At 46.2% G+C, this 230686-nt stretch carries 199 protein-coding genes, 1 tRNA gene, 1 pseudogene and 1 riboswitch (2 of these 202 cut by a window edge); of the genes and pseudogenes, 88 read left to right on the top strand and 113 right to left on the bottom strand.

The annotated features are described in order from the left end of the window. The 4 genes from purL to BLU97_RS01360 form a co-directional block, all read right to left on the bottom strand. Positions 1 to 1390: the beginning of a phosphoribosylformylglycinamidine synthase gene (gene purL, locus BLU97_RS01345; protein WP_074759903.1), read on the bottom strand. 2321 nt of this gene lie to the left of the window's left edge; only the first 1390 of its 3711 coding nucleotides appear in the window; it begins with the start codon at positions 1388 to 1390; its stop codon lies off the left edge, out of view. A gap of 130 nt (positions 1391 to 1520) precedes the next feature. Next, positions 1521 to 3986, bottom strand: a complete 2466-nt coding sequence (locus tag BLU97_RS01350) for a M1 family aminopeptidase (protein ID WP_175456277.1) — start codon at positions 3984 to 3986, stop codon at positions 1521 to 1523. A gap of 84 nt (positions 3987 to 4070) precedes the next feature. Continuing rightward, entirely contained in the window at positions 4071 to 5450 is a 1380-nt protein-coding gene (locus tag BLU97_RS01355; protein ID WP_074759905.1) for an RluA family pseudouridine synthase, read from the bottom strand. Continuing rightward, a complete protein-coding gene (locus BLU97_RS01360; RefSeq protein ID WP_013064698.1) occupies positions 5432 to 6244 on the bottom strand; it encodes a bifunctional hydroxymethylpyrimidine kinase/phosphomethylpyrimidine kinase in 813 nt (270 codons plus the stop codon). Before BLU97_RS01360 ends, BLU97_RS01355 begins: the two co-directional genes overlap by 19 nt. 77 nt (positions 6245 to 6321) lie before the next feature. On the opposite strand from BLU97_RS01360, the gene BLU97_RS01365 reads away from it, so the two are divergent. The 3 genes from BLU97_RS01365 to BLU97_RS01375 are packed head-to-tail and all read left to right on the top strand — an operon-like array spanning position 6322 to position 9849. After that, positions 6322 to 8214: an AAA domain-containing protein gene (locus BLU97_RS01365; protein ID WP_074759906.1), complete on the top strand. Its 1893-nt coding sequence runs from the start codon at positions 6322 to 6324 to the stop codon at positions 8212 to 8214. Between the two features lie 52 nt (positions 8215 to 8266). Then, entirely contained in the window at positions 8267 to 9397 is a 1131-nt protein-coding gene (locus BLU97_RS01370; protein WP_074759907.1) for an N-acetyltransferase, read from the top strand. A gap of 2 nt (positions 9398 to 9399) precedes the next feature. Continuing rightward, entirely contained in the window at positions 9400 to 9849 is a 450-nt protein-coding gene (locus BLU97_RS01375; protein ID WP_013064315.1) for an MgtC/SapB family protein, read from the top strand. Positions 9850 to 9887: 38 nt separating this feature from the next. Here BLU97_RS01375 and BLU97_RS01380 read toward each other — a convergent pair whose 3' ends face one another. From BLU97_RS01380 to BLU97_RS01390, 3 genes are read right to left on the bottom strand one after another with little or no spacing between them, the layout of a single operon-like run. After that, positions 9888 to 11129: an esterase gene (locus BLU97_RS01380; RefSeq protein ID WP_074759908.1), complete on the bottom strand. Its 1242-nt coding sequence runs from the start codon at positions 11127 to 11129 to the stop codon at positions 9888 to 9890. 15 nt (positions 11130 to 11144) lie between these two features. Further along, complete coding sequence (locus BLU97_RS01385; protein WP_074759909.1) at positions 11145 to 12251, bottom strand: alpha/beta hydrolase; 1107 nt, start codon at positions 12249 to 12251, stop codon at positions 11145 to 11147. Next, on the bottom strand, positions 12251 to 14593 hold the full coding sequence (locus BLU97_RS01390; protein WP_081352808.1) for a beta-glucosidase: 2343 nt from the start codon (positions 14591 to 14593) through the stop codon (positions 12251 to 12253). Before BLU97_RS01390 ends, BLU97_RS01385 begins: the two co-directional genes overlap by 1 nt. A gap of 332 nt (positions 14594 to 14925) precedes the next feature. On the opposite strand from BLU97_RS01390, the gene BLU97_RS01395 reads away from it, so the two are divergent. Continuing rightward, a complete protein-coding gene (locus tag BLU97_RS01395) occupies positions 14926 to 17271 on the top strand; it encodes a DUF4842 domain-containing protein (RefSeq protein WP_081352809.1) in 2346 nt (781 codons plus the stop codon). Here BLU97_RS01395 and BLU97_RS01400 read toward each other — a convergent pair. Further along, entirely contained in the window at positions 17268 to 18551 is a 1284-nt protein-coding gene (locus BLU97_RS01400) for an LruC domain-containing protein (RefSeq protein WP_074759912.1), read from the bottom strand. The genes BLU97_RS01395 and BLU97_RS01400 overlap by 4 nt on opposite strands. A gap of 170 nt (positions 18552 to 18721) precedes the next feature. On the opposite strand from BLU97_RS01400, the gene BLU97_RS01405 reads away from it, so the two are divergent. The 4 genes from BLU97_RS01405 (at position 18722) to BLU97_RS01420 (ending at position 26072) form a co-directional block, all read left to right on the top strand. Continuing rightward, entirely contained in the window at positions 18722 to 21109 is a 2388-nt protein-coding gene (locus BLU97_RS01405) for a hypothetical protein (protein ID WP_139208685.1), read from the top strand. Positions 21110 to 21246: 137 nt separating this feature from the next. After that, entirely contained in the window at positions 21247 to 22479 is a 1233-nt protein-coding gene (locus BLU97_RS01410) for a nucleoside recognition domain-containing protein (RefSeq protein WP_074759914.1), read from the top strand. 2 nt (positions 22480 to 22481) lie between these two features. Next, positions 22482 to 23939, top strand: coding sequence for a lipopolysaccharide biosynthesis protein (locus BLU97_RS01415; RefSeq protein WP_074759915.1), 1458 nt, complete (start codon positions 22482 to 22484; stop codon positions 23937 to 23939). Positions 23940 to 23948: 9 nt separating this feature from the next. Next, positions 23949 to 26072 (top strand): S46 family peptidase, encoded by a 2124-nt coding sequence (locus BLU97_RS01420; protein ID WP_074759916.1) that lies wholly within the window; start codon positions 23949 to 23951, stop codon positions 26070 to 26072. 35 nt (positions 26073 to 26107) lie between these two features. On the opposite strand, the gene BLU97_RS01425 is transcribed toward BLU97_RS01420, so the two are convergent. The 7 genes from BLU97_RS01425 to BLU97_RS01450 all read right to left on the bottom strand — a co-directional run bounded on the left by BLU97_RS01425 (position 26108) and on the right by BLU97_RS01450 (position 31844). Further along, positions 26108 to 26599 (bottom strand): DUF5675 family protein, encoded by a 492-nt coding sequence (locus tag BLU97_RS01425; protein ID WP_074759917.1) that lies wholly within the window; start codon positions 26597 to 26599, stop codon positions 26108 to 26110. Between the two features lie 44 nt (positions 26600 to 26643). After that, positions 26644 to 28725, bottom strand: coding sequence for a DUF3987 domain-containing protein (locus BLU97_RS01430; RefSeq protein WP_254771632.1), 2082 nt, complete (start codon positions 28723 to 28725; stop codon positions 26644 to 26646). A gap of 107 nt (positions 28726 to 28832) precedes the next feature. Continuing rightward, positions 28833 to 29267 (bottom strand): hypothetical protein, encoded by a 435-nt coding sequence (locus BLU97_RS01435; RefSeq protein ID WP_074759918.1) that lies wholly within the window; start codon positions 29265 to 29267, stop codon positions 28833 to 28835. Between the two features lie 94 nt (positions 29268 to 29361). Then, a complete protein-coding gene (locus BLU97_RS16310; protein WP_262503152.1) occupies positions 29362 to 29484 on the bottom strand; it encodes a hypothetical protein in 123 nt (40 codons plus the stop codon). 373 nt (positions 29485 to 29857) lie between these two features. Next, complete coding sequence (locus BLU97_RS01440) at positions 29858 to 30592, bottom strand: hypothetical protein (protein WP_175456278.1); 735 nt, start codon at positions 30590 to 30592, stop codon at positions 29858 to 29860. After that, positions 30579 to 31325, bottom strand: a complete 747-nt coding sequence (locus BLU97_RS01445; protein ID WP_074759920.1) for a hypothetical protein — start codon at positions 31323 to 31325, stop codon at positions 30579 to 30581. The genes BLU97_RS01440 and BLU97_RS01445 overlap by 14 nt, the downstream gene beginning before the upstream one ends. Positions 31326 to 31334: 9 nt before the next feature. Beyond that, positions 31335 to 31844, bottom strand: coding sequence for an NTF2 fold immunity protein (locus BLU97_RS01450; RefSeq protein ID WP_074759921.1), 510 nt, complete (start codon positions 31842 to 31844; stop codon positions 31335 to 31337). A gap of 442 nt (positions 31845 to 32286) precedes the next feature. On the opposite strand from BLU97_RS01450, the gene BLU97_RS01455 reads away from it, so the two are divergent. From BLU97_RS01455 to BLU97_RS01460, 3 genes are all read left to right on the top strand, one after another. Continuing rightward, complete coding sequence (locus BLU97_RS01455) at positions 32287 to 32802, top strand: hypothetical protein (protein WP_074759922.1); 516 nt, start codon at positions 32287 to 32289, stop codon at positions 32800 to 32802. 62 nt (positions 32803 to 32864) lie between these two features. Beyond that, positions 32865 to 32969 (top strand): smalltalk protein, encoded by a 105-nt coding sequence (locus tag BLU97_RS15890; RefSeq protein ID WP_013063288.1) that lies wholly within the window; start codon positions 32865 to 32867, stop codon positions 32967 to 32969. Between the two features lie 144 nt (positions 32970 to 33113). Beyond that, complete coding sequence (locus tag BLU97_RS01460) at positions 33114 to 34295, top strand: serine hydrolase domain-containing protein (RefSeq protein ID WP_074759923.1); 1182 nt, start codon at positions 33114 to 33116, stop codon at positions 34293 to 34295. Here BLU97_RS01460 and BLU97_RS01465 read toward each other — a convergent pair. Further along, entirely contained in the window at positions 34273 to 34806 is a 534-nt protein-coding gene (locus BLU97_RS01465; protein ID WP_074759924.1) for a TIGR00730 family Rossman fold protein, read from the bottom strand. The genes BLU97_RS01460 and BLU97_RS01465 overlap by 23 nt on opposite strands. Before the next feature lie 68 nt (positions 34807 to 34874). Between BLU97_RS01465 and BLU97_RS01470 the strand changes: the two genes are divergently transcribed. Further along, positions 34875 to 35669, top strand: coding sequence for a flavodoxin (locus tag BLU97_RS01470; protein WP_254771633.1), 795 nt, complete (start codon positions 34875 to 34877; stop codon positions 35667 to 35669). 9 nt (positions 35670 to 35678) lie between these two features. Next, positions 35679 to 37481, top strand: coding sequence for a DEAD/DEAH box helicase (locus BLU97_RS01475; RefSeq protein ID WP_074759925.1), 1803 nt, complete (start codon positions 35679 to 35681; stop codon positions 37479 to 37481). Positions 37482 to 37516: 35 nt separating this feature from the next. On the opposite strand, the gene BLU97_RS01480 is transcribed toward BLU97_RS01475, so the two are convergent. The 6 genes from BLU97_RS01480 to pnp all read right to left on the bottom strand — a co-directional run bounded on the left by BLU97_RS01480 (position 37517) and on the right by pnp (position 44044). Continuing rightward, positions 37517 to 38476, bottom strand: a complete 960-nt coding sequence (locus BLU97_RS01480; RefSeq protein ID WP_074759926.1) for a carbohydrate kinase family protein — start codon at positions 38474 to 38476, stop codon at positions 37517 to 37519. A 60-nt stretch (positions 38477 to 38536) separates the two neighbouring features. After that, positions 38537 to 39535, bottom strand: a complete 999-nt coding sequence (gene tsf / locus BLU97_RS01485; RefSeq protein WP_013064482.1) for a translation elongation factor Ts — start codon at positions 39533 to 39535, stop codon at positions 38537 to 38539. Between the two features lie 36 nt (positions 39536 to 39571). After that, complete coding sequence (rpsB, locus tag BLU97_RS01490) at positions 39572 to 40381, bottom strand: 30S ribosomal protein S2 (RefSeq protein ID WP_013065523.1); 810 nt, start codon at positions 40379 to 40381, stop codon at positions 39572 to 39574. A gap of 162 nt (positions 40382 to 40543) precedes the next feature. After that, entirely contained in the window at positions 40544 to 40930 is a 387-nt protein-coding gene (gene rpsI / locus BLU97_RS01495) for a 30S ribosomal protein S9 (protein WP_013063558.1), read from the bottom strand. 9 nt (positions 40931 to 40939) lie between these two features. After that, positions 40940 to 41401: a 50S ribosomal protein L13 gene (gene rplM, locus BLU97_RS01500; RefSeq protein ID WP_013063360.1), complete on the bottom strand. Its 462-nt coding sequence runs from the start codon at positions 41399 to 41401 to the stop codon at positions 40940 to 40942. Between the two features lie 300 nt (positions 41402 to 41701). Further along, positions 41702 to 44044: a polyribonucleotide nucleotidyltransferase gene (pnp, locus tag BLU97_RS01505; protein WP_074759927.1), complete on the bottom strand. Its 2343-nt coding sequence runs from the start codon at positions 44042 to 44044 to the stop codon at positions 41702 to 41704. 165 nt (positions 44045 to 44209) lie between these two features. Here pnp and BLU97_RS01510 point away from each other — a divergent pair, with 165 nt between their 5' ends. Beyond that, positions 44210 to 45364 (top strand): TlpA disulfide reductase family protein, encoded by a 1155-nt coding sequence (locus BLU97_RS01510; RefSeq protein WP_074759928.1) that lies wholly within the window; start codon positions 44210 to 44212, stop codon positions 45362 to 45364. Between the two features lie 39 nt (positions 45365 to 45403). Here BLU97_RS01510 and BLU97_RS01515 read toward each other — a convergent pair whose 3' ends face one another. Continuing rightward, complete coding sequence (locus BLU97_RS01515) at positions 45404 to 45691, bottom strand: DUF4491 family protein (RefSeq protein WP_074759929.1); 288 nt, start codon at positions 45689 to 45691, stop codon at positions 45404 to 45406. Positions 45692 to 45701: 10 nt separating this feature from the next. Beyond that, positions 45702 to 46550, bottom strand: a complete 849-nt coding sequence (locus BLU97_RS01520; RefSeq protein ID WP_074759930.1) for an alpha/beta hydrolase — start codon at positions 46548 to 46550, stop codon at positions 45702 to 45704. Between the two features lie 115 nt (positions 46551 to 46665). On the opposite strand from BLU97_RS01520, the gene BLU97_RS01525 reads away from it, so the two are divergent. From BLU97_RS01525 to BLU97_RS01575, 11 genes are all read left to right on the top strand, one after another. Continuing rightward, positions 46666 to 48117: a sialate O-acetylesterase gene (locus BLU97_RS01525; RefSeq protein ID WP_074759931.1), complete on the top strand. Its 1452-nt coding sequence runs from the start codon at positions 46666 to 46668 to the stop codon at positions 48115 to 48117. Positions 48118 to 48122: 5 nt separating this feature from the next. Beyond that, positions 48123 to 48656 (top strand): NUDIX domain-containing protein, encoded by a 534-nt coding sequence (locus BLU97_RS01530; RefSeq protein ID WP_074759932.1) that lies wholly within the window; start codon positions 48123 to 48125, stop codon positions 48654 to 48656. Between the two features lie 88 nt (positions 48657 to 48744). Then, positions 48745 to 51147, top strand: coding sequence for a type I DNA topoisomerase (gene topA, locus BLU97_RS01535; RefSeq protein ID WP_013064748.1), 2403 nt, complete (start codon positions 48745 to 48747; stop codon positions 51145 to 51147). Continuing rightward, complete coding sequence (locus BLU97_RS01540; RefSeq protein ID WP_013063930.1) at positions 51144 to 51671, top strand: shikimate kinase; 528 nt, start codon at positions 51144 to 51146, stop codon at positions 51669 to 51671. The genes topA and BLU97_RS01540 overlap by 4 nt, the downstream gene beginning before the upstream one ends. 22 nt (positions 51672 to 51693) lie before the next feature. Next, on the top strand, positions 51694 to 53586 hold the full coding sequence (gene speA, locus BLU97_RS01545; protein ID WP_074759933.1) for a biosynthetic arginine decarboxylase: 1893 nt from the start codon (positions 51694 to 51696) through the stop codon (positions 53584 to 53586). Positions 53587 to 53658: 72 nt separating this feature from the next. Continuing rightward, positions 53659 to 54078 carry an ATP-binding protein gene (locus tag BLU97_RS01550; RefSeq protein WP_074759934.1) on the top strand — a complete coding sequence of 140 codons (420 nt, stop codon included), beginning with the start codon at positions 53659 to 53661 and terminating at the stop codon, positions 54076 to 54078. A 6-nt stretch (positions 54079 to 54084) separates the two neighbouring features. Further along, the gene (locus BLU97_RS01555) at positions 54085 to 54387 is read left to right on the top strand and encodes an STAS domain-containing protein (protein ID WP_013063616.1); all 303 of its coding nucleotides are present in this window, start codon (positions 54085 to 54087) and stop codon (positions 54385 to 54387) included. Beyond that, complete coding sequence (locus BLU97_RS01560; protein ID WP_074759935.1) at positions 54387 to 55436, top strand: GTP pyrophosphokinase family protein; 1050 nt, start codon at positions 54387 to 54389, stop codon at positions 55434 to 55436. Before BLU97_RS01555 ends, BLU97_RS01560 begins: the two co-directional genes overlap by 1 nt. A gap of 21 nt (positions 55437 to 55457) precedes the next feature. Beyond that, a complete protein-coding gene (argB, locus tag BLU97_RS01565) occupies positions 55458 to 56231 on the top strand; it encodes an acetylglutamate kinase (protein ID WP_074759936.1) in 774 nt (257 codons plus the stop codon). 58 nt (positions 56232 to 56289) lie between these two features. Beyond that, the gene (locus BLU97_RS01570) at positions 56290 to 56808 is read left to right on the top strand and encodes an RNA polymerase sigma factor (protein ID WP_074759937.1); all 519 of its coding nucleotides are present in this window, start codon (positions 56290 to 56292) and stop codon (positions 56806 to 56808) included. Beyond that, the gene (locus BLU97_RS01575; protein WP_033150317.1) at positions 56798 to 57277 is read left to right on the top strand and encodes a hypothetical protein; all 480 of its coding nucleotides are present in this window, start codon (positions 56798 to 56800) and stop codon (positions 57275 to 57277) included. The genes BLU97_RS01570 and BLU97_RS01575 overlap by 11 nt, the downstream gene beginning before the upstream one ends. Positions 57278 to 57436: 159 nt before the next feature. Here BLU97_RS01575 and BLU97_RS01580 read toward each other — a convergent pair whose 3' ends face one another. Together BLU97_RS01580 and BLU97_RS01585 are read right to left on the bottom strand one after the other, a co-directional pair. After that, positions 57437 to 58207, bottom strand: coding sequence for a CPBP family intramembrane glutamic endopeptidase (locus tag BLU97_RS01580; RefSeq protein WP_074759938.1), 771 nt, complete (start codon positions 58205 to 58207; stop codon positions 57437 to 57439). Further along, complete coding sequence (locus BLU97_RS01585; protein WP_074759939.1) at positions 58204 to 59163, bottom strand: bifunctional riboflavin kinase/FAD synthetase; 960 nt, start codon at positions 59161 to 59163, stop codon at positions 58204 to 58206. Before BLU97_RS01585 ends, BLU97_RS01580 begins: the two co-directional genes overlap by 4 nt. Before the next feature lie 135 nt (positions 59164 to 59298). Here BLU97_RS01585 and BLU97_RS01590 point away from each other — a divergent pair. Beyond that, positions 59299 to 59372, top strand: a tRNA-Ile gene (locus BLU97_RS01590). A 428-nt stretch (positions 59373 to 59800) separates the two neighbouring features. On the opposite strand, the gene BLU97_RS01595 is transcribed toward BLU97_RS01590, so the two are convergent. Then, a complete protein-coding gene (locus tag BLU97_RS01595) occupies positions 59801 to 61150 on the bottom strand; it encodes a replication initiation protein (RefSeq protein ID WP_175456279.1) in 1350 nt (449 codons plus the stop codon). A 683-nt stretch (positions 61151 to 61833) separates the two neighbouring features. Here BLU97_RS01595 and BLU97_RS01600 point away from each other — a divergent pair. The 3 genes from BLU97_RS01600 to BLU97_RS01615 all read left to right on the top strand — a co-directional run bounded on the left by BLU97_RS01600 (position 61834) and on the right by BLU97_RS01615 (position 64455). Beyond that, complete coding sequence (locus tag BLU97_RS01600; RefSeq protein WP_074759941.1) at positions 61834 to 62070, top strand: hypothetical protein; 237 nt, start codon at positions 61834 to 61836, stop codon at positions 62068 to 62070. Between the two features lie 604 nt (positions 62071 to 62674). After that, positions 62675 to 63058, top strand: a complete 384-nt coding sequence (locus BLU97_RS01610) for a hypothetical protein (protein WP_074759943.1) — start codon at positions 62675 to 62677, stop codon at positions 63056 to 63058. Positions 63059 to 63171: 113 nt separating this feature from the next. Next, positions 63172 to 64455, top strand: coding sequence for a relaxase/mobilization nuclease domain-containing protein (locus BLU97_RS01615; protein ID WP_074759944.1), 1284 nt, complete (start codon positions 63172 to 63174; stop codon positions 64453 to 64455). Between the two features lie 58 nt (positions 64456 to 64513). Here the strand turns inward: BLU97_RS01615 and BLU97_RS01620 are convergent, their stop codons facing one another. Next, positions 64514 to 64945, bottom strand: coding sequence for a hypothetical protein (locus tag BLU97_RS01620; RefSeq protein ID WP_074759945.1), 432 nt, complete (start codon positions 64943 to 64945; stop codon positions 64514 to 64516). Positions 64946 to 65039: 94 nt separating this feature from the next. On the opposite strand from BLU97_RS01620, the gene BLU97_RS16315 reads away from it, so the two are divergent. Together BLU97_RS16315 and BLU97_RS01625 are read left to right on the top strand one after the other, a co-directional pair. Next, positions 65040 to 65168 (top strand): hypothetical protein, encoded by a 129-nt coding sequence (locus BLU97_RS16315; protein WP_262503153.1) that lies wholly within the window; start codon positions 65040 to 65042, stop codon positions 65166 to 65168. 2 nt (positions 65169 to 65170) lie between these two features. Next, on the top strand, positions 65171 to 65512 hold the full coding sequence (locus BLU97_RS01625; protein WP_074759946.1) for a cupin domain-containing protein: 342 nt from the start codon (positions 65171 to 65173) through the stop codon (positions 65510 to 65512). A 116-nt stretch (positions 65513 to 65628) separates the two neighbouring features. Here the strand turns inward: BLU97_RS01625 and BLU97_RS01630 are convergent, their stop codons facing one another. Continuing rightward, positions 65629 to 67464 carry a hypothetical protein gene (locus tag BLU97_RS01630; protein ID WP_074759947.1) on the bottom strand — a complete coding sequence of 612 codons (1836 nt, stop codon included), beginning with the start codon at positions 67462 to 67464 and terminating at the stop codon, positions 65629 to 65631. Positions 67465 to 67504: 40 nt separating this feature from the next. Beyond that, a complete protein-coding gene (locus tag BLU97_RS01635) occupies positions 67505 to 67879 on the bottom strand; it encodes a hypothetical protein (RefSeq protein ID WP_074760377.1) in 375 nt (124 codons plus the stop codon). An 835-nt stretch (positions 67880 to 68714) separates the two neighbouring features. On the opposite strand from BLU97_RS01635, the gene BLU97_RS01640 reads away from it, so the two are divergent. Continuing rightward, complete coding sequence (locus tag BLU97_RS01640; RefSeq protein ID WP_254771634.1) at positions 68715 to 69383, top strand: vWA domain-containing protein; 669 nt, start codon at positions 68715 to 68717, stop codon at positions 69381 to 69383. 104 nt (positions 69384 to 69487) lie between these two features. On the opposite strand, the gene BLU97_RS01645 is transcribed toward BLU97_RS01640, so the two are convergent. The 20 genes from BLU97_RS01645 to BLU97_RS01740 all read right to left on the bottom strand — a co-directional run bounded on the left by BLU97_RS01645 (position 69488) and on the right by BLU97_RS01740 (position 96329). Beyond that, a complete protein-coding gene (locus BLU97_RS01645) occupies positions 69488 to 70042 on the bottom strand; it encodes a hypothetical protein (protein ID WP_139208689.1) in 555 nt (184 codons plus the stop codon). A 34-nt stretch (positions 70043 to 70076) separates the two neighbouring features. Beyond that, the gene (locus BLU97_RS01650; protein ID WP_081352811.1) at positions 70077 to 70865 is read right to left on the bottom strand and encodes a M48 family metallopeptidase; all 789 of its coding nucleotides are present in this window, start codon (positions 70863 to 70865) and stop codon (positions 70077 to 70079) included. Beyond that, positions 70862 to 71611 (bottom strand): DUF3944 domain-containing protein, encoded by a 750-nt coding sequence (locus tag BLU97_RS01655; RefSeq protein ID WP_074759949.1) that lies wholly within the window; start codon positions 71609 to 71611, stop codon positions 70862 to 70864. Before BLU97_RS01655 ends, BLU97_RS01650 begins: the two co-directional genes overlap by 4 nt. A 46-nt stretch (positions 71612 to 71657) precedes the next feature. Continuing rightward, positions 71658 to 72782 carry a hypothetical protein gene (locus tag BLU97_RS01660; protein ID WP_074759950.1) on the bottom strand — a complete coding sequence of 375 codons (1125 nt, stop codon included), beginning with the start codon at positions 72780 to 72782 and terminating at the stop codon, positions 71658 to 71660. Positions 72783 to 72959: 177 nt separating this feature from the next. Then, on the bottom strand, positions 72960 to 74207 hold the full coding sequence (locus BLU97_RS01665) for a hypothetical protein (protein WP_074759951.1): 1248 nt from the start codon (positions 74205 to 74207) through the stop codon (positions 72960 to 72962). Further along, positions 74204 to 75304: an ATP-binding protein gene (locus BLU97_RS01670; RefSeq protein WP_074759952.1), complete on the bottom strand. Its 1101-nt coding sequence runs from the start codon at positions 75302 to 75304 to the stop codon at positions 74204 to 74206. Before BLU97_RS01670 ends, BLU97_RS01665 begins: the two co-directional genes overlap by 4 nt. Continuing rightward, positions 75291 to 76172, bottom strand: a complete 882-nt coding sequence (locus BLU97_RS15895) for a hypothetical protein (RefSeq protein ID WP_074759953.1) — start codon at positions 76170 to 76172, stop codon at positions 75291 to 75293. Before BLU97_RS15895 ends, BLU97_RS01670 begins: the two co-directional genes overlap by 14 nt. Positions 76173 to 76305: 133 nt before the next feature. Then, positions 76306 to 77298 (bottom strand): helix-turn-helix transcriptional regulator, encoded by a 993-nt coding sequence (locus BLU97_RS01680; protein ID WP_074759954.1) that lies wholly within the window; start codon positions 77296 to 77298, stop codon positions 76306 to 76308. Between the two features lie 48 nt (positions 77299 to 77346). After that, a complete protein-coding gene (locus BLU97_RS01685) occupies positions 77347 to 78786 on the bottom strand; it encodes a hypothetical protein (RefSeq protein WP_074759955.1) in 1440 nt (479 codons plus the stop codon). Between the two features lie 47 nt (positions 78787 to 78833). Further along, positions 78834 to 79028, bottom strand: a complete 195-nt coding sequence (locus tag BLU97_RS01690) for a hypothetical protein (protein ID WP_074759956.1) — start codon at positions 79026 to 79028, stop codon at positions 78834 to 78836. A gap of 28 nt (positions 79029 to 79056) precedes the next feature. Beyond that, positions 79057 to 79593, bottom strand: a complete 537-nt coding sequence (locus BLU97_RS01695) for a hypothetical protein (protein WP_074759957.1) — start codon at positions 79591 to 79593, stop codon at positions 79057 to 79059. 52 nt (positions 79594 to 79645) lie between these two features. Further along, positions 79646 to 84823: a DEAD/DEAH box helicase gene (locus BLU97_RS01700; RefSeq protein WP_074759958.1), complete on the bottom strand. Its 5178-nt coding sequence runs from the start codon at positions 84821 to 84823 to the stop codon at positions 79646 to 79648. Next, a complete protein-coding gene (locus tag BLU97_RS01705) occupies positions 84816 to 85637 on the bottom strand; it encodes a hypothetical protein (protein WP_074759959.1) in 822 nt (273 codons plus the stop codon). The genes BLU97_RS01700 and BLU97_RS01705 overlap by 8 nt, the downstream gene beginning before the upstream one ends. Next, on the bottom strand, positions 85627 to 87510 hold the full coding sequence (locus BLU97_RS01710; RefSeq protein WP_074759960.1) for a hypothetical protein: 1884 nt from the start codon (positions 87508 to 87510) through the stop codon (positions 85627 to 85629). The genes BLU97_RS01705 and BLU97_RS01710 overlap by 11 nt, the downstream gene beginning before the upstream one ends. Beyond that, positions 87507 to 89081: a hypothetical protein gene (locus BLU97_RS01715; RefSeq protein WP_074759961.1), complete on the bottom strand. Its 1575-nt coding sequence runs from the start codon at positions 89079 to 89081 to the stop codon at positions 87507 to 87509. The genes BLU97_RS01710 and BLU97_RS01715 overlap by 4 nt, the downstream gene beginning before the upstream one ends. Positions 89082 to 89133: 52 nt before the next feature. Further along, entirely contained in the window at positions 89134 to 91962 is a 2829-nt protein-coding gene (locus BLU97_RS01720; protein WP_074759962.1) for a DEAD/DEAH box helicase, read from the bottom strand. A gap of 15 nt (positions 91963 to 91977) precedes the next feature. Beyond that, a complete protein-coding gene (locus BLU97_RS01725; RefSeq protein ID WP_074759963.1) occupies positions 91978 to 94413 on the bottom strand; it encodes a site-specific DNA-methyltransferase in 2436 nt (811 codons plus the stop codon). A 13-nt stretch (positions 94414 to 94426) separates the two neighbouring features. Then, a complete protein-coding gene (locus tag BLU97_RS01730; protein ID WP_074759964.1) occupies positions 94427 to 95608 on the bottom strand; it encodes a PDDEXK nuclease domain-containing protein in 1182 nt (393 codons plus the stop codon). Between the two features lie 17 nt (positions 95609 to 95625). After that, positions 95626 to 95856 carry a helix-turn-helix transcriptional regulator gene (locus BLU97_RS01735; RefSeq protein WP_074760380.1) on the bottom strand — a complete coding sequence of 77 codons (231 nt, stop codon included), beginning with the start codon at positions 95854 to 95856 and terminating at the stop codon, positions 95626 to 95628. Between the two features lie 215 nt (positions 95857 to 96071). Beyond that, positions 96072 to 96329, bottom strand: coding sequence for a hypothetical protein (locus BLU97_RS01740; protein ID WP_074759965.1), 258 nt, complete (start codon positions 96327 to 96329; stop codon positions 96072 to 96074). Next, positions 96328 to 96441: riboswitch (SAM-I-IV-variant riboswitch) on the bottom strand. (Overlaps the previous gene by 2 nt.) A gap of 66 nt (positions 96442 to 96507) precedes the next feature. Between BLU97_RS01740 and dinB the strand changes: the two genes are divergently transcribed. From dinB to BLU97_RS01850, 22 genes are all read left to right on the top strand, one after another. After that, on the top strand, positions 96508 to 97602 hold the full coding sequence (gene dinB, locus BLU97_RS01745; RefSeq protein ID WP_074759966.1) for a DNA polymerase IV: 1095 nt from the start codon (positions 96508 to 96510) through the stop codon (positions 97600 to 97602). A 382-nt stretch (positions 97603 to 97984) separates the two neighbouring features. Next, a complete protein-coding gene (locus tag BLU97_RS01750) occupies positions 97985 to 98680 on the top strand; it encodes a ParA family protein (protein WP_074759967.1) in 696 nt (231 codons plus the stop codon). Beyond that, positions 98661 to 99095, top strand: coding sequence for a hypothetical protein (locus BLU97_RS01755; protein ID WP_074759968.1), 435 nt, complete (start codon positions 98661 to 98663; stop codon positions 99093 to 99095). Before BLU97_RS01750 ends, BLU97_RS01755 begins: the two co-directional genes overlap by 20 nt. A 20-nt stretch (positions 99096 to 99115) precedes the next feature. After that, on the top strand, positions 99116 to 99559 hold the full coding sequence (locus BLU97_RS01760; protein ID WP_074759969.1) for a hypothetical protein: 444 nt from the start codon (positions 99116 to 99118) through the stop codon (positions 99557 to 99559). Between the two features lie 41 nt (positions 99560 to 99600). Next, on the top strand, positions 99601 to 99894 hold the full coding sequence (locus BLU97_RS01765; protein WP_074759970.1) for a DUF3127 domain-containing protein: 294 nt from the start codon (positions 99601 to 99603) through the stop codon (positions 99892 to 99894). A 110-nt stretch (positions 99895 to 100004) separates the two neighbouring features. After that, positions 100005 to 100355 (top strand): hypothetical protein, encoded by a 351-nt coding sequence (locus BLU97_RS01770; protein WP_074759971.1) that lies wholly within the window; start codon positions 100005 to 100007, stop codon positions 100353 to 100355. Positions 100356 to 100531: 176 nt separating this feature from the next. Further along, positions 100532 to 100888: a DUF4134 domain-containing protein gene (locus BLU97_RS01775; protein WP_074759972.1), complete on the top strand. Its 357-nt coding sequence runs from the start codon at positions 100532 to 100534 to the stop codon at positions 100886 to 100888. A gap of 85 nt (positions 100889 to 100973) precedes the next feature. Next, on the top strand, positions 100974 to 101261 hold the full coding sequence (locus BLU97_RS01780) for a DUF4133 domain-containing protein (protein ID WP_074759973.1): 288 nt from the start codon (positions 100974 to 100976) through the stop codon (positions 101259 to 101261). Positions 101262 to 101272: 11 nt separating this feature from the next. Then, entirely contained in the window at positions 101273 to 104137 is a 2865-nt protein-coding gene (locus tag BLU97_RS01785; protein ID WP_074759974.1) for a TraG family conjugative transposon ATPase, read from the top strand. Next, positions 104131 to 104883, top strand: a complete 753-nt coding sequence (locus BLU97_RS01790) for a hypothetical protein (protein ID WP_074759975.1) — start codon at positions 104131 to 104133, stop codon at positions 104881 to 104883. Before BLU97_RS01785 ends, BLU97_RS01790 begins: the two co-directional genes overlap by 7 nt. Positions 104884 to 104888: 5 nt before the next feature. After that, positions 104889 to 105554 (top strand): hypothetical protein, encoded by a 666-nt coding sequence (locus BLU97_RS01795; protein WP_410543898.1) that lies wholly within the window; start codon positions 104889 to 104891, stop codon positions 105552 to 105554. Beyond that, on the top strand, positions 105551 to 106234 hold the full coding sequence (locus BLU97_RS01800) for a DUF5045 domain-containing protein (protein ID WP_074759977.1): 684 nt from the start codon (positions 105551 to 105553) through the stop codon (positions 106232 to 106234). The genes BLU97_RS01795 and BLU97_RS01800 overlap by 4 nt, the downstream gene beginning before the upstream one ends. 13 nt (positions 106235 to 106247) lie before the next feature. Continuing rightward, complete coding sequence (locus tag BLU97_RS01805) at positions 106248 to 107522, top strand: hypothetical protein (protein ID WP_254771635.1); 1275 nt, start codon at positions 106248 to 106250, stop codon at positions 107520 to 107522. A 25-nt stretch (positions 107523 to 107547) separates the two neighbouring features. Further along, on the top strand, positions 107548 to 108144 hold the full coding sequence (traK, locus tag BLU97_RS01810) for a conjugative transposon protein TraK (RefSeq protein WP_074759978.1): 597 nt from the start codon (positions 107548 to 107550) through the stop codon (positions 108142 to 108144). Positions 108145 to 108149: 5 nt separating this feature from the next. Continuing rightward, a complete protein-coding gene (locus tag BLU97_RS01815) occupies positions 108150 to 108626 on the top strand; it encodes a hypothetical protein (RefSeq protein WP_139208693.1) in 477 nt (158 codons plus the stop codon). 4 nt (positions 108627 to 108630) lie between these two features. Continuing rightward, on the top strand, positions 108631 to 109848 hold the full coding sequence (locus BLU97_RS01820) for a conjugative transposon protein TraM (RefSeq protein WP_074759980.1): 1218 nt from the start codon (positions 108631 to 108633) through the stop codon (positions 109846 to 109848). 80 nt (positions 109849 to 109928) lie between these two features. Further along, on the top strand, positions 109929 to 110858 hold the full coding sequence (gene traN, locus BLU97_RS01825; RefSeq protein ID WP_074760381.1) for a conjugative transposon protein TraN: 930 nt from the start codon (positions 109929 to 109931) through the stop codon (positions 110856 to 110858). Between the two features lie 5 nt (positions 110859 to 110863). Continuing rightward, positions 110864 to 111361 (top strand): hypothetical protein, encoded by a 498-nt coding sequence (locus tag BLU97_RS01830; protein ID WP_074759981.1) that lies wholly within the window; start codon positions 110864 to 110866, stop codon positions 111359 to 111361. A gap of 11 nt (positions 111362 to 111372) precedes the next feature. Next, positions 111373 to 112020, top strand: a complete 648-nt coding sequence (locus tag BLU97_RS01835) for a hypothetical protein (RefSeq protein WP_074760382.1) — start codon at positions 111373 to 111375, stop codon at positions 112018 to 112020. A 79-nt stretch (positions 112021 to 112099) separates the two neighbouring features. Continuing rightward, complete coding sequence (locus BLU97_RS01840; RefSeq protein WP_074759982.1) at positions 112100 to 114418, top strand: type IV secretory system conjugative DNA transfer family protein; 2319 nt, start codon at positions 112100 to 112102, stop codon at positions 114416 to 114418. Positions 114419 to 114421: 3 nt separating this feature from the next. Beyond that, on the top strand, positions 114422 to 114904 hold the full coding sequence (locus BLU97_RS01845) for a helix-turn-helix domain-containing protein (protein WP_074759983.1): 483 nt from the start codon (positions 114422 to 114424) through the stop codon (positions 114902 to 114904). A gap of 62 nt (positions 114905 to 114966) precedes the next feature. Beyond that, a complete protein-coding gene (locus BLU97_RS01850; RefSeq protein ID WP_074759984.1) occupies positions 114967 to 115602 on the top strand; it encodes a TraX family protein in 636 nt (211 codons plus the stop codon). Positions 115603 to 115605: 3 nt separating this feature from the next. Here the strand turns inward: BLU97_RS01850 and BLU97_RS01855 are convergent, their stop codons facing one another. Further along, the gene (locus tag BLU97_RS01855) at positions 115606 to 116508 is read right to left on the bottom strand and encodes a peptidoglycan DD-metalloendopeptidase family protein (RefSeq protein ID WP_254771650.1); all 903 of its coding nucleotides are present in this window, start codon (positions 116506 to 116508) and stop codon (positions 115606 to 115608) included. A gap of 249 nt (positions 116509 to 116757) precedes the next feature. On the opposite strand from BLU97_RS01855, the gene BLU97_RS01860 reads away from it, so the two are divergent. The 13 genes from BLU97_RS01860 (at position 116758) to BLU97_RS01920 (ending at position 129287) form a co-directional block, all read left to right on the top strand. Further along, positions 116758 to 117531, top strand: coding sequence for a DUF4099 domain-containing protein (locus tag BLU97_RS01860; protein WP_074759986.1), 774 nt, complete (start codon positions 116758 to 116760; stop codon positions 117529 to 117531). Between the two features lie 406 nt (positions 117532 to 117937). Continuing rightward, positions 117938 to 118891 (top strand): hypothetical protein, encoded by a 954-nt coding sequence (locus BLU97_RS01865; protein WP_074759987.1) that lies wholly within the window; start codon positions 117938 to 117940, stop codon positions 118889 to 118891. Between the two features lie 41 nt (positions 118892 to 118932). Further along, positions 118933 to 119139 (top strand): hypothetical protein, encoded by a 207-nt coding sequence (locus BLU97_RS01870; RefSeq protein ID WP_074759988.1) that lies wholly within the window; start codon positions 118933 to 118935, stop codon positions 119137 to 119139. A 6-nt stretch (positions 119140 to 119145) separates the two neighbouring features. Then, entirely contained in the window at positions 119146 to 120471 is a 1326-nt protein-coding gene (locus tag BLU97_RS01875; RefSeq protein WP_074759989.1) for a zincin-like metallopeptidase domain-containing protein, read from the top strand. A gap of 17 nt (positions 120472 to 120488) precedes the next feature. After that, complete coding sequence (locus BLU97_RS01880) at positions 120489 to 121685, top strand: toprim domain-containing protein (protein ID WP_074759990.1); 1197 nt, start codon at positions 120489 to 120491, stop codon at positions 121683 to 121685. A 13-nt stretch (positions 121686 to 121698) separates the two neighbouring features. Next, positions 121699 to 122421 (top strand): hypothetical protein, encoded by a 723-nt coding sequence (locus BLU97_RS01885; protein WP_074759991.1) that lies wholly within the window; start codon positions 121699 to 121701, stop codon positions 122419 to 122421. Positions 122422 to 122445: 24 nt separating this feature from the next. Beyond that, positions 122446 to 123276 (top strand): type IA DNA topoisomerase, encoded by an 831-nt coding sequence (locus BLU97_RS16160; protein ID WP_254771636.1) that lies wholly within the window; start codon positions 122446 to 122448, stop codon positions 123274 to 123276. A gap of 51 nt (positions 123277 to 123327) precedes the next feature. Beyond that, the gene (locus tag BLU97_RS01895; RefSeq protein WP_254771637.1) at positions 123328 to 123786 is read left to right on the top strand and encodes a hypothetical protein; all 459 of its coding nucleotides are present in this window, start codon (positions 123328 to 123330) and stop codon (positions 123784 to 123786) included. A gap of 20 nt (positions 123787 to 123806) precedes the next feature. Beyond that, positions 123807 to 125030 carry a hypothetical protein gene (locus tag BLU97_RS01900; protein ID WP_175456280.1) on the top strand — a complete coding sequence of 408 codons (1224 nt, stop codon included), beginning with the start codon at positions 123807 to 123809 and terminating at the stop codon, positions 125028 to 125030. 382 nt (positions 125031 to 125412) lie between these two features. Further along, positions 125413 to 125943 (top strand): phosphoribosyltransferase, encoded by a 531-nt coding sequence (locus BLU97_RS01905; protein WP_074759994.1) that lies wholly within the window; start codon positions 125413 to 125415, stop codon positions 125941 to 125943. 12 nt (positions 125944 to 125955) lie between these two features. Beyond that, positions 125956 to 126654 (top strand): RadC family protein, encoded by a 699-nt coding sequence (radC, locus tag BLU97_RS01910; RefSeq protein WP_074759995.1) that lies wholly within the window; start codon positions 125956 to 125958, stop codon positions 126652 to 126654. Positions 126655 to 127610: 956 nt separating this feature from the next. Then, on the top strand, positions 127611 to 127844 hold the full coding sequence (locus BLU97_RS15725; RefSeq protein ID WP_074759996.1) for a DUF6926 domain-containing protein: 234 nt from the start codon (positions 127611 to 127613) through the stop codon (positions 127842 to 127844). 111 nt (positions 127845 to 127955) lie between these two features. Then, complete coding sequence (locus BLU97_RS01920; RefSeq protein WP_074759997.1) at positions 127956 to 129287, top strand: DUF2851 family protein; 1332 nt, start codon at positions 127956 to 127958, stop codon at positions 129285 to 129287. A 168-nt stretch (positions 129288 to 129455) separates the two neighbouring features. On the opposite strand, the gene BLU97_RS01925 is transcribed toward BLU97_RS01920, so the two are convergent. The 15 genes from BLU97_RS01925 to BLU97_RS01995 all read right to left on the bottom strand — a co-directional run bounded on the left by BLU97_RS01925 (position 129456) and on the right by BLU97_RS01995 (position 140914). After that, entirely contained in the window at positions 129456 to 130553 is a 1098-nt protein-coding gene (locus BLU97_RS01925; RefSeq protein WP_081352814.1) for an ATP-binding protein, read from the bottom strand. A gap of 8 nt (positions 130554 to 130561) precedes the next feature. Next, entirely contained in the window at positions 130562 to 130891 is a 330-nt protein-coding gene (locus BLU97_RS01930; RefSeq protein ID WP_139208695.1) for a DUF6140 family protein, read from the bottom strand. Next, entirely contained in the window at positions 130888 to 131676 is a 789-nt protein-coding gene (locus BLU97_RS01935) for a hypothetical protein (RefSeq protein ID WP_074760000.1), read from the bottom strand. Before BLU97_RS01935 ends, BLU97_RS01930 begins: the two co-directional genes overlap by 4 nt. 17 nt (positions 131677 to 131693) lie before the next feature. Then, on the bottom strand, positions 131694 to 132212 hold the full coding sequence (locus tag BLU97_RS01940) for a hypothetical protein (protein ID WP_074760001.1): 519 nt from the start codon (positions 132210 to 132212) through the stop codon (positions 131694 to 131696). A 15-nt stretch (positions 132213 to 132227) separates the two neighbouring features. Further along, the gene (locus BLU97_RS01945; RefSeq protein WP_139208697.1) at positions 132228 to 133481 is read right to left on the bottom strand and encodes a hypothetical protein; all 1254 of its coding nucleotides are present in this window, start codon (positions 133479 to 133481) and stop codon (positions 132228 to 132230) included. 64 nt (positions 133482 to 133545) lie between these two features. Continuing rightward, positions 133546 to 134472 carry a WYL domain-containing protein gene (locus tag BLU97_RS01950; RefSeq protein ID WP_139208698.1) on the bottom strand — a complete coding sequence of 309 codons (927 nt, stop codon included), beginning with the start codon at positions 134470 to 134472 and terminating at the stop codon, positions 133546 to 133548. 21 nt (positions 134473 to 134493) lie between these two features. Next, complete coding sequence (locus BLU97_RS01955) at positions 134494 to 135570, bottom strand: hypothetical protein (RefSeq protein ID WP_074760003.1); 1077 nt, start codon at positions 135568 to 135570, stop codon at positions 134494 to 134496. Between the two features lie 116 nt (positions 135571 to 135686). Next, entirely contained in the window at positions 135687 to 136415 is a 729-nt protein-coding gene (locus BLU97_RS01960; protein ID WP_074760004.1) for a hypothetical protein, read from the bottom strand. A gap of 4 nt (positions 136416 to 136419) precedes the next feature. Then, positions 136420 to 136701 (bottom strand): hypothetical protein, encoded by a 282-nt coding sequence (locus tag BLU97_RS01965; RefSeq protein ID WP_074760005.1) that lies wholly within the window; start codon positions 136699 to 136701, stop codon positions 136420 to 136422. 12 nt (positions 136702 to 136713) lie between these two features. Then, positions 136714 to 137133: a hypothetical protein gene (locus BLU97_RS01970; RefSeq protein ID WP_074760006.1), complete on the bottom strand. Its 420-nt coding sequence runs from the start codon at positions 137131 to 137133 to the stop codon at positions 136714 to 136716. A 94-nt stretch (positions 137134 to 137227) separates the two neighbouring features. Next, positions 137228 to 137449 (bottom strand): DUF6140 family protein, encoded by a 222-nt coding sequence (locus tag BLU97_RS16400; RefSeq protein ID WP_074760007.1) that lies wholly within the window; start codon positions 137447 to 137449, stop codon positions 137228 to 137230. 6 nt (positions 137450 to 137455) lie between these two features. Continuing rightward, positions 137456 to 138241 (bottom strand): uracil-DNA glycosylase family protein, encoded by a 786-nt coding sequence (locus BLU97_RS01980; RefSeq protein WP_074760008.1) that lies wholly within the window; start codon positions 138239 to 138241, stop codon positions 137456 to 137458. A gap of 60 nt (positions 138242 to 138301) precedes the next feature. Beyond that, positions 138302 to 139489 carry a PD-(D/E)XK nuclease family protein gene (locus BLU97_RS01985; protein ID WP_074760009.1) on the bottom strand — a complete coding sequence of 396 codons (1188 nt, stop codon included), beginning with the start codon at positions 139487 to 139489 and terminating at the stop codon, positions 138302 to 138304. Between the two features lie 19 nt (positions 139490 to 139508). Next, positions 139509 to 140000 carry a 3'-5' exonuclease gene (locus BLU97_RS01990; RefSeq protein ID WP_074760010.1) on the bottom strand — a complete coding sequence of 164 codons (492 nt, stop codon included), beginning with the start codon at positions 139998 to 140000 and terminating at the stop codon, positions 139509 to 139511. Beyond that, positions 139997 to 140914 (bottom strand): helix-turn-helix transcriptional regulator, encoded by a 918-nt coding sequence (locus BLU97_RS01995; protein WP_074760011.1) that lies wholly within the window; start codon positions 140912 to 140914, stop codon positions 139997 to 139999. Before BLU97_RS01995 ends, BLU97_RS01990 begins: the two co-directional genes overlap by 4 nt. Positions 140915 to 141348: 434 nt before the next feature. Here BLU97_RS01995 and BLU97_RS02000 point away from each other — a divergent pair, with 434 nt between their 5' ends. From BLU97_RS02000 to BLU97_RS02030, 7 genes are all read left to right on the top strand, one after another. Next, entirely contained in the window at positions 141349 to 142629 is a 1281-nt protein-coding gene (locus tag BLU97_RS02000; protein WP_074760012.1) for an agmatine deiminase family protein, read from the top strand. Between the two features lie 4 nt (positions 142630 to 142633). Beyond that, a complete protein-coding gene (locus BLU97_RS02005; protein WP_074760013.1) occupies positions 142634 to 143350 on the top strand; it encodes a hypothetical protein in 717 nt (238 codons plus the stop codon). A gap of 9 nt (positions 143351 to 143359) precedes the next feature. Then, entirely contained in the window at positions 143360 to 144298 is a 939-nt protein-coding gene (locus BLU97_RS02010; protein WP_074760014.1) for a hypothetical protein, read from the top strand. A gap of 24 nt (positions 144299 to 144322) precedes the next feature. Further along, the gene (locus tag BLU97_RS02015; protein WP_074760015.1) at positions 144323 to 145546 is read left to right on the top strand and encodes an agmatine deiminase family protein; all 1224 of its coding nucleotides are present in this window, start codon (positions 144323 to 144325) and stop codon (positions 145544 to 145546) included. A 96-nt stretch (positions 145547 to 145642) separates the two neighbouring features. Then, positions 145643 to 146056 carry a 5-fold beta-flower protein gene (locus tag BLU97_RS02020; RefSeq protein WP_074760016.1) on the top strand — a complete coding sequence of 138 codons (414 nt, stop codon included), beginning with the start codon at positions 145643 to 145645 and terminating at the stop codon, positions 146054 to 146056. 16 nt (positions 146057 to 146072) lie between these two features. Next, on the top strand, positions 146073 to 146828 hold the full coding sequence (locus tag BLU97_RS02025; RefSeq protein WP_074760017.1) for a hypothetical protein: 756 nt from the start codon (positions 146073 to 146075) through the stop codon (positions 146826 to 146828). 12 nt (positions 146829 to 146840) lie between these two features. After that, entirely contained in the window at positions 146841 to 147374 is a 534-nt protein-coding gene (locus tag BLU97_RS02030) for a hypothetical protein (RefSeq protein ID WP_074760018.1), read from the top strand. An 88-nt stretch (positions 147375 to 147462) separates the two neighbouring features. On the opposite strand, the gene BLU97_RS02035 is transcribed toward BLU97_RS02030, so the two are convergent. Then, positions 147463 to 147852, bottom strand: a complete 390-nt coding sequence (locus BLU97_RS02035) for a hypothetical protein (RefSeq protein WP_074760019.1) — start codon at positions 147850 to 147852, stop codon at positions 147463 to 147465. Positions 147853 to 148297: 445 nt separating this feature from the next. Between BLU97_RS02035 and BLU97_RS02040 the strand changes: the two genes are divergently transcribed. Both BLU97_RS02040 and BLU97_RS02045 read left to right on the top strand, forming a co-directional pair. Beyond that, positions 148298 to 148708, top strand: coding sequence for a single-stranded DNA-binding protein (locus BLU97_RS02040; protein WP_074760020.1), 411 nt, complete (start codon positions 148298 to 148300; stop codon positions 148706 to 148708). Between the two features lie 58 nt (positions 148709 to 148766). After that, a complete protein-coding gene (locus BLU97_RS02045; RefSeq protein ID WP_074760021.1) occupies positions 148767 to 149057 on the top strand; it encodes a hypothetical protein in 291 nt (96 codons plus the stop codon). 114 nt (positions 149058 to 149171) lie between these two features. On the opposite strand, the gene BLU97_RS02050 is transcribed toward BLU97_RS02045, so the two are convergent. The 6 genes from BLU97_RS02050 to BLU97_RS02075 all read right to left on the bottom strand — a co-directional run bounded on the left by BLU97_RS02050 (position 149172) and on the right by BLU97_RS02075 (position 153530). After that, on the bottom strand, positions 149172 to 149468 hold the full coding sequence (locus BLU97_RS02050; protein ID WP_074760022.1) for a hypothetical protein: 297 nt from the start codon (positions 149466 to 149468) through the stop codon (positions 149172 to 149174). A gap of 4 nt (positions 149469 to 149472) precedes the next feature. Next, positions 149473 to 149808, bottom strand: a complete 336-nt coding sequence (locus tag BLU97_RS02055; RefSeq protein ID WP_074760023.1) for a DUF3853 family protein — start codon at positions 149806 to 149808, stop codon at positions 149473 to 149475. Between the two features lie 155 nt (positions 149809 to 149963). Next, positions 149964 to 150275, bottom strand: coding sequence for a helix-turn-helix domain-containing protein (locus tag BLU97_RS02060; RefSeq protein ID WP_074760024.1), 312 nt, complete (start codon positions 150273 to 150275; stop codon positions 149964 to 149966). Continuing rightward, the gene (locus BLU97_RS02065) at positions 150272 to 150829 is read right to left on the bottom strand and encodes a hypothetical protein (protein ID WP_074760025.1); all 558 of its coding nucleotides are present in this window, start codon (positions 150827 to 150829) and stop codon (positions 150272 to 150274) included. Before BLU97_RS02065 ends, BLU97_RS02060 begins: the two co-directional genes overlap by 4 nt. A 64-nt stretch (positions 150830 to 150893) precedes the next feature. Beyond that, a complete protein-coding gene (locus BLU97_RS02070) occupies positions 150894 to 152111 on the bottom strand; it encodes a DUF6043 family protein (protein WP_074760026.1) in 1218 nt (405 codons plus the stop codon). A 126-nt stretch (positions 152112 to 152237) separates the two neighbouring features. Next, positions 152238 to 153530, bottom strand: a complete 1293-nt coding sequence (locus BLU97_RS02075) for a tyrosine-type recombinase/integrase (protein WP_139208700.1) — start codon at positions 153528 to 153530, stop codon at positions 152238 to 152240. A 768-nt stretch (positions 153531 to 154298) separates the two neighbouring features. Between BLU97_RS02075 and BLU97_RS02080 the strand changes: the two genes are divergently transcribed. Beyond that, entirely contained in the window at positions 154299 to 155402 is a 1104-nt protein-coding gene (locus BLU97_RS02080; RefSeq protein ID WP_254771638.1) for a P1 family peptidase, read from the top strand. 12 nt (positions 155403 to 155414) lie between these two features. On the opposite strand, the gene BLU97_RS02085 is transcribed toward BLU97_RS02080, so the two are convergent. The 6 genes from BLU97_RS02085 to BLU97_RS02110 all read right to left on the bottom strand — a co-directional run bounded on the left by BLU97_RS02085 (position 155415) and on the right by BLU97_RS02110 (position 165824). Further along, positions 155415 to 156725 carry a histidine-type phosphatase gene (locus tag BLU97_RS02085; RefSeq protein ID WP_028906724.1) on the bottom strand — a complete coding sequence of 437 codons (1311 nt, stop codon included), beginning with the start codon at positions 156723 to 156725 and terminating at the stop codon, positions 155415 to 155417. A 44-nt stretch (positions 156726 to 156769) separates the two neighbouring features. Then, on the bottom strand, positions 156770 to 158692 hold the full coding sequence (locus tag BLU97_RS02090) for a SpoIIE family protein phosphatase (protein ID WP_074760028.1): 1923 nt from the start codon (positions 158690 to 158692) through the stop codon (positions 156770 to 156772). Positions 158693 to 158698: 6 nt separating this feature from the next. Then, positions 158699 to 159658, bottom strand: a complete 960-nt coding sequence (locus BLU97_RS02095) for an ABC transporter substrate-binding protein (protein ID WP_074760029.1) — start codon at positions 159656 to 159658, stop codon at positions 158699 to 158701. Between the two features lie 126 nt (positions 159659 to 159784). Next, a complete protein-coding gene (locus BLU97_RS02100) occupies positions 159785 to 161431 on the bottom strand; it encodes a RagB/SusD family nutrient uptake outer membrane protein (RefSeq protein ID WP_074760030.1) in 1647 nt (548 codons plus the stop codon). Between the two features lie 31 nt (positions 161432 to 161462). Then, positions 161463 to 164456 carry a SusC/RagA family TonB-linked outer membrane protein gene (locus BLU97_RS02105; RefSeq protein WP_074760386.1) on the bottom strand — a complete coding sequence of 998 codons (2994 nt, stop codon included), beginning with the start codon at positions 164454 to 164456 and terminating at the stop codon, positions 161463 to 161465. A 45-nt stretch (positions 164457 to 164501) separates the two neighbouring features. Further along, a complete protein-coding gene (locus BLU97_RS02110) occupies positions 164502 to 165824 on the bottom strand; it encodes a glycoside hydrolase family 28 protein (RefSeq protein ID WP_074760031.1) in 1323 nt (440 codons plus the stop codon). Positions 165825 to 165954: 130 nt separating this feature from the next. Here BLU97_RS02110 and BLU97_RS02115 point away from each other — a divergent pair, with 130 nt between their 5' ends. Genes BLU97_RS02115 through BLU97_RS02125 form a run of 3 tightly spaced genes read left to right on the top strand, consistent with a single transcriptional unit; the run spans position 165955 to position 171290 of the window. Beyond that, complete coding sequence (locus BLU97_RS02115; protein ID WP_074760032.1) at positions 165955 to 166839, top strand: PfkB family carbohydrate kinase; 885 nt, start codon at positions 165955 to 165957, stop codon at positions 166837 to 166839. Between the two features lie 12 nt (positions 166840 to 166851). After that, on the top strand, positions 166852 to 169263 hold the full coding sequence (locus BLU97_RS02120) for a beta-L-arabinofuranosidase domain-containing protein (protein ID WP_254771639.1): 2412 nt from the start codon (positions 166852 to 166854) through the stop codon (positions 169261 to 169263). Between the two features lie 11 nt (positions 169264 to 169274). Continuing rightward, positions 169275 to 171290 (top strand): alpha-L-arabinofuranosidase C-terminal domain-containing protein, encoded by a 2016-nt coding sequence (locus BLU97_RS02125; protein ID WP_074760034.1) that lies wholly within the window; start codon positions 169275 to 169277, stop codon positions 171288 to 171290. 57 nt (positions 171291 to 171347) lie between these two features. On the opposite strand, the gene BLU97_RS02130 is transcribed toward BLU97_RS02125, so the two are convergent. The 7 genes from BLU97_RS02130 to BLU97_RS02160 all read right to left on the bottom strand — a co-directional run bounded on the left by BLU97_RS02130 (position 171348) and on the right by BLU97_RS02160 (position 181425). After that, positions 171348 to 171791, bottom strand: coding sequence for a DUF6078 family protein (locus BLU97_RS02130; protein WP_139208702.1), 444 nt, complete (start codon positions 171789 to 171791; stop codon positions 171348 to 171350). 153 nt (positions 171792 to 171944) lie between these two features. Beyond that, positions 171945 to 173147 carry a VapE domain-containing protein gene (locus BLU97_RS02135; RefSeq protein ID WP_074760036.1) on the bottom strand — a complete coding sequence of 401 codons (1203 nt, stop codon included), beginning with the start codon at positions 173145 to 173147 and terminating at the stop codon, positions 171945 to 171947. A gap of 507 nt (positions 173148 to 173654) precedes the next feature. Beyond that, positions 173655 to 175340, bottom strand: a complete 1686-nt coding sequence (locus BLU97_RS02140) for a nucleoside kinase (protein ID WP_074760037.1) — start codon at positions 175338 to 175340, stop codon at positions 173655 to 173657. 3 nt (positions 175341 to 175343) lie between these two features. Beyond that, entirely contained in the window at positions 175344 to 175889 is a 546-nt protein-coding gene (locus tag BLU97_RS02145) for a hypothetical protein (protein WP_139208704.1), read from the bottom strand. 25 nt (positions 175890 to 175914) lie between these two features. Continuing rightward, a complete protein-coding gene (locus BLU97_RS15620) occupies positions 175915 to 177978 on the bottom strand; it encodes a PP2C family protein-serine/threonine phosphatase (protein ID WP_081352817.1) in 2064 nt (687 codons plus the stop codon). Positions 177979 to 178072: 94 nt separating this feature from the next. Beyond that, positions 178073 to 179464, bottom strand: coding sequence for an MFS transporter (locus BLU97_RS02155; RefSeq protein WP_074760039.1), 1392 nt, complete (start codon positions 179462 to 179464; stop codon positions 178073 to 178075). A gap of 8 nt (positions 179465 to 179472) precedes the next feature. Continuing rightward, entirely contained in the window at positions 179473 to 181425 is a 1953-nt protein-coding gene (locus BLU97_RS02160; protein WP_074760040.1) for a sialate O-acetylesterase, read from the bottom strand. Positions 181426 to 181589: 164 nt separating this feature from the next. Between BLU97_RS02160 and BLU97_RS02165 the strand changes: the two genes are divergently transcribed. From BLU97_RS02165 to BLU97_RS02175, 3 genes are read left to right on the top strand one after another with little or no spacing between them, the layout of a single operon-like run. Continuing rightward, a complete protein-coding gene (locus BLU97_RS02165; protein ID WP_074760041.1) occupies positions 181590 to 183038 on the top strand; it encodes an MFS transporter in 1449 nt (482 codons plus the stop codon). A gap of 17 nt (positions 183039 to 183055) precedes the next feature. Then, on the top strand, positions 183056 to 184057 hold the full coding sequence (locus tag BLU97_RS02170) for a glycoside hydrolase family 43 protein (RefSeq protein ID WP_074760389.1): 1002 nt from the start codon (positions 183056 to 183058) through the stop codon (positions 184055 to 184057). Continuing rightward, positions 184050 to 184544: an RNA polymerase sigma factor gene (locus BLU97_RS02175; protein ID WP_074760042.1), complete on the top strand. Its 495-nt coding sequence runs from the start codon at positions 184050 to 184052 to the stop codon at positions 184542 to 184544. The genes BLU97_RS02170 and BLU97_RS02175 overlap by 8 nt, the downstream gene beginning before the upstream one ends. Here BLU97_RS02175 and BLU97_RS02180 read toward each other — a convergent pair. The 8 genes from BLU97_RS02180 to BLU97_RS02215 all read right to left on the bottom strand — a co-directional run bounded on the left by BLU97_RS02180 (position 184537) and on the right by BLU97_RS02215 (position 198582). Further along, the gene (locus BLU97_RS02180; protein WP_074760043.1) at positions 184537 to 185787 is read right to left on the bottom strand and encodes a M16 family metallopeptidase; all 1251 of its coding nucleotides are present in this window, start codon (positions 185785 to 185787) and stop codon (positions 184537 to 184539) included. The two genes, BLU97_RS02175 and BLU97_RS02180, sit on opposite strands and share 8 nt — an antisense overlap. A 1-nt stretch (position 185788) precedes the next feature. Next, positions 185789 to 186442, bottom strand: a complete 654-nt coding sequence (queC, locus tag BLU97_RS02185; protein ID WP_074760388.1) for a 7-cyano-7-deazaguanine synthase QueC — start codon at positions 186440 to 186442, stop codon at positions 185789 to 185791. Between the two features lie 159 nt (positions 186443 to 186601). Continuing rightward, entirely contained in the window at positions 186602 to 187669 is a 1068-nt protein-coding gene (locus BLU97_RS02190) for a DUF4973 domain-containing protein (protein WP_254771640.1), read from the bottom strand. A 30-nt stretch (positions 187670 to 187699) separates the two neighbouring features. Beyond that, positions 187700 to 189841, bottom strand: coding sequence for a RagB/SusD family nutrient uptake outer membrane protein (locus BLU97_RS02195; RefSeq protein WP_410543893.1), 2142 nt, complete (start codon positions 189839 to 189841; stop codon positions 187700 to 187702). 32 nt (positions 189842 to 189873) lie between these two features. Then, positions 189874 to 192990: a SusC/RagA family TonB-linked outer membrane protein gene (locus tag BLU97_RS02200; protein WP_074760045.1), complete on the bottom strand. Its 3117-nt coding sequence runs from the start codon at positions 192988 to 192990 to the stop codon at positions 189874 to 189876. A gap of 13 nt (positions 192991 to 193003) precedes the next feature. Then, the gene (locus BLU97_RS02205; RefSeq protein ID WP_074760046.1) at positions 193004 to 194554 is read right to left on the bottom strand and encodes an IPT/TIG domain-containing protein; all 1551 of its coding nucleotides are present in this window, start codon (positions 194552 to 194554) and stop codon (positions 193004 to 193006) included. A gap of 18 nt (positions 194555 to 194572) precedes the next feature. Next, complete coding sequence (locus BLU97_RS02210; protein ID WP_074760047.1) at positions 194573 to 197110, bottom strand: glutaminase family protein; 2538 nt, start codon at positions 197108 to 197110, stop codon at positions 194573 to 194575. Between the two features lie 35 nt (positions 197111 to 197145). Further along, complete coding sequence (locus tag BLU97_RS02215) at positions 197146 to 198582, bottom strand: glycoside hydrolase family 76 protein (RefSeq protein WP_074760048.1); 1437 nt, start codon at positions 198580 to 198582, stop codon at positions 197146 to 197148. 237 nt (positions 198583 to 198819) lie between these two features. Here BLU97_RS02215 and BLU97_RS02220 point away from each other — a divergent pair, with 237 nt between their 5' ends. Genes BLU97_RS02220 through BLU97_RS02230 form a run of 3 tightly spaced genes read left to right on the top strand, consistent with a single transcriptional unit; the run spans position 198820 to position 206498 of the window. Beyond that, positions 198820 to 201432 carry a GH92 family glycosyl hydrolase gene (locus BLU97_RS02220; protein ID WP_074760049.1) on the top strand — a complete coding sequence of 871 codons (2613 nt, stop codon included), beginning with the start codon at positions 198820 to 198822 and terminating at the stop codon, positions 201430 to 201432. Next, a complete protein-coding gene (locus BLU97_RS02225) occupies positions 201429 to 203270 on the top strand; it encodes a sensor histidine kinase (protein ID WP_074760050.1) in 1842 nt (613 codons plus the stop codon). Before BLU97_RS02220 ends, BLU97_RS02225 begins: the two co-directional genes overlap by 4 nt. Before the next feature lie 12 nt (positions 203271 to 203282). After that, positions 203283 to 206498 (top strand): GH92 family glycosyl hydrolase, encoded by a 3216-nt coding sequence (locus tag BLU97_RS02230; RefSeq protein ID WP_074760051.1) that lies wholly within the window; start codon positions 203283 to 203285, stop codon positions 206496 to 206498. On the opposite strand, the gene BLU97_RS02235 is transcribed toward BLU97_RS02230, so the two are convergent. From BLU97_RS02235 to BLU97_RS02305, 14 genes and pseudogenes are all read right to left on the bottom strand, one after another. Further along, positions 206488 to 208911, bottom strand: a complete 2424-nt coding sequence (locus BLU97_RS02235; protein WP_254771641.1) for a glycoside hydrolase family 3 N-terminal domain-containing protein — start codon at positions 208909 to 208911, stop codon at positions 206488 to 206490. The two genes, BLU97_RS02230 and BLU97_RS02235, sit on opposite strands and share 11 nt — an antisense overlap. A gap of 166 nt (positions 208912 to 209077) precedes the next feature. Beyond that, a complete protein-coding gene (locus tag BLU97_RS02240; RefSeq protein ID WP_081352818.1) occupies positions 209078 to 211447 on the bottom strand; it encodes an outer membrane beta-barrel family protein in 2370 nt (789 codons plus the stop codon). A 129-nt stretch (positions 211448 to 211576) separates the two neighbouring features. After that, entirely contained in the window at positions 211577 to 211990 is a 414-nt protein-coding gene (locus tag BLU97_RS02245; RefSeq protein WP_074760054.1) for a YjdF family protein, read from the bottom strand. A 31-nt stretch (positions 211991 to 212021) separates the two neighbouring features. Then, on the bottom strand, positions 212022 to 212471 hold the full coding sequence (locus tag BLU97_RS02250; RefSeq protein ID WP_074760055.1) for a GNAT family N-acetyltransferase: 450 nt from the start codon (positions 212469 to 212471) through the stop codon (positions 212022 to 212024). A 3-nt stretch (positions 212472 to 212474) separates the two neighbouring features. Further along, entirely contained in the window at positions 212475 to 213008 is a 534-nt protein-coding gene (locus BLU97_RS02255; protein WP_074760056.1) for a flavodoxin family protein, read from the bottom strand. A 12-nt stretch (positions 213009 to 213020) separates the two neighbouring features. Then, complete coding sequence (locus BLU97_RS02260) at positions 213021 to 213551, bottom strand: GNAT family N-acetyltransferase (RefSeq protein ID WP_074760057.1); 531 nt, start codon at positions 213549 to 213551, stop codon at positions 213021 to 213023. 7 nt (positions 213552 to 213558) lie between these two features. Beyond that, complete coding sequence (locus BLU97_RS02265; RefSeq protein WP_074760058.1) at positions 213559 to 214173, bottom strand: hypothetical protein; 615 nt, start codon at positions 214171 to 214173, stop codon at positions 213559 to 213561. 394 nt (positions 214174 to 214567) lie between these two features. Continuing rightward, positions 214568 to 215062, bottom strand: a complete 495-nt coding sequence (locus tag BLU97_RS02275; protein WP_254771642.1) for a cysteine hydrolase family protein — start codon at positions 215060 to 215062, stop codon at positions 214568 to 214570. After that, the gene (locus tag BLU97_RS15905) at positions 215063 to 215500 is read right to left on the bottom strand and encodes a pyridoxamine 5'-phosphate oxidase family protein (RefSeq protein WP_074760392.1); all 438 of its coding nucleotides are present in this window, start codon (positions 215498 to 215500) and stop codon (positions 215063 to 215065) included. Positions 215501 to 215590: 90 nt separating this feature from the next. After that, positions 215591 to 215863 (bottom strand): annotated as a pseudogene (locus tag BLU97_RS15910) (zinc ribbon domain-containing protein); the annotation flags it as partial. Positions 215864 to 215906: 43 nt separating this feature from the next. Then, complete coding sequence (locus BLU97_RS02290) at positions 215907 to 216932, bottom strand: acyltransferase family protein (protein WP_074760060.1); 1026 nt, start codon at positions 216930 to 216932, stop codon at positions 215907 to 215909. 62 nt (positions 216933 to 216994) lie between these two features. Further along, positions 216995 to 217570, bottom strand: coding sequence for a flavodoxin family protein (locus BLU97_RS02295; protein ID WP_074760061.1), 576 nt, complete (start codon positions 217568 to 217570; stop codon positions 216995 to 216997). Continuing rightward, positions 217567 to 218052, bottom strand: a complete 486-nt coding sequence (locus tag BLU97_RS02300) for a GNAT family N-acetyltransferase (RefSeq protein ID WP_074760062.1) — start codon at positions 218050 to 218052, stop codon at positions 217567 to 217569. Before BLU97_RS02300 ends, BLU97_RS02295 begins: the two co-directional genes overlap by 4 nt. Positions 218053 to 218055: 3 nt before the next feature. Beyond that, positions 218056 to 218931: an alpha/beta fold hydrolase gene (locus BLU97_RS02305; RefSeq protein WP_074760063.1), complete on the bottom strand. Its 876-nt coding sequence runs from the start codon at positions 218929 to 218931 to the stop codon at positions 218056 to 218058. 141 nt (positions 218932 to 219072) lie between these two features. Between BLU97_RS02305 and BLU97_RS02310 the strand changes: the two genes are divergently transcribed. Beyond that, a complete protein-coding gene (locus BLU97_RS02310; protein WP_074760064.1) occupies positions 219073 to 220677 on the top strand; it encodes a LytTR family DNA-binding domain-containing protein in 1605 nt (534 codons plus the stop codon). Here the strand turns inward: BLU97_RS02310 and BLU97_RS02315 are convergent. The 5 genes from BLU97_RS02315 to BLU97_RS02335 all read right to left on the bottom strand — a co-directional run bounded on the left by BLU97_RS02315 (position 220672) and on the right by BLU97_RS02335 (position 230417). Further along, positions 220672 to 222819, bottom strand: coding sequence for an outer membrane beta-barrel family protein (locus BLU97_RS02315; RefSeq protein ID WP_074760065.1), 2148 nt, complete (start codon positions 222817 to 222819; stop codon positions 220672 to 220674). The two genes, BLU97_RS02310 and BLU97_RS02315, sit on opposite strands and share 6 nt — an antisense overlap. Beyond that, positions 222813 to 224825: a M13 family metallopeptidase gene (locus BLU97_RS02320; RefSeq protein WP_074760066.1), complete on the bottom strand. Its 2013-nt coding sequence runs from the start codon at positions 224823 to 224825 to the stop codon at positions 222813 to 222815. Before BLU97_RS02320 ends, BLU97_RS02315 begins: the two co-directional genes overlap by 7 nt. 126 nt (positions 224826 to 224951) lie before the next feature. Then, entirely contained in the window at positions 224952 to 225512 is a 561-nt protein-coding gene (locus BLU97_RS02325) for a LiaF domain-containing protein (protein WP_081352821.1), read from the bottom strand. 128 nt (positions 225513 to 225640) lie between these two features. Beyond that, positions 225641 to 227992, bottom strand: a complete 2352-nt coding sequence (locus BLU97_RS02330) for a TonB-dependent receptor (protein ID WP_074760068.1) — start codon at positions 227990 to 227992, stop codon at positions 225641 to 225643. Between the two features lie 49 nt (positions 227993 to 228041). Continuing rightward, positions 228042 to 230417, bottom strand: a complete 2376-nt coding sequence (locus BLU97_RS02335) for a TonB-dependent receptor domain-containing protein (RefSeq protein WP_074760069.1) — start codon at positions 230415 to 230417, stop codon at positions 228042 to 228044. A gap of 208 nt (positions 230418 to 230625) precedes the next feature. Between BLU97_RS02335 and BLU97_RS02340 the strand changes: the two genes are divergently transcribed. Next, positions 230626 to 230686, top strand: the 5' end (the start) of a protein-coding gene (locus tag BLU97_RS02340; protein WP_074760070.1) for an iron ABC transporter permease. It continues 950 nt past the right edge of the window; only the first 61 of its 1011 coding nucleotides appear in the window; the start codon lies at positions 230626 to 230628; its stop codon lies beyond the right edge, outside the window.

A 230686-nucleotide genomic window follows, 5' to 3' on the forward strand; every position in this document is an offset into this window, starting at 1 on the left:
AGTTGAGGTGACCGGCTGAACCATGGTCGTGAATTGAAACAACGGGGTTCACATCCTCCTCACAGAGAGCACGAACCAGGTTGTAGGCACGCTTCTGCATCTCAGGGTTAGCACGCTGAACAGCGTTCAACTCGATACCATTGCTGTAGCGACCAGTATCAACTGATGATACAGAGCCACCACCAAGACCGATACGGTAGTTATCACCACCTACTACTACCACCTTGTTACCCTTCTGAGGTTCTTTCTTCAGGCAGTCACGCTTTGTACCATAACCAACACCACCAGCCAGCATGATAACCTTATCGTAAGCATACTTGGTATCGTTTGGCTCCTGGTGCTCGAAGGTGAGTACAGAACCACAGATCAGTGGCTGACCGAACTTATTTCCGAAGTCAGAAGCACCATTAGAGGCCTTAATCAGAATCTGCTCTGGTGTCTGATACAACCACTGACGAACGGGAAGAATATCCTCCCAGTCGCGAGTCAGCTTGTCATCGTCGGTCAAACGTGGATAAGCAGTCATATAAACAGCTGTACCAGCGATAGGCCATGAACCAACACCGCCACCCATACGGTCGCGGATTTCACCACCAGTACCAGTAGCAGCACCGTTGAAAGGCTCTACTGTTGTAGGGAAGTTGTGTGTCTCAGCCTTCAGCGATATAACACTCTCGATATCTTTTACCTGGAAGTAGTCGCTTGTGCTCTGATCCTTTGGAGCGAACTGCTCAACCACAGGACCCTGTGCAAAAGCTACATTATCCTTATAAGCCGAAAGAATCTTGTTAGGATTCTCCTGAGTAGTCTTCTTAATCATTGCAAAGAGGCTAGATTCCATCTCCTTGCCATCGATGATGAATGTACCACCAAAGATCTTATGACGGCAGTGCTCAGAGTTGATCTGTGCAAAACCAAAGATCTCAGAATCGGTCAATGGACGTCCGTTCTTCTTCTCCAGTCCGTGCAGATATTCAATCTCCTCTGGACTAAGAGCCAGACCTTCCTGCTCGTTATATTCCTCCAGATTATCCACATACTTAATTGGCTCAGGCTTGATGTTAATAGTAAAAATGTCCTGGTTCAGGCCATTATACATACGCTGCAACATCTCGTCATGCTCGGCATCCTTAGAGTCTACGGCAAAATATTCCTCTATACGAGAAATGCCGCTGAGGCCCATATTCTGTGTAATCTCAACGGCATTTGTACTCCATGGTGTTACCATCTCGCGGCGTGGACCAACATAGTAGCCCTCAAGCTGCTCCGCATCTAATAGCGTGGCATCGCCATAGAGCCAGTTTAATTCCTTGATTTCCTGTTCACTCAGTACGTGATCAACCTCCGTGGCGATCACCGATTTCTGTGGGGTCTGAAAGAAGCGTATCATACCTTACTTATTTTATATATATTTTAATTTGCGTGCAAAGGTACTATTTTTAATTTGAAATCACAAATATATTTACCTAAAACTTAAATTAAAAGCCCCTCCATTCAATCAGGAGAGGCTCTTTTGATTATTACTTTCTTTTCTTAGTGGCAGTCTTATTAGCCGAAACAGGCGCTGTCTTTACTGCCTTATCCACGTATGGAATCTGATTCATCAACACCCAAGCCGACTCATATACGTAGTTCTTCAGATTGGCTGGGAAGCCGGTTGAGCTATCCAAGAACTTCTGAACCTCAGTCTTAGCCTCAGCACTCTTATGTGATGCTATCAGCGTTCTGGTCCAGCGACTTGGGAATGACAGGCTGGTGGTTTTCTGTATCTCAGGAAGGGCTTTCAAGCCCTCAACAATATAAACATTGCTCTGTGGCTCATACACATCCGAGTTCAACAAACGCAGAGTTTTCAGTACCCATGCCTCGTTTTGACGGTTCTCGGGTTTCAGCAGACTCTTAAACACTTCTACACGATTGTTGGCAATGGGATCGGTAGCACGACTCACGAAATCGAACTCCTGACGCAACTCATCAGTAGAGAGTCGGGCACGTTCCTTTTCCAGAATCTGCTGACGACGATCTGGACGGGTAATGGCCAAGCGGTAGGCAATCTCCATATAGTCGTGCTCATCCAATACACTCTCGTTATGGCGATCCAGAATGGTCTGCAACTTATTCAGCACCTCGGGCGAGATAGCACTGGTACCCAGCTTACGCCATACCAACTGACGGCACTCCTTAGTTTTATTCTCACCCAACAGGTCCATAATAACCAACTCGAGTGTATAACGCTGCTGCGTGGTCAAGTCAGAGGCAATCTTGTGCATCTGGTCGATGGCCGTCTCCATAATCATCGGATTCTTCTCACGGCCCAAGAAACGGAACAGCTCACCAAAGTGTGATGGTGGCAACTTGCCCTGCAGATAATTATCGTGAATCAGATTCAGCAAGGTATAGCGATGCAGATCGTTACGTGTAGTAATGAGGCGCATAGGCAGAATCTTCACGTAATTATCATCGAGTGTAAATCGACCGTAACCGCGACCATCCTGGTTAGGTATAATATAGCCTGGAGCTGCACCACCCTTCTGTTTGAAGGTCATGGTAGGCTGCTGCATGTCAACCTTGATGGTATGTGCCTGTCCCAAGTTACCAATCACCTTCAGTTCAAACTTCTGGCGCCAGCACAACCCACGTCCATAAGGATCGGTCTGCGATACAATTACATCACCATTCTTAAAAGAGGTTGTGATAATTGGCATACCTTTCTGATTTACCCATACATCGCAGAACTGACGTACACCTGCAGCAGGAGCCTGCTTGTCGAGTGTTTCAACAATCTGGTTCCAGCTGATATGCCCCAGATAGTGCTCCTTGATGCACTGCTGCAGACCTTTCTGCATGGCCTCGGCCCCCATCTCGTCTTCAAGCATACGCATCATCACAGGTGCTTTGCAGTAATTGATATGGTCGTACATCCATACGGGATCATGCGGATCGCCATACTCACCAGCAATGGGATGAGAAACCTCGGTTCTATCCAGATTCATCGCATTGCGCATATAGGTATTCATGAAGTTTATCTCAAACTCATTCTTCTTATACTGACTGCTTGTTATCTTTGAAGCCATAAAATTAGCCAGCACCTCCTTAGCCCAAGGCTCGTCGATAGCAGTAATATTGCCGAACCATACATGAGACGTTTCGTGAGCAATCAATTCGGTACGCTTCATTAGCTCCTCTTTCGAAGGTTTCTTGCCTAAGAAGATGGTCTTCTCGCTCAAAGCCACAGCACCACGACGCTCCAGGCCACCCAGCTGGAAACTGGGCAGGATATAAACCACTCCTTCTTTATCGTAAGGGTTAGCAATACCTGTGTACCCCTCCATCCACTTCATTGCCTTATTAACCTCTTTAAATACATCATCTATCTGGGCCACCTTAGCGGGATCGGTTTCTGTGTAGAACACACGTAATGTACGACCATCTACTGTAGACGACTTCTCGTTGAATTTACCAACCGCAAAAGCATAGTTCGATGGTGACATCTTCTCTGAGATATCAACAGTAATGGCTTTCCAGCCAGCAGGAGCATTGATGGTAGTCTGATACTGAGCACGCAAGCCCTCTATATCGAAACAAGGAAATAGGGCACGACCTTCGTCAGCCTGCACCTGAGTATACAGCACGCTACCACTACGAACAAAAGCTTTGTCCTGGCTGGTGAAGTCGAGTGACACCTTATTAGTACCTGGCTTAAACAGTTTTCCTGGAATAATAATCTGATTATTCTGAACCTTTACACTAGCCTGCTTACCTTTTCCTTTGTTGGCTTTATATACAATCACATTTCCAGGTGTTCCCTGAAAATCGAGTACCACATCCTGCTTGGTTCTGATATCGAAGGTAATTGTAGCCTTTCCCGTTACTTTTGCCTGCGGATTCTCTGGCACATTGAACGTCAGCTGGTATAGGATACCGCTGATATTACCCACGCGGCTATCCGCCTGAGCACACACGCCAAGTGTAAAAAAACTTAGCATGCATAAACATATTATTTTTATCGATTTCATACATTTATTTTTTTAATTTGGCTGCAAAAATAGCTAATTATCTGCAAACATCCATCAAATCGGCCATATTTTTTTGTCTTTCGGGCAAAAAAGATGCAAACGCTTACCTGTAGTTGGATGTACAAAAGCTATCGATTCGGCCTGAAGATATAGTCGGTCGGCCTTATGACCATAAAGTTCGTCACCTAGAATCGGGTGTCCTAACCCTTCCTGGTGTGCACAATGCATTCGGAGTTGGTGAGTACGACCTGTATGAGGATAGAGGGCGAGAAGGGTTATTGAATGATGAGTAATGGGTGATAGCTGATGGTCTAACACACGATATTCAGTGATGGCACGTTTGCCGTGCTCATAATCAACTATCTGACAAGGTCGATTCATCGGATCGCTACTCAACGGCAAGTCGATAACACCATGAGCCTGCTGTACTTCGCCCTCAACAACAGCTAAGTATTTCTTCTTAATAGTACGGGCCGCAAACTGATCCTGCAAATGGTGATAAGCCTCGGTTGTTTTGGCTACCAACATAATGCCAGAGGTCATCAAATCCAAACGGTGAGGCAACATCGATGCTGCCCATCGTTCCTTTGCCCATGTAGCCACCGAATAATCATCAGTCTTCCCCGGTACACTCAGCATACCCGAGGGCTTATAAACAGCCGCAATCGTCTCGTCCTCATAAATTACTTCGATGCCTTGATGCAAGAAACCCGAGGTTTCCGGGTCAGGATCAACTTCCAAGCCTTGCAACATCCAAGTAAGCACAGGTTTACATTTACCTCTGCAAGCAGGATAAAACTCACCATGGTATCGCACCTCGCTTTTAGGCGAAGGTCCCCACCAGAATTCAGCCATACATACCGGTTTTAGATGTTGCAGATAAGCATACTGCAACAGTTTTGGTGCACAGCAATCACCAGTGCCACCTGGTGGTAAGGGAAATTTCTTTTGTATTTTGGGGTTCTGGTGATAGTCGCGCCATATCTCCACCAAATCCTTTATTTCGCCATTGGAATTTAATATCCTATATTGTTGGAACAGCCATAATTGTAAGTTCTGCGACATCTCTTTGTGTAGGCTTTGGGTTTCAGGTGACGGGGTTTGGTTAAGTGCAGATATTTCGCGCTCTTTCTGCTTGAAATAGCCATCAGGCTGCTGGGCATCAAAAACGGGCGGCACGAAATAGTCCCAATCGTTACGTCCTTCCAACAGCCCAGAATACGCTGCCAGGAAACTTAGGCCGTTGTCAACTTCCACAACCAGCACCCCAAACATCTTACCTTCCTTCGGACTTATTCTTTCAATCTCCTGCTTCACCTCGTCGCATGCCAACAGACATAGCGGATGAGGTTCGTAACAGAAAGGCCAAGTGAACCGTTCTGGCTTGGGGATGTTAGTATGAAGAGGGTGGATGATCATAAGAGATCGAGACATTTCTCTACTGGAATACCACGATTCTTATCATCGGTATCCTTATAGCGCTCAATCATACGGAATACGGTATCCATTGCTGTACGGGTACTCGTCTTCAGACTCTCGCCATTCAGCAGATGACCAATCAATACCGCTGAGAAGATATCGCCAGTGCCATGGAACAAACCAGGAATCTCATGATACTCCAGGTGAAAGTAGCTATCGTCGTAGTGATTATAACCCACCACCGCATTGCGTCCATCGACCTTACAACTTGTTATCAGAGCCGACTTGGTACCTATCTTACGCAGCTCGTCCAACAAATCGCCAGCCTCTTCCCAGCTAATACCTTCCATTTTGATTGGTGTATTGGTCAGGTAGCAGGCCTCGGTATAGTTAGGAAAACAGAGATGTGCTACCGACACCATCTCGCGCATCAGCTCCACCTGACGTTCCGTCATGCCATTATACAGTCGTCCGCCATCACCCAGAATCGGGTCAACGAATACCGTAGTACCCTGTTCGCCCTGCTCCTTGCAGTAACCAGCCACCAGTTTGGCCTGCTCATCGCTGAACATCAGGCCTGTACAGATGGCATCAAACCCAAAGCCAAGCTCCTTCCACACAGGCAGAGTGCCACGGATATAATCGGTGGTATCCTGGATATTAAACTTTCCGTAGTCGAGTGTATTAGACACAAGGGCTGTAGGCAAGCTATACGTAGGGATGCCTAAGTAAGAGAGGATAGGCAGCATGGCTCCCATGCCAACCTTTCCATAGCCCACAACATCGTTAATAAGCAATATCTGTTTCATTTCGGCTGCAAAGTTACTATTTTTTTAAGATAAGTCGATAATACTTTCCTATTTTTTTGCTAACTTTGCACACGTTTATGGAAAAACAACTTGATTCGCCGATATTGGCACTACAGAAACAACGGCAACTGCTACAGATGGAGTATGAGGCCGAGAAAGAAGAATTCCGCCAGCAGACAGAACAAATGGGGCTGCAGCGGAAGATAAAACGTGGTGACGTATGGTTTCCGCTCACCGTTAGCAAAACCTATTACAACTCGCTGAACCAACGCGTTATAGAGGTTTTAAGACAAACCGACGAGGAGATTGAACATAATTTTGAATATGGCAAGCCCGTAGTTTTCTTCAGTGTGGATGCCGAGGGGAAAATCAGCTATTATAAGATGACAGCCAGTGTGAGCTATGTAGACGGCAACAGAATGGTTGTAGCTGTGCCCGATGGCATGGGACTAGTGGAGATACAGAGTGCCGAAAAGTTAGGTGTACAACTCTTCTTCGACGAGACCAGCTATAAGATGATGTTTGATGCACTTGACAGAGTGATGAGCGCCAAAGGACGATTAGGCTATCTACGCGACCTGTTTTATAACAGACAGAAGGCTGAGACATTCAACTTTAGTGCACTACACTTCTCGTATCTGAATGCCACACAGGAGGATGCTGTCAACAAGGTGCTGAGAGCCAAGGATGTAGCCATTGTGCACGGACCTCCAGGAACCGGCAAGACAACCACACTAGTTGAAGCCATCTACGAAACGTTGATGCGCGAAAGCCAAGTATTGGTGTGTGCTCAAAGCAACATGGCAGTTGACTGGATATCAGAGAAATTAGTCGACCGTGGCGTAAACGTCCTGAGAATAGGCAACCCTACCCGCGTGAACGACAAGATGCTATCGTTTACCTACGAGCGCCGCTTTGAAGCCCATCCCGACTATGAGATGTTGTGGGCATTAAGAAAAGCCATACGTGAGGTTCGAGCCAATCGCAAAAGAGGCGACCAGAAATTTCACCAAAAGGTGGAGCGTCTGAAAGAGCGTGCCACCGAACTGGAAATGCGTATCAAGAACGATCTGTTCAGCGAAGCGCGTGTGATTGCCTGCACCTTGGTAGGCTCGGCCAATAAAGTGCTTGATGGTCAGAAGTTCGGCACTTTATTTATTGACGAAGCAGCCCAAGCGCTCGAAGCCGCCTGCTGGATACCCATGCGACGTGTATCGAGAGTGATACTGGCTGGCGACCACTGTCAGCTGCCACCCACCGTTAAATGCTACGAAGCCTTAAAGGCAGGATTAGGAAAAACGCTGATGGAGCGCATTGCTGAGAACAAGCCTGAAGTGGTAACGCTGCTGAAAATGCAATACCGCATGAACGAAGAGATTATGCGATTCTCGAGCGACTGGTTTTACAACAACCAGGTGGAAAGTGCACCAGATGTTAAATACCGCAGCATTCTGGACCTGGATATACCGATGACCTGGATAGACACCTCACAATTTGATTTCCCCGAGGAGAGCGGCATCACTTTCAAAGAAGAGTTTGTGGGCGAAACTTTCGGACGTATCAATAAGGCTGAGGCAGAATTAACCATGCTGGCCTTGCAACAGTATTTTGAAAAGATTGGCAAGGAACGCATACTTGAAGAGCGCATAGACGTGGGTGTTATTTCACCCTATCGCGCCCAAGTACAGTATCTGCGCCAACAACTGAAAAAGCGCGAATTCTTCAAGCCTTTCAAAAGTCTTATCAGCATAAATACCGTAGATGGATTCCAAGGGCAGGAACGCGACATCATTATGATTTCACTGGTACGTGCCAACGACCAGGGGCAGATAGGTTTCTTGCGCGATTTGCGCCGTATGAATGTAGCCATCACCCGTGCCCGAATGAAACTAATCATACTTGGAGATGCTTCGACACTGACTCGTCATCCATTCTATAAGAAGCTCTACGATTACATAGAAGCCCTATAAAAAACTTCATAAATGTTTGCGAGTTTCGTTTTTTTATATTACTTTTGCACCTATGATAAAGATAAAAAGGGTTGAAACTAAGCGTGAGCTTAAGCAGTTCGTACAGTTCTATTACGACCTGTACAGGGGATGCGACAGTGCTGTGCCCTATCTCTTTTCAGATGAGATGTCAACGCTTCGCCGCGATAAGAACCCTTCGTTTGAATGCTGTGAAGCAGAATATTTCTTAGCATACAAGAATGGAGAGATTGCAGGACGCGTGGCTGCCATCATTAACCATCGCGCCAATGAGCGCTGGGGGTGCCGACAGGTACGCTTCGGTTGGTTCGACTTTATCGACGACCCCGAAGTGAGTACAGCGCTCCTGAAAGCTGTAGAAGACTGGGGCAAAGCAAAAAGCATGACAGAGATTGCCGGTCCGTTAGGCTTTATCGATACCGACCGCGAGGGCATGCTTGTTGATGGATTCGACCAGTTATCTACCATGTACATTAATTACAACTACCCCTACTATCCTCAGCACATGGAGCAGAAGGGGGGATTCGTTAAGGACAACGACTATGTAGAATGCAAGGTAAAAGTACCTGAAGTAGTGCCTGCCAAGTTTGCCAAAATTACCGAAATGGTACGTAAGCGCTATGGCTTGAGGGTGCACAAGTTTACCCGCAAGGAACTGGTAAGCGATGGCTGGGGCCGCGAGGTATTCCATCTGCTGAATGCAACCTACAAGGATTTGTACGGATTCTCGGAACTTTCACAACACCAGATAGACAAACTGGTGAACGATTACATTAAGATTGCCGACCTGAACCTGGTTACAGGAATTATGGACGGCGATAAAATGGTGGGATTTGGTGTAACCTTCCCCTCGTTCTCACGTACCCTCCAGCGCACTCGCGATGGCCGATTCCTGCCTTTTGGTTGGTGGGAATTGCTGAAAACACTGAAATGGCATAACACCGATACCGTCGACCTGTTACTGATAGGTGTACTACCCGAGTATCGTGGCAAAGGTGCCAACGCCCTGATTTTCGACGACCTGATTCGCCAGTTCCAGCGCTATGGCTTTAAATGGGCAGAAACAGGTCCACAGATGGAGACCAACGAGGGTGTACTCTCGCAGTGGCAGTATCTGGATACCACTATTCACAGACGACATCGTTGTTATCGTAAAAAGATATAGTTATGGACATGACTTGGGAGTTTATATTACGTATATTCGTAGCCGCACTCCTTGGAGGCGCTATCGGACTGGAACGCGAATACCGAGCCAAAGAGGCAGGTTTGCGCACCCACTTCTTAGTGGCATTAGGCTCGGCAGTGTTTATGATAGTATCAGCTTACGGATTCGACGGCGTTATGAATACGCCCGAACACCGTTGGGATGTATCGCGTGTAGCCGCCCAGGTTGTATCGGGTATAGGTTTTATCGGCGCCGGCACCATTATCTTCCATAAAAGCGAGAATGTGGTTCGTGGTTTAACCACCGCAGCAGGTTTGTGGGTAACAGCTGCCATCGGTCTGGCCTGCGGAGGCGGTATGTATGTACTCTCCATAGCATCCACCGTTTTAGTACTGGTTGGTTTAGAGGCCTTTAACTTTGTACTTCGAAAAATAGATAAGCATAAGAAATAAAGAAGAACCCTCACCGATGGCGAGGGTTCTTTTTGCTATTACTTGAAAATCTTCTGGGCGAACATGGTGAGATAAATACGCCAGTTGCGCCAGATGTGACCACCATCGGTCTCTACATACTCATACTTGTAGCCCTTGCTATCCCAGTAGTTACGCAGGTCGACTGTGCTCTGATACAGGAAATCAGTCTTACCCATACCCATCCAGTAGAGTTTTGGCTTGCTACCGAACAGCTTAGCACTCTGCTGTGCAAAGGTTTTACTATTCTCAATCTGCTTGGCAAACGAAACCTCGTATGTACCATTCTCCAAGTGCAAACCTGCAGAGAAAAGACCGAAGTAATCGAACTTGTTAGGATAGAGCAGACTTACGTGGAAAGTGTGACCACCGCCCATCAACAAGCCACAGATAGCACGGTGAGAACGATCCTTCAGAGTGCGATAGTTGGCATCAACATAGTTTACGATATCCATAAAGCTCTCGGGGATTGATGCTGCAGCAGGAGCTGTAGGACCAGTACCTCCGTCGCGGAAGCCTGGAGTGTACATACCCCATGACCACTCTCCAGGAGCAGCCTGACAGTTGGGATTACCATTTGGCATAACTACAATCATAGGCTTAGCCTTACCTGTAGCAATCAGGTTATCGAGAATCTGTGCAGCACGACCGAGCTCGCTCCAGGCATTCTCATCGCCACCTGCACCATGCAACAGATACAGCACAGGATACTTACCACCCTTATCATAACCAGCAGGGGTATAGATAGTCATACGACGCTGCATCTTCAGCGTTGGACTGTTGTACCAAACCTTGCTCAGGTTTCCGTGAGGCACCTCGTTTACCTTATACAAATCGCCTTTATCGCCCTTCTGGTCGCTTACAATAAAGATATTTGTAAACGATACGATGTCGCGATTTACGTAGATATTAGCAGGATCCTTCACACCAGTCATACCATCGATATTAAAGGTATAGCTGTACATCTCAGGAGCCAGCTTATCGGTGGTAAAGCTCCACACGCCATTCTTACCCTCTTTCAGTTCAGCAACACCTGGGGCATCGTACTTGCCATAGCCAGGAATGTCGATCTGCTGAGTTGGCAGGAAGTCGCCAGTCACCTCAACCTTTACGGCTTTAGGGGCAAAGAGATTGAATGTTACGGTTCCGTCTTTGTTTACAACGGGTGATTGAACACTGGCACTGTTGAAGAGTTTCTCCTGTGCCTGAGCGCCAACACAGCACATGGCTGCTAGCGCTAAAGTCATGATTTTTTTGTTCATACGATTGTTATAATGCTATTTAAAAATACGTTGTGCTAATTGGTGTAAGTTTTTGCGCCAAGTGTACCAAGTATGACCGCCAGGAGCGGTGTAGTACTCGTATTTGACGTTGGCAGCATCGAAAAGTTTAAGTGTGGCCAAACCATTCTGGTAGGCGATATCCTCAGGATCACCCTGTGTAAATACAAGCTGGCACACGTTTTTCCTGATTCCATCGGCTGCCTTATTAAGACGCTGGCGATAACCCTCAAACTGCTCCTTCTGGGCAGGGAACCATCCTGCACTCAGCACCCAGAAATATGCGAACTTATCGTTGTCGTTAAGAATGGTCTCCATCGTTTCCATACCACCCATCGACAGACCAGCCATCGCACGGTGGGCCTTATCAGCAACTACACGATAGTTATCTTCAATATAAGGAATGATACTACCTACAAGATCCTGCTCAAACAAGGGCACCTCGTCCATCATGTTCTTTACAGGGATAGAGCCGTTGGGCATCACTACCACCATAGGCTTCATCTTACCCTCGGCCATCAGATTGTCGAGGATATTACCAGCACAGCCTACACCAGGCCACGAGGCATCGTTATCGCCACCGCCATGTATCAGATAAAGCACAGGCAGTTTTTCGGCACTCTTTTCATAACCAGCAGGTGTCCATACATGCAGTCGGCGCAAAGTTTTTAATACCTTACTATAATAATAGCGCTGGGCAATGGCACCATGAGGGATATCGGCACGCATATCGTAGAACTGCTTGCCATCACCAATATTAGCCAAAGCCGAAGTCTCTGCAGAGAGTGCGCCTTTAGGATCCTGCACTTTCACACCATCGACGGTAAAATTATAGCGATAAACGCCATCCTTCAAATCACTCACAACTGCCGTCCAAACACCATTATCGGCCTTAGTAAACTGCAAGGGTTTGCCCCAAGGCATGGCATCACCGCCAAAGCCAACCTGCTTTGCGTTAGGAGCATAAATACTGAAAGCCACATTGCCATTACCCAAGTTGCGAACAGGTTGTAGTGTATCGTTAGGTGTTGGCTGCATCTGCCACTGTGCCATCATAGGCACAGCGCAGAATGTCAGCGTCATTATTGAAAAGAAATGTTTCATTATCGCTTTAACAAGTTAAGTTTTACATTAGGTTTCATCACATTGTTTACTTTCTTAGTCCAAGCCTTTACATTTGCAGATGCTTTAGCCTCAATATCGTTGGCCGATGAACAAATCAGGAAGTTGTAGCGACCAGCATCGGTTTTCCAAGCAGAAGCTTTCTCGTTGAACGATGCTAAGTCCTCTACCTTTACCAGCATGGTAACAGTCTCTGTCTGTCCAGGCTGCAGCAAACTTGTCTTAGCATAGTTGCGCAGTTCCTTTTCAGGTTTGTTCAGTTTCTTGTTGTTTGGCGCAGCCACAAAGAGCTCCACCACATTGCGTCCAGCCTTCTTACCGGTGTTCTTTACATCAACCTTAACGGTGTAAACGCCATTAGCTTCGCTCACGCTCATATTCTCATAAGCAAAGGTGGTGTAACTCAGTCCGAAGCCGAAGGGATAAGCCACAGGCTTACCAAAGCTATCAAAGTAACGATAGCCTACGTAGATATCCTCTTCGTAGTTGGTAAAGTCGATATTGGCCTGAGGCTTGCGCTCCTTAGGAGCCTGATCCTTATTATAACCCCACATAAACATAGCTCCTAAAGTTTTATCATCAACATTGCTGGGGAAGTTCTTATCGGCATAAGCATCGCCATATTTTATCTGGAAAGTCATAGGCAGCTTGCCGCTGGGGTTCACCTTGCCACTCAGCACATCGGCCACAGCAAATCCACTCTCCTGACCGCCCTGCCAGGTGCAAACCAGAGCATCAATCTGATTCTGCCAAGAAGCTACATCGATAGGACTACAGATATCCAGCAGTACAAGCACCTGCTTACCCTTGGCATGATAAGCCTCGCTTACAGCCTTAATAAGCTTGGCCTCGCCCTCTTTCAAGTAGAAGTCGGCTTCGCTGCGATCGGCAGCCTCACCACTTTTACGCCCCAAAGAGATAATGGCCACATCCGAACCTTCGATAGCAGCATTGAGCTCATCGGCAGTAAACTGCTTCTCATCGGCACGTGCAGGTGGCATGAGTGAGAATGGTGGACGACCATTGGGGAACAAACGCTTTTCCTCGGCAGCAATATGCTGGGTGTAAGTACGAATCAGTGGCTTATAAACTTCGTAGCCAGCTGAGCGCATACCCTCAACAAGCGATACGGTATAGTGACCTACAGAGGTGCCACCAAAACCAGAACCACCCGAAATCCAATTATAAGATGTGCAACCGAACAAAGCCACGCGCTTGCCTGTTAATGGGAGTATGCCACTATTCTTAAGCAGTACGATACCATCGGCACCTACCTGGCGAACCGTCTGGGCATGCGCTTTCAGATCGGGTTCATTGTTATACTTGTAACCTTTGAAGTTATGGGTCTTTATCACATATTCCAGAATGCGCTTAACGTTGGCATCGAGCACCTCCATAGGCAGTTTTCCACTCTTAGCAGCCTCAAGGATAGCCTGATACTGCTTGTCCTGACCAGGCTGCAGCATATCGTTACCAGCCAGCATAGCAGCTACGGCATCGTCGCCAGCATTCCAGTCGCTTACAAACATACCCTTCCAGCCCCATTCGTCGCGAACGATGGTAGTAAGCAGTTCACGGTTCTGTACGGCGTATGGACCATTCAGCTTATTATAAGAGGTCATAATAGTCCAAGGATTGCTCTCCTTAACCATTATTTCAAAAGCCTTGAGATAAATCTCACGGAGCGCACGCTGCGACACCTGAGAGATATTGTTATTGCGGTTTGTTTCCTGGTTGTTAGCCACAAAGTGCTTCGGGCATGCTGCAGTACCCTCGCTCTGCACGCCACGTACATAGCCAGCAGCGATGGTTCCTGAGAGATAAGGATCCTCAGAGTAATACTCATGGTTGCGCCCACACAATGGGTTACGGATAAGATTCATGGCAGGCGACAGAATCCAGTCGAGCCCGAACTCGCGCACCTCGTTACCGATGCCCTGACCAACCTTAAAGGCAGCCTCGCGGTCCCAGGTAGAGGCCAACGTCATCGAAGCCACAAAATCCGTAGGATAGTAATCGTTATGATCCCAGGCACGAGTGGCATTCATACGCAAGCCTTGCTGAGAGTCGGCACAATAGGTTTCGGGGATACCCAAACGAGCCACCGAGAATGTACTACCGGCTGTACCAGGGAATTTGGCCTCATCGTTAAAATGCATGCCGCGCCCCAGTACCATGTGGCACTTTTCTTCGAGAGTCATTGCCTTTACAATCTCATCAATGTTTTCAGCCTTTAACTGCTGGGCAGTTGCATTAAGGCTGCAGCCACACATGGCAGCTACAGCCATTACAACCAAACAAATGTTATGAAACGAAATTTTCATTGTTTAATTTATATTTTTTAGTTATTATGAATTTGGTTTCTGGGTGCAAATATACGATAATATTTTGAAACTTGCGAGTGCAAAGGTAAACAATCTTTCAGAATGTTGCTTTCGATTGCGTACTTTTGTTTTTCACCTATGTTCAAATCAGTTACAACGTTTTCTGATTTGTTCAAAACCGTTCTGATTTGTTCAAAAAAGACCTGCGTCATTGTTAAAAACAATCCTTAGGTAGATAAAAAACGCTAAAGCACTTGGTTATTACAGATAAATTGCATAATTTTGCATCCGAATTAATTCATTTGCACATTATTTTAACTCAAATTAGAGATATGAGAAAAAGCCTATCGAATGTAGTCACATTGCTGACGACAGGTTTAGCAATGGTATCCTGCATAGAAAAATACAGTTATGAGCAGGAGAGAGAAGAACAGGCTCTTAACAACGCAGAGCAAACACTTGGCTTTGCCATTCCCGAAGGACAGGATTGGGTTATGACATCAAAAGCTACCGCTACAATATCAATTAAAGGTCTGAACGACAACAACTGCACGTTATACGTATTCTCAAACAGCCCTCAGACAGAAGGCTATGGATCGGCACTTGCAACCAGCGAGGTTACAAGCACCACAACCGTTATTAACGACATCTTATACCCTTCGCACTTGGAAGGCGTTACCTTAGGTCTGAAGCAGAGCAACGGAAACATGACATTTAAATATGTAGATATTGTGGATGGTCAGATTAATGCCACCTACGATTTCAGTGATGCATCCAAGGCTCGCACAAGAAGCATTACCGTTAATGGAGATAACTACGAGGCATTCAATTTCCCTAGTAACGATGAGCTGAAAGCCGCTTTCCCCACTGCCATCCCTGCTAATGCAGACGAAGTAGCTGATTTGGAAACGCTTTATAAAGGAACTACAGTCCAGACACAATATGGTCAAACCACCATGGGGGATTTATATGCCATCTATGCCAATAAGATTGTTGAAGGTTACAATCTTAAGATAACCAAAAAAGGGAATGGCACTGTAGAGCTCGGTGGCAGCTATCAGAATTCCGGCTGGGATAGTGCTGCTGGAAAGGAAATTGCACGCCCCTACAACGTCTATGTAAACGTAGATGGCGATCTAACCATCCGTCGCAATGGCGCCACTCATTTTAAACTGTATATTCTTAAAGGAAATGTAACCTTAGAGAGCAATTATGGCGAGCAGGCAGGTTCTATCTCTGTAGCCGCAGGCGCAACTCTGAACGACCAGCGTAACAGTGTTGCAGCCAATCAGGGCGTCAAGATATACAACCGCGGAACTATCAATGCCACCAACAGCGAAAAATACGACATTGGCAACTTCAGTACTGTTTACAACGAAGGCAAATTTAATATTAGCAGCAAAATGAGTTACTCGCCTGGTGATGCTAACACATCTTACTTTATCAACTATGGCGATGACGCAGAGCTCTCAGCAGCATCTATGACCCTGAACTCATCGTGCCACTTCTACAACAGCGGTAAGGTTAATATCACCGACGACACATTTGTTACGCAGTCGGGTATCTACTGGATAAACAATGGCCATTATACCACTGGCACCATGACATTAAGTGCCAAAAACGCCACCTTCTATAATTATTGCCAGCTGCTTGTATTAGGCAACGCCCACATGTACGATGGCGAGTTAAACCTGATGAACGACAGTTACACAGAGACCAATACAGCCGACTTCGACAATTTTATTGTAAATATGGGCGGAAATGCTGGATTCAATGTAAAGAACGGCAGTAATTGGGGCGCTCAAGGCGATGGTACATTCCAAGGATTCAGGGCATCGGGCGTGAACAATTATGTACGTCTGGGCGGCAACACAACAGTAGCAGGACACCAATACAGCCTCCAGACAACCGGCAATATAACCATTGCCGTAAATAACATTATCGATTTGGGTGCCGGTAACTCTGGCGTTCAGCCCACAGTTCAGTTTAATGAAGGAAAGAAAGAAATAGCATTTAGCAAACTGCATGCTACATCTGATGAAAACAGTTGTGGCGCAACATGGAGTTCATCAACCACCGTTGTCACCCCACCTGTAACATCTCAGGTATGGACCTACGCTTTTGAAGACAACACCATTTATGGCGACTATGATATGAACGACGTAGTGCTGAAGGTAAGCGAGGATCCCAACAACGAGAATCAGCTGATAGTCAAGCTGGTAGCAGCAGGCTGCGAGTTCGACAACGAATTGTATTACGACGAAACGCCCATTATGTTTAAGAACAAGCGCGACGGTGGCGAAACCAACGAGGTGCATGCCGCATTCGGTGTAGCCAAGGGTACACTTGTTAACACAGGCGAAGCCAGAAGTACCAGCGCTGATATTGTAGAGACTACGATAACCAAGCCAGCAGGCTTTAGCTTCCAGAACGCAAAGTTTAATATTGTGCCTCAAGGCGGTAACGACAAAGGCAATCACATTGGCATAGCAACTTCAGGTGCCCCATGTGGTATCATGATACCTACCGACTGGCAGTATCCCGAGGAGCGCGAAAGGATTACCAAAGCCTACGCAACCAGCACCCATGAGTTTAAGACATGGGCAACCTCAGCCGATCATAGCGAAGCCAAAGACTGGTACAGCTTCCCATCAGGAAAAGTGATGACTAAGAATTAGTAAGTCATCTTGATATTTGGGTGAAGATACCAATCGTAAAATCGCGTATGGTCTTCAGCCCACTCACCAAAAGAATGACCGAGTTCGGTATAGGCGCCCATCAGTGCCACAATGCCGTCCTCGGTTCTTTTTCTATAACCGATGCTCTGCCCTTCAAGGGGGTAATGGAAATCACTTTGTGGCACCATTAATGCCCAAGGCAGATCCTTAAATGTAGTATCCACAAAATAGTCCATGATGACCTGTGCCTCCTTGAAACGCTCAAGATGGGTTTCAAAAATACCGCTATTATATTCGGTAAGAATGAAAGGATCGAGATTATCGAGTGTAAAGTAGTTGAGCGATGATACATATTCTTCCTTAAATGTTACCACATAACTAACGATAGGCTCATCGGTTATCTGGTATGTTTCGCTCGACTGGTTAGACACATTATACTTTTTACGCTCAAGGATTCCATTGCCGGCACTGACTTTGAACATCATCGACTGATGCGCATCGCAGAAGAGATTAATAACAGCCTCGTTATTGCGCCCTGCAACCAGATTATCCGTTTTGTCGTAGAAATAATACGAGTTTTTAGCAATACCGTCATTAAACGTCTTTCCCGAAATGGTATATACGCTATCAATTGCACCATAACCATAACCATCCAGGCGCAAACAGCCAGCAATCTGCTTGGCGGCACCAACAGCCGCAAGCGTTACATGAATAGTAATCTGATTACGCGCCGTACGCTCTAGGGCAATACGCAGCACCACATCGTTATAATCGTAATCGTTACTGGGTTCCGGGAAGTTCTCCTCAAATAAATAGGTGTAACTCTGATTTCTTATGATTGCCATAGGTCTGCCCGTAGTAGCACTGGCAAAGCTCACATTACCCTGCGACGCGGGGACGGAAGTTACGGTATAATTCCCAGAAGCATCGACTAAGGCCGCATAGATTGAATCCTGCAGATAAGGCACGCTAAGCGATAGGATACCTTTCTGACCTTCCGTCACATCCAGACGGTTCATAAGCTCAACAGTATCTTTCTTCAGCGGATTACCTGTATAGAAATGTAACTGCGTGTATTTCGAGCCCGAAGGAACCTCGAAACGTAAACTTTTTACTTCACTCAGTTGCCACATGTGCTGCTGGTCAACACTATCCACAGCCGAATTATAATGTATAAGCTCACGATACTTCTTCTCGTCGTACATTTCCTTGTTGCACGATGTCATTCCAAGTAACACATAAACAGAAGCTACCAGTGTAATTATCAGACTTTTACGCATAAATATTTCGCTTTTTGCGGTCAAAATTACAAAAATATCTCTATTAATAGTGCATATTTCTGTAATATTTACAGATTTTAACCATCATACTGATACAAGAAATAAAAAAAAATGGTAACTTTGCACCGAAAATCGAAACAGTTACGTAACAATTTATTAAAGTCTACAATATGAAGAAGTATTTGATAGCAGGAGTATTGGCTCTGGTTAGCAATATGTTTATGACCAGTTGCCATGACACCATGGAAAATTACGGAAGCCTGGAGGAAGCGAAAAAAGCCCAATTTGCCGAGAACTTTGAGAAATTCTACGGTAAAATCAGTCCTACACAGGATTGGGGATTCAGCGATGCCAGCATAGCTGCAGCAAGAGCTATGACACGTGGAGTGGGCGATAATTCATGCGGAACCTGTATTAAACCCGACATGCCCAACTATCCCAGTGCTAATGCTCCAGCCGACATTACTGCCGCAGAGCGCGCCTATGTAAAGGAATGGTTTGAAACCCATCCTGGATTTACTAAAGGATTGAACATCAGCAATTTCTACGTCCAGCATGTATATGGCCAGGCTAACAAGCCATACAAAGTATGGTATGAAGCCTACGACCAAAACTACATGAACAATCACCCTGGAGCTACATCCAACTACTATCGCGCAGATTATAATGACAATGGTACTATCGACTACCTCAGTGTGGGCGATGGAACCAACTATACACATCTGAACGATTTCAACTCGAACGATGCTGGAACCCAATGGAAAACGGTATATATGGAAAACAGCTCGGCCTTGAGTTTCAAATATCATTGCAGTTGGTCGAACGAAGAGTTCACCTATTTTAAGTGCGCAGAAATCGATGTGCCAGGCGTAGGTAAGGGCTGGTACGTAGGTATGTGTATGTATGGTGAGAAAGACGATAATGGCAAACGAAAGATAAATAAAGAGCAAAAAGATTTGGAATATGCCGACGACTGGATTGTCAAGGTTATTCCTGGCAACGGCAGCACCATCAGCACCGATAAAGTTACCAAAGTGTATAAGAAGAAAACGGTAATGGTGCACAAGTGGGTATTCTGCGAGGACTTAGGTAGCTCGGCCAGCAACAAGGATTACGACTACAACGATTTGGTATTTGATGCAAAGATCATCGATGAATGCAAGGTGCTTAGAGATGCCGATGGTAACGAATCGGCATATACCGACGATGCTGCCCACACCTACTATGCCGAGGTAACACCACTGGCAGCAGGAGGCGAGTTAATGATTAAGTTTAACGTACTTAGCAACACCATCCACCAGATGTTCACCCCATCGGCTGAGGACAACGTACTGATAAACACCTGCCGACTGGACCAGGATTTACCAACTCCGCACGTTGAAGCCCTTGCCGGAAAGACAGAGCGCATCACCTTCGCATCGGCCGACGAGGCTAATATCAACAATATTGTTATTATGGTACGTTACATGCAGGTAGCCTATAGCCTTTCAGCATATAAGGGCGAGGCGCCTCATAAGATTTGCGTGCCCGTAGGTACCCGCTGGGCCTATGAGCGCACAGATATCAAGGATGCTTACAAAGGCTTTGAAACTTTTGTCAGCGGTGGCGCTGAGCCTTGGAGCACGACTGGTGTTGAAGACAACCTTTATCCACTGGATGGCGTGGCTTACGACATGAAGACCGATAAGACCGGAACAGTAAGCTACGAAGAGCTTAGCAGCAGCTCTACTACCACCTATAGCTACTCATTGGCCGACGCTGCCAACGAGCACGTATGGTGGAGCGATGTTACAGGTAGCACCAAGTTCGATAATTGGGTAGGATACGTAGCAGTTTCGACAGAAGTATTAAATTCAGCTGAAATTGGAAACGGAACCATTATCCGATTCTATTTTGCCAGCGAGAGTGACTATACCATAAAGGCAACAGATAATACCTGGGGCCTTTTTGAACTTAACAACACAGGTTGGAACAAGAATCTCATTAGCGGCAATGCAAAGAATGGTTATGTGGAGTTTAAACTAAACACCACCACGGCAAACCGCTTTAAGCAAAACGGCCTTATCATTCAAGGAACTGGTGCCACAGCACTTGCCCTTACTTACGACAACAGCCAGAAGGTAGCCGATGAGACACCAGTAGCTAATAATCTTTTGAGTTGGACTGGTTCCGTTGTATTTGGCCCATACAATCTGTCATCAGGTAATGCATTCATTGATTGTAACTTCAATTATGATGATTTTGTAGGTTCACCCAAGATTGAAATAGAATACACCCGAAATGCGCCAGAGAATTCATGGGATCCAACTGATTACTATTTGAGAGTATGTTCAGAAAACACCAGTATCGTTTTGTGTGAAGTTTCAAGTAGCGATGGTCAGTCTGATGCCGACGGAAAGAGTCATACCTCTGCTGCAGGAACCCAGTTCCGCGATATAAAGACGGTATCTGATAGCAATGTTTCTGCTTGGAGAGAACATTATGTTGGATGGAATCAGAAAAAAATGCAGTTAATTGGTCGAAATGTGACCGTTACTAAGATTGCCGTCCACAAGTAAATTCGATTTTTTATATTTAAAAATAAGACTTTAATAAATGTTGGGGAGGGCGTCTGCGTGAGCAGATGCTCTCTTTTGTATTTATTAGCTATAATGCTTGTTTATATCGGAAAAAAATCTTATCTTTGCACGCTGTTATGGTACTTAATTGGATTTGGATAGGATTCTTTATCATCGCATTTGTGATTGCTGTGATAAAACTGGTGTTCTGGGGAGATTTTGATGTATTCCCAGCCATGATGGATTCAACGTTCTCTTCGTCGAAAACCGCCTTCGAAATATCGTTAGGCCTCACGGGCGTATTGTCGCTGTGGCTGGGTATTATGAAGATAGGCGAAAAGGGCGGCGTGGTAAACGTGCTGGCCAAGTTGCTGAGTCCTGTTTTTACCAAGCTGTTCCCCGATATCCCCAAGGGCCATCCAGTAACGGGCAGCATTTTTATGAATATTGCCGCCAACATGTTAGGTCTCGACAATGCTGCCACTCCTTTAGGTCTTAAGGCGATGGAGCAGTTGCAGGATCTGAACCAGAAAAAGGATACAGCCAGCAACCCGATGATTATGTTCCTGGTTCTGAACACCAGCGGCCTTACGCTCATACCGATATCTATCCTGGTGTATCGCGCCCAGATGGGTGCTGCACAGCCCACAGATATTTTTATACCCATCCTGCTGGCCACGTTTTTCTCTACGTTGGCGGGCATCATCATTACCAGCTTTTTCCAGAAGATAAATCTGCTCAACAAAACCATGCTGCTTACCCTTGGCGGTGCAGCTCTGGTGGTAGCCACAGTTATCTGGGGCTTCGGACAGATGGACTCGATATTGATGAACAAAGTGAGCACCAGCGCCGCTAACATTATGCTGATGCTGATTATCATCGCCTTTATACTGGCAGGCGTTCGCAAGAAGATTAATGTGTACGATGCGTTTATCGAGGGTGCCAAAGAGGGCTTTACTACTGCTGTACGTATCATCCCCTACCTGGTAGCCATTCTGGTGGGCATCGGTGTGTTCCGTGCCTCAGGTGCGATGGACATGCTGATTGATGGCGTGAAATATGGTGTAGAGGCCTGCGGTGGTAATACCGATTTTGTAGGCGCGCTGCCTACTGCGCTGATGAAACCGCTGAGTGGCAGCGGTGCCCGTGGCATGATGGTTGATGCGATGACCACCTATGGTGCCGACTCGTTTGTAGGCCGACTGAGCTGTATTTTCCAGGGCTCTACCGATACCACATTCTATATTCTTGCAGTATATTTTGGTAGCGTAGGCATTGTAAAAACACGTCACGCTGTGGCTTGCGGACTGTTGGCCGATCTGGCCGGCATCATCGCTGCCATCGCAATAGCATACTTATTCTTTGGATAAAAATGGCAAATCTGAAATCATTAGCAAAAGACACGGCCATCTACGGCCTTTCGAGCATTGTAGGTAGATTTTTGAACTACCTGATGGTGCCACTCTATACTTACACACTGAAGAGTTGTGCCGACTACGGCATCTACAACGATATCTATGCCCAGACAGCACTGCTCATGGTGCTGCTTACGTTTGGTATGGAAACCACATTCTTCCGATTTATGAATAAGGAAGAGGGCGACAAGATGCGTGTGTACAGCACGGCACTGATGATGGTTGGCGGCGTGTGCCTCACGTTTGCTGCACTGGTACTGCTGTTTATCAACCCCATCGCCAGTGTGCTCGACTATCCCAACCACAAGTGGTACGTAGGCATGATGTTTGTAACCGTGGCTCAGGATGCCTTCCAGGCCATCCCCTTTGCCTATCTGCGCTACAAACATCGCCCCATCAAGTTTGCATCGCTCAAGTTGCTGTTTATCTTCATGAGCGTTACGCTGAACGTGGTGGCTTACTGGCTGATGCCGCAAATCAACCCCGAGTGGCAGATACACATCGGCTATGCCTTTGCCATCAACCTGCTGTGTACCACTATTATTTCGTTCTGCCTCATCAGCGAGCTGGTGGGCTTTAAGTGGCAGTTTGACGGCCAGAAGTGCAAGCAGATGCTCAGCTACTCGTGGCCGCTGCTGGTACTGGGTATCGCAGGCATACTGAACCAGGTGGCCGGACAGATATTGCTGCCACGTATCCTCGACTCTGAGGAGGGTCGCCATCAGTTAGGTATCTATGGTGCCTGCATCAAAATTGCAATGATAATGGCCCTGATTACCCAGGCCTTCCGTTTTGCCTACGAGCCCATCGTGTTCGGTTCGGCCAAGGATAAGAACAGCAAGGAGCTGTATGCCAAATCGATGAAGTTCTTTGTGATTTTTACGCTGCTGGCATTCCTGTGCGTGATGGGGTATATCGATATATTCAAGTACCTGGTGGGCGATAAGTTCCGCGAGGGACTGGGCATTGTGCCGATAGTGATGATGGCCGAGATATTCATGGGCGTGTACTTCAACCTGTCGTTCTGGTACAAGCTTATCGACAAGACTATCTATGGCGCATGGTTCTCGCTGGCTGGCTGCGCCGTGCTGTTTGGCGTTAACGTTATCTTCATCCCTCAGATAGGCTACTGGGCCTGCGCTTGGGGCGGACTGGCAGGTTATGGCACGGCGATGGTGCTGAGCTATATCGTTGGCCAGAAACAGAACCCAATCCCCTATCCTATCAAGGATATCGCCCTATATATGGTGTTAGCTGTTGCCCTGTTCTGTATGATGCAGGCCAGCAAGGGATGGCCCATGATAGCATCGCTGGGCTTTAACACGCTACTCATCGTGCTGTTTGTAGCGTTCATTATCCGCAGAGACATGCCCCTTTCAAGCCTGCCCGTTATCGGAAAAAAATTCAAAAACTAATAATATGTTATGAAAAAGTTACTTTTTACTTTACTTGCTGCATGCAGCCTTACAAGCGCTAAGGCCGACGAAGGTATGTGGACACTTTACAATCTGCCCAATGCCGTTTATGAGACCATGAAGCAGGAGAACTATGAGTTGCCTTACAACGCGCTGTACTACGGAGAAGATGCCGTTAAGAACTGCGTGGTTAACTTTGGTGGATTCTGCTCGGGTGTAGTGGTATCGCCCGATGGACTGGTGTTTACCAACCACCACTGTGGTTTCGAGGCCATCCGCTCGCACTCTACCGTTGAGCACGATTACATGCTTAACGGCTTTGTAGCTAACTCTTACGAAGAGGAGCTGCCCAACGAGCGCCTGTTTGTAAGCTTTATGATTGAGCAGAAGGATGTAACAGCCTATCTCGACTCATTAGGACTTAACAACCTGCCACAGGGCAAGCGCGCCCAGTTTGTTGATTCGCTCGAGAACGCTATGAGTAAGGACATCCGCAAGCAGGATTCAACCCTGCGCGTAGAGCTGAAGCCTTTCTACGAGGGCAACCGCTACTTCCTTACCACCTATCGCGACTTTGAGGATGTGCGCCTGGTGTTCGCCCTGCCTAAGTCGATGGGTAAGTTTGGTGGCGAGACCGACAACTGGATGTGGCCCCGACAGACTTGCGATTTCTCGGTTTTCCGCATCTATGTAGATCCCAAGACTGGCGGTCCTGCCAAGTACTCAAAGGATAACGTGCCCTATCACCCAAAGAAGTGGGCCCCCGTATCGCTACAGGGCTACGTGCCAGGTTCGTTCTCTATGACCATCGGCTATCCTGGCTCTACCAACCGTTACCTCTCAAGCTATGGTATCCGCGAGCGTCGCGACGCTGAGAACGAGCCACGCTATAAGACCCGCGAGGTTAAGCAGGACATCATGATCCGCCACATGCGTGCCGACGAGGCTGTACGTATCAAGTACGACTCGAAGTACGCCCAGAGTTCAAACTACTGGAAGAACTCTATTGGTATGAACAAGTGTATCGACTCTATCGGACTGATTAAGCAGAAGGCTGAGTTTGAGCAGAAGATACGCTGCTGGCAGGATTCTACGGGATTCCTGAAGGGCAAGCTGGACTTCGACCTTTTGGAGCGCCTGTACGCCAAGCAGTTCAAGGCCATCAAGGCTCTGACCTACTTTAGCGAAACCTTTGGCGGCCGTAGCGCCGACGAACTTACACGCCGTGCTTATCGTGCCCACAACGGTGCTACCGTTAAGGGCGACGAGAATAAGCCCAAGAGCCAGTACATCGAATTTAAAGATAATAGCGATGAGTGGGACGAGGCTACCGATAAGGAGATTCAGGCTGCAGCCATGAAGTTCTATCGCACTCAGGTCGAGGAGCAGTATCTGCCCAGCTTCTATCAGGTGGTTGACCGCGACTTTGGCGGCGACTATCAGAAGTATATCGACTATCTGTTTAAGAAGTCGCAGCTGATGAAGAACGGCAAGAAGATCTTCATCAACAAAAAGAGCTTCCAGAAGGATCCCGGCGTGGCCTTTGGCGAGAGTCTTAACAACACCCTGGCCGACATTATTGCCCAGGCTACCGAGGTTTACGACAGCATCGCCGTGCAGGAGCGCTACCTGTGTGCCGCCAAGCTGCGCATGGAGGAGGATATGCCTAACTACAGCGATGCCAACTTTACCATGCGCCTCTCGTACGGTCAGGTAGGCGAGTACCTGCTGGCCGGCAAGCCCTCAGGCTATTACACCACAGCCGAGAGCATTGTTGAGAAGATGAACCGCGGCGAGCAGGGCGTTATCGACTACGAGGCCGAGCCTATCATGAAGGAGCTGCTCTCTAAGAAGGATTTTGGTAAGTATACTGATAAGACCACAGGCAAGATGCACCTGTGCTTCCTGTCGAACAACGACATTACCGGTGGTAACTCTGGTTCGCCTATGTTCAACGGCAAGGGCGAGCTCATCGGCCTGGCCTTTGATGGCAACTGGGACAGCCTGTCATCAGACATCTTCTTCGACAAGCAGCTGGCCCGCTGCATCGGCGTTGATATCCGCTACGTGCTGTACATGATGGAAAGCTGGGGCAAAGCCGACCGCCTGATAAAAGAGATTGGTGCCAAGTAAGCGTTAGCACTTACAATGATAAAAGCCAGTGTGGACTACCTGATGGTAATCCACACTGCTTCTTTTCGGGCCTTGGCTTCGATGATTTTCTGCTTCAGCTCGTACACCCACTTACGACTCTCGAACAACCGTCCCACGCGCTGGTTGCGCCCCAGCAGTATGCAGCCCTGCGTGTCGGCCACGGTGTTGCCAAAGTGTATGCGTATGCCCTGCCACAGGCGGTTGAAATCCTGACCGCCCAACAGCAACGGCAACCACTTCTGGAACTTTGGCGAGTAGGTGATGACTACTGCGTAACGGCCCTCAGGGATGGCCACGGGCTTGATAGATTTTAGTTTGGTGGGCGAACGCAGCACCGAAGCCAGCGATACGGTGGTTTTGGTTTGGATGACAGGCGGTTCGAGGGTATCGCAAAAATACACCTCTTTCTCGCCAGCCAGATACTCATCGTCGATGCGTTCTACAATGGCCAGCCTGCCTATCGTGTACTGCTGGCGCTTAGCTATGCGTGTTAATATTATCTCCATAAAATGTTTAATCTTTAATGTTTAATGTACTAAATGTCACAAAGTCAAACGTCACAATTTCCTAATTTACGCCAGTGCGTGCGGTCGGTTTTCTCAATCCACTGGTCGCGATACCAGCGCGAAATGATTTTTCGCAGCCCGGCTTCGCCGCAGAATCCTCGCTTCAGCGCACGCAAATCGTCCATGGTAAACGTAGGTGCCAGCTGGTCGAAGATAGAGTGGTTAGAGCCATAGCGCACACCCTCGTCGCGGGCATCCAGGAACTGACTTTCCAGCGCCTCGCCAAAGGCCTTTATCTGCTGTTGCAGGCAGTATTCGGCCATCATGAGTGCAAACTCCATGCAGGCCTTGCTCTCCTTACTGCAACCGCTCAGCAGGTGAAACACCACACCACAGCGGAAGCCGATTACGGCAGCACGCTTGCGATAGGTGTCCTTCACGTGGTCGATATCCTTGGCAGCCTCAACACGCTTCTGTTCTACCCAGCCCTCGATGGCTCGGCGCAGGCGGGGCGTATCAACCAGTCCGGTGTAGCTGCGCAAGCGGCTTACGGCCTGTTGTATCCTGGCCACATCCTCGTCCGAACGCTTACGGAACTTGGGCATCTTGGCAAAGCTGGCATCAGGCATTTCGGCCACCAACACACGGCTCGAAAGTCCGTTCTCTATGTTATCGGCCTTAAAGCACTTGCGCAGGGCGCCGTTTGTTCCCAGCATAGTCCAGTTATATGCCACGTTTACCACACCACTCTCGGCTGCATCGCTATTGTAATCCTGTCCCCACTCGCCATGGTCGAAGCCCAAGCGATAGATATCGTATTTGCTCGACCACGAACCGGCACCGTTGGTTTTACGCAGCGTGTCGAGTTCCTCACCAAAGCTGTACAGGGTATGGTTCTGAGCGTTTTTGAAACGCTTAAGCAACGTTGAGCAGCTAACGGTTACGGGCACTACGCGAATCAATACATGCGGATCTTCGGGTGCCTTCTCGTTGGCTTTTCGCCCTTTTTTGCGCTCCTTCCACTCCTCTTCGCGCTTGCGGGCCAAGGCATCCTCTTCGTCGAGCTGCCGTTTCCATATGTCAACAGCATTCTTTACTACCGATTTGTTGCTGGCCTGCTCGCCACGGATTATCGACATCAGACCTAAACGCTGCGTGTTGCCATCGCAATACTCCACGGTTACCTGGTCGGCATAGGCCGCCGCAATGGGCAGCACGCCGCACAGCACGGGCAGATGCATACTTACGGGCACACCTACCAACGACTCTTTCAATCCGATGGGCAAGGCTTTTACGTTTACCTTTACGCCCGTTTCCTGTGCGGTGGCTTCGGCATCGTCGATTTCATCCGATGGAATACCCATTTCCAATGCATCCAGTATCTGCTGCATTACTTTGCTAACGCCCTTGGGTTCCTCCTTACAGGCCGAATCAACTACCGATTTCAGTTCGGCATCGGTCAGTCCGAAACGGGGCATCACCTGCATCAGCACCTCTTTCTTATTATCGCAGATGGCGCGCAGATTTACTGCCAACTTGTGCAGTTTTACGTTACGTTCGCCCTCGGCAGGCTCGCCCCCGTTGCGGTGCCACCACTCGGCTATGATAGAGCTATAGGGAATACCCTTGAACATCGGCGCAGAATTGCGCTCTTGTTCGTCCGGCTCAGATTTGAGCTCGTTGGATGTCAAGGAAAAATTTCCTTCACATTCCTCACTCACCTCGAACAGCTTCGGACTAACATACTTTGTATGATCCTCGGGCACCATGTAGATACACCTCGATACATCTTTTACGGCTGCATCGGGCGCAAATCCCGTAGCCTGCTGCATCAGCTGCTGAGCCGTTTCGGGCGTCATCCCATCCGGCAACTCCACCAGCACATGGGTGCCACGACGAACCGATTCTTCGATAAGCAAAATGGTCAATGGTGAATGGTCAATGGTCAATGTTTTAACAATCTCATCCGTATGCCCCTTCTCGTCAAAGTCGAGCATCAGTCGGTTAAGCGGCTTGATGGCATCGGCTATGGCTCGATGGTTGTTGGCGAATTCCGCGCAATGGGGTGTCCACACGGGCAATCGATGCTTCAGTTCATCGTCGCCCTTGGCTATACGCTCACACATCTGTGCCAATCAGGGCTCGCGGCGCAGCTGTTCCCACTCCTCTCGGCTGGCGGGGGTGCAAGGAGCGCCATGCCCCTTGCCAATACATGTAAATTTAATGGTGCTGATTATTGCTGATTCCATAAACAATCCTCCTTCCTTGTTTTAAAGTACGACATTACCTGATCGGCTTCCTCCTCATAGAGCGCCTTGGTTAGCGCCAATCCGTAGCGGCGGGGAAACTTAAACTCTACTATCAGCTGTTCGCGGTCGGGATGGCGCTGCTTGCGCTGGGGCACTATCTTTACGATGCCGTGCGCCGTCTCAAACAGCGTCTGATAGAGTGGTCCTCGACTGCCTGTACGCTTGGCCTTTACACGGGTCTGCCCATCGGGCATCACCTCAAGGTTGGCGCGGTAGTAAACGGGCTTGCCGTCGGTCAGGTCTACATCCTGCTCCCAGGGGCAGGGCTGGATATTAATATCACCATTAACCATAAAGTTAACGTTACCGTCCATCTGGACGTTTTGCTGAATAAGTTGTTTCTTAAATATTTTCTGCATTTTATCGAGTGTTTTAAGTGAGGAAGAAAGTGCTGAAATTAGGCCTTTTTCACTCGCGAGACTTTCGTCACTCACCTACCTCGATGTTAATAATTTAATAGGTGAAAAAGTGTTTTGAGTTAGTAACTCCCAGATGATTCACCTTGTTCATCTGCTGCTTTGCCTGGTTGGCACGAATAGCGCGCCAAGCCGCTTTTAAATCATTACGTTTCGACATTTTATTGTTTTTATTTAACGTCGCCTCCTTAAAGCGACCTTTTGATTGTTATTGATAATTTTGAATTATGTACATGCGTACGTGGGGGTGGGTGTGCATGTGTGTGCACGTGGGCTGTATCAACATGTCAAAGAACGCTTTCGAAGTTTGTATCCCTCTCGCCAGAGGTGCTTCTATAGTAATAATGTATTAGGAGGCGGCATTAATAAAAAAAACTAATTAACGCCGATTGAAAAGTGGGGAGTAGAGACATAAAAAAAACGCAGACAACCCCTCTACTCAGAGCTGTCTGCGAATAGCAGAAAAAAAACAAAAAAATTTTTTTTATGGTTTATCAAGGCGCCGACTGAGCACGCATTAACGCCTACTAGCCTCACGCCGTTGCCTCATCTTCCTCGGGCATATCGCCACTCAGCATATCTTTTAGCTGCTGTTCAGACACCTTCGGATCCAGAATCTTTACCAGATAGTCGATGTGGCGCGACTTTTCCTGCGGCGAATGGGTTTTGCGCAAACGTTCGTTACCAAAGGGCTTGTTGCCCTCCTTCTCCCAAAAGTGGCCATCCACCATCTGCCAAAGGCCGTAAGGACTCTGCACAGCCACCAGCTTCTCTACGCTCACTAGTCGGCGAAACAAGTCGGCCAGCGTGTTCACATCGTCCATCCAAACAATCCTTTGTGTACAGTCGCCACCACCAAACAGGTCGATAAAAGTTTGCTGTGGCGTGTCGTCGCGAATCCACTGGATTGCCAGCAACGCATTATAAAGCATTGTTAGGCGCCGGTTTGCCACGCGCGCGTCGCGTACATTATACCTGAAGGCCTTCGTAACCTTCTCGCCAGCATGACTCTTGCGGCCACGTGCTGCCTTTGGGGCCGACTCTGGCGATCCCTGCAGCTGCGATGTACCATCCTTTGGGTTAAGATTCTTGCCAGTAGCCGGACTGCCCGTAAACTTAAACTGCGCCAGCGTGTAGCCAAGGCTATCAAGCACCCGGCGGGCGTCTTCATCGCCTGCCCGAGTCCGTTCTTCCAGATGTCCGATGATTCCTTTTATCGAGTTGAGGTGCGACCTGGCCTCCGACCCTAAGAACTCACACGTCGTCATCTTCAAAGCACTCCTGTCTGATTTCCTCCGACTTACTTATCAGTTCTTCAAGCACATCAACAAATTCGCAGTCGTCAAACCATCCAAACCAAATCTTGAACTCATGGTTTTTGAACGCACGATAGTATGCCGACATGCCGTTTCTAAGGCCAGCCTTCAGGTCATTTTTCGTATTAAATTCCAGCGAGAAATACAAGGGTACGTCGTTTTCGGCAGTAAATGACGCATCAAAAGACTCCTTGCAGCTGTATTTATACTTTGAGCCTTCAGGATTCCGTTTAAACTCCAACGGCACGTTAATCAGCCTAATCGGCTCCTTATCGCCGTTACGCTTTGTCATCATCGGCCACTCTATCTCAATGCCGTTAGTGTCGAACGCACTCTTCCATATTGGCACCTCAAGCGCCATGGGCAGATTTAGGCCTTCATCTTTGTCTTCCAAGTGAATAAAACCTATTTCGTTCATGAATGCATGAAACTGCTCCATCGTAATGCGCTTGTTGTCCTCGCGGCAAAGCACGTGACAATCGGTCAACTCGGCACGGTTCCATACCGTTCCGCCCGGACGGTTTGCATATTTTACTACTGGGTGACTATGTGTTTCCAGCACATATTCACCATCATTATTCACACCAGCCTCATACACTATCAGCGTCGCTATGTGCAGGCCTATCGAGCCATTGCAGTATATATACTCGTACGGCTCTTTTAAATTCAAAATCTGAGTTTCCATATATATTATTTATTTTTCATGCCATACCATCATAACTTTTCCATCCGATTTTCGAATTACTATACCCGCTGTCCCACCTAGGTATCCATCAGGAAGCGATCCCTCAACCGTCCAATATTTCTTATATTCAGTTACCCGAAACGGCTTTTCTTTTTCTGTATCCTCTTTTCCATACAAAGGATACCATGCTGCCTTTGCGATTAATACCGCAGAAAGAGAGTCTGCAACAATGTCTTTTTCATAAGCATTATACCCAATTCCAACAATTGTCTTGTCTGAATTCGCAACACAAAAAGTGTAGGTGCTGTCATTTTCAAACCACTTAAAAGCTGTAGTGTCATTTATACATGTATCTACAGCCATGATAATCTCTGGTTTTTCTTTAATACTTGTTTTGGGGTGTGTCCAGTTACAAGCCGTCACTGTGGCTCCAAGTATAATAAGATACGATAGTTTCTTCATTATTTCAAAAGCCTTAAGAGCTGCCATAGAGTCCAGAGTTCTTTTTACTGCTGCCATAATAGCTAATATTTATATTTGGTTGATGATAAACATCTGGTGACAAAAGTACAATAATTATCCGACACCACCAAAGCTTCTGGCAAAAATCGTACTCTGTGACTTGGACTTTGTGACATTAAGGAGGTACGAGAATTGTGGCGGTGTGTACTTAAAAATAATATAATTATATTATATTATTTTTAAACTATACTTATGGGTTGTGGCTGCGATTTTGCGAGAGGGCTTATTGTCACAGAATCACAGTCACAAAGTATGCGAGGCTGTTGCGATTTGTAAACGGTGCGTTTGCGAGGGCCAAAAATAATGTTTGCGAAGCGTAAACGTATCGTTAACAAATTTTTGCAATGCAAGAGGCCTCAGATTAGGAATCGCAGCAAAAATGTTGTATCTTTGCATCGTCAAAACAACATTAGTATTAACCATTTAAATTTTAACCATTATGAGTGTATTTTATCGTAAGTATCAGAACAAGAACAAGCAGAGTGTCGTGTACGGACGTTGGTTTGCACGTGCCGTTACCATCGGCAAGACCATCGACCTCGACGAGCTGGCCAAGCACATGTCGAGCCACAACACGCCCTACTCTAAGGGAGCCATCAAGGGTATGCTAACCGACATGGTAGAATGTATCCGCGAGTTGGTGCTGGAGGGCAAGGCCGTTAAGCTGCCTAACCTGGCTATCTTCTCGGCTGGTATCGAAACAGCCAAGGGCGGCGCCCTGAAGAGCGAGGATTTCTCGACCACCAAGCACATCGACAGCGTGTACCTGCGCGCACGTGCCACCGGCGAGTTTACCCGACAGGAGCTTACCAAGGCCGGCAACGTGACCGAGCTGCCTAAGAACTTTACCGACTACAAAGATGTAGACGACGAGCCTACCAATCAGAACGGCGGCAGCCAGAGCGGTAATACCGGCACCGGCAACCAGGACGACGACGAGTCGTACGGAGATTAGCGGATAGGGGCTTAGCCCCCACCGCTTAACATGAAACACTAACCATTTAAACTGTAACCATTATGAGCAAGAAAGAAACCATGAAGTTTATCCTGCAGATGATTGCATCGATAGCCACTGCGATTGTAACAGCCCTGGGCGCCACCAGTTGTGTAGGCAGCCTGTAAACCTTAAGAAGCCCTCAAGAGCCCCAAAAACTCTTGGGGGCTTTTGCTGTATAATATTTAGACGTTTTGCAAACTGGCGCTTGGAACATGAAAAACTATTTGTACTTTTGCAGCCGGAATTAACAAAACAGATAGTAGAAAAAAATGAAGAAACTGCAATTACTTAACAACCTTGCCTTAGCTGCAAGTTGCCTGATTCTAACATCGTGCGCCATCGTTCGCGGCTACAAGGCCGACGGCGCAGCCGGACCTACATCCTACAGCTTTGAGCATCACGTGCACGACACGATTGCCAACAGCAAAACCGCATTCAGCTTTCCTTACGCCAAGCAGCAGGCCGAATGGATTGATACCCTGCACTTTTTTACCCAACCACCCGCCTACAAAAAGCCAAGAACGCTATGGCAGGCACTCGACGGCAAGACCGATACACAGGGCGTGCTGATTATACAGAACGACAGCATCATCTACGAAAAATGCGTAGGCGATATCACTACCGACAGACTGGCTACGGTATTCTCGGTCTCCAAATCCATCACATCGCTGCTTTGCGGCATTGCAGTTGACGAGGGCTACATTAAAAGCATCGACGACCCTGTAACCGACTATCTGCCCGAACTGAAAAAGAAGGATAGGATGTGGCAGAAACTCACCATCCGACACTTGCTTGACATGCGTAGCGGACTGGCTTTTGACGACACCTACTCGCTGCGACTGAAGGACCTGAAGCGCCTGAACGCCATGGCCAAGCTTAACTATGGCAAAAACGTAATGAAGCAGATTAAGGGTTTGAAATTCGAGAACGAACCGGGAACCAAGCACAAATACGAGAGTATGACCACACAGATACTGGGCGTGGTAATACAGCGAGCCACTGGCCAAAGCTATACCAGCTACCTGAGCGAGAAGGTATGGAAGCCACTACAGATGGAATCGCCTGCCATCGTAAACATCGACAGTAAGAAACACCGCATGGCGCACGCCTTTGGCGGCATCAGCACCAGCATGAAAGACCTGGCCAAGATAGGTCGATTGTATCTGAATAAGGGCGTGTGGAACGGCAAACGTATTGTGAGCGAGGAGTGGATCAGGCAGTCGACCGACTACAACACCGATAACGATGGCTACCACTTTAGCTGGTACAACACCAGCTGGATGACCGAAAAGCCCGAGTATCCCGGATTCTACGCCCACGGCATACGTGCACAGGTGCTGTATGTAAACCCATACAAACACCTTATAATGGTACGCTTTGGCAAGCGCGACGATACCTACGCCTTTATACCTTACATGTTTGAGCTGCTTAGCAACCGCAAAGAGTTTTAATGTCGTCTAAGCTGTTGGCCACCTTGATGTACTGGTGCCAATCGCCACGGATCATGCCACGGGCCTGCAGATCGTCCATCAAGGCTATCAACTGATTCCAGAAGCCTTTCATGTTATAAAGAATCACAGGCTTATGGTGATAGCCGATGGTGGCCGATGCGGCAACAGTAAACACCTCGTCGAGTGTGCCGATACCGCCTGGCAGGGCGATAAACACGTCGCTCTGGTCCATCATCAGCTGCTTGCGGTCGGTCAGGTTATCGCAAGGTATCTCTATCTCTACGTAATCGCTGGTGCGCCCGGTTTCTTCAACCTTGGTAGGCACCACACCGATGGTACGGCCGCCAGCCGTTTTGGCAGCCTTTGCCACACACTCCATCAGGCCCTGGTTAACACCGCCATACACGATGCTATGACCGCTCTCGGCAGCCCACTTGCCAAGCTCCTTGGTAAGCGTAAAAAACTCGGCATCAATCTGCTCGTTGGCAGAACAAAACACACATATTTTCATAATGCTTGCAAAATTACAAATTATTTTGTATCTTTGCAAACGATTATGTACAAATAAACAAAATTATTATGCGAAAACTATTTTTATCATTAGCAATGATGACAGGCATTGCAACGAGTTATGCACAGCAGAAGCTGGTGCTTTACTACTCAGAGAATGGTACAACCAAGACCGTAGCCGAGGAAATCCAGAAACAACTGGGTGCCGACATCGAAGCTGTAGAGGCTGTTGAGCCTTATACCGGCGATTTTCAGGCCACCATCCAGCGTGGCAACAAGGAGCGAGCTAACGGCCAGTGGCCAGCTATCAAGCCCCTTACAAAGGATCTGAGTAAATACGATGTTATCTTTTTAGGATACCCCATCTGGTTTGGCACCTACGCCAACCCGATTGTAACCCTGCTGAACGGGCAGGATTTTGCAGGTAAGACGATTGTGCCCTTCTGCACCTTTGGCAGCGGCGGACTGAACACATCATCGGCCGACCTGAAGAAGGCCCTGCCCAAGGCCAAGATTGCACAGGGCTATGGCGTACGCACAGCCCGTGTGGCCAAGGCTGCCAAGGAGCTGGACCGTTTTCTGACAGAGAACGGCTACAAGAAGGGCCGCGTAAAAGCCCTGCCAGCCTATACAGCACAGAAGCCCGTAACCGATGCCGAGAAGGCGCTGTTTGATGCCGCCTGCTCGAGCTATCAGTTCCCTCTCGGCACACCTCAGACAGTAGGTAAGCGCGAAACGCCCGATGGCACCGACTATGAGTTTAGTGTAAAAACTCGCGGACAGAACGGCGAAGAGGCCACCGCTACCATCTACGTAACCGTAGAAAAGGGCGGCAAGCCAGAATTTACAGAAGTAGTAAGATAAATTTATTTGATGAAGACATTTGAAGAATTAGGCGTTTGCGAGCAGATTCGCAAAGCCATCGAGGAGTTAGGGTTTGTACATCCCATGCCTGTACAGGAGGCGGTAATACCATACCTGCTTGGCAACGAAAATGATGTAATTGCCCTGGCCCAGACTGGTACCGGAAAAACAGCAGCGTTCGGCATTCCATTGCTCGAGCGCATCGACACAACACAGCGCTACACACAGGCACTGGTGCTCTCGCCAACACGTGAGCTGTGCCTGCAGATAGCCGACGACCTGCGCGACTTTTCGAAATACATGGATGGCGTGCATGTAGAGGCCGTGTATGGTGGCGCTGCCATCGAGCCGCAGATGCGCGCTCTGAAAAAGGGTGTTGAGATTATCGTGGCCACACCAGGCCGATTGGTCGACCTGATGCATCGCGGCTATGCCCGCCTGGAGCAGGTAACTAACATCGTTCTGGACGAGGCTGATGAGATGCTGAATATGGGCTTCTCCGACAGCATCAACGAGATATTCGAAGAGCTCTCGGCCGATCATCACACGCTGATGTTCTCAGCCACTATGAGCAAAGAGGTGGAGCGCGTGGCCAAGAAGTATCTGCACGACTACAAAGAGATAGTAGTAGGCAGCCGCAACGAGGGCGCCGAGAGCGTTAACCACATCTATTATATGGTGAACGCTAAGGATAAGTATCTCGCCCTAAAGCGCATTGTTGATTTCTATCCACGCATCTTTGCTATTATATTCTGTCGCACCAAGGTAGAGACACAAGAGGTAGCCGACAAGCTGATTAAGGACGGCTACAACGCCGAATCGCTGCATGGCGACCTGAACCAGCAGCAGCGCGACCAGACCATGCAGAAGTTCCGCAACCACCTGACACAGCTGCTGGTAGCTACCGATGTGGCTGCACGCGGACTGGACGTTGACGACTTGACGCACGTGATTAACTTCGGACTGCCCGATGACATCGAGAGTTACACCCACCGCTCGGGTCGTACTGGTCGTGCCGGCAAGAAGGGAACATCAATCTCAATCGTTCACAGCCGCGAGAAGTTCAAGATCCGTAACATCGAGAAGATTATCTGCAAGGAGTTTGTAAAGGCTGAGATTCCATCGGCCGAAGAGATCTGCAAGAAACAGCTCTATAAGGTGATGGATCAGATTGTTAAGACGGATGTTGACGACGAAGAGATTGCCCCATTCATGCAGGATATCAGTCGCTACTTTGAGTATATCGACAAGGACGAGCTGATAAAGAAGATTGTATCGCTTGAGTTTGGTAAGTTCCTGGCCTACTATGCCGACGCACCAGAGATTGAGCCGGTGGTGGCTGAAAAGAAGGACCGCCGCCAGCAGAGCGACAAGCAGAAGCTGCAGAACAAGCCCCAGAAGGGTTATCGCCGACTGTTTATCAACCTTGGTAAGCGCAACGGTTTCTACCCAGGCGAGCTGATGCAGACGCTGAACCGATTTGTGGGCGGACGACAGGAGGTGGGCCATATCGACCTACTGGACAACATATCGTACTTTGAGGTGCCCGAAAAGGATGCTAAGAAGGTAATGCTGCAGCTATCAGGTATCCGCTACAAGGGACAGACGGTGCGTTGTAACGACGCCAACGACGCCAGCAAGGGTGGCGATCGCCAGGGCAAGGGTGGCGACCGTTCAGGCAAGCCCAAGCGCCCCAAAAAAGATAACTGGCGCGAACTAATGGATAAAGCACCACGCGGCTTTAAAGGCGATGAGCCCGACTTTAGCGAAGAAGGCTGGGCCATGCGCAAGCCACGAAAGAAAAAGAAATAAAAGAAAAAAGCCTCGCGTTTTGCGGGGCTTTTATTTTATTCCATAGCAGCGAGCGCTGCCTGGTATTCTGCTTTTTTGCGTTCGCCAAAGGCGGTATCAACGCTGTTATTGATGCTACCACACACATTGGCTGCAAACTGCTGGGCCTCGGCTATCACCTTATCCCAGATGGTCGCATCAACGCCCTCGTGCAGCATATCACGTGTAACGCCATACTTCAGCAGTCCGTACACAAAGCCTGCATTAAAGTTATCGCCTGCGCCAATGGTACTAACCGTTTGTGTGGCCGCTACAGGATACTGCTTGGCCAAGCCACCCTGCGCACGGAACTCGATAGGCTGGGCACCCTGCGTATAGATAAAGTTCTTGCAGTAGAAATCTATCTGCGAACGGTACACGCTATCGGCCCCCGTCTTGTTATACATATTCTCAAAATCCTCCGAGCTGCCTTTGATGATATCGGCCAACTCAAAGTTCTCAAGGATATTAGCCGTAACCTTAACCAGATCCTTGAGATGCGACGCACGATAGTTTACATCGTAGTAAAGAATGGCGCCCTGCTCGTGTGCATACTGCAGGAATGCCAGCATCTGTGGACGGATAACAGGGTTGATGGCATAGAACGAGCCAAACATCACCACATCGTTAGGCTGGATATCGGGCGTGATAAACTCCAGGCGGTCGTGGGGATGATCCTTATAAAAGATATACTCGGCATCGTTGTTCTCGTTCAGAAATGCCAGAGATACGGGCGATTTGGCTTCGGGATACACGCTGATGTTAGATGCATCAACATGATTATCCTCCAGGAAACTGATGATGCGACGCCCCACACGGTCGTTGCCCGTTTCGCTGATAAAAGCCGCATCTACGCCGCTACGACCAAGCGATATCAGTCCGTTGAACATCGAACCGCCAGGCACAGCACCAATAGGCTGATCGTCGCGGAAGATGATGTCCAGTATAGTTTCTCCTATTCCTATTACTTTTCTCATAGTCTCATAAAAAATCGGCACTGCTTTCGCAATGCCGATCCTGTCTATATTGCTTAAAAATTAGTCAGCAACGAGTGTGAAGCGCTGGAAGGCAACGATCTTAAGATCCTTGTCCTGCTTAGCGAGCCACTGAGCAACAGTAGCCTTGTCGCCGTCGCCGAACTGGAACTCCTGGTCAACCAGGCAGTTCTCCTTCTTGAACTTCTCAACACGACCCTTAGCGATACCCTCAATCATTGGCATCTTCAGGTTAGCCTCGCCCTCAACCTTTGCATCAGCTATGATCTTGCGAGCCTCGTCGGCCTGCTCCTGTGTGAGCCAGCCCTTAGACATGTTGCTCTCGATGTGATCCTCAGAATCAACCAGGTTGGGGTTCAAACCAGCCTTCTTGAGCTTCATATCAACGAACTTCTGAACCTGCTCCAGCTTTGACTTCTCAACAGCAGTCTTGTACTCCTCGTCGAGAATCTTTGGATCGATGCTCTGAGCGTCGAGAGCTACTGGCTTCATGGCAGCAACCTGCATAGCTACCAGGTGACCCTGCTCGGCAGCGGGCTTGTTGGTCTGAACCATGGTGCAGAGAGTGTTCTTTGCCATGTGGTTGTAGATCTCAATGTTCTCACCCTCGAGAGTCAGGTAGCCATCCAGCTCCATCTTCTCACCGGTGATACCAGAGCGCTGAGTAACTGCGTCCTGAACCTTCTGACCGTCAGCCAGAGTAAGCTCCTTAACAGCCTCAATATCCTTAGCCTTAGCAGCAATAGCAGCGTCGAGGATGCTCTGAGTAAGAGCAATGAAATCGGCACCGTTAGCAACGAAGTCGGTCTCACACTTCAGGGCGATCATAGCAGCGAAGCCATCAACGCTCTTAACGAGTACACAACCATTAGATGTCTCACGGTCGCTACGCTTAGCAGCAATAGCGAGGCCACGCTCACGCAGAAGCTCCTTGGCCTTGTCGAAGTCGCCCTCAGCCTCGGTCAGAGCCTTCTTTACGTCAGCCAGACCAGCGCCAGTCATTGCGCGAAGCTTCTTGATATCATCAATTGAAATAGCCATTATCTTTTAATTTTTTAATTTTTACATTTTTACATTTTACTCAGCAGCAGCCTCAGCCTTTGGCTCAGCATCCTTGCGAGCCTTGCGTGGAGCACGCTTAGCCTTAGGCTCCTCGCCCTCAGCCTGAGCATCAGCAGCCTTCTCGTCGGCCTTCTCTACCTTACGCTCCTCGATACCCTCGGCGATAGCGGTGCAGCAGGCATTCAGGATAGCCTCTACAGAGTCCTTAGCATCGTCGTTAGCAGGGATAACGAAGTCGATATTGTTAGGATCAGAGTTAGTATCAACGATACCGAATACGGGGATACCCAGACGGTTAGCCTCGCGAACGGCAATGTTCTCCTTCATTACATCAACTACGAAGAGTGCGCTTGGCAGACGAGTCAGATCGGCGATAGAACCCAGGTTCTTCTCCAGCTTAGCACGCTGACGTGTGATCTGCAGCAGCTCACGCTTTGAGAGGTTTGAGTAGGTTCCATCCTGCATCAGACGGTCGATGTTCGCCATTTTCTTAACGGCCTTACGGATTGTGGGGAAGTTTGTGAGCATACCACCTGGCCAACGCTCGATAACGTATGGCATGTTGATGCTTGCAGCCTTCTCAGCAACCACTTCCTTTGTCTGTTTTTTAGTAGCGACGAACAGGATTTTCTTGCCACTCTTGGCAATCTGCTTCAGGGCCTCAGCAGCCTCGTCAACCTTGGCTACTGTCTTATGCAGGTCGATGATGTGAATACCGTTACGCTCTGTGTAGATATAAGGAGCCATAGCGGGGTTCCACTTACGCTTCAGGTGACCGAAATGACAGCCAGCCTGCAGCAACTGATCAAAATTTGTTCTTGACATTTTCTTAATGCTTTTAAATTGTTTACTTTCTTTTGAATTCTTTTAACCGCTACGCTTGTAAAAGCGCTAAGGCGATTACTTTTTGTTAGAATCAGCCCGATGGTAGTCCAAAGGAATCCTGCGGGTTTAGATACTAAACTATCGCTAAGTTCTTCAGCGGGATTAACGCTTACTGAACTGGAAGCGACGACGTGCCTTTGGACGACCTGGCTTCTTACGCTCAACCTCACGGCTATCACGTGTCATGAAACCTGCATCCTTCAGCTTCTTCTTATCCTCTTCGTTGATCTTCACGAGAGCGCGGGCAATTGCGAGACGCAGAGCCTGACTCTGACCTGTGAAACCACCTCCGTCGAGGTTTGCCTTGATGTCATACTTCTCAGCTACTTCGAGCAGTGCGAGTGGCTGCTTAACCACATACTGCAGGATAGCTGATGGGAAATATACCTCTAAATCTTTCTTGTTGATCGTAATCTTACCAGTACCCTCTGTTACGTATACACGGGCTACAGAGCTCTTACGACGACCTATTGCGTTAATTACTTCCATCTTTCCTTATTATTTATACTGGTTAATATCAATAGTCTTTGGCTGCTGAGCGGCATGTGGATGCTCGGTACCCTCATAGATGAAGAGGTTATTCAGCAGGCTGCGGCCCAGAGGACCCTTTGGCAGCATACCCTTAACGGCATGACGCAGCATCTTGTCAACACCACCGTTCTTCTTGCGAAGCTCAGCAGGAGTATTGAAGCGCTGACCACCAGGATAACCTGTGTAGCGGGTATAAACCTTATCGGTCTCTTTCTTACCAGTGAAAACTACCTTATCGGCGTTGATAAGGATTACATTGTCACCACAGTCAACGTGTGGAGTGAAAGTTGGCTTGTACTTTCCGCGGATCAGCTTAGCTACCTTTGAAGCGAGACGACCAACAACCTGGTCTGTGGCATCGATTACCACCCACTCCTTCTTTGCTGTTTCCTTGTTTACAGAAAGTGTCTTGTAACTCAAAGTGTTCATTTTTAAATTTACTACTAAAAAACAGTTTAACTTATAATTAAATATGTACGCGCATAAACTCACTCCCAGGGTCTAACTCCCGGTTGTCAGTCTAACGTCGCAAGAAACGCTGATTCACGAACCGCCATGCCCGGCCAAAGACACCGCTATTCACACAACATTTCACGGGGATTCTAAGTCTCTCCCCTAAATCGGTGTGCAAAGGTACTAACTATTTTTATTATATAAGGTACGCGCAAAAGAAAAAAGCGTCAAATTTAGACAAATTTAACGCTTTTCTGTATTTTTAAGATTTCTTTCTTAGAAATCCATGTTATCTAACGAGTCGCTGAAGTCCTTTGGCTTTTCCTCTTTTGGAGCCTCAGTCTGCTGCTGCTCAGGACGTGGGCGGCGCTCACCATGACGCTCACCGTTGCGACGATCGCCACGGTCGGGACGACGGTCACGACGCTCGCCATTACGCTCTGGGCGCTCACGACGCTCACCACGAGCAGGACGCTCAACATAATCGGCAGGCTTCTCAATCAGTACACGATGAGAGAGCTTGTACTTACCTGTCTTAGGATCAATCTCCAGGAGCTTAACCTGAATGTGGTCGCCCTCCTTGATACCAGCCTCTTCAACGGTCTCAAGGCGCTTCCAGTCGATCTCGCTGATGTGCAACAGACCGTCCTTACCAGGCATAATCTCAACAAAGCATCCGTAAGGCATGATAGAACGAACCACACCGTCGTAAACCTCGCCTACCTCAGGAATAGCTACGATAGCCTTAATCTTACCGATAGCGGCATCGATGCTCTCCTTGTTAGGAGCTGATACCTGAACCTTACCTACACCGTCAACCTCGTCGATAGTGATAGTAGCACCAGTATCCTCCTGCATCTGCTGGATAATCTTACCACCAGGGCCGATTACAGCACCGATGAACTCCTTAGGAATCTCCATCTGAACGATGCGAGGAACCTGAGGCTTCATCTCAGCACGTGGCTCAGCGATAGTATCGGTCAGGCACTTCAGGATGTGCTCACGACCGGCCTTAGCCTGCATCAGAGCCTTCTCGAGAATGTCGAAGCTCAAACCATCACACTTGATATCCATCTGAGTAGCGGTCAGACCATCCTTTGTACCGGTGGTCTTGAAGTCCATATCACCCAGGTGGTCCTCGTCGCCGAGGATATCGCTCAATACAGCGTACTTATCTTCTCCAGGATTCTTGATCAGACCCATGGCGATACCCGAAACAGGCTTCTTCATAGGAACACCGGCGTCCATCAGGGCGAGTGTACCAGCACATACGGTAGCCATTGATGAAGAACCATTAGACTCAAGGATCTGGCTTACCAGACGAACTGTGTAAGGGAAGTCCTCAGGAATCTGGCCCTTCAGTCCACGCCATGCCAGGTGACCGTGACCAATCTCACGACGACCTACGCCACGCTGGGCCTTGGCCTCACCAGTACAGAATGGAGGGAAGTTATAGTGCAGCAAGAAGCGCTGATAACCATGCTCAAGCACGTCGTCAACCATCTTTTCATCAAGCTTAGTACCCAGAGTACAGGTAGAAAGCGACTGTGTCTCACCACGAGTAAAGATTGAGCTTCCGTGAGGCATTGGCAGAGGCGAAACCTCGCACCAGATAGGACGGATCTCGTCGGTCTTACGACCATCGAGACGGATACCCTCGTCGAGGATACAACGGCGCATAGCGTCGCGCTCAACGTCATGATAGTAACGATCCATCATGGCATACTTCTCTTCCATCTCATCCTCAGTCAGATCGGCATGCTCAGCAGCATACTTCTCCTTGAAGTCTGTCAGGATCTTCTCGAAGGCATCAGCACGGTCCTGCTTGGGCAGAGCCTGCTTGGTAACATCGTAAGCGGGCTGGTACAGCTCCTTGTTCATACGCTCACGCAGCTCCTCATCGTTCACCTCGTGGTCGTACTCACGCTTAACATCCTTACCAAGTTCCTTTGAGAGTTCAGCCTGAAGCTCACACATTGGCTTGATAGCAGCCATAGCAGCCTTCAGAGCGCCGATCATATCCTGTTCTGACACCTCTTTCATCTCTCCCTCTACCATCATAATGTTCTCGGCCGATGCACCAACCATGATGTCCATATCGGCGTCCTTCATCTGCTCGAAGGTAGGATCGATAACATACTCACCGTTGACACGGGCTACGCGAACCTCACTGATGGGGCACTCGAATGGGATATCCGAGCAAGCCAGAGCAGCCGAAGCAGCAAAACCTGCAAGGGCGTCGGGCTGATCAACACCATCGGCTGAGAGCAGCATTACATTCACAAATACCTCAGCGTGATAGTTCGAAGGGAAGAGTGGACGAAGAACACGGTCCACCAGTCGTGATGTCAGGATTTCGTTGTCGCTGGCTTTGCCTTCGCGCTTGGTAAATCCACCGGGGAAACGTCCGGCTGCGCTGTACTGTTCACGATAATCTACCTGCAAAGGCATAAAATCTGTTCCGGGAACTGCATCTTTTGCGGCACAAACAGTGGCGAGCAATACGGTGTTGTTCATACGCAGAACAACAGAGCCGTCGGTCTGTTTTGCCACTTTCCCGGTTTCAATGGTGATGGTACGTCCATCAGCCAATTGAAGGGTCTTTGTAATTACGTTCATCTTAATAAAACATCTAAAATATAAAAAACAGCCGCAAAGATACACATAATTATATTAATAAACGAGAAAACTCAATATTTTTTTTAATTTTTCACTATTCCTCTTCACTATTCACTAAAAAAATTATATCTTTGCACCCGCAAAACGAAATTCTAATTAGAAAAAATGAAACATATTTGTAAAGCAGCAGCCGTAGTTCTGGCTGCATTATCGATTGCCTCGTGCAACAACAATAAGTTTACCGTTGAGGGCCAGATTGCCGGTGCTAAGGATTCTGTGCTCTACTTCGAAAACGTAGGTTTGGAGGGCATTAACGTGCTCGACTCTGTAAAGCTTAACGACAATGGCGACTTCTCGTTCAGTCAGGATGCCACTACAGCCCCTGAGTTCTATCGTTTGCGCATTGCCGACCAGATTATCAACGTAAGCATCGATTCTACCGAGACTGTTCAGGTTAAGGGTCAGTATCCTGGTATGGCATCAAACTACACCATCAGCGGTTCTGAGAACTGTGAGAAGATTCGCGAGCTGGCACTCAAGCAGATCGACCTGCAGGCTAAGGCCATCGCGCTGCAGAGCAACACCGAGTTAGGCATTGCCAAGGCCAACGACAGCATCCAGAGCATGATTAACGCTTACAAGGAAGAGGTTAAGCGCAACTATATCTACAAAGAGCCTTACAAGGCATATGCCTACTTCGCTCTGTTCCAGGCTATCGGCAACTACCTGATTTTCAATCCTCGTGCCAACAAGGAAGATATCAAGGCTTTTGCAGCCGTTGCTACCAGCTGGGACACTTATTACCCACACGCTGAGCGCGGACAGAACCTGCACAACATTGCCATCGAGGGCATGAAGAACCAGCGTATTGTAGCAGCCCAGAATGCTGATATCCAGATTGAAGCCAGCAAGGTACAGGAGGCAGGCGTACTTGATATCGCTCTGCTCGACAACAAAGGTAACATGCGCCATCTGACAGATTTGAAGGGTCAGGTTGTACTGCTCGACTTCCATGTATTTGCTCTCAAGGATTCTCCTGCACGCATCATCCAGCTGCGCGAATTGTATAATAAATATCACGCACAGGGCCTGGAGATTTTCCAGGTAAGCCTCGACAGCGACGAGCACTTCTGGAAACAGCAGACAGCTGCACTGCCTTGGATTAGCGTTCGCGACGAGGACGGCGCAGGTTCACAGCGTCTGACACTCTACAACATTCAGGCTGTTCCCGACTTCTTTGTTATCGACCGCGGCAACAACCTGGTTAAGCGAGCTGCTCAGATAGCAGACCTTGAAGCTGAAATCAAAAAGCTTTTGTAAATAAATAATCCCTTCCGATTCTGGAAGGGATTTTTCTTTTTAGTACTTGCGCTTAGGATTCCTGGGGAACCAGCCTTTCTCTACACGTTTCTTTTGAGCAAACAGCTCACCGATGCCCCACAAGGCGGAGGCGCCAAACACACCTACGATAGACGAAAGGATAGCATTCTCGATAAACAGGGCGCCAGCGATGCAAGCCAACCCCACAATGAGATATACAATCCAGGGACGTGTGCCCCAATAATACTCGGTTTTAATAACAATCGGATGCCACACGCCAATAGCCAGGAAAGTACTGGCAGCTATAATAATACCTGTAAAATACATACGCTACAATTTAGAAACTTTTTAACCAGGCTTTCAACTCGAAAACCATCTCGTAATGATAGGCAAAGGTTTCGCGATAACCCCAACCATGACCACCTGTAGGATAGATATGGATTGAAGCTGGCACATCATGCTTATACAGCTGCTGATAGTAGTTAAAGCCATTGGCAGCAGGCACAGCTTTATCGTCGTCGCTCAGCGCCAAGAAAGCACGTGGTGTGGTACGATTCACCTGCAAATCATTACTAAACTCAAACTCCAACTTCTTATACTCCTTCAGCGCTTTCTTATCCTTAGGCGCTTCACCCAACAGGTTATCATGCGAGCCCTTATGCGTATAACCTAAATCCATGGTAATTACTGGATAGAAAAGAATCTGAAAGTTAGGCGCAGTATCGCCTTTGGCATGAGTAGCGATGGTAGAAGCCAGATGACCACCAGCCGAGAATCCCATAATGCCCACATCGTTTGGATTAATATGCCACTCGGCCGCATTGCGGCGAACCAACTTCATAGCTTCCTCAGCATCAGAGATAGGCACCATACGGTTACCATGAGGCATACGATATTTCAGTACAATCAGAGCGACGCCCTGCGTATTAAAGAAAGGCGCCCACTGATGTCCCTCGTGGCCCATAGCCAGATGACTATAACCGCCACCAGGACAGCACACTACAGCGCGACCAGTAGCCTCGTTGGCATCGGGCAGATAAACAGTTAGTTCAGCCTGATCATTACCATCCGAACTCACTACTTCTGGTCCATTTGGCCAGAGCGGCATGGTGGTAGGTTTCTGTGCAAAAATAGTTGTCGAAAGAGTCAGCAATGCTGCTGATAATAGGATTCTAACACACTTCATTGTTTTAATAATTTTAATTTTGGCGCAAAGGTACTAAAAAAAAGCTACGGATTACGTGGTTTTTACGGATTTTTATTATCTTTGCAGGCAGAAACTTGAAACTTTACGATAAATTATGAAGAAAATCTTAGCTATTACAGCTCTTGCATTGTTTACATTTGGCAGTCAGGCCAAAGTAAAATTGCCCCATCTGATTGGCGACAATATGATTTTACAACAGCAAACCGACGCCCGCCTGTGGGGATGGGCCAAACCTGGACAAACGGTAAAGGTAACCACCTCGTGGCGCAACGAAACGGCTACAGCCAAAGCCAACAAGCAGGGCGAGTGGCTGGTAAAAGTAAAGACACCCAAAGCCAGCTACACCCCACTATCCATTACGTTCGACGATGGCGACAAGCTTACAATCAACAACGTACTGGCAGGCGAGGTATGGGTATGCGCGGGGCAATCAAATATGGAAATGCCCGTTAAGGGGTTCTGGATGTGTCCTGTAAAGGATTATAACCAGGTAGTGATTGATGCCAAGAACCATGCTGGCGTACGAAGCGTAAAGATTCCCAGCGTAATGGCTGCCACGCCCCAGAACGATGCCCAGTGCGAATGGCGCGTCTGCTCACCTAAAACCGTTGGCGATTTCTCGGCCACAGGCTATTTCTTCGCCCGCACCGTTCATCAGGCACTCGACATCCCCATCGGACTCATCGAAGCCAACAAAGGCGGCTCGCGTGTAGAAAGTTGGCTCACCAAGGAGAATCTGGAGAAATACACCAACGATCCTACCGACTCTGTTGAGATTTGCAAAAAGTGGGCCCAGTACGACTACCATCGTTCGCTACTATGGGGCAATGGTACGTTTAACCCAATCCTTAACTTCACCGTTAAAGGCATCCTCTTCTATCAGGGCTGCTCGAACGTTGGCGATCCTGGCGACCAGTATTCTCAGCACCTGAAACTTTTGGTCGATCAGTGGCGCAGTCAGTTTGCTTTAGGAGAGATTCCCTTCTACTTTGTACAGATAGCTCCCTATCGTTACGACGATGACAACAATGCTACCAGCGGCGCCCTGCTGCGCGAACAGCAGTTCAAGGCTCAGCAGCTGATTCCTAACAGCTCGCTGGTATGCACCAACGATCTGGTATATCCCTACGAGTACAGTCAGATTCATCCTACCCAGAAGCAGCAGGTAGGCGAGCGTCTGGCCTATACAGCCTTGGTTCGCGACTATGGTTTTGAGGGCGTTCTCTACCAAAGTTCAACTTTTAAGGACATGAACATTAAGGACGATGCCATCTACATCCACTTAGACAACAACTACCACACCGACGCCCCATTCGAAGACATCCAAGGCTTTGAGATTGCAGGCGACGACAAGGTATTCTATCCCGCTCAGGCCCAGCACTTCTGGCAGCCTGGCGGCGGCTATTGGGACGAGGCCATCAAGGTATCATCGCCCCAGGTAAAAAAGCCCGTGGCTGTACGCTATTGCTTTAAAAATTTCCAGATAGGCAACGTAAAGAACGGCGCCAATCTGCCATTATTCCCATTCAGAACTGATAACTGGTAACGCTTATGACAGAGCATCCACTAGAAGTGTTCCGATTCTGCCCCAAGTGCGGCAGTCAGGATTTTGAGATTCACAATGCATTGAGTCGCCATTGTGCCAATTGTGGGTTTACATTCTATCAGAACCCACGCGCATCAACAGCCGCTTTTATCCTGAACGAAAAAGGCGAACTGCTAGTAGCCACACGAGGCAAGGAACCTGCCAAAGGCACCCTCGACCTGCCTGGCGGATTTGTAGATAACGACGAGAACGCCGAAGAGGGCATGGCGAGAGAAATCAAGGAAGAAACCGGACTCGATATCGATCCAGAAACCGTTGAGTATCAGTTCTCTATCCCCAACGTTTACCATTACTCGGGGATGGACATACACACACTCGACCTCTTCTTCCTGTGCCACGTAACAGGCGAGGCTGTAGTAAAAGCCGACGACGATGCCGCCGAACTGCAGTGGGTACCCCTCAGAGAGGTGTATGTAGAGCGTTTCGGACTGCGCTCCATACGCCAAGCCGTACACCGTTTCTTAGCACAGAATTGTTAATAAATCTGAAAATCCTCTATATAAATAAGGTGGAAGAGAGTTTTTTGCTTACTTTTGCAGCCCGTAAAGAAATATAACGCGACAGAATATGCAAAAGAACTTAGTGATAGTGGAGTCGCCCGCAAAGGCAAAGACTATTGAGAAATTCCTGGGAAAGGATTACAAGGTTATGTCGAGCTACGGACACATCCGCGATTTGAAGAAAAGAGAAATCAGCATCGATGAGAAGACGCTGGAACCAGAATACGAGATTCCCGAAGAGAAGGTTAGTCTGGTAGAGGATTTACGCTCAAAAGCCGGCAAGGCAGAGACTGTATGGCTGGCATCCGATGAGGACCGCGAAGGAGAGGCCATCTCATGGCACCTTTGCGAAGTATTAGGATTAGACGAACAGAAAACTAACCGTATTGTATTCCACGAGATTACCGAATCGGCTATTCTCGATGCCATCGAGCATCCACGCCATATCAACATGGATTTGGTTAACGCGCAGCAGGCCCGCCGCGTGCTCGACCGTCTGGTTGGTTTCAAACTCTCACCAGTACTTTGGCGTAAGGTTAAGCCCGCCCTGTCGGCTGGTCGTGTACAGAGTGTTGCTGTACGACTGATTGTAGAGCGCGAGCGCGAGATACAGAATTTTAAGAGCGAGCCTTATTATAGTGTCAGCGGTGTGTTTGCCGTTGTTAACCCCGATGGCTCAGCCTCGGAGGTTAAAGCCCAGCTGAGCAAGCGTTTCAGCACCGAGGATGAAGTGATGGAATTCCTGGAGAAGTGCAAAACAGCCACTTTCTATGCCGATGCCATCACTAAAAAGCCATCAAAGCGTACACCTGCGCCCCCATTCACCACATCTACCCTGCAACAGGAAGCAGCCCGCAAGCTCGGCTTCACCGTTAGTCAGACAATGATGGTGGCCCAGCACCTGTACGAGAGCGGACGTATTACTTACATGCGTACCGACTCTGTAAACCTGTCGCAACTCTGTTTGAACGCCAGCAAGAGCGAGATTGTAAACCTCTATGGCGAGAACTATAGCAAACTTCGCAAGTATCACACCAACTCAAAGGGCGCTCAGGAGGCGCACGAGGCCATCCGTCCATCATACATGAATATGACTGAGATCGAAGGCAGTGCCCAGGAGCGTAAACTCTACGATTTGATTTGGAAGCGTACTATCGCCAGTCAGATGGCCGATGCGGAGATTGAAAAGACCACTATAACCATCAAGAGCGATGGTATCGAGGAGGTATTCACTGCTCAGGGTGAGGTTATCAAGTTTGATGGTTTCCTGAAAGTATATCGTGAATCATCCGACGATGACGAGAATGGCGAGGATTACAGCCACTCACTTCCTGTTATCAAGAAAGGACAGGAGCTCACACGTCGCGAAATCCTTACCACCGAGCGTTTCAGTGCCGGTCCTCAGCGCTATACCGAGGCCAGTCTGGTACACAAGATGGAAGAGTTAGGTATCGGTCGTCCATCAACATACGCCCCAACCATCTCTACCATCCAACAGCGCGAGTATGTGATGAAGGGTGATAAGAAAGGCGAAGAGCGTTTCTACTCTATCTACCAGCTGAAGGGTAAGCAGATTACCCAGAAAACCCGTAAGGAGATGGCTGGCTCAGAGCGCGGCAAGCTGCTGCCTACCGACATTGGTACTGTAGTAAACGACTTCCTGATGGAAAACTTCCCTGGCATCATGGACTATAACTTTACTGCCAAGGTAGAGCAGGACTTTGACAAGATTGCCGAGGGCGACGAGAAGTGGAAGGATATGATGAAGCACTTCTACAAGGACTTTGAGCCAACGGTTGAGGAAACTCTGAACAGCCGTCAGAAGTTCAAGGCTGGCGAACGCGAGCTGGGTAACGACCCCAAGACCGGTCGTCCAGTATTTGTAAAGATTGGTCGCTTCGGACCTGTAGTACAGATTGGTTCGTCGGAGGATAAGGACAAGCCTCAGTTTGCCCAGTTACCTAAGGAGCTGAGTATGGAAACAATCACCTTGGAAGAGGCTATGGAGCTGTTTAAGCTGCCACGCGACTTGGGTGAGTTCGAAGGTCTGCCCGTAAGCGTTGGTGCTGGTAGATTCGGTCCTTACGTTAAGCACGACCGCATGTTTGCATCACTGCCAAAGGATGCCGATCCAATGGCTATCACACTCGACGAGGCCATTGTGCTCATCCAGGAGAAGCGCCGACAGGAAGCAGCCAAGCACATGAAGTTCTTCCTTGAGGATCCCAAGTTGGAGATTATGAACGGTATCTACGGTCCTTACCTGGCCTACGACGGACAGAACTATCGCCTGCCAAAGAACCTGCACGAGAACGCCAAGGATCTTACCTACGACGAGTGCATGAAGATTATCGAACAGATGAAGAGCGAGGAGGGTGATAAGAAAACCGCCAAGCGAGGTGCAAGAAAAGGTGCTGGCAGAAAGGCCGCCACTAAGAAGACAACCACAAAAGCAGAGGCAGAGGCATGAAGCGCATCATTCTGATAGGCTATATGGGAGCCGGCAAAACCACCATCGGTAAGGCTCTTTCAAAGGAGTTAGGTGCCACCTTCTACGACCTCGACTGGTATATCGAGAGCCGCATGCGCAAAACAGTGGCACAGATATTTGCCGAACGTGGCGAAGAGGGTTTCCGAAAAATGGAGCACAGCATGCTGCACGAGGTGGCAGAGTTTGAGAATGTAATCATTAGCTGTGGCGGCGGCACGCCCTGCTTCTTTGACAATATGGACTATCTGAACCAGCAGGGACTGACGGTTTACCTGAAGGCCGATCCCGAGGTACTGTACAACCACCTGCTGATGGGCAAGGTTGAGCGCCCGCTGATTAAAGGTAAAAGCCCCGAGGAGCTGATAACCTTTATCCGCCAGCAACTGGAGAAGCGCGAGCCTTTCTACACTAAAGCCAAATATACACTCGACGTGAGTCTGATGGACAACTACGAGAAAATCAAGATTAGCGTCGACAAGATAAAAGAACTATTAGATTTATAACATATTCATATCCGTTTAGAAAATGAAGAAATGGACGATTGAGGATTCTAAGGAGTTGTACAACATCAACGGTTGGGGCACTTCTTATTTTGGTATCAACGACAAGGGCGATGTTTACGTTACCCCCAGCAAGAACAGCACACAGATTGACTTGCGCGAGGTAATGGACGAACTGGCACTGCGTGATGTTACGCCACCAGTACTGTTGCGTTTCCCCGATATTCTTGATAATCGTATCGAGAAAACGTGGAGCTGCTTTAAAAAGGCATCCGAGGAGTACGACTACAAAGGCGAGAACTACGTGGTTTATCCCATCAAGGTAAACCAGATGCAGCCTGTGGTCGAGGAGATTATCTCGCACGGCCGAAAATTCAACCTTGGCCTTGAGGCAGGTTCAAAACCCGAGTTGCATGCCGTTATCGCCATGCAGTGCCAAAGCGACTCAATCATCATCTGTAACGGATATAAGGATCAGAGCTATATCGAGCTGGCCCTGCTGGCACAGAAGATGGGCAAGCAGATCTTCATCGTAGTTGAGAAGATGAACGAGCTCGAGATTATCGCTCGCGAGGCTAAGAAGATGAATATCCGACCAAACATCGGTATCCGCATCAAACTGGCCTCAAGCGGCTCAGGCAAATGGGAAGAGAGCGGCGGCGATGCCAGCAAATTCGGACTTACCAGTGCAGAGTTGCTCGAAGCACTCGACTTTCTGGAGAAGAAAGGACTGAACGACTGTCTGCGCCTCATCCACTTCCACATTGGTAGCCAGATTACCAAGATCCGCCGTATCCAGACAGCCCTTCGCGAAGCTTCGCAGTTCTATATCCAGCTGCACAAAATGGGCTACAACGTAGATTTTGTTGACTGTGGTGGCGGTCTGGGCGTTGACTACGACGGAACTCGTTCTCCATCCAGCGAGAGTTCAGTAAACTATTCTATTCAGGAGTACGTTAACGACTGTATCTACACGTTTGTAGAAGCAGCCAACAAGAACGAACTGCCTCACCCCAATATCATTACCGAGAGCGGCCGTTCATTGGCTGCCCACCACTCAGTGCTGGTTATCGATGTACTTGAGACAGCCTCTCTGCCCGAGATGCCCGAGGAGTTTGAGCCAGATGCCAACAGCCACCAGCTGGTTAAGGACCTGTATGAGATTTGGGACAACCTGAGTCCACGTAATGTCTTGGAGGACTGGCACGATGCCGAGCAAATACGTGAAGAAGTTCTCGACTTGTTCAGTCATGGTATCGTTGACCTGAGAACCCGTGCTGAGGTAGAAGCTATGTACTGGAGCGTATGCCACGAGATTCATGCCCTGGCCAAGAGTCTGAAGCATATCCCAGAGGAACTCATGAAGATTGACAAGCTCCTGGCCGATAAGTACTTCTGTAACTTCTCACTATTCCAGAGTCTGAGCGACTCATGGGCCATCGACCAGGTATTCCCCATCATGCCTATCCAGCGTTTAGACGAGCGTCCCACACGTAATGCAACCATTCAGGACATTACCTGCGATAGTGATGGAAAGATAGCAAACTTTACCACCAACCGCAACAACTCGCACTCACTGCCTGTTCATGCACTCAAAAAGAACGAGCCTTACTACTTAGGCGTGTTCCTGGTAGGTGCTTATCAGGAAATCTTAGGCGACATGCACAACCTGTTCGGCGACACCAATGCCGTTCACATCTCCGAAAAGGACGGCACCTACCACATCGACCAGATTATCGATGGTGAGACCGTTGAAGAGGTTCTGGAATACGTGCAGTACAACCCCAAGAAGCTGGTTCGCCAGTTGGAAGTTTGGGTTGCCAAGAGCGTAAAGCAGGGCAAAATCAGTTTGGACGAGGGTAAGGAATTCCTCTCTAACTACCGCTCTGGACTCTACGGATACACCTATCTTGAGTAGGCTGTTTCTTCTCATGTCATCATCTATCAGATGATACAAGTCGTACTTCAATACACTAAATAACAATTCGACGTGCGTTACCAAAATCATCTTACACTGCCCAACGATGTGCAGGAAGTGCCCCAGCTCAATGCATTTGTAGATGAGGTGTGCGAGACGGCAGGTCTCGACATGAGCACAACGATGAAGATTAACCTGGCCATCGAAGAGGCTGTGGTTAACGTCATGAACTATGCCTATCCTAATGGTAAGGGCGATGTGGATATCGATGCCCAGATAAACGATGAGCATCTTAAGTTTGTCATCATCGACAGCGGTACCCCCTTCGACCCCACGGTCAAAGCCGAGGTCGACACTACGCTTTCAGCCGAACAGCGTAGTATCGGCGGATTAGGCATTCACCTGATACGACAAATAATGGATACCATTAACTACGAGCGGGTAGATAATAAGAATTTACTCACACTCAGCAAAAATATCACTAAAAAATAAATAGTTATGAAAACAACATTCAAAGAAGAAGAGAAAAATTTCGTGATGTACTTCGAAGGTCGTTTGGATACGGCTGCATCAGCAGAGGTTGAAAAGAGTATGGCTCCACTTTACGAATGCTCTGGTCACGATATCATTCTTGATTGCACAGCACTCGAGTACATCTCATCAAGTGGTCTGCGCCTATTCCTAGGTTTGCTCAAGGCCGCAAAGCCCAAAGGCAGCCATGTTTATCTGCGCAACATGAACGAAGATCTGCGCCAGGTGTTTGCCATGACTGGATTTATTAATCTTTTTGAGTTTATCTAATGCGCCTGTCGCCACATTGCGAAGCGTTGCTGCAGGAGTTCATCGACCTGCGGCCACAACTGATACTGCTTGATAACAAGATTTTCGAGCTGTTACAAACTACCATGCAGCAACAGGGTATCGAACTTAACAGCATCGAGCACCGCATCAAGGGCGTAGAGTCACTGGCTGGTAAGTTAGAGCGCAAGGGCGAGAAGTATCACTCGCTAAGCGATATTACCGACCTGATTGGCCTGCGCATTGTTACCTTCTATACCGATGATGTGGATAAGGTAGCAGCCATCGTCAGTCAGTTGTTCGATATCGACTGGAGCAACTCTGTTGATAAGCGCAAACTGCACGATTTCAACAGCTTTGGCTATAACTCGCTGCACTACATCTGTCAACTGCACGAGGGTAGCATTCCCTTCGAGATACAGATACGTACAGCACTGCAGCACACATGGTCGGCCATCGAACACGACATCGGCTACAAGGGTGCCGTTAAACTGCCCCCACAGTATCGCCGACAGTTCAGTCGTCTGGCCGGTATGTTAGAGTTGGCCGATGATGAATTCAGCCGTCTGCGCACCACGATGACCGAATATCGCCGACAGATACAAACGCTGGTAAAATCAGGTAACCTGAGCGATGTAACACTCTCTACCGACTCGTTCCGCAGCTATCTTGAGCTGCACCCATTCGAGCGTCTTAACCAGCGTATTGCCGCTGTCAACCAGGCCGAGCTTTTCCCCGCCTCACTGATGCCGTTCCTGCGCGTTCTGGAGCATTTTGGCATGGAGTCGTTAGGCGATGTACAAGCCATGGTCGACGATTTGAGCGATACAGCCTATCAGCTGGCCCTGTCGCAGTTGGCTGTTACCGACCTTGACATCCTGTCTGAGTCGGTTGGTCTGCAGAACCTATGCGTGGTTTACGCCTTGAAGCATGGTGGCGGTCGCGATGATGTGAAGATGATTTACGACACCCTGTACGGTGCCAACGAGAGTAATGCTATACTGGCCGATGCCATGATACGCCAATACAAGGCTATCGGACAAAAGCAGTAACACTCATACACATATTATAAAATGAAAGAGAAACTAACAATTGTAAAAGTAGGTGGCGCCGTGGTCGAAGACGAGGTCCAGCTCAGTCAGCTGCTCAAAGATTTCAGTGCCATCAAGGGCAACAAAGTGCTCATTCATGGCGGTGGCCGTCGTGCCACTCAGGTAGCAGCAAGCCTGGGCATCGAGTCGAAGATGGTTGGCGGACGCCGCATTACCGATGCCGACATGCTGAGCGTGGTAACCATGGTTTACGGCGGACTGGTTAACAAGAACCTGGTGGCCCGCCTGCAGGCTAATGGTGTAAACGCCTTGGGCCTTACTGGTGCCGATATGGATGTGATTCGCAGCCATAAGCGCCCCATTAAGGATGGTGTGGATTTTGGTTTTGTGGGCGATGTTGATCGCGCCGACGGTGAGATGCTGAGCCGTCTGATTAAGGCAGGCATCACCCCCGTGATGGCCCCACTCACCCACGATGGTCAGGGACACATCCTGAACACCAATGCCGACACCATTGCCAGCGAAACAGCCAAAGCTTTAGCTCCCTATTACGATGTAACGCTTATCTACAGTTTCGAGAAGAAAGGCGTACTGCGTAATCCCGACGACGATGATTCGGTTATCCCCACCATCACCCGCGCCGATTTCGAGCAGTACAAGGCCGATGGCACCATTAGTGGTGGCATGCTGCCTAAGATCGAGAATGCCCTGAGCGCCATCGATGCTGGCGTTAGTCGGGTTATCATTACCCAGGCCACTGCCATCGATGGAGAGAGCGGCACAAAAATTTTCTAATTTTTTTTGTTTTACTTGTAACTTTTGCCCCAGGTTATTCGTCATATAATAAGAGAGGATGAAAAAGATAAGTTTTAAAACTGACATCTTGCCGCTGAAGAACGAGCTCTACAGGCTTGCCCTCCGCATCACCCTCAACCCTGCAGAGGCAGAGGATGTAGTACAGGACACGATGATAAAGGTGTGGAATCGCCGCGAGGCATGGGACGACATCGAATCGATTGAAGCCTTTTGCCTTACCATCTGCCGCAACCTGGCACTCGACAGAATGCGCCACTTGGAAAACCAGAACCAGAGCCTGGAAGAAGGCGACCACGACAAAGCCGACCAGAGCTACGCCTCGAACCCTGAAGAGCAGGCTATGCAGCGCAATCGCATCGAGCTGATACGCCAACTTATTAATGAGCTGCCTGAGAAACAGCGAAGCGCCATGCAGTTGCGCGAATTCGAAGGCAAAAGTTATAAAGAAATAGCGTCGATTATGGCTGTCAGCGAAGAGCAGGTAAAGGTAAACATCTTCCGCGCTCGCCAAGCCATCCGACAAAAATATATTGAAACCGAGAAATATGGATTATAAGTATATCGAACAGTTACTGGAGCGCTACTGGCAGTGTGAAACCACACTACAGGAAGAGTCAATTCTGCGCACATTCTTCAGTCAGGAGGATGTACCAGCCAGTCTGATGCAGTACAAAGCGCTGTTTACTCTCGAGCAGGAGAAGCCTGAACTGGGCGATGACTTTGATGCCCGAATACTCGAAATGGTAGGCGAGAACACCGAAGCGCCAAAGGCAAAGATGGTAACCCTTACCACACGCCTCATGCCGCTGTTCCGTGCTGCAGCCGTGGTAGCCATCATCCTTACACTGGGTAACGCCGCACAGGCCCCTTGGGACCGCGGATGGGACGATCCAAAGGATGCATATGCTAAGTTCCACCAGCAGCATCAGGCCGACTCCGTTAACACCCTCGGCACTATGCAGGCCGAGAATATGGCCGACACCGCAAAGGTAAGTGCCACGGATACGCCCGCCTTATACGAATAAGATATTTTTTTCTATGCTTTCTTTATAAATAAAACAAGTAAAACAATTAAGACGCCGAAAGCTGTGAAGCTCCGGTTTGTTTCTCTCAAATTTTCAGGAAATACTAACGCTGAAGTTAAAGGCTGCACAAACGTGCAGCCTTCTTCAATGTTATAGGGTTTAAGCTCTCTTCATTCTCAGGTTAAGCTGGTAGATAGCTGGTATCAGTATGCACAACGAGAAGAGCACAGCCAGCAGCACGCGCTGTTCGCCAAACACCTGCGCCATTGTCGGGTCGCCAGTACCATAGGCAGCCATCGATACATTATACATGACATAAGCCACCGAATTATTCACCCAATGCACTACGATTCCAGGCACAATACTACCTGTGCGGTAATACATCCAACCTAACAGTAAGCCAGCCAAGAAAGCATGGGGCATCTGTGCTGGGTTAAAATGCGACAGACCGAACAATGCAGCTGATATAGCTATGCACAACCAGTGATTCTGGTTCCACTTAAGCAACGCGCGCAGGATAGCACCACGAAAAACCACCTCCTCAACCAGCGGTGCCAGCAGTCCTACAACCACGTAGCCTAAGCGATTACCCATCAGTTCTTCCATTCCCTCCTGCATCAGGTTAGGCAATTCGGGCATTACCTCCTGCAGCCACATCGATGGCACCAGACAGCCTACCGAAGCCATAGCCGCCCAGAACAGCACCATCCAAGGGCGCGTAAGCATCCAGTTTCGGCTAACCACAGCCCACTTGGTGACCAAGAACAGTATCAGCCCTAGCACATTAAATGCTATCAGCGTACCAATCATAAACTCTGTATTCATCGTGCCACTATTACCCAACAACGCTGTCCAAATTAGCTGGGCTGCTGTAGATACCACGACCTGCAAGGCAACAAACAGCACGGTATAAATAATCGCATTCTTCATTTCTGTGTCAATTTTGCTATCTTTTCAAATGTTTCTCTTATAAATACCTCGTCCTTCTTTATCTGTCTTTTCAGCTCATCAGTCGATGAGAAGTAACGCTCAGAGCGCACAAGGTGTGCAAAACTGATGGCAATCTGTTTACCATACAAGTCACCCTCATAGTCAAAAATATGCACCTCGAGTGTTCGCTGCTTACCATCAAAGGTAGGACGCTTACCAATGTTCATCATCGCCTGCATGGACTCGCCACCTTCTATGCTAGCCCACACGGCATACACGCCATCGGCAGGAATCAGCTTTTCGGCATTATCAGGCACCACGTTGGCTGTCGGGTAACCCAACCCTGTGCCAATATGCTCGCCAGCCACCACGCGGCCAGTAAGCTTGTAATAGTGTTTAAGCATCTGTGAGGCCTCAAAAACTCTTCCCTCTTCAGTTATCAGGTGTCTTATCAACGATGAGCTTACTGGTACATCAAATCCCTTGAACTGCACCTCGATAGCCTTAAACACACGCATGCCAAGTGCTTTACCATACTCTACGTAGTCGTCGAATGTTTCCATGCGTCCACGACCAAACTGGTTATCATAGCCTATACACAACGCTTTTACATTCAGGCGCTCGTGCAGTATCTGCGCCATAAACTCACGCGCAGTGAGCTGTGCTATCTGCATATCAAAAGGCAGCACCACCAAGTAGTCGATGCCAAGTTCGCCAAGCAACTGTATCTTCTCGTCGAGTGTGGTAATCAGCTGCACCTGAAAACCAGGCACAAACAGCTGCTGGGGCAACTTATCGAAGGTGATTACCATTGATTTGTAGCCATACTGCTGTGCTTCGTCCATCATCTGCTTGATAACCTGGCGATGTCCAGCATGAACGCCATCAAACACACCTATCGTAGCAGCGCATTCGGGCATTATCATTGTTTCTTTTATATCGTAGAATATCTCCATATTAGGCTGCAAAGGTACTCAAAAATCCGCAATTTAACCCTGCCTATCAATCATTTTTAGTTATTTTCTCTTAATAATTTGGATATTTAAAGAATTTGCCGTACCTTTGCACTCGCTTTTCAAAGCAAAGGCATCGGACTTGTAGCTCAGTTGGTTAGAGCAACAGACTCATAATCTGGAGGTCCCTGGTTCAAGCCCAGGCTGGTCCACAAGCGGAGGTCGCAGATTCACAGAGAGTTACGCGAAAGTGTAACTCTCATTTTTATGCCTTTATATATGCTTCGGGAACAAACAGGGAACAAAGACTCATTCTCTAATAGTAATAAAATTAAACGTTTTTAGCGTTCTTTGGCTATCATGTGATAGTTTATTTGAAGATTAAGACTTCCTAAAACGCCTTGAACCAGTGCTGTTAAATTTTCAAAAATGGCCATTCTGACGGTCTTTCTGTTTGTCGGATTGTTATCTCGGCTTGGCAAATCCACTATGCTTATATTACTCGCACTCGACATTTAAAAAGTAAAAGAATTAAACACAAAGAAGCCCGTCAACTGACCTCGAACTTTTAACTAATGCCATAAGCGGTCGGCTTTCGAGCGTGACGGGTGCTTTCGGTTTTATAATGACACGAAAATATCTATCTATAGCTAAACAAATCTTGTTCAATAGGTTTCTTTTTGTTCTTTGTGGTAGCGTTCATCGGCTCCAATGACCATCCGAACTCCTTCAGATTGACTCTGAGCGCATACTTGATAATGCTATTCCGGCGGTAGGTGTCGGTTCCGCTTTTGAACTTTGGCTGCTTCTCCTTGTCTTGGATTACCTGAATCACCTGCATATAGCTGTCATAGCTCCGGCCAGCCTTCAAACGGATCTGCTTCATGTAATAAAACACCTCATCTTCATGCAGATAATGGCCGAGAAGCGTCTGCAAGGCGATTTCCTGGGCTTCCTTGCCTGCATTGTACCAAACATTCTCCCTCATTCGCTGATGGATGTCGGTGTGTTCTACAGGCTCCGCATACTCTTCAAATGGAGAAAGCGGTTCGTCACCCTTCTGCCAGGGCTTTTCAATTCCTTCCTTGGGAAATTCCTTAGTGTAGATGTAGATAAATATCGACGAGACCTTACCTCCGCGCCCCTTACGAGGCCCTTCTTGGAAGTCGAACCAGAGATTCGAGTGCTTGGCAGCATACAGTTCAAACAGCTCCATCTGGGTTGCCTCCAGTATAAACTGCCTAACTTCTTTGAAACTGGTATAGATAGCAGGTGTGATAACCTTCTTGGTTCTTGGGTCACGCACCTCATCGAGGTTGAAGATGCGCCGAAAGTCCTCCATCTGAATCGGTACAACCCTCTTCTTATAGACATGCCCTTGCGCTTTCTCTCCACTGTCAAGGAAACGAAAATCGCCACAGAATTGGCTGCACAGCTCATACATCTTCTGCGAATACTTTGACCTGAGTAGCATAGCCGTTCCGAGGTCGAAGGTCGTGAAACTCTTGGAAATATCTATCAGATACGGCATAATCTCTGGCGACACGCGCACGTCGTACAGGCCTGTCTCTGTATTATAGAAGAACGAGTCCACCCAGTGAACCTCTCCCCTGATTAGCTGTCCCTGCTCATTCTTGAACGTCACGGGAACCAGCTTCTTTGCGAGTTCTCGCAGCGCAGCATAGGTACGAGGAACATTCTTCTGACCACCGATAAGTCCCAGGTCATCGTCAGTCAGATGGAAATAGAGATCCTTCCAGCTGTCCGGCACACCAAGGTTCTTCTCAGTGTACTTGTGCTTCACCTCGCCTGTGATGAAATAGAGCGTCCTCCGTTCTATCAGTCCATAGACGACGGGTGAATTGACGATTGCATTACTCCAGCGCACCTGCTCATGGGTTATCTTACCAACCGCAGGATAGCGAAGCGTTATGTTCATCGGCTCTGAAAGGTTCAGGCAGCTGACTTCGTTTTCTATCTTCTGTTTCATTTTAAAGATCATTTCTGTTAAACGTTTGCCTTGTGGCTTGAAATTCTCGATGCAAAGTTACTACAACTATTCAGTAATGATAAAAACGGGAATGTTAATTTTCCAAGCCAAGATTTCTTATTTAGACAAGCGCAAAACCTCCTAAGTTCGATTTCTGTTCTCATAGAATATCACATCCCGTCAGTCTTGGGTCAACGTTTGGGACAACCGTTTAGCGCATTTTCTCCTAAGTTCAGCGCAAAATCTCCTAACTTCCAGCGCAAAATCTCCTAAGTTCAGCGCATTTTCTCCTGAAAAAACTTCTGAAACCCCTGTAAATACACATAATTCGACTTTCTTTAAATAAAGCTATTATAAATAAATTAATAAATAAAGCTTTATACGCGCACGAGAGAGGCAAATGGGCTTAAAGGGAAAAAGATGAAGGTCTATGATACGATGGATTTACCAAAGGGAAAAGAAAATCGAGGCTTTCAGGCACCTTTCAGCGCATTTTCTCCTAAGTTCGATGTTCTATGCAATTCTATGATAGAGTGCCAAGACTTCTTTTCCCTTTCGGCCTGATGCAACTTTTTTGCCGTAAAACCTCCTAAAAAAGCCACAGCACCACGTTTTGTCGTCTTTTGAGCATGTGAGTAAAGCCCCCTTTTTTGCCCATTTCATCGAGAATAAGCACACAATAATTGGCCAGGCTCCAAGCATCGAAACTTGAAATCTGGCTCTCAGCAGCCGATGGCCACTACCCCTTAGCAGTGAACCCCGCCAGCCAATTCACCGACTACGCGGCACAGAAGCGTCGCCAGAAGCCATCCGAGTTTGGCGATGCATACGAGTATCTTGAATACTCCAAGTACGATGCCGTAGCCGAGCATGAAGAACAATACAAATATCTGCATACTACTTACGTTTTGTTTATGTAAAGATACGCAAAATCCGCGAGACCGCCAAGGCTTCCGGCATCTTTCTGCCGCCCCATCCGTTCTTTTCCCTCAATGTAGAAAGACATATTTTCAGAGAATCATAAATTTAGAAACTATGCAATTCTATCTTTCAGTAATTCAGAAACTCTATCTTTTAGAAATACATAAATTCAGTAAATCAGTAATTATGAAATACAGAAAATAAGAAATTAAGAAAAAAAGAGTTTAAGAAAATCTATCATTCAGAGTTTATGAAATACTGAAATTCATACTTTCAATAAATCAGTAATTCAGATATTCAGAGAATAAGAAAAATAGTAAATCAGAAACTCAATCTTTCAGAAACAGCCGATTTCATCGAAGCTTTTAGCACGTATTGTTTGCCTACGTCAGCGAAAAACCGTACCTTTGTAGATGCGAGGCCAGCCCACCAAGCCAGCAGACGAGCAAGCCGCAAGGCGAGTCCTGTGGAAACAGAATAGCAAGTTGTGCTTTTGTGCGGACAAACTCCGTTCGCCACCCCAAAAGCCACCTTGCCAGCATCTGCGAAGCTGGGGCATGTCACCTCGCAACTCGGTAACATTATAATCAGGATAACAGCCCTATGGAGCAAAGAACAAAACGACTATGGGTACGGCTCTCACCCGAAGAAGAAGCCCTGTTTAAACAGAAAGCAGCCCGTTACAAGACCATTTCAGCCATGATTCGCGATGCTGTCAGGCAGTTCGACGACACCGCCACCCACGGCAAAGTCAAGGCTCTGAAGGAAATGACCGCCCTCTATCGCCAGTACCAGCAGGAACTCAGCTGGCTTGGCGGCAACTTCAACCAGACCGTCAAGCGAGCCAACGAGCTGGCAATCGCTGAAGAACTCACCCCGCAGTTCTTCGAGCAGACCCTCTATCCCCAAGTTGCAGAAATTCAGAAACTCATCAGCAGCATAAAGGGGGAACTACATGACATAGCCAAAGAGGTGTCAAAACTATGATTTTCATAAAATCTGAAATTCAGAGACAGAGCCGCTTTAAATTGTCTCTTTATTATTTTCTGTCTTTCTGAATTACTGTATTTCATAATTTCTATTTTTCAGTAATTCTGCAAATGATAGCAACAATTCTACCGTCAAGTACCACCTTCCATGCCGTCGATTACAACGAGCTGAAGGTCTCAGAGGGTGTAGCCGAACTTCTGGAGATGAAAGGTTTCGACCTCATTGACAAGAACTATACACCCGAAGAGTTGAAACAGGCGCTCATTGATTACACTTATCAATCTAATGAGCGCATCAAGAAGCCGCAGTTTCACCTTGCGATTTCATGTAAAGGTGACGAGTACACCCATGAGCAACTGCTGGAGATAGCCCATAAATATCTCGATGAAATGGGCTATGGCGACCCAGAGCAGCCAGTTCTGATCTATGCTCACCATGACACCGACAATAACCACTTGCACATTGTTACCAGCCGAGTTGATCCTGCTGGCAACAAAATCAACGACCATCACGAAAGAGTCCGCTCTCAGGAAGTCATCAACCGCATCATGGGCGAGAACCAAGAGCAGCGAGCATCTGATGCCGTGAAGAAAGCCTTGGATTACCGCTTCTCCACCATCAGCCAGTTCAAGGCCATCCTTGAATCCAGCGGCTATGAGTGCTACGAGAAGGATGACAGTCTCTGCATCAAGCGTGACGGACACGTCATCGACACCCTGCCGATGGCCACCGTCCAGTCGCACCTGCAATCCTTCGAGCCTGACGAGAAACGACGCCGACAGCTCCGCGCCATCCTGAAGAAGTACCGCGACATGACCGCCGACAAAGACGAGCTCCGCGCCCTGATGAAAGAGAAGTTCGGCATCGACCTCGTTTTCCACGGCTCCAAGGACAAGCCCTACGGCTACACCATTATCGACCACCAGACCAAGACCGTCTTCAAAGGTGGCAACGTGTGGAAGCTCAGCGAACTCCTGCAATTCCAGTCAAAAGAGGAACGCCTGCACCGCATGGACGAGTTTATCGACGCGATGCTGGAGGACAATCCTAACTTAACCACCCGCGAGCTGAACCGTATGCTTCGCCGTCAGTTCGGCACCCACATATCCAAAGGCCGCATCGCCTACGGTGACGAGTTTATCGACCTACAGGACTATCAGGTAGAAACTCTCCGTGCTAACGACCACAAAGCCTGGCAGCAGGAGCATCCCCTTGAACAGCATCCAATTTCCCATCACCACAGCGACGAACCACAGCCCAAACACTCAAACAATCCTCGTCTGCGAAAGCCTACTATCACCAAGGAAGGCTCCCGCGATCAGAACCGTGAATGGGAAGTTGGTCACAACACTCGCTACAATGACATCGATGATGAGAACCAGTTGAAGCGATAATTCTCCTGTGGTTTAGCAAAAACGCCAATCGCAATTGGCGTTTTTGTTTCCAGATTCCTCAGAAGGGCAAACCGCTTCCATCATCGGCTACAGGTTCCGCATGTCCTTTTTCACTATTTGCAATAAACCTTTTGATAATCTCTATAGCCTTCTGAATGTTATAGCACAATTCAAAGGCATCATTCTTGGCAAAAAAATCCATCGAGACCATGAGCCACTTGTAAACCTTATCATCTTCCAACTTCTTACCATTGTATGCCTCTATACGATTGAACCAGTATTCTTCCAAACAATCGAATTTATCCGTTGGACTTTCCAATCGGGACTTCTCTGGGTTAGTCAAGTCCTCCAATATTTCTGTGATGTGATTTCTCACTTCTTCATCTGGCTCGTGTTTCACCAATTCTTCTATCCAGCCAGGAGTCATCCAACTATATTCAGGCTGGATATGCTTAAATCCGTAATGTCTTTCGTTGTTATCCCTACTCATATTCTTAAAGTGTTGAAAATATACAGGCAAAGTTACACATAATACGGCAAATTTCACTATCTTTGCCCTCGTTTTTAAATACGATCGGAATTATATGACACAAGAATATGCAAGGGTATCAGTAGAAATGCCCGAAAACGAAGATAAGAAATCCCTCCGTCAGGAATTGATATACGAGATAGAGAACAACGACATCAATGATGAATTTACCATCAAGTTCTGATTATGGAAAAGAGAAGCGATACCTATCAGATTGCATCCGATATTCAATGGGAATATGCGGGTGATGGCATTGTTCGCCAGATCATGGGCTACGATGAGCACCTGATGGTGGTGAAAGTAAAATTCAATCAAGGAGCCATTGGAACACTCCATCAGCATCCACATACCCAGACCACCTATGTGGCCAGCGGATGCTTTGAGGTGACTATCGGTGAGGAAAAGAAAATCCTCAAAGCTGGCGATGGCTATTATGTGGCTCCAAACCTACTTCATGGTTGTGTCTGTCTGGAGGCTGGTGTTCTCATCGACACCTTCACTCCCATGCGAGAGGATTTCTTGAAATAGCAAGCCGAAAGGTGTTTTATTAGTTAAGCCCTTTCAAAGTTGTAGCATTCATTCGGTTTGCAATTTCATGGGTAAAACTCTGTGAAAGAGGTAGAGGTCAATGCCCTTGAATCTCATTAAAGCTTCCTCTTATTTTTCGTCCTAAGTGAAGCCATAAATTCATCGAACGCTGCACGTTCTTCTTCAGACTGGTTTAAAGGAATCTCATATGGCCCGTAAATGTAATTAGTAACAGTCGTATTATCTGTGTAGGGGAAAGAAATCGGAATAGTACATGCTAACTGCCCACTGTTATAGACATCATTAATACTATCTAACTTCATATAAACATCATTTGCTATTTCTTTATAATATTGAATTCTTGTGTCTATTTCCTTTTCATAGGCATCATCAGGTTTGACATTCCTATTAATCAGAGCCACAAAAAGTTCATGATTTACATTTTCTATTATCGCATCAAACATGTTGTGACTAAAACCATGTTTTGAGAAGAATCCATATTTGCTTCCTATTCTATAATAAAAGAACCTCCTATCATTAATGGGTTCATAATCTATTATTCCAACTTCATTTACAGAAGTACGCCATTCCTCATCCATTTCTTTAGTATAATGAATAATGATAGTGATATCATCTTCTATTAGTTTATCTTTCCACCCTGAACCAGGAAGGAAATACTCACCTTCCCATTCAGTGTATACAAAACTACCAGCTCCCTCATTCGTAAGATATACAAATCCCTCATCCAGGTAAAGATTTACTTTATATGGATAGAGTATTGTTAATGGAATAATAGTATTTAAATCTTCAAGACTATTACATATATGTCCTTTGGATAGACGAAATAATTCTCCTTTGTTTTTGGCTAAGGAGATAAAATTCCTATCAACAACTAAACATTGTGCTTTTTCATAACTCAATTTTAGCTTTGATAGTTTAATATACCCCCCATCTATATCACTCTCTCTGACATAATATCGTTTATATGATGTTCCCCAATAAAAAAGAAGATTCTCTTCGTCAAATTCGAGTTCATCATATCCTCCTATTTGGAGTATACCATTTCTATCATATAAATCTTTTTTACCAACATAAATTGATCCGTAGTATTTATTGTCATAAGCATCTGGGAATTTGTCGTATGTTAAATAATCGCCATCTCTTATACCTTCAAAATAACCATTTATATAACGTATATCATGATACAGACAGTTGGTTAGTAAAGCACAATTTTCATCAAAGCATCCCCATTTGTTATCTTTTAGAGTCTTTAGGAAATGCCGTTCAATTGCGTCATAGCCATCTCCGTCATAAAAACTATCTATTACAATTTTATCATAATGACAATGAATGACTTCTCGAAAAGTGTTAATTGAAAGAACTCCATATTTTTTTGTGTCTCTATCCTGAATAATTCTTAGGGGGTTGTTCTTGTCGCCAAATAATGGATAAAGTTTGGAAGGCTGAGACGTAAGATGATTTGTAAGGAGAACAACACCATCTTCAGAGCCAATTCCCCATCCACCATCTTTATAAAACTCTATGTTACCATTGTATGGAAAACGGAGATCACATTCATCATAATTAATGGAGCTTCCAACTTTTTTTCGCAAATGCTCTCTGTTTTCAGAAATAATCTTTGCTTTTGATTCAATATATTCCAAGACTACTTGATAGATATCCAATTGACGAGATCTTATCTTTGATTGCAGTGTGTTACATGGCCAAGAATAATTCTGGTCTTTTTGGGCATATTCCATTGCATATTGATTAATACAGTCAGTCAGTTCAACGCAATCTCCGAAATATTTATTAAAAAAAGATTCTTCTTCTTTCCATCGCTTGAAAAAATAACCTGTCAAATCGTAATTACTTACCATTTCGTTAATAGCCAATTTCAATTTGGCCTCTGGTAACAGCATTTTTATTTCTTTAGGTATTTTGATTAGCATAACATAAAATGGCTATTTTAACAAATTCGATTACATAACCTTACCAATTTGGAGGTAGGACGATGTTTTCAACCTCATGTGCCTCTTCAAATAGTGGAGAGATTTCATCATCAGTAAATCCGGCGATGCCACAACCGATGCGGGTAACGAGGAACGTCATGTCTTTATGCTCCTTGGCAAACTGGATGAACTCATCAACGTAGGGTTTGATAGTTTCTACACCGCCCTGCATCGTTGGGATGGCATAGCTCTGACCTTGCAGACCCACGCCCTGGCCCATGATGGCTCCAAACTTGCGGTAGGCGATGTACGCCGCCCCGCCGCCGTGCATACCTTTCAGATTGCTTCCGAACACAAAGATCTCGTTCGGCTGCAGCTCTGTAATAAACTCTGGTGTAGTCCTCTTCTGTTCCATATCTGGTTCTGTTTTGCTCATTCTCATATCCTCGTAAGCCATTGGCGCAGGCGTGCCCATAGGAGTTTCCTCAATCATAGCCTCGCTCATAACGATAGCACGCTCGTCCATCACTTCCGGCATGTCCAAGTCCATATCGAAATTCTTGCGGAAGTATGGCACGATAATCTCATCCTTCAGCTTGTTGTAACGTTGCGATACAGCCGAAGGAGTAATACCACATTCTGCTGCTACCTCTTTTCCCTTAAAGCCACGAATTAGCATCATCGTGATAATCAGTCTATCCCATCTGTCGAGAGGCGCATGGTCGCAGATGTCCTCCACAATGCGGTTAAACTGCAGACGCAGGTTGTCGCCCTTCATGTCGAATGACTGCAGATAGTCCTCAAAGGTGATGCTACCATACTCCCTGTGATACCATTTCAGCGCGTCGAGTACCACATAGCGGAACCCACCAATCAGCCACGTCTTCAGACTGACCTCCGGCGAATGATCTTCCAAAGGCTTCCAGTTATGTTCCATCAGATAGATGGCATACTGGTGAGCCAGCGACATGAAGTCGAGGTTCTGCTTCCCGCTCAACTGATACCGCTGGTCGAAAAGCCGATAGCCCGCCTCACAATACCCGTAGAAATACTCACGGATAATGTCGCTGTCCCCCTCACGGAAGCCCTCTATAATCTCGTCGTCTGACAGTCGTTGATAATACATGGGCATAAATTTTTCGCAAAGATACGAAATTTTTGCCGCATTAGCTTAATTTTTTCCGAAAACCATCTTCAAATAGATAAAAGACGTCTTAAAATGCAGTTTCACCAATTAAAAAGTTACAATTATGAAAAAGAATGATCCTATGCCCAAGCAGCAGAACAAGAAAGAAACAAAGCGTGTCCACAATCTGATTATCGTCGATGAGAGCGGCTCAATGTACGTCATTCGCAAGCAGGCCTTCGTCGGCATGAACGAGACCCTCCAAACCGTTCGCCAGATGCAGAAAAAGTACCCCGACCAGGAGCAGCGCGTCACCCTCCTCACTTTTGATAGCAGCCACACCACCTGGCACTACGATAACACTCCAGCCTCGCGCACCAAGAACCTCGACTGGAAAGCCTACAACCCCGGTGGCGGTACTCCCCTCTACGATGCCATCGGCAAGGGTATCGCCAAGGTTAATGCACAGGTAGAAGATGGCGACCATGTACTCGTCACCATCATCACCGACGGCGAGGAGAATAGCTCTGAGGAGTGGACTCTGAAGATGGTTCGCACGATGATAGAGAAGCTAAAAAAACAGAACTGGACCTTTACGCTCATCGGCACTGACAACCTCGATGTCGAGACCATGGCCCAGTCCTTCGCCATCGAGGAACACATGGAATTCCAACAGGACGAGGAAGGCACCAAGGCTATGTTTGCCCGCGAACGCCGCAGCCGCGAACGCTACAACTGCTGTCTCGCCGAAGCAGCCCCGATACCTAAAGGCAAATTCTTCGATGAAGATTAATTAATTCTTTAATTTCGGCTCACCTATTCGACAAAGGATAGTGTGAGCCAATTGTATTATATGGCAATCCTGTTGGAATAGAAGTTTTCAATGTTTCGTTTTTATCACGCTTTGGCAGCAACATGTGACTCTTTCTGATGATTAGTCTCCGGGGAATTTGAATAGAACCCTATACGATGTCCTTGATTCTCTTTAAAATCGTCGATTTTTTCTTTCACTAAACTTAGCATCAAATCTGTGGTTTCAGTAAGTTCTTTAAAGTGTTGGCTAAAAAGTTCGAACATCATGGACTTACTTGTGAAATAGAAGGATGTCACTGATTTTACCGAATCGTTAAAGGATAATGCAATGCAATGGTTTTCAAGATCAGTATTTACTTTATCAGCAATAAATGTCTTTTCATCTATATCCAACTTTTCATAGTCTTCGTCCTCACATTGAAATTCAATTTTGCATTCTGCGTATTCTTTATGTAAATCTATAGAAGCCACGAAGTTGTAGTCATCATACTTAAAGATGCATAAGCCATCTTCGATTTTACATTCCACACCCTCATTGTTAAGATAACTGGACAGTTCTGTGCGCATTTTACAAACATTACCCATGAAGGTAAAATGGTTCCAAAATCCACTTCCTTTATGTAGACTGCTAATTCTCATAATAGTTAGATTAGATGGTAATAAATAATAGTGTTCATACTAAAGCATTACGCAGTTGGTTATATGCATATGAACCTTTCCATCGGTCAATCTCATATGCACGATTAACCATTTGGGGATGAGAGTAGAATGCCACCCTGCAATTCTGCTGAATCTTATTCCAAAGAGAGCCATTCTCTAAAGAATGATATTCTTTAGCCTGGCGGACAAATTGATAATAATCAGTTCCAGTGTCCTGCAGGCCGCTAACCATTTTGAGAGTCATGCGTTGAAATACTTTTTCTCCCATTGTTGCTGCAGCACATCTGTCAGCAGAGAATTCGCTTCGACGAGACCAATATTTGAGAGCCAGATAAATGGGACCAGTAAGCGTATATGGAATAACACCAAAATCATCACCAATGTCTTGAATTAGCCCAACCACACTCTTGTACAATACATGTTTGCACAAGATATGTCCGCATTCATGTGCCATAAGACACATTAGTTCTTCGTCATCTAACCTCTCAACACATGAGCTGGAGATACAGACAAACACATTGGTCTCTCCAAATGTAAACGCATTCATAACTGGGTCGTTATATACATAAACTTCAGGCATTGCTAAACCTATTCTCGCGGTTGTCAGCTTCATGAGGTTATATACTCTAGGTAGGCAATGAGAACTGGCTTTTATCATCATGGCGAGATTCTCGCCCTTAAACATTCGCTCATAGCCAACTTTCAGTAGTGAACGGCATACGCTATCAATGAACGGAATCTTTTGTAGCATCTGGAGTGCCTTCTTATCCTCTGGATGCATAATATCTAATGCTGTCATCATGCTACATGAGAATTTGAGTTAATACTTGCCTGATATTTTACTCGCATATAGGCAATCTGGACAACAGCAGGTACTGTAACGCGATAAGCAGGTCCCATCAAATCCCAAATAGTCCAACCTGTCAGCATAATCCAGCCTATAGGGCCTAACAATACGCCAAGACCTTTTGAAAGGGTACCCACTCCAATTATGACTATGCCACGAGTTAACAAAATCTCTGAAAGCATTCGCATGACGGAATGGATTACTATTATAAAAAGCCTTTTATTGATTACCTGGAGAGCCAAGAGTGCTGCAACAAGTCCTGCTCTTGAATATGCGTACCCTATAATACCACATTCATCCATTATGGATCGAACTTGCTCCTCTGTCATTTCACCTATTGCCTTAGATGAAACCATGATGAGCAGCTTCTGTTCCATATCTTCCGCCGTGTCATGCTTGGCTATATCTTTTACTCCCATCTTCTTACAGACATCATAAACGATACTTTCATATCTCGGACCTTGTCCATCACGAAAGAAGTTTAAAATAGTGTTGCCTCCATAGCTTTGCAGTTCAGAAGCGAGATCCTTCCACATCCCCTTCATGTTGCCAGGATAACATGAATTATAGCTATCGGTATTTGCTAATGACTCACAGAAACGGATTTCTCCATTATTGTTGTACATAAGAATGTCACAAAGTGTGCGAAGATCATTGTTCTCACAGTTTGCTAGAAATTGAAGGTCGAAATCTGGTCTCATAATAAAAAGGATTTAGATAATTGATAATAAGAATAATAGTAGTAAATCAAGAGAAAAGGCCAAAGATTTTTTTTGAGCCAATAGATGCTCCCATGCCGATGCCCAATCCTCCCACGATACCACCAATAACAGTACCTATTCCCGGACAAATCATAGAACCTGCAGCAGCTCCAGCACTAGCACCAATCCATCCTCCTCCAACACTAGCGGCATTTGAAACAGTATTTTCAGCAAATTCCTTTCCAGAAATCTTACCGCGGCAGAGTTTAATAGTATCAGGAATAGTTGTTCCAACAAAAACCACACTACTAACCACGGCATTGGTGCGCAAGGCTTTGGTTAAAACGTTTGTTGCAGCTTCAACAGTAACTTGCCTGCCAACAATAGCGGATGCTGTTTTTGTAATCATTTGCTTGCCAACTTCCGTTTTCACAGCAGCACCAACAAGCGGTCTAACGGCTTTAGTAGCCTTAGCTGCGAAGTCCCTACCGACTTGCGTCCTGAGGAGTTGCTGAGCGGCGACTCCGGTAATCATCGTTGTGCAACCAGATTCCAGAGATTGTTTCGATGCTGTTTTCAAAGCTTCTATATGGGACATGCCTTTTGACTTCGCAGAAAAATAAGTAACTGTGAATGAAAGTCCGCATGCAAATGCACAAGCAACTGTCTGTGTCTGAATATCGAACTTAATGGAGTCGATATTTCCTGCCTTGGCAATACGAACCGCTTCTTTGTAGGTGTAATGTCCCTTCAAAACCATTTGCTCTGCCATTTTCGGGTCAGTAATGCCTGGTACCTCTCCGTTTGCAATACGGCTACGCATTAGTCTAATTGCTTCGTCATATTGGTCTCGGGGGACTTCCAACTTCATGGAACCATATCTGTATGAACCATTCTCAAATGCAGATGCGACAGACTTTGATGCGTTTGCATGATACTTCGTTTGTATCATAACACCGTTTGAAATACGGTCTGGGCCATTTAAAGAATTGTCATAACCGACTTTTTCCACAGTTTTACCATGCATTCTGTCCCAAAAGGCATTAGCATCTTCTGCAGCAAAACCATGACCATGTTTGTTATGGTATTTAGTCCATTGCTGATTATTTGTACACTCGGTACTTGCCGTTGAAGCTATACCATTAATAGTCTCTCGGAAATCGTTCTTCATTATAACCATGAATTAGATTTCTCCACCGTCTTTTCTGCCCGTGGGTGGCTTGTGGCATCAACCGACTCTGGCGCCTACTGGTCTGATTGACGTTGCAAAGATACAACATATAATAAAGATAACTATGCAGCATTACTTCATACTACATAGTTATCCAAATTGAGCTTAGACTATTTGTTATTTTTTGAGTTTACCTATTTTGGCGATGTCTGCCAAACTGAATGTGGATTGGTGAATATCTTCACTCTGTTTTTCGTCTTTTGGGACTTCTGCACAATACGGGAACCATCCAACAGTCTTGGATTGTGGATTCATGCTAGGCTTAACCCCTGTGATAAGTAGTTCACTATAATCTTTCCATCTCTTAGGTATCTCTACTTTTAAATCGCAGTAGGTGCGGCCACTTTCTTTGTAAGTCTGAACAACAATTCCACTCCTTGTTTCATGGGTCTGAGGCTTTTGTATCTGTGGTTGCCTTGTTGCTAATTGAGCGTCTTTCGAATTCATGAGATCCTGCGCATCAGCAATATCCTCTTTGTCTGTTGAATTTGTATTCGCTTGCTCTATTGTTGACATTAGACGGTTGAACCAGTCTGTCACAATAAAGAAAGTGGCATAATCAGAGTCAAAATAGAGTTTTCTTACATCCTCAGGCAAGGCGGAGTGACTACGTGCATTGCTGAGTTCTATCATGTGTAGCAATGGACCACTGATTGTTTCTGATTCATCCAATTTCTTAAACTTTATAGCTTTTGCTATATTTGCATAATAGCTAGAGTCATCCTTTTTTAAGCTTGGAACAAGATCAAATTCTTCATTTACCTTTATAAGGATTTGCTCTGTAATATTTCTCATATGGTTTCCATGCGCTGAATCGTAGTCCTCATTATGAAAGAACTCCATGAGGTTATCTAAAAACTCTGTCTTGAATTTGTTTTCAATCCAACCATTTGAAAAGAAATCCAGTAGATACTCATAGCCAACATAATAGTGTTTTTTTGAATTTAAATCGCTAATGATTTGATCTATCATATTATAAGGGGCTCCAGATTTATAAAAAATAGTCTTCCCTTCTTCAAGTCCCTTACTTTTTAAATATTCTAAGATAACATCAGCTGTATCTCCATCAGAAGCACGAAGTAATTGGCCGGAATATATATATAATGGAATTCTTTTTTCCCTAACTAGATCTACCAAACCCAGGAAGCCACTTTTATTAGCGTCTTTGTCGGGTGAGTCTGACTTTACACCATTAGCATCAAGAATAACGGCATGATACCTTTCTGGCTCCGATACCAAGACTCTTTCGCATACATCAACATAGTTAACTTGTTCAAAGTTAACACTCGGGTTTTGTTGGCGAATAATTTCCAAAGCCTTGATAGGCTCATCGTCCAACCATAAAACGTTATACTTAAAGTTCATAATATTGGGGTATTTATTATAAATCCGACCTTATACTCATTATCTGCATTTGTGAACATGGTAATATTCGCATTATATGCATTTAAAAATTGTTGTGCAGAATATAGACCGATTCCACTTCCTTCTCCAATGCCATTCTCAAAGACTTTTTCGATATTACCATAGAAAGGCTTACCGTTGTTTTCTATGATGATATCTACTCTTTGAGAATCTTTTTGGCTTGGACGAATAGATATGCGTATTCTTTTTTCAGGAATCTTGAAATTTTCAACATCTTTATACATTGCCATATATCTCATCCTTACAGAATAGGGAAGAAGTTTAACGACAAACTTTGTCCACCACGAAAATTTCTTATTTATAATTTTATGTGATAATTCAAGCTCATCTATTTCTTTAAAAGCATGTTCATGAAGATTTTTTATGATATTGCCAAGCACATATTTACGAAACCCTTTTTCATTCATGCTAACTTTTAAATCAGCAAACTCTCCAAATAAATAATCAATGTAGATTGACGATTCACCGCGATATCCAGAAGCCCTTCTGTCATCATTAAAGACTTTCTTTATTTCAGTGCAGATGCTGAATGGTGTCGCAGCTCCATAATCAAAATGTTCTATATTAGCCAAATTCTCGCAAAGGTGCGTAGCCTCGTCACACGCCATTTGCAATTTACCTACTAACCATTTGTCGTTAAACTCAATTTTCCGTTGTAAAATTGATGTATAAAGTGCTGCATTTTTTCTTATTTGCGGCACCATACTTTCTTTGACTCTCTTAAGTTGGATATCAACAGGCCAGCCCAAGCACTCATATGCTCCATGCATTTGCATTGAAGCTTTATATGATTCAATAATGTCCCTTATCTCATCCTCAGTGAAAACCTCTTTGTTTATCAATAGTTCGTTGACCAGTCCTTCTATGGGAGCAACCACTACCAAACCAAAATCTTCTGAATAATTATGTTTGTGCTCCCTAACTTTACCCATTAGTTGCTGAAGATCGTTAATCTCCATTTCTAACTGGGTAATTTTGGATAGAAGTTCTTCCTTGGTTAGGTGTAAATAGTCATTCTCCATATTACACTCTTTCATTAATTAATTGAACTGTATTCGATACAACATTAACCAATTTCTCCAGTTCATGTCGTTGGTCGTCATTCCATTCTTTATATTTTTTAGGCTGAATCTTTTTTATCCATTTTAGCGTTGGCTTTAAACGAGTTTCATTATTATAGTCACTTCTATTCATAATTTGACAAAGTCGCTGTATCTTTTGGTCAAGACTTTGAATGTCATGTCGGATGCTATCTATATGTTTATCTATGTTTTCCACTTGTTTCCTGTTTTTTGAACGAACCAAGGCAATACCACTAATAGCACTGACACCAGCAATCGCAGCTCCAATGGGTCCAAATAGTCCTAAAATAAAACTTCCACCTGCCACACCTGCACCTCCTGTAGCGACAGCTCCTCCTCCTAACCATGCTAATGCTGCATTTGTTGCCGCCGCTCCAGACAAAGTACTGATAGCAGTACCTGTTGAAGCTGTGCCTAAAACGGTAGCTACTGACATTGCCGCAGTAGAACCAAAGGCACCTAATGCGCCCCCAGCAGCTGCTGCACCACCAGCCCAATATGCCGCAGCTCTTCCTGACTCTATAGTAAGTTCCTCAAACTTCTGTGGGTCATTTTCATATTTTACAGCAGTTTGAAAGTCCCGGATGTTCTCAAACCATTCATTCGTGCTTTCCTCACACCATTTAGGTAAGCCGCTGATATTTTCTAATTCTTCAGCGATTGTACAAATGGTGTTAACGTAGCCTTTACGTTTCTCAAACAGTTGTTGAGCGAGTTTAACCAATCGATCCCTCTTATATGTATACTCATCACATATTTTTTTAAGTTCCTCCATCTTCTTCTCCATCTCTAAGGAACCCATAATTTTCTTAAATATATTCATAATTATAAAATTAGCAGAACATCACCGTCTTTTTTGCCCATAGGTGTTTGTGGCATCATTCGCAAGTATACAAACAATTGCAGAGACTTTGCAAAGGTATAATGTTTTTTACCAATTAGTGTGCAGGATTTCTTCATACTTTGTAAATGTCGCTCATATTCTTTATTTTTTTCCTAAACTCCTCTACCAACCACAAAGGTTCCACAACTTCGATTGCATCATTATAAGAGAATAGAAGCATTTTTAATTCTGTGTTAACTTTTAGCTTTAACTGTATAAAAGTGTGGCTCTCCGTTCCGAGTTCCTTAAGCTCAGTCTGAGTCCAATGCAATGGCTTAGTCCTGATGTAATCAATACTTTTGTTACTAACCTTTAAAACGACTTTTTCCACTGCGGTGTTTTTGTAGTTTGATACTCCCACAATGTCGTCAAAATACTCGTCAAAATCTATATCCGTATCGATATATGGTTTGCTTAAATGTTCGAGTTTTGTTATCCTGTCCAAGGGGAAATTCAGAATATCTTCCTTGTCTTCAGAATAGGCAAATACATACCATCTTCTATTATACTGGCGGAGATGATAGGGGTGGATATTGCTTGTAAACTCATTTCTGGAGAATGGTTTGTACCGCATCTTAAGAGGGTACTTATGAGTGATGGCTTCTAATATGTCTTCTACATATTCAAGTCCCATCGCTTCACTATTATTATCAAAAGACATGAAACTGAGACCGTTTTCTGAAACGCCTTTTTCTAAACCCATTAAATAAAACCTAAGCATATCATAACGTGGATCCCCTTTAAATAAGTTCAGGTTTTCAAGTGAATGGCGAATAATCTCCATATCCTTAGAGGTTTGTTTCATAATAGAAAAATTAGTGTCTTTGTATCGCCACAAACGTTCTCTACCTCTATATAATGTGGTTTCATAAACAGCACCGTATTTATCTTCCAATTCCTTAAGATTGTCGCGAAGCAATCGTTCACTAATATCGTCAATCTGCGGGTCTGTCCTGATCTCGTTAAGGGTACGACCTTCAGGATTGCGAAGCAACTGATCAAGGCGCATAAGTCGAGCAAATTTATCTTGCCCTTCATGCATTGATGACTTTTTATATTTTCCCATATTATATTCTTTCAATCAACATCCGTTACTCTTCTTTCCAATACTTTTCTATTCTAAATCTTCCATTCTACTTTCCAAATCACTTATTCTATCTTCCAAATCATCATAATCATCGTTGTCATGATATGAAGAATTATTCCTTATCGACACTATAGGAATCGACAAGGAACTAGTCGCTATATTACCTCTTGAATCTATCGCTGATAATGGAATAGAATTATCACCTATATGTAACTTCTTCATATGAAGTCGTATACATTCACCATTCTTTATAGAATGAGCATCTAATTTATGGGAGCCTATAGTAATAGACTTGACATCCCCATTAACAGATATATAGAAAGGAATATTGTAGCCAAAATAATCATTTCCCTCAAAGTTTCCATAAGAAACGGAAACTGATGATGTTAATCCCGAAACATCTGGAATATTAATTTGCATATTCTGACTTTTTAAAGTTACATATCTGGGCCAAGAGGGGCTTGAAGTATTACTGTAATTACTATAATTGCTGTACCCCAGCAAACCTCTATACCTTGTTGGAGCATGTCCAATTGCATTTATGTGTGGAGCAATGTCGTCTATAACGACAATGCCAACAGGAAGAGCTACATATTTCCAATTTTTATCTATCCCAATCAAAAATATAACATTTGGTCCAGAACCACCACTATTGCTGCATGAAAAAACTTCATTAACAGATTTATGTGCATCAACAAGCCCCTTCGTTATTTTTGATTCCACAAAAGATTTAATGGGTGTCCCAGATTGACTTGGATAGGCATAAAGATAGAAATATTCCCCTTCTAATTGAGCATTAAACTTAAAGTTCATGCCAGATAAACTTGTAACAATAGGAGTCGCCTCATTTTTTGCACTATATTCGTTTTTCCCGGAATAATTGAATTGACGTAATATTGAATTTGTTCTTTCAATAATTGCACTATCAGGCGTTAAATCATTTTTAAATATCCATTGTCTGATCTTTCCATGATAATCCCTTTTGTAATTAACATCACATAGCCCACGACACTGGCCAGACACCACTTGCGCCACATTAATTGGCTTAATGTCAAAGGGTCTATACTTGTAAATGAAGGTGGTGTCATTTGTGCGAGTTGTGTGAACATTTATTTCAAATTGATAATTTTGAGTGGCTAATTGATATGCCACTTCAATTTGATTTAGTGATTTTAAAGCCTCCCTTACAGATATATTTGTGGTATCTTTAATGGGCAACACTTTCTTATAAACATTCCCAATTGAAATGTATGCGGAATCATGAGCAGCTGTATCTGTTTGAATAATAAGAATCTTTGTATCCTCTGAATCATATTCCACCAGAGGTTTTGTTGGAATATGTTTACAGGAGACATTAAGCAATAGAATTAGCGTCAAAGTCCATACAATATAGAAAATCTTGCGCACCCGTTTCATATTTATATAATTAAATGGTTTAACATCTTCTTCTGCTATCGATATCAGCATGTCCTAATGGCATTGTTGTGCGGAGAGTCTGTACAGAATCGTTTCTTTTATCCCATTTCGTCTGGGCTGTCGTAAAACTCCATCGCTGCAAGAGCTTCGTCATCATTGCTGAGTTCCGAATCCTCCTCGAAGATTTCTTCCACTTCGTCAGCGACTTCTCTGTTCTCCAGTAGCTCTATCTCCACCTTCTGTTTTTCAGGTGTAAACGAGCCTATCTTACCTGCTTTTATTCTATGTCTCATAATTCCTATCTTCTGTTTAATTCTTTAATTATGCTGCAAACAATAAAGCTGCGATTGCACCTAACCCCTCTGCCGCAATTTTACCAAGCCTGCGGTCATCTGTCAGTTTTTGTTCAACAATATAGTCACGAAGTTTCTGCCTCCAGACTTTATTTTGCAGCAATATCCAAAGATCATCATCGAAAAAAGCCAATACAACTTTTTCTTTCAGCCAGAGTCTTGATGGAGTTACACCTTCCTGTGGTTTCCCCGAACATTGCAAATGCCAAAATCCATCTGACTGCAGATGCCAGAAAGGATTGGAGACGTCTGTAGGCTTGTCAAATTGAGAGTCTTTCATGTACAGCTCCATCAATGTAGAATATCGCCTCTCCAGCCAATCATCCAATTTGATGTAATTACTCGGGAATACATCTGCATCTATTCCATCAATGATACTTAGCAACAATACTGGTTTGGCCACGATAATCTCTCCGCGTATCTTAGCTTGTCGGATGCTCATAATACGTTTTGTATAGTGAGCATAACATTGTTCGTAGTTATAAAATTGTAATATCCTATTCATATTTAATAATCTTCATTGCCATGACCAATACGATAAGCATCCATTTCATACTTTATCCATTCAAATTAGACAAACCGAATATGGAGATAGGCTTGTGGTATACACCATTTAGTCTCCCTATTAGCTTATTAACATACTTTTCGGACCATAGCGGATGTACTAAGATAAATCTCTCTCCATAAGGATCATTTCCTGTGATGGTTCCTTCTGTCACCTTAGTGGTATAGTTATTCCTAATGAGCATGTTATTAATCGTTCCGAACACGAAATCATGCCAATATGTAACCGAGAAATCTATTTTCGCCCTGCTATCCTTAGCCAATCTTGCGATGTCAAGACCAAGTCGCCAGTCAAGCAGCTGATGAACACTTTGGTTGGAATAATCTCTTATGCAATCATAGCAAGATGACGTACACCCTTCCTCATGACTCTTTGAGGTGAGTTGTTCATAAACCTCACCTCCTTCAACTAGTGGAGATACAATCGCTTGCTCAGGAACATCATGATATTTCCTACCACTGAGATAGTTGCAATAGCCTGCTCCGTTTTCCAAACTTTCTACGAGAAATACTTCAGCTCGCTTTGTTGCAGGCACAATATAGAAACCTACATTGAGTTCTGACGAATCAATATCCAGATAGGATGATATAGCCTTACGCACCAAATATCCCCATGACAAGAAGGCTGCGCGAACCGCATAACTATTCTGGTTTTCATTAAAGACGGGTGACAGACATATATCCTCGCGAACTTTAGCAATTGATAAAGTAAGTACACCCGTTGTTTTGGATGAATAAAATGCATACTTCGATTCAAAGTCTAATTGCATTGAACGCCCAATTTCTTCAGGGTAGGCATCTCTTGATACATAAATGCCCCTCTGATTCCGGCCAAGGTTATACAGGTCACCATTATTATCGTTTACCAAATGAACAAGTCCTTGCGAAGGAATTGTATTATTCCTGATAGTCATATTAGCAACTTGCGGACATTCAGAGAGAGACTGCTCACAGTCAAGCTTAATATCACTATTGGGTGAATACCAGTCGAAACTACCATTGAAGTCATCGGGTTTGACACTGTAATCCACACAGAATCCTAATGGCGAGCAGATCTTTACACTCTCCATCTCATTACCACAAACGGGACAATTACCGTCTTCGTCGCTAATGGTTGAATAACCACAGTTCCTGCATCTGTGGAGTGGATGACGATATTTGTTTAGCGAATTATGCTTCACTTGAACAATGTGAGTGGCTTTATTATACTCGTAGTCCGCAACCCCTACAGCTCTGAACACCTTTTTGTCTTTAACGATTTCATGACCAGGAGCAAAAGAATTAAGAGCCATGTCTATATCGCGAGATACAACATCTTCAGCCGGAAGCTTCTTGGGTTCACTCAGATACAGATTTCTCGTTCTCGTGGGGAAGCCAAACATCGGCAGCAAACCTGCATTTGCCAATCGTTCACTCAGATAATCCTGCGTATAATCATCGCTTGATGCAATATCCGATATTCGGTCAATTAGCTGAATATAAATATAATCGAAGATGTCTTTCTTTAGCTTTTCGGAAATCTCTGTACCCTTCGTTACAACAGAAATAATCCGTTTAACTTCTGGCTTATTCTTTGCCAACCAGTCTTCAACAATCTGTTTGTTATGTTCCCATGCATCTATAAGCCCAAAGTTACCGTGAACACTATCGCTACCGCCTGCATTCTTCCTTAATGCGGCATATAGTATTTCCTTGAAAATGATTCTCTCAGCTATCTCGTGCGTCCTAACTTCCAGATATGGATCTTTAGGCGTGTCAGATACCATTCGATTGTATTCCATGAAATTAGTCTGATCGTGACTCAATGACCTTGCCACCGTAAGTGCAATAGACAATGGATTCCCTCTTCGTCCAGCACGACCAACACGCTGCTGATAATTGAATCGTTGTGGCGGGACATTACCCATCATAACGGCAGACAAAGAGCCAATATCAACACCTGCTTCCATTGTTGTTGTCACACTTAAAAGGTCTATTCCATCCACGATTGGATTTTCCGTTTGAAGGAAGATTTCCTGGAATAGTCGTTGTCTCTTCCTTGAATCCTCCTTGGAAGTCTGTCCAGTCATTTCTTCACAATGTAAGCGATATACATTCTCCGTGGATTTTAACAGAGTGAGATAGTAATCATCAGGATTATTAATCTCATCTTCCGTTAGAATTTGTGGTTCTCCCAATTTGTGCAGGCAGTTAATACAGACACCATTAGCATGATGCATGTGAGTTGTCTTACACCGTGGGCACACCCAATATTTCGAACCAGCTGTTGCCTTTACAAATGAAAGCCCGTCACCTGTTAATAGAGTGACAGTTCTGTCGATGATTTCTCTACTTCGCAGAATCTGATGGAGTTTATCAATTATCCCATCAATAAAGATCTTATCACTCCGATGATAGACTTCTTTGATTAGGCTGCGCACAGCTCTTGGGAAACTGTCTGTAGCTGGATATTTTGATGGGAATCCCTTGATCCTTTTCTTCTCACCTAAAATTCTTATAACAGAACAGACAAGTTCCCTCATTATCGGGTCGTCAATATCACTTGTTGGCGCAAGATAGCCAAGTTTCAGTTCCTCAAAAGAACCGCTCTTATTAGAGAAAATACTGCCAAGTTGTTCTATCTTATTGGAGAAATGTATATCATCGTTAAAGTTCCTCTTACTATCACTGGGGTCTGGTTTCATCTTCAGCGTGTTGAAGTCATAAAGATCACTCCAGATACCGGCAGCAGGATTTTCAGAGAAAGACGGTTTTGGACCAGCGGGATTCATTCCCAATGACAGAATTTTTTCGAACACGTCATCCTCGATATTGCCTATTCTCAGACCGCTGGATGACTGCAAGAAAGCATTTAACTTTTCTATCTGGTCTTCGGTGGCCCACTGCTTCTGTTCCCAATCTATAATTTGAGCATAGTCTCTGTATTTCTCGTCCTGCGACAGTTTCATGAATTTAGCAATGTCTTCCCTTGATGGAGGTGTTGTCTCTCTGAATTTCTTTAGGAAGGTAATCGCTTCATCACTTCCATTCAGGGCATTTAATATGGCCCATCGTAACACATCACGGAAATGATCAAGTTCAATACCTGCTGACAATTTTGCGGCAGACTGTCTGCTATCGGAGAACAACACCACCTTCGTATTCGTCTCTTTGGCATTCTTCATCGTTCTAATAAGAGAGTCTGCAAGTATTTGGTTGACTTTTTGGAGTCCTGTACTGTGATGACGGATTGGGGTAAAACTGTTGCTGTCTTTAACCTTATAGGCCACTTCGCATTGTGGACATTTAGATGGGAATTTAGTTTCCGAATCAGACATCTGCTCATGTAGCGAATACTCACCATCCATGTCGTTCCACACCTCTCCTGTTGCCGGATTGTAGTTCACACGTTTCCAACCATCCTTTGATTCCGCCTTGCCTTTCCATAGCACGCAATAGCTTGCGAAGTCATTAGTTATGGGCTTTTCTACGCTTAGGAAAGATTTTCCATTGCTGTTTATCTTATAACCGCCTAAAAACACGTCACCGCAGTTCTCGCAGACAAGTACCTCCAGCACTTTCATACCGCATGAACAAATATTTCTTGGGCGCTTATAGAAAGTGCCTATGTTTCTGCCGTCAAATTGATAATCATCATGAACGCATGTACAGTTTGGATCGGAGCATGCCCATAATCCACTTACATTTCGGAAGAAGAAATGTGCTCTTATCGGAGCAACCGCTGCATTGTTCCATACGCTCTTGCATATTACTTTGATTACAGCAGACACAACAGGAAGCCTATCACTTACTTCTATCCCCAAAGCCTCGCCTATTTTCTCAACATCCTTTGGTATAATGCCTTTGGGGGTACTAAGTGCAAATCTCAGCCAGTCTAACAACTTGTACTTCTCTGTAATCTCATAGAAATCATTGCATTCAAGGACACAAAGAAGTGTTCCGTCGTCTTCTCCAGATTCATCTCCGTTGCCGTATCTAACCAATTCTGCAATGGGCAACGCCACATCTGGCCTTCTGACAGAAGGCTGTGGAGGATTGGACAGTACACAAAATTTCTCTTTAAAACTTTCCTTTTCGATACCAAAGAACTCCGAAAGGAACTCTATTGATTGCATATTTTCTTCAAGAGAAGCACTCGTTGCCAGAAACTGAACTTGGGGCGAGTCTGGAGACAGCCCCAGTCTATCCAATAAGACCCTTAGAAGATAAGCGACTTCCGTTCCTGCCGTTCCACGATAGGTATGCAATTCATCTATAACAAGATGAAAAACATTTGTTCTATCCTCTCGAAGCCATTTCTTAGTATCTGCGAAGATGTCCGCTTCGTTCTCACGCATCAGCATTACATTAAGCATGCTGTAATTGGTGATGAGAATGTCAGGTGCATTGTCCTGCATGGAAAATCTATCCCACATCTCTGCCGAATCTTGTTCCATGCACGGGATATGATATAGTAAGTCTCCATCATGGCTATTCTTAGCAGCTATCCAATCTTTGGTTAATAGGCGTTTCTCCTCAGCAAGTCTGCTTTTGCTCTTTTCTTTCGTACCGCTCACAGGAGTGGCACCTGTATATCTGCCAAAGTAAAAACGATGTCCGTTCCTAAACTTATCAAGCCAATCTAATGCGCCAGTTCCATCCGTTTTCCTGCTGTTTAGCGCTTTTCTCAAACGAATCATTTGGTCTTCCGCAAGAGCATTTAGTGGATACAATATCATTGCTCGCATGGCTCTTGGTCTTGACTCTTCCCACTTCTTTGACTCCTTTACTAGATCAGCGATTATGGGCAACAAGAAGCATTCTGTCTTACCTGAACCTGTGCCTGTTGTTACAACAATATGCTTTCTGTTTATAAAAGCCTCTTTCAAGGCAGAATACTGATGATCATACAATTTCCTTTCTTGGTGGCCAGAGTTAGTAAACAATCCGGTATTGACAAAATCATTAAGCTCCTGAGAAACATTCTCTGAAGTGCAAAAGTCTTTCAGAGATGCTTTCTCGTGATACTTTGTTACCAATTCTATGATGGGAGGCTGGCAAATAGTACCTGTTTCTTCCATCAGTTTATCGCGTTCTTGACCATACTCCTTCCTGAAGAATGGCAAACCACTACTAATGTATTTTAAGTATGCGTGGCGTATATCGGAGAATATCTTTATTGGATCATTCATATCGTATGGAATTACAAAGTATTCGGTTTAATTCTTTAACCACAGAAGAGGACACACCTTTATATATATAGGTATTGTCTTCTTTTTCCGGCAGGGTTTTCCTTTTCATCGTTTCTAACTGAAGAACCCTATATAGGGTAAAAGGAATTGCGAATGCAGGGGAAACAAGTTTCTTTTGCTCACTATAGTAAGTGCCATTACCTTCCCCACTGATAGCTCTGCCATAGCAATATGCAATGGCAAATGCATCAGGGTTAATTGTTCTGTCAGGCAATTCTCTCATATATGCTTTGGCTGGATAAGAGAAGAATCGCTTAAGTCCTTCCTTTTCCAATTCTGCGACACCAATTCTATTCTTCCAATCATAATACTTCAATTCTTTCTCGTCCTGTATAGATTTAGAGAAATTATCTACAACCTTATCGACAGAAGGATAATTCTTAAGTATAGCTTTGGAATCAACCTCAATTTCTTTTATGTCGTATTCATTTTTTAGACCCTCAGTGATATAAATCCCGACAGATACCTCTTTGAATTTTTCCGAAACGGGGATGTTGTTAATATGGTAATAATGGGATTCGAACTTCAATATGAGCGGTTCTGTCAAGGCATAGTAGCCCTTTCCTGTATGGTCTGCAACACCACTAAACACCAATGGCCAGAAGATTTCCCAGATAGGATTGCTCGATGTGAGCTGGTGACTTTCTACCAGATAGTCACAACTTGTCTTGATGGAATCCAGACTTCTCCTTCCGAGTTTGCTCAACCAAACATACAGAAGCTTTTGCATTTCATATCGTTCCTTATTGCTCATCTTCAAGATAGCTCTTATAATAATTTGGTATGTTTTTAAGAGACTTACCAGCTTCTTCCAAGACCTTCGGAGTTAAATAACCTATATTCGTATTCTCTGGAATCTCGATTCTTCCATAGAAATCTTTTTCTATACTTCTATCAATGCAGCCCATATGTTTTATGCAGTTTTCGGCCAATGGCATAACATCGTCATTGGCAAGAGTGCATATGATACGCAAATTTGCAGGGAACTTTTTGTTTACTCCTGGGAACATTGATACGATGTCCCGCTGAATATCAATCAGCGGCATCATATAGTTTGGCAGATAGGTTAGATTTATATTCTGCAAGAATAAGAAATGCATAATATCCTCATTTCTATAGCATTCTTCAACCATTTGTCCCAATCCGTTTTGCCACAAATCAGTGAATGACTTCCAAGTAGCACTTACGTATTCTAATGCGTATCGGCATTTCATGCTGGCAATAGCAATCACTTTAGCAATAGCCACATCGGGTACCAACATAATCTTATACAGAGCAATCTGATTTCCTATGTCGGTTGCCATCGAATAGGTAAGCCGATTCGTCTTTAATGCGTTTTCAAGTGACTTGATGAAAGCTTGATATACAGGAATTGCATCACTCGCAATGTCTAGATCTTCTATAGTTACATTCTCTGCTTGCAAAATTGGTGCAGACGAATGACTTCCAACCCCAAGGACTTCTTTTACCACAGAAAAATCCTCGATAATTCTCTCTTTCCTTTCCTCTAGACGGTTGATACTTTCTTCGAATGTTGCAAAATCCTTCCGCCTGCCTGCAATAGATTCTTCAAGAAGTTCTGCTTCCACTTTCTTTTCTTGAAGTAACCTCTCTTGTTCTGCAAGCTTAGATTGATAAGTCTCGTCAATATCCCCTATCAATTTTTTTAGCCTTTGCTCTTCTTCCTCTGCATGTTCCTTAGCAAGGAGAATTTCCATATCATAACGTTCACGTATCTCCTGAAGCTCTTTCGCTTTTTCTTTTTCGACTTCTTCAAGATACGCTTTACGATGTACAGATATTGATTGTTCGATAGAATCCTTAAGCCAAGGTAACGTCTTTAACTCGTTCAGTTCTTCAAAAGAAATTGTTAATGCTCTGGTGATGTGAGTAAGCCTCTTGATTCTACTACTAATGACAAGACCATCCAGTCCCTTTGAACTTGCAAAGGCTTCTCTCAGCAGTGGCTCCACGTTGCGGAATGTCTTTTCTTCGAAGATCTGATTCCAGTTTTTCTTCAAGACATTCTTCATAAACCATTCCTGTAGCTGTTCATCAGTAGTGATGTCAATTTTACCGTCCTCACCACCTTTAGCGGTATCTGTTACAAATAATCTACCATTAACAGTTAGTGTGTCCAACGAACTTTCTTTCCAGTATGAAATCAGCCTATCTTGGCTATCCGCTTTAATCAGATAAATCGATCCACCAGAAGAAACAAAAGTGTCGTGTTCAACATTTAGTAGATTGTTCTCTTCAAGCAAAGTATAGTTATATTGTCCGTTAGCAGTGAAATCTCCCTTAAGTTTTTTTACTCTGGCACCGAATTCATAAACGCCTCCAGATTTGTTCCAGATATAGGCATAATACCCTTCGCCAACCTTTTCGTTGGGTATGACGCTTATACACACCAGCGTTCCCTTTGTCTCATAATATCTCTCAGCAAAGTTGTGGGCAAAAACCTTTCCATATGGAGGAAATAGTTTTAGACTCTCACTTTCTTTTAATGGAGTAAAATTATTACGCCAATCAGTGTATCCAACAACCTCGATTTTTGCATTGGGATTCCCAGCAAAGAAGTCTACATATCCGACCACTTTATACTCGTTATATTCAAATTCTGTCATAGTTCTGATTGTTTTATGATTCGTAAAGTAATATTTGCTTCTCCTTCATAGTGTTGTCCGAACGTCAGTTGATTTGACCATCGCCTTAACGTTGGAACATCTTCATTTATATTGTTTTGCTGAATTGGTGGATAATCCAAACCGACAATGCCCTGCTCTTCCTGGGTGCTTTCCCAAGTTGCCCCCTGCTTGTCGAAGTGCCACTGGAAATAGGATTGCATCCAGTCGCAGGTATTGGCATTAGCCATCACTAAATCAAATTCGAGTTTCTTATAATCTTGAATTTTGATATAGTGGTGTCCTTCTGGGAGATGGTTCAGAGAAATATCGCCCTTACATTCCTCTTCACTATACGCCTTTCCGTCAATCCAAATTTTGGTTGGCCATTCTAATCTGAGCGTAGGAGCAGCTCCCTTCAGATATGTTTGTCGGCCAATTTTCAAACCGCCAAACAACTCATAGAAGCGCTTATCAGCAAAGAACCCTCGTGTATAGGTATCGTATTTAATCGTGAATATCTCAATATACTTGTTGTGGTATATCATATTGGGACGCAGGTAGTAGCGAATTGTTGATTCTTTCTGTGGGAAACAAATGACCAACCCCTCTGTTTCTTTACCTTCCAAGTTCCAAGTCTCCTGCCAATAATTATCATAGACATCGTCTCGTTTAAAGAGGATAATACCATTACGTTTAAAATGGTAACTCTTTGCTAATATGTCATATGAGGTTGAAGCCAAATCAAATTTCTTCTCTAATGAAAGAGTTGCAGTACGCATCTCCAAATAGCGAAAATCATCAGGAAGATACATGAAAAGTTGATTAGAACCGTTTTTTACAACATTTTTAGGTTTACCATTCCTTTCTTTATATTCTCCATTCCACCTGAGAAAGTAATTATAGACTTGATCATAATAATCTTCTTGTCTGACAGAATTATCTATGACGACCCTTCCATGATGAGTTTGAGCATTTAGAACAATATCTGTATTTGATATGATTTTCCTAAAATCACGCTTTTGCAAATCATCAGTAGGTGAAAGCCCTTTTTCTACGAAACAAGCGGCTATGTATTTCAGATCTTCCTCTGAGAAGACCCTTCTTGCTTGATTTATTGGGTATTGAACATTTTTCCATGGCCCAGACTTCATCTCACATTTGGTAATTTGGAAATAGTGTTGGTCGCACCATTTGTAAAGCGAATGCCAAAGTCCGTCTTGGTACATTCCTAACCATTCGTCCATCTGTGTGATGTCCCAATCCAGAATGCGCGATAAGCGGTATCGGTAGTTCCTGGCAGATATATTATCGCTTTCAGCCATTTTAGATGCGGCAAATAGTTGAATGGCCAACATACCTTTTACGAACAACGTGTCTCGTCTTTGGTCATATAAGCAATTCCCCACAGCATCCATTAGTGTTTCTTCTGTCAAAGAGTGTAACTTGCAGAACTCGTCAACAAAAGTCTGGTCAACAACAAAGGCAACATAGGTCCCCGCATTTTCCTCTGGGAAAATACGTTCATCTACAAATTTGCAGAACTCCCTAAATATACTACCCAAGCTACTCATTTGCCAGATCTTGATTTTTATCTACACATAATCCAGGTTCGTATGATCCAATTCATTCGTACCCCCCTTCAGCGTTAAAGACCTTATCGAAGTCAGACTCCTCTACACATTTCATCACCTTCTCTTGAACGGACAGTCTAGTGAATTCCAGTCTCAGCATCTTCTCGCCTGACGAAGTTTTCATCTTACGTAGCATCTGTACCCTATCTACATTTGGACATGCTTGTACATACTTTACTAAACCCTTTGCTTTAGCGAGATTGTCTTTCTTGTCATCGCGGTGGGGTTCCAGCAAGCCATATTCATAATTCCCGTATTCGTTCTTTCGGATAATCAGAAAATCAGGGAACATACGATGTGTCTCACCACCATAGTCGTATGGGATGCATAATGCCCAGGGCTTGCGGTCCTGGTTGCGGAGCCAGCAAACAAAATAGGGATTCTTTCGCTCTTCTTCCAGCGTGATAGGTTCCCATCCTTTTAGATTGAATGTTGCTGTTCCATCAGCATTAACAAACAGGTGGTCAGTACAGGTTTCACCCTCATTGTCCAAATCCACATTGATGGTCTCTGGCAGATGGAACAGGTGTTTTGAAATGGTACTTCCCATTGTTACCAGACTATTGTATCGCTGACGGTCTTTTTCAGGAATGTTCTTGGATTTTGGTCGATAAAGGTCTGCCAACCTATTGAATTCTTCTTTGGCATAATCCATTCGGATGTCAGTTTGATGGCTATCAGCCACATACAGGATGACATCATACATACTAGCATAATCATCGGTTTCATAATTGTCTGCATATCGTTGGCCTACGCCTTCGCCACAGAGTAGAATTTCAGCATTGAAGTATTGCCGCTGCAAACCAGCATCAGTCCTGGAGAAAAGATCCGGTCCTTGCTGCACATCATAACTGCTTCCGCTTTTATATAGTTCAACACTAATGGTATTCAGCTGAAATTCCAGAGCCTTGTCCACAAGAGCTTCGTACTCACCCTTAGCTTTCAGTTCTGAAATAAAGTTGTGGATCAGCCTTGCAATATCATCTTTCACCTTATCAACGGCAGCAAATTTCTCGTCCATACCTGTCATGTCACCCAGACGAGCCATTTCAAAAAGCGAACGGACATAATTTTTATTGACTGCAACCGTTTTTACCTCATAAGTCAGTATCTCAGCGTTATTGATTGCATCCTTAACAGCCTCGTATGGGTCTTGGCTCTCTTGTGAAGGATTTTCTCCATTCTCTACAAACAATTCCATTTCAGGTTGCTTATCATTTGGCTCAGAAGACTGATGGCCACCATGGGATGATTGATGCTCACCATCGTCTCTTACTACAGTGGCAGGCTGCTGTGGAATGGTTGTTTGAGGTTTAGTTGATTCACTTCCAGGAGTGTTCTGAACTTGATTCACCGGCTGATGAACAGTGGAACCAGAAGAAGTTGACTGTGTACTTCCTGCCTGATTGCTTGGTTGTACATGGGCAACGGGGCGTTTTGTTGTCATGACAACAGAGGTTTTATTTCCTCCTCTGATAGCTTCCACATCTGTTGGCAATGCTCCGCCTTCCTCTTCTGTCAGTTTCTTAACAACTTCCTCTACTGTATTCTCATCAAAATGCGGCAGATACAAGTGTACATAGTTCAAAGATTCATCTACCTCAATACGCATTCTTTGTGGTGTACGAATCATACGGCCCAGCAACTGTGCTATATAGGTAGCATCTTTGGCCACTCTATATGACATCATCGCTTCTGCACGAGGACAGTCCCAGCCAGTAGAAAGAGCTTCTTTGAAAAGAACTACCTTAATCTTTCGATCATCATTGATAGACGAGGGAGAACAATACGGCACGTCAATACCATTAATCGGTATTGTACCAGCATCACCAAAGGCATGAACCACTTCACCTTCTACAAAATTCTCGCCAGTACGTCTTTCTATTTCTCGTATGCACTCATCCAAGTCAGTAGCAGAAATCTTGTTGCCAACTGCTGGCTCTACCTGAACTACAAAAATGGGACAGACATTCTGGTAGTGTTGTTTCTCGGTGTAGTTATACCAATGCAAACATTTGTCTTTCCATTCGTCAGCTGCAGCCTGAAGCACGGCGATGTTCTTGTTAATAACGCTCTCCTCAGGGAAGTGAATTTCGATTTTGTCCTTTAGAAGTCCTGAATCACGCACTTCCTTGGGAGTCACCACCACTTTGCTCAGTGTTGAGAGACTGGCACCTGCAAGACTATTGAAACGTTCTGGAGTTGCACTCATACCAATTATAAACGGCAGGGCTTGTAACTTCTGATTCTCAGCTTTATCTTCAAATCCTTTCACGAATTTCTGCATGATGGTGGTTTGATTAGTCTTTGCCCCACGATGTGCTTCATCAATAATTAGCACTAGATGCTTGCCATATTCCTCAATAGTATTTTCTATGACTTCCCATATCGTCCAGTCTCTTCCATCACCAGTATTAGTCATCTTACTGGTTTTGTTGAGTTTCTGGGTGTTTAGGAAATATATCTTCCCCAGTTCAAGCTTATCACCTCGGAAACTATCGTCAAGAGTAACCAATTGATTAAGCACCAATCTATCACAGAACTTAATCATTTTCTGCCTACTTTGTTCATTAAGTTCAGGAGCATCACTCAACCAAATAAAGATGGTTTCAGGCATTGGTGCCATCATGCCCTCCTCATCCCCACACATCATCGCTTCAATGAAACTGGCCATCATGATGGTTTTGCCAGCACCGGTAGGAGCGGTAAAAGAGATAATCTGCTTTTGGCCAAAGTGTTGCCAGTTCATCTGAGCCATAGCTGCTACTTTGCGCAGCTCTAACATTCTCTGTTTCTGAAAAGGTTTTAATGCTATATTCATATTGCTCCGTTCTTCTTATTTTGCTGCGTAGTTAATTCTGAAATTCTCCAAATAGTCTCTATACAATTGATAAGTCCTGAATTCTCTCAACTCATCAATCATTGTGAGATAAGCGTTCTGGCTGTCTGTAATGATATAGACAACCTCTATTTCGGGATGTTTATCCAATTCATTACGGAACTGACGGAAACATGACTCTTTTTTCAAGATGGCGATGTGGTTTTGGGGCCAAATTACAAATTCTCCCTCGACATTGGTCGGACATTCGCCTTTAGCTCCAGCTTTCATCCATAAGATAGGCAGAAGTTCCTGTAGCTGACGTCCGCGAGCCACAGACCTTTTATCCAAGAAGCCTAACTTGAAGAATGTAGCGTTTGCTTTAAAGCCGTCTTTCATGGACATTGATACAGGAACGGTTTCTTCTATTTTGCCCATCAGTTGACTTATTTCTTCTTTGACCTGACGGTATGTGGCGTCCTTATCAGTCACTATATAGAAGTTGGTAATATGGTCATTGCCTTCCAGAGCCTCTAGATAATCGTCGATTTTGGTGACATCAAAGAGAATGGAGGCATTATAGCTGTCATCTTCTGACACAAGGAATAGCACATCAGCAGTCATTGTAGGCAGTTTTACTTCTTTCTGCTTGTTGATGAGAGATACCAAGGACTTCTTGTGCTTCTGGTTTGCTCCCGCTGGGAAGAAATTGATTTGTGTAAATTTGCGGTCCAACTCCTTGGTTTCTGTCAGCGAGGTGAAGTATTCACCCTCTATAGGCTTGCCGTTTATGTCAATACCAAGAATACTGCACTGTGTGCGAGGCCAGTTCACATAACGGGCAATGCCCCACTTTTCCCATTCTTCATCGCCGGGTTTAATTCCCTGAGGAATCAGCTCCTTTTCTTTTGGTTCACCAATCTCATTGTTTGTCACCATAATGCAGCGTCGATGACCTCCATCTTCCTTATTTAACAAGTTTACGGCATGAAGTGTAGTACCACTACCTGCAAAGAAATCCAGTATCAGAGCATTTGGCTTGTTTGCAATGAAGAAACGAAGTGCATCATGAACTGCATAGAGGGACTTGGGGAAAGAGAACCTACTTCCGATTATACTATTTAGCAATCTAGAACCATATTGCGTCGAATCATGACTTGAAATTCTCCATATATCTCCAGGAACAGCCTTAAATAAGCCACTATGGTTGTCACTCCCTTCTGTTATGATTTCATTATTGGGCCCTCTCCCAATTTCTCTGAACTGTCCAGATAAAATTTTGTTATATTCACCATCTTTCAATATATAAATAGTATATCCCTTTTTATAGTTCCCTCCTATTTTCACACGACCTTGTTTTTGTCTCTCACGGAAAGTATCTGATGTCCATTGCCACCTACCTTCGCTACCATCTTTTCTGATAGGTAATAACGGATAGAGGCCTTCTATTTCTTCTGCTTTCGAGATACCTGGAGGTAATGGTTCGCCTACAAGTTTAATTATATTATTTCGGTCTATATAAACAGGATAAAAGCCTCCTGGTGAATCACTTCTTGATGCACCTAATCCTGACCTCTTAAGTAAATCCCATCTAACATATCCAGTATGTGTTCTTCCTTTGCTTGAAACCCATTCTCTTCCTAATTCCAATTGATGTGGCGTGCAATCTCCTAATAATACAAAAAAGATGAATTCACCACTTCGTCCAAAGCCTCCAACCCGAGCAACGTTAGCCGGGTTTATCATCGTGCTTATCATCTGTATTCTTGCCTCTGGAAACAATTGCTCGAGCAGACATCCAAGATGATGATACTCCAATTCGTCTATAGTAACAATCAACACAGAGTCCTTCGGATTCAAAAGTTTCTTGGCAATCTTCAATCTTGCTTCCATCATTGAAAGCCATTTGCTATGACGATAAGAGTCCGTACCATCCACATAGTCACAATTGTATTTCCAATCGTGTGAATCTGGCTTATTATAAGGAGGATCAATATAAATACAATCCACTTGTCCAGCATATAGATATACTAGCAACTGCAATGCATGATAGTTATCGGCTTCAATGAGCGTGTGCCAGAGTTCACTATCTGGTGCATTCTTCACACTATCCATTGGTTTTAGATAAGGATAGATGACATCACCACGCTGTGCAATAGCAACTAAATCTGCCAAAGGAAGAACCACCTCATTCATCGTGGATAGCTGGACACAAGTGGCTTCTGTATCAGTAAGGCTCTGCACCTCATACACATCGCTTACCTTTCCGTTACGTATCACCACATTAGTTCCCCTCCTTATTGGCACCTCTGGTGTCAACAGGTTATCAGGCATGTGGTGTTCAAACACCAGTCCAAAACTTTTCTTTTTCATCAGGCGCGCCAACTCCATCTGAATCTCTCCTCTCAGACTCTCGTCAGCTATGCGCTCTATATATTGATCTATTGCAGCCATTATATTTTATGTTCTATTCTGTTTCTTCTTTCTTGCTACTCCCCTCAAATACGCGCTGTAGTTCTTCCTTAGGTGGCAGGGCTTTCAGCAATTCTGGATCCATTTCATCGGCAGTCTTGTAGGTGGCTACACCCATTGGTTGCTTGAAATCCTGCATGATATATCCGGCATACTCTTTGTCGGCATGCTTGCAAAGGATGATACCAATGGGAGCTTCTTCATGACTGCGGCGGTCATCGTCGTTTAGTATTCGCAGATAGGCACTCAGCTGGGCAAGATAGCCCACCTTGAAACCGCCGTTCTTCAATTCGAACACCACGGTACGATTCAGATCCCGGCAAAAGAATAAGAGGTCTATCCAGTGGTCATGCCCAAGCTTGTCGAAGTGAACCTGACTGCCGCAGAAAGAGAACCCTCGCCCAAAGGTCATGATAAAGTTCTTCACATTATGAACGATATTGCTCTCTATCACGCGTTCATCCACGTCCTCGTCGTGCATACCCAACTCCTCTACATTGATATAGTCAAGCAGATATTCATCCTTGAACATCCGAATGGCTCGATAAGCCTGCTTGTAATCAGGTATGGTGGCCAGAAAGTTGTTGGGCATCTTGTCCTGATGGTGATAGAGGTCTTGCTTCTTGATAATACCAGGTAAGTCTTCAGTATTGGGCTTATAATTATGGCAATATCGTATATAGAAAAGACGCTCATCAGTGTCTTTTGCGTTCTCCAGTATGCGGATATGATGCGTAAAACTAATGCTAAGGAACTCTGCCAATGGGAAATCCGGGAAATTCGCCAATTGCAATTGGCGAATTGTATCTACCTGACTATCAATGGATTCATTAGATTCTTCAGTTGCTTCTGATGCTTTTCCACTCAATTCGCCAATCCCAATTGGCGAATTTGGTTCTATCATACACCATGCTTCATAAAAGATGCGCATGTTCTTTAGACTCGACACACCAAATCCGCGTAGTCCGGGAAGGTCTTGGCGCAACTGCTTGCTAATGGTTTCTATTGCTCCAGTTCCCCAATTCTTGTTACGGGTATTCATAGAAATATATCTACCAATACCATAATAAAGAGCCAACTGTTCTTGGTTGACAGCCTTGGCAGCCCGTGCCTGACTCTGTAAAATCGCGGTTTTTATGACGTCAACCGCGCTTTGATATTCCTTTATGTTGCTCATTATATATTGCTTTCTATTTATTTAGCCTCCTGAGATAGGAGATATGACTTATATTCACGAACTATCAGTTCCTTGATATCAACCTCTAATAGGTCTGCAATCTTTAGCAGGCTACTTAGATCTGGTTGAGAGGAATTGGTACACCACTTGGATACAGTGGATGGAGTTACTCCCATCTGTTCCGACAGCCATTTATTGGTTCGCTTCTTTTCAACAAGCACCAGCTTTATGCGATTAACGTCTTCCATCATTTATAGTTTTTATTGCCACAAAGATAGTGAATTAAATTCAATTTCTCGCATTCTTGTTTATACTATTGTTCAAAATCAATCACTTTTATATTTTTTTATGAGTTTTCTGACACAAAAACTATAAAAAAATGCATATGGGTGAATCAAATAATAAAATCCACCGTTGCCAAGAGCAGACGGCAAGGGTGGGGTTCTGATATTGAGAGAGAATCTCAGCCGATGGTGGTTAGTCGATTGTCGGCAATATCGTACTTGACAGGATGGGCAAAGGTGATGGCCTTACCGTCATAAACGGCAGAAACATCAATGCCGCGACGTTGAAACTCGTCAATGAGTGCCTGGTCATGATAGGCACGCATACCTGTCCAGCCGGTATTACCAACTTGACTATTGAATACTGTTACTAATTCTGGAATCTGCATGTCTGCGAACTGCAGGGCATACTTCGTGTAATAAATTTGCTGTTGCATAACTTTTTGTTTTTGAAGTGAATAATAATCTTCCGCATCGTACTGACCACCGTGGCTAAGTTAAAGCTCGGTTGGCGAGTCACCCTTTCAGGCACTGCTCTTGATGCTTCGGGTGCAAAGGTACAACTATTATTTGAAACCGCCAAATAATCAACATATTTTTCGTACCTTTGCACCCATGAAGGTTATCCATGTGGATATGGATCAGTTCTTTGCCGCTGTGGAACAGCGCGACAATCCGGAGCTGAAAGGCAAGCCGATTGCGGTTGGCCATGATGCTGAACGTGGAGTTGTCAGCACAGCCAGTTACGAAGCAAGGCGGTTTGGCGTTCACTCGGCACAGTCCATTCAGGTAGCCAAACGGCTTTGCCCGCAGCTTATCATCGTAGAACCGCACTTCCAACGATATAAGGAGGTGTCGGCACAACTGCACAAGATCTTCCATGACTACACTGATCTGATAGAACCCATATCACTGGACGAAGCGTTCCTTGATGTAACAATTAACAAAAAGGGAATAGAACTTGGAGTTGATATAGCGAAGGAAATCAAGCAGCGCATATTTGAAACTACAGGATTGACGGCATCGGCAGGTGTAAGCTACTGCAAGTTCCTGGCGAAGATAGCCTCTGACTGGCGAAAACCCGATGGTCTTACGGTAATCCATCCAGACCGTGCACTCGACTTTATCTCCCAACTAAAGGTAGAAAAGATTTGGGGTGTAGGGCAAAAGACCGCAGAAAAGATGCACTTCATGGGTATCTTCACAGGTGCTGATCTGCGCAGCCAGTCGCAACAACGGTTAACAGAAGTGTTTGGTAAAATGGGGCAAGTGTTCTACAACTTCGCACGCGGCATTGACAATCGACCTGTCATCAGCGAATGGGAGCGCAAATCAGTAAGTTGTGAGCAAACCTTTGAAAAGGACATCAGTGACCAATCGGCTGCCATCATTGAGCTTTACCACACTGTCCTCGAACTGGAGCGTCGTATCGCAAAGAATGAGTTTGAAGGCCGAACCCTGACACTTAAAATCAAGTTCCAGGACTTTCAGCAGATTACCCGTAGCATCACAGTTGAACATATCCTCCACACAAAGGATGACATCCTGCCTCTGGCCAAGCAATTGCTTCGTCAGATAGAGTTTCATTCCCACCCAATTCGCCTCTTGGGTCTTGGCGTTTCCAATCAAAGGGGAGAAACTGAAGATGAAAAGACTCGATGGATAGAGCTTGAACTGGAGTTTGAGGACTGGCCAGACAGTCAACTGTAGGTATTTGGCCTATCGAACGTCGAAGCTACGCCCTTCCTACTCCCTTGCTATAATAGCCGATAAACAGTCTAATATTATAATAATGTGTATTCTAATGTGATAAAATTAAGAAAATTAGATATTATTAAATATCAAAACTATAAATTTCTGAATAATTGTTTGGCAGTTTCAATTATTATGCGTAACTTTGCACCCGAAATCAATGGTTGACCACCCGAAAGTGGGTGTGTGATGACTGGTACATCGTCAACGAATACTTGTTCTGGGGCCCGACTCCTCATAAGAATTGGCCTACAAAAAAGGGAGCCTGTCAAGACTGTCACTATCGGCAGTCTCAGAGAGTGAAGAGAACAAGTATTCATCTTTAAATTGACGATTAATTATGAGCGAAGTAACAATCATCACGTTTGCCAACCAAAAAGGCGGCGTAGGCAAGACAACACTGTGTACCCTGTTTGCCAACTATCTGGTAAACCGAGGCAAGAGAACCATCGTTATTGACTGCGACGGTCAGCAGACCATCTTTGAGAAGCGTAAGGCCGACTACAAGAAGTACCCAGACCAGAAGGAGAAGTACAAGGTACAGGCTTTCAGCATCGCAGACCCTGAGAATGTCAAGAACCTGATGAAGAATCTGCGCCAACTTAATGGTGTGGTACTCATTGACGCGCCCGGCAACCTCGCCCAACAGGGACTTATTCCCCTTTTCGTACAGACCGACTATATTGTATGTCCGTATCAGTACGAGACCACTTCCATCAACTCCACCGTGACCTTCCTTGGCTTCATCCTGCAGCTGAAGAAGCGTGTGCAGTCGATGGCTACTAAGATATTCTTCATCGTCAACAAGCACGACAAGCGTTACGGCACAGAGAGGGAAAAGAAGCTTTGGGCTGAGACCGATGAGCAGTGGTCGAAGTTCGGCATCGTCACCCCCAAGATTGAACAGCGTGTGGAAATGCAGCGATATAACACGATGGGACTGATGGACACCCAGAAGTCCATTGTGACACCTGCCTTTGATTGCATCTATGACAACATATTTGGAGAGAACGGCCATGGCAAAGAAGACAAATGAAATGACATCGGACGACCTGATGACGCTACCCGATGACATTGAGGGTATCGTTCTTGACGTACAGGGACGGCAGAAACAGAATGCCGCCCCCGTACAGAGGCCGCAGGAAGAGCCAGTTGCCGAACCGATTGCAAGGGTGAATACTGAGCATAAGCCAACACCAACCGCCATGCCCAAGGAGGGCAACGAGTGGTGGAACACCTTTCTGAAATGTGGAGAGGGCTATGGCTACCGAGTGAAGAAAGACGGACGGAAGATGTACTGGATTGACGAGGACATTGTGACCGCATTGAAGGCTTGCGACATCAACCGTATGTCAGCCACTGACACCATAAACGCCATCCTTCGCTCCTTCATCATACTGAACAAGCAGGAACTTCGTGAGTGCATCAAGCAGCACGACAGTCTGATATGAGCATCTAAAATGACAAGGATATGAGCAAGAACGAATATGAAGAGACTGTAAGGGAACTCTATCCCACCTTCTCACAGGTTGAGATAGCCGAGGCAACCCACACCTCAAAGAGCACTGTCAGACGCGTTGTCACAGGACTCCACCTGACCCGCACCAAGGAACAGGAAAAGGAAATACGCTCCAGAATACGCAGGAAACTGATAAAGAAGGAACGTGCGCGTATTGTCTTTGGCTTGGACCAGCACACCAATATCAAGCTGGTCACCAACCCCAGGAAGGTGAAATACCGCACCAAGCTGAAGAATGACGGCTATATCGTGATGCGAGGCAGCAACACCATCTACTACACTCCAGAACAAAAGCGCCATCGCCACCGTGAAGAGAATGCCCGTAAGGCAGGACTGGACTTCGCCCCTTGGAGCGTACCGGCAGTGATTTACAAGCAAACGTGGCTGGGTGCATGACCATCCGGCACAAGTAATAAACATCAAAAGTAATCAAGCAAATGGAAATTCAAGGTAAGATTATCGCAGTGTTGCCAGAGAAGAGCGGCACCTCTGCACGAGGAGGTTGGAAGAGCCAGCAGTATGTGCTGGAAACCGAGGAACAGTACCCCAAACGATGTCTCTTTGACGTTTTCGGGGAGGACAAGATCAAACAGTATGCCCTTCAAGAGCAGATGCGCGTAAAGGTCAGCTACGACCCTCGCGCCGACGAGAAGGACGGTCACTGGTATGGCAGCAACAGAGCTTGGAACGTGGAGAGTCTTGACGCACCCGCTCCTGCTGCAACTACATAAGCTCATTTTCTTCGCTCAGAGAATCCGCAGTCCTGTCCTGTCATTGGCAGGCAGGCTGTGGATTTGAGACGGAGGAAACAGGATAACAAACAATATGCACAGAGAAAAGTATGACATTCGGTAATTTACTTACGGTTGTTTTCTTCGGCTATATCCTTTACTATGCCGGGATGATTTCCTACGACCAGTTCTTCAAGAAGGACGAGCTGCCTTTGGAGGCCGCTGTCGAGGAAGAGGAAATCGACATCAGCAGCGAGGCTGCCGAGTTCCATCCCAAGGACATTGTAAAGGACAAGAAGAAGGAACTGACCAAGGAAGAAGAATCAGAACAAGAAGTTATGAGTGGAGGTATTGAAATCGAAGAGCTGATACCCAAGGTGGACGAACTTGCAGAAAAAGGCAAGGATTGTCCTTTCGGTAAGCTCCTTGCCGACTGGAACGAGGTTCCAGAGGCCGCATAAGCTGGCAGACAGCTTTGATATTGTACTTTAACTTGTTAGCGGCTATAGTGGGAATGATGCCGCAGTTCGGCCAGAGGGCTGATGCTCCGAAGTCCTGTTAAGACTCCCTTCCCACACTACACGTGGTGCTTTAAATTGTAACATAGAATTTAAAATTAAAACATTTACAAACAATTATGTTACAAGTAGTTAACCCCATTAAGAACGCCCTTCAGCAGGGCTGGAAGAATCTCCCCAAGAAGCGCATCGCCTCATTCGTAGGCATGTTCCTCTTCTGTGCCGTCGCAACCTATGCAAGCAGCAAGGGTGCAGGTGGCTTCACCAAGGCCACGACGGAAATCTCGTCGTATCAGACCCCTGTAGCCAACCTGATGAAGGCCATCGCAGCCGTCATCGTGCTGGTGGGTGCCTTCAACGTCTATTTCAAGATGCAGAACGGCGACCAAGATGTGAAGAAGACCATTATGATGACCATTGGCGGATGCGTGGCATTCATCGCCATGTCGGAGGCTCTTCCCATGTTCTTCAAGTAAAGCAGGACGTGACAAAAGGAGATGCCCTCGCCATCGTCTTTCGACAGCAGGGCATTTCCTTCCTTTGTTTTTAAGAATCACTATCATGCAAGGTAATTACAACGGCTATCCCGTATTCAAAGGGCTTCAGCGTCCTTTGGAGTTCATGGGAATCAGAGGCAGGTTCCTTTCCTATGCTGCCGGAGCCATAGGAATGTCGTTCATCGGCTTTATTGTGTTCTCCATCCTCATTGGCAAGCTGGCAGGCTTTATCGCTATGATTGTGCTGGCCATCGCAGGACTGATCACGATATACGTCAAGCAGCGCAGCGGACTCCATGCCAAGCGGCACGACAGGGGAATCTTCGTCTATCAAGGCCTGTACAATCATTAAAGCGACTGTCAATGGCAAACAAGAAAAGACCATTTGACAAGCTCTTTGCCCAGCTTCAGGACATCAACGACGAGCGCGGCAGGCATCTGAACACCGTACTCTGGTCGAAGCAAGGCGACTGCTCTGTCATTCTCGAAATAAAGAACCCTGTGCCTCGCTTCAGCACCGATGCAGAGCTATATATGCAGTTCTGTGACGTGTTGAGCAATATCGTCCAGACGCTTGGTGAGGGCTATGCCCTCCAGAAGCAGGACATCTTCTGCAAGCGAGGCTATCATCATGACATCCCGCCCGAAATGGAGTTCCTCTCTCAGAGTTACTTCCGCTATTTCGAGGGCAGGGAGTATACTGACATCCGCACCTTTCTCATCATCACACAGGAAGCAGGAAAAAACATGTTCGTCAAGTACGACCCGAAAAAGTGGCTGGACTTCCATGCAAAGGTGGCGAAGGTGTGCGACATCCTCTCAGACAAAAACATCTGGTATTACAAGCTGAACAAGAACGATGTGTCCGACTATCTGCACCGTTTCATGACCATCAACTTCAAGGATGGTGCTTTCAGCGTCAACAACTTCAAGGCCAGTGATGAGTTCCTGACCATCGGCGACCGTGCCGTGCGCTCTTTCTCACTAGTTGATGTGGACGTTATCGACATGCCGACAGTGGTAAAGCCCTTTCTGCCGGTTCCAATCAATGGCTACCGCATCGCCACCGATCTGTTTGGTTTCATGACCAATGTTCCCTTTGCAGACTGCATCATCTACAATCAGGTCATCCAGATTCCTGCACAGCAGAAACTGAAGCGCAAGCTGGAGAGCAAGTCGAAACGTCACGGATCCATGCCTGACCCTTCCAACAAGATTGCCAAGGCAGACATTGACGCTGTTCTGGATATGCTGGCAGCAGATAACAAATTGCTGGTCAACACCAACTATAACATTATCGTCAGCTGTCCGTTGAACAAGGTCACACCTGTATCATCGTTCATCGAGACAAAACTCTATGGCTGTGGTATCATGCCGTCACGCACAGCCTATAACCAATTGGAGTTGTTTCAGGCATCCTTCCCCGGCAATGCCTACACCTTCAATCCTGACTATGACCTCTTCCTGACACTTTCGGATGCTGCTGTGTGTCTCTTTTTCAAGGAGCATACCAAGCAGACGGAACTATCACCCCTTTTGGTCTATTATACTGACCGTGACGGACTGCCCATCGGTATCGACTTCACGGGTAAGGAGGGTAAGGTCAAGCATACCAACAATGCCAACTTCCTTTGTATCGGGCCATCTGGTAGTGGTAAGTCGTTTCATATGAACAGTGTGGTTCGTCAGCTACTGATCCAGGACACCGACATTGTGTTGGTCGATACAGGTGACTCCTATGAAGGCATCTGCCGATATTACAAAGGAACCTATATCACCTACTCCAAGGAACGGCCAATCTCCATGAATCCGTTCAAGATTACCCGTCAGGAGTATGACGATAACTTCGGAGAGAAGAAGAACTTCCTTAAAACCCTCATCTTCCTCATCTATATCGGTGAGAAAGCCCCGGATGACGTGGAGGAACTTGTAGTGAACCAGGTCATCGTGGAATATTACGAGGCTTACTTCCATCCCTTCGAGAAGTACACCGAGCAGGAACGTCAGGACATCATCCATCTGCTGACCCTGAAGCACAAGATGAATGGTGAATACGACAAGTTTGAGGAAGAGTTGGAGAAGAAGTATGCAGAGCAGGAGAAGCAACAAGAGGTAGTTGAACCTGTCGAGCAGACTGAGCCATCAGATGAAACTGAGGAGAAAATGCGCAGGGAGAAGGAGAAGAAACGCCGTTGGGTGGAGAAACTTCAGAATCTGGCCAACGACAAGGCCGCATCAGCTGGAGAGGTTGCTGCAGCAGAGAACCAGCTTTCCCGTCTGACTCCTGAAGTGATGGAAGGAACCTACCTCATGAAACTCAACGAGGAGGTTGACCGTATGGAGGAACGCCGCCGTAAGCTGAAGGTAACTACGCTATCCTTCAACTCCTTCTATGACTTTGCCATCGAGCGAATCCCACAGATCTGCAAGGATAAGGATGTGAAGTTCAGGATTGCCGACTTCTCGGCTTTGCTCAGTCGCTTCTACAAGGGTGGTGAGCTGGAATACACGCTGAATAACGATGCCGATGCCTCGCTCTTTGAACAGAAGTTCGTCGTATTCGAGATTGACAAGATTAAAGAGGATCCTGTCCTTTTCCCTATCGTCGTGCTTATCATCATGGATGTGTTCCTTCAGAAGATGCGCCTGAAGAAAGGTCGTAAGGCCATCATCATCGAAGAGGCATGGAAAGCAGTAGCCACACCCCGTATGGCCGCCTACCTCCAGTTCCTTTTCAAGACTGTCCGTAAGTTCAATGGTATCGCAGGCGTGGTGACACAGGAGTTGGAGGACTTGCTTTCATCGGACATTTTGAAGAAAGCTGTCGTAGCCAATGCCGACGTGACCATCCTTCTCGACCAGTCGAAGTTTAAGGACAACTATCAGGATGTGGCCGACCAGCTCGGACTGACACAGGTGCAGCTTCAGCAGATCTTCACTATCAACAGTCTGAAGAACAAGGATGGACGTGCCTATTTCCGTGAGGTATGGATTCGTCGTGGTGACACCTGGGACGTATTCGGAGTGGAGGAACCGCCTGAATGCTACTGGGCCTACACCACTGAACGACTGGAGAAGGAAGCCTTGAAAATCTATGAGCGGCACTTCGGCAATATCCAACAGGCCATCATAGAAATCGAGAAAGACCGTAAGAAGGCAAATGTAGGAAAGTACCTCGACTTTGCCAGACAAATCAATAATCATCAAAACATTATGTCACTATGGTAAGAGCAAGATTAGCAATCGTATTAGGCGCATTCCTGTTGTCCGTACAGGCACATGCAGGATGGAAGGTGGTGTTTGACCCTTGGACGACTGGGGCCGTTACTGCTAATGCCGCCTCACAGGAACTGATAGAGAGTCAGCATAACACAAGGCTTGACTCCATCAATTCCAAGCAGCAGAAGATCATGCAGTACACGGCGACGATGGCCACAATCAAGGAACTCTATAAGATGTCGATGGAGAATGTCAGCGGTTTCGGTGCAGAGTCACAGTATTATGTGGAGATTGGGGCTTGTGTGGCCGAGATCTTCAAGGATGTGCCGGTCGTACTGAAATACATGAACAAGTCGCCCGGCAAGAACTATGTCATCTGCCTCAAAGAGGTGACGGACATTGTACTGGAAACAGAGTCACTTGTGAAGGATTTCGTGGATATTGTCAACAACGGCAAGGTGAAGAACCCTATCAAGAAGAGCAAGGATGTTCCCAACGTAGGTACAGCCGCTAGTGGCAACGGCGACGGCTATAACTTCATTGACCGCTATGAGCGTCTGACACTGGCCAACCAAATCTACACCCATCTGCTGGAGATACGCTACAAGATGGAGGCTATTACGATGATGTGCCAGTATTGCAGCGACATGAACAACCTCCTGCTGGCCATCGACTGTCAGTCGTGGGCTGCATTCTTTAGTGGTAAGAATATGGCTGAAGGACTGATTAACGACTGGGAGGGCTTGGGTGTATGAGAAGGATGTTTATCTGTCTGATGGTGCTGGCGATAGGCTTCAGCCCTGCCAGAGCCATTGATTTCCCTAATGACTTCCCGACCATCGAGGCACTGATCAGTCTTCACAAGATGATAAAGGGTGAAGAGGATGCTGCAAGGGATAAGATTGCCGTCAGTTTCGGAGAGCAGTCTTTGGTGACCAAGGGTGCCAACAAGTTCAATGATGCCCGTACCACTTTGGACTCCAAGCTCTCCAACGGCTACTCTTATGTCCTGCTGGCTGCAAGTCTTAGCTACACGGCCAGCAGCATGTATAAGCTCATTCAGGAGTATTCCGAGTTTGCCCAACTATCAGTTCAGTATTCTACAAAGAAACCGATGGTAGCCTGGTATTTCACAGAAGCCAACCTTGCCTGTTCCCGTGAGATCAAAAATATCAAGGCGCTATACCTGACGATGACTGCCAGCGGCCTGAACGTGATGAAGGCTTCCATGGACGAGAAACTGAATCTTGTGAACTCCATCAAGACAAGTATAGACACCATGCGAGGCATCATAGACAGTGCCTATTGCTGGGCAAGTATTGTGGCTGTCGGAGGCTTTCACTATGATTATATCTGGGACATCCTGAACAGCGAGGTCACGGATGAGATTGCAACAGGACTAATCAATCAATGGAATAAAGTATGAGAAAGAAACTATTAATCTTTTCCCTTTTGGCACTATTGCCGATGGGAATGTCAGCACAGTGGGTACAGATTTCTCACGATGACCAGAAGGAGAAACAATGGAAGTCGATGGAGAACGGCCCATGGGACTTTGCTCCCGACTGGTATTATTATCTGTTTCACAAGAACTACAGCGGGGCATCGCTCCACTGGAGATGGAGAGGCTTCCATAGCGGACTTTATGTCGAATTTGAAGAGGAGGACTCCAATGTAAAGCGTATCATGCCTGTGCGTGTTATCTCGGAAGAGACGCAGCGGCAGAAGATGAAGAAGGTCGAGGACGAGAGACAGTATATCGAGGAACTTCACAAAGAAGATGTACTTCGTCAGGCTGACCGTAATGTCGATCTGGTCTATAAGTCCTTCAAGGATGACTTCAACCGTATGCAGAACAGCATTTCTGAGGGCTTGGTATTCTGCATGACCAAGAGCAAGGGCAAGATGAAAGCGCAGGTCGATGAACTGTCACGCCAGAACAATATCATCTGCCAGAACATTGCCTATCTGCATAAGACGGGCATCGGCTATGAACTGGAGAATGCCAAGCGTCAGAAGGGTTACATTGACGCCAAGAAACAGATGGAGGAACTGGTGAGCCGTACCGCCCATCTGGTAGGCATGGCACAGAACTATTACAAGTGAGGAGGAATAGAAGATGACAACGGATTTATTATTAAGCGTATCGGACTTGTTCCTCACCATGGGACTGCCGTCCATCGATGAGAGCCTTGACAAGCTGCTCGTGGCGATGGAGTCATTCCCGAAGTCAGCCATCCTTGGTGACACTGTTGGCTATGCCCGTGTCCTCGGCTTGTTACTGGCCCTGTGTGTCGGCTCCTACGAATGCTGGATGATGATGCTTGGACGCAGGGCTATGGATGTTATGAAACTGGCCCGAATCATTGCATTGTCGATGTGTATCACGTCAAGCAGTTGGATATGCTCTGAGCTTCAGGTGCCTGGCAAGGCTCTGGAGAACACCACCAAGGCAATGGCCAAGGCAAAGAACAAACAAGTTGCCGCTATGGAACTCAAAGTAGCTCAGAAGCAAGCAGAGTATCTGAAACGGCTACGTGAGGTACAGGACAGCGTAGAAACGGCCAAGCAGATTCAGGAGATCGGACAGGATGCCCACTGGTGGGACAAACTTATCTACAGTATGGAAAACCTCGGTTCTACCATCAACAAGTATGCCCAACAGGCAGCGGTGGCAGCAGAGACCAAGGTTTCGGAATGGATCAATGATGTCATTAGGTTTATCGGTGAGCTTATCTTCCAGATGACCTATTACGGGATTTTGGTGGCGCAGCGTATCTTCATGACGATACTCGCCATGTTCGCACCCATTATGTTTGCACTTTCCATCGTGCCGCCTTGGAGTAATGCCTGGTCACAATGGATTTCAAAGTACCTGTCTCTATCCTTATGGGGATTTGTGACCTATATGTGCCTGTACTATATTGACTTCATCCTGCTCTATAACTTACAGGAGGATATTACCGCCTATTCCAAGTTGTTGCAGGGTCAGGTGAACACATGGAGTCAGATAGGAGCACTTGGCCTTCAGGGCATCGGATCTAACTGCATGTATGCAATGGGTATGCTCGTTGGTGCCTTTATCCTTCGCTTTGTGCCAGAGGTTGCCTCATGGTTGATTCCCGGTGGTGTCAGTTCCAGTGCAGGCAGCGCAGCAGGCTCAGTGGCTACGGCAGGTGTTGCAGGTGGTATCTATGGTGGTATTGCTGGTGGTGCTATGGTTCTGTCCGGCGGTGCAGCTGCTGCAGGAGTAGTAGGAAGTCTGGGCGAGAGAGGACTGAATGGCCCTGTCATCAACAGCAAGACCGAGGGAGGCAAGGTCTATGAGCAGCATGCGAGCGGACGGGTAACTGTCCGTGATGAGTCTGCGAAGGAGGCTTTCAACAGAATATAAACATTTTATTTATACGATTCACATTATGTTAATACAGAGTTTAGAACAAAAGACCAGGCTGGCGCTGATGACAGTCTTTGCCACCATTGCAGGATGCACGGTGATATGTGCCTTCACCGTATTCTACTGTGCCAAGCTGGTCACTGATGAGAGGGAACAAATCTATGTCATTGACGGTGACATCCCTTTTCTGGCCGAACGCGCCAAGCAGGAGGCCAACTTCGTAATGGAAGCCAAGGCACATATCCAGCTCTTCCATCAGTATTTCTTTAACCTTCCCCCGGATGATGACTATATCAAGTGGACGGTTGGCAAGGCACTTTACATGGCAGACGGTACGGCTATGAAGCAGAAGCAGGCCATGGACGAGAACGGCTTCTATTCCGACATCATTTCGTCATCGGCCGTCTGTACCATTATCTGTGATTCCATCAATCTGGACGAGCATGAACGCAAGTTCAAGTATTACGGTACGCAGATTATCAAACGCCGTTCCCGTGATGTCAAACGCTCCATCGTTACGGTGGGGGGCATTGAGACTGTACCAAGGACACAGAACAATCCGCATGGCTTGCTTGTGACCAACTGGCGTACATTGGAGAACAAGGATCTTGACTATTGATGGCTATGAGACTGTTTAGAAAAGATAAGAAAGCCAAGAAGGAATCGAGGGCAACCCGGTGTTTCAGGATTCTGCTCTGGAGGCTCTTTGTCAAATGGAAAGTCCGTGAGCGGGTGGCCAAGGCTAACAAGTGGGCAGATGCGAACCGGGGTGATACCATGCTGATTACAGTCGGTTGCCTCCTGTTCTCCCTTATCATCGGCGCATTCCTCACCTTTGGTACGGATTCTGACAAGACTGACAACTTCATGACAGGCGTAGAGCCTGTGGAACCCATGTTCATTGGTATGCAGCAGATCCAGAATGCCAAGGCTTATCAGGTGAGTCAGGTAGAGGAGATGGCAAGGAAAGGCCAGACATTGAAGCATGAACTGGATTCTTTGGTGAGAATGCCCCGTAAGACGCATGACGACTCCCTGCAGATTGTCATCAAATACAAGCAACTGGAACTGATAGTAAACAACTTAGAAAAAGGACAATAGACAAATGAAGAAACTTAATTTGAAACAGCCGAAGTACATCTTCCCGCTGGTCATTCTCCTTCCCATCGTATTCCTGGCCTACGAAATATCGCAGTTTACGAAGGGCAGTGACGACCCGAAGAAGGGGGTGGTGACGGACAATATCAATATGTCACTGCCTGATGCCGCCAACGAGGAGATGGGCAACAAGATGACTGAAATGAACAAGCACTTCAGCGAGGACGGTGCCTATACCGCCATCGGCGCATTAGGTGATGACAAGGAGGAAGCCGACAGTACGATGAGCGGCTACTCAGAGAGTGAGCTGAACGACATCGATGCCGAGAATGCCAAGCGAACCCGTAAGCAAAAGGAACTCGAAGACCTGGAGCGCAGTCTGGCAGAGTCGCGCAAGCACATCAACTCCTACGGATATGATGGCGGTTCCGGCTATGGAGGTAGTGGCGGCTATGGTAGCAGAGGTGCTGGCAGCCGTAACGGACGCAACGCCGAAATGGATGACTATGCCCGTGAACTGGAGGAGATACAGCAGCGCAGCCTTGAACGGCAGCGTGTACTGGAACGAACCTTCGGTGCTGATGAGGAAGAGAAAGAGCGTAAGGCAGAGGAAGAACGAAAGCGGCTGGCTGAGGAACGTAAGAAGAACGAGGTGAAGCCAGAGGTTGTGAAGAAAGCCGATGATGCCAGTGCCTCGATGTTCAACACCATCAATGACCAGCAGGCGGCTGATGCTCCGCTGATTAAGGCGATGATTGACAAGACCACCAAGGCGCATGAGGGTACACGACTCCGCTTCAAACTCCTCGATGATGTCATCATCAAGGATGTACGACTCAAAAAGGGAACTTACCTCTATGGCATTGTCACTGGCTTCGGGCAGCAGCGTGTCATGGCCAGTATCACCAGCATTCTTGTGGGGGACAAGTTCATCAAGGTCAGCCTCTCTGTCTTTGACAACGACGGCATGGAAGGCTTTTATGTGCCTGAGTCCGCTTTCCGAGATATGATGAAGGATGCAGGAGCGCAGGCCATGCAGAGCAATATCAGCTTGGATGGTGGCTATGGTGGCGGTCTTAGTGGCGAGGCAGTAGCATTACAAGCTCTACAAAACATGTATCAGTCCGCATCTACAGCCATTTCGGGCAATATCCGAAAGAATAAGGCACGTATCAAGTACAACACCATCGTCTACCTGATCAACAAGGATGCGCAGAAAGACTGAAAATAAGAAAGACAGAATTACAGAAAGATAGAAAATCAGAAATTATGAATTACAGTAAAACAGTAAATCAGAAATTCAGTATGAAGAGAATTGTTTTGGCCGTCATGGGCTTGGTAGCCCTGTCGGCAGGGGCTAATGCCCAGGAGAATACGGAAGCAAAGAAGGATTCCGTCAAGGTAAGGTATATCTATACCATGCAGACAGACGATAACTGTATGCCGGGTATCGAGCGTAACCATGTCATCTTCATCAATGAGAACGTGACTACGCATGTCATCATGCCGGAGAATATCAAACTGGTTGATATGTCAACGGATAAGATTGTCGGCAACCAATGTGCTGACAATATCGTGCGGATAAAACCGTCTGCAAGGATGCGTGACCACGAGTTGGTGGGTACGATAACCGTCATTGGTGAGCGTCATCTGGCTCAGTATGATGTGGTCTATACAGCTGGCCCTGCCTGTGCCAACAGCATCTACCGCATTCAGTTGGACGAGATGAAACGCTACAAGAACCCTGACGTGCTGATGCCTGAGAGTGAGATGGCCGCATACGCCTGGGCCATCTATGGCAGTCAGCCCAACTATAACAATATCCACTATACCGCCAACGGCATCCGCGCTGTGGTGAATAACATCTACACAGTCAATGACTATTATTTCATTGACTATTCGCTCTATAATCGCACCAAGATTAAGTATGACATCGACGAGGTACGCATCAAATTGACGGACAAAAAGGAGGCCAAGGCCACCAACTCACAGACGATTGAGCTGACTCCGACTTATTCTCTGAATAGTGCGCATAGCTTCAAGAAAGCTTATCGTAACGTTATCGTCCTGCCTAAGCTGACATTCCCAGATGAGAAGGTTTTGAGGATTGAGATAGCCGAGCGTCAGATTTCAGGACGTGTCATCTATATCCCCATTGAGTACGAAGATATCCTCAATGCCGATGGCTTCGACAAGGGATTGCTTCGCCGTCTTCCGTTTAACATCAACAGGTAAACGTCATGAAGAAGATATTATTTGTGATGCTGTCCTTTCTGGTGGGTACTGGAGCGATGGCAGGTGAGAAAGACGAGTATTTTACGTTTAATGCAGGTTTCCTGTTCAACAGTACTCTCAATGCCACATTGGGCTATGAGCATGAGCTGACCTATGGTAATGCCGTTGAACTGACGGCAGAGATAGGCAACCAGTGGCAGCGTGACCCTGTGTGTGGCAAGATCTGCAAGGATGTGTTCTGGAAAGGCTACTACTGGGATGGCGGTTTGCTTTATAAGCACTGTCTGAAGAAGTTCAAGAACAGTAACCTAAGACTGCGTTTCGGCCCAGAGTTTGGTGCCTATACTGGCAGATACTTCTTTGCTGTAGAGGGTGGACTGGAATACAATTATGTCTTTCCCTCTGGTGTTCAGTTTTCATTGATTCAGAAGAACCAGGTTAATTTCCTGCATGGCGATTCCTTCCGCAACGGTCTTCTGATAGGTCTGAAGATTCCATTCTAATCATGAGCGATATGAAGAATTATATCAAGAACAATGCGGCTATGCTGATGATGGCTGTAGCCGTGATGGGAGGCATGACCTCCTGCGAGGAACATACTGATGAGTTTGACGGAAGCCTGAGAGTCGGGAATATTCTGCTGGCAGATAACTCCGTCGTTTCACCACAGGGCTATGATGCGGATGGTCAGCAAGCCGTCGGTGTCATCTTCTATTGCAACCGCGACACGGCTCTGGTAGTCTCTACCCATGAATTGGGCAGCTATGCCTATGCAGACTCTTTGGGGACAGTAGGTAGTGTCGATAGCGACAGCCGTACCTTATGTGGTGCCGAGAATACGGCAGCCCTTTTGGTATCGGAGATTCCCACTCCTGCAGCCGAGGCTGTGGCAGGTTTCCGTTCGCCTATGGCAAGCTGGGCTTTGCCGTCGGCAGGGGAGCTGAGAGCATTGGCATCTATGCTGCCTGTTGTGGAGAACTCCATGCGCATGATCGGTGGCGAACCCTTTTCCGATGGCCAGTATGTTAGTTCAACTCAGGACGGCAGTTCATCGGAGAGTGAGCAGATGTATTACCTGAGTGTGGCTGTGCGAAGCGGCTTTGTGACTTCGACAATCAAGACAACACCCGGCAGGGTGCGTCCAGTGCTGAGAATCAGATAAAACTTATACCTTTCATAATCGATGGAGAGGGGGCTATTTACAATAGTGGTAGTCCCCTCTCTTGATAAAGACATAAGCAATGGGAACAGAAGAGACAAAGGAACAGCAGCAGATGTATAACATCTTCCGTAGCTGCATCTATATCTTTTTGATTATCGAGCTGGTAATGAACCTGCCTATCACCTCTGAGAGCCGTGCCACGCAGTTCGTGCTGGAACTGATAGGCCGATTCCAGATATTCAACAGCGTATCATCCTGCAAGTTCATTGAACTGGTCTGCATCGCCGTTACCTGTATCGGTACAAGGGCGAAGGTAAGTCTGAGATTCAATGTCAAGACGATGGTGATATACCCTATCGTCATGGGATTCTCACTGATTATCCTCTGTATCGTATTACAGCATGGCTTATGGGGAGGCGAGCTTGGCGGTTTTGCCACCAACCGCGTACTCTATGCCCTGTCAAGCATCGTTGGAACCATGTTGGTGCATCAGGGGGGTGACGGCATCGCCCGTTACTACAATTACAAGCTTGGTGAGGATCGCTTCAACTTCGAGAACGAGTCATTTGAGCAGTCCGAGGACTTGAATGCTAACGAGTATTCTGTAAATATCCCGATGGTGTACTACTTCAAACGTCGTATGCATAAGGGCTGGATCAACATCATCAATCCTTTTCGTGGTACGATTGTGCTTGGTACACCTGGATCTGGTAAGTCATTCGGCATTATCGATCCCTTCATCCGGCAACATGCCGCGAAGGGCTTTGCGATGATGGTCTATGACTACAAGTTTCCGACGCTTGGAAAGACATTGTTCTACCAGTACTGCAAGAATAAACGATATGGTCATTTGCCTGAGAACTGTGGTTTCCATATCGTCAACTTCTCCGATGTGGAGTATTCCAACCGCGTGAATCCTATCCAACGTAAGTATATCCCCGATTTGGCAGGAGCATCCGAGACTGCGGCCACTCTGCTGGAGGCTCTGAATAAGGGAAGCGAGAAGAAAGGCGGCTCAGAGGCTTTCTTCCAGAACTCTGCTGAGAACTTCCTGGCAAGCATCATCTACTTCTTCATCAACTTCCACCCGACAGGCTATAAGAATGGCAAGAAGCTGACCCGTTACATTCTCTATAATGGCAAACGGCTAAAACTGGTGACCCGTTATTGGACGGACTATAACGCTGTCGATGAGAACGGTAAGGTCGTCCTTGACTTCCTCGATGAGCATAGCCGGAATGTGGCCACCGATGAAGATGGCATGTTCGTGGACTTGAACGGATTCATGTATAAGGACATGAACGGTGACCTGATTATCATTGACAAGGCTTGGTATGAGGATGATGAGGGAAATATTGTTGAGCCGGACACCATCACAGGGGAGTTTTCTGACATGCCCCATGTGCTATCATTTCTGGGCCGACCCTATAGCGAGGTCTTTGACATCTTGATGCAGGACGAGAAGATTATGTCGCTGATGGCTCCGTTCCAGTCTGCCTACAAGAACAAGGCCAACGACCAGTTGGAAGGTATGGTCGGTACGCTCCGTGTTAACGCTGCCCGTCTGGTATCGCCCGAAGCCTACTGGGTGTTCACTGGTGATGACTTCGACCTGAAAATCTCAGACCCGGCACATCCTTCCTATCTTGTCATAGCCAACGACCCTGAGAAGGAACAGGTTATCGGCTCACTGAACGCCTTGATCCTGAACCGTCTTGTGACCCGTGTGAACAGCAAGGGTAACATCCCTGTCTCTATCATCGTCGATGAGCTGCCGACTCTCTACTTCCACAAGATAGACCGTCTGATAGGTACGGCACGAAGTAATAAGGTTGCCGTTACCTTGGGCTTTCAGGAACTGCCGCAGCTCGAAGCCGACTATGGTAAGGTCGGAATGCAGAAAATACTGACAACGTGCGGAAACATCTTCATGGGTGCCGCCCGTAACAAGGAAACGCTGGAATGGGCACAGAATGACGTGTTCGGCAAGGCCAAGCAGACTTCCAAGTCTGTCACCATCAATGAGCAGCGGGTATCAACCTCCATTCAGGAGAAGATGGACTATCTCGTTCCTGCAGCCAAGATAGCGGACATGGCTACAGGATGGCTTGCTGGTCAGGCAGCCCGTGACTTCACACCAACGGACAAGGCATCTCTTGATGTGTTCAATATCGAGGAATCGGAGGAGTTCAAGACCACCAAATACTTCTGCAAGACAAATTTTGATATGGAAAAGATCAAAAAGGAAGAGAAATACTACCAAAATTTGCCGAAAATGTATAACTTTGCAAGCGATAAGGAAAAAGAAATTATGCTTAACCGCAATTTCAAGCGTATAAATGATGAAGTGGACGCTATGATTTCCGAGCTTCTTGGTATAACCCCTCAAACACCGTAAGGTATGAATGAATTAGTAGAGAAGTTGGATGTGAAGGTTCTGGGTGAGAGACTCCAGAAGGTAAGACAGCACCTGAAGATGACACAGGCAGATGTTGCCAAAGAGATAGGTTGCGCACCTCTTACTATTTCGCGTATGGAGAGGGGTGAGATTACGACTTCTACGGTTGCCGCTCTTGTCTTTTACTCTATCAGCGTTGATATGAACAGATTGCTAAGTAAGAACTTTGATCCAGACGATGATGAAAACTACGATAAGAATCCTGCCCTGCAAAGCCATGTCAAGGCTCGGCTGCAATTGTTGGAGCAAAACTCCAAGGGCTATATAGCCAATATGCAGCAGGATTTCAAAGATAACGTAAAGATCATTATTGAGAAGCATACGGAAGACATGTTTCAGGATTTGAATAAACGCATGATGGAAGCCACCAAGCAACAGTCAGAAGATTTATTAAAGTCACTGGAGAAAACCATCGAACTTCTCTAAGATATAAATCGGCTGTCGGATTTGTCTGACAGCCTTTTTTGAATACTTTTTAGGATAACAAAATGACAAAAGATCTTAGTGGGAGCTGGCTGAAGATTATCGCCATGCTCTCAATGACTATAGACCATGTGGCCTATTACTATGGTTGTTCCAATCCGTATCTCTATGAACTGATGCGGACTGTCGGACGTATTGCTTTCCCGACATTCGCCTTCCTGTTGGCAGAGGGCTTTGTCTATTCAAGGAACAGACAGAAGTATATGCTGAGCCTCTTTGCTTTTGCCTTGCTGTCAGAGATCCCTTGGCTGCTGCTGAACCATGATGGCAGTCATAATGTCCTGTTTACGCTGTTGGCCGGACTTCTGGGTCTTTATGCCATTGAGAATCTGAAACAACATTGGGCAATAGCGGTGTCTGTTACACTCCTTGGACTTGTCACCTTGCTCGTTGACACAGACTACTCTTGGAAAGGATATGGGCTGGTGCTTATCTTCTATATGTTCCGTGGCAGACCTGACATACAGACGCTTTTCGGCATACCACTGATGTATGAATACGGCATCATCGGTATCATGATGGCCTTTTCCGTCATCTGGCTCTACAACGGTGAACGAGGATTTATAAGGGGGAAGGCCATGAAATATGCTTTCTATGCCTTCTACCCCTTACACCTGATGCTGATATACTGGCTCAGATAGCCGTTATAAGGTCTTGGCAATCTGGCGCACCTTCAGGACATACGACTTATCCTCTGCATAGCCGATACGGTTGAGGAACTGGAGATAGTCACCGCCTTTGTACTTATACTGCACATAGTCACGGTAGGCTTTCACGCTGTCCTCCCATCGGTCGAACTTATAGTAGCTGCCATCACTTGGACGGCGCAGGCCAAAAAGGTTCTTGCACTCCCAGCAAACCCGCGACGTGTAGTAGCCCGTTTCCAAGAGGGACTGGGCAATAACTATCTTGGGATATTTGACATGGTATTGCTCCAGCACTCTGGCAAGGTTCTCGATATTCAGTTCCCTGTCAGGCTTTCCACCGAACTTCAAGGTCGCTATCCTGTCCTGAAGGTCATCGATGTAGTCATTCAGATAGTTGACAAAGGGCTGCGGGTCGATGCTTTTCCCTCCTTTCCTCAGCCGCAAATGAAGGTGTGGCCCTGTCGATTTCCCTGTATTTCCAGAGATCGCTACGATGTCGCCTGCCTCTACCACATCATTCTCATTAACGGCAATGACGCTCAGATGCCCATACAGACACTCGATGCTTCCATGCTGGAGAATGACATAGTTCCCATAGCCTCTGTTGCCACGATGAACCTCCTTGACGATACCTGGCATCATGGCATAGACATTACCATAGTTGCATTTCAAGTCTATGCCGTCATGGAAACGCTCACATCTATAGACAGGATCCTTTCGGTAGCCGTATCTGGAGTTGACAGTCATGTAATCCAAGGGGAGGCAGACCGTCACCCGTTGTTCGAGAAGCTGCAAAAGGGGGTTGTTTCTCACGTGTCCAAATACCGGCACTCTCTTTTCTATTGAGATAGGAAGGCCTTTGGTTGACGGAAACAGGTTTTCTTCCCTTTTAGCCATCATCAGACTGTCTGCTTCTGTCCTTATAGTGTCTGAATGCAGGACTAAAGGGATGTTTACACTGTCACCATAGGCAGTTTCATCCGCCAATCTCGTTGATTGACCAGAATCGGGCATAATGGTGAAAAACTGGGCATAACTCTTGATATATGCCAATTCTAGTAATAAAAACATAAAAAATACTCTACCCATATTGCTTTTCTGATAAAATGTCCGTAACTTTGCAGCAAAGTTAATCAATATTTAACAAATATGATAAGTAAATATTCTTTTTTAGAGGAAGAAATTCCTTATGAGAAGTTGGAGAAGCTTGGCATCAGCAGGGATGCATTCCTGTCGATGCCCAAGAATTTGGTTGATCCGATCATCAATGGAAGGGTGTCACCCATTATCGAAGCCCGCATCAAGGCCAAGAACGGTAAGACGATTGCCATTCCTATGAAGATTCAACTCAGCCGTGATGATGACGGCAGCGTCAAGTTGCTTACCTACCAGCGTACAAAGGAAATTCAGAACGACTATTGTCTGACTCCACGCGAACTGAATCGTGTGAAGAACGGTGAGGTCATCCGTAAGGAACTGGAAGAGAACGGCATCCGAAAGATGAAGTTCATCCAGCTCGACAAAGAGACCAATGCTCTCATCCCTCGCAGCGTCGCCCATGTCCGTATTGCTGAAAAGCTTAAAGACATGGAGAAGATTAACCACATTGAACTTGGTGCAAACCAGAAACAGCAGGCACAGGAAGGCAAGCCTATTGAACTGAATGTCGGTGACCAGAAGGTCGTCGTAGGTGTTGACCTCCGTGAGCAGCAGGGCTTTAAGGTGGTCAATGGCGATATGGATGAATGGAACCGGCAGATGAAGATCAAGTATGACCTTGAACATGACGATTTCATGGGCTATGTCCAGACGGACGAGAACCGCTGGGAGTACCAAAAGTGTGTTAATGAACAGAGTAAGAAGGATAACGTAAAGAATACCGTTAAGAAAGAAGAGAAGAACAGCTCCAAACTGAAGCTGTAATCAACCCACTGTATTATATAATAAGTTGAGAGAGATTATATAAGATATCAGTTGCACCATTTGATGGGTCGCTTTAATATTATAACCACCGTAACCCGAATCCGAGTACCATAAGGTGGGGACTTTAAATTGTATTCCCTGATTGCCTAAAGATAGGCGATGGCGCATTTTCACTTGAAGATATGCCTGAATACAAAGTTGCCATTCTTTTTATATCCCCACTTGCCAGGCCTTGAAATAAGGTCTGGTAAGGTTCCAACAACCACGTTGCAAAACGATTGGTGTAGGGTGGCAACACCTTGCTTCCAAGCATAATCGATGGGAAAATACGCCTGATGAGCAGGTGAGTAACAACCCAGTTTTTGAGTGAAGTTTACCTTTCATAAACTTTTTAATAAAAACGATTATGGCAAAGAAAAAGGATCAAGAGGTTAAGCAGCAACCCGTCGAGGCCGTGGCAGAAACCCAGCCAAAGAAAAAGTCTGCAAGTAAGAATAAGGCCGCTTCCGCATCAGAGGAGGAGCCGAAAGAGTCTGCAACCAAGACCGAGAAGAAGGCTGACGGCAAGCAGCAGTCTGCCGCTGAAGCTCCCAAGAAGGAAGAGCTGCAGGGCGAGAAGCAGCACCGTGAGCCGCAGATGGTGACCGTCAACGGTGGCAAGGTCACTCATGCCCATGCCTACCAGTCGAACAAGAATCCGGAGGACTGGTTCTTTACCGCCAAGATCGACGGCAAGGAACTGCATCCGCAGAAGATGACTCCAGAGGATGTTGCCGCCTACAGCAAGAAGGAGCGCACAGTGGAACAGCTGATGCAGACCTACTACCCCACCAAGCTGATGAAGCAGATTCCTGTTGAGGAATACAAAGCTTCCAACACGCTTTCCGATGGTCGTGTCATCGACAAGATGAACGTCTATAAGGAGGCTAACGAACAGAGCCAGAACTTCGGCAAATGGATGCTCTATGCCCAGGTGGGTGAGCAGAAGATGTCAACGACGCTCCCCAACCATGACCTGAACGCTTATTTCGACCGCGTGACCACTCCTTCCCAGCTTGTGGAGAAGAACCTTGGTCAGCGTCTTCACCTCGCATCACACTACGAACAGTTCAAACTGCCCGAAGGAGCAGAGATCAAGGATATCCGTGTCTCAAAAGACGCGGACAACAAGTGGCGTATCTCTGCCGACATGGGTGAACGTGGCATCACGGCCAAAAAGGAACTGAGCTTCGATGACGGCTATGCGCTGTTCCATACCAAGACGGCTACCCGTCAGCAGCTGGCAGCCAAGTACCTCACTCCCGAAATCAACGAGAAGATGGGGGTGAAGCAGGAAACCAGTCTGGGACTGAAGCTATAAAGAGAATCATCAACAGGTTTAATCATTAAAGCAAGAACACAATGGAACAGAATAAAAGTTACGATGAACTGGTGCAGATGAAGCAGGATGGTAAGATTGGCTGGCTCGACTTCGTAATGAAAGGCGACGATGCCGATGAGTACAAGCAGTGGTGCCAGGATCATGGTGAAGAACCCACTGAAGAAAATGCCGAGTTGTTTGTTGAAATGACAGACGCAAAGACTATGGAGTTATTGGCAACAGCTTAATCAGGTATGCAGAACGGAAAGAATTATCACAAGCATAGCGATAGCAAGCCGCAGACACAGCTTGCCATCGAGAAGTTTGCCGACATGATGATTGCCCGGATGGAGGAAATGAAGGAGAGTCACTGGAAAAAGGGCTGGATTGATGGTACGGGAGGCTACGGTCTTCCTCAGAACATCGCCAGCGGAACCCTGAACGGTGGTAACTCCTTCTTCCTCCAGCTCGACACCGCCATGAACGGCTACAAGATGCCGCTCTATATGACTTTCCTGCAGGCACAGAACATGGGACTTCGCATCAATAAGGGTGCGGAGTCCATGCCTGTCATCTTCTGGGACATGCTCTATAAGGACCAGAACGGCAAGAAGGTTGACCGCAGCGACATCGATATGATGACCAAGGAGGAACGTAATGCACTGACATCTACGCCCATCCTCCGTGTATATAAGGAGTTCAATGTCGATCAGACGAATCTTGCAGAAGTCAATCCAGAGAAATATGCGAAGCTTCAGGAGCGTTTCAAGGCTCCCGAACTGCGTGATGACAAGGGAATGTACGTCAATGCAGCCATTGACCGCATGCTCCAGCGTCAGGAATGGCTCTGCCCTGTGCAGTTTGACCAGATGGCTCCTGGTGCATCCTTCTCTCCCTCGAAAGACCGTATCGTCATTCCGATGAAGTCACAGTTCAACATCAGTAGTACGCCGGAGGAAATCTATAAGGACGGTATGGAATACTACTCAACGTTTCTACATGAGGCCACTCACTCGACAGGTACGCCTGAGCGTCTGAACCGTGTCAAAGGTAAGCAGTTCGGTGACAAGCAGTATGGTCATGAGGAGTATGTAGCTGAAATGACTGCCGCTGTTGTCGGTAACTCTCTCGGCTTCGACAAGCGCATCCTCGATAACAACACCGCCTATATCCAAGGATGGATTCAGAATCTGAAGGAGAATCCGAAGATTATTCTGAGCATTCTGTCCGATGTGAACAAGGCTTCAAACATGCTGTTGGAGGAGATTGATAAGCAGAAAATCGCTCTCGGTGAGACTACAATCCTTAACCGGAAAGGTACGAATTTGGAGCCTGCGGGTGCCAACTTTGAGAACGCCGCCATCGTGAAGCAGAAGAATGGTGAGTTTGCAGCCCGTGCCTCACTGAACGGTACGGAACTGGAGATGAAGCCTGTAGCCCGTGAGATAGGCATCCGCTACTTCTCTCTGCCGGAAGGTAAGGAGAAGGAACGGCTGTTGACCACGACTCTGAACAGTAGCTATGCCGCTGACATCAGTAAGCTGACTCAGCACCAGACAAGAGGTTATAAAGTAGGTTAACTGAAATTAGGAGGAGTATGACAAATGCAAGTTTCAAGGCTCTCAAAGAGAAGGTAGGTGTGGATGACATCGCCTATTCCCTGGGCTACCGGTTGAAGAGAGAGGCTGGTGTAGGCAAGTATATCGAGATGGCCTTGCCAGACGGCAGGGGTGGCAACACTGACACCTTGGTCATCAGTAATCCGAAATCAAAGGTCAGCCAGCTCTATTTCCATCGGAGTGGAGCAAAAGGCGGTGATGTAGTAGACTTGATCATGGAGAATATCAACAGTTTTTCAGAATCTGGGAAGGACAAATGGGAAAAAGCCCAGAAGGTGATGGCAAAATTTGCCAATGAGCCTATTCCCGACTATGGTGACAGTAAGTATCTGGAGAAAGCAGGCTACAAGGATAATCAGCCGTTTGACCCGAATCGCTGGGAGGTGACTCCTGCAACGGAACACATGCATCATGTGATGAGCTACTTCGAGCCTCGCGGCATCCGTCAGGAAACGGTGGAGGTGTTCGCTCCGTTCCTTGTCCGTGTCAAAGACCTTCAGGCCAAGAACTACGACAACTTCAATCTTGGTTTTCCTTACAAGGTGCCTGGATCAGATGAAGTGGCTGGTTATGAGATTCGAGGCTATAAGGGCTATAAGAGCAAGGCCGCCGGAACAAATTCTTCCTCTGCCGCATGGATCGTGGATATGTCAGATGGTAATCCCGATAGCGTGAAGAACGTATTTTTCGGGGAGAGTGGCTACGACATCATGGCTTTCTATCAGCTCAACCGACAGAAGATCGAGAAGGAGAGTTCCGTTTTTGTGTCGCTTGGCGGTTCGTTCTCCAATCAGCAGTTTTCCGGCATCATGCGTCACTATGGTCAGGCCAAGGCTGTTGACTGCTGTGATAACGACCTGAACGGACGTATCTATGGCATCCGTATGGCAGGACTGTTGGACGGGGTTCATTTTAATATTTCAAAGACAAATGAGGAGGTTCATCTGACTGTCAAAGGTCAGGAGCATGTGATGGATGCTGCAACGGCATCGATACATGAGCTGACCAAGTTCATGGAGGTGAACCCTCGTGTGGCTGAGTGGAAGCCTGCCAAGGCTTTCAAGGACTGGAACGACCAGGCCATGAACAAACCGATGGAGCCGATGGCTCTGGCTAACAAATACCAGCGCAACGAGAAGCTGGCAGAGGACAGGGCTAAAGGTGTGAAACTTTAAAAACGGAAAGACGATGAAAAGACAACTGATTTGTTTCATTTCTCTTCTTCTACTCTCGAATGAGTGCTTTGCACAGCAGACCGACCCGACCTTGACGGCAGCAGTTGGCGCACAAAGTGCCATGTTGAACAGCTTGTTCAGCAAGCGTGAGAAGACCCAGAAGAAGATTATTGCCGCTGAAACGGCTGTAACTGTAGCAATGGACAGGATGCACAAGGTAGAGGACCAGATGCTGGAGTACCTGTCGAATGCGCAGGGAGCCATGCAGAACCTCTATCAGATAAAACGTGCTGCAGAACTGGTTACTACTGAGATTCCGCAGAACATGAATCTTGTGAAGAAGTCTCTGCCTGGTCATCTGAAGGGAACGGCTATCGCCATACTGGTTTCGGACGAACTGACGGATGCTGCTACGCAGATGGCCAGCCTCTATCCGTTCATGAAGCAGTTGGTGACCAGTGGCAGCTACAACGTATCGGATTACGACGAGAAGGGCAATCCTGTGAACAAGAAGCATAAGGTGAACCTGCTGAACTCGGCTGAACGGTACTATGTTGCCAACGAGGTAGTCACTAAGTTGGAAAGCATCAATACCGACCTATGGCTGTTGGCATGGCAGATCAGAACGTACTCTTGGAATGACCTCTGGTATGGGCTTGACCCTGTAGGATGGGCATCGGTCATGTCAGGCAAGGCTATCGTGGAAGGTCTGATATACGATTGGCAGTATCTGTAAAGGATGGAAGAAGAAACTAACAATATGACAAGAGAAAAGACAGAAATGACAGAAAAAAAGGTAATTGGAAAATGTCCCGTATGTGGCGGCGACGTAATGGAGTCGCCGTTGGGATTCTGTTGCAACGGCACGACCAAGGAGGGTCGGCGTTGCCAGTTCGTCATCCACCGCAAGATGCATGGGGTAGAAATGACGGAGGAGATTTGCCGTCAGTTGCTCAGTGAGGGTAGGACGGGCATCATGGAGATGAAGAACAAGAAGAACCAGCCATTCCTGGCCATGTTCATCATCGAGGATGGTAAAGTGCATCTTGATTTCGTATCTCACTATATGGAAGGCCGCTGCCCTATATGCGGTGGAAGGGTGAAGAAAACGAGTAAGGGCTATGCCTGTGAAAATCATGTCGGGCCGAATCCCACCTGCGACTTCTATATGATGGGTATCATCTGCAACCGTAAGATTACGGACGAGGAAGTGGAGAGATTCCTCAGTGGTGAGCGGTTGACACTTGACGGCTTTTCTACGAACGACGGACATATGTTCTCCTCTACGCTTCAGCTGAATGAGAAAGGAAGTGTGTCCTTGGAGTCTAAGATAACCAAATGTCCTGTCTGCGGAGGTGAGATACATGTGGGCATGAAAGCCTACAACTGCAGTAACTACAAGGATAAGGATCATCCATGTAACTTCTCCATCTGGCGGAACATTTCTGGTCACGAGGTGTCTGTGGAGGAAGCCAGACAGATATGTGAAGATGGACAGACGAAGGAGGTGCTGGAACTGTATAAGGAGGACGGCACGATTTACTACAAGCGCCTTGGATTGAACAAGGAGAATCAGGTAATCAGAATTTAAATTGCAGAAATAATGAAGAAACTCATGATAGCAGTGGCTGTCCTGCTTGGAATGACAGCATGCTCGGACAAGAATCAGCAGATGAAGGATTTGGCGGAGATCAGTCTCTGCCAATCCCTGGGCGAGAGTACGGACGTGAAGATCCTCGGTGTGTCGGAGCCTGACTCCACTTTCGGAACAAGCTATCTGTCACCGGAAGAGAAGAAGGCTGTGATGGCCACAATGCAGAAGGTGACGAAGCAGATAATGAGCCGCACGAACAATATGGAAACCTTCGACCCCAGTGATGATTATGTCATCAACCTGGCAGAGCGTCAGATGAGGGCTAATGCCGACCTGAGAGGAATGCTTTTCGAGTGTGACAAGAAAGGCGAATGGAACGGCTGGAAGGTGAAGATTGACTACGAGGCAAAAGGCGGGCACGAAATGGACTACCGCGCCGAACGCTGGTTCTTCTTCGACAAGGAAGGTGGTGTGATTATCAAAACTATCGAGTTTCCTTTACCATAATGACTATGACACAAGAAAGAATGAATACTGTCGGTAGTGACGAGACTTTCTCGGATGACATCCGGGCTTTGAGAAAAGAGCGCGCGAAGATAAAGAACCGGCGTGATGACATTGTTATTTTCCCGAATGGTGACAAATGGTTTGTCTTTGACGATGATGCCAACAGACTCTTTGAAGTGCTGGGGTGGCAGACGAGTGAAAAGCTGATGGATGAAGGTGCCATCAGTTGGATGAATCTCAGTGATGAGGGCAGAGAAGCATTGTTGCTCACTGACTTGAATCCTATCAGTCTCTGGAAACACGCTGAAATCAATGTTGCCGGATGGTCATCGGAAGAGGATTATAAGGCCGACAGGCTTTCTTTGGCTCAGCAGACCTTGGACTATCTGCTTCAGTTTAACCGCAATGATCATGCCATCGTGAATCTTGGGAAGTTCCCCATCTACTCGAAAGACGGAGACATTGACACCACAGAGAATATATGCTTCGTCGATTTCGATGGTCGCGGAAGCGTCAATCTGTTCACAGAAAGCGGCAAGACCATCAATCTGGTTTACGGCCAGGAATGGAACATGATGGGTGGTGGAGATTATATCATCAGTACGGGTAACATGCTGAATACTCAGCTCGAAGATGTGAAGCACACGCTGTTAAACTACGGTTCGGTGGAGATGCAGCGGCAGTTGAAGACGGATGATATCATGGAGGAGTACAACTCTTTCCTCAGCAAGTATCGCTACGACCATGTGCTGATGGAGCAGCAGGACTTCTATGAGGCTCTTGGTGATGATGCTGTGTCGATGGCCAGCAAGTATCATCTGAAGCTTTGGGACAGGGACGCTGGTAACGGTCTCGTCGTGCCGATGGTGATGCTGAACATCAATCAGGTGGACAAGGTTCTCTCCGAGGCGGACGACGTGCTGATTGAGGAAAGCCGAATCATGGAGTCGAGGGATGAATTGGCCCTGAAGCCGAGTCCGCTGAACGAAGGGCTAAACGAGACACTGCACTTCAATGAGAGTGGAATTAAGAAAACCCGCAATGGCGACTATATGGTGTGGGCTCGCCTAAACGGAGTGGACTTGCCAGACAAGGAAATCTCGCCGGAAATGGGTATCAGATATCTGCGGCTGATTGGTGGAGCCGAGAAGGAGCTGCTACTGAGATCAGCCCTCCAGCAGAGCTATGGCACGGAGATTGGCCAGCTCGCCACTCACAGCCAGTCGGCTATGGTCAAGATATAATAGGTTAGTATTAAGGTACTAAGATTATTCAGGATAATATCTTTTAGTTCATACGATTAATCAGATTATGCAGCGTCCCTCATTGCCTGTGAAGGTAGTGGGGGATTTTTCTTTTAGGCTTTGAACACCTTGGCCGTCGGCGGCGCCAGATTTTACGATGCAAAGGTAAATGGCTGCTGATGGATGGCCTCGGCTTTCAAAGTGTTTTCCCAACAATCTTCCTTTCCCTTCTGGAAAGAGTATTCCCGTAAAAACACACCGAACCTTCCGATTGCCATTCGTCAGTCAGCCACCTTTTGCGAGCATCGTAAAAACAAGTCCCGCAGACGGCAAGGAGCAAAAGCTCCAAACCAAAGGGAAAAGATTAAAACTCAAACATACGATGCTGAAATACGCTTTATTCGACTACATTCCCAAACGCAAGATGCGCAGGGCAACCTTCGAGCAGCAGGACACCACAAGAAAGGTGCTCGACTTCAAGGCAGGCAAGCAGTATGCCACAAGGTGGGCAGCACGAGAGATGGCTCGTGCCATCCGTCACAACGACTTGTCTGATACGATTATCGTCTGCATCCCTGCCAGTTGCAAGCGCACCAACGACCGCAGATACAAGCAGTTTATGAAGGAACTTTGTGAACTGACGGGTGCCATCAACGGCTTCGACTTGGTGCAACCTATGGGAAAACGCAGGAAAGCACACATCGACCACGTGCATGAAATCGCTGACGGAGCATCGGAGTGCATCCACATTAACGACAATGCCCTCAAAGGGAAGAAAGTACTTGTGGTTGATGACATCGTGACCACAGGAAAGACAGCCAACTCGTTTATCGACATGCTGCAATCCGCAGGTGCCGACGTGAGAGGTGCCCTCTTCCTCTCAAAGACTAAAAGCTATCGCAAAAATCATTAATCCGTATTAGATATGAACGCAACAACAGTTAAACTAAGTGTTAGGAATTGGGCAGAGGAAGACCGCCCGAGTTACAAACTTCTGAACTACGGCGCAGGTTCGCTGACCGATGCAGAGATTATTTCGCTCCTTGTAGGCAGTGGTACGGCTCAATATAATGCCGTGGAGATTGCCAACCACATACTTTGCAAGTTCGACCGCGACCTCTCAAAGCTAAGCAAGGCAGAGGTTTATGAGCTGAACGATGTGGAGGGAGTCGGTACACAGACTATCTGCAAGCTGATGGCAGCCATGGAGTTAGGCAAGCGCAGACAGATGGCAGGACGCTCCTTTGCTCCTGACCTCTGCACGGCAACGTCAATCTACAATTATATGCTGCCGAAGATGCAAGACCTCAAGACGGAGGAGTTCTGGGTTCTGCTCTGCAATCAGAACTATAAACTCATCAAGCCCGTCCGTATCAGCCAAGGCGGTATTACCGAGACTTCCGTAGACATCCGTATCATCATGAAAGAGGCGGTGCTCTGCAATGCGACGATTTTAGCAGCAGTTCACAACCACCCCAGCGGCTGCATCCACCCCAGCCGGTACGATGATGAACTAACGAATAGCATCAAGAGGGCGTGTCAGCTGATGAGAATCCATTTCACTGACCATGTGATAGTATGTGACGGCCAGTATTATTCGTATTCAGAGAGAGGACGGCTGTAATGCCGTTCTTTCCCTGCCTGGCATCGGATAGGTGACTCGATGGAGGTTTCCCCCCGTCGGGTCGGATGCTCCCTATGGGTCGCATCCTCGCGGGTCGAGCCGTTCAGTCTCGCCCGTAAAGAGGTATCGCCGATGGTCGCATTATTCTTTGCTCTCTTTCCTTGGGAGGATGTGGGGGACGGGAACACAGCCCTGCATCCGCTGACGTAGGCAATTGCCTGGCACTCCTTTCGCTGTCGGTACAGGGCTATGCCTTGCACGGGCAACTGTCAGTCGGCGCAGTCAAGTTGCTTACATCGGCTGGATGCCGGCAAAGTTCCCGTCCAGGTGGAGGCCAAATAGCCGGGCTATTTCAGAATCAGCGGACAAGCCGCAGACACTGCTTCGGGACAGAGGTATCGCCGATGGTCAGTCGTTCTTTTCCCTTTTGGCTTGGGAGAACTGGAGTTCCCCGAAAGCCGTAGCGGTAGTCATGTCCGCAGCGAGTGCGAACGTCACTACTGCCACCACTTTCGCCTTCCGTTCAGGGACGGACGGAAGTGAGGGTCATCGAGCCATTGCCGACGTGCGCTGCTGGCTTGCTGCACGGGTGGCACGTCCTTTTGGCCGATGACTCACCTGTGCAGGAATCCGCAGGCAGTCGGCAGAGGCTCTGCGAGGCTGCTCCGCAAGGGGAGGGGAATGTCAGGCCAGCCGCTCCTTGCTGTCCTTGGGATGATTTTAACGATGCAAAGGTAACGTGCCGCTGTCGGATGGCCTCGGTATTCATTGCCAACAGGCTGAAATCTTCCTCATTATTGCATGATGAGCGTATTTCAGGCAGTTGCCAACGGCACCTTCCGATTGTCATGCGACGGTCGGCTACCTTTGTCGGGCATCGTAAAATCAAACCCCAGACGGCAAGGAGCAAAGGCTCCAAACCAAAGGGAAAAAGTTAAACTCAAACATCAGTAAATATGAGACATTGCGACACCTATCAGATTCCTGCCTACGCAGTACCCTACATCGCCAACGATGACCCGACAGGGCTTAGTGACCTCGAAATCGAGCTGATTGACGGCTTTATGGCTTCTACTTTCCCTCGTGGATGCAGCGTCGATTGGGACACATGCCAGCAACCGCACTTCTCGCTTTCGCCAGAGTTCGGCCAGCCGTGCGAGGTCTATGATGCGGTGATGTACGGCTATTAGAAAGAAACTTTTCTGTCAGCACAATCGATTGTGCATATTGTTAGGCGACCTCTCGGTTCGTGAGAATAGGGAGGCTTTTCAAAGAAACGTGTAACATTAAAATATATCATTATGTGTAAGAGTATCGACATCTTTCAAGCGGCAATAACGAATAAAGAACTGCTGAAATACTGCTGGAAGCATAAACTGACGGCAGAGGAGAACCGAGTGACAACGGACGGCAAAGAGGTGTTTGTCATTGACCAGGGACTACATAACCGACAAGCCGACGCGCCCGACTTCTTCAATGCGAAAGTGAGGATTAATGGAACGCTTTGGGTGGGCAACGTTGTAGTGACCGACAAGGCATCCGACTGGTATCTGAAGGGGATGGACAGAAAGAGCATCTATGACAATGTGGTGTTGGCCGTGGTGGGATTGGCCGATACGGACATCATCAACTCAAAGGGGCAGCGGATAGAGGTGATGCGGATGCATGTGCCGCAGCATGTGACAGAAGGATATGAAAGACTGATGGACGAAGGAGGGCAGACGCTTTGCCATGAGAACGTGAGCAACTGCACGATGCTGACCATCCGCGCATGGCTGAGTGCCTTGCAGACGGAGCGGATGGAATGGCAGCTAAGCGAGGTGGAGCGCAGGGTGAAGGAGTGCGGAAGCTGGGACGCAGCCTATTTCGTGACCCTCGCTCGTACCTTTGGGATGGGTGTGAATGGCGAACTGATGGAACGTGTGGCGATGTCGATACCGCAGTCGGCACTCGACTATCACGGCGATGATCTGTTTCAGTTAGAGGCTCTTTTCTTGGGGCAGGCAGGTTTGCTGGACTTGGAAATAATCCCCGAAAAGTACCACCACGACACGCTGATGGAGGGCTACTTTGCCAAAATCCGTAACGAATATCTCTATCTCGCACACAAATACCAGCTACGACCCGTCGATGGCAAGCTATGGCAACCGATGGCATGCGGTCGCAACCGAGCGCCACACGTCGCTTTGAGTTGGTTGGCAAACATGTGCTATCAGCGCAAGACCTCGCTGCAGACCATGCTCAGCATAAAGTCGGCAAAGGAACTACACGACTTCTTGACGGTTACGGCCACACCTTATTGGCAGATGCACGGCCACTTTGGAGCTTGTAGCGCAAGGAGCGACAAGGCTCTGACTGCCGAGCGGCTGAACCTAATCATCATCAATGCCGTTGTGCCGACACTCTTTGCCTACGGACGAGCCAAGTGCAAGGAGGAATATTGTGACCGAGCTTTTGACCTGATAGAGCAGTGCAAGACCGAGAAGAACGACATCACCAAGTATTGGGAGCAGAAGGGCATTAAGGCTGAGAATGCAGGGGACTCGCAGGCACTAATCCAGCTTCAGCGCGAATACTGCGACAAGCATCAGTGCTTGCGTTGCCGCTTCGGTTATCAGTACTTGAAGGATTGAAATCTACACTATGAAATGTCAGTCCGGCATCGTTCAGCGTGAGCGGTGTCGGACGTTTTCTGTCGAGTCCGTCGGCTGCTCCCGTCACTGGTCGCAGCCTCGCGGGACAAGACGCTTTCTGCATCTCGCCCCGTTACAAGGTATCTCCGATGGTCGAAGTTATTACTATCATATTTGCCCTTTGCGCCTGAGTCTATTCTTTATCATCTTATTGTAAAGGACTTCGGCCATATCAGCATGAGTGTACAAGTAGTGATACACCTCTTCTTTGATGAAGTCACCTGTAAATTTCTTAATGCTCATACCATCAGGCGCCATTAAGGTAGAACCCAATTTGATTTTTGTTTGGCTTTCAAACACAGGATCTTGTATTTGAATTGATACAGCTGCAACAATCCCAGGGAAAACATCTGCTGGTTTAAATCTGTCATAGAAGAAGTGTATGGTTCGGGTAAGGTAATACTTGAATGCCTCCAGATGCGTACCGCCAGATGGGGTTTCGTGGCCATTCACAAATGAGTAACAGGTATCCTCATCGTCATCTATATGAGTGAAAGCAATCTCAATACCTTTGCTTTGCAGATGGACAATTGGGTAAAGCTTCTCACTGGTCAGCCGCGCTTCAAGTAGGTCTTTAACTCCATGATGAGAACAGATATGTTGCCCCATAAAATCGATACCCAATCCAACATTCATATAGGCAATGTGACGTAGGATATTCAGAACTATATCAGTATGAAACCGATAACTTCCGAAGAACTGATTGTCTGGTTCAAAAATTACATATGTACCATTACTGGCCTGCGTCTTTTCTGTTATGTCACTAATCAACCGGCCACGTTCAAAGACTGCTTTTCGCACGTTACCATCTTGAAAGCTCTGTATCTCAAAACGTTGGCATAATGCATTCACAATCTTAAGACCTAAGCCAGTCGGATCAATCGATCTTCGAAATCTCTCCGATTCTTTCTTCTCGCCCCAATATCGTTTACAAGCATAATGTATGAGTTTCCCTAAAGGTATGCCTCTTCCATAGTCTCGAATAGTAGCCACACGACCATCATTTATTGTCACTTCTATTCTGTTCTCACCAATCATTCTGAATTCGTCAACAGAATTATTCAGTATCTCTTTCAGCATATCATATAAGCCAGACTCGTAAGTTGAGCCATCTCCAAAATGGCCGATGTACAAACGGGGACGTATGCAAATATGATCCCGTAGAGTTAATGATGATGTCTCAGACATCCTATCCCATAGTTCCATAGACCATTCTATCCGATTTTAATGCAATCAAAGTTTGAGCGATTCATCTGCTTGGGGTCAACTTCAATGCCGTACTTGCTCATGAAGAGTTGTGCCAGCATGGGAGCCTCACGGGATTGTCCCAAGGGAATGATTGTTGATACCGTGCTCGTCTCGACGAACATTCCTTTTTCAAGCCGTTGACGCTTGTTCTTACATGCGACATTGCCGCTGTTCTTAACTGAAATCTTCCAAAGTGCCATAATTTTCTTTTTTAATTGGTTCATGGCACAAAGATAATGGGGAGTTATGCCATTTTGAGGCACAACTCCTAATAATTTGATAATAGGAATAATCATTTGACCTTTATTGCCTCTAATTCACTCAGATTCTTTACCAGTTTTTCAACTAGAAAATCATATGGATGGTTTATGCCTTCTAAATGAAGTTGTGTAGAAATTCTGTACCAATCCCATAATTGTCTATCTGTAATCCCATCCAAAGACTTTTGATACCAATTACGATATTTGTCTGATACGAAAGACATTCCCATCTTATCCAGATGATAGAGCATCTTGTTTATCTTCTCAGAAAAGGTCTCGCCATCTGCATAATCAATAACGATTTTCGTTTCACATATTTCTTTTGTAACTCTGACTAAAAGCTTCCACACCTCGTCAACAGAGATTTTTCTCCCCGATGAAGATATTACCCAGAGATATTCGTATGGATCTAATGCCCCTTGATCAATTACATAGGATTTCTCTTCACATAGTCTTCTTATAACAAATGGGCGATTTCTTCCTATGGATAGTTCTTCTTGATGTTCCATAATATATGATGTTGGGAAATGCCTCACGATGGGCCAAGCACATTGAACTTCATGGTATCTATCCCACAGTTCAGAAATAACTGGTTCAAAAGAATTATCCCACAAGTCTAATAATCGTGAGTATGCCCATTCTCGATAAGATTTTTCTCGGCGAAGATGATGCATTAGAACCAACATTTGCACTTTCTTGTCAAGTCCTACAAAACGCCGCCTTAGTTCTCTCAAGGCAGCATTTTCTGCTTTTCTGTTATCACTCTGCAAGTCCTTTAATACAGACCTCAAAGAAGTATTCCAACTATTGGGTTGCTTCATCGATAATTCCAATTCATTTAAAAAATAAGCACGGCATCACGCAAAAACCAATTCAATAGCAGCTTATTGCTACAAAATATGGGTCTTGAAACTATATCAAATGGGTAAGTGCAGAACATCACTTTTTCAATCATTGTGTCCTGTGAAAAAGCTCGTGCAATAAACATTCGCTGCAAATTATCCTCAACGGTACATTCTGAAATCCATTTCATTCCAAACAACTTGGCCGGGTCATGTTTCTGTAAATGATTGCCATCAGGGAATATGTACTGAATAACTTGGAAACCCTCAAAGAATGGATCCTTCAGTAATTCCTCGTCATAAACAACATAATAACAATATAATAGAACATCCAGATTCTTACTTTTGAGCGGACTAGGAAAGTCTCTAAATAGCCTTTTAAGATACTTGAAATCTACATCCTCGTTCCCTTCTTTTTGCACGACAACCAGAATTTTCGCAGAAGGATTACCACTACCAATGTTCTTATTGGGGAACCTTTCGCCCAATCTTTTAAGTTCATTAGAATACTCCATAAGTCTTTCATTTCTTTAATAACCTAACTTTTTACCATATACATCTCGATAAATATACTTTAGCCAGATTAACTTCCCTACTATTATGGATTTCCTCTCATAGGATTTAACTTCATCAAAAGCGTCCATAAGCGCATTATATGTATCTTTTGAAATATAATCTTTCTTGATTCTTCCCATTATATAAGATTTTTTATATATGTAACAACAATCAAGAATGCTAGATAATATAAACCAGTACTCATCATACACATTAATTATGTAAGATGCTATTTCTTTAACTACCTCATGAGGTGCGACAACAAATATTAAAGCCAAAGTTTCACTAATATAATGATGATACCTATGCTTGTAGTTCATAATCATAAAAGATGAATCGTCTTTTAGTTTGTGAAATGCATATATCCAGGTGTCTACCCACTTCAAGGGGTCTTCTGCGACATGCCCATTTATTGTTTTTAAAATCCTACTACATATTTTCTTCTTTGAATCAAAATCAGATATTTCTCCAGATGCAATTTTGTCGACATGTCTTTTTATATATGAAACATCTGATACTCCAAAATTGGAGTAGGGTCTATTGATAGCATAATCAATACTACACTTTAATCTTCTCTGGATCTTTTTTGATACTTTTTCGAATGAAATTGTAGCTATCATTTCTCTATTCCTTGTTTCTGTTTCATAACAAACAATTCTTTGTGCTCGACTAGGTTTGATTTGGCCACCCCAATATCTCATATTAAACAAATCAACAGGATTTTGACGTGCAAATTCTTTTTCATTTAGAAAAGTATAAATAACATAACGGATTTGCTGAAAAAAAGAATCTTTCAACAATTCCTCATCAAAGAGCGTATAAAATGCATACTTAAAAAAATCTATCTTGTCTGTGATGTCCCATTGCATTTCATCTAAAAAATACTGTATGCGATGCCAAGATAGACTGGTACCATCGTTGCAAATAATAATTCCATCTTTGCTCTTTCGCAATATATCACGTTGCCCCTTGAATGGGTACAATGGGTTGAAAGTAGATTCATTGCCAACCTGTCCTTCATCGGCGAAGAAGTCTACAACATCATCAAAGTCTGTCTGGTTCTCAATGTTTGCTAGCCATTGCTTAGAGTTATTTTCGTTATAGACATCAAGCCGTTCATCATCCATCTTTGGAACGATAATAAGAATATTGGCATTAGGATTGCCATAGCCAATGAACTTGCCCTGATGGGCCTTAACCATGTTTTTAAAATCTACTGAGTATTCCATATCTTTTCTTTTTGACAGCAAAGATATGGGGGCAATATGCAACATGATTGCATATCAGAAGAAATTATTCATAAAAATCGCGCATTTCTTGAATAATGGCTTTGACTTGCTGACGGAAGGCGTCTGGCGAGATTACTTCCAGCTGGTTACCATGACTTAAAACCTCCTGAATAAAATCGTAGGTTGGTGCTATCTTATATTCAAAGATAGTATAATCTGCATTTGACTCAATTTCACGCTGGCTATGATGCAAAGGAAGTGAACGCAAATAATAAGGTTTCTCACAATAGGCCTTCACTCTTATTGTCATAGGCTTCGCATCATGGAATACGCCATAATAATCTCTATAATAATCTTGGGGCGAGAAATCTTTGGGATAAGTGAACTTTGATTCCAAGACTTCTACACGCTTGATACGATCAAGTCCAAAGCGGTGTATTTCCTTTCCTGGCAAAACAAGCGCCATCACATACCAACGACGTTTGAACATTCTGATGAAGTAAGGATTAACCTTTAACTCCTGAATGGTATTGCCAAAGAAATCCTCATAATCAATCACTAATTGACGATTATCACGCATGGCAGTTGTAATAATTTCGAGGTAATACCTCCCAGAAGGAACATCCTCCAACATAATCCTATCACTGATAGAGCGGTTATCCATCAAGAGATTGCTAACAGCAAAGGAATCGAGCAGCCATTGGTTGATAGAATCATTCTCCAGCGCATCAGGGTTATCTATATAATATAGGTTAGAACCTCTTTGGCACTCAATCACAACCCCAAACTGCATCAAAATCGCATTTCGATGATTATGGAAAGTTCGCAGTTTCAAAGGCTGGTGCAGATCATTGATATACGCATTATCCCATTTGCTGGCAATATCCTCAAACGAAATCTTGCCAGCATCATAGATGGTGGATATGAGCCACATGTATTTTGCGTATAATCTATCTGTCACTTTATTTACTAGGGAATTTTCATCTTTCAAAATATTACGAATAACAGGCACTTATAGCTCATTCAATGAATTGGCTAAGAAGTGAATAAGATTATCGGTATCCTGTTTGCAAAGACCTTTTCGCCACATTGAATTTGGGTGTAAAGACCAAATAACCTTTGTTTTATATTGCTTGCTTAAATAAACGGCACGATACTTTTTGTCACTATCTGTATACAGATCCTTTTGCCACTGAAAATCTGTACCATCTAAAAAATCCATTTTTTCTATCCATGAAAGAACAAATACATAGTCTGGGTGATATGCCTCAATCATTGTTCTTAATGACTCGAAAGGTTTTGCGGCCTCGCAAATAGTATAGTATTCTGTCGATGGCAACAGAGTAGGTTCCTCATATCGCTTTCTTAAGGTTTCTATTAGTTCTATAGAATATAAATTTCCATATCCGATTTCTTCCAAAATCTCTTTCTGTTTTTCATCTATTGTTGTTATATCCGAAACTAACTGACCAGTTCTTATTAATAGATGCAGTTTATTTGCAAAATTCCAAAAAGACCCAGAGTTATTTTTCCAAGTCAACATTTTATCTACGTCTACGCATTTAGTGTTCGCATCGAGATAGTCTTCAAGTCTGTTTTCTTTATATGATTTCTTCAATGTTTCGATAGGTTCCCAATAATATGTATCCCTGCCGACATACATAATTTTCACAGGAGCACTTCCATATTTAGGCATTGTATATGGAACAAATGGGCCTTGATCATATCCTTTGTCGTACAAAGGAATTGTTTTGTCGCAAAATTCTTTTAAGAGCGGGAGGAAATACCCCATATTTATCATTGCATTATCTTTTTTGGATTTTTTGTTTGCTGCCACCAATGTCTCATAAGCCGTTACTACTTTCTTTTCGTTCAGACTAAACCAATGTTTAAAGGTCATATTCATGATGAATTCTGCAGTCTTTTTGCTTACCCCATACTTATCACAAATAGCCAGGTATGTTTCTTCCAAATCATTGGCAGCGTCAGTTGTGTCAATAAGTTCTTTCTGAACCATACCCCTTTTAAAAATAGAGCATAAATCCTTCAGAATTTGCTCATCCTGACATTTATATATAGTAGCCATCATAACTTAGTAAGTTGTTTATTTATATACAGCAAAGGTAAGAAAATAATTGTTATATAATGACAAGAGTAGCCATTTCTTTTGCCTTTTTATTATTTTTTAAGTAGAAAAGATTCAGATTAATCATAGAAGTCACACTTCCCCCAATTCAAGTCATCACAATAATCTTTCGTGTTGTAGGTATGATAATCACATTCAACTTTTATCTCTATGTTGAAGTTACGTACCCATAGAAGATCGAAAATAGAAAATTCCATATGACTGAAAAGATTGTGAAAATCGTAAATCAGATGCATATCTTTGGTCATTTCTCTATCGAGTCCCTCATTATGGTTATCCCATTCGTCATGTCCATATAGCATTTCGTTTTCAGTATCTATCTGTGTATCCCAACTTCTTATTGTAAAACTACCAGCACCCTCTATATCATAGAGTGGCATAAAATTGTCAAGACAGCCGTTTAACACAGCCCATATTTTCTTAGCTCTCATTGTCTGCACTGGATGTATGGTTGAATAGGCATAGCCCAACAAACATTTACCATCTACTTCCAGACTGCCGTATTGACAAGTATCTTTTGTTGCTTGGTAGAGTGCTAAGGTCCGTTTCCGCATCTCTTTCAATTGTCCAATAAGCGCTTCGTTGAAATCGTAGAGTAGTTGTTTGTATTTATCATCTAATACAAACATATCGTTTAATATATTCTTTCTGATACTTAGCAATCTTCTAATGGTATATACTTCTGTTTCATTATGCATACCATGTTTTTCGTTGTCGAAGTAAATATCCAAAATTTCCGTTTCAATCTCTTTTACTGCTTTAGTCTTGAATATATCTTGTACTTTCATCTTTTTAGGATTTGAAGTAATCAATAATTTTTCTCCAAATAGAACGATGTCCTTTTTTACATTCATTTCCTGACATAGGGTTAAGTGCAATATCCAACATGGTCATTAGTGAAATAGTATGTTGAGTCTTCCATCCACAATGTAACTTTACATAAGTATTTATTCGTTCTGTTACAAACCTTGCTGCATTTTGGTACTTTTCTTCTTCACCTTTGATGATATTCACTTCTATGAGTTCATCATAAACTTCAAGCTGTATCTTTGTTTTCTGTTCATTGTTTACCATAATTCATATCAGTTATTTACTACAAATCAAATACAATGCTATACGTGCTCCAATTGAGTCGTCAAAGCCCAGCCCCCATTTGATGACTGCATTTTGAGGAAAACAACTCACAATATCTGAGACGGTACCGAATTCTTTCATCATGAGTTGGTAACGAGGTGAATGCATAAACAGCATTACAACTTTGTTGTATTGCTTTAATTTGAAACCCACATCTTTTAAGATTTCATTATAGAGTGATTCTATTCTTTTTGTTCCTGGACAGAAATTTGAATAATACACCTTACTTAAAACGGTGGATTCTTGATACAGATAATTCAAATCATTATAACTGAATTGTATGACAGTTGACTGATCCACAATCTTCTGGATAAGCCCCTCTAGCATTAACTTGCCATCATTTAACCCGTTGTTTGACTTTACGTATAACATACAATTTGTACCGTTTGTTGAGTGCAAAGATAAAATGAAGCTATGCCGTTTTGAGGCATAACTTCATTAAAGTTTCAAGAAAATAGATTATTTCCTATTTTTTCTCGAAAGAGAGTCTTGTTTCGTTGATGAAATGTATCTTCTTCAAGTCGACACCATACTTCTTAATAAATAATTGATTAACAGCATCGTGATGCATCGTCTTAAACAAAGGATGATCTAATGTTGGAGTGATGTACTCGACAAACATTCCTTTTTCCAAATGAACACCATTATATGTAATAGTGTCCTTAACTGTAATCTTCCAAGTTGCCATACGTTCTTATTTCATTTTTGATTGATAATCTAGAAATGCCCTATAATGATACATAACACCATCATAGATGTCGGAGGACGTTTTTATGAATGCGCTCGGATGATAAGAGCAGAATATCAGTGTACCTGTCGGAGTATGAAACCTGACGGAGTTATGTTCCTTTCCAATGCTGACAAGTTCATCATGGGGGTACATCTTGATGACGAAATCGTAGATGTACTGGCTGGTACAGACAATCATAGTAGGAGAAAGTATCTCAATTTCCCTTTGTAGCAAATCTCCGTAGTTAAGGAGATGTTGCTTTAATTCTTCATCTTCAAGTTTTCCTCCACCCGGCTGTTTCTTACATTCAACGATGGCAAAGGGTTGGGTATTGAAAAACTCCTTCACCTCGTCAATATGCATTGTGACTTCATCATACCACCATGGATTATCATGGTCTGCCTTTGATAATCCCCAAAGAAGGAAAGCAAGATTCCGTAAAAATGGACTTTCAATGTTTCTGTTTGCTTCCTTCGTCTTATAGTGACTATCTTTGTCCTTCTCGGTATCTATCAACCATTCGCGAATATCTTCATCCCACTTTTCACTGCCAACCTGATTCTGATCTTTCAGCAAAAACAAGATACGATTGCGTGACGAAAGCCAAGCATCTTCATTTTTCTCTATGGGAACGCTGTTATACACGATACCATCCTTCGTGAAATGAGATGTGCTGTCTTTTGCTTTCATTCTAGAGTGCCACTCGGTAAAGAGGCTTTCCAACTCTTTTTCAATACTCTTATTCATCATTATAGAAAATGTATTCCAGATAAAAAGATAACCACTTGCAAAAGATTATACAAGTCAGTGTTACAAAAGCCCTGTTTCTTTAGCTCCTTGATACAACGATGTAAATCTTTCAACTCCCTGTTGGGTTGTGCACCAGACTATCCATTCTTTATTTTCTGTATTGAAATGATCTATTCCTACTTTTTTGAGTAATTGAATTACTTGATCGTACAAATCTGGCATCTCGTCTTTTTTATATGTTGTATATTGGAAACCCCAATATGGAAGGTGGTTTGGAGAGTCGTAACCGTCCCAAATTCCCATCCACACCTTGTTTTTTAGCTGTATGCCAAATGAATGATCGTCTTCTGAGAGCTTTATGCCGAGTTTTTCTTCAATCTGCTTTTGCCATTCTCGTACCTTCTCATGTGAGCACTTCTTTCTAATATCAATTTTAAGATTCTCAATTGAACGAAGTAGTTCCTCTGTTTTTTCATACTGATTTTCAAGAGCCTGTATCTGCTCTTCCATAGGACTGTTTTCTACGTGGAGTTCTTTTAAAAGTAATTCCTTAATTTCGTTATTCATATCTTTATCTAATGATGTTGTGTGAAATTTATTTTCTAAAAAATCAATATATTGGTCCAATGCGCTGTCAATATGAGGCTCGTTAGTTACTGACAAACATCTAAGCCAATCTGTTATATCGTATTTATAGGATTGAACCGTATAATGTTCTTCACCTAATTCCTCAAACACGTTGTTTTCGTTGTTTTCGTCGCATAGGGAATATTCAGAGGGTGGATTATGATTGGTCGGATTTAAGTATATCACATATATTTGAGATAGGCTATATCCATATTTGTCTATGGCAATCTCATGTACATATCTATATACTTGATTTCTTTGTTCTTCTGCAGAATTCACTTTATTTTCTATGATGATAAAAATATCTTCCCCTTTAAGTGCAACGTCTACCCTATCTGTTTCTGCAGTGACATTCAAATAGTCATGCTCTAGATTCAAAAAACTTTCTAAGAAAGAGTGTTGAATAGCTGGATGCCTGAGCATATCTGCTAGCACCAGGCTATGCCCAGTTTCCTTAAATCTCCCATGACATGCTGCTTCAATAACGTTTAAATGAAATGGCCGTTTGGACAAATGTTTTTTAATAATGTTAGACACTTGTAATGAAAAACATATTCCCGACTTCAATCCATCAAGTTTGTATTGAAATAAACTATTACTGAGTGATAATGTCTTGATCATTTCCGATTTAATATATAGTCTACAATAATTCTCTTGCTATCCACGCACATGCTTCTGCATCGGCCAATGCATGGTGGTGGTTCTCTAACTGATAACCACAGGCTGCTGCTACTGTATGCAACTGGTGGTTCTCCAGATTTGGGAGTTCACAGCGTGCTGCTTTCAGCGTATCGTAAAACTCATAGTCGGGGTAGTCCATCTGATACACACGGAACACGGCCTTCAGACAGCTCTCGTCAAAGGGTTTGTTGTGAGCCACCAATGGCAGTCCTTCAATCATTGGTTCTATCTGAGCCCATACGTCTGGGAATACAGGTGCATTTTCAGTATCGTCGCTGCAAAGCCCATGTACCTGACTGCACCAGTAGTTGTAGTAATTAGGCTCTGGCTGGATAAGCGAGTAGAACGAATCAACTATCTTGCCATCCCTTACGATGACTATTCCGACGCTACAAACACTGCTTCGCTCGTTGTTAGCCGTTTCAAAATCTATTGCAGCAAAATCTTTCATCCCTCATTAGTATTATACTTGTTCCACATTCTCTTTATCTTGCCTGCTATCTCCTTCCGTAGCCATATTGGTTCCAAAACTTCTATGTCTTCGCCCATTGAGAGGACTTCCTGCTGAAAATCAAACTCAGGACATAGACGTAGTTGGAAAATGCTATACTCACCACTTCTCTCGATTTCTTTCTGAGTGCTATGAAGTGGGAGCGAACGGAGATAGTTGGCCTGACCTGCTGATACCTTCAACTTAATCGTCTGAGGTTTGGCATCAGTATTGGCGATGATACCATAGAAGTTCTCAAAGAAATCAGATGGATCAAAGTCATCTATCATCTTGAATTTTTGGTCTTTCAATACTTCTACATCGTAAATCCTGTCAACAGCATATATCATCAGTCGCTGATAATACGGGTTCCACGCTAACAAGTACCAGCGTTGCTTGAACAGCTTGACACAATAAGGCTCTATATTGAAGGTGTTACTTTCTTCGCGCCAATAGCTCTGGTAGGTAATTCGAATGACATTGTTCTTCTTCATTGCCTCAATGATCGTCGAAAGATACTCTTGCCCTGAAGGAACATCTTCAAGCAGAATCCTGTCTTTCATATTTTGGTTCTCAATGAGAAGATTGCTTACCGAGATAGTGCTTAACAGCCAACTCCGCAAACTGCCACTTTTTATCTCACTGGCATTTTCTATATAATAATGGTAACCACCCTTACGCTCGCATTCAATCACTAGTCCAAACATCTCCTCTACAGCGATTCGCCACTTATGGAAGGTACGAAGAGCAAGTTCAACACCCTCGCTCATGTCATTATCCAACCACTTTTCGTTGATTTCCTCGAACGTTATGCGTTTAGCCTTGTAGATGGTTTCTACAAGCCAAACATACTTATTTAAGAGGTTCTTAGCCATAATACAACTCTATTGTTTGGTGCAAAGATAGTAAAAACATGTGAATAATTGAGGCACAAGTTGGAAAATTTTTCGTTTTTAGTTAAGATTTCTATTGTTTTCCTATCTGCTGTTCCCGTCGCTGGTCGCAGCCTCGCGAAGCAAGACTCCATCAGAGCCTCGCCCCGTTACAAAGTATCTCCGATGATCGAAGAATGAGTGCTATTACCTTTCTGAGACTCTTAAAAAATGTAAATCGCCCTTTTTCTGCTATATATTAATTATAATTTTAACAGGGGTAACCCCCTGTCTATTTCTATATAAATTTTATATTTAAATATTTGATAATCAGCGAGTTAAGAAATCATAACGAGCTGGCATTTTCTCTCTCAAAAATTTGGTTTGAAACCATAATCCGTCTATCTTTGCACTCAAATTTCAAAAGCTATACGCATATGGAAAAGTTTCTTTTAGACCCCAAAGCTCCAGGAGCATTTTCTTCTGATGTGATGCACAAAGTAGTCTTAAACGGCATTGATTTCGAACTCCCAGACGATATTTGGGATGTCATTGACGATGCATTTGGTAATTACTGGAATGTCGAAGTTGGATATGGCGGCTGGCCAGATTTCAATTCTGCCGTTAGATCTATCTCTAATTGGTTGCAAAAGGAACATATTATCTTTTCATTAGATAAGATTGCAACTATCGTGAACGTTATGTTTGACTGGATAGAACAAATTCCTGGAGCGACCCTCGATGATAGCGAAGTGGTTATCCCACATAATTATGAAGAGACAGAGCGACTCCGTCAGGAGATTAAGAAACATGAACGTAATCTTAAGGAATTATTGCCTGGCATATCTGGTATTCCAGTTTCTAACTTTAATGATACTTTGACTAATTTCGTGTACATCTCCGATAAATTAAAGGAGTTCTATCCCAGAACCTATTCACGACTTACCAAACTGTTCAACGAGATGGATATTGAATGGGGGGAGATAGATGGAACTAAAGACATTTGGATTCGTGACTATATGCCCATCCAGATATCTGATGACCACTTTATCGTTTACAATTACAATCCTGACTACCTGAAAGATTCAGGAGAAGAATATCTCACAGATTCACATTCCATAGCCGATGGATTTCTTAATCATTGCAATAAGAGCCATTATGATATTACGTTGGATGGCGGAAACATTGTAACATGTGCTGGGCACAGAGTACTTACGGATAAGGTGTTTCAAGAAAACGGTAAGGAGAAATATGACCCGGATTTTTGTGATTACATAAGTCACGTCCTTGATTCTAGGGTTATTTTCCTGCCTTGGCATTGTGATAATCCACAGGAGCCTGATGCAGATGTTTATGGACATGCAGATGGTCTTGTACATTGGGCTGGTGATAATAGAGTCTTAATGTCTAATCATCGAGATTCTTTTCCTGAAGAGGCAGATGAAATCAAATACCGCTTGGAGGCTGTAGGGTTCGAGGTCATTGAAATGCTTTTTGACGTACCAAATCCAAATAGGGATTTCAATTGGGCCTATATCAACTATCTACAAGTGGGAAATAAGATTATTGTGCCAACGTTTGGAATACCTGAAGACAAGCAAGCCTTAAAGTATATCCGCGATGCTAATCCAGACTGTATTGTAAGAGGTTTTCGATTGAGAGATATTGCTAAAAATGGTGGCGCTCTTCATTGTATAACATGGAACATAAAGAAATAATTGTATGCAAACAATCAATGTTATAAATAATATTGTATTAAAGGATGGAATACTTCATGCCTACGGCAGGGAGGGGAATGTAACAAGAGTATTCCTAAGACAAGGTAATCTTGAAGGTAGGTGTGCCGTATATAGTCTTATGATGCTGCTGATGTTACATGGAATACTTAACAGAGAGGATCTGTTACGTAAAGTAAGTGCCAAAGCTCCTGAATATATAAAGAAATTGAAAGGACAATTTAATCATTGTACTACAAGGGGATATTCGTTGAGGGAATTACGTATAAAGCTATTGCGCTCTTTCAACAACAAGATACCTGTAGATGTATATGTTATCAGAAACCGTGATAAAGATAATCTGAAAAAAATACATGATATGATTATGGCACAAATAGATATAGGTTATTCTGTACAACTTGCATTCTGGAATCCCAAAAGGAAATATGGACATTCAGTTGTTGCTATTGGATATACCTTGTTTGGAACAACTCTTCGGCTTTTTTGTCTTGATTCTGCATGTCCCTTGCCATATGCATCTATATGGAATAACGTTATTGACGTAAACATTGACTATGACGATGTGGATAAATTAGACTTTAACCATCAGGCAAATGAAAAAGTACTCGTAGATGCGATACTACTGATTGATGATTGGAAATGGCAAAATGCTGCTATTTTACCCTTTGAACCAGAGGAAAACAACTCGATTTTACCATTCTAATATCGAATTATGAAATCAAAAGAAAGAAAACGAAATACTCCAATAGCCACGTTGATTAAGAACTACATCAACAAGAAAAGTGGCAAAGTTCCTGAGTCCCGCAAAGAAATTCAGAGACGCTTTGACTGTCTAGACTGGAAGGATCAAAAGAAGATCATGCAAGCTTTCCTTGAATCGGGAAAGGCAGATAGGTTATGGGCATATACTAAACTTCTTGATAACTGGGATAAATCATTTGAGCCCAGGATAAAAGAGTTATGGGAACAGTCACATGAAGGAATAATCTCTTGGGTAGTAATACATTACTTCCCCACAAAATTCCTATCTCAAAATATCGATAAGTTTACCGATGATAGAGATTATTATTTTATCTGTTTGAGACTAGCAGAGGATAAGACCTATATTATTGACAAGAGCAAGCTGTCGATTACAGACTATCTTTCTGTACTCTATCATACTGATAGACCATTATCAGCTGAAGAAGCCCGTGATTTGCTTTATAAAACAGTCCACGATGTCTGTACTGAGGACGGCGATTATCCCCAACTATCGAGGTATGCATATGCTGGTAAAGATTTTATTATTGGTCCTATACTTTTTCAAGACGTTAATCTGGCTGTCTATTATTTAAGAAAGATGGATTTGACAGATGTCGTGCATCAATTTGAAATATGGAACGAAGGAGTACAAAGAGCAGTATTCAACAGTCCAGAGTTCAAGAAGATTTTAAACACAGACATGATTGAATATGAATTAGAAGAAGCAAAAGCTAAAGTTGCTAAGAAGTATGCATATCTCGCTTTGGATGACAAATACAAGACTGAGGTTTTTTGTATTGATAACGTTCAAACCCCACATGAATGTTTCGAAGAGAATGCAATATTACCTTTAGAGTCATCGGAATTACCGTTCGAGCCAGAAGAAAAAGATTCGAATTTACCATTTTAATTATTGAATTATAAGTTTTTTATTATGCAAAATGAGGTTCATACAAAAACGAATCGAGTGTATTTCTCACACTTACTCCCCAAAGAATGTCCTATTTTATGGAGCGAACTTAAATCTCATCTGGATTCAAGAGAAATTGAATATGCTTTCCTAAATTATTCAAAAAACATAAGATGCAGGGATCATATGCCAATACAAACCTCTGATGACACCATGATTCATTATTGGTATTACCCTGACTATCTTGAAAAGAAATGCTCCAAAAGAATACAAGGTCAGATTCAATATTCCAGAATGTATTATGCCTTTCCACATGTAAATCATAAAACATTGAATTTAATATTGGATGGTGGTAATATTATGTTGTGTGGCGATGTAATAGTAATGACAGATAAAGTTATTACACGAAATAATAACAATAGCAGAGAACAAATAATCCAAACAATTAACGATGTATTCGAATGTGACATTTTGTTCCTTCCATGTAATGAATCTAATAAGTTTGGGCATGTCGATAATATGATTCAATATTTGGATAACAATAAAATACTGCTTACAAGCGATGGCGATATATCATCCCCATACTATCAAGAGATAAAGAAAACGTTAGAACGAAAATTTGAAGTTATACCACTAAAATTTGATGTGAAGAAGAAGCATAAAAGAGATTGGTCATATATCAATTTCCTACAAGTAGGCAACACCGTCTTTATTCCATGTCTCAATATTCCAGAAGACCGCCAGGCAATTACTCAAATACAGCAAGTATTACCAGATAATGTTGAGGTTGTGGGAATACCAGCATTGGAAATTGTTAGGAAGGGAGGAGGACTTAGAAGCATCTCATGGAGTGTAGATACGACAAAAATGGGTCCAAAGCCATATCGTATTGAAAGTGATGCTTTCGTTCATTCACTTGTTGTTGAGATGGGTCTTGATTACAAACTATTCGAACCTTATTTTCATTGGCTTGATAATAATGACGAAATACTGTCATTAGAAGAGGTCGAAAAACTAGATGACTATCTTGAAGAGACCATGGATATTTGGGATAAGAATGATGATTTGGTTCCACGCCCATCTGCAGAATTCCTGTCATCATTTACAACTGAAGAAATAAAGAATAGGCTGCTTTGGGATCTGTGTTATCAATTACATGAGGTTATTTACCCACAGCTATTTGAAGCCATTGACTACTTTAAATCGCTACACTTCATATCATCAAAAGTGTATAATAAGAAGATATAGTACCAATATGCAGATAGAATCTTCCTTCTAATTAAAAATTGTTGTTTTTGAAGGTGATATTATTGCGGTTTCATAAAATATTAATAAATTTGCAACATGAAGTACAATTTGATTATTACATTATTGATGTTTTTGTTTGTGGCAAGTCCTGGATATTCCCAGTCTTTCCGCGATAATAACAACATGCTGCTTGGCAAAGTAGAGTCTGACGGAACAGTTCGCAATGCCAATAACATGCGCCTTGGCAAAATATTTGATGATGGCACCATCAGGGATAATAACAACATGCGTTTGGGTACTATTGAGAAGGACGGCACAATCAGGGATAGAAACAACATGCGACTGGGCACAGTCAGTTCTGATGGAATAGTACGCGACAACAACAATATGCGTCTTGGGACTATCAGCTCTGATGGCACCATACGCGACAATAACAATATGCGGATAGGAACTGCCAGTGGAATCAATTCTAGATATGCTGCTGTCTTATTCTTTTTCAACCTTTTATAATGTAGTATTTAGAATTATGGAAGCAACTATAGATTATCAAACAAAGGATTTGCAGAGCTTATTGAAATGCTTAAATTCAAATTCGACACAAACTGAAATCAAGGAAGTGTTTAGTGTAATTGCAAATAAGCTCTTTCGTAACTATCATATTGTAAAAGGAGGAAATACTTATGATTTTTTAGAAATTGAGTTCTATTTTTATTCACCCAATCACAGAGACCTGATTACATATCCGCGTAATAGTAGAAAGCCTGGTATGTGGTTCTTCCATATGAGTGGAGTCGATATTACATTTGGCTCAGATGAAAAAGAAGGCGATCACCAATTAATGTATGGTGGAATATTAGTCCGTAGTATAGTTAAGACACAAGGCGGTGGTTCTACGTTGTCTAAATACATATGTGGACCTATGAAATGTGTTGATGAACTGTTTGATTATATTTATGCCTTTGATGGCGATATAAGCAGAGCAGATATTCCATATATAGAAGAGAAAGAAGAAAAAGAAATAATATCTATTGGTTCTTGTTCCAGATATATTCCTTTGTTATTTGAAAAAGATAGATCTCAAAAGATGCACTCTAAATTTGAAGAGTTGAAAAAAAGAAGAATTACAAAAGATTGGAAAAATGTTCCTGAACTTATAAAAGATTGGAAAAGTCACGAATACACCGAAAAGAATTTTGAGGATTATTTAGAACGATCATATAGATTCTATCGTAATGACTGTGACGAATGGATGATAGGGTATAATGCAAAACCAAAGAATTAAATTTTATAGATTATGAGAATTATTAGATTGTTTGGGCTGTTGTTCGCATGTGTATTGTTGGCGTCATGTCAACAGAATATTTCTGGTACATATAAGGCGATAAATCCATCTGATCAACTAGAAAAGGAATTAATTATAATTGATTGGGATGGAGATAGATATTTCGAAAGGGCTATGATAGGACACGCTAACGAGTTATATACCGATGAGTCTCAAAGACCTAATCGACATGCTCGAATAGAGTATGACTATAAGGTTTTTGTAAAAGGGGAACTTGAAAGACAGGGCAAAAAGTATATTGCTAAAAATTTAAAGGCAGGAATAGAGATAGACGAAGATCAATTAACAATCAAATCTGTTTACCTTGAGCCATTGCCGAAAATTACAAAAAAAGAGTTGATAGAGTATATCAAGAATGCTTTCGACGATAGTTTAAAGGGAAAATACGAGGACGATGCAACTATTCAGTTTATCATAGAAGGAAACAAACTGATACCTGTTGGAGGTAATGAGGTAAACGATTACTTTATCAAACTCATAGAATAAAGCACAAAGGTGTAGTAACAATTTTGTAGCCCCGACCTGCACATTTGCATGCAAGCCGGGGCCTTTTGGATTATATATGGAATGGCAACTATGCCACGAAGTGCTTGATGTTGCGAGCTGAAGTCTTATTGGCATCGTAGCTGACTGTCAACTCACGAGTGCGGGGATTCCAGTTGGTGTCCATCACGCCCTTCATGTTCTCGACTTTTGCTACAACCTTCTTGTGAGAGTCATGACGGCTCACCTTGATGGTGGTGGTCTTTACGTCAGGACGATAGGCGTGGGTTTTGTGGGTATCGAAGTGACTCGTTTTTTTATCAACTTTGTCGAAGTGCGACCCCTTCTTGTCGTTATTCACTACCACAACCTTGTCGTTCTTACCATGGTTGTTGGGCTTCTTATTACCTGCCATTGCTGGCATTGCGAATGTGATTGCCATCATCATCAGGGCTGCGATCACTTTATTCATCTTCTTCATAATCTTCTTCTTTTAAATTGTTCAACTTTCGTTCTGTGTTCAGACTCCGATGTTCTGAATCACATTGCAAAAGTACGCTGATTTAGTGAGGTTTCAAAAGGATTATTCCTATTTGCAAGGGTACGAAACCCTAAAGATGGGTGGGGGAATCCCCTGATACCTATTGTTGTGCCTTTGCTGCTGTGGCCGTCCGTAGCCATTATTTTTCAGCGATGCAAAGGTAAATCGCAGCTGTCGAATGACCTCGGTATTCGGTACGGATTAAGCAAAATCTTCCTTTCCCTTCTGGCAAGAGTATTTGGCTGAATCCGTACCACAGCTTCCGATTGTCTATCGCCATCGGCAACCTTTTGCTGGCATCGTGAAAAGTAAAGTCCCGAACGGCAAGGAGCAAAAAGCTCCAAACCAAGAGGGAAAAAGTTAAACCTCAAAAAAAGTTAGAGTTATGATTTATTCAAATTTTACAGGTAGAGTTGCAAAGAAGGCAAAGGTGATTGATGGTGTGAATGGCCAGTTCCTTTCAATGGATATGGCAGTGAACGACTATTCCAAGGGTGAGGAAACGACGCAGTGGGTACGAGTACAGAGCAGCGACCTGGCACATCTGAAGCTGGTAGAGTATTTTACCAAGGGACGCATCCTGACCATTCAGGGCAACGTGAAGATAGACCAATGGGAGGGCAAGGACGGTACACCTCACGCACAGCTGAGAGTTCATGCCAAGTACATCGACTTCCTGAACATCGGCAAGAAGCAGGAGGGAGCCAGCATAGCCGCCAATGCCGCAACGGACAGCAACGTTCCCGATGTACCCACAGACACCCCGAAGGAGAAGAAGGACGACCTGCCTTTCTAATCCCCTTCGGGGGATTTATTTCAAAACGCTGTGTAACCCCTTAGAAGAAAGCTACCACATGAAACAAGTATTTGTAGTATACGAGACTGATGCCTGGCACACTATCGCCAACCGCGACTGCAAGGGCATCTACACCAGCAAGCGGTCTGCCATCAATGCCATCGTCAAGAACCATGAGATAGATATTGAAGAGATTTTTGAGGATGATAGGCTGGAAAGAGCATCAAGACGTGTGCTTGAAGCCGAGGCAAAACGAATTATCAGAAAAGAACTGGAAATGAACTATCAGACACAGGGCTATTCCACGAACTATGACATTGAAGTCTGGAATGTCAACGATTGGGGTTAGCACTGGCCCCATTTGTTGACAGGTGTTGACAAATAAAGCGGTTGACAGTTGAAAACGCCTTGGGTTCTCAACTGTCAACTCCTTGGATAATGTGCATTCTGAATGTCTGGAGAATTACTTTTTTGTCTTCGTACTCTTAATTTCCTTGATGTAATCTTCAAGGAATCCAATGTGCCCTTGCAAATAATCAATCAAGTTCTTGTCCCGCTCTATGATTTCCTTTTGGTTTGCTATCGTGTTATCCTCGATGATACCACGATTGTAAAGTCCGGCATGATAGACTGCCAACATCGTCAAGCCCACCAGGAGGGTGAAAACGGCACTGTCATAGAAACCGATGCAGTAGAACGCACAACCTACTATCATTGTGAACACTGCCAGGAATGCGATACTCTTAAAATCCTTCTTCATAATATCATGCTACATTAAAGTTGTTCTTATGTTTGCTGGCCAGTTCAAGAGCCTTGTCAGCGTTGACTACAATCTTTCGGCCTACCTGAGTGATAGCGTCATTGATAATGCCACTCTTCTTGATGCGACTGGCTGTTGGTATGCTGCAGCCGAATATCTGGGCGATACCTGCTATGCCATAGACGTTATGCTCCTCCTGTTTGGGCTGAGTCAGCAGCATCTGTGCCTGCTGGTTTGATGTAATACTTGTAATGAGGAATGCAAGTTCCTCGCCGTCCATCTTGCAGATGGGAGTCTTCAGCAGCTCTGCAAGCTTCAATGAATCATTTGTTGTTGTCATGTCTTTGATATTTTAATTGTTATTATCCTGATTCTTGCGATTGGCTGTTTTCCGAATCGCGGTGCAAAGATAGACAATGTTCATCAAACAAATGGTCGGTTGAAATACTCCTTAATTCAACCGACCATTATTTAAGCTCTGTTAGCCGTCGAGCCTTATGCCTCCATCGCTGCTGCCTGGAATACCTCTATGCCAAGACCCTCTTCAATCTCAGAGATTGTCTTGAACGAGAAGTTGACCTTGCCGGAAAGGATCTTGCTCACATACTGAGGACTGACTCCCAGTTTCTCGGCAACATCGTTACGGGAAAGCCCGTTGTCCTGCATATAGTCCATGATGGCATAGGCTACACGACGGGATCTTCTCAGCCATGAGGCATTCTCCTGCCTCCACTTGGCATCGTCAACGAACGTGGAACGCTCACCTGACTGGTTCGCCTCCAAAAACTGTACTGCTTTTGACTTCATATATTATCCTCCTCTATCATTGAAATGAAACTGTCTGAATCGAATACACCATTGCTGGCAAGAAACTGTCGGCACTGATTGAGCTTGTCAAGTTCCGCTTGGGTATGACTACGTTCCTGCATCGTTCTTGTGAGCTTGATGGCTCCACCTGTTATGACGAACACATTCTTTTCAAGTCGGATGGCATAGACACGAAGCCAGCTTGCGTGTCCTGTGCGGTTCCAGTTCCTGGCCTTTTCCCTCGCCAACTCCCGAATGGTCATGTCAGCAGAACTTAGCGGAATGAAGAGTTCATCAAGATTCTCCGTGTAGGGTATCTCCAGAATCAGCCTCTCCAACTGCTCTGCATCATCAATCGTGTCCTCAACGGCCTCGCTGATTCTCTCTATATGGAAGAACTCCTGAAGGTCATTCTGGTTTTCAAGAAAGAAATCCCACAAGTATTCGGCATCGTTCCACTTCTGGAATAGTGCTGCCAACTCGTTATTGGGCTTGTTCATGTCTCTCACTGCCCAAAGATGGTCTTTGCCTTCTATGATACGTTCAAATTTCATATGCGCTGCAAATTTAATGATTATTTTTGAAATGTGCAACTTTTAAGTTGCGTTTTTTACTGTTTTATATGTCTTTTTTGTCAAATTCTGCTTGCCAATGGTCGATAATTGATTTCGCTTGCTGCCATTTCTTTCCCTTCGAGTCCAACAGTTTCGGGTCTGCCATCAGCTCATGGAAACGTTTCTGTGGCACATCAGGACCACCAAGCGGTTTAGGTGACAATGACTGTACGGCCCGATGGAAGGTGATGTAGCTGCAGGACTGTATCTTTCCTGACTGGTGAAGGGCATATAGCAGATAGGCGAGGCGAGACGCTTGAGGGTTCTCGCGAAGATAGTCCAGAATCCTTGACTTTACGGCTTCCGTATCACCTATCAGCAGTTCGTCGAGTGTCCGGCTGTCCTTTTGCTGGCCACCATGCGTATGACTGTCACGCAAGGCCAGATGAATCTCTTTCCAAAGGTCATCATTGGAAGTCTTGTTGGCAAGTGCTTCCCAGCTTTCCTTCGTCTCGCTTCTATTAGTGAGGCTATGACTAACGAAACTTCGGATGCACAAACGGAACATTTCAGAGGTGAAGCTGGAACTATGATTCCCTACCATCTGGTGGCTGAACAAATCGGCCATCTGGCTCAGTCCGTGGTCGAATGTTACGAAGAAATAGATGCAGTAAGCAAGGGCATCGCTATCTATAATAGTTCTTTTGTAGAGCCTGTCAAGGTACTCTGGCACGAAAAGCAGTGAATACACATACACTGTCTTAGCCACCAGTAGCCCTATGCCTTGTAGTGCTTCCTGCTCCTCTACCGTTAGCTGGCCATTAAGCCTGTCGGCTATCAGATTGGTGCAAAGATCATTGAGGATGCATTTCATTGACAGGGGCATAGCCAAGACGCTCTGCTCGAAGTCATCCGTTCTAATGATAGTACAATCCTGTTTCATTGAATCAGTCTGTTCTATCCGGCCTGTGGCGAAGTTCATGCTGATGAGGGCATGATTGAAGATACACTCTGCCGCCAATTGATCATATCTGGAGAATGCAGCCTGGTCATTCTTCACGGAGTCAGGATCCCCTATATATTTAAATATGTACGCGTAAAAGGAACGGGCATCCTGTGGCATACAATCATTAAGCAACGTCATCATCCGCTCCATTAACGACAGGTCACCTTTGTCAATGGCTGCAATTTGCCGTTTGAAGTCATCGTATTCTTCCTTATGTTTTACTTTCCATTCCCTAACGGCCTTGTTTGCCGCTATTCTGTTATCCTTTTCTGTCATCTTATAAGTGTTAAATCTAAATAAGGGTAATCATTCTAAAAATACCCTCAAAACGTCATTATTACAATTTTATCACCATTTTGACTATGTGAGGAACAACCCAAAAATCGATGTTTTTTACTATTCTTACATAGCTACCAGTTCTTGTTCCAGTTGCTGCAGTTCTTTCTTTTTGAGCATAATCAAAGCCTCTTTCAAGTCTGCCTCTGAAAAACTGTGCATCTTCTCAAAGATAGCTTGCTTACCTGACTCGAATATTGTAATATTCTCTTGGGGCTGGTCACTCTTCTTGTTATCAAGATTAAGCAACAGGTTATTATAGGTCATCCTATCCTCGATAGTCCAAGGCGAAATGTAACGCATGGTTATCTGTCCTCTGTTGCCAAGACTATGCCCCATCGCATCTGAGATATAGTCTCTTGGAACCTTAGCCGCATGAAGATTCGTTGCAAACGAATGCCTGGCGTAAGTACCCGTTGGAGATACTGTCCACCCGATTGCAGCGGACACTTTCTTCATTCTGTCTGATATATAACCGTTCACGTCGCTAACTCTACGACGAACCCTTTCTTCGCCTACACTAATAGCATCCTCAGCAATAAAAGGAAGCACCAACTGATCTAACTTTGGCTCAGCAGCATAGTTATCAAGAAGTTCCTTCAATGGCTCAATGATTGGAACAATCACCTCCATTCCCTCACCATCAACCGTCTCGTCCTCAGTCTTATGCCTGATAAACCGAAAGGCGCGCCCATTGCTTTCAAAATAGAAGCTATTGTATCGAAGTAACGCTAAATCATACAGATTACAGCCACAACACAGGTATTGCATCAGGAACATTGCCAATGCCTGATACCTCTGGGTACGCGATTTCTCGTCTTTGATAGCATACAATGGATTATCCTTTCTACGGGTATTGTGAATCGGGAAGTCAATATCATGGTTCTTCCAATGCAAGTAAAGCTCCGTCATCTGTTCCACAGAGAGAAACCAGCCCTTACGTGATGAACCTGCTGGAATCTTTATCTTATCACGAGTCTTTCCAAACATATAAGCCTTTGGCATCATGTAGCCCTCGCCAATACAGCGGTTTACTACGACTCGGCAAGCTCGAAGCTGAATGCCTTGTGTCGAGGATTTGATATTACGTTCTGTCATACCGTCAATCCATTTGTTGATTACCGCAGAATCCAAGGCGAAACCATCAGCATAGGTGAAGCCAGTAATACGCTTGAAGCACCTATAGGCATCCCCATAGTTTTCGGCAGTACCAGCTTTGCCCAAAGCTCGTTTCTCATTGATAATCTCTTCCCACACGGAAAGGAAAGACGCTGTTTCGCATCGACCTGTCAAGGCCACCTTGATTCGTTCCAAAGTAAGTATGCCGCGCTCGCTAACAGTCGTTACAACGTGTACCATACTTGCAAAGACTTCCTGAAGTCTCACCTTTCGCTCAAAGGTTGTTTCAAGTCCTATCCGTTTTTCGCGGTTGCCCTGAGACCTCGAAAGCTTATCCAAATCTTCGTAAGAACATTTCTCGCCAAGTCTGTAGTAATACCGAGAATCATATATTGTGAACCTGATGCACAGAGGAAACAATTTGCTGTTTTCACTATCGGGATGTCTCTTGTCAAGACACATGGCAATGGTGCATGATCCTACCCTATCTTCAAAAAGGGTTCCTTTTCCTATTTTTCTATTTTTCGATGTCATATTTGCTCACTAAATACTATTTTTCGACATCAAAGTTACTTATAATCTCAAAAGCAATCTTTAAATGCACGTTAAAAAATGTAAACCAGAAAAGGGTGTCAATTTTAATTATTATCTTTGCAAGCGCAATATGGTATAGCATAAAGCGTTCTTTCGCAAAATGTGACAAAAATGGGAACAAAGGGGGAACAATGACCCCTAAAAAAGCCCATAAAAACCATAGATTGTGTAAAAATATAGGTGTGGGAACAAACAGGGAACAAAGAACTTTCAAAAGTTAGAAATCTCTGCCTATCATCTTGATTATTAAGAATTTAAAGAACAAAGAAAGTGCCAGTCATAGGGCGTCACAAAGCCTCACAGAATGCGGATTCTTCTGCAACTCATAATCTGGAGGTCCCTGGTTCAAGCCCAGGCTGGTCCACAAAATCAAAAAACACTATATTTGCAATTCCTATTAAACTTTTGAACGACATGAAAAAGAAGATCTTTTTAGGGCTCTTCGCCGCTATTCATATTTGCGGCTTAAGCATATTTACATCATGTTTTAAGAACAATGATGAGAAGATGTTAGGAGTGGATACAACAAACCGTGTCGATAACTATACCGACATGGATAATTTGGTAGAATCCCTTCCTTTTTCAGAACTTCAAGGCATAAGCGTTGGAAATGCACAAGACAATGATGCCCAAACAGGTGTAACGGTATTCTTTTTCCCAGAGGCTTCCATGGCCTCAGCGGTAGTCCTGGGTGGTGGACCTGCATCGCGCGAGGTACCACTATTAGACCCTCAGCGCAACACACAGCCTCTCAACGCTCTGGTTTTCAGTGGTAGTTCTGCTTATGGCTTGGCAGCTTCCGACGGCGTAGTAACCTGCCTTGAAGAACATGGCTATGGCTATAACACAGGCTACGGACTGGTACCTATTGTATGTCAGAGTTGCATCTTCGACCTGTCATACGGCAAAAGCAACATCCGTCCCGACCGCGAAATGGGTTATAAAGCTTGTCAGAATGCCATTGCCAGCAACTCACCACTCAGCGGCAATGTAGGTGCCGGCACAGGTGCTACTGTAGGTAAACCTGGCGGCATGGCCACAGCCCAGAAGAGTGGCATTGGTTATGCTGCAGCACGTCTTGGACAATTGGAGGTAGGTGTAGCCGTTGTTGTCAATGCCTTAGGCGACATCTTCCAGGATGGTGTTAAGATAGCAGGCATGACCACCATCGACCGCAAGGGCTTTGTAAGTGCCGAACAGGCAGTGCTCAAGAACCAGTATTCCGATCTGATAGGCAGCAATACCACCATTGCAGCCGTGTTTACCAACGCCCATCTGAGTGTGGCCGACCTACAGAAGGTGGCAAATATCGCCTCTACCGGCATGGCACGCAGCATACGGCCAGTGTTTACCATGGCTGATGGCGATACCGTTTATGCCATTTCCCTTAGCGGCGGTATGATTCAATCGGACGTCAACACTATTGGCGTGCTAGCCTCGCTGGTGATGGAGAAAGCCATTGCAGATGCAATCCTCGCCAGCAAGATTGCCGACGAGGAATATCTGCATAATATCTAAACATGTTTGTTTTTATTTCTTTTCCTGCTCGGCCAGCTTGGCTAAGTAGTACTCGCGAACGTCCTGCCACTTGTAGTAGGGCCAGGTGTCGGTTTTAAGCGGCATGTGGGCCTCGCGCTCATTAAACAATACTTTTACTAGGATATCGCCTGTTTTTCCCTTTTTGGGGCGATAGAAGATGAACTGCACGTTACTACCTGTGGGGATGAGGTAGTAGGTGCGGAACGAGTTCTCGAGCTCGTCGAGGTTATCAACCTGTACAGCCGATCCATCCAGATCCAGCATACACAGCAGGGGCAGTACTACGGTATCATGACCAAAACGTAGCGATACCTGAGTCTGTGTAACGGTGTCGGCAGTCTCAATTATATTCTTCAGCAGGTTCTTCTGGTTCCACTGCATCTTGCCGCCTGTTTGTGGAGCATTGCTGTAAAGCAGATACCAGTACAGGTTATTGCTGCGCCACAGGTCGCGCAGTTCCTCAGGAGTAAAGAGTTCCAACAGGGTGGCATCGCCATCATGACTCTGCATGTTCAGCGCCACATCGGCAATCTTGCTCATCAGCGAGCCTGTGGTCACATTCAGATATACCCAGTGCTGATCGTTAAACAGCTGCTGCATCAGGCGCTCAGGGTGCTTCAGACTGTCGCTCATGGCCTGCTGCTTCTGCATGGCACGCATCACGTTCATCTGTGGCATGCCCATGCCACGCTCCTGACGTGATGGTGAGTAGTTCATATAGTGCATATCTGCCTTGCTGGCATCGTTAAAGATACGGGCCGATGGATTAGCAGCCTGCAGCTCCTCACATTCAGCCATCATAGAGATAATGGCACGGATAGAGGTAGTAGAAACTGAGTGGATAGGCAGATTCGGTGTCTTGAAAATCTCCGGGAAGTTCTGTGCCATGCGCTTAGCGATGCCATGGTGCTGACGCTGACCAGTAGCTGTCAGGTCGCCCAGTCGGTCCTTAGTAGTCTTCTGCATCGAGTCGAGCTTAGCCAGCACCTTATCGCCCAGCGGCGTAAGCTTGCCGGCATACTTGGCCTTGCGCAGAGTTTGTACTGGCATGGCATAATCGTTCTCTTCAAGCAGGTAGCGGGCGCCATGGCGACCATAGTGCGACAAGTAGTAAGGCTCGTAGCCCTTAGGAGCAGGTGTAAGAGCCGTGCGTGGCAGATGATCGTAGTCGGTCATGTTACCAGCAGCCAAGAACTTGTCGGCAGCAATCTCTTCGAGCGCTGTCTTTCCTGAAAAACGTGCGATTTGTGCCTGAGCAGTCATCGTACTTGCCATCATCAGGCAAATAAAAATCTTTTTCATACAGTTGATAATAAAATGGTTGATAAATGATTATTTAATGTCTGTTATTTACGGATCGAGAGACACAGTAGCGTCAAGTCGTCGTTAGGTTCGGCACCTGCACGATGGTTGTTTACCACTATCTGCAGACGATGTATAACCTCCTCGGATGTCAGCTGCTCAGTACCCTGCATGGCTTCCAACAGACGTTCGTCGCCCAAGCGGTCCTGACGGTCGTTCTCTGCCTCATTCAGTCCGTCGGTATAAACCAACAACTGTCGGTTGCGTATATCCTCTATCACCTCGCCCTCAAAGGCCTTGCACTCCCACAAGCCCAAAGGTTGGTTAGTGCTGCCCATCTCCAGGAACTTACCGTCCAGTATAGGCACGTTATGACCGCAGTTACAGTACTCCAGTCGGCCCTTAGGCAGGTCAACCATACCAATAAACATGGTTACAAACATGCTCTGGTCGTTGTCCTTTACCAGGAAGTTATTCATCATCGTAGCAATCTCCCATGGCGAACGGTTCTGCTGGGCAATAATGCGGAACAGGTCGCGCGTAATCGCCATAAACATCGCAGCAGGAATACCCTTGCCCGATACGTCGCCCACACAGAAGTAAAGGCGCTCGTTCTGCAGGAAGTAGTCATACAGGTCGCCACCAACCACCTTGGCTGGAGTCATCAGTGCATACAGGTCGATATCCTTGCGCTCTGGGAACGGTGGGAACACACGTGGAATCATACCCATCTGTATGTCGCTGGCCACCTTCAACTCACTCTCGATAGAGGCTTTAACAGCTGTGGTGCGCTTCAGCTCGCTGATGTAGTTAACCAACGAGTGCTGCATGTCGCTGAACGAATGCGTGAGCTTACCAATCTCGTCGATACGGTTATCGCGTGGCAGTGTTTTGTCGAACTGTCCCGATGCAATCGTCTCGGCCTGCTGTGCCAACGTGTTCAGTGGCTTCAGCTCACGCTTGATGATACGGCTGAAGGCCAATCGCATCAGTATCAAGCCAACGATAACGATAAAGATTACTATCTTATACAGGCGCATGTAACCGCCAAAAATATCGCTCTCAGGACAAACCATAGCCACGCTCCAGCCTGTTATGCCAAGTGGCTTGTAGAACACGTAACTCTCCTTGCCTTCGAACACCAGCTTGCGCACACCCGTTTCGCCACGCTGCATGGCATGCCCCAGGTTGGTAAGTGCTGTATCAGGATGCTCGAGTGTGGGTGTAAAAATACTCTCGCGCAGCAGTTTGGTGGTATCGGGATGTACAAAGTAAGTACCACTCTGACCAATCATAATGCAGTACGAGTTGGGATAGGGCTTTACTTCGGATATGGTTTTCGATATCCACTCCATCGAGATATCAGTAGAGAATGTACCCACGTAGCGTCCCTTCGAATCCTTCATTGGTCGGCAGTACGATGCAATAATCTCCTCGGCATAGACATCCTCAGGGTTGAAATCAGCAAACGGCTCAATCCACACTGGCTCATCCAGCAGTTTGGGAGCCTGATACCAGTCCATATAATGATAGTCGTAGGCGGGATTACCTTCCTGAGTGGTGTCGAATTTGCCATTGTCGTTAAGGGTATAGGCCGAGAAATAATATCCCTTATCGGGGAAATAGTTAGGTTCGAAAGCTATCGAGCAACCGTTCAGATCGGGGTTGCAGGTCAAGATACGGCGCGAATACACAAACATCGAGTCGGCCACATCCAAGTGTCGCAATGGCAGCCACATAAAGTTGTCGGATGCTATCTCCACACGCTGCATCAGCACGTTTACACGCTGCACCGTATTATCCAGCACCTGAGCCGCACCGTTCAGCGCCTCCTCGCGCACAGCCTTACGCGACTCTACAAATAAGAATCCAAGCGATCCCAGAAAAAATATCGAGGCCATCAGTACAATGATAATACTAAGGCGACGTGACAGGGAAGTGCGGATATAGTCTCTTGGATTCTTCATGTGGTATTAACGATCTAATAATTCTTGGTAAGTAATGTCGCGCTTCAGCATCCCATTCGAGCGCATCAGCATATTGGCTTTCTTCACCATATCGGGGCGCAAACGGAACTCGCGTTTCTTCGAGTCGCGGTCCACTTGCAGGCGCAGTATTTCTTTCAGCATCAGGCGCTGCAGCGTACGATTGGTAGTAACGTGGTTCTGCTGTACATATTTCATCACAATATCCAGCGTTTCCTCTGGGTGCTCGCTGGCCCATTCCCAACCCTTACGACTGGCACGGGCAAACTTCTCTGCCTTGGCCTTATGCGTCTCGTAGTAGTCGCGGCGCATGTACAAGCCATCGTCCTGAATATTGTAACCGTGGTCGCTAAAGCGATAAACATTATCCTTGGTAAATGTAAAGCCCATCTGCATCAGCTGGTAGTACTCGTTGTAGCTCATAGCCAGCGTGGCGTCGATGGCACCTTTTATAAACAAGTCGAAGTTCGATGTAAACTGTATCCACTGGTAATTCAGATGCTCCTTGCGACTCATGCAGATGGCCACCTGTCCGAATCCGGCATGCCAGATACCCACACGGGCACCCTTCTGCGTGAGCGGATTCTTACCACGGCGCGATACGATAACCGTAGAGTTGTTCATCGATGTCTGCAGGATGTTCACCAAAGGCACACCATTATCTATAATCTCCATCGCCAAGCAGAGTGGCAGCGTGGTGGCATGACTATCAGCTTCTTTGATGCGATGCATAGCCGTTTCTGATACCGATGGATGCACAATATCCACATCCAGCCCTTCGGCCTTATAGAAGCCTTTTTCCTGGGCCACATAATAACCAGCAAACTGCGCGTGGGCAGTCCACTGTGGCGTGAAGACAAACTTTCCTGTGTACTTCTTCTGCGCCAGCAACGGCAAGCAAACAGCAAGCGTTATAGCAGTAATAAATAATTTTACCTTTGGTTTCACGCCGCAAAGATACGAAAAATTATCTAACTTCCAAAACTATTAGCCATTAAAATACCATAAAAATCTGGGCAGCCACCGTAGTGCCCGCCCAGACGTATAAAGAATGTATAAAATGTATGCTTCGGATTAATAACCAGGGTTCTGCTCCCAACCTGGGTTCAGGTCAAGCACTGACTGCTTTACAGGGAAGATACGATGACGCTTGTCGAAGTTTGCATCGGGGAATCCCTGATAATGAGGGAAGAACTCATCCTCGAAGTGACCAAAGCGAATCATATCGTTACGACGCCAGTTCTCATCGAAGAACTCACGACCACGCTCCTCGTAGATTTCCTCCAGTGTAGGCTCAGCAGTAATCTGAGGTGCACCAGCGTAAGCACGAATCTGATTGAAGAGATCCTTAGCACCAGTCTTACCTATACGTGCAAGGGCCTCAGCCTTCATCAGCAGGATATCAGCATAACGGAATATTGGAAGGTCATTAGACTGGCTACGTCCATCTTTATTACCAGGCTCGTATTTTACATTGTAGTCACCTGGGATGAGGAACCACTTGATTGAGTGGCAACCCTGCTGAAGAGCATTATCGTCATTACCAACATCGATAGTATTATCCTCCTTAATGAGTGTGATGTCTTCTGTAAAGTGCACCTGCTTATTATTATACATGAAAGGCTCAGAAGTTGGCTGCAGAGTCTTGGGATCACGATTGTAAACATCGCCACGCAGAATACAGAGGTTACGGATGTCACCATCGAGACAGAACAACTTAGCAAACTCAGGTGTCACAACCATGTTTCCACCAAACGAATTAGTGAATTTATCAGTTGAGCCATAATAGTTGGGGAGTAATCCCTTCATCTGCTTAAACGAGCGAGGACGAGCGTACTGCATACCAGGAAGGGTAAGTACATCATAAGGCATAACATAGATAAAGTCTTCTACATGAGAACCATTATCATAAGAGAACTTGTGAAGATAGTCAACAGAACCGAGATTGAATTTACCGCTATTGATAATCTCATCACAAACCTCAACACAAGCATCAAGCTTTGGATTGGCAGCAGTTGCTGCATCATACTGGTCAACCGACTCTGCTGTATAAACAGCCCAGTTGATGTAAAGCTTAGCCAATAATGCCTGAGCCATGTATTTTGTTGGCTTACCGTATGTATTCTCTGTTAACTCATCTGTCAGCGAAGGAATGATTTCAATAAGCTCACTTTCAATCCATTCGGCAACTTCCTTACGTGGAGAACGGGCAACAACCTCACCTTCGGCAGGAACCTTCTCAAGGATAGGAGTGTCACCAAAACTATCCATCAGAATCCATGTAAAATAAGCACGCATAGCACGAGCAGGGGCAGTCATCTGTGCCGAAGCACTACTACCCAATTCCTCAAGTACAGTATTTGCCTTTGTGATACCAGAAGTAACATCATCATACCAATCAAGTGAAGCATCAGTAGCTCTACTGTCATGAAGTGCCTGATGAGCGTAAGTACCACTATCATAATAACCTCCGTCGAAAGCAAGAGGTGTAAACTCATCTGATGCAAGACACTGAGCCTCCATATAACGACGACCAAGTGTTCCTGAAAGATGGAAATAAACGTCAGCCATCTTTGCTTCTACCATAATCATAGGATCTACACCAGAATTCTTACTGGGGTCCTCAGTATATTGTGAACTTGGATTTACGTCCAAGTTGGTACAGCTGGTTAACGCTACGGCAAACATGCCAGCTGCAAGGAATACTTTATTTAGTTTCATAATACTTGAATCTTATTAAATGATAATAACTTTATTTCTTCTTGCCATCGCCAAAGTTAATCTTCACACCAACCATGAAGGTACGAGCGTGTGGGAAACGGCTCCAACGGTAATCAATACCAGGGTCGATACCACCGAGGTTAACCTCAGGATCGAGTCCCTTGTAGCTGGTGATAGTAAGAAGGTTGTTAGCTGTACCATAGAGGGTAAGATCCTGAATCCAGTTGTTGAAACAGTTACGGAATGTGTAGCTCAGAGAGAGAGACTGCAGACGAACATAGGTACCCTTTTCAATCCAACGGTCAGATGGGAGTGAACCAGAAGCATCACCAGCTGGGAACGACAGGAACTCCTTCAGCACGTTCTTTCCATCAGAGAACAACTGTGCACTGGTGTAATGAGCACGTGGGCTGTTGTAAACATCATTGCCGAATACGCCAGTAATAAAGGCGTTCAAACTCCAATCCTTATAAGTCAGGGTATTGTTCCAACCTGCATTCAGCTTAGGCTGTGCACAACCTGTAATAGAACGATCCTTCAGACTTGGGTTATTTGTGGTTTCGCCTGTACGATTACCATTCTCGTCCAATACATAATACTCTGAACGGCCATTAACTGTACCTGCATACTGATAGGTATAGAATGTACCAATAGGCTCACCCTCCATAATACGCTGGGTCCATCCATCAGCAGAAACACCAGCTACGTCAGGATCACCCTGAGACAGGTTAGTTGTATGATAGATCTCGTTCTGCATTTTGTCAACTCTGTTCTTATTATGCGACAGGTTGATAGTGGTGCTCCATGTAAAGTTCTTAGTGCGAACAGGAACGGCATTAATCGAGAACTCAATACCCTTATTAGTCATCTCACCCACATTGGCATCCATATAACCATATACATACTGTGTAGTACGAACAGGATAACTCCAAATCAGGTCCTTGGTTTTCTTGTTATACACTTCGATAGTACCGTTGATACGACCTCTCAAGAAAGCAAAGTCCAAACCAATGTTCAACATTGATGTTGTTTCCCACTTCAAGTCAGGGTTAGCATTCTTGGTAGCACCATAAGTACGATAGGTCTTGCCATCGTATTTAAATGTACCAGAAGCTCCATAAGTTTCGTATGAAGAATAAATATCGAATCCCATAGCATTACCTGATACACCATAACCAGCACGCAACTTCAGGTTATCAAAAATCTTCTGATTCTTCATGAAGCTCTCCTCTGTGATGTTCCATGCAGCTGATACTGATGGGAAGGTACCCCAACGGTTATTCTTACCGAATACTGAAGAACCATCACGACGAATAGTAGCCTGCAGCATGTAGCGGCTATCGAACGAGTAGTTGGCACGTCCGTAGAACGAGATATTCTTTACATTCTCAACATAGCCACTTGATACAGAGTTCTGAACACCAAGGATAGTCTGGGCATACGACATATTATACCATGTCAGGTCATCATTATAATAACCCTCAACACTCAGGCCGAAACCATCATTGTTCTTTTTCTTCTCCCAAGTATAACCGGCCATCAGGTCAATCTTGTGCTTACCTGTTGTAAAGCCATAGTTCAGATAGGTCTCAAAGGTCTGCTCGTAACCAAAATAGGTATTGCGGCTGGCCTGACCATTCTTATTACCAACACCCTCAATCTGAGAATCGCGAGTATTGTATGCACTATATGTGCTCTGATAGTTGCTCCAAGAATAGTTTACATTCCAAAGGAGGCCCTTCAGAATCTCAAGTGTGGCCTTACCGATAAACTGGTTACGCTTCCAGATGGTCTCAGAGATATTCTCCTCCATCAGAGCCAGTGGGTTGTAGTTCTTTGATCCCTTACCAATTGACCAAGTTCCATCAGCTTCTCTGATAGGATTGGTTGGCGAGTAGTAGTTCATCGCATCGAGAACAGAAGCACCCTTGTCACCTGTAGGCACACCAAAGTGCTTACCATACATAGCATTCAAACTCATCGACAGAGTGAGGCGATCCTTCAGCGTCTTAGTAGAAACAAGTGAACGTAAATTGAAACGATCCATACCTGTCATCTTAATAACACCTTCACGCTTCATCAGGTTACCACTAATCATATAGTTGGTACGACCATTTCCACCAGTAATACCTAAGTTATGATTATGGCTAATACCTGTACGCAGCACTTCCTTCTGCCAATCAACATTTGCGCCTCCATCCTTAAGAGTAACACCATTTTTCGAGGCGTACTCACGCAATTCTGCAGCAGTAGCCACATCGTACTTCTTCAGGATATTGTCGAATGCCACATAACCATTATAAGTTACATTGGTTCTATCCTCACCACCCTTCTTAGTTGTGATGATGATTACACCGTTGGCAGCCTTAGAACCATAGATAGCGGTAGCAGTAGCGTCGCGCAGTACGTCGATGCTCTCGATATCATCAGGAGATACAATAGAGATATCAACACCAGGAATACCATCTACAACATAGTATGGCGACATAGCACCTGTACGCAGTGTAGAAGCACCACGCAACGTGATGGTTGGTGAACCATTTGGGTCGGCTGTTGAAGAAACAACCAGTCCGGGCACTTTACCCTGCAGCATCTGACCTGGATCGGTAAATACACCACGGTTCAGGTCTTCGGCCTTAACAGTTGTGATAGATGAGGTAACATCCTTACGGCGCATGGTACCATAACCTACTACTACAACCTCGTTCAGCACCTTATTGTCCTCCTGAAGTGTAACCTTCATGCCATTGGTAGCGGCAAGAGTCTGAGAAAGATAACCTACATACGAGAATGTAAGCTTAGCTCCTTGTTTTACGGTCAGCGTGTAGTTTCCGTCGAAATCGGTCACAACACCATTGTTGGTTCCTGCCTCCAGAACGCTTACGCCAATGAGAGGCTCACCGGTTGCGTCCAGTACAGTTCCCGACACCTTGTTCTGTGCCAGCATCACTGTACTGCACAACAGAAAGAACACGAAGAACATGGCCTTCTGAGTTCCTTGCTTGAGATTTAGGATCTTTTGCATAATCATTAATTAAAAGTTAGTATAAAAAGAGTTTATTAAAAGTTTTTATTTGATCTCTACAGTAGCATTTTCAGTTATCAGGGGCACCTGCATGGCCTTCATAGCTTTCAGGTCGGCCTTGATAAAGCCCTCGCCTTTGCAAGGCCTCTTATCCATACTACGCGAACCTTCGCCCTGAAGTCGTACGCGTACATTATTAAAATAGATGTCCTTTACCTTGCCAGGCACGTCGCCACCTACAAAGCAGCCATTCTCGCTGGTGCTGGTAATGTTGTTAAAGTAGATACGACTCACCTCGCCGCAACGGCCCTCAATCTGCCCCTTGGGGAATCGCCAGTTGGCATCCTTATGATTACCGTTGGCACGTGGATAGCTGGTAACATAGATAGGCTCGGCCTTACCCCACCACACATCGCTCCACAGGCGGCAATCCAACTGGATGTTCGAGAACACTACATCGGTTACGGTTCCCTCGTCGCGATTCTGGATACCCAGTCCACGATTCGAGCCTGTGATGATGCAGTTATCAAACACCACGTTATAGATAGAGTCCATATTCTCGCTACCAATCTTGATGGCGCACGAGCGGCTCGACATCACACAGTTGGTAACAGTAATGTCGTGGCACGAGCCATACTGCTCGAACTCACGACGGTTCTTCAAACAAATGCAGTCATCGCCACTGGTAATGTGGCAGTTGGCAATACGTACATGCTTAGAGTGATCGATATCAATACCATCACCATTACGGATCTTCAGATTGTTAAGCAGATTGATACCATCAATCACAGCCTCATCGCAACCAATCAGGTGAACAGTCCAGTAGGCGCCCTCCTTGATGGTTACATCGCGAATGGTGAGATTCTTTACATCGGTAAGTGTGAGCACATGTGGACGTGGGTCGAAAGTCTGATCCTTCAGTGGCTTCAGCTCGTAGCTGTCGCTCAGCTCAGCCCCCATAAAGGCGATACCATTACCATGAATGGTACCCTTACCACAAATGCTGATATTCTCGGCATGCTCAGCCCATAGCCACAGCATACCCTCGCCACGGTTCTGTCCAAAAGCACTCAGCTTATAAATACGCTCATTGGGGTTAGCCTTCAGGGTGGCAGTAGCTTCCAGATAAAGCTCCACATTGCTCTTAAGCTGGATAGGACCAGCCATGAAGGTATGATTACGGGGCAACAGCACGCGACCACCGCCTTCTGCCGAACAACGGTCGATAGCACGCTGAATGGCCTGGGCATCATCTACGATACCATTGCCAATAGCTCCTGCTGCCGTCACATCGTAAACCGTCTGTGCCGCTGCCGACATCACTGTCACCCAAAGCAGGAAAACCTGCAAAAATGTTCTTTTCGTCATTTATTTCTTAGTAGTAACGAATAATTCCGAATGCAAAGATAGTATATTTTCCGAATAAAACAAAAAAATTACCAAAAAATCATTATCTTTGCACCGAAATAAAGAATATATTCAATCAAAAGTCGACAAAATGACAGATATTTGCTGTATCGGACATATCACTCGTGACAGAATCATTACGCAGGTACCCCCCGTAACCACACACAGCGCAGGCGGTTCGGCCTACTATATGGCATGGGCCATCCAGGCACTGCCCCATGACGTTAATTTCCACCTTATCACCTCGGTTAGCAGCGAGGTGATGCCCGAAGTTGAGAAACTTCGCCAGGCAGGCATCAAGGTTACTGCCTATGAGAGCGATACCAACGTGTTTTTTGAGAACAAGTATGGCATCAACATGGACAACCGCACACAGCGGGTTCTGGCCAAGTCGGCTCCGTTTACGCTAAACGAACTGAAGGACGAGCAGGCACGCGTGTTTCATCTTGGTACGCTACTGGCCGACGACTTTGCACCTGAGATTGTGGAGTATCTGGCCACCAAGGGCGATGTGAGCATCGACGTTCAGGGCTATCTGCGCGAGGTGATAGGCGAAGAAGTGCGCGCCTGCGAATGGACAGACAAGCTGCGCCTGCTGAAGCACACCGCCATTCTGAAGGTAAACGAGTGGGAGTGCCAGACGCTGACGAGTATGACCGACCCTTACGAGGCCGCCCAGCAGATTAACGACTGGGGAGTGCGCGAGGTGATTATCACCTTAGGTGGTGGCGGATCGGTGATCTATGCCGAGGGGCAGTTCTACGAAACCCCAGCCTATCCGCCTGCCAAACTGGTTGATGCCACAGGCTGTGGCGACACCTACAGCGCTGGCTATCTGTATGCCCGTGCCAGGGGGATGAGCTATATAGAAAGCGGTCAGTTTGCAGCCGCCATGTGCACGCTGAAGCTGGAACACACAGGCCCCTTTGCCCACAGCATCGACGATGTGCACCAGATCATCAAGAACAATCAATAACAACTATAACAAATGATGTACCTATTTAACAACCATTCACGAGGCCTGCTACTAACCGTGCTGCTGACATTGGCAGCTGGCAGTAGTCAAGCCCAAGACAGGCTGTATGCCAACGAGTTCCCCTTAGGGGATGTAACCCTGCTAAACGGTCCGCTGAAGCATGCGCGCGACTTGAACATCGAGACGCTGCTGAAGTACGACAACGACCGCCTGCTGGCACCTTATCTGAAAGAGGCCGGACTAACACCGAAAGGCCAGTCGTACCCTAACTGGGACGGATTGGACGGACACGTGGGCGGCCACTATCTGACTGCGATGGCCATCAATGCTGCTACTGGCAGCCAGGAGTGCCGCGAGCGCATGGAGTACTGGATTAGCGAGCTGCAGGCCTGTGCTGATGCCAATGCCAAGAACCACCCCGACTGGGGCCGTGGCTATGTGGGCGGTGTGCCCGGCAGTGACCGTATCTGGAGCAACTTTAAGAAAGGAAACTTTGGCCCCTACTTTGGCGCGTGGGTTCCTTTCTATAATATACACAAGATGTATGCCGGCCTGCGCGATGCGTGGGTTTATTGTGGCAACGAGCAGGCCAAGAAGCTCTTTCTGGGCTTCTGCGACTGGGCCATCGACCTGACAGCCAATCTCACCGATGCTCAGATGGAGCGCGCGCTGGATACCGAGCATGGTGGCATGAACGAGGTGCTGGCCGATGCCTACGCCATCACTGGCGAGCAGAAATATCTGGATGTGGCCCGCCGATTCTCGCATCGCCGCCTGCTGAACCCGCTGATGCAGCGCCGCGACGTGCTCGACAACATGCATGCCAACACCCAGGTGCCCAAGGTGATAGGTTTTGAGCGTATAGCCGAGCTGAGTGGCGACGAGGCTTACCACACTGCAGGCGCCTACTTCTGGGATATCGTAACAGGCGAGCGCACACTGGCCTTTGGTGGCAACAGTCGTCGTGAGCACTTCCCCAGTCGCGAGGCTTGTCAGGACTTTGTGCAGGATATCGACGGTCCTGAGAGCTGTAACACCAACAATATGCTGAAGCTCACCGAGGATCTGCATCGTCGCAACCCCGAAGCCCGCTATGCCGACTTCTTCGAGCTGGCTACCTTCAATCATATACTCTCAACCCAGCACCCTGAGCATGGCGGCTACGTATATTTCACTTCAGCCCGTCCGCGCCACTACCGCAACTATTCGGCTCCCAACGAGGCCATGTGGTGCTGCGTGGGCACAGGCATGGAGAATCATGGCAAGTACAACCAGTTTATCTACACTCACAGCGGCGATGCCCTGTTTGTGAACCTGTTTGTGGCCTCAGAGCTTAACTGGAAAGCCAAAGGCATCACCCTGCGCCAGGAAACCAGTTTCCCTTATAGCGAGAGCAGTCGTATCACCATCACGCAATCATCCAACACCAAACAGCCAACACCCATCATGGTGCGCTACCCCGGCTGGGTAAAGCCAGGCCAGTTCTGCGTTAAGGTGAATGGCAAGCCTGTGAGCATCGTCACTGGTCCATCAAGCTATGTAGCCATCAATCGCCAGTGGAAAAAGGGCGATGTGATTGATATCCAGTTCCCCATGTACAACAGCGTGAAGTATCTGCCCAACCTGCCACAGTATATTGCCCTGATGCACGGCCCTATCATGCTGGCTATGAAGACGGGTACTGAGGATTTGGCACACCTGATAGCCGACGACAGCCGATTCGGCCAGTTGGCCACAGGCAAAAAGCTGCCTATCGACCAAGCTCCCATCCTGGTTAATAAGGATGTGGAGAGCATTGCCAACCAGCTGCAACCCATAGCAGGCAAGCCCCTGCACTTCAACCTCAGCACCAAGATGGTAAATAAGATTGAGGGCGAGCTGATGCCTTTCTTCGAGCTGCACGATGCCCGTTACATGATGTACTGGCTGGCCCTGAGCGAGGATAGCTACAAGGACTATCTGGCCAACCTGACCAAGCAGGAGCAGGAGCGCCAGGCCCTCGAAGCCCGCACCACCGACAAGGTGCAGCCAGGCGAGCAACAGCCTGAGAGCGACCACTTTATGAAAACCGACAACTCGACTGTAGGCAACACCAATGATGTATTCTTCCGCGATGCCCGCGATGGTCACTATTTCAGCTATCTGATGCAGACGGGTGGCAAGACCGACCTGAGTCTACGCCTGAAATACTGGGGTGTAGGCGATTGGAAGAACCCTGAGTTCGATATCTTTGTAGATGACACGCTGGTAACCACCGTTAACCTCGTCGGCAAGTATCGCACCTCACAGTTCAAGTTCGAGGAGTATCCCATCCCCGCACAGTTGCTCAAGGGCAAGAAGCAGGTGCGCATCAAATTCGTGGCCAAGCCCCACAAGCAAGTTGGCGAGATTTACGAAGTGAGACTAATTAGTAACAATCAATAATATTATCAACTATGTACAAACGTTCAATTCTCTGTGCTGCCCTTGCAGCAGCCACCATGGGTCTTAACGCCCAGAAACCAGTGAAAGCCCCTGCTGGCGGCAAGGCCATCAGCAACGAGCTCATTGGTATCTTCTTTGAAGACATTAACAACTCTGCCGATGGCGGCCTCTATGCCGAGCTTATTCAGAACGGCGCATTCGAGTTCTCGCCCGTTGAGCGCGACGGCTGGGGCCCCGGCACCGCCTGGCGCATCACCCGTCCTGGTCACTCCACCGGCTATATCCAGCCACGCATGGACAACCCCGTTCATGCCAACAACGCCACCTACATGCGCCTGCACTGCGAGCGTGCCAACCAGTATTACGATTACACAGGTTGGACTGGTTTTGGTATCCAGAACGACGGTTTCGACGGCATCTCAGTTAAGGCTGGCGAGAAGTACGATTTCTCGGCCTTTATGCGTAACGTAAAAGGCAACGCCAAGCAGGTACGCGTGGTGCTGATTGAGCCTGTAAAGGGCTGGCCACCAAAGGATCCCAAACTGCTGGCAGAAACAACCTTCGATGTAAAGAACAGCGATTGGCAGAAGTTCGAGGCAGTGCTCACACCTAATGCCGACTGCAAGCAGGCTGCCCTGCAGATATTGGTACTTACCAAGGGCGATATGGACATCGACGTGGTATCGCTTATGCCCGAGGACACTTATAAGGGCCACGGCCTGCGTAAGGATCTGGCTCAGGCTTTGGCCGACCTGCATCCAAAGTTCATGCGCTTCCCTGGTGGTTGTGTGGTTCACGGCGGTGGCGATGGTTTCTGGAACACCTATCGCTGGAAGACTACCATCGGACCTAAGGAGACACGTCGCCAGCTTAAGAACACCTGGGGTTATCACCAGAGCGTAGGTCTGGGTTACTTCGAGTACTTCCAGTTCTGCGAGGATCTGGGTATGGAGCCTCTGCCCATCCTGCCTGCTGGTGTAAGCTGTCAGGGTGCCAACGGTGGTTGGGGCATGAAAGGCCAGGCTCAGGATGTAGTGCCTATGAGCGAGATGGACGAGTGGGTTGATGAGTGTATCGACCTGATTGAGTGGGCCAACGGCGATCCTGCCACCAACAAATGGGCCAAGATGCGTGCCGATGCCGGCCATCCAAAGCCCTTCAACCTCAAGTACTTAGGTATTGGTAACGAGGAGCGCATCTCGCCCGAGTTCTGCGAGCGCTTCAAATACATCTACGAGCGTGTAACCAAGGCTCATCCCGAAATTGTGATTGTTGGTACAGCCGGTCCTGGCTCGCATGCCGATAACGGCGACTACCAGAACGGTTGGAAACTGGCCGACGAGCTGGCTATGCCTATCCTCGACGAGCACTACTACGAGCCCAACACCTACTTCCTGAACAAGCGCCAGTACGACAGCTATCCACGCGACCGCAAGACCAAGGTTTACCTGGGTGAGTATGCCGCTAAGGACAAGAAACTCATCGACGCCCTGGCCGAGGGTCTGTATCTGTTGCACGTAGAGCGCAACGGCGATGTAGTAGCTATGACATCTTACGCTCCCCTGTTTGCCCGTAAGAACGGTACCCAGTGGAACCCCGACCTGATTTACTACGACAACGAGCGCCCATTCCTTACCTGCAGCTACTATGTACAGCAGATGTTCGGACAGTCAAGCGGTAACTACTACTATGGCGACTGTGTGAAGTTTGAGGGCGATGCTGCCGATGCCATCCAGCCTATGGAGGGTGTGCACTACGGTCAGAGCGTGATCCTTAACACCAAGACCCGCCAGCTGTTTGTTAAGCTTGTTAACGCCAGTGCCGATGCCAAGAAGGCCAACATTAACCTGAGCCGCTTTGGCATTAAGAAACTGGCCACCAAGACCACCATCGCTGGTCAGCCCAACGACGAGAACAACTTCGACGCCCAGCCCATCGCTCCTAAGAAAGAGCAGATCAAGGCCCAGAAGAAGTTCGCCCTCGACCTGGCCCCCTACTCAATGGTTATGCTGCAGTACCAGCTGTAACATCAGCTAAACATACAAAAAAAGGCTTGCTCTGCTATATTGAGCAAGCCTTTTTTCTTAGTAATCAAAATCCCAGGCGGATATGTAGTGGTCGAACCTGACGTCTTCGGTAGGACCGAACTGGGCGATGATGTTCATAATGCCCTCCTGCTGCTCGGGTGTGAGCAGTAGCTCGCCATGATGGGCGCGATAATATGGTCCGTTGCCACGGCCAAAGAATGAGCTTACACTCTGTCGGGCCTCGGCCTTATGATACTTGTCCACGTTCTTATACAGCTGACTGAATCCCCAGGCCTTCCGTACCAGTTTCTTCTCACGATAGTAGCAGCACTCGCCATCCAGCCAGGCTGTAGGATATATGGCCATGCCACAACCACGCTCCCCTCGCTTTAGCAGCATGGCCTGATAGTGCATGCACGTATCTTTTTTACCACACTCGCTATTAAAACACAGGGCATAGCTCCCAGGGATGTTTTCTACTTTCAGTTCTTTCTCTTCCATATTCATATTTTTTTAGTTATTAATCAAAAAATCTCTCATCTCTCAACAAATCTCTCAAAACCCTCATAAACACTGGTGATTCGGGCGATGAGAGATGGCTTTTATCCCTCCCTCATCTCTCCCTAATCTCTCATGCCATCTCTCCCTACATGTCTATGCCACCTTGATAGGCATCACATCGTAGTACGAGATATGAGCACGCTCCCTGTGCTTAAAACCCAGCGCCTTGATGGTTTTACCCAGTCGAACCTTGTTGCCGATGGTATTGGTGAGCGAAGGATAGCTCTTCTGCATCACAACTATCATCTGGTCGCAATTCATCGCCTTAGGTACCTCACCTTCTTCAGGATGGCGGAAACATGCCACAAACATCTCGCCCAGGTCCTTCTGTTCCATAAAGTCCTGATTAAGCAGCTGTATGCGTGCCACCTCGTCGTTACTGAACCAGTAGGGAGCCTTCAGCTCCTGCAACTCGTAAACCACCTGAGCATATAGCTGCAGATAGTCGATGTCGCCCTCATTATTAATCAGGTGCCCGTCAGGTATCTGGATACAGATGTATCGGCGACTACCTGTAGGGTCGGTCAGAGGGTGAGGATTGTTGGTAGTTGCCACAAACGATGCGTATCGAGGGCGATCCTGCTGGGTGCGTCCAAAGATAGGGCGACCATTCACCTTACTTACCGACAGCGTCTGCTTAAGCTTCGACTGCTGTTTAACGCCAATGGCCTCGAGTTCGTCCAGGTTCACAATGAGATTGTTGGTAAGCGCCATCTCCTTGTCGAACTTATTGCCCAGATTCAGGTGATCGAGATAATACTCACGCAGTTCAGGGGGCAGCAGTCGACGCACAAAGGTGGTCTTACCACAACCCTGAGCGCCTATAAACGTAGGTACACACTCGTTGCCATGTAGCATATCCATCTGCAGCCAATGGGCTACGGCAGAGCGGAGCCAGATGGTGAGATAGTTAAGCTGCTCAGAACTGATGCCAGGTATGCGACCAAATATCCTGGCGATATGGTTCTGTCCATCCCATTTGGGTAGAGTAGTCAGGAATGCCTGCGCAGGATTATACACAGGCACCTCCTCAGATTCCACATATTCCGTTATCTCTGTCTTAGGACTTCCCTTTTCCAGTATCTGTTCACGCTTGGCACGAATCACGATACTGTTCAGGGCCTCCTTAGTTAGAGGTCGGAACACATCTGCTTTAGGCAGCATAGCATATTCCACCTTGCCGTTTAGGGTGTTTCGGCGGAACACATAATTCTCGTTGAGGAACAGCTCGATGGCGAGCGTTGCCTCCTGTGAAGCGTTATTTGCCTCACTGGTAGAAACACAGTTTTCAGTCATATAAAAAAGATTTTAAAAAGATTTATACTCTTCCTTTAGTCCTTCTCCTTTGGTCCAGTTTTTGGCGCGCTTTCCACAGCGTGCGTTTCATGGTGCAAAGATACAAAAAAAATCGCGGTTTGCAAGTGTTTCCCCCCAATTATTTTCATTTTTTCTTGAAATGTTAAAATTTGAATGGTGTTGAGATATGGAGGGAGGGATGAGGGAGAGATTAGGGAGGGATTCTGAGAATCTCTCATCTCCAAAAATACCAGTGTTTATGCGGGGTTCGAGCGATTTGTTGAGAGATGGAGGAATTTACAATAAAAACGTTGTAGATAGTGCAAGCCGACGCCATTGATATCGCCAATAAAAGCGCAAAAAAATTCCCAACTTGGGAATGTTTTGTCCCCAACCTGGGAACGTTTCGTTCCCACCGTGGGAAGGTTGTGTTCCACTAATGGGAATATCAAACAAAAAAGGCTTGCTCGGGATAATTGAGCAAGCCTTTTGTTTTGTTGTTTATTTTTAGCCCCTGTATTTGAAGCTGCTGCCACCAACGAACTCACGCATGATGCTGGTGGGGGGAATCTCCTTATCGCTGATGGGGATAAAGTAGTGCAGGAACTTTAACAGGCGATGGGCCTCGGCATACTCTGGGCAGTTTTTAGGAACTGACGCGAGGATAACCTCGGCATGGGTGCGCAACACGGCAAACTCGATGTTGAGGGCCGAGTTGAACATCACATCGGCTGTTTCCTGGAAAGGTACTATCCACTGGTCCTCGGCCTCGCACACGCTGTGCCACTGACTGATAGTCTCGCGAGCCGAGAAGGCGCCTTTGTTGTAATCGCGGATAATGCGACGCAGCAAACGGTTGTCCTGTGTGGGAATCCAGTTATGATCGTCGAGCGAGATGCTGGTAAGGGCCGAGATATAGATCTTGTACTTGGCCGAATCGGCAATCTGCTTGGTGAGCAGGGGATTCAGGGCGTGGATACCCTCGATAATCAGCACGCTATCGTTGCTCAACTTAAACTTCTTGCCGTTCCACTCGCGCTTACCTGTTACAAAGTTATACTGGGGCACCTCTACTACCTCGCCCTTCATCAGACGCTCCAAGTGCTCGCCCAGCAGCTTGTAATCTACGGTCTCGATATTATCAAAGTCGTACTGACCGTTAGGCAGCTTGGGGGTATCGACACGATTCACAAAGTAATCGTCGGTTGAGAACGAATAGGGGCGCAAACCGCAGGCCAGCAACTGTACAGAAAGGCGCTTACAGAAGGTAGATTTACCTGAGCTCGACGGTCCTGTAATGAGGACTATACGGATGGGATTCTCTGGATCGCGGAAACGCTGATCGATTTCTTCGGCGATTTTCACAATCTTCTTTTCCTGCAGGGCCTCGCTCACCTGAATAAGCTCGGAGCCATAGCCACGCAGGATGGCCTTGTTGACATCGCCGGCATTCGACAGGCGCATGATGATATCCCAACGCACCTTTTCGGCAAACACCTCGAACGTGCGAGGCATGTCAACCTTCTCGGCCAGTTTGGTAGGGTCGTTCTTATCAGGCACACGCAGCAACAGGCCGTCGTGATAGCGCTCCAGGCCCCACACCTTGAGGAAGCCTGCCGAGGGCACCAGCGGACCATAGTAATAATCTACGGTATCGCCCAGCATATAATAATCGGTATATATCTGACCGCTGGTTTCAATCAGCTTTACCTTATCGGCAAAACCACGCTCGCTGAACACACGTACAGCCTCGTCGGTTGTGGCCTCGGTGCGACGGAAAGGCAGGTCGAGATCAACAATCTCCTTCATGCGCTGGCAGATTTTCTGCACATCCTCATCCGTCAGGGGCTCGTTGTTTTTCTTTTTAAAGTTGCAGTAGTAGCCGTTTGAGATGGGGTGCTCCATGTAGAGCTTGCTACCAGGGAACACATCGCTGGTGGCCTTGTAGAGCACAAAGCACAGCGAACGGGTATAAACACGACGACCTGAACCACTGCGGGCATCAAGGAACTCTACGTCGCGATTCTGATACAAACGGAACTTCAGGCCTTGCGAGGCGTTGTTGACCTTGGCTGATACTACTGGATACTTAAAATTAAGTTCGCTAGCAAACGCCTGATAAACGTCGGCCAACGATGTGCCTTCAGGGAAACTCTTGGTGATGTTGTTATTCTTGCAACGGATATGTAACATACTCTACTGGTGTTTTTTCATACTTACCTTATCGATAGCTATCTTTTGGCAACCAACGCCCACAATAGCCAACTGGGCCTTGGCACAGCTACCATGAGCCGTAAACACAGCGTGGTACTGCTGCCACTGGTTGCCTCTGGCACGGATGGTAGCCTCGGCCAGGGGCTGGCGCTGCTCATCGACCAGCTGGATAATCAGCAGTTTGCAGCCTTCCACACGGCTCTCTTCCTTCAAGGCAGGCAGATTGCGCAGACATACTGAGAAATCGTACTTGGTGCCCTCGACTACAGGGATACCATCAAAACCCTGGTTATAGATGGTGTCGCAGCAGATAACGGCATAGCAAGGATTATCGGCACTAACAGGATCAACATATACCACTACCAGGGGCTTGCGGCTATCCCAAGCGGTGGTGGCATTAGTGCCTTTTTCAACCCTGGGGGTTAATTCAAAATCGCCATTACGAATAAGCTCGGCTTCCTGAGCCTGAGCTGTGAGAGTGCATAATGCCAGCAACAGCATCATACAAAGATGTTTACACTTAATCATATCAAATATTATCTTTTTTTAAAGTCTATACTACATGCAGGCAGAGCATGGTGAGATCGTCGTTAGGATCAGCGCCGTTGCGATGACGATTCACCTCGTTCTTCATGGTATCTACCATATCGCGGGGACTCAGATGGCTGGTACGCTTAACAACGTTAAGCACCTCATCGTCGCCAAACTGCTCGAGTTTCGTGTTCTCGGCCTCGTTCAGTCCATCAGTATATACAAAGAACAGGTGGCCACGTATATCATCAATTACCTCGCCAGTATATTTCAGTCCTTCCCAAAGGCCGATAGGCGCATTGGATTCCATCTCCAGGAATCTGCTCTCGTTGCCATTACCCAGTATGGGGGGATTATGGCCTGCATTACAGAAGTCGAGCTTGCCGGTACGCAGGTTCACCATACCGATAAACATGGTAATAAACATGCCGTCGTCGTTATGCTCGCTCAGTTCCGCATTCAGCTCGGTAGCCAACTTAGCAGGCGTGTAGTTACGCTTAACCATAGCACGGAACAACCTGATAACCTGGGCCATGAAGAGCGCTGCGGGCACTCCCTTACCTGATACGTCGCCTACGCAGAAGCACAGATTATCGCCAATAATCAGATAGTCGTACAAATCGCCTCCTACCTCCTTGGCGGCTGTCATCGAGGCATAGAGATCGAAATCGGAGCGCTGTGGGAACTCGCTGGGTACCATCGACTCCTGAATGTGGCGGGCAATACGCAACTCACTCTCGATACGCTCCTTGGCCGATGTGGTTTCCTCGAGCTGGTCGTAAGCCGCCTTCAGTTCGTTATGCGCCTTGTGCAACTTGGCAGCTGCCTTTTGCTTGTAAAGGGCATAAACAATAAAGAAGCCGATAATCAGAATAATAGTAACAACAGCGGCTATCTGACGTTCGCGCATCAGCTTGGCCTTATTCTCGGCCAGTCGGGTTTCGTTCTGCTCGGTATTGTAGATAGTGGCCAGTTCGGCAGCATTGTCGGCTCTTGCACGATCGATAGCTACACTCAGCGAGTCGCAGATAAAGGTACTGATAGCATAAACCGAGTCCTTGCGACCTGCCTTGAGGTTGGCCTCGTACTTCTTCAGATAATAGGTTTCGAGATTCTCAATCGAGAACTCCATGCGATATTTGTTTACCAACTCATCGAGTCGCTGGAAACAAACGGCTGCATCTTTCCATTGTTTGGCCTCAATCAGGTACTCGCCAGCATCGTAGATACCCTCAGGACTCTTACTGAACTTGGTGTTTCTGAAGTCGAGATAAGCCAGATACGACTCCTGCGATTGCCCTAACGATACAAGCGCTGTGGCACGATAGATACTACAACGGGCAAGCTGCTTGTCGATATAGTCCTCGTCGGCAGAATATAGCCTCTCGTATTTGTGTACCAGCTCTTCATAGCGGTCGCACCAATACAGGGCCTGCTGATACTGATGGGTGGCATTGCACGAGTAAGCCATATTTACAATGCCTGCAATGGCACCTTTGTAAGTAGATTCGGTAGGTGATGCGCTGATGCGCTCAAGATGCTTGTTATAAGCGCGTTCGAACGATTTCTTAGTAGTTTCTTCCATGCCAGGCAAACGGGCCTGTCCGCAACCGATAAACACCAGCAGGTTTACATAATCGGTGGTGGTATCGCAACCTAACACCTCGAGTTTTTCGGCTGCATTGATGGCCTCTTTCAGCGAACCGTCGTAGTCGCCCTTCAGGTTCAGCAGGTTAGCCAGATGACTGGCCGCCTTGGCGTAATAATCTACCTGCTCGGAATTATTAAAGTTTTCTACTTCGCTCTCGGCCTTCTTCCAGTAATACTCGGCTGTGCGCTTCTTACCCATGCGGTCGCTGGCATAGCCACTCCAATAGTGCGACTGAACTTCGGAAATAGCACCAATCTTACCAAGGCTATCGGCTAAAGACAACAACAACGGATAGTCCTTATGCTTATACGCATCAAGGACTAATCCGTCGGCTGTATTCTTTTCAAGTCCTGTTTCTTTCCGTTCGCCGCATGCAACCACCAGCATCACCACCAGTGAGAAACAAGCCAGTAGTTTAATAGTTCTGTGGCTCATTCTTCTGCCCAATAATCATTTATTGTGGGCAAAGATACGGAAAAAGTTTGAAACTTGCAAGATATTACATCAAAAATTTATAAATATCGCTCTTTTATCCACGAGCCTCGATTTCCTTGTTAATCTCGTCCAGACGCTCATCGGTAAGAGGATACTTGTAGATAAGGCCTCCAACGATAATCAACAGAACGGCAGGAATGATACAGGTGAACACCAGAATAGCATTCTGAGCTGTTACTGAATACTCAGCCAGGTGGGTATAATAAGCGTTTACAGGTGCGCTGATGAACGAAGCCAGGAACACCGTTACAAAGATGCTGAGTACCAGCTGCAGGCACTTGTTGGCCTTGAACTCGGCAAACATCTCGCCATAAGTAACAGGCTTTTCGGGTGTAGTGGCAATGCGCTCCTTACAGCCTGTGAAGCAGTAAAGCAGCAATACAAAACCTACAATAGCAAATACGCAGGTAACAGTAAACCAAGCTGTAGGATCGATAGGCAGAGCCGACTCCTCGCTGGCCAGGTCGAAACCAATCATACCCATTACCAGTGGGGTAATCCAGCCAGCGATTGAGAAACCAGCCTTGAAGGCTACACCAGCCAGAGCGTTTACGGTAGCAGCAGGACGGTTGCCAGTACGATACTCGGCCTCGGTAATTACCTCAGGCACAAGGGCCCACATGAGCGAACCAACCAGCAGGCCAACACCTGTCATCACCTTAGCGGTCTGTACCAGTGTATTGAGCTCGGCTACATCGAAGAACTTACCAATGGTGAACAGGATGACAAAACCTACAAAACCGATGGTGAGCAGCAGGTAATACAGCCCCTTCTTACCCAACCAACTCTTCAGCATAGGCAGCGAGGGCAGGATAACGAAGGCAGGAATGGTACCAATGGCCATGAACAGAGCCTGGTTCCAGTCGATCATGGTATGAGCAACCATAGCCAAACCGATTGGGAAACCAGCCTGAACCACAATCTGACCGATGTTGGCACATACCATACGGGTAGATGTAAGCTTCAGCACCTCGTCGTTATCGCGAGTCATACTGGCCATGATAGAGCCATAAGGTATATTTACTACCGAGTAGATCATGCTAAGCACGGTATAGCTAACGGTGGCATAAATCAGCTTCATGCTGGGCGACCAGGTAGCGGCCTGAGGCAGCATGAGCAGGCAGGCAGCAACCGTCAAGGGGATACCACCATACAGCAGATAGGCACGATACTTACCCAGTTTGGGGTTGCGGTTGTCGATATAACGACCTACTACAGGACTCCAGAAACAGTCGATGAGTCGGACAGAGAGAATCAGTCCGCTTACAAAAGCCGGATTAATCTTCAGTACTGTAGTCAGGTAAAGCATGAGGTAACATGCTACTGTCTGGAAAATAAGATTCTGCGCCAGGTCGCCCGATCCATAGCCGATGCGCTGGAGCCACGAAAGCTTGTAGAAGCCTTTGGTTTCGTTAGATGTACTCATATTATTTATTAGTTATTAATTGATAATTCGAATGAACTCATAGGCAGTCCGCTCAGCGAGCGAACATTGGCCTGCTTGGGGTCGTCCTTCCAGGCATAGCGGATCTTCAAGCTTGATGCCTGAGATGCCGTGGGATAAAATATGGTAATCACGTTACCCTTGCCGACAGCAGGCACATTCTGGTATTTATCGCTACCATTGTTGCAAACCTCGAATGTATAGAGGTCGCCTTCCTGTATGGGCTGGTCGAGTGTGAGCTGGATAGCCGCATCACTCACACGGGTAGATACCACCTCGGGCGACAATTTCACCTTATTATTATATAAGAGCTTATCAAAGCACAAGCCGATACGATCGGCCACCTCTTTTTTACGCAGGGGATGGATATCAATCGTCTCACCCAGATCGTTAATCACAGCCAACTCGGCTTTGGCATCGGCCTTAGCCACTGTGCGCTGAGCCTCGCGCAGCTGTGCCCAACCGCTGTTTACAGGTTCTGTCTGTGGAGTGATGGGGCGTGGGAAGCCTGTTTGCTGGCGACCGTCGTAGTTGGCCAACTGCACAATCACAAATGGCATCTGCTGGTCGTTCCAGCGATTGCGCCAACTGCCCATGAGCTTTTTCAGATAGTCGGCATATGGGGCAGGATTGCCAGTATTCGATTCACCCTGATACCATACCACACCATTAATGGCGTAAGGTGCCAATGGATACAGCACAGCATTATACAGTGTGGTGGGCAGGTTCTGCAACGATACGTCGCCACTGGGACACTGAGGCATCTCGGCACCCACCTTCATCTTCCACTGCGGACTGAGTGGTTGTACATCTTTTGGCATGGGTTTTTGCGAGAAGCGGTCGTCGCCAAAACACAGCATGTAAGGCTTTTCGGGAATGAAATGTACAGCGCCGAACTTATTGATAAAACGGATGGTAATCACATTATCACCCTCTTTCAACATGCCCTCGGGGATATCATAGCGGCGTGGGGGATACTGATAACCCGTTTGTCCAATCTGCTTGCCGTTCAGATAGGTCACATCACGATCAAACAGCGTGCCCAACAACAGGCGGGCAGGTTTTCCTGCATGATCCTTATCGATAGTAATATGCTGTCGGAGCCAAACGCTACCTGTGCCATGCCATGCCCAGTTATTCTGATCAATCTGCTGCCATGAGGTTTCATCTACAGCCACATCAGCATAACCTGGGTCGGTCTGGTTCAGAATGCTTTCCCACTGCTGGTTGGCAGCACCATTGGCCTGCATTTGCGCGCGTACATAATTATCGTTCTGATACATCTGCAGCTTTTTAATCAGCATGGGATAGTCGGCTTTCAGCGAATCCTCGCTAATCCAAGCCTCGATAGGTGTGCCACCCCAGCTATTAACAATAATACCCTGAGGCACCTTGTTGGTCTGGAACATGCGCTTACCCAAGAAATAGCCGGCAGCCGAGAACAACCAGGCATTCTGCTTGTTAACTGGTTTCCAGTTGATGTTGGTAGCGCGGATATCCTCCTTTACACCATGGGTGCTGGTTTCGTTCTGTACACGGAACAAGCGGATCTGACTGTTCTCGTAGTTATCAATCTCCTGGGTGTACTGCGGATAAACACGCTCGATGGTTACATCGATGTTCGACTGACCAGAGAGCAGCCATACATCACCCACCAGAATATTATCAATGGTTTGATCGTTGACCGTTAACTGATAAGGGCCACCTGCTTTCATCTTAGGCAGGTCAACACGCCATCGGCCATCGGCATCGGCGGTAGTTTGATACACCTTCTTGTTGAAACGTACGGTTACGGCTTCGCCGGCATCGGCATGGCCCCAAACAGGTATGAGTTTGCCACGTTGCACCACCATACCCGACTGGAACAGTTTAGGCATGGTTACTTTTGCATCGGCTACTGACAAACAAAATAGTGTTGCGCAAAAAAATATAATTTTCTTCATAATTGTTGCTTTGAGGTCACAAAATTAAGAAAAATCTGCGATGAAACCGCCAAAATGAATCATTTTGTTATGCAATGACACATTTTGAAAAACTTCTGTAACAATTTAAAATGTAAACTCGCCGATTTTTCACTACCTTTGCAGCAGTTTTATTTTCAGCAGATATGAATAAATTATCATCGCAACAGGTATCATTAGGTGAGAAGGTCGGCTATTCGTTAGGAGATGCCGCCGCTAACTTGGTATTCCAGATGATGTTGATATTCCAGTTGAAGTTCTATACCGATGTATTTGGACTCGACGGAGCTGTTGCTGGTTCGGTGCTGATGATAGCCAGCATTTCAGCCATCATCGTTGATCCTGCCATCGGTCTGCTTACCGATCATACCAACACCCGCTGGGGTAAATTCCGTCCTTGGATGCTTTGGACTGTTATCCCCTTCTGCGTATTCTACATGTTGGCATTCTATAATCCAGGCATTCACCAGAAAAGTTCTGTAGCCATCTACGCAACCATCAGTTATGTGTTGCTGATGACGGCCTACTCCTTTAATAATATACCTTATTCTTCTTTAGGAGGTGTGATGACCAGCGATATACGCGAGCGCACCAGCATTACTACCATCCGATTTGTGGTAGTAACCATCGCGCAGTTCGTGGTACAGGGTCTTACATTACCTCTGGTAGATCATTTTGCCGAGGGCCACACTCTGCAGCATGGCTGGAGTTGTACCATCGCCATCTTTGCCTGCATCGCCTTTGTGTTCTTTATCATCACGTTTGCCGTGTCGAAGGAGCGCATACAGCCGCCGCCACGCCAGCAGCTCAGTGTGAAAGAGGACATTAAGAATACGGTTTCGAATGTATCGTGGAATGCAATGGCATTACTCACATTTGCGCTGTTCGTCACATTAGCCATGTGGGGATCGGCCATGAACTTCTACTTCCAATACAATGTAGATCAGAAGTCGCTATACGATTTCTTGTCGCATTTCATCAGTCTCGACTTCAACAATGCCTACTCTATCGGCTTCTCAGCCTTTAACATGATGGGCGCCATCGTGCAGTTTGTAGGTGTGATTTGTCTGTCGCGCTATCTGGCCAACAAGTTTGGTAAGAAGAAGACCTTCAAGGTTTGTCTGAGTCTGACAGCATTCCTTACTGCCCTGTTCTATATCCCAGAGCCTACCGACGTAGGATTGCTGTTTGTGATCAATTTCCTGCGCTCATTGGCTTATGCACCTACTATCCCACTACTATGGGCTATGATTGGCGATGTGGCCGACCATATCGAATACGAGAGTCATCGCCGTGCCACAGGCTTCTGTTTCTCAGGCATCGTGCTGGCCCTGAAGTTAGGATTAGGCTTTGGAGGCGCCATCGCAGGTATCATTATTTCGATGTTCGGCTATGTAGCTGGTGGCGAAACTACCATACAGAACGAGAGTGCCACCATGGGTATCCGTCTGGTATCGAGCATTGTGCCAGCCATGCTGTTCATGGTAGGTGTGCTGGCGCTGCACTATTACCCCATATCGAAAGAGTATAACGAGAATATGCAGGCAGAACTGTCGGCACGCCGCAGGATTGCCAACCAGAATAATGATTATTAACTATAAAAAATGTGAATATGAAACCACGCTATCTTTATCCAAAAGATTATTATGCAGACCCATCTGCTAATGTGTTTAATGGTAAGCTTTATGTATATCCCTCACACGACTGGGAGGCTGGTGCTGCTTTCGACGACGACGGCGGTCACTTCCAGATGAAAGACTATCACGTTATCTCTATGGAAGACGTAGAGAATGGCGAGGTAACCGACTATGGCAAGATTCTGGATGTTGCAGACGTAAAGTGGGCCGAAAAGCAGATGTGGGATAACGACTGCGTAGAGAAGAATGGTAAGTATTACCTGATTTTCTCGGCTAAGGACTACAATGGTGTATTCCACCTGGGTGTAGCTGTTGCTGATAAGCCCGAAGGTCCATTCATTCCACAGGATCAGCCTATCCGCGGTTCGTTCTCTATCGACCCTAGCGTGTTTAAAGATGACGACGGACAGATTTACTGCTACTTTGGCGGATTGTGGGGCGGACAGCTACAGTGGTATCAGGCTCCTGAGAAGCTGGTGAAGGAAGGTATTGACCTTGGTCCTGCCGCTGACAAGAAAACTCAGTTGTTTGCACCTGCTGATGTGCCTGCCCTGTCGAGCTTTGTAGTTAAGATGAGCGACGACGTGCTGCAGTTCTCTGAGGCTCCACGTAGCGTAGTAGTGGTAGATAAGGACGGACAGCCCTTGAAGGCTGGCGATCCTCACCGCTTCTTCGAGGCTTCATGGATGCATAAGTACAATGGTAAGTATTACTTCAGCTACTCAACAGGCGACAGCCACATGCTGTGCTACGGTATCGGCGACAATCCTTACGGACCTTTCACCTATCAGGGTGTGATTCTTGATCCCGTTGTAGGTTGGACTACCCACCACTCTATCGTAGAGTACAAGGGCGAGTGGTTCCTGTTCTATCACGACTGCGTACCTTCTAACGATATTACCCATCTGCGTTCGCTCAAAGTACAGCGTTTGTTCTATAACGAGGATGGAACTATTCAAAAGGTTGTGAATGATTAATCACCAATTTATAACCAATTATTACATTACTCATCGCGACGAGTTGCTGACTTATGTCAGTACTCGTCTTGGTGGCAGAGCAGAGGCAGAAGACGTGGTTCAGAACGTGTTTCTGCGTCTGCTCACTTCCACCAAATTAATCACCGAAACCACCTTACCAGCCTTGGCATATACCACAGCACGACACATGATATGCGACTTTTACCGTCGACGTATCAACGCCAACGACTACGAGCATTATATCCGAGAGGTATGTAGCGAGGAGCTTTCGGCCGATTCTGTTTACTCCATCAGAGAGATAACCGAACAGCTGGAACGCGGACTGGCACGACTGCCAGAGAACTGTCGCGAGGTGTATCGTCTACATATCTACGATGGTATGAAGGTGAGCGAGATTTCCGATTTCTTAGGCGAGAACTACAAGAGCGTAGAGTATTGCTTAGGTACTGCCCGCAAGGCCATGCGCCAGTACTTGCGCGCTATTTGAATATCAAAGTAGAGAGTTTATCGGCAGCAAACAACTCGTTTGCAACCTTCAGTACGTCGTCAACTGTTACCTTATCGATACTATCAAACAGCTTTTCAACGTTTTTCTCCCAACCATAATGCAGGAAACTCTTACCAAAGTCGAGTGCAAACTGTTCGCGATTATCGCACGCAATGGCTATCTGACCTTTCAACTGCTGCTTGGCTTTCTGTAAGGCGTTGTCGCTCAGTGGTTTCTGCATCACCTTATCCAGTTCGCGGCGCACCAGTCGGAGGCATTTACGTACATCGTGTGGGTCGCAACCAAAATAAATGCTCCACATGCCAGTATCGCTATAGCTTACCATGGTACTCTCAACGGTATAAACCAAGCCATTACGCTCGCGCAAAGCCAGGTTCAAACGGGCATTCATGCTGGGTCCGCCAAGAATGTTATTCAACAGATACAAAGGGATGCGCAAAGGATGATGGATGTCGTAGCTACGTGTACCTAACATCACATGTGCCTGGTGCGAACCAATATCCTTAGTTATCTCTCTAGCCCCCTGGCCGAATCGACCAGGCGTGCTGGAACAGCCAGCACCACTAGAAGAACTAGCCATACTAGTACTGCTAGATACCCCCACCATCGCCGACGATACCAACCTTATCACACGTTTGAAGTCCACATTGCCATATACAAAGAAAATGGCGTTGTCAGGACGGTAGTTACGCTTTACAAATCGTAAGGCATCAGCGGTTTTATAGGTACGCAGCTGATCGGCATTACCTAAGATATTATGCCCCAGGGGATGACCCTCGAACAGCATATTCTCGAACTCATCGTAAATCAGCTCGGCAGGCGAGTCGTTATAACTCTCAATCTCATCGCAGATAACCTCTACCTCCTTATCAATCTCGTGCTGGGGATAGGTGCTGTGAAACACCATATCGGTAAGCAGCGAGATGGCTTTGGCTATATGCTCCTTCTGGATGGCAGAATAAAACGTGGTATCCTCCTTATTGGTAAAGGCATTCAGGTCGCCACCCAACTGCTCCAGACCGTTGATAATCTGGATGGCGTTGCGATGCTCGGTGCCCTTAAACGTCAGATGCTCGCAGAAGTGAGCCATACCCTCCTCGCCAGGCAACTCATCGCGTGTACCGGCAGCTATCTGGTAACCGCAGTAAACCACCTCGGCCACCGAGGGCTTGTGGATAATGCGCAAACCGTTTGCAAGGGTATAAGTATTGTAGGTAGCCATATTAATCTTCGTATTCAGTAGGATCGTCGATGCCTGCATCGCTCAAGGCTTCCTTGCGCTCAACACAGGTGCCGCACTTGCCGCAATGCTTGTCGCCACCACGATAGCACGACCAGGTTTTGCTGTAGTCGACACCCAACTCCTTACCACGGGCAGCAATCTGGCCCTTGGTCATATTGCAGTATGGCGAGAGCAAACGCACGCCATTAAAGGTACCAGCCTGGGCAGTCTTATCGAAAGCATCAACAAACTCAGGGCGACAATCGGGGTAGATGGTGTGGTCGCCACCATGATTGGCCATCATCACATACTGCAGATCGTTACTCTCGGCCATACCTGTGGCAACGGCCAGCATAATGCCATTACGGAAAGGCACCACCGTAGATTTCATATTCTCGCTGGCATAATGCCCCTCGGGAATAGCCTCATCGCCCGACAGCAATGAACTACGGAAATACTCTCCCATAAACTTCAAGGGGATAACCAGATGCTTGATACCCAACTGGTCGCAATGGTACTTAGCAAAGGGAATCTCCTTGGCATTATGATTACTGCCATAATCGAATGATATGGCCAGCGCAATACGCTCCTGATAGTCGTAGAGCAGTGTGGTAGAATCCATACCACCGCTCAAAATGATGATACTGTCTTTCATCTTCTTATTATTTTGGATGCAAAGGTACGATTTAGCCGCCATAATACCAAGGATTTTCATCTTTTTTTATTGACAATCCAGCAAAATAATAAGCACGCCCGTTCCTATTTTGTCAGCAGGCGTGCTTATTGTCGTTAGTGGTCGGTAACAACCATCAAATTACCATTCTATCTGATCTTCTTCTGGCATCTGAGTATTCAGTTTACGCTCCATGGTCAGTGTACCCTTGACATGATAAGGGAAGCTACACCCCTGTGCCATCGTATAATCTGTGAAATGATAATCAATGTCCTGAATGATAACAGTACGTCGACGGATGTATGACTCTGTAGCATCATCTTCCTCAAGGATTCTGAACTGCGCCTGTTCGGCAGTAAAATTCAGATTGGGGTTATCGGTTGTAAAAGTGACGGTACCCGTCCTGGTACTACCTGTATGATATGCAAAATGCGCATAGACCTTATAGTTCTCTCTATCCAAGCGACTTTCGTCGTTGTTACCAGCATAGAAGAATGCCGTATTTTCGTCGATAGCGTAGAGTTGAACAGCATTCTGCATCGCACCAGCCTGGCCTTCATCCCTACCATCGGACTGTACCAAGTAGAAATGCAGGTTACCAGACTCATAGGCACCAGAGAACAGCGTATAAGGCAGAATTCGTAATAATGCCTTGGCATAATTCTTACGGGGATGGCGTTGGTAGCCGTATTCATCCTTTTCTACAATGGTCAATGGCAATACATAGCGGTTAACGAAGTTTGCATTGCGGAAATCCAGATTGATATGCAGCATAGCAACATCCTGTCCAGAAGAAATGTGCAGAACCTCGTCGAACGATGCCAATGGCGCCATATCGGTATAATAGAGTTCTTTACGCGTATTGAAACGTGCATAATTCAGAGTCTGTAATGTATCTGGGTCATGAGCGATATGGATATCCAAATCCTTTTCGTTATGGGTTGAACCACTGACAATAACAGGTAACTCATAACTTGACAGTCCCTCTGCACCATAACGAGGTGTGCCATCATCGTTGGAACGCGTCAGAGGTACATAGACTGTAGTGACACCTACACTATTGCCTTCGGTATCTAACGGCGCCTTGAAACTGATATAGTGCTCGTATTGCTCATCCACCCAATCATCGTTGCAACTGCTGAGGAATACGATGGCACAGCAGCATACAGAACTTGCCAGCAGAAAAGTCTTAATCTTATTACTCATCATAATTCTTAAAAATTAATTGTCAATACCTCGTTAATCGTTGTACTTCCATCCAGGGTTCTGAACCAGTTTGTTATTGTGCTTCAGCTCACTGAAGTGGATGGGCCAGAAATACATCTTCTCAGAGAAGACCGTAGGCAGGGAGGTTATCTGCACTACGTTCTGGAACTGGTCGCGCTGTGCACTCGTCATCATGACGTTACATCCATAGATTGGTTTGGCCAATTCTACAGGAGCGTCCATCCATCGGCGCAGATCGTAGTATCGTTTGCCTTCAGCCAGGAACTCAATCATACGCTCTCGCTTGATCTTACTACGTAACACATCCTGATTGGCATATTCTGCGTCTTGATAGTCAGGAAGACCGGCACGGATGCGGACAGGACGTATGCCGCGCTTGATTTCGTCGATGTCACGACTGATCGTATAAGTCTGCGCCCCATTCCAGGATTTCATCTGGTAGGAACCATGGAGCTCATTCAAAGCCTCAGCATACATCAACAGAATATCGGCATAACGGATAGCTGGTTCGTACTTATTTGTAATATGCCCCCAGTCATTTTCGCCAGTCTGATAATCTGCTGGATTAACAAACTTCATGACGCCGATACCTGTACGCAGATAACGCGATGTGTTAGAGTAGCCATTGTTGCGCTCTGCGCCTGATGCACGGTAATAGAATATCTGAGGATAGTGGTCGTTCTCATTGGGATTATTGTTCCACCACCGTAAACCGTTATAAGCTACGCTGGCATAAAAACGAGGCTCACGATTGGCATACTGTAAAGACACATTACTATATAGAGGTTTGTGTTGGTTATAATTCTGTGCAGTAGTCCATCCTGTTACGCGCGTTGAGCCATCTCCCTCGCCATACTCGCTGTCTTTGCCTGGGCAATCAGATCCATCGCTCATGTAGTAGGCATCCACCATCTTCTGTGTCAAAGCATGGCAATTCCACCCATGAAGTGGTGAACTTGGCATCTGATGCGCTACAAAGGATTTGATTTCGTCACCCAGATTATAACCACGTGTGAAGATGATTTCTGTATTGCCAGTAAGGCCGATCTCACCATCGAACAGACGACGGTAACTGAGATAAGGGTCAATATCGGCATAGCCATCAGGCCAGTTTTTCTCTGAGAAGTCGCCATCACGAGGCGGAGTAATCGTTTCAGGCATCTCATTGGTGCCATTCACAACTACGCCATAATGATATAGTTCATAATGCGCATTACACTCCATGACATCGCGACAGGCGGCAGCTGCACGAGCCCACTTCGATTCGTCATATTCGCGACCAAGCAGCGGTGTTCCATCTTTATTCACCAACTCGCGCGCAAATAAATCTGTCACCTGCGAGGGATGAGTACCATTTAGCAGCTGACCATTAGCCAATGGACTGGCAGCATAGATATAAGCCAGTGCACGAACTGCGAGTGCCGCTCCTTTGGTAGGACGAACGATAAACTCTGCATCTGTATTATTAGGAGCTTCAAAACGGTTCCAGTCTTTCATCTCGTCGACAGCCTTCAGCATCTCGTCTGCAATGAAGGTAGCACACTGCTCATAACTACTGCGAGGAATAGCCAGTTCTTCATACTGCTGCGTATAGTCGGCACCTTCGTCGGGCATAATGGGTACTGGTCCATATTTGCGCAGCAGAAGCCAATAATAATAAGCACGCACAAAGCGAGCCTGTCCCTTGAAGTCGGCACGTTCCTCATCAGTCATTTTCACATTACGGTCGATATTATGGATGAAGATAGAGGCCTGATAGATGCCCTTATAGGCATCAATCCAAGCATTCTTACCAACTTCTTCGTCGTAATCGCCCAACATCAGGGCATTGAAACTTGTACGAGCATTACCATCCAAATCCAGTTTCGAATCACGATCTCCGAAGACCATGTCGTCGCCAAAGCATTGGAAAAAAGCCCCATCAACACCAGTGTCTTTTGTTTTACAGTCGGCCAGAGGTCCTTTCAGGAAAGCAAATGATTGTGCAAGCCATCCCAACGACTGATTTCTGTCTGTGAAGACAGACTCTATCGAACGACGGTCATCGAAATACTTGTCAGAGTCTAATTCGTTGGCGCAACTGGTGAGGGTTGCTATCATGCAGCAGCATAGCGAACCACCCAACACTATTTTTTTCATATATCTTGTATTCATAATCATCTATTATTAATTATCAAATATCCTTCTTACAGGTTTACCTGTATACCCATGGTCACCGACTTAGTAATAGGATAAGCCTCACCATTAGAGCTACCCATTTCTGGATCCCACAGTTTAAACTTCGACCATGTCATTAAGTTAGAACCCTGAATATAGATACGAATATCATTGAAGTGGTATTTGTTAACCCACTGCTTGGGTAGCGTATAGCCGAAATCAACATTCTTCAGACGTAGATAGCGACCGTCTCGCATCCAAAAGGTTGAGGCACGGTAGTTATTGCGACTCTCATTGTTTGTCACATAATCAAGTCGTGGATAGGACGCATTGGGATTTTCGTTGGCAGGTATGCCTAACAGGTCGGCAGTCTCATGGTCTACCCATCGGTTGTCGACCAGATCAGAGAATATCTGACCATAGCGTTCCTGACTGAAAGCATAGACACACTTGCCGTCAATCATGAAAGTGGACTTTCCTGCACCCTGGAACAACAGATTCAAATCGAAACCTTTCCACATGATTGACAAACCTAAGCCGTAGTAAAGGTTTGGCGTACGTGTGGCACCTATAGCTACCACATCATTATCGTCTACCACGCCATCACCATTCACATCCTTATACTTGATGTCACCAGGCATCACCGATCCGAACATCTGCTTCGGACTATTACGTATGTCTTCAAAATCGCGGAACAAGCCATCGGCCACCAGACCACGCAACTGGTCAACATAATACCCCGTCTGATACTGGTAAGGATAAGGACTGTCTTCTACATCATAGTCCAATATCTCATTCTTTGAGTAGGTGAAGTTTCCACGAATGGTAAATCCAACTTCTCCTATGCGGTCTTCGTACTTGAAGTTACCATCAAAACCCTGTGAGCGCACTGAGCCGACATTGGCCCAAGGACTACTCTCCAGTCCGATAATGCTGGGTAAGTAATTTCGAGCCATGTAGATACCTGTACGCTTTTCATTGAAGTAGTCAACGGTCAGCGACAGTCTATTATGGAACAATACCAGGTCGATACCTATGTCATTTTTACGGGCTATTTCCCAAGTAACATTGGGTGATGCCATCGCTGAGTAATGGTAACCCTGTGTATATTCCGAACGTGTCGCATGGTCAGCCGTACCAAAATTATAGACTCCATCGCCTGTCGGATCTATCGTATAGAGGTAAGGGAAACGGGTTGGAGAATAGTCATTACCCACCTTACCATATGAATAACGTATCTTAAACATATCAAGCCAAGGAAATCTCTTCTGGATCCAAGGCTCTTCAGCCACGTTCCATGCTAATGAGTAAGCAGGAAAGAAACCAAAACGATGACTGTCAGCAAAATTCTCTGAACCATTGTAACCGAAGTTACAGTCTACAAAGTAACGGTTATCGTAGTTATAGGTCAGCTGACCTGCCAATGCCATATACTTACGTGATACACTATTCTTGATATCCTCACCTATATTCTGTGTCTGGATATTCTCATCATAGGTGTACTTCAGATTAGCACCCACATTATGTACCTGCAGGAATGAACGATTCCAATGCAATAAGAGGTCTAGGAAATCGCGGCGTGAACCATTATTGCCTGACGACTGATGCATATCGACCTTATCTTTGATTTTGTCGAAGATAATCTCACCAGTTTCCTTATCACGACCGTTGGCATACCAGCGTTCTGGCTGCTGATCATGGTTTATCCAGTTGTAATTATAGGTATCATAGCCAAAACGTCCTGTGAATTTCAAGCCTTTCGTTATGAAACTCAGATCCTGCTCCAATGTCACGTTGGTCTGAACATTATTGTTCCACTCCTCGTGGTAACCAGTCTGAGTCGTCATAACCCAAGGATTGGTACGCGAATCATTACGGCCAATGTTTATCATAGGTACGTAACCATTCGAATAAACCACTGGTGTCAGAATCGCATTATAACCGAACAGCGAATTCCAGGTGTCGGTATCACCCATACCAGGAGCATTACGCTTAGAGAGATCGCCACCAATACCCAATTTCAGCACTGTGGTCGGAGTTATGTCGATATCCAGATTCACTCGATAGTTCCAACGCTTGTAATTGGCATTAGTATCGTACTTATCTTTCAGGGTGGTATCTGTCTTGTACATACCCTCATCCTCTACATAGCTGATAGAAGCATAATAACGTGATGTGCTACCACCACCGCTTAGGTTGACATTTCCACGATAGCTAAACGCACCATCTTTCAGAATAAGATCTTTCCAGTTTACATTGGGATAGAGGTCTGGATCCATGCCGCTACGGAAGAGTTCAATTTCCGTTGGAGAATAATACCATCCTTTGTTACGGGTAAGATAGGCCTCATTCAACAGATTGGCGTAGGTAACACCATCTACGAATTCAGGTGTAATCGTGCGTGTATTGTATGAGGTTTCAAACTTACCGTTAATCTTTATCTTACCATCTTTACCATGTTTGGTAGTAATGAGAACAACACCATTTGCACCTTTAGAGCCATAGATTGCTGTGGCCGAGGCATCCTTCAATACAGAGAACGACTCAATATCTTCAATATTCAGATCGTCGATGTTGCTACGTTCAAAGCCATCCACCAGTATATAGGCTCCCCTACCGGCACCAAAGGTGGAAATACCACGAATCCAGAACTCTGATGTATTTTTTCCTGGTTGTCCACTGGTCTGCATAGCTATAATACCAGGCGCATTACCAGCCAGCACATTTGAGAGGTTTGACGAGCCATAATGCTTCATATCATCTATATTCACGTTCGTAACAGCACCTGTCAGAGTCAGTTTCTTCTGACTTCCCATAGCAGTTACCACTACTTCATCAACGGCATTTACCAGGTCCTGTTCCAGTACAACATTCAAAGGACGGCTGTTCTTAACGACCACTTCCTTTGTCTTGTATCCGAGATAAGAGAAGACGAGCGTCTGATACTCCTTGACTTTAATTCTGAAGTTACCATCCATATCGGCTATAACGCCCAATCCCTTCATATTCTTTACAATCACGTTGGCACCTATCAGTGGTTCACCCGCAATATCTGTTACCGTACCGGTCAACTCTACTTCGTTTTGTGCCCATATACTCATAGTAGTACCTACCAGCAGTATGAGCATTATGATATATTTCTTCATTGTCGCTTCTGTTTTATTTTATTGTTGACTCGTTATCATTATCATTGTTGTCATCAGTCTCCATGCCGATTCTACGTATTCTTGCATTATACTGATCCAGTACATAGAAGGCATCCTCGGCCTCATCATAGGCAATACCTGAGACATCACGGAAACGGGCCGTCTCTCGCAGATCGCCATCTTCTGTACCCCAAATGTTACCATTGGTTGACTTGCCGCGTCCAGCATAGGTACGTACAACGCCGTCGGGTGTCAGATAACGCACACAGAAGTTCTCACAGTCAGTAAAATAGAAGTCATAAACGTCATCACGTCCTTGTTTAACGTAGTCAGGGTTCTTAACGAAAACGCCATTATAGGGACGCTTGACGCGAGCTGCCGTACTAACAGCATCTACCCATCCAGAAGTTGATTCAGCACCAGCCACCGTATAGGGTACCATGAAACGATGGGTATTCTCGTCGTAGTCTGTACGCAGAATATAATGCTTGTTAACCACAACCAAATAGGCGTACTTTCCTGAAGGGTGAATACAGATACGGAACTCGTTGCCTGAGTCCTTAATCTGGAACACCTCCTCAAAGCCTGTTGACTTATCACTAGCGGATGACGATATGAGTTTGCCATCCCATTTCGGGGTTGAATTTCCTGAGCCTGGTATATAGCCCTTGGCGGCAAGATAGTTTTCCAGCTCAAAGCGGAACACCTGTCCCTGATTGTAGCTATTGAAGTAGATTTCGCCATTAGGATGAACAGCCACCGTATTACATTGTTTGAAGAATACCAGTTCCTGTGGAGTGGAATTGGCAAAGGAGCCATTGGCATTACGCTTCAACAGAAACACACTGGGGGTAATGAAGTCACGATCGTCGCGGTCAACAGCCACTAGCATATATTGTCCGTCCTTGCTGAAGTCGATGGCACGCAAACGGCGCGTACCAAAACCATTATACGACATCAACTGGTAATACTGTTTGGTAGCAAAATCCAGAACCTCAATACCACGGTCTGATTCATCATAAGCAATGTAGAGCAAATTTGGCTGCAGGGGATCATACACCATGGAGCCGAGATTTGTAAAGCCTGTACACTCGGCAAAAGAACCATATCGTGTTCCCTGGTCGCCTGTATCAACAGTCTTACCGCAAAGCGTGCTCACCACCTTTTTGCGCAGATAATTGAACTTCGTAGCAGCTGTAGTGCTATGCTCCGTACCATTGGAATCCTTCACTGTGACTACGATTTCTCCAGTGAAAGCGCTGGACGGAACAAAACAGTAAATTTTGTCACCAGCAACACTGACAACAACAGCCTTCTTGTTGCCAACGGTCACATTGACGGCGTTCTTGTCTGTACCGAAATTCTCACCATAAATAATCAAATCCTCCATAGCTCCTCCTTCAGTGGGAAAGAAATGAGAGATGGATATAGGCTTTGAAGGATCATAGGCAACAGGTCCCTCTTCCAAATCCTTCTCACTACATGCGGCGAAGCAGAGTGACAGAAATGCCAGAAGAAAACCATAAAGATTTACCTTCTTGAAAATAAGATTTGTTGTATTCATAAATTTATTGTTTTAGATTTATCTTCTTTTTGCTTTACTACCTGTTTCTGGAGTGGCAGTCAGTTTGTTAACCAGTACGCGCATCCAGTAACCGCCGAGAACGCTTCGTGCCTTAAAACCAGCCATTAATCCTGTCTTTGTATCATACCAGTCGCTGGTAGGTACGCGGCTCTCAGTCTCGTTCATATATTTATAGAGAGGTTCTACGAACTGGTTGAAGGTCTTCTGATCTTTAGCCATACCAGCAGTCCACATAATCCAGTCGCTTTTGGTATAATCGCGGCGACAATCGAGAGGTAGTCCATACTTGTTCTGCTTAGTCAGATAATATTTCACCTCACGATCCATAGCTCCGTTGGGGAAGATATTCAGATTCCACAATTTGTCCCATACCATATTGTATTTCTGGCTCCATGTGTTTTCACGATCGAAAGCCAGGCGGTAATGGTCTCCCTCACGGGCAGTCTTCTCCCACAGAATAGCCATCTCGCGTGCACGATTCATATATTTCTCATAAACATCGGTCAGACCTTTCTGCTGAGCCATTAAAGCATAACCTGCCACACCCATAATAGCCTTAACACTCAGATTGGCATTATGTGCCCAGTGGCCGGCAAAGTCGTCGGTACAAAGTTGGTTGGCAGGATCCTGCCCATTCTCAGACAGATAGTTAACCCAAGTGGTAATAATATCCCAATATTTATCCACATAGTTTGTGTTGCCATCTAACTGACAGATGGTAGCAGCCAGCGTAATCATATTGCCGGCTTCCTCCAACGGCATGTCGCCACCATACACCTGATGATTGGCTCGTGGATACTGTCCCAGATCGTGAGCAGCAAAAGGCTTTGTCCATCGGCCTGTATAACTATATTCAAAGATAGATGTCATCTGTGCTTTCTGCAATTCAGGGTTGTAGGCCAGGAACAGAGGAGCCTCGGGATAAGTCAGATCTACTGTATTTACACAACCGTTCGAATTATTTTCCTTTGAGAAGAACAGCAGGTTTCCTTCGTCATCGCGAAACAGTTTGTGGGCAGCAATAACATGACGATAACTAGCCGACAACACCTCTGCGTAGTGCTGGTTTCCAACCTTGACACCGTCATCATAAATCTGCTTGTCCAGCTGACGACAGCGATTCATGATGTTGCTGTACTCACGATTCATGCGCTGGAACATGTCGAAGATGCTGACAGAGCCCTCATGTGCCCAATAGCCTTTGTAACGTTTGTAGAAATATTCTATGTCTTCAATCTCATCGTAACCAATAAGTGCATAGGATGCACCCTGACTTACACGTCCAAAATCATGACGGTAAGCTAGTACGGGAGATTCTGAAGGCTTCTGTGCTACTACACGCTGATCACCTTCTGGAATCTGTCCATTACTGGTAAACTGCTGTCTCAGTTGATTCACCTTACAGATTGCCACCTCACCATTGATAGCTGGCATGTATAGATATCCCCAGTCGATGCAGATACCATCACCAGTTTTAGCCAGAATGGGTTGTTCTATGGTACCTGTCTTTAGATATTTCACGCCACGATGTTCTTCGGACGTAGTGATAGTGGGCTGAACAGCTTTGTTCACTGCCAGCAAAGGCGATGCCGTCAACAACAACTGTGCGTCGTGCTGCTGACCATCAATTGAACGTACCTGATAGCTGATATAGTTGACAGGAGCCGACAGCAGGTCGTAATCATCCATCAACATAGGGGCCGTAAACACCACATCCAACTCGACGGGACCGCAGTTAAAAGTATAATAGGTGTTTGTGGCCAGCACAGATACAGACTTCTGCTCAGCCTGCAGCACAGGACCACCAGCAGGTTTTAAGACCTTATACAGGCCGAAGTCGGTATAGGCGCCACCCGTAGTATTATGGCAATGGGTAGCAATGATGTTCTTTCCTGGCTTCAGTAACTTCTTGAGTTTGTTATCTAAAGGCAATCGGACACCTTCACGCCAGGTTTCACCAGTATCAGCCACCTTGGTGCCATTTATATAGAGTTCGAAAACGTCATCGTGCGAATAGATGAGCATCAGATCTTCCTGTAAATCTGCAGAAGACAAATCGATAGTACGACGCACATACAAGTCACTTTGCACATCGCGCCACTCCGTACGTACAAAAGCTTGATCGGGTGAACCAAAAGCTGCCGCTCCTTCCTGCCATTTGGCATCGTTAAAGGCAGGCTTCTGCCAACCGTCCTGTGGTTTCTGACGGGTGTAGCGTGCTTTCCAAGCGCTTTCGTCTGCCATGGGGGCGACTGCATCTAACACGTCACGATCTGCTCCCATGAAACAATAGGTCACACCATCCACACGGAGCCAGCCCTGCAGGGGCTTCTCATCGTTAGTCCAATGACGAGTTGTGCCCTCATTCAGTTTGTCATAAGGCGACCATATTGAGAAATATGGGTCGTTAACTACCAAAGGGACAGAAGGTAGTCGTAAATTTGTTTCCTGATAAGGCTGAAAGAATGCTTTGTTCTGTGCCATGACAGAGATGCCACAAACCAGGAAATCGATTAGTAATGTTAACTTTTTCATTTTTTAATTTTTAGTTTGATCATTATACTTTTTTTTTATTTTTCATTCTTGTTTTTTACGCTTACCAACATGCCATATTCTGATGCATAGGCAAAGGCAATAATTGCACGTACATCGTTTTTTGTATGGTTGGTATCCCATCCGTCTGTAAGTCCACGAGGCAGAGTACTCCGCAGCAGGAAGTTATCCCACGCATAGTCGAGGTTTGTCTGGAATGTCGCTACTCCCTCCTTTGTATCGATGCCAATACTACCAGCTGATATCCAACCACGCAGAAGCACATCATCAAACCAACGGCTAAAATCAGTATATGCATAATCCCAGTTCCCCTTTGAGTTCTTTTTGGGGAAATACGAGAATGTATCAGAATACAATTTACGAGTATCGTCGAGAAAACGCTGATCGTGGGTGAGCGCATAGATATCTACTCCACCACTTACCATCGTACCACTATTATAGGTATATTTAGTGCCGACAGCCCCCGTACCAGGATTTGAGCGGCGATACTTTACACCATCAATAATCTCATAGCGGATAGTATTGTTTGCTCCTACCATATCAAGATATACACCATCAGCATCACGGAGGTTATACTGCTGCCATTCGTATATCTTTCGAGCCATCATCAGATAATAATCTGCCTTTTTAGCGGTGATGTCCTGGCGTTTGCCATCTTTCTTGATAATACGATAGGTAATCTTGTCGTTCTTATCCTGATAATATGCTGCCAACCATACGAGTGGGGAAATGAAAGGAGCATTGCTACATGCATGCTTGCTACAATAAGACGGGCCCCATGTAATACCACCCACTTCGTTTCCCCAGGCATTCTCTTTGTCATCCAGGCTCCAGTCCCATCCATCAAGAACGTATGCTGTGAGATACTCGGCTTTATCCAGATATTTTCTCTCGCCCGTAACTCTCCATGAACGGAGTAGTTCGCGAATGATCCATTGCTGATCATCGTATACATTCTGGTCGCCATCAACATTGGCAGTACCTTTCACATCAGCACGGTGAACACCATAAACGGTCCACTCCTGATTATTGCGGGTATATGAAGTCAGTCTGAAAGTGCCAGCATAGTATTCCAATCCCTCATAAAGCTTTTCAAGTTGGGCCTTATAAGCTGTAGCCGAACCTTGTTTTGGAGTTTTGCCTACCTGAGCTAAAGCAGCATATCCTTCAAGAATACTGTTACACGCTTCGATAGCAGCTGTATAAGGCCACACATCAGCAACACCAGAAGCCTTGTCTGTTGATGGATTATACATGTCGGCCATCTTCATATCACCACTTATATAATGTTGCATAGCTGCATCAAAGAGAATGATAGCTCGAGTGAGATTTCGGGCATTTACATCATTATCCTTATTATATACTTTATTACCAGTACCACAACTGATTGTTGCGGTAAGCGCAATAGCAAGACAGGACTTAGTCAGAACTTGTTTTATCATTTTCTTATTCATATTGTTGTTCAGTTATATTTTTGTTATACACTCGTTACGATTTTTAGAAGTCGGTTTTCGAAATCGGGTGCAAAAATAGCTTTATGGGATTTATCAAGGGGTTATTTTGCGGTTATTTTGTAATATAATACAATAACCCTACCCGATTTTACCGTTTTTCCCTTCAAAAATGTTAGATATCGCAAATATCATCCTACCATTCGCTATCTTTTGGAGTTTTTTTCATATATTTGCAGCATGAAACTAAAAACGAAGATTTTAACCGTTTGTTTGCTACTCTGCTCAATGACGAGCTTGGCTGACGTTTGGCAATATGTTGATCCGCGTATTGGTAGTGAGGGTGTGGGAAGAACATTCCCAGGTCCGTCGATGCCTTTTGGTATGTGCAAACCCGGTCCCGACTGCACCGTTAAGCCCAATGCCGGTTGGGCCAAGATGCCCGAAGTGGTAACAGGCTTTTCGCAAACCCATGTGAGCGGCACAGGCGGCGGTCAGAAATATGGTAACATACTGATACAACCAGGCGTTACCCCCCAGAAGCGCAAAAGCGAGGAGTTTGCGCTGGGTTACTATGCTACTACATTCGAGAATGATATCCGTACAGAGATTACCACCTCGGAGCGTTGCGCCTTTTATCGCATACACTACCCTACAAATGGTTCGTTGCTGATTGATGCCACACATTACCTAGGTAAGAACCCTATTCCCGACCAGCGCGAGCAACAGCAGTTTATTGGTGGCGAGGTAGAGGTGGTGAACAATCACGAGGTACGCGGCTACACAAGGGTTCGTGGTGGTTGGAACAATGGCGATGCCTATACGGTGTACTTCTGCTTGGTAACAGATAAGGCATTTAAGCAGGCGAGCGAAAACACCATCGCTTTTGCCGATACCTTATTAAATATAAAGATAGGTATTTCGTACGTAAGCGAGCAACAAGCTAAGCGTAACATACCTGATGCAGACTTTGATACCCAGTTAAGTACCCTGCGCAATAGCTGGGAACAGTTGCTCAGTCACATCCAAATCAAAGGCTCAGAGGTTGATAAGCGCATGTTCTATACAGCCCTCTATCACACGATGATTATGCCTGTGGATAAATCAGGCGAGAATCCCAAATGGACAGAGAAGCCTTACTACGACGACTACTATGCCATCTGGGATACCTACCGTTCCAGCTCGCCACTCATCACCCTGATTGATCCCAAACGCGAGGCAGATATCGTCAACTCGCTGCTAAACATCTATAAACGCGAAGGTTATATGCCCGATGCCCGCAGCGGCGATTGCAACGGACGCACCCAAGGCGGTTCAAACGCCGAGGTGATGATTGCCGATGCTTTTGTCAAAGGCGTGGAGGGCATTGACTACAACTATGCCCTACAGGCCATGCTGAAGGATGCCGAGGTGGATCCAGGTGCCGACCACGAGAAACACGGTCGTGGCGGACTGCATGAGTACCTGAAATATGGTTATCTGCCTTATGGCATCGACCGTGCTGGCACGCGCACCATCGAGTATGCCTACAACGATTATTGCATTGCGCTGGTGGCTAAAGGCTTAGGCAGGATGGATGTTTACGACCGTTATCTGAAGCAGTCGCAGAACTGGAAAAACCTGTGGCGTGCCGACTATGAGTGGGACGATGTGAAAGGTTATATCATGCCCAAGGATGCCAACGGACAATGGCTCGATTCGGTGCCCTGGGGCAAGTCGAAGGTTTATCATCCGCTCATACCTTATACCCCTATCACCAAAGTGGCACCTTGGTATCTGCCTTGGTGGAGCACATTCTTCTACGAGGCCCTCTCTGCCGAGTATTCGCTCAGTATCCCTCACGATGTGCCAGGACTGATAGAGGCTTGTGGTGGCGCCGACACCTTCCGCAAACGATTGGATATGTTCTTTGATCGCAAGCGTTACAATGTGGGCAACGAACCTTCGTTCCTTACCCCCTGTCTGTATCACTGGATTGGCAGACCCGACCTGACTTCGGATCGTGTCCGCCAGATTATCAATGCCAACTATAACGATAAGCCCGATGGTCTGCCTGGTAATGATGATAGCGGTGCCATGTCGTCGTGGTTAGCCTTCCACATGATGGGTCTGTACCCCAATGCCGGACAGAGCTACTATCTGCTACATGCCCCACTGATTCCAGAGTGGACCCTGCAGCTATCCAACGGCAAAACGCTGCACGGCGTACTGAAAGGCAAGGGCACCCACTTTGAGAAGGTAACCCTGAATGGCCAGCTGCTTAACGATGCCCGATTGGAACATGCCGACCTGATGCAAGGTGGCGAGCTGGTGTTCTATGTATCGAAGAAGCGTGCAGAAGGGGGAAACAAAGTGTCTCCAAGTAAGAAACAAAGTGTTTCCAAGACAGAAACAACCAGTTTCCAAGTTGGAAACAACTTAAAAGCCACCCTCACTCCCTGCGGCAACATCAGCTTTACACTTAACCAGCAGCACCGCACCTGGCCTTTGGCCTATACCTGGAAGGGCGACACCTTAATATTTACCTGCAAAGAGGCTACTTACAGAATACCTCGCGCTGTGGTAGAGAATGGTAACGGTTTCTGCTGGGAGATGCCATCTGCCGATGGTGCCATCTACGAAGCCAAGGGCACGTTTGCCTTTATCTCGCAAAAGGCCTTAAAAACATTACAGGAAAAAGGCTACTTTATCTACGATGGTATTACCTGGCGAAAAACAGCCTCAACAAACGATACAATAAAAGTACGTGCTGATATCGATCTTACAGAAATGTGTATCTCACTGAAACACAATCTGCCTCTCGTGCTCGAAATGCGTAATAATCCTTTAGGTATCAATTGGCGTATGGAATGACAAAACGACTATTAATAGTTATCGCTCTGCTAACATGGGGCCTTGCACTCTATGCAGTTCGTGGCGGCGCTGCGGATATAAAACAAGAGAGTGAAGCGCGATGGCAGAAGATTGTGGCGCTTAAGAACTCATCGCAAACCCAACAGCTGGCCCAAGAGGCCAGTGTGCAAATGGAGTGGTTCGGCTCGCATGACGAGTGGGACAACTACTATCGTACCTGGCAACTAAAAGCCAACGCCCTGAGTGCACAAGGCAAACTGCAGACAGCATTGCAGGAAACACAGCGCATGCTGAGCGATGCCCAGGAGCGCGACAACAAGTTAGGACGTGCGATGGCCTATAAACAGATAGGTGTGATTTATCTGAACATGAAACAGACTGAGCCTGCCGTTGAGGCACTGAAGCACTATGCCGAGCTGATGAAGGACGAAGACGACTTTAACTCTATCAGCAATATCTACTACCGCATTGCCAAGGCCTACGATTATAACAAGCAATACCAGCAGGAACTGCAGGAAACCAACGAGTGGATGAGTTTTCTGATTACCAAGGTTGGCAAGGTTAAGAAACCACATGTTCGCGAATGCTATAACGCCTGCTATCTGGCACGTGCTGCCGCCTTTATCGGACTGAACAAACTTCATGATGCCAAAATGGCGCTCGATACCGCTAATCATCATGCCCACCTGATTAACACCTCGCTCAGTCTGCACCACTATTATAAGATGCAAGCCCGCTACCATATGGCAGCAGGCGATGCAGCCAACGCACTCCTTTATACCGACAGCGTAAAGTTTATTACCAACGAAAAGGACGATCATAACGACGAGATAAGAGCCCAGGCCCTGATGCAGTTAGGACGAGGGAACGATGCGGCACAGATTTATCAGCGCCTGTATCAGGAGAAAGACTCGGTGTTCAGTCACGAAGCACGTCAACACCTCGACGAGTTGAACACCATCTTCCAAGTAGATGAGCTCAAGGAAGAGCAGCAGCACGCCAAGTTCTTCTATACCGTGCTGGCCTCGGCTACTGTGGTGATAGCACTCCTGATACTGATGCTGTTTGGCTGGCGAACAGCTATCAGACTAAAGCGCATAAACGACAAACTGCGCATAGCCAACGAGAAAGCCGAAGTATCATCAAAGATGAAAAGCGAGTTTATCCGTAATATCTCTCACGAAATACGTACGCCGCTTAACATCGTATCGGGCTTTACTCAGGTACTCACCTCGCCCGAAATGGATCTGCCTAAGACGGAAAAGAAAGATATTCAGGAGCGGGTAACCGAGAATACCGACCGTATCACCAAGCTGATAGACCGCATGCTGATGATAAGCAACATTCACAGCGATGCAAAGATTGAACGCGAGGACCATACCGATATACAAACTATTGTGGCTCAGGCCATTAGTCATTCTGGCATAGAACTACACACACGCCCCACGAACAAAGAGGCAGCTGTGACGTTCAAGATACAGATAGATGCCGACACCAATGCACTTTCTGTGCAAACCCACAAGACGCATGCCTCGCGTATACTTGGACATCTGATGGAGAATGCCGTGAAGTTTACCCCCAAGGGCACCATCACTCTGCATACCAAGGTGATTGATGGTACGGTTCGTTTTATCGTTGAAGATACAGGTATCGGCATTCCTGCTAATCAGACCGAACACATCTTCGAAGAGTTTGTACAACTGAACGAGTTTGCCGATGGTACTGGCATCGGACTTACTGTAGCACGCTCTGTTGCCCAGCGATTGGGCGGCAACCTGTGGGTTGACACCGATTATAAACAAGGTGCACGTTTTATTTTTGAACTACTAAGATACTGATATAATTAAGATATGAAGAAAGTACTATATACAATGATGTTGATTGGGTTGGCATGTATGATAGCTAACCCCGTTTTTGCGCAATATGAGAAATGGGGAGGTGTGTATTATGCCTATCCCATCGAAACGGGTACAGATAAGCCTCAGTTACAAGCAGCCCCTGCTGGTTACGAGCCTTTCTACATTTCGCATTATGGCAGGCATGGCTCACGCTGGCTTACCAACGATGCACGATACACCTGGGTGAACGAGCATTTTGCCGACACCAAGAACCTGACAAAGTTAGGTAAGGATGTGCGCAAGCGACTGGAGAAAATATGGAAGAACGCCAAAGGCAACGGCGGACAGCTTACAGCCTTAGGTGCCCGACAGCATCGTGGCATAGCCCGCAGGATGTACCAGAACTTCCCCCAGCTGTTTACTAAGGATGCCCACTTAACAGCACATAGCAGTACCGTAAACAGATGCAAGGTGAGCATGGAGAATTTTGTGGATGAAATAAAACTATTATCCAACACCCAACACCTTACACCTATCACCCGCGAAGAAGATATGGCATGGATAGCCTATACCTCGCCTGAGGAAAAAGCGTTAGAGAACAGCACCAACGTGCCACTCACCATCTCGCCCGACAGATTTATCAAAGCCCTGTTCATAGATGCCTCGAAAATAAAAGAACCAGCCAAACTGCTGATGGAGATACACACCATCGCATCGGATATGCAGGATGTTGAGCTGAACGTATCACTCTACGATATCTTTACAGCCGAAGAGTTTCTGGCTGTTTACGAGAAGAACAACAAGAGCATGACGATTGTGCATGGCGACGTGATCGAAAACAATGGCATACCTGCCCGCAGCGCCATCTCACTTTGGCAACGTATCGAGGCCGATGCTGATGCTGCCATCGCCCGTGGCGGCGTGGGTGCCGACTTGCGATTCGGACACGACTCAAACCTGTTCCGTTTGCTTTCGTTGATGGGCATTAAGCTCAGAGGTGAGCATTATAACTACATGGACGAGATTCTGCCCATGGCGGCTAACCTGCAGATGATATTCTACAAGAATGCACAGGGCGACGTGCTGGTGCAATTGCTGCATAACGAGCACTCAATAGGCTTTATGAGCTGGCAAGTGCTGAAGCAACAGGTAGCCGACCGCCTACACCACTTTGAACATCTTCGCCAGCTATGTGCCTTAAACACCATGGTAGGCACAGCACCCGCCAACACCAAAACGGCAGGCTTGTTTGGCAAAGGGTCAGAGGAGCACGGACAAACGCTGCCAGCAGTACTCGTACCCAACGGACAGAACTTCTGGACACCACAGACCCGCGATACTGAGCAGAAGTGCATTGCACCTTATTATTATACTGACTCGCTGTTTCAAGGCATTCGTAACAGTCATTGGATAGTAGGTGGTTGCACACAGGACTATGGATCGTTTACTTTGGCCGCTCTCAGTGGTCAACTTCGTTTAAAGCCCGAACAACGCGCCACCCCATTCTCGCATCAACAAGAGATATCGCATCCCCATTACTATGCCGTACGTCTGCCCAAGGAACATCTGAAGATAGAGATGACAGGTAGCAGCCATGCAGCCATCTTCCGTATCACCCCTGAGCAGGACGGACCAGTACACATCGTACTGAATCATAATAGCGACGAGAAGGTGGGCTATCTGCAGATTGACCAGCAGACTAAGACCATCTATGGCCGCAACCCTGTGCATCGCATTTATCAAGGTTGGGGCGAGCAGGCTGGTTTCGACGGGCACTATCTGCTAAAGGCCTATAATGAGATAAAGGATTGTGGCATAGATAGCCTATGCGCTTGGTTTACCTTCGAGGGCAAAGCCCATCAGCCCATCATCCTGAAGGCCGCCACCTCGTTTACCAACCAACAGGGAGCTGAGAAAAACTTCGCTACAGAAGTAGAAGGTTACGACTTTGAAACCATGATGGCGCAAACAGCCCAACAATGGATTGACCGCTTGCATACCATCGATGTAGAGGATAGCAACACAGCACGCATCAATCAGTTTTATGGTGCCCTCTATCGCTGCTCGTTCCTCCCACGCGAGATGAGCGATGTGGATGGCGCTTATCCCAAGTTCGCTGATGGTAGCATCGTGTGCCCTTCAGGGCATCGAACCTATTACGGCGACTTCTCGATGTGGGACACCTATCGTGCCCTGCACCCACTCTACACATTGATAGCCCCCGATAAGGCGGCAGACATGATGCAATCGCTGGTAACCATGTACACCGAAGGCGGTTGGCTACCCATCTTCCCCTGCTGGAACTCTTATACCGCCGCTATGATTGGCGACCATTGCAGCACTGTGCTGGCCGATGCCTATATCAAAGGTATCAGGAACTTCGACTACGAAAAAGCCTACGAGGCCATGCGTAAGAATGCGTTTGAAATACCTGCCAACTTCGACGACTACAAGAACGGCATGGGGCGCAGAGCACTTACCTCGTACCTGAAATATGGCTATATCCCCTTGGAGGATGGTGTGAAAGAGGCTTTCCACCAGGATGAGCAGACCTCACGAACCCTTGAATATGCGTTCGACGACTTTGCTGTAGCCCAGTTAGCCAAGGCCTTGGGCAAAGAGCAGGACTACAAGGAACTGATGCGTCGCTCAGAAAACTGGCGCAACGTCATCAATCCCAAGACAGGCTATTGCGACGGTCGCCATAAGAACGGAAAGTTTGAAAACAACACCGACTTTATCCATCGCAAGTCGTACATTACCGAGGGTGCAACCTGCCACTACACTTGGTATGTGCCACAGAATGTAGAAGGCCTCATCGATGTACTTGGTGGCAAGGAGAAGTTCGAGGCCAAGCTCGACTCACTCTTTTCACAAGGTCGCTACTGGCACGGCAACGAGCCTTGTCATCAGATACCTTGGCTTTACGATTTTATCGGCAAACGCGAAAAAACCATCGAGCATGTAGCCCATATCCTCGACACAGAGTATAACGATACCCCAGGCGGCTTGTCGGGTAACGACGATGCTGGTCAGATGTCGGCTTGGTATGTGTTTGGTTCTATCGGATTCTATCCTGTTTGTCCGGCTACCGATCGTTATATGTTAGCCGCCCCCAGATTCCAGAAAGTAACACTGAACATGGAAAAAGGCAGGAAGTTTACGATAACGCCGAACTCCCTGCCCCTTCATCGGAACTATATCACTCAGGACGAGATTAAATATTAGGCTCGTCCCAGATCTTTGTCTGTGTGCAAGCAGTACCTACAGTCTGGTTGCCAACCTTCAGGATAAAGTCGCCCTCCTCAAGGGTCCACTTACCATCGGCACCTACAAAGGCTAAGCTCTTGGCAGGCAACTGGAAGGTAACAGTCTTTACCTCGCCTGGCTGCAGCTCAATCTTAGTAAAGTCGCGCAGACGCTTGTTATCAGGTACGATAGATGCAACCAGATCGCTGCTGTAAAGCAGTACAGCCTCCTTACCGGCCTTGGCACCTGTGTTCTTAACATCTACGCTTACTGTCAGCACATCAGCAGCAGTAAACTGCTTCTTGTCAACCTTCAGGTTGCTGTACTCGTAGGTGGTGTAACTGATGCCATAGCCGAAGGGCCACTGCAGACTTACCTTTGCGTCGTAGTTGTAAGCGCCAGCCATGGTGCCCACCTCTTCTGATACCTTATAATCATAGGTGTTCAGCGAGTTAATCTCACGAGGATAGGTGTAAGGCATCTTAGCCGAGAAGTTGGCATCGCCAGCCAGCAGGTTGGCCAGTGCATCGCCACCGTAGTTACCAGGAATCAGGATATCAACCACAGCCTTAGCCAATGGCTCGATATCAGCAATCAGACGAGGACGACCCTCGTTCAGCACCATGACGATGGGCTTGCCAGTCTTGGCGAGTGCCTTAACCAGGTTGCGCTGGTTTGCCGACAGCCACAGGTCGTTCAGGTTACCAGGTGTCTCAGTATATGAGTTCTCACCGATACAAGCGATAATTACATCTGCCTTGTCGGCAGCGGCAACGGCCTTGTCAATCTCAGGTTCGTTCTCATCATAGTAAGCACCATTCTCATTATAGGTTACACCCTGCTCCAGAATGATGTTCTCCTTACCATACTTATTACACAGAGCCTCATAGATGGTGTTGTACTTCTCTGAAAGTTCCTCTGCCTTCGAACCCTGCCAGGTGTAGCTCCAACCTCCATGCAGACAACGCATCTGGTTGGCGTTAGGACCAGTCAACAGAATCTTCTTACCCTTAGCCAAAGGCAGGATATTACCCTCGTTCTTCAGCAGAACCTCGCTCTCCTCAGCAGCCTTCAACGAAGCGGCTGCAAACTCAGCACTACCAAACTTCTCAAAGCCCTTACCACCTGTGTTTGGCTTCTCAAAGAGACCCAGACGGTACTTGGCACGCAGGATACGGCGAACGGCATCGTCGATACGACTCATCTTCACCTTACCCTCCTGTACCAGCTCCTTCAGCAGGATGCAGAACTCAACGCTATAGGGGTCCATCGACATATCGATACCTGCATTGATAGCAATACGGATGGCATCTTTCTTATCTTTAGCTACATGCTCGCGAGAGAACAGATTGTTGATATCAGCCCAGTCGGTAACCAGGAATCCATCCCACTGCAGGTCTTCCTTCAACCACTTAGTCAGATACTCGTAGCTGGCATGAACAGGCACGCCGTTGACTGAAGCCGAGTTAACCATCATGGTAAGTGTACCTGCCAAAGCAGCAGCCTTGAAAGGCTCAAAATACTTCTCACGAATCATCTGTGGCGAGAGGTAAGCGGGGGTACGGTCCTTACCAGTCCAAGGAGCACCATAAGCAAAGTAGTGCTTGGTGCTGGTACCTACGTGATACTGGTCGATGTGGTTATTATCATCACCCTGATAACCCTTAATCTCAGCTGTAACCATCTTTGAGTTTACGATAGCATCTTCGCCAAAGCTCTCATATACACGAGGCCAACGTGGGTCGCGACTCAGGTCAACCACTGGGTTATACACCCAAGGACAGTTGGCTGCACGACTCTCGTAAGCTGTAATCTCAGCACCTCTGCGAGCCAGTTCGGTATTGAACGATGCACCTAAGTTGATGGGCTGTGGGAAGAGTGTTCCACCCTGAGTATAGGTTACGCCGTGGTTGTGATCCAGACCATAGATATCAGGAATACCCAGATACTTCATCGACTTTTTCTGAATCAGCTGAATCCACTGCTGCCACTGGGCTACTGTTGGAGCCTTCGTGCCTGGTGCATTCAGGATAGATCCCACCTTCCACTTAGAAATAAGTGTATCGAGCATCTGCTCGTTCAGTTTCCAAACACGCTTGGTATCACCCTGATAGATATCTACTGGGAATCCACCCAACTTGTCGATAATCTGCTGGTCAGTCATCTTCAGCATCTCCTTCACTTCAGCCTCCGAACGACCGTACTGCTGCAAAACACTGCGAACTTTTTCACGATCCACCTTGGCATTCTCTACAGTCATCTTGCCAATAATGTCGAGGTTCAATTCCAGCATCTGACCGATCTTCTCGTCGAGTGTCATCTTTGCCAGAGTCTTCTCAATCTTCGCCTCCAGCGCCGCATCACGGGGGATGGCTGGTTTCTGTGCTTGCATTATGGTTGCAGCACAAATCATTGCAATCGATAAAATTGTTTTCTTCATAAATTGTGTTGAGTTAATGAAATCTGCCTGCAAAGATAGTAAAAACATTTTAATATCCATCCCTTTTTGCCATTTTTAAGACACCTTTATAGAGTTTCGCTCATTTTATTAATCCATATCAGTTGCTGTTGCTCATACGCTGCTGCTCTGCTTTACCTGCACCTGTTCCCTTATACTTGCTCTTCTGGGCGTTGAAGGTGTAACGGATAGAGATGTCCAGACGGTGGCTACGGCTTCGTGTTTTCTGCAGAGCATAGAAGAAGCCACAATCATGAGCCATATCCTGTACGCTACGCTGGAACACATCGCTGATGCTAGCACGCAGGCACAGGGCATCATTCTTCAACCAGCACTTCTGTACCACAAAACTGACATTATACGAAGGTGAGAGAATACGGAAGTTCAGTACATCACCCTTTGTCTGGATGTTGGCATTGGCCTCCAACTGCCAGCTGTGCTTAAAGCGGAAGGTGTTGTAGATGTCGAAGAAGAAGATGGGCTTAGTAAAGGTCACATCCGTCTTGCCTGTGGCGCTACGAGGATCGTCGTAGGTCATCGTGTTCCAAAACTTCTGCCCGCCAATGGTCCAGCTTGGGCTATATACACCCCAAGTGGGATTGGCCGAAAGGAAGATGGCCAGATTACGAACGGGATCGGACAAGTTAGCCTGCTTCATCAGCATGATACCCTCGTTGTTATAGGCCATTGGCACCTGTGTAATAGTGTTATCACGACGTTCGTAGGCAGCAAACAAGTTAATCCACTTCCAACGGGCATTGATGCTCACCTCCTGCATAGTGGCATTCTTGAGTTTCGAGTCGCCCTGCGACAGGGTATAAGAGTTCAGATAGTAAATATGGTCGTTCAGTGAGCTGTACTTCGGACGCACGGTTTTCATAGTGTAGCTCAGCGAGGTCTGGATGGCTCCAAACTGCTTTGACCATGTGATATTGGGGAAGAACTCATCCTGATAGCGCGTCATATTGTTCTCGGCATCCAGGTTGTCCGTATAGTCGAAACCCACATGCTCGTAACGCAGTCCGGCACTTACGATACCAAATTTATCCAGATTGGCATTGTAAGCTACAAAAGCAGCCACGTTGTTCTCCTTAACATCCGCATCAGTAGAGGGGAGAGGATAGTTAGTAATCGACGTACAGCTCTGTCGCTTCACGAAACTCATCTCCGTTCCAGCCTGCAACTGTCCCTTCCACACAGGATAGCTCAACACCAGTTTGGTAGCCCAAAGTCGCGATGATATATGCGAGTTCTGTTGCATGGTCTGGGTTTCAGGCAAATACACATCTATCTGGTTGTCGTCATTCTCCTTATCCGTCAGGAAATCCACGTTCAGATCAATGTTCAGTTTGTTCACCTGACCATTATAATAGGCATTGCCCTGCCAGCTATAGGGGTAGTGTGTATGACCACCCTGATGCGAAAGGTCGCGGCCAGTGAGGCTGTTTTCAGTATCCACCCACATGTCATTATACGTTTTAAACTGGTCGTGGCGTTCCACTCTGGCACCCAGCGAGTGCTTGTCGTTAATCTGCCAGTTAAAGCCCAGGTTGTAGTTCAGACCCTCTCCATGCCAGTCGTTACGCATGTGGCTGTCCTGAAGAATATTCCTGATGCCTTCATCGGCCCGGAGGAATGTGGATTGCGTAATATGCAGGTCGTTAGGACTATCCCACGACCAGTAGTTCACCATACCAAACAGGTCCAGATTGTTGCGGCGATAACGTAGGTTCAGCGTACTACTGGGATCGCTGAAGCCAAATGCTAAGTCCTGATTGTTGGCAGCCATCAGGTCGAAGCCGAAACCAGACCCCTCACGACGAACAGTCTTGATACGTACCACTGCCGAAATGGTGGCATCGTACTCTGCACCAGGATTGGTAATCACCTCTACGCTCTGTATCTCCTCCGAGCGCAGTCGTTTCAGTTCGTCCTTATCTCGCATCTTTCTACCATTAATATAAAAGACTGGTGTGCCCTTGCCCAGCACCTCCAGGTCTTCGCCCTTCAGCGTCATGCCAGGCACCTTGGCCAGCATTTCCTTGGCTGTACCCGACTGACCTAAGACGGTACCCTGAATGGTGGTTATCATCGAGTTGCCTGTCAGCTTGGTTTTAGGCATCTGTCCCTTCACCACTATCTCATTCAGCATTGTCTGATCTTGCTCCATCTGGATGGTTCCTATTTCCGAACCTTCAACGTTCACATACTTGGTACGATATCCGATGTACGAGAATCGCAGAATGCAGCAGGCGTCGGTAGTCATAATCTGGAAGTAACCATCCACATCGCTCGTTGCACCTTGTATATAAGTAGAGTCGGCTGTGAGCAGTGCCACACTTACAAACGGCAAGGGTTCACCTTGCATGTCAATTACTCGTCCACCTACATCCTCGGTCTTAGCCTCGGCTGTTAAACACATCATCATTGCAGCTATTAAAGCTACCATTTTCAAACTTAACTTTTTCATTTCTTTTCAAATTTAAATGTTTTGCCTGTTTGATGCTACATAAGCATAAAAAAGTTGCAATCCACCCCAATTATGGGACGAATTGCAACATTTTGTGACGAATGGTACACCTTTTTGTCTAGATAATACTTAATGACCTTTATGTTTTTCCTTCTTCTTGGCTTGACGCAGGTCGAACTGACGTTGCTTTTCGGCTTCGCATTCTGCTTTTGAGCGCTGTTTTCGTTCCATCTTGTTCTGTTCCTGTTGCAACTTCAGGGCCTGTTGCGACTTAGTACCAATGCCCTGTGACTGCATCTGTTTCTTTGCTTCGCGAAGTTGTCGCTTGGGATTCTTCCTAGTTTCGGTTATTGGAGCCACATCTACAGCCTGACTGAACTGGAGGCGATGCCAGTTCTTATCAATGAACTCCATCACCTCCCTGTCCGTCGGCTCGGCACCAAAAGTCACCTTGCAAACGTGCAACCCTTCATGATCAGTTTGCTCAAACAGCCCAATCCAAAAAGGATCCTCAAACAATACCGTCAGTGTGCCTGTATTCATGAACTATTTTGTAAACGAGCCAATCTCTATCTTATCTTTTCTCCATATAAACCCATGTTAATCCTGGGCCGACAATCTCATCTTTATATGGTCTGAACCCTTCGCGGAGATAGAATTCGTAAGGTGCCTGAACTTGCTTGCAGGTGCAAAGCCAAGCCCGATTGTGCGGAAGGAGTCGCTGAATCTCCCTGAACAACTGCTTCCCGATGCCTTGTTGTAGATATTCAGGTAATACCATCAATCGACCCATGTAAAGTGAACCGTCTTTTACATTGCCTCGGATGGAGCCAATGATACGTCCTTCGTCGTCCAGCATTTTCAGCGTCGTACATTCTGCAAAATCCTCGTATGCATGTTCCAGCGTCTCCGTCATTGGCAGTGCATCTTCCCAGCCCAGCTCTATGCATTGTGGGCCAAAGGCCTTGTGTTGCAGTTTCTGAAGTTCAGGAACATCCTGTATAGTTGCTAATTCTATTTTCATTTTCTATAATGACTTTCCTAATTCAAAAGCCTCGTTTAAGGCATTGGTCTTTTTGATATCGCCCTTATCCTTGACGCCACGAACTAACACGCGACCGACATCCTCTAACTTGAAGAAGTTCAGGCAAAGCTGGTATTGCGCGAGGATGCTGTCGAAGAGTTCTGGAAGTGTGGCGGCACCAACAAGCAGCAACGCCATTTTCTTGATGGGGAACGTATCCCTGATAGGATTATGACAGCGATCGATGACGGCCTTCAACTGTGCACTCAATCCATAGAAATACACAGGCGATACTACCACGAGCATATCGGTATGCGCCATCTTCTCGTAGATAATCGCCATATCGTCCTTCTGAGCACAAAGATGATACTCGTTCCTGAAGCAAGCGTTACACCCCATGCAGGGGTTGACCTTATAATCGTGTACAGAGACGACCTCTACATGGTGTTTCTGCAAGACACCTTTGACGAATGCCTCCACCAGCAAATCCGTATTGCAGCCCTTCCGTGGACTTCCTGAGAGAATCAATATATTCATACTACTCTCCTCCTATATTCTTGTTTTTAGTTCCAATCTCAACACTCTGATAGGTCTGTTCTCGCCTTGATACTGGTTTGCGTCGATGCAGGTTTCGCCCGTGGGAACGAAGCCGCACTTCTCCATTACACGGCCTGAGGCAGGATTATCTACAAAGTGGCCGCTGATGAGCGATTTGATGTCTGTTGTTTCTCGAATATGGTCTAACATCAGACGCAGTGCCTCTGTGCAGATGCCCTTATTCCAATAGGGCTTGGCCACCCAATAACCAATGAGCGGTTCACCCTCGCGGGCCGGCAGATCGCACTCGCACGACGGGCCGTACCCCATAGCGCCAATAGGCTCGTCAGTCTCTTTTAGAACGATAGCCCATGTGTGCAGCACGTCATTAAATACAGTGCGAATAATCTCCAGACTCTCCTCCACATTCTGATGAGGTGGCCATCCTGCACGAGGCCCCACATCAGGATCAGAAGCCCATTTATACAGTGTCTCCGCATCCGATTCGCGCCAAGGGCGCAATATGATACGATTTGTTTCCATTGTAATTCTATTCTTTTGATATTATCGTTTTCTCTTCCCATGCTTTCAGGAAAGCAAGCTGTTCTGGCGTATGAAACCAATGTTCTCCATCAGGCATGATGGTGACCTGACACTGATGCTGACTGATGAAGTCGTGACCAACTTCCTCGCTGACAATCAAGTCCACTTCTGGGCGAAGAATGTATGTGGGCGCAACCCAACTTGTAATTGGATTATTAACAACCCACTCGTAATAGTCGTCCTCACGCTGTGGCATCAGTTCGACAAACCGCTTCATGTCGAGAATTGGTGAAACAAGCAATGCCTGCTCCACTTTCTTGCTCTGGAAAGCCAACAACGTAAACCACGAACCTATGCTGTTAGCACGAACAGATACCGATTGCCAATTATCATATAGATAATCACAGATATCGTTCAGCAAAGGCAGTACCTCCCAAGGCTTGCGCTCTACAGGCAGGTCGATACCCAAAACTTGATAACCTTTGGGCACAGCCACCTCTGCAAAAGCCAATGCCTCTTCCTTGTGTCCATGCAACCCATGCACAAACAGGAATACTTTTTCGCTCATTTCGCCAATAATCAGCGCCGGCGTAGAGCCAATATTTAATTCAACAACCTTCATGTCTTGTTATTCGCTTACGCGCATTATTCGGAATGTACAGCGGTCGCTTCCCCTGAGAATCGTATTCTCAATCCGAACATCGAATTGGCTGTCTGGTTCAAGTTGCGACAAGATATATAGAATGCTCTGTCGTGAGCACTCACACTGCTGCGGATGGTTTCTCAACCCACATTTAACTTTAGGGCACGAACATTCCAGATAACTCAGTTCATAAACCTTTCCTGGCTCAATCACCCTACCCGTATAGGACTTGCTGTTGTACCCTTCCGTATAGATTCTGTCAAAATTCCCTTCATACTTGGCATATATTTGCTTATGTATCTGGAGAACATGATCTTTTACACATTCGATGGCTTCTTCTCTATAGCACATATTTTTGTTTCATTATGTTCTTTCATTGTTTGTAATCGGCAAGCGTTTTGACCTCACAGCCTTTGCTTTCATAATAGGCGAGCATCTCCGGGAGTTTCTTCAGGTCGTAACTGGTGACGCAATCGGAGAGGACATGCACCGTGAAGCCTGCCTTGGCCATGTTGAAACACGTTGATTTTACGCAGGCTGTAGCATCAGCACCAGCTACGTAGAACTCATTGATGCCATTCAATGCTATGAAAGCAGAAAACGCCTCGCTCGTTAGGGCATTGCTTTTCGTCTTCACGAAAATGTTATCTGAAACGACCTTCATCTCAGGTACCAGTTCCTCACCCTTACTGCCAGGCTTGAACGTTCGCGTAGCAGCCGTGATGTTGTTGTGTTTAATATACACAACCTGCATACCTTCTTCCACTGCCCATTCGATGGCCGCATTGATATTGTCGATGATGTCACGATAGTGCTTAGTGATGTCGTTCTGAATGTCGATAACGACAAGTGCTTTGTTGTTCATCATTTACTCAATCACAAAACTACGTGGATAAAAATCGCTATAGAAACGACCATCGGTGGCGGTGAATTTGAGTACGCAATAGTTCGGGTCGGTTACACCACCGGGGTAGTACTGCTCGTCGCCATTGTGCCAGATCATCTCCTTGCTCTTAGCATCCGTCAGTACCTCCATCGTACCCCGCAGCATCATACCCTTGAAACCTTTGGCATCGCAGAAATAGATCGAGGCCTTGGGGTTAGCCTTGTATTGAGCCACACGTATTGAGAATGTGTTGGTTGTAAAGTAGAAGGTTTTAATACCCTCGCGTTTACGTGGTTTCAGCATGGCCTTAGTCCAAGGAAAACCTTCTTGGTCTACTGACGAGATATAAGCGATGGGCAGTTTGTCGGCCATCTGTGCAATCAGTTCTTTAATGCCGGCTAAAGCGGGGTTAACATTCATCGCTTCATCGTTATTCACATCCAGCGTTTGGCGCCAACGCTTAAGCTGGGGAAAGTACGATTTCATCATGCCGATGTATTCCTCTTTGGTAATTGGCTTTTCCAACCCTTCATTTACAGCATTCACAAATTGAGCACAATGTTCAATCATCTCATCCATCGTACAATCCTGCAGGAACTTGCCGTCCTTGTAGCAGTACATGCAATAATCTTCGTTCTTACTTCCGTCGGCATTCGTGCCGAGGACTTCTTCTGTGAGCGGCATTCCGCAACTCTGACAAAATTTCTGTTTCATTTTATCCTTTGTTATTAATAATGTTTTGACGTTGCGAAGGTATATATATTTGGCGAGACAGCCAAACATTTGGGATAAACTGCACTGATTTGTGACGAATGGTATGAATAGGTCATAATACTTTCTTCGCTTTGGGAATCAGCCTTACCAACCAAGTGAGCACAAACGAACATATGGTGGTAATAATGCCGATGAACATAAACTTGCCGAAGGCTCCCATCCAGATGCCGTCGGTGGCGTATTGCAGAACTATCATCAGCAGAAGATGGAAGATGTATGCACCATACGACTGGGCGGCGCACCATTGCCAGAACTTGCTGTCCCAGTTTCCTCTTTCTCGGAATAACCATAGAAGTCCATAACAGATGAAGACACACAAGAACGATTCGTAGATGCCAAACCACTCTGTAACAAAGTCATTCCATGCTCCGCCATCACGAAGATAAATGCCCAATGCCAAAGCACATCCAATCGCTAACGATAGTGCTCCTGTGGTGTTACTCATTTTTTCGAGCCAGGCAAATCTACGTGCCAGTATGCCGATAACGAACATCATGACATATTGCAGATAATGGGCGGGTTCCATTGGCAATGGGATGATGCCAAAGGGCCAGATCCAATGATCCTGCGGGCTTACCTGACGGATGAAATAACTGCCAATACCCATTACACCGCCAAATATCAGCAGGCTGATGATGGTGGTTTTCGATGAGCACTCGCCATCGAAGGGCTTGCAGAATTGGCGAACTAAGGCATAAATAAGGCAGAACACTAGCAGACTCTCGATATACCACATGTGCCCAATCTCCGGCTTGCCTGATAAAACAGATATCAGTCCACCCATCAGCAAAAGCGGAATACCTAGGCGGATGAGTTTCTTCTGCACAAACACTTTAACTCCCTGTTTGTCGAAACTCGTGGGCACGAAATATCCTGAAATCAGGAAGAACAACCCCATAAAGAAGGCCGCATTGACGGAGAAGAAATGCCATATCCAAGGCATAAACTCGGCAGGATTGCTGGGATGGTAAGCCCAGTCGCCACCATCACCGTATGCCTGACCAGCATGGTGGAATATCACCAGCACCGTCAGACACACCTTCAGATTATCCAGATATAATAGCCGTTTCTTATTCATTTCTATATATTTGACGCATCTGTGATACGAATAGTTGCAGGAACTACCAAATCTCATATGGGTTATATATACAGCCTTTCAATCGCCTTGCGGCACTTTTGCTTGTCTTTATCAGTGAGCTCTGGATGCATGGCTGTGCCGCCGCGCTCGATGGTTTTCACTATTTTGAAGCCGGCATAGCGGGCGATTTCACGCATAGCACGAATGGCGCCTCGCGACTGTTTGAACAGGATGTTCCAAGGCCAAGGTGTGGTGCAGGTGCTGATGAGGATACACTTCTTACCTTTCATTAGAGGCTCTGGAAAGCGCGCTGTATCGCGCATCATACCATAGACGTGACGGTCGAACATCAGTTTCATCTGCCCTGGGATGTTGCCCCAATAGCAGGGCGCACCCATGATGATGGCATCGGCCTGCTGCATCATCTTCAGCACCCGCTGCGAATCGTCCTCAGCTTGTACGCATTTCTCTTTCTTTCGGCAAACCATACAACCCGTGCAGGGCTTTACGGTCAGGTCGTTGGTATACACCATCTCCACCGTGTCGCCTCGTTTTTCTGCTTCCTCACGCATGATGCCAAGCATCTGCGATATCAGTCCTTTCTTCCGTGGACTCCCGTTTATAATTAGTATATTCATATCTTTTCCAATACCATTTCGTATTCTTTCCATTGCTCCCCGTCAATCGCATAGGCATCTTCGCCTGTAATGCGGAAGCCAACGGACTTATAGCATTCGACGGCAGAGTTGTTGTCGCAAAACACGCCAAGAGTAATCTTCTGAACACCCAGTTCTTGCTTCGCATAATCGATAGCGAGACGCAGCAGTTGCTTGCCATAACCCATACCACGTTTAGAATCATCCACGATGACAAAGCCAAAACGAATGACACTTTTATCCTCTGAGGGGAATCTCAATAGGATATGCCCGACAATCTCACCCTCAGCAACAGCCGTGAGCGGATACATATTATCACCCTCGTACTGTTCCATCATCTCATCAGGCTGAGCAGGGAAATCCTTATACCTGTCGGCACTCCAAAGCCGGAAGGCATGCTTATCCTTGCACCAGTTCAGAATCGTAGAAGCATCGTTGATATTGAATGTTCTAAGTATCATCATTTTTTACTCTTTAATAAATGTTTTCAGTTTTTCGTTGAACATCTCTGGCTGCTCCATGTGAATGAAGTGCCCGCAGGTGGTCAGTTCGGTGTAGTTTAGATGGGGATAGAGTCGTTCCATCTTCTGACGATTGTCAGAATCAAGACCACTGTTCTGCGTACAGACGACCATTGTCTTGGTCTGGATAGGTCTTTGCGACCACCACTGGCGCTCTACCAGGTTACGCATGGTGCTCGATGCCACATACTGCGGTGTCTTGGGCATCACACTCATAGCATAGTCGGTGATGTACTGAGGTGTCTCAGGACCAGCCAGCGATGTGACAAAGCCCGCGATAACCTCACTACATTCTGAGCCGTCGAAAGCATGGCCAAACTGATTCACAGCCTCCACATATTCTGGCGTTTCCGTACCATCGTAGAAACAATAGACGCCATCGATATCAACAAGATTTCCCTGTCGGCCACTCATCAACACTTGACGGCAGACGGGTGTACCAAGGCTATGGCCCACAAGGACGACATCCCCTACATGCTCTTTGTCCAGCACTGCATTGACAGCCTTCGCAAAGAAGTCGAGCGTGTATTCCACATGCGGTTTGCTGCTCTCGCCATAGCCAGGAAGGTCGATAAAGACGAGTTGCAGGTTGTGTTCGTCGCGCAGAGCTTCGAACTGTTTCTCCCAAGTATTAAGGTCGCAGCCAAAGCCATGAACAAAGCAGATGGTCTTATCGCCATCGCCATACCTTTTATAATGTATGCGAACGCTGTCGTTAACAGTTTCATACTCTGAGGCAATATCAGCCAGTTTCTCTGGTTTAATGCTACATCCTGCCAGTATTACAGCCAACAAGAGTATAAAATAATGTTTTTTCTCCATATTTCTTCTTTATCTGTTCAACAATATTTTGACGTTGCAAAGATATGTATTGTTGCAATACGAAGCAAGTTTTTGGGATAATCTGTATATTTTTGTGACGAATAGCTTGGTTAAATCACTAATTTACATTATTTTTGCGGCATGAAACGAATTAATTGGCTACTCATTACATTACTGCTGGCTGCATGCAGCAAAACAGACAAACAGTTTATTATCGAAGCAGAGAGACTTGTTGGAGAACACGCCGACAGCGCCTTGTGTATACTAAATAAGGTAGAAGATGCCACCCGACTGAAGGGGGAATGGAAGGCTCGTTACTGGATGGCGATGGCCCAGGCACACATTGGCACCTACCAAGCGTTGTCGGAAGACTCGTTGGTGCTTTATGCTGCCGAATATTATCAAGATAAGGATAGCGCCATGCTGTGCAAGGCCCATGCTTTGGCATCGTCGTACTACTGGTGGCGCGACAGCTTTGTCAAAGCCAAGGATATGATGCGCCTGTCGGTAGAAGAGAGTAAACGCGCTAACGATCGCGAAGGCACCATCTCAAAACTCCGAAGCCTGGCCCGCATGGAATCGCTCGAAGGTAATCTGGATGGACTGAAACGCTATACCGAAGAGGTGGTGAAACTGGATGGCGGCGATAAGAATCAGGCCAAGTTGCTTAACAGTCTGGCTATCGAATATTTCTATCATGGCAACTACGATGCAGCCATCGCCACGATGGAACGTATCGTAGCTTACAGGGATACAGCCGCCGACTCCATCTATATCTGGAATGATGTGATGCGTAACTATGCTGATATGCTTGTAGCCATGGGCCAGCTGGATAAAGGCATCCAGCTGCAAGAATATATATTAGATCACTATCAGCATTCCACGATTCTTGAAGACAACAAGATTGGCGCACTCTTCTCGCTGTCGCATGCCTGGCTGCTGAAGGGCGACAAGCAGAAGGCCCGGCAGTATATGGATATGGTAGATGAAGAAAAAGCTACCGATGCCACCCGATTCTGCATGATAGCCCACCGCATGGTACTGAACTATGCCACTACAGGGCGATATGATATGACCGAAATAGCCGAGTATGCCAACAATAAACGCGATAAACGCGAAAAGAGCGAAGCTGTGGCCGAAGCCAAGGAGTGGTCGATGCATAATCTGCGCGACCATGAGCTGATGCTAACCGTTTCGCGCCAGCGCCAACTCATCTTCTTCCTGGCACTCACCTTAGCATTGATAAGCATTATATTCGGACTGTCGGTATTGGCAGGCAAGCGCAAAAAGCTGCTGGCCAAGCAGGAAGAGGAACTGGAGCTGCTGAACGAGCAGTTAAAGAGTCTGCAGAATGTACGTAAGGAAACACCCGTTGCCACAGCCGAACATGCAGCACCTACACATATCACGTTTACTGGCTCAACCAGCGATACGTTATCGCTCGACATCGCCAATCTGGTATATATAGAAGCAGTTGGCAACTATGTAAAAGTTTACCAACTGCTTGATGGGAAAATTAAAAACGATATGCTACGCGCTACCTCAAAACAGATGGAGGAGCAACTAAGCGCCTATCCTATGATGGTACGCTGCCATCGCGCCTTTATTGTTAACCTCGAACAGGTAGAGCAAATTATCTCGCACACTGGCACCACCCAGCTTGTAATGAAGAATTGCCATGATACTATACCCGTTTCGCGCAGTAACATGGCACAAATCAAGGCTGCGATTAAAGACCTGTTATGACCCCATACGTGCCTGCACGTCCTTTCCTGCACCTGTACCCTTGTACTTGCTGCGGGTAGCATTAAAGCGGTAGATGAGCGTTGTTACCAACTTATGGGTTGAGTAACGGTTGGTCTGTTTGAACCAATTATATCCCAGATCGCACACCTCGTTCACATGATGGCGCTGCAAGCAGTCGAGTACACCCACACGTGCTACGAGCGAACGGTCCTTCAGGAAACTCTTCTGTACAATCAAGCCCAAACGCAGACTATAGGTGTCGTTGTAGAAAATATACGAGTTACCTTTTGAACGGAACATCACGTTGGCATCAAACTGCCAGCCATGCTTGAGTGCAAACGTATTAAAGGCGTTTATGGTGTAAGTGGGCCTATCGCAGTACACACGGTACTGGTGATTGTGCGGACCCTCTACATCCAGATACAAATCCTGCTTCTCAACACCCAAAGTTGCATTGAGCGACCAGATGCCCACACGTGGTGTGAGCGACAGATAGGCGCTCAGCGTCTTGATGGGCTTATCCAGATTACGATGCTTTACAAGTGTGGCATCCTTCTGGGCGGTATTGATTTCCGTCCACTGGATGATGGCGTTATTGGTATGCTCGTACGAGGCCGAGAAGTTTATCCACTTCCAGGCCAGGTTCAGCGTCAGGTCGCGGATACGTTCGTTCTTCAACTGCGAGTTACCAGCTTGCAAGGTGTAGCGACTGATGTAGGTTACGGCATCGTTCATGGCAAAAAAGCTGGGTCGCTCGGTCTTCAAACTGTATGAGAGACCTGCCTGAACCTTGCCTAACGTTACTGCATACGATGCAGTGGGAAACCACTCGTCCATCGAACGGTGCAGATAGTCGTCATTACTAGCATCGACGTAGTCTAACAGCGTATGCTCGTAACGCAAACCCGCACTAGCCTGTCCCCATTTACCAAAGTCGCAACCATACTCGGCAAAGGCCGCAATGTTATTCTCCTTAATGTCGGCATCGGTATTGGCAATGGTAGCCTTATCAATCCAGTAGGTGTTATTACGCTTCACAAAACTCATCTCGGTTCCAGCATCCAGCGAACCCTTCCAGATGGGGTACGACAGCACCAGCTTGGCAGCATACAGATGGCTGTTGGTACCCGACTTACTCAGCACAAAGTCGTTCTGTATCTGGCTCTGCTCCACATTCTCACGGTCGGTATCGGTGCCGCCCTTCATAAAGTCGAAGTTAAAGTCGATACCCAACTTACCCACCTTACCGTTATAATAGGTATTAGTAAGAATGCCCAGAGGTTTGCTTTCTTTGCTGGTCTGGTGCGAGTACAGATGGTCGATTTTCACATTATTCTCAATCACATCCTCATCGTATATCACCTGGTTGGTGCCGCTTTTGGGGCGGTGAGTCAGGTCAACACGCGCACCCATCGAGTGATTCTCGTTCAACTGCCAGTTCACACCAGCGCTATAGTTCAGCTGGTTGTATTTCCACGTCATGGTGTAAGGGCCATGCTGATAAAATGTCTTCAGGTCGGTCATGGTCTTATCCTCTATCGTACTGTATTGGCGGTAGTCCTGATGGTAGAAATATACCTGTCCGAACACATCTACCCCATCCTTGCGGTAGTTGGCCCCCAACTTTACCTGTGGACGGTCGAAATCGTAACGCAGATCGCGCTCGTTCGAGAGTGTCGCATTCAGTCCCAGGCCCTCGCCCTTCAGCTTCTTAGTACGAATACGCACCACGGCACGTATCTGTGCATCGTACTGGGCTCCTGGGTTGTTAATCACCTCTACATCGCGAATGTCCTCGCTGCGTAGGCGCTTCAGTTCGCTGTCGTCGCGCATCTTTCTACCGTTGATATAGATAAGAGGCGTACCCTTGCCTAATACCTCGGGAGCCTCATCGGTACCAGTCATGCCTGGCACCTTTACCAGCAAGTCGCCCAGTGTACCTGCCGATGCTAGCGCCGTACCATCCACACGGGTAACCATAGCGTTACCCTTGAGGCGAGTGTGAGGGAGGCCGCCTTTAATGACGACCTCCTTCAGATTTAAATACTTGTCTACAGATTCTATCGAGTCCTGAGGCTCCTGCGCCCAGCTCGTTGTACAAACAAGGGCCAGGGCAGTTGCCGCAACATATTTTTTTACCATACTAATGCACGTTTTTCCTTAGGAATAAACATCTTGTCGCCCTGCTTGATGCCAAAAGCATCGTACCAGGTATCAATCATGGGCAGAGCAGCCATAACACGGATACGGGCAGGTGAGTGAACATCGCTGTTAACCAGCATGGCGGTGTACTCGGGGGTGCTGTTGCAAGCCCATACACGGGCATAGGCCAGATAGAAACGCTGAGCAGGGGTAAGGCCATCAACATTGCTAAGTGGCTCCTGCTTCATGCGGTTCTCGTAAGCACGATAGGCAATCTTCAAACCACCATTGTCGCTCACGTTCTCGCCAAGCGTCTTCTGTCCGTTCACCTTCAAACCAGGCACAGCCTCCTGCTCGCTAAACCAGTCGGCAATCACCTTGGTACGGGCATCGTAATTGGTCTTATCGTCAGCTGTCCACCAGTTCTTCAGGTTACCATCCTTATCAAACTGACAGCCCTGATCGTCGAATCCATGGGTCATCTCGTGTCCCATTACCACACCAATGGCACCGTAGTTGCTGGCGTAATCGGCATTTACATCAAAGAATGGTGGCTGCAGGATGGCTGCAGGGAAGTTGATGCTATTGAAGAGTGGGTGATAGAAGGCATTAACAGTCTGAGGTGTGCAAACCATGAGGGTTTTATCAACAGGCTGGTGCCAGTACTTACGGAACATGGCAGCGCGTGCCTCCTGAGTGATGCGGATGAAGTTCTCGACCAGATTCTCATTCTCGCGGATATCTACAAACTTCTCCATATCCTCCCACTTATCAGGATAACCTACATTAATATGCATGGCATGCAGCTTCTCAAGTGCCTTGGCCTTGGTACTATCACTCATCCAGGTGTTCTCCTTCAAACGGTCCTCGAAAGCCTGCTGCAGGTCCTTAACCAGTCGTACCACACGCTGCTTGCTGCTCTCGGGGAAGTACTCCTGAACATAAAGTTTACCAATGGTTTCGCCCAGACTACCGCTGATGGTTGAAACAGCACGCTTCCAACGGGGCTGCTGCTCCTGTACACCACTGATGGCCTTTTGGGCCTCGAAAGCACGATCCTCGAAAGCATCGCTCAGGAAACCGCTGTAAGAGCGAATAATCTGAAGCTCGACATACGACTTGAGATCATCGAGGCTGGTGTTTGCCAGTATCTTCTCAACCTCGTGCAAAGGCTCCAACTGACTGATATTCACCTGATCGATATCCTTTGGCATGCCCAAGGCATCGCGATAACCCACCCAGTCGATACCCTTGAAATCGTTCAGCAACTGCTGCCAAGGCATGATGTGGATAGTAGCCATAGGATTACGACGATCTACCTGATTCAGGGTCTTTATGCCGATGGCATGCTCGATGGCCCACTCGGCCTCCATCTTTTTCTGAGCCTCCTTGTCGCTGTAGCCTACCATCTTGAAGAAATCCTTAAACAGAGCCTTCTTGGCTTCAACAGTCTTCTTCTGCTGCTCATTAGGGTTAGCATAGTACTCCTGTGGCAGCGAAGCACCACCATGACCGCCACCAATCATATACTCTGACGAGTTGAATGGGTTGAGTGACAGACTGATACCGAATGGAGCGGTATTGAATCCCTTAGCATCGAAATCGCACATAAGTTTAATCAATTGCTCGCGGGTTTTAACCTCGCGTACCTGCTTCAGGTAGGGCTTGATTGGCTCGTAGCCCATCTTATTGCGGCTTACGCTATCCATATATAAGCGATAGAGAGCGCCTATCTTCTGCCCGTCGGTACCCTGAGGCAGCTGCTTCTCGGCGTACTTCATAATCAGTTCCTTAATACGATCGTTGTTCAGCTCCTCCAAGTCGGTAAACGCACCGTTCTCGGCATGCTGCTTATCCAGCGGATTGGCCTTGAGCCAGCCACCAACGGCATACTGCCAGAAGTCGTCGCCAGGTTTAACACTCGGGTCCATGTTCGCTTTCAGATCCTGTGCCGAGCCGGCCAAACTAACAAGGGCCATAGCTACAGCAAAAAACATTTTTTTCATACTTCGTAATCTATAATTAGTTCAACGATATTTGCTCTTACCATGAAAGCAACATGCGTCATCGCGACGGACGTTGCTTTTATTAGAAAATAATTCTAACTTAATATTAACAAAACTTGGTTATTCTTAGTTTTTAACATCAACGCCACCAAAGAAATTGCTGGCCACGATGTGCAGGCAAGGGGCATCCTTATCAGGCACATGCACGGTTGAGTTGGCTACGCCTCCGAAAAAGCTACGGCTCTTAACCAAAACATTGACGTGAGCTGGCACAAAGAGCTCGACACCACCACAGAAAGTGTGGATATCAATCTCCTCATCCTCGGTAATCACAGCCTCGCGCAAGTCCATACGGAGTCCACCACAGAAGGCATCGAGACGGGCTCCATGGAACGGCTCGCCACGGAAGATATACTCGTCGCCACCGTAATGCACGCAACAGCAGATGCGCTTGCCATCCTCGCCAATGGGCAGAGGGCGCTGCAACCACTGGTCAGGGTCGCGACGATAACTGTCGACAATCAGATGCGCACCTATATATATAATCAAACAGATGCAGAAGTACATGCTCCATGGACCTTCGCTCATGGTTTCGAACCACTCCCAATGAATAAGTCCCCAGATGGTGGCCAGCTTAACCAAACCGCCCACAACTAAAACTAATCCGATAATCGTTCTTGGTTTCATAACTCTCTTATTTTTGAAATTCTACATTTCGATTGTTTGACGCTGCAAAGATATAAATAACTACATCACACTCCAAATATTAGGGATATTCTGCACATTTTTGTGACGAATGGGACAATTATCATCCACTAAAACTCTACACGATAGGCAATATTGGGGAATGTAAGCGATGTGAACTTATCCACAGTCTCATGAGTACGCAGGTCGAACGTCTGCCCCTGGAACGTCTTCATCTGCAGATACTCGAGGATGAAGTGGTGCGAGGTGTGCTTCTTATTAATAGTGTACTTCACAGAAAAGGCATAGCCAACGTTCATACCCTTCTGCTTGGTAAATGGATCCATACTCTCGTCCTCAGGAATCGACTTATCAGGGCGCATCATCACCTCATCAAAGGTGATACCCTCTGGGATTGGGGTATAGCGATCGCCACCCATCATAGTCAATCGGCCGTTGATGCCGAACACATTCTTTTTGGCCTTTCCTATCATCCACTCCTTACCACCAAGGATATTGGTGATGTAGCGGCGATCGTGGCGCGAGTGGTGCCACTGGCCCTGTGCATCGCGATACTCCGACTTAAACAGGGTGGCAGTAATCATGCCATAGAACCCATCCTTGAGATAACGCTCCAATGTAAAGTCGATACCATAGTTGCGACCTACACCCTCGTTAACCAAAGCACGATCCTGGAAGAACTTGCGATGATTCAGGATAGAATAGGAAGTACCATTCTCTACAGGCACATCGAACAACCACTGCCAGTAGGGCTCAATCTTCAGCATAGCGTTCTCGCCCAAACGCTGAGCGAACGAGGCTGAGATATGATGCGAGCGAGTCAATCCTAAATCCTTATTGGGATTCTTACCGTCCATCAGTACAAAATAGGTGTCGGTAGTTTCCTTGCGGCTGTTCATGGCATAGGCCAGCGAGAGCGTGCTGGATGCCGATGATTTGTACTGCATGCTAATACGAGGCTCAACCAGCCACTGGTTGTTGAGGTTAAACCACATGACGTTGACACCAGCCACAGCCGAAAGCTTACGACTGAGCGCCACCTTATGGTTGGTATAAAGGCGGGTAAGGCCTGTATTGCCCTCAGAATCGTACACACGATAGAGTGGACCACCCGTATAGTGGATGTAATCCATCCAAGTGTGGAAATCTAAGTGCTGGTGTTCAAAGCCATTCTGCATGGTATATCTTGATGAAAATTTGTGTTGGTGCTGGGTGCTGATAATCACATTCCATTGTGAGTTGCGTCCGGCCATTTCTGGCATCATGTTCATTTCGGCATCATAATCGTTAACACCCAATTTACGATAGGCGCCTGTAAATGCCACACTTGAGTGCAGTGTACCACCTGACTTAAAGCGGTAAGTATGGTTTACGCCCAAAGCGCAGTTGCGCTGGCGCGACCACGAATCGTTCATATCCCAAAGTGTTTCCCACTCCGATACATCGGGAACCTTATTCTCATAGCGGTCAATCAGTCCGGTAAACCACACAGCAAAGGTTCCTGCCTTCTTGGTGGGCATATTGAGCTTAAAGCTCAGATCCTGATAGTCGAGCGTTTCATTCTCCATATTGATGGCATGCAGTTTCTTGGCTATCTCGAGGAAACTATAGCGATAGTTTACCAGATACGAGGCCTTTGAGCCCTTTGCCAAAGGACCCTCGGAAGCAAAATCAACACCAAGCGTACCCACCTGGATGGCATGCTCGTACTTGGTATTGTTACCCACGCGCATCTTCATATCAAAGGCACCCGAGAGGGCATTACCATATTCGGCAGGCATGGCGCCAGTGAGGAAATCGCTATTAGCCAGAACGGTACCATTAAGCGAGGTAAACACACCGCCACCAGCCTCAGTTATCTCGGCAAAGTGGTTGGGATTGGCCACCTCAACGCCCTCAACACGCCATTGCAGCATCTGGGGCGAGTTACCATGAATAGAAATACCGTTGGTGGCACCACCTGTGGCCACACCAGCAAACATAGAGGCTGTACGGGCAGGGTCGGCCATTCCGCCTGCATAGCGACTGGCCTCCTCAACGCTGAACATACGAGCACCTACCTGCGCCATCTCGTTTAATGGCTGCTGCTTGTTTACTCGTGGTTTGATAACCACCTCGCCCAGCTCGGAGATGCTCTCACGCATACGCAGATTGAGTACCAACTCTTTACCCGATGTAACCAGCTGCTCCTTAAGCAGTACTGGCTCGTAGCCAATAAAACTGGCTCTGACGGAATGGCGACCCACGGGCACATTCTTGATTTCGAAATTTCCGTCCACATCAGAGACGGTAGCCATAGTACTACCGTTCTCTACTGTGACCGTTACACCAATCATGGGCTCGCCCGACGCAACATCACAAACTTGTCCACGAACAGTCTGGACGGCCTGATTGGCTTGTGCCCCTGCCACTGCAGGGATGAGCAGCATGGCAATAGCTGCACCTAAAAACAATCTTTTCATACAAACTTAAATATGTTCAACTTACAAACCAAAAATGATTAATCACAAATTACATACGTGCCTTCTGCTTTTCGCCAGCACCTTTTCCACGATACTTACTGTGAGCCTCGTTAAACTTCCAAGTCAGGTCGAGCATAAAGGTACGACGAGCTGGGTTGCGAACAGTCAACTCACGCTGGCCAAACAAGGTGGCGTTGGTCTTATTGGTATTAAAGATATCGTTGCAACGAACATCGGCCGTTAGTGTACCCAAACGGCGCAGGTTGAAATCGCGCTGTACGCCAAGGTTAGAACGGAACTGCTGCTTGTGAATGCGAAAGTTATTAGCATCGCCCTTAGGCACATAACTCAATCCGGCATTAACGCGCCAACCCTTTGGCAACGTAATGGTATTATTCCAACCTACCTGACAATATGGGTGATTGAGGGTGATGGTAGAACCATCGGCACGAGGCGCTTTGTAATCCTGGAACTGAACATAGACGTACCAAGTGGGATGCCAACAGCCAATAACCGGACTGGCATAGGGATTCAAGCCCAACTGATTGAAGTCCTCCTCAGTATTGATGGGACGAACCAGGCATACCAGCGGATCATCGGCACCAGGGAAGGGTTCTGACGACATCGTCTCCAAATCCTTAATACGCGAGTAGTTCATACTCATTCCCATCCACTTATAGTTTACGTTCAGCTCAAAGCTGTGAGTGTAAGTGGGGCGGAGATATGGGTTACCACTCTGATAGGCATATCGGTTCAGATAGATGGTAGAGCTTGTTAAACTGCTGTAGGCAGGGCGTTTGATATCGCGACGATAAGAGAGTGCCAGCTGAACCTTACCGATTGGCGCTGAGAGGGTAGCGGTGGGGAACCAGTCGCCATAGTCGCGGCTCTCGTCGTCCATACGCTTACCAAAGTTATAATAGTCGTTCTTCAGATGCTCGTAACGCAAACCAACCTGAGCATACAGCTTTCCGAACTGATGTCCGTACTCGATAAAGGCGGCTTCCGACTTCTCGTTAATCTCTGTATCGGTGGCTGTTACAGGCACAGCCTCAGAGGCGGCAAACGAGTAGGCATCGGTACGATGATTGTAGCTATACTCACCACCGATAGAGAGGTTACCCTTCAGCAAAGGATAGCTGAAGATAAGCTTCGAAGCCCAGAAGTTGTTAGCGCTCTTGGTATTGCTATTGATAGTGCGCTGCGTTTTCTCGCCAGTGGGTGATGTGGCAAACTCGCTGGTATTTCCTGGGGTTTCGGTATCGTCGAAAAGTCCGTCGATATTCAGATCGATCCCCAACTTACCAATCTTACCATTATAATAGGCATTAAAGATGTGTTTCTTAAACTTATCATCTTGGTTAATTTTGCTCTCCGAACGCTCCATAAAGGCACCATTCTGATACTCGTCGGTATTAAAATCGCTGGTCAGGCTACCACTGGGGTGATAGTCGTACTTGTAGAAAGCACCCAAGCTATGGTTCTCGTCAATCATGTAGTTTACCTGAAGCTGTGGCGAGAGACCTTTCCATATCTGTTTGGTTTCCTGCTTGGTATAGCCGGTAACCACATCCTTGCCATTACCATTTGGCACCATATAATACATATCATCCTCCTGCAACGACTTGCTGTGACCATATCTGCCAGCCCAGGACGATGCTGTTAGGTCCAATCCGCCAGTACGATAGTTCACATCGAGGTTATTGGTAAGCGTGTGCCCATACTGGAACATGCCACCTGCATTTTCCTGGAAACTGATACCCTCGCCCTGCGCTTTCTTCAGCGTAATGCGAACCACAGCCTTGGTTGATGCGGCATAGCGGGCTCCTGGATTCTGAACCACATCGACATGCAGCACCTGATCGGAACGCAAGCGCGACAGTTCAGAGATATCCTGCACCTTACGACCATTGATATACACCTCGGCATCGCCACGCCCCAGCACTTTTACTGCACCATTGCGCTCGGCTTCGAGCGAAGGAATCTTAGCCAAAGCATCGCTCACGGTTCCAGCCTTCTCAAGGATGGTTCCAGCCACAGTAGTACGCATGGCATCGCCCTTGACATGAGTTTTAGGCAACTGACCTTTTACAACCACCTCTTTCAACAGCTGGGTATCCTCCTTCATCTGGATGGTAAGATCCTGACCGGCCTTAATATATAAGGTTTGATAGCCCACGCTGGTAACCTTAAACAAACCTTCGTTCACATCGGTTACAATCTTAAACACGCCCTGTTCGTTGGTCATTGCACCCTGTACAAAAGCCGAATCGGGCAGCGACAGCAGTACGACATTTACAAATGGCATGGGTTCGCCATTCTCATCTATCACGCGTCCGCCCCAGTCCTGTGTCTTGGCGGAACTTGTCAGCGCCATCATCATTGCGGCCATCAGGGCCATCAGTCTAAAACTTAACTTTTTCATACTTTCATCAATTTAATTTTTCAACTCGAGCTCTGTCGTTTTGACGTTGCAAAAGTAGATATAGTTGCAACACACTCCAAATTATTGGGATATTCGGTACATTTTAGTGACGAATGGTGTGATAAACGGTAAATTTGTGACGAATGGCACAGAAAATTGATAATTCATAATTCATAATTCATAATTATTTTGTATTTTTGCCCACTGTATGAACAAAGGTTCTGTTTATTGCTTAGGATTGGGATTAGTGGTCATGGTACTCTTTACGC

Origin of the sequence: Xylanibacter ruminicola (genome assembly GCF_900107775.1) — a bacterium.
Taxonomy (GTDB): Bacteria; Bacteroidota; Bacteroidia; order Bacteroidales; family Bacteroidaceae; genus Prevotella; species Prevotella ruminicola_C.

What these genes read in the sequence shown, in the direction of transcription:
- BLU97_RS01350 (WP_175456277.1), bottom strand. Translation starts at nt 3,986, where the DNA reads ATGCTAAGTTTTTTTACACTTGGCGTGTGTGCTCAGGCGGATAGCCGC.
- BLU97_RS01355 (WP_074759905.1), bottom strand. Translation starts at nt 5,450, where the DNA reads ATGTCTCGATCTCTTATGATCATCCACCCTCTTCATACTAACATCCCC.
- BLU97_RS01360 (WP_013064698.1), bottom strand. Translation starts at nt 6,244, where the DNA reads ATGAAACAGATATTGCTTATTAACGATGTTGTGGGCTATGGAAAGGTT.
- BLU97_RS01365 (WP_074759906.1), top strand. Translation starts at nt 6,322, where the DNA reads ATGGAAAAACAACTTGATTCGCCGATATTGGCACTACAGAAACAACGG.
- BLU97_RS01370 (WP_074759907.1), top strand. Translation starts at nt 8,267, where the DNA reads ATGATAAAGATAAAAAGGGTTGAAACTAAGCGTGAGCTTAAGCAGTTC.
- BLU97_RS01375 (WP_013064315.1), top strand. Translation starts at nt 9,400, where the DNA reads ATGGACATGACTTGGGAGTTTATATTACGTATATTCGTAGCCGCACTC.
- BLU97_RS01380 (WP_074759908.1), bottom strand. Translation starts at nt 11,129, where the DNA reads ATGAACAAAAAAATCATGACTTTAGCGCTAGCAGCCATGTGCTGTGTT.
- BLU97_RS01385 (WP_074759909.1), bottom strand. Translation starts at nt 12,251, where the DNA reads ATGAAACATTTCTTTTCAATAATGACGCTGACATTCTGCGCTGTGCCT.
- BLU97_RS01390 (WP_081352808.1), bottom strand. Translation starts at nt 14,593, where the DNA reads ATGAAAATTTCGTTTCATAACATTTGTTTGGTTGTAATGGCTGTAGCT.
- BLU97_RS01395 (WP_081352809.1), top strand. Translation starts at nt 14,926, where the DNA reads ATGAGAAAAAGCCTATCGAATGTAGTCACATTGCTGACGACAGGTTTA.
- BLU97_RS01400 (WP_074759912.1), bottom strand. Translation starts at nt 18,551, where the DNA reads ATGCGTAAAAGTCTGATAATTACACTGGTAGCTTCTGTTTATGTGTTA.
- BLU97_RS01405 (WP_139208685.1), top strand. Translation starts at nt 18,722, where the DNA reads ATGAAGAAGTATTTGATAGCAGGAGTATTGGCTCTGGTTAGCAATATG.
- BLU97_RS01410 (WP_074759914.1), top strand. Translation starts at nt 21,247, where the DNA reads ATGGTACTTAATTGGATTTGGATAGGATTCTTTATCATCGCATTTGTG.
- BLU97_RS01415 (WP_074759915.1), top strand. Translation starts at nt 22,482, where the DNA reads ATGGCAAATCTGAAATCATTAGCAAAAGACACGGCCATCTACGGCCTT.
- BLU97_RS01420 (WP_074759916.1), top strand. Translation starts at nt 23,949, where the DNA reads ATGAAAAAGTTACTTTTTACTTTACTTGCTGCATGCAGCCTTACAAGC.
- BLU97_RS01425 (WP_074759917.1), bottom strand. Translation starts at nt 26,599, where the DNA reads ATGGAGATAATATTAACACGCATAGCTAAGCGCCAGCAGTACACGATA.
- BLU97_RS01430 (WP_254771632.1), bottom strand. Translation starts at nt 28,725, where the DNA reads ATGTGTGAGCGTATAGCCAAGGGCGACGATGAACTGAAGCATCGATTG.
- BLU97_RS01435 (WP_074759918.1), bottom strand. Translation starts at nt 29,267, where the DNA reads ATGCAGAAAATATTTAAGAAACAACTTATTCAGCAAAACGTCCAGATG.
- BLU97_RS16310 (WP_262503152.1), bottom strand. Translation starts at nt 29,484, where the DNA reads ATGTCGAAACGTAATGATTTAAAAGCGGCTTGGCGCGCTATTCGTGCC.
- BLU97_RS01440 (WP_175456278.1), bottom strand. Translation starts at nt 30,592, where the DNA reads ATGACGACGTGTGAGTTCTTAGGGTCGGAGGCCAGGTCGCACCTCAAC.
- BLU97_RS01445 (WP_074759920.1), bottom strand. Translation starts at nt 31,325, where the DNA reads ATGGAAACTCAGATTTTGAATTTAAAAGAGCCGTACGAGTATATATAC.
- BLU97_RS01450 (WP_074759921.1), bottom strand. Translation starts at nt 31,844, where the DNA reads ATGGCAGCAGTAAAAAGAACTCTGGACTCTATGGCAGCTCTTAAGGCT.
- BLU97_RS01455 (WP_074759922.1), top strand. Translation starts at nt 32,287, where the DNA reads ATGAGTGTATTTTATCGTAAGTATCAGAACAAGAACAAGCAGAGTGTC.
- BLU97_RS15890 (WP_013063288.1), top strand. Translation starts at nt 32,865, where the DNA reads ATGAGCAAGAAAGAAACCATGAAGTTTATCCTGCAGATGATTGCATCG.
- BLU97_RS01460 (WP_074759923.1), top strand. Translation starts at nt 33,114, where the DNA reads ATGAAGAAACTGCAATTACTTAACAACCTTGCCTTAGCTGCAAGTTGC.
- BLU97_RS01465 (WP_074759924.1), bottom strand. Translation starts at nt 34,806, where the DNA reads ATGAAAATATGTGTGTTTTGTTCTGCCAACGAGCAGATTGATGCCGAG.
- BLU97_RS01470 (WP_254771633.1), top strand. Translation starts at nt 34,875, where the DNA reads ATGCGAAAACTATTTTTATCATTAGCAATGATGACAGGCATTGCAACG.
- BLU97_RS01475 (WP_074759925.1), top strand. Translation starts at nt 35,679, where the DNA reads ATGAAGACATTTGAAGAATTAGGCGTTTGCGAGCAGATTCGCAAAGCC.
- BLU97_RS01480 (WP_074759926.1), bottom strand. Translation starts at nt 38,476, where the DNA reads ATGAGAAAAGTAATAGGAATAGGAGAAACTATACTGGACATCATCTTC.
- tsf (WP_013064482.1), bottom strand. Translation starts at nt 39,535, where the DNA reads ATGGCTATTTCAATTGATGATATCAAGAAGCTTCGCGCAATGACTGGC.
- rpsB (WP_013065523.1), bottom strand. Translation starts at nt 40,381, where the DNA reads ATGTCAAGAACAAATTTTGATCAGTTGCTGCAGGCTGGCTGTCATTTC.
- rpsI (WP_013063558.1), bottom strand. Translation starts at nt 40,930, where the DNA reads ATGGAAGTAATTAACGCAATAGGTCGTCGTAAGAGCTCTGTAGCCCGT.
- rplM (WP_013063360.1), bottom strand. Translation starts at nt 41,401, where the DNA reads ATGAACACTTTGAGTTACAAGACACTTTCTGTAAACAAGGAAACAGCA.
- pnp (WP_074759927.1), bottom strand. Translation starts at nt 44,044, where the DNA reads ATGAACGTAATTACAAAGACCCTTCAATTGGCTGATGGACGTACCATC.
- BLU97_RS01510 (WP_074759928.1), top strand. Translation starts at nt 44,210, where the DNA reads ATGAAACATATTTGTAAAGCAGCAGCCGTAGTTCTGGCTGCATTATCG.
- BLU97_RS01515 (WP_074759929.1), bottom strand. Translation starts at nt 45,691, where the DNA reads ATGTATTTTACAGGTATTATTATAGCTGCCAGTACTTTCCTGGCTATT.
- BLU97_RS01520 (WP_074759930.1), bottom strand. Translation starts at nt 46,550, where the DNA reads ATGAAGTGTGTTAGAATCCTATTATCAGCAGCATTGCTGACTCTTTCG.
- BLU97_RS01525 (WP_074759931.1), top strand. Translation starts at nt 46,666, where the DNA reads ATGAAGAAAATCTTAGCTATTACAGCTCTTGCATTGTTTACATTTGGC.
- BLU97_RS01530 (WP_074759932.1), top strand. Translation starts at nt 48,123, where the DNA reads ATGACAGAGCATCCACTAGAAGTGTTCCGATTCTGCCCCAAGTGCGGC.
- topA (WP_013064748.1), top strand. Translation starts at nt 48,745, where the DNA reads ATGCAAAAGAACTTAGTGATAGTGGAGTCGCCCGCAAAGGCAAAGACT.
- BLU97_RS01540 (WP_013063930.1), top strand. Translation starts at nt 51,144, where the DNA reads ATGAAGCGCATCATTCTGATAGGCTATATGGGAGCCGGCAAAACCACC.
- speA (WP_074759933.1), top strand. Translation starts at nt 51,694, where the DNA reads ATGAAGAAATGGACGATTGAGGATTCTAAGGAGTTGTACAACATCAAC.
- BLU97_RS01555 (WP_013063616.1), top strand. Translation starts at nt 54,085, where the DNA reads ATGAAAACAACATTCAAAGAAGAAGAGAAAAATTTCGTGATGTACTTC.
- BLU97_RS01560 (WP_074759935.1), top strand. Translation starts at nt 54,387, where the DNA reads ATGCGCCTGTCGCCACATTGCGAAGCGTTGCTGCAGGAGTTCATCGAC.
- argB (WP_074759936.1), top strand. Translation starts at nt 55,458, where the DNA reads ATGAAAGAGAAACTAACAATTGTAAAAGTAGGTGGCGCCGTGGTCGAA.
- BLU97_RS01570 (WP_074759937.1), top strand. Translation starts at nt 56,290, where the DNA reads ATGAAAAAGATAAGTTTTAAAACTGACATCTTGCCGCTGAAGAACGAG.
- BLU97_RS01575 (WP_033150317.1), top strand. Translation starts at nt 56,798, where the DNA reads ATGGATTATAAGTATATCGAACAGTTACTGGAGCGCTACTGGCAGTGT.
- BLU97_RS01580 (WP_074759938.1), bottom strand. Translation starts at nt 58,207, where the DNA reads ATGAAGAATGCGATTATTTATACCGTGCTGTTTGTTGCCTTGCAGGTC.
- BLU97_RS01585 (WP_074759939.1), bottom strand. Translation starts at nt 59,163, where the DNA reads ATGGAGATATTCTACGATATAAAAGAAACAATGATAATGCCCGAATGC.
- BLU97_RS01595 (WP_175456279.1), bottom strand. Translation starts at nt 61,150, where the DNA reads ATGAAACAGAAGATAGAAAACGAAGTCAGCTGCCTGAACCTTTCAGAG.
- BLU97_RS01610 (WP_074759943.1), top strand. Translation starts at nt 62,675, where the DNA reads ATGGAGCAAAGAACAAAACGACTATGGGTACGGCTCTCACCCGAAGAA.
- BLU97_RS01615 (WP_074759944.1), top strand. Translation starts at nt 63,172, where the DNA reads ATGATAGCAACAATTCTACCGTCAAGTACCACCTTCCATGCCGTCGAT.
- BLU97_RS01620 (WP_074759945.1), bottom strand. Translation starts at nt 64,945, where the DNA reads ATGAGTAGGGATAACAACGAAAGACATTACGGATTTAAGCATATCCAG.
- BLU97_RS16315 (WP_262503153.1), top strand. Translation starts at nt 65,040, where the DNA reads ATGACACAAGAATATGCAAGGGTATCAGTAGAAATGCCCGAAAACGAA.
- BLU97_RS01625 (WP_074759946.1), top strand. Translation starts at nt 65,171, where the DNA reads ATGGAAAAGAGAAGCGATACCTATCAGATTGCATCCGATATTCAATGG.
- BLU97_RS01630 (WP_074759947.1), bottom strand. Translation starts at nt 67,464, where the DNA reads ATGCTAATCAAAATACCTAAAGAAATAAAAATGCTGTTACCAGAGGCC.
- BLU97_RS01635 (WP_074760377.1), bottom strand. Translation starts at nt 67,879, where the DNA reads ATGGAACAGAAGAGGACTACACCAGAGTTTATTACAGAGCTGCAGCCG.
- BLU97_RS01640 (WP_254771634.1), top strand. Translation starts at nt 68,715, where the DNA reads ATGAAAAAGAATGATCCTATGCCCAAGCAGCAGAACAAGAAAGAAACA.
- BLU97_RS01645 (WP_139208689.1), bottom strand. Translation starts at nt 70,042, where the DNA reads ATGAGAATTAGCAGTCTACATAAAGGAAGTGGATTTTGGAACCATTTT.
- BLU97_RS01650 (WP_081352811.1), bottom strand. Translation starts at nt 70,865, where the DNA reads ATGATGACAGCATTAGATATTATGCATCCAGAGGATAAGAAGGCACTC.
- BLU97_RS01655 (WP_074759949.1), bottom strand. Translation starts at nt 71,611, where the DNA reads ATGAGACCAGATTTCGACCTTCAATTTCTAGCAAACTGTGAGAACAAT.
- BLU97_RS01660 (WP_074759950.1), bottom strand. Translation starts at nt 72,782, where the DNA reads ATGAAGAACGATTTCCGAGAGACTATTAATGGTATAGCTTCAACGGCA.
- BLU97_RS01665 (WP_074759951.1), bottom strand. Translation starts at nt 74,207, where the DNA reads ATGAACTTTAAGTATAACGTTTTATGGTTGGACGATGAGCCTATCAAG.
- BLU97_RS01670 (WP_074759952.1), bottom strand. Translation starts at nt 75,304, where the DNA reads ATGAAAGAGTGTAATATGGAGAATGACTATTTACACCTAACCAAGGAA.
- BLU97_RS15895 (WP_074759953.1), bottom strand. Translation starts at nt 76,172, where the DNA reads ATGAATATATTTAAGAAAATTATGGGTTCCTTAGAGATGGAGAAGAAG.
- BLU97_RS01680 (WP_074759954.1), bottom strand. Translation starts at nt 77,298, where the DNA reads ATGGGAAAATATAAAAAGTCATCAATGCATGAAGGGCAAGATAAATTT.
- BLU97_RS01685 (WP_074759955.1), bottom strand. Translation starts at nt 78,786, where the DNA reads ATGCTGATATCGATAGCAGAAGAAGATGTTAAACCATTTAATTATATA.
- BLU97_RS01690 (WP_074759956.1), bottom strand. Translation starts at nt 79,028, where the DNA reads ATGAGACATAGAATAAAAGCAGGTAAGATAGGCTCGTTTACACCTGAA.
- BLU97_RS01695 (WP_074759957.1), bottom strand. Translation starts at nt 79,593, where the DNA reads ATGAATAGGATATTACAATTTTATAACTACGAACAATGTTATGCTCAC.
- BLU97_RS01700 (WP_074759958.1), bottom strand. Translation starts at nt 84,823, where the DNA reads ATGAATGATCCAATAAAGATATTCTCCGATATACGCCACGCATACTTA.
- BLU97_RS01705 (WP_074759959.1), bottom strand. Translation starts at nt 85,637, where the DNA reads ATGAGCAATAAGGAACGATATGAAATGCAAAAGCTTCTGTATGTTTGG.
- BLU97_RS01710 (WP_074759960.1), bottom strand. Translation starts at nt 87,510, where the DNA reads ATGACAGAATTTGAATATAACGAGTATAAAGTGGTCGGATATGTAGAC.
- BLU97_RS01715 (WP_074759961.1), bottom strand. Translation starts at nt 89,081, where the DNA reads ATGAGTAGCTTGGGTAGTATATTTAGGGAGTTCTGCAAATTTGTAGAT.
- BLU97_RS01720 (WP_074759962.1), bottom strand. Translation starts at nt 91,962, where the DNA reads ATGAATATAGCATTAAAACCTTTTCAGAAACAGAGAATGTTAGAGCTG.
- BLU97_RS01725 (WP_074759963.1), bottom strand. Translation starts at nt 94,413, where the DNA reads ATGGCTGCAATAGATCAATATATAGAGCGCATAGCTGACGAGAGTCTG.
- BLU97_RS01730 (WP_074759964.1), bottom strand. Translation starts at nt 95,608, where the DNA reads ATGAGCAACATAAAGGAATATCAAAGCGCGGTTGACGTCATAAAAACC.
- BLU97_RS01735 (WP_074760380.1), bottom strand. Translation starts at nt 95,856, where the DNA reads ATGGAAGACGTTAATCGCATAAAGCTGGTGCTTGTTGAAAAGAAGCGA.
- BLU97_RS01740 (WP_074759965.1), bottom strand. Translation starts at nt 96,329, where the DNA reads ATGCAACAGCAAATTTATTACACGAAGTATGCCCTGCAGTTCGCAGAC.
- dinB (WP_074759966.1), top strand. Translation starts at nt 96,508, where the DNA reads ATGAAGGTTATCCATGTGGATATGGATCAGTTCTTTGCCGCTGTGGAA.
- BLU97_RS01750 (WP_074759967.1), top strand. Translation starts at nt 97,985, where the DNA reads ATGAGCGAAGTAACAATCATCACGTTTGCCAACCAAAAAGGCGGCGTA.
- BLU97_RS01755 (WP_074759968.1), top strand. Translation starts at nt 98,661, where the DNA reads ATGGCAAAGAAGACAAATGAAATGACATCGGACGACCTGATGACGCTA.
- BLU97_RS01760 (WP_074759969.1), top strand. Translation starts at nt 99,116, where the DNA reads ATGAGCAAGAACGAATATGAAGAGACTGTAAGGGAACTCTATCCCACC.
- BLU97_RS01765 (WP_074759970.1), top strand. Translation starts at nt 99,601, where the DNA reads ATGGAAATTCAAGGTAAGATTATCGCAGTGTTGCCAGAGAAGAGCGGC.
- BLU97_RS01770 (WP_074759971.1), top strand. Translation starts at nt 100,005, where the DNA reads ATGACATTCGGTAATTTACTTACGGTTGTTTTCTTCGGCTATATCCTT.
- BLU97_RS01775 (WP_074759972.1), top strand. Translation starts at nt 100,532, where the DNA reads ATGTTACAAGTAGTTAACCCCATTAAGAACGCCCTTCAGCAGGGCTGG.
- BLU97_RS01780 (WP_074759973.1), top strand. Translation starts at nt 100,974, where the DNA reads ATGCAAGGTAATTACAACGGCTATCCCGTATTCAAAGGGCTTCAGCGT.
- BLU97_RS01785 (WP_074759974.1), top strand. Translation starts at nt 101,273, where the DNA reads ATGGCAAACAAGAAAAGACCATTTGACAAGCTCTTTGCCCAGCTTCAG.
- BLU97_RS01790 (WP_074759975.1), top strand. Translation starts at nt 104,131, where the DNA reads ATGGTAAGAGCAAGATTAGCAATCGTATTAGGCGCATTCCTGTTGTCC.
- BLU97_RS01795 (WP_410543898.1), top strand. Translation starts at nt 104,889, where the DNA reads ATGTTTATCTGTCTGATGGTGCTGGCGATAGGCTTCAGCCCTGCCAGA.
- BLU97_RS01800 (WP_074759977.1), top strand. Translation starts at nt 105,551, where the DNA reads ATGAGAAAGAAACTATTAATCTTTTCCCTTTTGGCACTATTGCCGATG.
- BLU97_RS01805 (WP_254771635.1), top strand. Translation starts at nt 106,248, where the DNA reads ATGACAACGGATTTATTATTAAGCGTATCGGACTTGTTCCTCACCATG.
- traK (WP_074759978.1), top strand. Translation starts at nt 107,548, where the DNA reads ATGTTAATACAGAGTTTAGAACAAAAGACCAGGCTGGCGCTGATGACA.
- BLU97_RS01815 (WP_139208693.1), top strand. Translation starts at nt 108,150, where the DNA reads ATGAGACTGTTTAGAAAAGATAAGAAAGCCAAGAAGGAATCGAGGGCA.
- BLU97_RS01820 (WP_074759980.1), top strand. Translation starts at nt 108,631, where the DNA reads ATGAAGAAACTTAATTTGAAACAGCCGAAGTACATCTTCCCGCTGGTC.
- traN (WP_074760381.1), top strand. Translation starts at nt 109,929, where the DNA reads ATGAAGAGAATTGTTTTGGCCGTCATGGGCTTGGTAGCCCTGTCGGCA.
- BLU97_RS01830 (WP_074759981.1), top strand. Translation starts at nt 110,864, where the DNA reads ATGAAGAAGATATTATTTGTGATGCTGTCCTTTCTGGTGGGTACTGGA.
- BLU97_RS01835 (WP_074760382.1), top strand. Translation starts at nt 111,373, where the DNA reads ATGAAGAATTATATCAAGAACAATGCGGCTATGCTGATGATGGCTGTA.
- BLU97_RS01840 (WP_074759982.1), top strand. Translation starts at nt 112,100, where the DNA reads ATGGGAACAGAAGAGACAAAGGAACAGCAGCAGATGTATAACATCTTC.
- BLU97_RS01845 (WP_074759983.1), top strand. Translation starts at nt 114,422, where the DNA reads ATGAATGAATTAGTAGAGAAGTTGGATGTGAAGGTTCTGGGTGAGAGA.
- BLU97_RS01850 (WP_074759984.1), top strand. Translation starts at nt 114,967, where the DNA reads ATGACAAAAGATCTTAGTGGGAGCTGGCTGAAGATTATCGCCATGCTC.
- BLU97_RS01855 (WP_254771650.1), bottom strand. Translation starts at nt 116,508, where the DNA reads ATGATGGCTAAAAGGGAAGAAAACCTGTTTCCGTCAACCAAAGGCCTT.
- BLU97_RS01860 (WP_074759986.1), top strand. Translation starts at nt 116,758, where the DNA reads ATGATAAGTAAATATTCTTTTTTAGAGGAAGAAATTCCTTATGAGAAG.
- BLU97_RS01865 (WP_074759987.1), top strand. Translation starts at nt 117,938, where the DNA reads ATGGCAAAGAAAAAGGATCAAGAGGTTAAGCAGCAACCCGTCGAGGCC.
- BLU97_RS01870 (WP_074759988.1), top strand. Translation starts at nt 118,933, where the DNA reads ATGGAACAGAATAAAAGTTACGATGAACTGGTGCAGATGAAGCAGGAT.
- BLU97_RS01875 (WP_074759989.1), top strand. Translation starts at nt 119,146, where the DNA reads ATGCAGAACGGAAAGAATTATCACAAGCATAGCGATAGCAAGCCGCAG.
- BLU97_RS01880 (WP_074759990.1), top strand. Translation starts at nt 120,489, where the DNA reads ATGACAAATGCAAGTTTCAAGGCTCTCAAAGAGAAGGTAGGTGTGGAT.
- BLU97_RS01885 (WP_074759991.1), top strand. Translation starts at nt 121,699, where the DNA reads ATGAAAAGACAACTGATTTGTTTCATTTCTCTTCTTCTACTCTCGAAT.
- BLU97_RS16160 (WP_254771636.1), top strand. Translation starts at nt 122,446, where the DNA reads ATGACAAGAGAAAAGACAGAAATGACAGAAAAAAAGGTAATTGGAAAA.
- BLU97_RS01895 (WP_254771637.1), top strand. Translation starts at nt 123,328, where the DNA reads ATGACAGCATGCTCGGACAAGAATCAGCAGATGAAGGATTTGGCGGAG.
- BLU97_RS01900 (WP_175456280.1), top strand. Translation starts at nt 123,807, where the DNA reads ATGAATACTGTCGGTAGTGACGAGACTTTCTCGGATGACATCCGGGCT.
- BLU97_RS01905 (WP_074759994.1), top strand. Translation starts at nt 125,413, where the DNA reads ATGCTGAAATACGCTTTATTCGACTACATTCCCAAACGCAAGATGCGC.
- radC (WP_074759995.1), top strand. Translation starts at nt 125,956, where the DNA reads ATGAACGCAACAACAGTTAAACTAAGTGTTAGGAATTGGGCAGAGGAA.
- BLU97_RS15725 (WP_074759996.1), top strand. Translation starts at nt 127,611, where the DNA reads ATGAGACATTGCGACACCTATCAGATTCCTGCCTACGCAGTACCCTAC.
- BLU97_RS01920 (WP_074759997.1), top strand. Translation starts at nt 127,956, where the DNA reads ATGTGTAAGAGTATCGACATCTTTCAAGCGGCAATAACGAATAAAGAA.
- BLU97_RS01925 (WP_081352814.1), bottom strand. Translation starts at nt 130,553, where the DNA reads ATGGAACTATGGGATAGGATGTCTGAGACATCATCATTAACTCTACGG.
- BLU97_RS01930 (WP_139208695.1), bottom strand. Translation starts at nt 130,891, where the DNA reads ATGATTATTCCTATTATCAAATTATTAGGAGTTGTGCCTCAAAATGGC.
- BLU97_RS01935 (WP_074760000.1), bottom strand. Translation starts at nt 131,676, where the DNA reads ATGAAGCAACCCAATAGTTGGAATACTTCTTTGAGGTCTGTATTAAAG.
- BLU97_RS01940 (WP_074760001.1), bottom strand. Translation starts at nt 132,212, where the DNA reads ATGGAGTATTCTAATGAACTTAAAAGATTGGGCGAAAGGTTCCCCAAT.
- BLU97_RS01945 (WP_139208697.1), bottom strand. Translation starts at nt 133,481, where the DNA reads ATGGAATACTCAGTAGATTTTAAAAACATGGTTAAGGCCCATCAGGGC.
- BLU97_RS01955 (WP_074760003.1), bottom strand. Translation starts at nt 135,570, where the DNA reads ATGATGGCTACTATATATAAATGTCAGGATGAGCAAATTCTGAAGGAT.
- BLU97_RS01960 (WP_074760004.1), bottom strand. Translation starts at nt 136,415, where the DNA reads ATGAAAGTACAAGATATATTCAAGACTAAAGCAGTAAAAGAGATTGAA.
- BLU97_RS01965 (WP_074760005.1), bottom strand. Translation starts at nt 136,701, where the DNA reads ATGGTAAACAATGAACAGAAAACAAAGATACAGCTTGAAGTTTATGAT.
- BLU97_RS01970 (WP_074760006.1), bottom strand. Translation starts at nt 137,133, where the DNA reads ATGTTATACGTAAAGTCAAACAACGGGTTAAATGATGGCAAGTTAATG.
- BLU97_RS16400 (WP_074760007.1), bottom strand. Translation starts at nt 137,449, where the DNA reads ATGGCAACTTGGAAGATTACAGTTAAGGACACTATTACATATAATGGT.
- BLU97_RS01980 (WP_074760008.1), bottom strand. Translation starts at nt 138,241, where the DNA reads ATGATGAATAAGAGTATTGAAAAAGAGTTGGAAAGCCTCTTTACCGAG.
- BLU97_RS01985 (WP_074760009.1), bottom strand. Translation starts at nt 139,489, where the DNA reads ATGATCAAGACATTATCACTCAGTAATAGTTTATTTCAATACAAACTT.
- BLU97_RS01990 (WP_074760010.1), bottom strand. Translation starts at nt 140,000, where the DNA reads ATGAAAGATTTTGCTGCAATAGATTTTGAAACGGCTAACAACGAGCGA.
- BLU97_RS01995 (WP_074760011.1), bottom strand. Translation starts at nt 140,914, where the DNA reads ATGGCTAAGAACCTCTTAAATAAGTATGTTTGGCTTGTAGAAACCATC.
- BLU97_RS02000 (WP_074760012.1), top strand. Translation starts at nt 141,349, where the DNA reads ATGGAAAAGTTTCTTTTAGACCCCAAAGCTCCAGGAGCATTTTCTTCT.
- BLU97_RS02005 (WP_074760013.1), top strand. Translation starts at nt 142,634, where the DNA reads ATGCAAACAATCAATGTTATAAATAATATTGTATTAAAGGATGGAATA.
- BLU97_RS02010 (WP_074760014.1), top strand. Translation starts at nt 143,360, where the DNA reads ATGAAATCAAAAGAAAGAAAACGAAATACTCCAATAGCCACGTTGATT.
- BLU97_RS02015 (WP_074760015.1), top strand. Translation starts at nt 144,323, where the DNA reads ATGCAAAATGAGGTTCATACAAAAACGAATCGAGTGTATTTCTCACAC.
- BLU97_RS02020 (WP_074760016.1), top strand. Translation starts at nt 145,643, where the DNA reads ATGAAGTACAATTTGATTATTACATTATTGATGTTTTTGTTTGTGGCA.
- BLU97_RS02025 (WP_074760017.1), top strand. Translation starts at nt 146,073, where the DNA reads ATGGAAGCAACTATAGATTATCAAACAAAGGATTTGCAGAGCTTATTG.
- BLU97_RS02030 (WP_074760018.1), top strand. Translation starts at nt 146,841, where the DNA reads ATGAGAATTATTAGATTGTTTGGGCTGTTGTTCGCATGTGTATTGTTG.
- BLU97_RS02035 (WP_074760019.1), bottom strand. Translation starts at nt 147,852, where the DNA reads ATGAAGAAGATGAATAAAGTGATCGCAGCCCTGATGATGATGGCAATC.
- BLU97_RS02040 (WP_074760020.1), top strand. Translation starts at nt 148,298, where the DNA reads ATGATTTATTCAAATTTTACAGGTAGAGTTGCAAAGAAGGCAAAGGTG.
- BLU97_RS02045 (WP_074760021.1), top strand. Translation starts at nt 148,767, where the DNA reads ATGAAACAAGTATTTGTAGTATACGAGACTGATGCCTGGCACACTATC.
- BLU97_RS02050 (WP_074760022.1), bottom strand. Translation starts at nt 149,468, where the DNA reads ATGAAGAAGGATTTTAAGAGTATCGCATTCCTGGCAGTGTTCACAATG.
- BLU97_RS02055 (WP_074760023.1), bottom strand. Translation starts at nt 149,808, where the DNA reads ATGACAACAACAAATGATTCATTGAAGCTTGCAGAGCTGCTGAAGACT.
- BLU97_RS02060 (WP_074760024.1), bottom strand. Translation starts at nt 150,275, where the DNA reads ATGAAGTCAAAAGCAGTACAGTTTTTGGAGGCGAACCAGTCAGGTGAG.
- BLU97_RS02065 (WP_074760025.1), bottom strand. Translation starts at nt 150,829, where the DNA reads ATGAAATTTGAACGTATCATAGAAGGCAAAGACCATCTTTGGGCAGTG.
- BLU97_RS02070 (WP_074760026.1), bottom strand. Translation starts at nt 152,111, where the DNA reads ATGACAGAAAAGGATAACAGAATAGCGGCAAACAAGGCCGTTAGGGAA.
- BLU97_RS02075 (WP_139208700.1), bottom strand. Translation starts at nt 153,530, where the DNA reads ATGGTACACGTTGTAACGACTGTTAGCGAGCGCGGCATACTTACTTTG.
- BLU97_RS02080 (WP_254771638.1), top strand. Translation starts at nt 154,299, where the DNA reads ATGAAAAAGAAGATCTTTTTAGGGCTCTTCGCCGCTATTCATATTTGC.
- BLU97_RS02085 (WP_028906724.1), bottom strand. Translation starts at nt 156,725, where the DNA reads ATGAAAAAGATTTTTATTTGCCTGATGATGGCAAGTACGATGACTGCT.
- BLU97_RS02090 (WP_074760028.1), bottom strand. Translation starts at nt 158,692, where the DNA reads ATGAAGAATCCAAGAGACTATATCCGCACTTCCCTGTCACGTCGCCTT.
- BLU97_RS02100 (WP_074760030.1), bottom strand. Translation starts at nt 161,431, where the DNA reads ATGAAACTAAATAAAGTATTCCTTGCAGCTGGCATGTTTGCCGTAGCG.
- BLU97_RS02105 (WP_074760386.1), bottom strand. Translation starts at nt 164,456, where the DNA reads ATGCAAAAGATCCTAAATCTCAAGCAAGGAACTCAGAAGGCCATGTTC.
- BLU97_RS02110 (WP_074760031.1), bottom strand. Translation starts at nt 165,824, where the DNA reads ATGACGAAAAGAACATTTTTGCAGGTTTTCCTGCTTTGGGTGACAGTG.
- BLU97_RS02115 (WP_074760032.1), top strand. Translation starts at nt 165,955, where the DNA reads ATGACAGATATTTGCTGTATCGGACATATCACTCGTGACAGAATCATT.
- BLU97_RS02120 (WP_254771639.1), top strand. Translation starts at nt 166,852, where the DNA reads ATGATGTACCTATTTAACAACCATTCACGAGGCCTGCTACTAACCGTG.
- BLU97_RS02125 (WP_074760034.1), top strand. Translation starts at nt 169,275, where the DNA reads ATGTACAAACGTTCAATTCTCTGTGCTGCCCTTGCAGCAGCCACCATG.
- BLU97_RS02130 (WP_139208702.1), bottom strand. Translation starts at nt 171,791, where the DNA reads ATGGAAGAGAAAGAACTGAAAGTAGAAAACATCCCTGGGAGCTATGCC.
- BLU97_RS02135 (WP_074760036.1), bottom strand. Translation starts at nt 173,147, where the DNA reads ATGACTGAAAACTGTGTTTCTACCAGTGAGGCAAATAACGCTTCACAG.
- BLU97_RS02140 (WP_074760037.1), bottom strand. Translation starts at nt 175,340, where the DNA reads ATGTTACATATCCGTTGCAAGAATAACAACATCACCAAGAGTTTCCCT.
- BLU97_RS02145 (WP_139208704.1), bottom strand. Translation starts at nt 175,889, where the DNA reads ATGATTAAGTGTAAACATCTTTGTATGATGCTGTTGCTGGCATTATGC.
- BLU97_RS15620 (WP_081352817.1), bottom strand. Translation starts at nt 177,978, where the DNA reads ATGAGCCACAGAACTATTAAACTACTGGCTTGTTTCTCACTGGTGGTG.
- BLU97_RS02155 (WP_074760039.1), bottom strand. Translation starts at nt 179,464, where the DNA reads ATGAGTACATCTAACGAAACCAAAGGCTTCTACAAGCTTTCGTGGCTC.
- BLU97_RS02160 (WP_074760040.1), bottom strand. Translation starts at nt 181,425, where the DNA reads ATGAAGAAAATTATATTTTTTTGCGCAACACTATTTTGTTTGTCAGTA.
- BLU97_RS02165 (WP_074760041.1), top strand. Translation starts at nt 181,590, where the DNA reads ATGAATAAATTATCATCGCAACAGGTATCATTAGGTGAGAAGGTCGGC.
- BLU97_RS02170 (WP_074760389.1), top strand. Translation starts at nt 183,056, where the DNA reads ATGAAACCACGCTATCTTTATCCAAAAGATTATTATGCAGACCCATCT.
- BLU97_RS02175 (WP_074760042.1), top strand. Translation starts at nt 184,050, where the DNA reads ATGATTAATCACCAATTTATAACCAATTATTACATTACTCATCGCGAC.
- BLU97_RS02180 (WP_074760043.1), bottom strand. Translation starts at nt 185,787, where the DNA reads ATGGCTACCTACAATACTTATACCCTTGCAAACGGTTTGCGCATTATC.
- queC (WP_074760388.1), bottom strand. Translation starts at nt 186,442, where the DNA reads ATGAAAGACAGTATCATCATTTTGAGCGGTGGTATGGATTCTACCACA.
- BLU97_RS02190 (WP_254771640.1), bottom strand. Translation starts at nt 187,669, where the DNA reads ATGATGAGTAATAAGATTAAGACTTTTCTGCTGGCAAGTTCTGTATGC.
- BLU97_RS02195 (WP_410543893.1), bottom strand. Translation starts at nt 189,841, where the DNA reads ATGAATACAAGATATATGAAAAAAATAGTGTTGGGTGGTTCGCTATGC.
- BLU97_RS02200 (WP_074760045.1), bottom strand. Translation starts at nt 192,990, where the DNA reads ATGAAGAAATATATCATAATGCTCATACTGCTGGTAGGTACTACTATG.
- BLU97_RS02205 (WP_074760046.1), bottom strand. Translation starts at nt 194,554, where the DNA reads ATGAATACAACAAATCTTATTTTCAAGAAGGTAAATCTTTATGGTTTT.
- BLU97_RS02210 (WP_074760047.1), bottom strand. Translation starts at nt 197,110, where the DNA reads ATGAAAAAGTTAACATTACTAATCGATTTCCTGGTTTGTGGCATCTCT.
- BLU97_RS02215 (WP_074760048.1), bottom strand. Translation starts at nt 198,582, where the DNA reads ATGAATAAGAAAATGATAAAACAAGTTCTGACTAAGTCCTGTCTTGCT.
- BLU97_RS02220 (WP_074760049.1), top strand. Translation starts at nt 198,820, where the DNA reads ATGAAACTAAAAACGAAGATTTTAACCGTTTGTTTGCTACTCTGCTCA.
- BLU97_RS02225 (WP_074760050.1), top strand. Translation starts at nt 201,429, where the DNA reads ATGACAAAACGACTATTAATAGTTATCGCTCTGCTAACATGGGGCCTT.
- BLU97_RS02230 (WP_074760051.1), top strand. Translation starts at nt 203,283, where the DNA reads ATGAAGAAAGTACTATATACAATGATGTTGATTGGGTTGGCATGTATG.
- BLU97_RS02235 (WP_254771641.1), bottom strand. Translation starts at nt 208,911, where the DNA reads ATGCAAGCACAGAAACCAGCCATCCCCCGTGATGCGGCGCTGGAGGCG.
- BLU97_RS02240 (WP_081352818.1), bottom strand. Translation starts at nt 211,447, where the DNA reads ATGAAAAAGTTAAGTTTGAAAATGGTAGCTTTAATAGCTGCAATGATG.
- BLU97_RS02245 (WP_074760054.1), bottom strand. Translation starts at nt 211,990, where the DNA reads ATGAATACAGGCACACTGACGGTATTGTTTGAGGATCCTTTTTGGATT.
- BLU97_RS02250 (WP_074760055.1), bottom strand. Translation starts at nt 212,471, where the DNA reads ATGAAAATAGAATTAGCAACTATACAGGATGTTCCTGAACTTCAGAAA.
- BLU97_RS02255 (WP_074760056.1), bottom strand. Translation starts at nt 213,008, where the DNA reads ATGAATATATTGATTCTCTCAGGAAGTCCACGGAAGGGCTGCAATACG.
- BLU97_RS02260 (WP_074760057.1), bottom strand. Translation starts at nt 213,551, where the DNA reads ATGGAAACAAATCGTATCATATTGCGCCCTTGGCGCGAATCGGATGCG.
- BLU97_RS02265 (WP_074760058.1), bottom strand. Translation starts at nt 214,173, where the DNA reads ATGAAGGTTGTTGAATTAAATATTGGCTCTACGCCGGCGCTGATTATT.
- BLU97_RS02275 (WP_254771642.1), bottom strand. Translation starts at nt 215,062, where the DNA reads ATGATGAACAACAAAGCACTTGTCGTTATCGACATTCAGAACGACATC.
- BLU97_RS15905 (WP_074760392.1), bottom strand. Translation starts at nt 215,500, where the DNA reads ATGAATGTTAACCCCGCTTTAGCCGGCATTAAAGAACTGATTGCACAG.
- BLU97_RS02290 (WP_074760060.1), bottom strand. Translation starts at nt 216,932, where the DNA reads ATGAATAAGAAACGGCTATTATATCTGGATAATCTGAAGGTGTGTCTG.
- BLU97_RS02295 (WP_074760061.1), bottom strand. Translation starts at nt 217,570, where the DNA reads ATGAATATACTAATTATAAACGGGAGTCCACGGAAGAAAGGACTGATA.
- BLU97_RS02300 (WP_074760062.1), bottom strand. Translation starts at nt 218,052, where the DNA reads ATGATGATACTTAGAACATTCAATATCAACGATGCTTCTACGATTCTG.
- BLU97_RS02305 (WP_074760063.1), bottom strand. Translation starts at nt 218,931, where the DNA reads ATGGAGAAAAAACATTATTTTATACTCTTGTTGGCTGTAATACTGGCA.
- BLU97_RS02310 (WP_074760064.1), top strand. Translation starts at nt 219,073, where the DNA reads ATGAAACGAATTAATTGGCTACTCATTACATTACTGCTGGCTGCATGC.
- BLU97_RS02315 (WP_074760065.1), bottom strand. Translation starts at nt 222,819, where the DNA reads ATGGTAAAAAAATATGTTGCGGCAACTGCCCTGGCCCTTGTTTGTACA.
- BLU97_RS02320 (WP_074760066.1), bottom strand. Translation starts at nt 224,825, where the DNA reads ATGAAAAAAATGTTTTTTGCTGTAGCTATGGCCCTTGTTAGTTTGGCC.
- BLU97_RS02325 (WP_081352821.1), bottom strand. Translation starts at nt 225,512, where the DNA reads ATGAAACCAAGAACGATTATCGGATTAGTTTTAGTTGTGGGCGGTTTG.
- BLU97_RS02330 (WP_074760068.1), bottom strand. Translation starts at nt 227,992, where the DNA reads ATGAAAAGATTGTTTTTAGGTGCAGCTATTGCCATGCTGCTCATCCCT.
- BLU97_RS02335 (WP_074760069.1), bottom strand. Translation starts at nt 230,417, where the DNA reads ATGAAAAAGTTAAGTTTTAGACTGATGGCCCTGATGGCCGCAATGATG.